The organism is Pseudomonas viridiflava (assembly GCF_900184295.1).
GTDB lineage: Bacteria > Pseudomonadota > Gammaproteobacteria > Pseudomonadales > Pseudomonadaceae > Aquipseudomonas > Aquipseudomonas viridiflava.
Genome location: NZ_LT855380.1, coordinates 4,284,387 through 4,511,353, shown reverse-complemented (window position 1 = coordinate 4,511,353; position 226,967 = coordinate 4,284,387). Strand labels below are relative to the sequence as shown.

Annotated in this window: 212 protein-coding genes, 6 tRNA genes and 3 pseudogenes (2 of these 221 cut by a window edge); 114 read left to right on the top strand and 107 right to left on the bottom strand. The window is 58.3% G+C overall.

Features of this window, described 5'->3' with window-relative positions; all coding sequences use genetic code 11:
- The 5 genes from plsB to CFBP1590_RS20205 form a co-directional block, all read right to left on the bottom strand.
- Nucleotides 1-818 carry the 5' portion of a glycerol-3-phosphate 1-O-acyltransferase PlsB gene (gene plsB, locus CFBP1590_RS20225; protein ID WP_088235807.1) on the bottom strand. 1,684 nt of this gene lie to the left of the window's left edge, so the window shows 818 of its 2,502 coding nt (coding positions 1-818); its start codon is at nt 816-818; its stop codon lies off the left edge, out of view.
- 730 nt (nt 819-1,548) lie between these two features.
- A complete protein-coding gene (locus CFBP1590_RS20220; RefSeq protein ID WP_004878983.1) occupies nt 1,549-1,926 on the bottom strand; it encodes a hypothetical protein in 378 nt (125 codons plus the stop codon).
- 20 nt (nt 1,927-1,946) lie between these two features.
- Nucleotides 1,947-2,756: a putative RNA methyltransferase gene (locus CFBP1590_RS20215; protein WP_029241722.1), complete on the bottom strand. Its 810-nt coding sequence runs from the start codon at nt 2,754-2,756 to the stop codon at nt 1,947-1,949.
- Entirely contained in the window at nt 2,756-3,907 is a 1,152-nt protein-coding gene (dapE, locus tag CFBP1590_RS20210; RefSeq protein WP_088235806.1) for a succinyl-diaminopimelate desuccinylase, read from the bottom strand. The genes CFBP1590_RS20215 and dapE overlap by 1 nt, the downstream gene beginning before the upstream one ends.
- Nucleotides 3,908-4,006: 99 nt before the next feature.
- Nucleotides 4,007-6,517, bottom strand: a complete 2,511-nt coding sequence (locus tag CFBP1590_RS20205; protein ID WP_058431975.1) for a glycosyltransferase family 2 protein — start codon at nt 6,515-6,517, stop codon at nt 4,007-4,009.
- A 221-nt stretch (nt 6,518-6,738) separates the two neighbouring features.
- Between CFBP1590_RS20205 and tcdA the strand changes: the two genes are divergently transcribed.
- Nucleotides 6,739-7,569 carry a tRNA cyclic N6-threonylcarbamoyladenosine(37) synthase TcdA gene (gene tcdA, locus CFBP1590_RS20200; RefSeq protein ID WP_058431976.1) on the top strand — a complete coding sequence of 277 codons (831 nt, stop codon included), beginning with the start codon at nt 6,739-6,741 and terminating at the stop codon, nt 7,567-7,569.
- Here the strand turns inward: tcdA and CFBP1590_RS20195 are convergent.
- The 4 genes from CFBP1590_RS20195 to CFBP1590_RS20180 are packed head-to-tail and all read right to left on the bottom strand — an operon-like array spanning nt 7,560 to nt 10,658.
- Nucleotides 7,560-7,967, bottom strand: a complete 408-nt coding sequence (locus tag CFBP1590_RS20195; RefSeq protein ID WP_004878995.1) for a SufE family protein — start codon at nt 7,965-7,967, stop codon at nt 7,560-7,562. The two genes, tcdA and CFBP1590_RS20195, sit on opposite strands and share 10 nt — an antisense overlap.
- Nucleotides 7,964-9,169 (bottom strand): aminotransferase class V-fold PLP-dependent enzyme, encoded by a 1,206-nt coding sequence (locus CFBP1590_RS20190; protein ID WP_088235805.1) that lies wholly within the window; start codon nt 9,167-9,169, stop codon nt 7,964-7,966. The genes CFBP1590_RS20195 and CFBP1590_RS20190 overlap by 4 nt, the downstream gene beginning before the upstream one ends.
- Before the next feature lie 59 nt (nt 9,170-9,228).
- On the bottom strand, nt 9,229-10,263 hold the full coding sequence (gene dapD, locus CFBP1590_RS20185) for a 2,3,4,5-tetrahydropyridine-2,6-dicarboxylate N-succinyltransferase (protein ID WP_004879000.1): 1,035 nt from the start codon (nt 10,261-10,263) through the stop codon (nt 9,229-9,231).
- Between the two features lie 47 nt (nt 10,264-10,310).
- Nucleotides 10,311-10,658, bottom strand: a complete 348-nt coding sequence (locus tag CFBP1590_RS20180) for an ArsC family reductase (RefSeq protein ID WP_029241717.1) — start codon at nt 10,656-10,658, stop codon at nt 10,311-10,313.
- Between the two features lie 214 nt (nt 10,659-10,872).
- Here CFBP1590_RS20180 and CFBP1590_RS20175 point away from each other — a divergent pair, with 214 nt between their 5' ends.
- Nucleotides 10,873-11,103: a hypothetical protein gene (locus CFBP1590_RS20175; protein ID WP_004879005.1), complete on the top strand. Its 231-nt coding sequence runs from the start codon at nt 10,873-10,875 to the stop codon at nt 11,101-11,103.
- 73 nt (nt 11,104-11,176) lie between these two features.
- Here CFBP1590_RS20175 and CFBP1590_RS20170 read toward each other — a convergent pair whose 3' ends face one another.
- The 4 genes from CFBP1590_RS20170 to map all read right to left on the bottom strand — a co-directional run bounded on the left by CFBP1590_RS20170 (nt 11,177) and on the right by map (nt 16,893).
- Nucleotides 11,177-12,004, bottom strand: a complete 828-nt coding sequence (locus CFBP1590_RS20170; RefSeq protein WP_088235804.1) for a matrixin family metalloprotease — start codon at nt 12,002-12,004, stop codon at nt 11,177-11,179.
- 133 nt (nt 12,005-12,137) lie between these two features.
- On the bottom strand, nt 12,138-13,331 hold the full coding sequence (gene dapC / locus CFBP1590_RS20165) for a succinyldiaminopimelate transaminase (protein ID WP_029241715.1): 1,194 nt from the start codon (nt 13,329-13,331) through the stop codon (nt 12,138-12,140).
- 32 nt (nt 13,332-13,363) lie between these two features.
- Nucleotides 13,364-16,063 carry a [protein-PII] uridylyltransferase gene (locus CFBP1590_RS20160; protein ID WP_088235803.1) on the bottom strand — a complete coding sequence of 900 codons (2,700 nt, stop codon included), beginning with the start codon at nt 16,061-16,063 and terminating at the stop codon, nt 13,364-13,366.
- A gap of 47 nt (nt 16,064-16,110) precedes the next feature.
- On the bottom strand, nt 16,111-16,893 hold the full coding sequence (map, locus tag CFBP1590_RS20155; RefSeq protein WP_043304642.1) for a type I methionyl aminopeptidase: 783 nt from the start codon (nt 16,891-16,893) through the stop codon (nt 16,111-16,113).
- 312 nt (nt 16,894-17,205) lie between these two features.
- On the opposite strand from map, the gene rpsB reads away from it, so the two are divergent.
- The 23 genes from rpsB (at nt 17,206) to ispD (ending at nt 43,471) form a co-directional block, all read left to right on the top strand.
- Complete coding sequence (rpsB, locus tag CFBP1590_RS20150; protein ID WP_004879016.1) at nt 17,206-17,949, top strand: 30S ribosomal protein S2; 744 nt, start codon at nt 17,206-17,208, stop codon at nt 17,947-17,949.
- 190 nt (nt 17,950-18,139) lie between these two features.
- Complete coding sequence (gene tsf / locus CFBP1590_RS20145; RefSeq protein WP_058431979.1) at nt 18,140-19,009, top strand: translation elongation factor Ts; 870 nt, start codon at nt 18,140-18,142, stop codon at nt 19,007-19,009.
- 206 nt (nt 19,010-19,215) lie between these two features.
- A complete protein-coding gene (gene pyrH, locus CFBP1590_RS20140; RefSeq protein WP_004879021.1) occupies nt 19,216-19,959 on the top strand; it encodes a UMP kinase in 744 nt (247 codons plus the stop codon).
- Nucleotides 19,956-20,513: a ribosome recycling factor gene (gene frr / locus CFBP1590_RS20135; RefSeq protein ID WP_024686173.1), complete on the top strand. Its 558-nt coding sequence runs from the start codon at nt 19,956-19,958 to the stop codon at nt 20,511-20,513. Before pyrH ends, frr begins: the two co-directional genes overlap by 4 nt.
- A 16-nt stretch (nt 20,514-20,529) precedes the next feature.
- A complete protein-coding gene (uppS, locus tag CFBP1590_RS20130) occupies nt 20,530-21,285 on the top strand; it encodes a polyprenyl diphosphate synthase (protein WP_029241711.1) in 756 nt (251 codons plus the stop codon).
- Complete coding sequence (locus tag CFBP1590_RS20125; RefSeq protein ID WP_088235802.1) at nt 21,285-22,100, top strand: phosphatidate cytidylyltransferase; 816 nt, start codon at nt 21,285-21,287, stop codon at nt 22,098-22,100. Before uppS ends, CFBP1590_RS20125 begins: the two co-directional genes overlap by 1 nt.
- Nucleotides 22,097-23,287 (top strand): 1-deoxy-D-xylulose-5-phosphate reductoisomerase, encoded by a 1,191-nt coding sequence (gene ispC, locus CFBP1590_RS20120; protein ID WP_088235801.1) that lies wholly within the window; start codon nt 22,097-22,099, stop codon nt 23,285-23,287. Before CFBP1590_RS20125 ends, ispC begins: the two co-directional genes overlap by 4 nt.
- A 105-nt stretch (nt 23,288-23,392) precedes the next feature.
- Nucleotides 23,393-24,745, top strand: a complete 1,353-nt coding sequence (rseP, locus tag CFBP1590_RS20115) for a sigma E protease regulator RseP (protein ID WP_088235800.1) — start codon at nt 23,393-23,395, stop codon at nt 24,743-24,745.
- Nucleotides 24,746-24,819: 74 nt separating this feature from the next.
- Nucleotides 24,820-27,192, top strand: a complete 2,373-nt coding sequence (gene bamA, locus CFBP1590_RS20110) for an outer membrane protein assembly factor BamA (protein WP_088235799.1) — start codon at nt 24,820-24,822, stop codon at nt 27,190-27,192.
- Nucleotides 27,193-27,237: 45 nt separating this feature from the next.
- Nucleotides 27,238-27,741 carry an OmpH/Skp family outer membrane protein gene (locus CFBP1590_RS20105; RefSeq protein WP_002554721.1) on the top strand — a complete coding sequence of 168 codons (504 nt, stop codon included), beginning with the start codon at nt 27,238-27,240 and terminating at the stop codon, nt 27,739-27,741.
- Nucleotide 27,742: 1 nt separating this feature from the next.
- Nucleotides 27,743-28,798: a UDP-3-O-(3-hydroxymyristoyl)glucosamine N-acyltransferase gene (gene lpxD, locus CFBP1590_RS20100; protein WP_088235798.1), complete on the top strand. Its 1,056-nt coding sequence runs from the start codon at nt 27,743-27,745 to the stop codon at nt 28,796-28,798.
- A gap of 109 nt (nt 28,799-28,907) precedes the next feature.
- Entirely contained in the window at nt 28,908-29,348 is a 441-nt protein-coding gene (gene fabZ, locus CFBP1590_RS20095; RefSeq protein ID WP_004879034.1) for a 3-hydroxyacyl-ACP dehydratase FabZ, read from the top strand.
- A complete protein-coding gene (lpxA, locus tag CFBP1590_RS20090) occupies nt 29,345-30,121 on the top strand; it encodes an acyl-ACP--UDP-N-acetylglucosamine O-acyltransferase (RefSeq protein WP_004879036.1) in 777 nt (258 codons plus the stop codon). The genes fabZ and lpxA overlap by 4 nt, the downstream gene beginning before the upstream one ends.
- A 2-nt stretch (nt 30,122-30,123) precedes the next feature.
- Nucleotides 30,124-31,266, top strand: a complete 1,143-nt coding sequence (gene lpxB, locus CFBP1590_RS20085; protein ID WP_088235797.1) for a lipid-A-disaccharide synthase — start codon at nt 30,124-30,126, stop codon at nt 31,264-31,266.
- An 11-nt stretch (nt 31,267-31,277) separates the two neighbouring features.
- Nucleotides 31,278-31,928: a ribonuclease HII gene (rnhB, locus tag CFBP1590_RS20080; RefSeq protein WP_167383124.1), complete on the top strand. Its 651-nt coding sequence runs from the start codon at nt 31,278-31,280 to the stop codon at nt 31,926-31,928.
- A 63-nt stretch (nt 31,929-31,991) separates the two neighbouring features.
- Nucleotides 31,992-35,513, top strand: a complete 3,522-nt coding sequence (dnaE, locus tag CFBP1590_RS20075; RefSeq protein WP_004879041.1) for a DNA polymerase III subunit alpha — start codon at nt 31,992-31,994, stop codon at nt 35,511-35,513.
- A gap of 128 nt (nt 35,514-35,641) precedes the next feature.
- Nucleotides 35,642-36,589, top strand: coding sequence for an acetyl-CoA carboxylase carboxyltransferase subunit alpha (locus CFBP1590_RS20070; RefSeq protein WP_004879043.1), 948 nt, complete (start codon nt 35,642-35,644; stop codon nt 36,587-36,589).
- 166 nt (nt 36,590-36,755) lie between these two features.
- A complete protein-coding gene (gene tilS, locus CFBP1590_RS20065) occupies nt 36,756-38,093 on the top strand; it encodes a tRNA lysidine(34) synthetase TilS (protein WP_088235795.1) in 1,338 nt (445 codons plus the stop codon).
- A gap of 265 nt (nt 38,094-38,358) precedes the next feature.
- Nucleotides 38,359-39,990, top strand: coding sequence for a CTP synthase (gene pyrG, locus CFBP1590_RS20060; protein WP_004879049.1), 1,632 nt, complete (start codon nt 38,359-38,361; stop codon nt 39,988-39,990).
- A 16-nt stretch (nt 39,991-40,006) separates the two neighbouring features.
- A complete protein-coding gene (kdsA, locus tag CFBP1590_RS20055; protein WP_088235794.1) occupies nt 40,007-40,852 on the top strand; it encodes a 3-deoxy-8-phosphooctulonate synthase in 846 nt (281 codons plus the stop codon).
- Nucleotides 40,853-40,990: 138 nt separating this feature from the next.
- A complete protein-coding gene (gene eno, locus CFBP1590_RS20050) occupies nt 40,991-42,277 on the top strand; it encodes a phosphopyruvate hydratase (RefSeq protein ID WP_004879053.1) in 1,287 nt (428 codons plus the stop codon).
- Nucleotides 42,278-42,466: 189 nt separating this feature from the next.
- Entirely contained in the window at nt 42,467-42,745 is a 279-nt protein-coding gene (ftsB, locus tag CFBP1590_RS20045; RefSeq protein ID WP_004879054.1) for a cell division protein FtsB, read from the top strand.
- A gap of 15 nt (nt 42,746-42,760) precedes the next feature.
- Nucleotides 42,761-43,471: a 2-C-methyl-D-erythritol 4-phosphate cytidylyltransferase gene (ispD, locus tag CFBP1590_RS20040; protein WP_025994478.1), complete on the top strand. Its 711-nt coding sequence runs from the start codon at nt 42,761-42,763 to the stop codon at nt 43,469-43,471.
- 12 nt (nt 43,472-43,483) lie between these two features.
- Here the strand turns inward: ispD and CFBP1590_RS20035 are convergent, their stop codons facing one another.
- Nucleotides 43,484-44,380 carry a LysR family transcriptional regulator gene (locus CFBP1590_RS20035; RefSeq protein ID WP_025994477.1) on the bottom strand — a complete coding sequence of 299 codons (897 nt, stop codon included), beginning with the start codon at nt 44,378-44,380 and terminating at the stop codon, nt 43,484-43,486.
- Nucleotides 44,381-44,484: 104 nt separating this feature from the next.
- Here CFBP1590_RS20035 and CFBP1590_RS20030 point away from each other — a divergent pair, with 104 nt between their 5' ends.
- The 8 genes from CFBP1590_RS20030 to rpoS all read left to right on the top strand — a co-directional run bounded on the left by CFBP1590_RS20030 (nt 44,485) and on the right by rpoS (nt 51,736).
- Nucleotides 44,485-45,597: an S-(hydroxymethyl)glutathione dehydrogenase/class III alcohol dehydrogenase gene (locus tag CFBP1590_RS20030; protein WP_043305394.1), complete on the top strand. Its 1,113-nt coding sequence runs from the start codon at nt 44,485-44,487 to the stop codon at nt 45,595-45,597.
- A 59-nt stretch (nt 45,598-45,656) separates the two neighbouring features.
- A complete protein-coding gene (gene fghA / locus CFBP1590_RS20025) occupies nt 45,657-46,505 on the top strand; it encodes an S-formylglutathione hydrolase (protein WP_088235793.1) in 849 nt (282 codons plus the stop codon).
- Between the two features lie 104 nt (nt 46,506-46,609).
- Nucleotides 46,610-47,083, top strand: a complete 474-nt coding sequence (ispF, locus tag CFBP1590_RS20020; protein WP_004879063.1) for a 2-C-methyl-D-erythritol 2,4-cyclodiphosphate synthase — start codon at nt 46,610-46,612, stop codon at nt 47,081-47,083.
- Nucleotides 47,080-48,138: a tRNA pseudouridine(13) synthase TruD gene (gene truD, locus CFBP1590_RS20015; protein WP_088235792.1), complete on the top strand. Its 1,059-nt coding sequence runs from the start codon at nt 47,080-47,082 to the stop codon at nt 48,136-48,138. Before ispF ends, truD begins: the two co-directional genes overlap by 4 nt.
- Complete coding sequence (surE, locus tag CFBP1590_RS20010; protein WP_004879068.1) at nt 48,126-48,875, top strand: 5'/3'-nucleotidase SurE; 750 nt, start codon at nt 48,126-48,128, stop codon at nt 48,873-48,875. Before truD ends, surE begins: the two co-directional genes overlap by 13 nt.
- A gap of 41 nt (nt 48,876-48,916) precedes the next feature.
- Entirely contained in the window at nt 48,917-49,552 is a 636-nt protein-coding gene (locus CFBP1590_RS20005; RefSeq protein ID WP_004879071.1) for a protein-L-isoaspartate(D-aspartate) O-methyltransferase, read from the top strand.
- Nucleotides 49,553-49,756: 204 nt separating this feature from the next.
- Entirely contained in the window at nt 49,757-50,623 is an 867-nt protein-coding gene (locus CFBP1590_RS20000) for a peptidoglycan DD-metalloendopeptidase family protein (protein ID WP_004879073.1), read from the top strand.
- Between the two features lie 102 nt (nt 50,624-50,725).
- Nucleotides 50,726-51,736 carry an RNA polymerase sigma factor RpoS gene (gene rpoS, locus CFBP1590_RS19995; protein WP_004879076.1) on the top strand — a complete coding sequence of 337 codons (1,011 nt, stop codon included), beginning with the start codon at nt 50,726-50,728 and terminating at the stop codon, nt 51,734-51,736.
- Between the two features lie 535 nt (nt 51,737-52,271).
- On the opposite strand, the gene fdxA is transcribed toward rpoS, so the two are convergent.
- From fdxA to CFBP1590_RS27905, 3 genes are all read right to left on the bottom strand, one after another.
- Nucleotides 52,272-52,595, bottom strand: coding sequence for a ferredoxin FdxA (fdxA, locus tag CFBP1590_RS19990; protein WP_029241699.1), 324 nt, complete (start codon nt 52,593-52,595; stop codon nt 52,272-52,274).
- A gap of 245 nt (nt 52,596-52,840) precedes the next feature.
- Nucleotides 52,841-55,408: a DNA mismatch repair protein MutS gene (mutS, locus tag CFBP1590_RS19985; protein WP_162864236.1), complete on the bottom strand. Its 2,568-nt coding sequence runs from the start codon at nt 55,406-55,408 to the stop codon at nt 52,841-52,843.
- 267 nt (nt 55,409-55,675) lie between these two features.
- Nucleotides 55,676-55,903: a hypothetical protein gene (locus tag CFBP1590_RS27905; RefSeq protein ID WP_163005784.1), complete on the bottom strand. Its 228-nt coding sequence runs from the start codon at nt 55,901-55,903 to the stop codon at nt 55,676-55,678.
- Between CFBP1590_RS27905 and CFBP1590_RS19980 the strand changes: the two genes are divergently transcribed.
- The 3 genes from CFBP1590_RS19980 (at nt 55,893) to recX (ending at nt 58,024) form a co-directional block, all read left to right on the top strand.
- The gene (locus CFBP1590_RS19980; RefSeq protein ID WP_088235790.1) at nt 55,893-56,393 is read left to right on the top strand and encodes a CinA family protein; all 501 of its coding nucleotides are present in this window, start codon (nt 55,893-55,895) and stop codon (nt 56,391-56,393) included. The genes CFBP1590_RS27905 and CFBP1590_RS19980 overlap by 11 nt on opposite strands.
- 93 nt (nt 56,394-56,486) lie before the next feature.
- A complete protein-coding gene (gene recA / locus CFBP1590_RS19975) occupies nt 56,487-57,551 on the top strand; it encodes a recombinase RecA (RefSeq protein WP_004879084.1) in 1,065 nt (354 codons plus the stop codon).
- Between the two features lie 5 nt (nt 57,552-57,556).
- Nucleotides 57,557-58,024, top strand: coding sequence for a recombination regulator RecX (gene recX, locus CFBP1590_RS19970; RefSeq protein ID WP_029241696.1), 468 nt, complete (start codon nt 57,557-57,559; stop codon nt 58,022-58,024).
- A gap of 2 nt (nt 58,025-58,026) precedes the next feature.
- Here recX and CFBP1590_RS19965 read toward each other — a convergent pair whose 3' ends face one another.
- Together CFBP1590_RS19965 and CFBP1590_RS19960 are read right to left on the bottom strand one after the other, a co-directional pair.
- Entirely contained in the window at nt 58,027-59,145 is a 1,119-nt protein-coding gene (locus tag CFBP1590_RS19965; protein ID WP_029241695.1) for an LOG family protein, read from the bottom strand.
- A 346-nt stretch (nt 59,146-59,491) separates the two neighbouring features.
- Nucleotides 59,492-59,908 (bottom strand): quorum-sensing-regulated virulence factor family protein, encoded by a 417-nt coding sequence (locus tag CFBP1590_RS19960; RefSeq protein ID WP_029241694.1) that lies wholly within the window; start codon nt 59,906-59,908, stop codon nt 59,492-59,494.
- A 218-nt stretch (nt 59,909-60,126) separates the two neighbouring features.
- On the opposite strand from CFBP1590_RS19960, the gene CFBP1590_RS19955 reads away from it, so the two are divergent.
- From CFBP1590_RS19955 to CFBP1590_RS19940, 3 genes are all read left to right on the top strand, one after another.
- Complete coding sequence (locus tag CFBP1590_RS19955) at nt 60,127-60,837, top strand: tRNA-uridine aminocarboxypropyltransferase (protein ID WP_088235789.1); 711 nt, start codon at nt 60,127-60,129, stop codon at nt 60,835-60,837.
- A 237-nt stretch (nt 60,838-61,074) separates the two neighbouring features.
- Entirely contained in the window at nt 61,075-61,722 is a 648-nt protein-coding gene (erdR, locus tag CFBP1590_RS19945) for a response regulator transcription factor ErdR (protein ID WP_004879097.1), read from the top strand.
- 81 nt (nt 61,723-61,803) lie between these two features.
- Nucleotides 61,804-62,169, top strand: a complete 366-nt coding sequence (locus CFBP1590_RS19940) for a diacylglycerol kinase (protein WP_004879098.1) — start codon at nt 61,804-61,806, stop codon at nt 62,167-62,169.
- A gap of 14 nt (nt 62,170-62,183) precedes the next feature.
- On the opposite strand, the gene CFBP1590_RS19935 is transcribed toward CFBP1590_RS19940, so the two are convergent.
- Entirely contained in the window at nt 62,184-63,110 is a 927-nt protein-coding gene (locus CFBP1590_RS19935; protein ID WP_029241693.1) for a LysR family transcriptional regulator, read from the bottom strand.
- A 123-nt stretch (nt 63,111-63,233) separates the two neighbouring features.
- Between CFBP1590_RS19935 and fpr the strand changes: the two genes are divergently transcribed.
- Nucleotides 63,234-64,013 (top strand): ferredoxin-NADP reductase, encoded by a 780-nt coding sequence (fpr, locus tag CFBP1590_RS19930; RefSeq protein ID WP_002554680.1) that lies wholly within the window; start codon nt 63,234-63,236, stop codon nt 64,011-64,013.
- A 48-nt stretch (nt 64,014-64,061) separates the two neighbouring features.
- On the opposite strand, the gene tsaA is transcribed toward fpr, so the two are convergent.
- The 7 genes from tsaA to CFBP1590_RS28155 form a co-directional block, all read right to left on the bottom strand.
- Nucleotides 64,062-64,769 (bottom strand): tRNA (N6-threonylcarbamoyladenosine(37)-N6)-methyltransferase TrmO, encoded by a 708-nt coding sequence (gene tsaA / locus CFBP1590_RS19925; RefSeq protein WP_029241692.1) that lies wholly within the window; start codon nt 64,767-64,769, stop codon nt 64,062-64,064.
- 9 nt (nt 64,770-64,778) lie between these two features.
- Nucleotides 64,779-65,240 carry a YehS family protein gene (locus CFBP1590_RS19920; RefSeq protein WP_029241691.1) on the bottom strand — a complete coding sequence of 154 codons (462 nt, stop codon included), beginning with the start codon at nt 65,238-65,240 and terminating at the stop codon, nt 64,779-64,781.
- Nucleotides 65,241-65,309: 69 nt separating this feature from the next.
- On the bottom strand, nt 65,310-66,020 hold the full coding sequence (locus CFBP1590_RS19915; RefSeq protein WP_029241690.1) for an rRNA pseudouridine synthase: 711 nt from the start codon (nt 66,018-66,020) through the stop codon (nt 65,310-65,312).
- Nucleotides 66,021-66,111: 91 nt separating this feature from the next.
- A complete protein-coding gene (locus CFBP1590_RS19910) occupies nt 66,112-66,555 on the bottom strand; it encodes a GNAT family N-acetyltransferase (RefSeq protein WP_029241689.1) in 444 nt (147 codons plus the stop codon).
- Between the two features lie 104 nt (nt 66,556-66,659).
- Entirely contained in the window at nt 66,660-68,003 is a 1,344-nt protein-coding gene (rimO, locus tag CFBP1590_RS19905) for a 30S ribosomal protein S12 methylthiotransferase RimO (RefSeq protein ID WP_004879110.1), read from the bottom strand.
- A gap of 155 nt (nt 68,004-68,158) precedes the next feature.
- Nucleotides 68,159-68,446: a helix-turn-helix domain-containing protein gene (locus CFBP1590_RS19895; protein ID WP_029241688.1), complete on the bottom strand. Its 288-nt coding sequence runs from the start codon at nt 68,444-68,446 to the stop codon at nt 68,159-68,161.
- A complete protein-coding gene (locus CFBP1590_RS28155; protein ID WP_029241687.1) occupies nt 68,446-68,760 on the bottom strand; it encodes a type II toxin-antitoxin system RelE/ParE family toxin in 315 nt (104 codons plus the stop codon). Before CFBP1590_RS28155 ends, CFBP1590_RS19895 begins: the two co-directional genes overlap by 1 nt.
- Nucleotides 68,761-69,028: 268 nt before the next feature.
- On the opposite strand from CFBP1590_RS28155, the gene CFBP1590_RS19885 reads away from it, so the two are divergent.
- The gene (locus tag CFBP1590_RS19885; protein WP_088235786.1) at nt 69,029-70,924 is read left to right on the top strand and encodes a potassium transporter Kup; all 1,896 of its coding nucleotides are present in this window, start codon (nt 69,029-69,031) and stop codon (nt 70,922-70,924) included.
- A gap of 80 nt (nt 70,925-71,004) precedes the next feature.
- On the opposite strand, the gene CFBP1590_RS19880 is transcribed toward CFBP1590_RS19885, so the two are convergent.
- From CFBP1590_RS19880 to CFBP1590_RS19865, 4 genes are all read right to left on the bottom strand, one after another.
- The gene (locus CFBP1590_RS19880) at nt 71,005-72,336 is read right to left on the bottom strand and encodes a virulence factor family protein (protein ID WP_088235785.1); all 1,332 of its coding nucleotides are present in this window, start codon (nt 72,334-72,336) and stop codon (nt 71,005-71,007) included.
- Entirely contained in the window at nt 72,336-74,978 is a 2,643-nt protein-coding gene (gene mprF, locus CFBP1590_RS19875; RefSeq protein WP_004879119.1) for a bifunctional lysylphosphatidylglycerol flippase/synthetase MprF, read from the bottom strand. The genes CFBP1590_RS19880 and mprF overlap by 1 nt, the downstream gene beginning before the upstream one ends.
- A gap of 352 nt (nt 74,979-75,330) precedes the next feature.
- Nucleotides 75,331-75,407: transfer RNA gene (locus CFBP1590_RS19870), tRNA-Met, on the bottom strand.
- Between the two features lie 196 nt (nt 75,408-75,603).
- Nucleotides 75,604-75,680: transfer RNA gene (locus tag CFBP1590_RS19865), tRNA-Met, on the bottom strand.
- A 261-nt stretch (nt 75,681-75,941) separates the two neighbouring features.
- On the opposite strand from CFBP1590_RS19865, the gene dinB reads away from it, so the two are divergent.
- The gene (dinB, locus tag CFBP1590_RS19860) at nt 75,942-77,003 is read left to right on the top strand and encodes a DNA polymerase IV (RefSeq protein ID WP_029241684.1); all 1,062 of its coding nucleotides are present in this window, start codon (nt 75,942-75,944) and stop codon (nt 77,001-77,003) included.
- A 33-nt stretch (nt 77,004-77,036) separates the two neighbouring features.
- Here the strand turns inward: dinB and CFBP1590_RS19855 are convergent, their stop codons facing one another.
- The 4 genes from CFBP1590_RS19855 to CFBP1590_RS27900 all read right to left on the bottom strand — a co-directional run bounded on the left by CFBP1590_RS19855 (nt 77,037) and on the right by CFBP1590_RS27900 (nt 81,588).
- Nucleotides 77,037-77,993 carry a hypothetical protein gene (locus CFBP1590_RS19855; RefSeq protein WP_004879123.1) on the bottom strand — a complete coding sequence of 319 codons (957 nt, stop codon included), beginning with the start codon at nt 77,991-77,993 and terminating at the stop codon, nt 77,037-77,039.
- Between the two features lie 68 nt (nt 77,994-78,061).
- Nucleotides 78,062-79,777, bottom strand: a complete 1,716-nt coding sequence (locus tag CFBP1590_RS19850; protein ID WP_058431997.1) for a proline--tRNA ligase — start codon at nt 79,775-79,777, stop codon at nt 78,062-78,064.
- A gap of 171 nt (nt 79,778-79,948) precedes the next feature.
- Nucleotides 79,949-81,289 carry an OprD family porin gene (locus CFBP1590_RS19845; RefSeq protein WP_004879128.1) on the bottom strand — a complete coding sequence of 447 codons (1,341 nt, stop codon included), beginning with the start codon at nt 81,287-81,289 and terminating at the stop codon, nt 79,949-79,951.
- A 131-nt stretch (nt 81,290-81,420) separates the two neighbouring features.
- Nucleotides 81,421-81,588, bottom strand: coding sequence for a hypothetical protein (locus CFBP1590_RS27900; protein WP_162876943.1), 168 nt, complete (start codon nt 81,586-81,588; stop codon nt 81,421-81,423).
- Between the two features lie 669 nt (nt 81,589-82,257).
- Here CFBP1590_RS27900 and CFBP1590_RS19840 point away from each other — a divergent pair.
- Together CFBP1590_RS19840 and CFBP1590_RS19835 are read left to right on the top strand one after the other, a co-directional pair.
- Complete coding sequence (locus CFBP1590_RS19840) at nt 82,258-82,683, top strand: HIT domain-containing protein (protein ID WP_004879130.1); 426 nt, start codon at nt 82,258-82,260, stop codon at nt 82,681-82,683.
- A gap of 2 nt (nt 82,684-82,685) precedes the next feature.
- A complete protein-coding gene (locus tag CFBP1590_RS19835; protein WP_029241681.1) occupies nt 82,686-82,892 on the top strand; it encodes a SlyX family protein in 207 nt (68 codons plus the stop codon).
- 59 nt (nt 82,893-82,951) lie between these two features.
- On the opposite strand, the gene CFBP1590_RS28300 is transcribed toward CFBP1590_RS19835, so the two are convergent.
- The gene (locus CFBP1590_RS28300; protein WP_122500773.1) at nt 82,952-83,557 is read right to left on the bottom strand and encodes a cold-shock protein; all 606 of its coding nucleotides are present in this window, start codon (nt 83,555-83,557) and stop codon (nt 82,952-82,954) included.
- Between the two features lie 459 nt (nt 83,558-84,016).
- Between CFBP1590_RS28300 and CFBP1590_RS19820 the strand changes: the two genes are divergently transcribed.
- From CFBP1590_RS19820 to CFBP1590_RS19740, 17 genes are all read left to right on the top strand, one after another.
- Nucleotides 84,017-84,490, top strand: a complete 474-nt coding sequence (locus tag CFBP1590_RS19820; RefSeq protein ID WP_004879132.1) for a Dps family protein — start codon at nt 84,017-84,019, stop codon at nt 84,488-84,490.
- A gap of 328 nt (nt 84,491-84,818) precedes the next feature.
- Nucleotides 84,819-85,163 carry a ribbon-helix-helix domain-containing protein gene (locus CFBP1590_RS19815; RefSeq protein WP_004879136.1) on the top strand — a complete coding sequence of 115 codons (345 nt, stop codon included), beginning with the start codon at nt 84,819-84,821 and terminating at the stop codon, nt 85,161-85,163.
- 289 nt (nt 85,164-85,452) lie between these two features.
- The gene (aspS, locus tag CFBP1590_RS19810) at nt 85,453-87,228 is read left to right on the top strand and encodes an aspartate--tRNA ligase (RefSeq protein ID WP_025994454.1); all 1,776 of its coding nucleotides are present in this window, start codon (nt 85,453-85,455) and stop codon (nt 87,226-87,228) included.
- A gap of 113 nt (nt 87,229-87,341) precedes the next feature.
- Nucleotides 87,342-88,088 carry a YebC/PmpR family DNA-binding transcriptional regulator gene (locus CFBP1590_RS19805; RefSeq protein WP_088235784.1) on the top strand — a complete coding sequence of 249 codons (747 nt, stop codon included), beginning with the start codon at nt 87,342-87,344 and terminating at the stop codon, nt 88,086-88,088.
- Nucleotides 88,089-88,216: 128 nt separating this feature from the next.
- Complete coding sequence (gene ruvC / locus CFBP1590_RS19800; RefSeq protein WP_004879140.1) at nt 88,217-88,741, top strand: crossover junction endodeoxyribonuclease RuvC; 525 nt, start codon at nt 88,217-88,219, stop codon at nt 88,739-88,741.
- Nucleotides 88,742-88,847: 106 nt separating this feature from the next.
- Complete coding sequence (ruvA, locus tag CFBP1590_RS19795) at nt 88,848-89,456, top strand: Holliday junction branch migration protein RuvA (protein ID WP_004879141.1); 609 nt, start codon at nt 88,848-88,850, stop codon at nt 89,454-89,456.
- On the top strand, nt 89,457-90,515 hold the full coding sequence (gene ruvB / locus CFBP1590_RS19790) for a Holliday junction branch migration DNA helicase RuvB (RefSeq protein ID WP_004879144.1): 1,059 nt from the start codon (nt 89,457-89,459) through the stop codon (nt 90,513-90,515).
- A 135-nt stretch (nt 90,516-90,650) separates the two neighbouring features.
- A complete protein-coding gene (gene ybgC / locus CFBP1590_RS19785; RefSeq protein WP_004879146.1) occupies nt 90,651-91,118 on the top strand; it encodes a tol-pal system-associated acyl-CoA thioesterase in 468 nt (155 codons plus the stop codon).
- On the top strand, nt 91,108-91,803 hold the full coding sequence (gene tolQ, locus CFBP1590_RS19780; RefSeq protein WP_004879148.1) for a protein TolQ: 696 nt from the start codon (nt 91,108-91,110) through the stop codon (nt 91,801-91,803). The genes ybgC and tolQ overlap by 11 nt, the downstream gene beginning before the upstream one ends.
- A 14-nt stretch (nt 91,804-91,817) precedes the next feature.
- Nucleotides 91,818-92,282, top strand: coding sequence for a protein TolR (gene tolR / locus CFBP1590_RS19775; RefSeq protein WP_002554654.1), 465 nt, complete (start codon nt 91,818-91,820; stop codon nt 92,280-92,282).
- Nucleotides 92,282-93,352, top strand: a complete 1,071-nt coding sequence (gene tolA / locus CFBP1590_RS19770) for a cell envelope integrity protein TolA (protein ID WP_088235783.1) — start codon at nt 92,282-92,284, stop codon at nt 93,350-93,352. Before tolR ends, tolA begins: the two co-directional genes overlap by 1 nt.
- Nucleotides 93,349-94,650 carry a Tol-Pal system beta propeller repeat protein TolB gene (gene tolB, locus CFBP1590_RS19765; protein WP_004879154.1) on the top strand — a complete coding sequence of 434 codons (1,302 nt, stop codon included), beginning with the start codon at nt 93,349-93,351 and terminating at the stop codon, nt 94,648-94,650. Before tolA ends, tolB begins: the two co-directional genes overlap by 4 nt.
- Nucleotides 94,651-94,702: 52 nt before the next feature.
- The gene (pal, locus tag CFBP1590_RS19760) at nt 94,703-95,200 is read left to right on the top strand and encodes a peptidoglycan-associated lipoprotein Pal (RefSeq protein WP_025994450.1); all 498 of its coding nucleotides are present in this window, start codon (nt 94,703-94,705) and stop codon (nt 95,198-95,200) included.
- Between the two features lie 6 nt (nt 95,201-95,206).
- Nucleotides 95,207-96,022 carry a tol-pal system protein YbgF gene (ybgF, locus tag CFBP1590_RS19755; RefSeq protein ID WP_054998489.1) on the top strand — a complete coding sequence of 272 codons (816 nt, stop codon included), beginning with the start codon at nt 95,207-95,209 and terminating at the stop codon, nt 96,020-96,022.
- A gap of 171 nt (nt 96,023-96,193) precedes the next feature.
- Nucleotides 96,194-96,841: a 7-carboxy-7-deazaguanine synthase QueE gene (queE, locus tag CFBP1590_RS19750; protein ID WP_088235782.1), complete on the top strand. Its 648-nt coding sequence runs from the start codon at nt 96,194-96,196 to the stop codon at nt 96,839-96,841.
- Nucleotides 96,842-96,857: 16 nt separating this feature from the next.
- A complete protein-coding gene (gene queC, locus CFBP1590_RS19745) occupies nt 96,858-97,532 on the top strand; it encodes a 7-cyano-7-deazaguanine synthase QueC (RefSeq protein WP_032663662.1) in 675 nt (224 codons plus the stop codon).
- Nucleotides 97,533-97,595: 63 nt separating this feature from the next.
- A tRNA-Lys gene (locus tag CFBP1590_RS19740) sits at nt 97,596-97,671 on the top strand.
- Between the two features lie 231 nt (nt 97,672-97,902).
- Here CFBP1590_RS19740 and CFBP1590_RS19735 read toward each other — a convergent pair.
- The 6 genes and pseudogenes from CFBP1590_RS19735 to CFBP1590_RS19710 form a co-directional block, all read right to left on the bottom strand.
- Nucleotides 97,903-99,108, bottom strand: coding sequence for a M20 aminoacylase family protein (locus CFBP1590_RS19735; RefSeq protein WP_029241674.1), 1,206 nt, complete (start codon nt 99,106-99,108; stop codon nt 97,903-97,905).
- A gap of 29 nt (nt 99,109-99,137) precedes the next feature.
- A pseudogene (locus tag CFBP1590_RS19730) lies at nt 99,138-99,497 on the bottom strand (putative ATP-dependent zinc protease); the annotation flags it as partial.
- 52 nt (nt 99,498-99,549) lie between these two features.
- The gene (gene katG, locus CFBP1590_RS19725; protein ID WP_088235780.1) at nt 99,550-101,820 is read right to left on the bottom strand and encodes a catalase/peroxidase HPI; all 2,271 of its coding nucleotides are present in this window, start codon (nt 101,818-101,820) and stop codon (nt 99,550-99,552) included.
- A 285-nt stretch (nt 101,821-102,105) separates the two neighbouring features.
- Nucleotides 102,106-103,008: a DUF1460 domain-containing protein gene (locus CFBP1590_RS19720; protein ID WP_032663654.1), complete on the bottom strand. Its 903-nt coding sequence runs from the start codon at nt 103,006-103,008 to the stop codon at nt 102,106-102,108.
- A gap of 310 nt (nt 103,009-103,318) precedes the next feature.
- Nucleotides 103,319-103,708 (bottom strand): tautomerase family protein, encoded by a 390-nt coding sequence (locus CFBP1590_RS19715; protein WP_029241672.1) that lies wholly within the window; start codon nt 103,706-103,708, stop codon nt 103,319-103,321.
- A gap of 11 nt (nt 103,709-103,719) precedes the next feature.
- Nucleotides 103,720-104,802: an NAD(P)H-dependent flavin oxidoreductase gene (locus tag CFBP1590_RS19710; RefSeq protein WP_088235779.1), complete on the bottom strand. Its 1,083-nt coding sequence runs from the start codon at nt 104,800-104,802 to the stop codon at nt 103,720-103,722.
- Nucleotides 104,803-105,196: 394 nt separating this feature from the next.
- On the opposite strand from CFBP1590_RS19710, the gene CFBP1590_RS19705 reads away from it, so the two are divergent.
- Nucleotides 105,197-105,832, top strand: a complete 636-nt coding sequence (locus tag CFBP1590_RS19705; RefSeq protein ID WP_029241670.1) for a LysE family translocator — start codon at nt 105,197-105,199, stop codon at nt 105,830-105,832.
- Nucleotides 105,833-105,892: 60 nt separating this feature from the next.
- Here the strand turns inward: CFBP1590_RS19705 and CFBP1590_RS19700 are convergent, their stop codons facing one another.
- Nucleotides 105,893-107,182, bottom strand: coding sequence for a M20 family metallopeptidase (locus CFBP1590_RS19700; RefSeq protein ID WP_058432008.1), 1,290 nt, complete (start codon nt 107,180-107,182; stop codon nt 105,893-105,895).
- A gap of 181 nt (nt 107,183-107,363) precedes the next feature.
- Here CFBP1590_RS19700 and CFBP1590_RS19695 point away from each other — a divergent pair, with 181 nt between their 5' ends.
- Both CFBP1590_RS19695 and nadA read left to right on the top strand, forming a co-directional pair.
- On the top strand, nt 107,364-108,608 hold the full coding sequence (locus CFBP1590_RS19695; RefSeq protein WP_058432009.1) for an alpha/beta fold hydrolase: 1,245 nt from the start codon (nt 107,364-107,366) through the stop codon (nt 108,606-108,608).
- Nucleotides 108,609-108,843: 235 nt separating this feature from the next.
- Nucleotides 108,844-109,902 (top strand): quinolinate synthase NadA, encoded by a 1,059-nt coding sequence (nadA, locus tag CFBP1590_RS19690; RefSeq protein ID WP_029241668.1) that lies wholly within the window; start codon nt 108,844-108,846, stop codon nt 109,900-109,902.
- Nucleotides 109,903-109,979: 77 nt separating this feature from the next.
- On the opposite strand, the gene CFBP1590_RS19685 is transcribed toward nadA, so the two are convergent.
- Nucleotides 109,980-111,413 (bottom strand): M48 family metalloprotease, encoded by a 1,434-nt coding sequence (locus CFBP1590_RS19685; RefSeq protein ID WP_004879198.1) that lies wholly within the window; start codon nt 111,411-111,413, stop codon nt 109,980-109,982.
- Nucleotides 111,414-111,553: 140 nt separating this feature from the next.
- Here CFBP1590_RS19685 and CFBP1590_RS19680 point away from each other — a divergent pair, with 140 nt between their 5' ends.
- Together CFBP1590_RS19680 and CFBP1590_RS19675 are read left to right on the top strand one after the other, a co-directional pair.
- A complete protein-coding gene (locus tag CFBP1590_RS19680) occupies nt 111,554-111,805 on the top strand; it encodes a sulfurtransferase TusA family protein (protein WP_004879200.1) in 252 nt (83 codons plus the stop codon).
- Nucleotides 111,806-111,835: 30 nt separating this feature from the next.
- On the top strand, nt 111,836-112,906 hold the full coding sequence (locus tag CFBP1590_RS19675) for an AI-2E family transporter (protein WP_069143922.1): 1,071 nt from the start codon (nt 111,836-111,838) through the stop codon (nt 112,904-112,906).
- Between the two features lie 51 nt (nt 112,907-112,957).
- Here the strand turns inward: CFBP1590_RS19675 and CFBP1590_RS19670 are convergent, their stop codons facing one another.
- Together CFBP1590_RS19670 and CFBP1590_RS19665 are read right to left on the bottom strand one after the other, a co-directional pair.
- Complete coding sequence (locus CFBP1590_RS19670; protein WP_025994437.1) at nt 112,958-113,431, bottom strand: peroxiredoxin; 474 nt, start codon at nt 113,429-113,431, stop codon at nt 112,958-112,960.
- Nucleotides 113,432-113,440: 9 nt separating this feature from the next.
- Nucleotides 113,441-114,004 (bottom strand): glycine cleavage system transcriptional repressor, encoded by a 564-nt coding sequence (locus CFBP1590_RS19665; RefSeq protein ID WP_004879204.1) that lies wholly within the window; start codon nt 114,002-114,004, stop codon nt 113,441-113,443.
- 325 nt (nt 114,005-114,329) lie between these two features.
- Here CFBP1590_RS19665 and dapA point away from each other — a divergent pair, with 325 nt between their 5' ends.
- The 7 genes from dapA to hepT all read left to right on the top strand — a co-directional run bounded on the left by dapA (nt 114,330) and on the right by hepT (nt 118,915).
- Nucleotides 114,330-115,208, top strand: a complete 879-nt coding sequence (dapA, locus tag CFBP1590_RS19660; RefSeq protein WP_004879206.1) for a 4-hydroxy-tetrahydrodipicolinate synthase — start codon at nt 114,330-114,332, stop codon at nt 115,206-115,208.
- Between the two features lie 18 nt (nt 115,209-115,226).
- Nucleotides 115,227-116,345 (top strand): NlpB/DapX family lipoprotein, encoded by a 1,119-nt coding sequence (gene bamC, locus CFBP1590_RS19655; RefSeq protein ID WP_004879210.1) that lies wholly within the window; start codon nt 115,227-115,229, stop codon nt 116,343-116,345.
- Nucleotides 116,346-117,104 carry an MBL fold metallo-hydrolase gene (locus tag CFBP1590_RS19650; protein ID WP_004879212.1) on the top strand — a complete coding sequence of 253 codons (759 nt, stop codon included), beginning with the start codon at nt 116,346-116,348 and terminating at the stop codon, nt 117,102-117,104.
- 28 nt (nt 117,105-117,132) lie between these two features.
- Nucleotides 117,133-117,843 (top strand): phosphoribosylaminoimidazolesuccinocarboxamide synthase, encoded by a 711-nt coding sequence (purC, locus tag CFBP1590_RS19645; RefSeq protein WP_088235778.1) that lies wholly within the window; start codon nt 117,133-117,135, stop codon nt 117,841-117,843.
- 92 nt (nt 117,844-117,935) lie between these two features.
- Nucleotides 117,936-118,025 (top strand) — tRNA-Ser (locus tag CFBP1590_RS19640).
- Between the two features lie 85 nt (nt 118,026-118,110).
- On the top strand, nt 118,111-118,506 hold the full coding sequence (gene mntA / locus CFBP1590_RS19635) for a type VII toxin-antitoxin system MntA family adenylyltransferase antitoxin (RefSeq protein ID WP_029241667.1): 396 nt from the start codon (nt 118,111-118,113) through the stop codon (nt 118,504-118,506).
- Complete coding sequence (hepT, locus tag CFBP1590_RS19630; protein WP_029241666.1) at nt 118,496-118,915, top strand: type VII toxin-antitoxin system HepT family RNase toxin; 420 nt, start codon at nt 118,496-118,498, stop codon at nt 118,913-118,915. The genes mntA and hepT overlap by 11 nt, the downstream gene beginning before the upstream one ends.
- A 143-nt stretch (nt 118,916-119,058) precedes the next feature.
- Here hepT and CFBP1590_RS19625 read toward each other — a convergent pair whose 3' ends face one another.
- From CFBP1590_RS19625 to xylA, 6 genes are all read right to left on the bottom strand, one after another.
- The gene (locus CFBP1590_RS19625) at nt 119,059-119,304 is read right to left on the bottom strand and encodes an acyl carrier protein (RefSeq protein ID WP_029241665.1); all 246 of its coding nucleotides are present in this window, start codon (nt 119,302-119,304) and stop codon (nt 119,059-119,061) included.
- A 63-nt stretch (nt 119,305-119,367) separates the two neighbouring features.
- Nucleotides 119,368-119,628, bottom strand: a complete 261-nt coding sequence (locus CFBP1590_RS19620) for a hypothetical protein (protein ID WP_029241664.1) — start codon at nt 119,626-119,628, stop codon at nt 119,368-119,370.
- A gap of 142 nt (nt 119,629-119,770) precedes the next feature.
- Complete coding sequence (locus tag CFBP1590_RS19615) at nt 119,771-120,907, bottom strand: sugar ABC transporter permease (protein WP_058432013.1); 1,137 nt, start codon at nt 120,905-120,907, stop codon at nt 119,771-119,773.
- Nucleotides 120,908-122,464, bottom strand: coding sequence for a D-xylose ABC transporter ATP-binding protein (gene xylG, locus CFBP1590_RS19610; protein WP_029241662.1), 1,557 nt, complete (start codon nt 122,462-122,464; stop codon nt 120,908-120,910).
- Nucleotides 122,465-122,562: 98 nt separating this feature from the next.
- A complete protein-coding gene (gene xylF, locus CFBP1590_RS19605) occupies nt 122,563-123,564 on the bottom strand; it encodes a D-xylose ABC transporter substrate-binding protein (protein ID WP_025994916.1) in 1,002 nt (333 codons plus the stop codon).
- A 169-nt stretch (nt 123,565-123,733) separates the two neighbouring features.
- Nucleotides 123,734-125,050 (bottom strand): xylose isomerase, encoded by a 1,317-nt coding sequence (gene xylA, locus CFBP1590_RS19600; protein ID WP_029241661.1) that lies wholly within the window; start codon nt 125,048-125,050, stop codon nt 123,734-123,736.
- Nucleotides 125,051-125,214: 164 nt separating this feature from the next.
- Between xylA and CFBP1590_RS19595 the strand changes: the two genes are divergently transcribed.
- Nucleotides 125,215-126,408 carry a XylR family transcriptional regulator gene (locus CFBP1590_RS19595; RefSeq protein WP_088235777.1) on the top strand — a complete coding sequence of 398 codons (1,194 nt, stop codon included), beginning with the start codon at nt 125,215-125,217 and terminating at the stop codon, nt 126,406-126,408.
- 34 nt (nt 126,409-126,442) lie between these two features.
- On the opposite strand, the gene CFBP1590_RS19590 is transcribed toward CFBP1590_RS19595, so the two are convergent.
- The gene (locus tag CFBP1590_RS19590) at nt 126,443-127,813 is read right to left on the bottom strand and encodes a GntT/GntP/DsdX family permease (protein WP_088235776.1); all 1,371 of its coding nucleotides are present in this window, start codon (nt 127,811-127,813) and stop codon (nt 126,443-126,445) included.
- Between the two features lie 331 nt (nt 127,814-128,144).
- On the opposite strand from CFBP1590_RS19590, the gene gvpU reads away from it, so the two are divergent.
- Nucleotides 128,145-128,615 carry a gas vesicle accessory protein GvpU gene (gene gvpU, locus CFBP1590_RS19585; protein WP_025994920.1) on the top strand — a complete coding sequence of 157 codons (471 nt, stop codon included), beginning with the start codon at nt 128,145-128,147 and terminating at the stop codon, nt 128,613-128,615.
- 68 nt (nt 128,616-128,683) lie between these two features.
- Here gvpU and CFBP1590_RS19580 read toward each other — a convergent pair whose 3' ends face one another.
- Nucleotides 128,684-129,250: a manganese catalase family protein gene (locus CFBP1590_RS19580; protein WP_088235775.1), complete on the bottom strand. Its 567-nt coding sequence runs from the start codon at nt 129,248-129,250 to the stop codon at nt 128,684-128,686.
- 104 nt (nt 129,251-129,354) lie between these two features.
- On the bottom strand, nt 129,355-130,002 hold the full coding sequence (locus CFBP1590_RS19575; RefSeq protein WP_088235774.1) for an HAD-IA family hydrolase: 648 nt from the start codon (nt 130,000-130,002) through the stop codon (nt 129,355-129,357).
- Between the two features lie 294 nt (nt 130,003-130,296).
- Here CFBP1590_RS19575 and CFBP1590_RS19570 point away from each other — a divergent pair, with 294 nt between their 5' ends.
- The 5 genes from CFBP1590_RS19570 (at nt 130,297) to CFBP1590_RS19550 (ending at nt 136,436) form a co-directional block, all read left to right on the top strand.
- The gene (locus tag CFBP1590_RS19570) at nt 130,297-131,988 is read left to right on the top strand and encodes an NAD-dependent malic enzyme (protein WP_057410772.1); all 1,692 of its coding nucleotides are present in this window, start codon (nt 130,297-130,299) and stop codon (nt 131,986-131,988) included.
- Nucleotides 131,989-132,227: 239 nt separating this feature from the next.
- The gene (locus tag CFBP1590_RS19565; RefSeq protein ID WP_088235773.1) at nt 132,228-133,868 is read left to right on the top strand and encodes a phosphoethanolamine transferase; all 1,641 of its coding nucleotides are present in this window, start codon (nt 132,228-132,230) and stop codon (nt 133,866-133,868) included.
- Nucleotides 133,869-134,009: 141 nt separating this feature from the next.
- A complete protein-coding gene (gene rnd, locus CFBP1590_RS19560; RefSeq protein WP_088235772.1) occupies nt 134,010-135,143 on the top strand; it encodes a ribonuclease D in 1,134 nt (377 codons plus the stop codon).
- A complete protein-coding gene (locus CFBP1590_RS19555) occupies nt 135,140-135,433 on the top strand; it encodes a YcgL domain-containing protein (RefSeq protein ID WP_025994926.1) in 294 nt (97 codons plus the stop codon). Before rnd ends, CFBP1590_RS19555 begins: the two co-directional genes overlap by 4 nt.
- A gap of 70 nt (nt 135,434-135,503) precedes the next feature.
- Nucleotides 135,504-136,436, top strand: coding sequence for a D-2-hydroxyacid dehydrogenase (locus CFBP1590_RS19550; protein WP_025994927.1), 933 nt, complete (start codon nt 135,504-135,506; stop codon nt 136,434-136,436).
- 145 nt (nt 136,437-136,581) lie between these two features.
- Here the strand turns inward: CFBP1590_RS19550 and CFBP1590_RS19545 are convergent, their stop codons facing one another.
- Entirely contained in the window at nt 136,582-137,175 is a 594-nt protein-coding gene (locus CFBP1590_RS19545) for a nitroreductase family protein (protein WP_088235771.1), read from the bottom strand.
- 211 nt (nt 137,176-137,386) lie between these two features.
- Here CFBP1590_RS19545 and CFBP1590_RS19540 point away from each other — a divergent pair, with 211 nt between their 5' ends.
- Complete coding sequence (locus tag CFBP1590_RS19540; protein ID WP_004879255.1) at nt 137,387-137,836, top strand: YcgN family cysteine cluster protein; 450 nt, start codon at nt 137,387-137,389, stop codon at nt 137,834-137,836.
- Between the two features lie 4 nt (nt 137,837-137,840).
- On the opposite strand, the gene CFBP1590_RS19535 is transcribed toward CFBP1590_RS19540, so the two are convergent.
- From CFBP1590_RS19535 to CFBP1590_RS19505, 7 genes are all read right to left on the bottom strand, one after another.
- Nucleotides 137,841-138,221 (bottom strand): YgaP family membrane protein, encoded by a 381-nt coding sequence (locus tag CFBP1590_RS19535; RefSeq protein ID WP_088235770.1) that lies wholly within the window; start codon nt 138,219-138,221, stop codon nt 137,841-137,843.
- Between the two features lie 77 nt (nt 138,222-138,298).
- Nucleotides 138,299-138,799, bottom strand: a complete 501-nt coding sequence (locus tag CFBP1590_RS19530; protein ID WP_025994929.1) for an RNA methyltransferase — start codon at nt 138,797-138,799, stop codon at nt 138,299-138,301.
- A gap of 49 nt (nt 138,800-138,848) precedes the next feature.
- Nucleotides 138,849-139,742 (bottom strand): copper resistance protein B, encoded by an 894-nt coding sequence (locus CFBP1590_RS19525; RefSeq protein WP_122491010.1) that lies wholly within the window; start codon nt 139,740-139,742, stop codon nt 138,849-138,851.
- On the bottom strand, nt 139,739-141,502 hold the full coding sequence (locus CFBP1590_RS19520; protein WP_088235769.1) for a copper resistance system multicopper oxidase: 1,764 nt from the start codon (nt 141,500-141,502) through the stop codon (nt 139,739-139,741). The genes CFBP1590_RS19525 and CFBP1590_RS19520 overlap by 4 nt, the downstream gene beginning before the upstream one ends.
- A gap of 281 nt (nt 141,503-141,783) precedes the next feature.
- Complete coding sequence (locus CFBP1590_RS19515) at nt 141,784-142,158, bottom strand: YajD family HNH nuclease (RefSeq protein ID WP_024686287.1); 375 nt, start codon at nt 142,156-142,158, stop codon at nt 141,784-141,786.
- Nucleotides 142,159-142,224: 66 nt separating this feature from the next.
- The gene (locus CFBP1590_RS19510; RefSeq protein WP_029241650.1) at nt 142,225-142,701 is read right to left on the bottom strand and encodes a cyclic nucleotide-binding domain-containing protein; all 477 of its coding nucleotides are present in this window, start codon (nt 142,699-142,701) and stop codon (nt 142,225-142,227) included.
- 82 nt (nt 142,702-142,783) lie between these two features.
- Nucleotides 142,784-144,844, bottom strand: coding sequence for a S9 family peptidase (locus tag CFBP1590_RS19505; protein ID WP_058432582.1), 2,061 nt, complete (start codon nt 144,842-144,844; stop codon nt 142,784-142,786).
- Between the two features lie 134 nt (nt 144,845-144,978).
- Here CFBP1590_RS19505 and CFBP1590_RS19500 point away from each other — a divergent pair, with 134 nt between their 5' ends.
- The 3 genes from CFBP1590_RS19500 (at nt 144,979) to CFBP1590_RS19490 (ending at nt 146,890) form a co-directional block, all read left to right on the top strand.
- On the top strand, nt 144,979-145,461 hold the full coding sequence (locus CFBP1590_RS19500; RefSeq protein ID WP_004879273.1) for a hypothetical protein: 483 nt from the start codon (nt 144,979-144,981) through the stop codon (nt 145,459-145,461).
- A gap of 76 nt (nt 145,462-145,537) precedes the next feature.
- Complete coding sequence (locus tag CFBP1590_RS19495; RefSeq protein WP_025994934.1) at nt 145,538-146,326, top strand: class II glutamine amidotransferase; 789 nt, start codon at nt 145,538-145,540, stop codon at nt 146,324-146,326.
- Nucleotides 146,327-146,365: 39 nt separating this feature from the next.
- A complete protein-coding gene (locus tag CFBP1590_RS19490; protein ID WP_088235768.1) occupies nt 146,366-146,890 on the top strand; it encodes a DUF2937 family protein in 525 nt (174 codons plus the stop codon).
- Nucleotides 146,891-147,057: 167 nt separating this feature from the next.
- Here CFBP1590_RS19490 and CFBP1590_RS19485 read toward each other — a convergent pair whose 3' ends face one another.
- The 3 genes from CFBP1590_RS19485 to CFBP1590_RS19475 form a co-directional block, all read right to left on the bottom strand.
- Entirely contained in the window at nt 147,058-147,780 is a 723-nt protein-coding gene (locus tag CFBP1590_RS19485) for a WbqC family protein (RefSeq protein ID WP_162999625.1), read from the bottom strand.
- Between the two features lie 192 nt (nt 147,781-147,972).
- Nucleotides 147,973-149,151 carry a vWA domain-containing protein gene (locus tag CFBP1590_RS19480; RefSeq protein ID WP_004879282.1) on the bottom strand — a complete coding sequence of 393 codons (1,179 nt, stop codon included), beginning with the start codon at nt 149,149-149,151 and terminating at the stop codon, nt 147,973-147,975.
- A gap of 39 nt (nt 149,152-149,190) precedes the next feature.
- Nucleotides 149,191-150,036 carry an AAA family ATPase gene (locus CFBP1590_RS19475; RefSeq protein WP_004879284.1) on the bottom strand — a complete coding sequence of 282 codons (846 nt, stop codon included), beginning with the start codon at nt 150,034-150,036 and terminating at the stop codon, nt 149,191-149,193.
- 200 nt (nt 150,037-150,236) lie between these two features.
- Here CFBP1590_RS19475 and CFBP1590_RS19470 point away from each other — a divergent pair, with 200 nt between their 5' ends.
- Nucleotides 150,237-150,467 carry a DUF4160 domain-containing protein gene (locus CFBP1590_RS19470; protein ID WP_080665171.1) on the top strand — a complete coding sequence of 77 codons (231 nt, stop codon included), beginning with the start codon at nt 150,237-150,239 and terminating at the stop codon, nt 150,465-150,467.
- Nucleotides 150,464-150,949 (top strand): DUF2442 domain-containing protein, encoded by a 486-nt coding sequence (locus CFBP1590_RS19465; RefSeq protein ID WP_162864838.1) that lies wholly within the window; start codon nt 150,464-150,466, stop codon nt 150,947-150,949. The genes CFBP1590_RS19470 and CFBP1590_RS19465 overlap by 4 nt, the downstream gene beginning before the upstream one ends.
- Here the strand turns inward: CFBP1590_RS19465 and CFBP1590_RS19460 are convergent.
- The gene (locus CFBP1590_RS19460; protein ID WP_025994940.1) at nt 150,946-152,016 is read right to left on the bottom strand and encodes an AsmA family protein; all 1,071 of its coding nucleotides are present in this window, start codon (nt 152,014-152,016) and stop codon (nt 150,946-150,948) included. The two genes, CFBP1590_RS19465 and CFBP1590_RS19460, sit on opposite strands and share 4 nt — an antisense overlap.
- 126 nt (nt 152,017-152,142) lie before the next feature.
- On the opposite strand from CFBP1590_RS19460, the gene cysK reads away from it, so the two are divergent.
- From cysK to CFBP1590_RS28555, 4 genes and pseudogenes are all read left to right on the top strand, one after another.
- Nucleotides 152,143-153,117 (top strand): cysteine synthase A, encoded by a 975-nt coding sequence (gene cysK / locus CFBP1590_RS19455; protein WP_088235765.1) that lies wholly within the window; start codon nt 152,143-152,145, stop codon nt 153,115-153,117.
- A gap of 166 nt (nt 153,118-153,283) precedes the next feature.
- Nucleotides 153,284-154,222 (top strand): aspartyl/asparaginyl beta-hydroxylase domain-containing protein, encoded by a 939-nt coding sequence (locus CFBP1590_RS19450; protein ID WP_088235764.1) that lies wholly within the window; start codon nt 153,284-153,286, stop codon nt 154,220-154,222.
- Nucleotides 154,223-154,299: 77 nt separating this feature from the next.
- Nucleotides 154,300-154,461: pseudogene (locus tag CFBP1590_RS27980) on the top strand (isocitrate dehydrogenase kinase/phosphatase AceK regulatory subunit); the annotation flags it as partial.
- 73 nt (nt 154,462-154,534) lie between these two features.
- The gene (locus CFBP1590_RS28555; protein ID WP_122417847.1) at nt 154,535-154,810 is read left to right on the top strand and encodes a bifunctional isocitrate dehydrogenase kinase/phosphatase; all 276 of its coding nucleotides are present in this window, start codon (nt 154,535-154,537) and stop codon (nt 154,808-154,810) included.
- 33 nt (nt 154,811-154,843) lie between these two features.
- On the opposite strand, the gene CFBP1590_RS19440 is transcribed toward CFBP1590_RS28555, so the two are convergent.
- Complete coding sequence (locus CFBP1590_RS19440; protein WP_088235763.1) at nt 154,844-158,317, bottom strand: hybrid sensor histidine kinase/response regulator; 3,474 nt, start codon at nt 158,315-158,317, stop codon at nt 154,844-154,846.
- Nucleotides 158,318-158,539: 222 nt separating this feature from the next.
- Here CFBP1590_RS19440 and CFBP1590_RS19435 point away from each other — a divergent pair, with 222 nt between their 5' ends.
- Nucleotides 158,540-160,414, top strand: a complete 1,875-nt coding sequence (locus CFBP1590_RS19435; protein ID WP_069143949.1) for an MFS transporter — start codon at nt 158,540-158,542, stop codon at nt 160,412-160,414.
- A 125-nt stretch (nt 160,415-160,539) separates the two neighbouring features.
- Here the strand turns inward: CFBP1590_RS19435 and CFBP1590_RS19430 are convergent, their stop codons facing one another.
- Both CFBP1590_RS19430 and rdgC read right to left on the bottom strand, forming a co-directional pair.
- On the bottom strand, nt 160,540-161,514 hold the full coding sequence (locus CFBP1590_RS19430; RefSeq protein WP_058433079.1) for a bile acid:sodium symporter family protein: 975 nt from the start codon (nt 161,512-161,514) through the stop codon (nt 160,540-160,542).
- 84 nt (nt 161,515-161,598) lie between these two features.
- The gene (gene rdgC / locus CFBP1590_RS19425; RefSeq protein WP_004879325.1) at nt 161,599-162,519 is read right to left on the bottom strand and encodes a recombination-associated protein RdgC; all 921 of its coding nucleotides are present in this window, start codon (nt 162,517-162,519) and stop codon (nt 161,599-161,601) included.
- Between the two features lie 171 nt (nt 162,520-162,690).
- Between rdgC and CFBP1590_RS19420 the strand changes: the two genes are divergently transcribed.
- Nucleotides 162,691-162,766, top strand: a tRNA-Val gene (locus tag CFBP1590_RS19420).
- A 21-nt stretch (nt 162,767-162,787) separates the two neighbouring features.
- A tRNA-Asp gene (locus CFBP1590_RS19415) sits at nt 162,788-162,864 on the top strand.
- A gap of 301 nt (nt 162,865-163,165) precedes the next feature.
- Here CFBP1590_RS19415 and CFBP1590_RS19410 read toward each other — a convergent pair.
- From CFBP1590_RS19410 to CFBP1590_RS19385, 6 genes are all read right to left on the bottom strand, one after another.
- On the bottom strand, nt 163,166-164,230 hold the full coding sequence (locus CFBP1590_RS19410) for a LacI family DNA-binding transcriptional regulator (RefSeq protein WP_029241960.1): 1,065 nt from the start codon (nt 164,228-164,230) through the stop codon (nt 163,166-163,168).
- A 118-nt stretch (nt 164,231-164,348) separates the two neighbouring features.
- Nucleotides 164,349-166,628, bottom strand: coding sequence for a TonB-dependent receptor family protein (locus tag CFBP1590_RS19405; RefSeq protein WP_029241959.1), 2,280 nt, complete (start codon nt 166,626-166,628; stop codon nt 164,349-164,351).
- A 58-nt stretch (nt 166,629-166,686) separates the two neighbouring features.
- The gene (locus tag CFBP1590_RS19400; RefSeq protein WP_004879328.1) at nt 166,687-167,091 is read right to left on the bottom strand and encodes an ExbD/TolR family protein; all 405 of its coding nucleotides are present in this window, start codon (nt 167,089-167,091) and stop codon (nt 166,687-166,689) included.
- Nucleotide 167,092: 1 nt separating this feature from the next.
- A complete protein-coding gene (locus CFBP1590_RS19395) occupies nt 167,093-167,794 on the bottom strand; it encodes a MotA/TolQ/ExbB proton channel family protein (protein WP_004879329.1) in 702 nt (233 codons plus the stop codon).
- Between the two features lie 8 nt (nt 167,795-167,802).
- Nucleotides 167,803-168,609 (bottom strand): energy transducer TonB, encoded by an 807-nt coding sequence (locus tag CFBP1590_RS28295; RefSeq protein ID WP_080665186.1) that lies wholly within the window; start codon nt 168,607-168,609, stop codon nt 167,803-167,805.
- Nucleotides 168,610-168,644: 35 nt separating this feature from the next.
- Entirely contained in the window at nt 168,645-169,460 is an 816-nt protein-coding gene (locus tag CFBP1590_RS19385; protein ID WP_029241957.1) for a DUF1868 domain-containing protein, read from the bottom strand.
- 272 nt (nt 169,461-169,732) lie between these two features.
- Here CFBP1590_RS19385 and CFBP1590_RS19380 point away from each other — a divergent pair, with 272 nt between their 5' ends.
- Entirely contained in the window at nt 169,733-169,927 is a 195-nt protein-coding gene (locus CFBP1590_RS19380) for a hypothetical protein (RefSeq protein ID WP_029241956.1), read from the top strand.
- Nucleotides 169,928-169,995: 68 nt separating this feature from the next.
- Here the strand turns inward: CFBP1590_RS19380 and CFBP1590_RS19375 are convergent, their stop codons facing one another.
- The 5 genes from CFBP1590_RS19375 to CFBP1590_RS19355 form a co-directional block, all read right to left on the bottom strand.
- Complete coding sequence (locus CFBP1590_RS19375; RefSeq protein ID WP_058431926.1) at nt 169,996-171,387, bottom strand: CapA family protein; 1,392 nt, start codon at nt 171,385-171,387, stop codon at nt 169,996-169,998.
- On the bottom strand, nt 171,380-172,246 hold the full coding sequence (locus CFBP1590_RS19370) for a serine hydrolase (protein ID WP_029241954.1): 867 nt from the start codon (nt 172,244-172,246) through the stop codon (nt 171,380-171,382). The genes CFBP1590_RS19375 and CFBP1590_RS19370 overlap by 8 nt, the downstream gene beginning before the upstream one ends.
- Before the next feature lie 119 nt (nt 172,247-172,365).
- Nucleotides 172,366-174,234 (bottom strand): CocE/NonD family hydrolase, encoded by a 1,869-nt coding sequence (locus CFBP1590_RS19365; protein ID WP_032663763.1) that lies wholly within the window; start codon nt 174,232-174,234, stop codon nt 172,366-172,368.
- A gap of 46 nt (nt 174,235-174,280) precedes the next feature.
- Nucleotides 174,281-175,717, bottom strand: coding sequence for a YfcC family protein (locus tag CFBP1590_RS19360; protein WP_029241952.1), 1,437 nt, complete (start codon nt 175,715-175,717; stop codon nt 174,281-174,283).
- A 279-nt stretch (nt 175,718-175,996) separates the two neighbouring features.
- Entirely contained in the window at nt 175,997-176,896 is a 900-nt protein-coding gene (locus tag CFBP1590_RS19355) for a LysR family transcriptional regulator (RefSeq protein WP_029241951.1), read from the bottom strand.
- A 215-nt stretch (nt 176,897-177,111) separates the two neighbouring features.
- Between CFBP1590_RS19355 and CFBP1590_RS19350 the strand changes: the two genes are divergently transcribed.
- From CFBP1590_RS19350 to CFBP1590_RS19340, 3 genes and pseudogenes are all read left to right on the top strand, one after another.
- Complete coding sequence (locus CFBP1590_RS19350) at nt 177,112-178,338, top strand: OprD family outer membrane porin (RefSeq protein WP_088235762.1); 1,227 nt, start codon at nt 177,112-177,114, stop codon at nt 178,336-178,338.
- Nucleotides 178,339-178,603: 265 nt separating this feature from the next.
- Nucleotides 178,604-179,143, top strand: coding sequence for a YbhB/YbcL family Raf kinase inhibitor-like protein (locus tag CFBP1590_RS19345; protein ID WP_058431930.1), 540 nt, complete (start codon nt 178,604-178,606; stop codon nt 179,141-179,143).
- Nucleotides 179,144-179,148: 5 nt separating this feature from the next.
- A pseudogene (locus CFBP1590_RS19340) lies at nt 179,149-179,415 on the top strand (helix-turn-helix transcriptional regulator); the annotation flags it as partial.
- Nucleotides 179,416-179,745: 330 nt separating this feature from the next.
- On the opposite strand, the gene CFBP1590_RS19335 reads toward CFBP1590_RS19340, so the two are convergent.
- The gene (locus CFBP1590_RS19335; protein WP_088235761.1) at nt 179,746-180,561 is read right to left on the bottom strand and encodes a DUF1868 domain-containing protein; all 816 of its coding nucleotides are present in this window, start codon (nt 180,559-180,561) and stop codon (nt 179,746-179,748) included.
- Nucleotides 180,562-181,052: 491 nt separating this feature from the next.
- On the opposite strand from CFBP1590_RS19335, the gene CFBP1590_RS19330 reads away from it, so the two are divergent.
- Together CFBP1590_RS19330 and CFBP1590_RS19325 are read left to right on the top strand one after the other, a co-directional pair.
- A complete protein-coding gene (locus tag CFBP1590_RS19330) occupies nt 181,053-181,409 on the top strand; it encodes a hypothetical protein (RefSeq protein WP_088235760.1) in 357 nt (118 codons plus the stop codon).
- A 120-nt stretch (nt 181,410-181,529) separates the two neighbouring features.
- A complete protein-coding gene (locus CFBP1590_RS19325; RefSeq protein ID WP_088235759.1) occupies nt 181,530-182,720 on the top strand; it encodes a CaiB/BaiF CoA transferase family protein in 1,191 nt (396 codons plus the stop codon).
- Between the two features lie 66 nt (nt 182,721-182,786).
- Here CFBP1590_RS19325 and CFBP1590_RS27890 read toward each other — a convergent pair whose 3' ends face one another.
- A complete protein-coding gene (locus tag CFBP1590_RS27890) occupies nt 182,787-183,323 on the bottom strand; it encodes a cupin domain-containing protein (RefSeq protein WP_088235758.1) in 537 nt (178 codons plus the stop codon).
- Between the two features lie 870 nt (nt 183,324-184,193).
- Between CFBP1590_RS27890 and bamJ the strand changes: the two genes are divergently transcribed.
- The 4 genes from bamJ to CFBP1590_RS19300 all read left to right on the top strand — a co-directional run bounded on the left by bamJ (nt 184,194) and on the right by CFBP1590_RS19300 (nt 186,586).
- Nucleotides 184,194-184,961, top strand: coding sequence for a BamJ family beta-barrel-assembly machinery protein (gene bamJ, locus CFBP1590_RS19315; protein ID WP_004879361.1), 768 nt, complete (start codon nt 184,194-184,196; stop codon nt 184,959-184,961).
- A gap of 364 nt (nt 184,962-185,325) precedes the next feature.
- A complete protein-coding gene (locus CFBP1590_RS19310; protein WP_004879364.1) occupies nt 185,326-185,778 on the top strand; it encodes a YkvA family protein in 453 nt (150 codons plus the stop codon).
- Nucleotides 185,779-185,870: 92 nt separating this feature from the next.
- Nucleotides 185,871-186,206 (top strand): helix-turn-helix domain-containing protein, encoded by a 336-nt coding sequence (locus CFBP1590_RS19305; protein WP_025995143.1) that lies wholly within the window; start codon nt 185,871-185,873, stop codon nt 186,204-186,206.
- The gene (locus CFBP1590_RS19300) at nt 186,203-186,586 is read left to right on the top strand and encodes a hypothetical protein (protein WP_029241945.1); all 384 of its coding nucleotides are present in this window, start codon (nt 186,203-186,205) and stop codon (nt 186,584-186,586) included. Before CFBP1590_RS19305 ends, CFBP1590_RS19300 begins: the two co-directional genes overlap by 4 nt.
- A gap of 83 nt (nt 186,587-186,669) precedes the next feature.
- Here the strand turns inward: CFBP1590_RS19300 and CFBP1590_RS19295 are convergent, their stop codons facing one another.
- The gene (locus CFBP1590_RS19295) at nt 186,670-188,442 is read right to left on the bottom strand and encodes a bifunctional diguanylate cyclase/phosphodiesterase (RefSeq protein ID WP_004879370.1); all 1,773 of its coding nucleotides are present in this window, start codon (nt 188,440-188,442) and stop codon (nt 186,670-186,672) included.
- 121 nt (nt 188,443-188,563) lie between these two features.
- Nucleotides 188,564-190,645: a carboxy terminal-processing peptidase gene (locus CFBP1590_RS19290; RefSeq protein WP_172669391.1), complete on the bottom strand. Its 2,082-nt coding sequence runs from the start codon at nt 190,643-190,645 to the stop codon at nt 188,564-188,566.
- A 137-nt stretch (nt 190,646-190,782) separates the two neighbouring features.
- Between CFBP1590_RS19290 and CFBP1590_RS19285 the strand changes: the two genes are divergently transcribed.
- Entirely contained in the window at nt 190,783-191,745 is a 963-nt protein-coding gene (locus tag CFBP1590_RS19285; RefSeq protein ID WP_088235757.1) for an NAD(P)H-quinone oxidoreductase, read from the top strand.
- A gap of 366 nt (nt 191,746-192,111) precedes the next feature.
- Here the strand turns inward: CFBP1590_RS19285 and CFBP1590_RS19280 are convergent, their stop codons facing one another.
- The 6 genes from CFBP1590_RS19280 to CFBP1590_RS19255 form a co-directional block, all read right to left on the bottom strand.
- Entirely contained in the window at nt 192,112-192,765 is a 654-nt protein-coding gene (locus CFBP1590_RS19280) for an HAD family hydrolase (RefSeq protein ID WP_029241943.1), read from the bottom strand.
- A 27-nt stretch (nt 192,766-192,792) separates the two neighbouring features.
- A complete protein-coding gene (locus CFBP1590_RS19275; protein ID WP_029241942.1) occupies nt 192,793-193,782 on the bottom strand; it encodes an ABC transporter ATP-binding protein in 990 nt (329 codons plus the stop codon).
- 1 nt (nt 193,783) lies between these two features.
- Nucleotides 193,784-194,581: an ABC transporter permease gene (locus CFBP1590_RS19270; RefSeq protein WP_058431938.1), complete on the bottom strand. Its 798-nt coding sequence runs from the start codon at nt 194,579-194,581 to the stop codon at nt 193,784-193,786.
- Nucleotides 194,568-195,410 (bottom strand): ABC transporter permease, encoded by an 843-nt coding sequence (locus CFBP1590_RS19265; RefSeq protein ID WP_025995137.1) that lies wholly within the window; start codon nt 195,408-195,410, stop codon nt 194,568-194,570. Before CFBP1590_RS19265 ends, CFBP1590_RS19270 begins: the two co-directional genes overlap by 14 nt.
- Nucleotides 195,407-196,213 carry an alkaline phosphatase family protein gene (locus tag CFBP1590_RS19260; protein ID WP_088235756.1) on the bottom strand — a complete coding sequence of 269 codons (807 nt, stop codon included), beginning with the start codon at nt 196,211-196,213 and terminating at the stop codon, nt 195,407-195,409. The genes CFBP1590_RS19265 and CFBP1590_RS19260 overlap by 4 nt, the downstream gene beginning before the upstream one ends.
- Nucleotides 196,214-196,312: 99 nt before the next feature.
- Nucleotides 196,313-197,380, bottom strand: a complete 1,068-nt coding sequence (locus tag CFBP1590_RS19255) for an ABC transporter substrate-binding protein (RefSeq protein WP_025995135.1) — start codon at nt 197,378-197,380, stop codon at nt 196,313-196,315.
- 356 nt (nt 197,381-197,736) lie between these two features.
- Here CFBP1590_RS19255 and CFBP1590_RS19250 point away from each other — a divergent pair, with 356 nt between their 5' ends.
- Nucleotides 197,737-198,456, top strand: a complete 720-nt coding sequence (locus tag CFBP1590_RS19250) for a UTRA domain-containing protein (protein ID WP_029241937.1) — start codon at nt 197,737-197,739, stop codon at nt 198,454-198,456.
- 55 nt (nt 198,457-198,511) lie between these two features.
- On the opposite strand, the gene CFBP1590_RS19245 is transcribed toward CFBP1590_RS19250, so the two are convergent.
- The 5 genes from CFBP1590_RS19245 to minC all read right to left on the bottom strand — a co-directional run bounded on the left by CFBP1590_RS19245 (nt 198,512) and on the right by minC (nt 202,749).
- Nucleotides 198,512-199,801, bottom strand: a complete 1,290-nt coding sequence (locus CFBP1590_RS19245) for a M18 family aminopeptidase (protein ID WP_088235755.1) — start codon at nt 199,799-199,801, stop codon at nt 198,512-198,514.
- Between the two features lie 183 nt (nt 199,802-199,984).
- The gene (locus CFBP1590_RS19240) at nt 199,985-200,620 is read right to left on the bottom strand and encodes an RluA family pseudouridine synthase (protein WP_004879389.1); all 636 of its coding nucleotides are present in this window, start codon (nt 200,618-200,620) and stop codon (nt 199,985-199,987) included.
- 90 nt (nt 200,621-200,710) lie between these two features.
- Nucleotides 200,711-200,965: a cell division topological specificity factor MinE gene (gene minE / locus CFBP1590_RS19235; RefSeq protein WP_004879390.1), complete on the bottom strand. Its 255-nt coding sequence runs from the start codon at nt 200,963-200,965 to the stop codon at nt 200,711-200,713.
- A complete protein-coding gene (gene minD, locus CFBP1590_RS19230) occupies nt 200,965-201,777 on the bottom strand; it encodes a septum site-determining protein MinD (protein ID WP_043304722.1) in 813 nt (270 codons plus the stop codon). The genes minE and minD overlap by 1 nt, the downstream gene beginning before the upstream one ends.
- Nucleotides 201,778-202,008: 231 nt before the next feature.
- Nucleotides 202,009-202,749 carry a septum site-determining protein MinC gene (gene minC, locus CFBP1590_RS19225; protein ID WP_004879392.1) on the bottom strand — a complete coding sequence of 247 codons (741 nt, stop codon included), beginning with the start codon at nt 202,747-202,749 and terminating at the stop codon, nt 202,009-202,011.
- A 120-nt stretch (nt 202,750-202,869) separates the two neighbouring features.
- Between minC and CFBP1590_RS19220 the strand changes: the two genes are divergently transcribed.
- Both CFBP1590_RS19220 and CFBP1590_RS19215 read left to right on the top strand, forming a co-directional pair.
- Nucleotides 202,870-203,802, top strand: a complete 933-nt coding sequence (locus tag CFBP1590_RS19220) for a lipid A biosynthesis lauroyl acyltransferase (protein WP_029241934.1) — start codon at nt 202,870-202,872, stop codon at nt 203,800-203,802.
- A 32-nt stretch (nt 203,803-203,834) separates the two neighbouring features.
- The gene (locus CFBP1590_RS19215) at nt 203,835-205,019 is read left to right on the top strand and encodes a patatin-like phospholipase family protein (RefSeq protein WP_088235754.1); all 1,185 of its coding nucleotides are present in this window, start codon (nt 203,835-203,837) and stop codon (nt 205,017-205,019) included.
- A gap of 138 nt (nt 205,020-205,157) precedes the next feature.
- Here the strand turns inward: CFBP1590_RS19215 and CFBP1590_RS19210 are convergent, their stop codons facing one another.
- Nucleotides 205,158-205,607 (bottom strand): MarR family winged helix-turn-helix transcriptional regulator, encoded by a 450-nt coding sequence (locus tag CFBP1590_RS19210; protein WP_088235753.1) that lies wholly within the window; start codon nt 205,605-205,607, stop codon nt 205,158-205,160.
- A 175-nt stretch (nt 205,608-205,782) separates the two neighbouring features.
- Between CFBP1590_RS19210 and aceE the strand changes: the two genes are divergently transcribed.
- Nucleotides 205,783-208,452 carry a pyruvate dehydrogenase (acetyl-transferring), homodimeric type gene (aceE, locus tag CFBP1590_RS19205; protein WP_088235752.1) on the top strand — a complete coding sequence of 890 codons (2,670 nt, stop codon included), beginning with the start codon at nt 205,783-205,785 and terminating at the stop codon, nt 208,450-208,452.
- A gap of 57 nt (nt 208,453-208,509) precedes the next feature.
- Here the strand turns inward: aceE and CFBP1590_RS19200 are convergent, their stop codons facing one another.
- The 3 genes from CFBP1590_RS19200 to mlaY form a co-directional block, all read right to left on the bottom strand.
- Complete coding sequence (locus CFBP1590_RS19200) at nt 208,510-209,364, bottom strand: pirin family protein (RefSeq protein WP_058431944.1); 855 nt, start codon at nt 209,362-209,364, stop codon at nt 208,510-208,512.
- Between the two features lie 197 nt (nt 209,365-209,561).
- The gene (locus CFBP1590_RS19195; RefSeq protein ID WP_043304726.1) at nt 209,562-210,374 is read right to left on the bottom strand and encodes an MlaA family lipoprotein; all 813 of its coding nucleotides are present in this window, start codon (nt 210,372-210,374) and stop codon (nt 209,562-209,564) included.
- Complete coding sequence (mlaY, locus tag CFBP1590_RS19190; RefSeq protein WP_004879401.1) at nt 210,367-211,665, bottom strand: lipid asymmetry maintenance lipase MlaY; 1,299 nt, start codon at nt 211,663-211,665, stop codon at nt 210,367-210,369. The genes CFBP1590_RS19195 and mlaY overlap by 8 nt, the downstream gene beginning before the upstream one ends.
- A gap of 1,118 nt (nt 211,666-212,783) precedes the next feature.
- Here mlaY and CFBP1590_RS19185 point away from each other — a divergent pair.
- From CFBP1590_RS19185 to CFBP1590_RS19175, 3 genes are all read left to right on the top strand, one after another.
- Nucleotides 212,784-213,638 (top strand): glycine betaine ABC transporter substrate-binding protein, encoded by an 855-nt coding sequence (locus CFBP1590_RS19185; protein WP_029241928.1) that lies wholly within the window; start codon nt 212,784-212,786, stop codon nt 213,636-213,638.
- A gap of 234 nt (nt 213,639-213,872) precedes the next feature.
- The gene (locus CFBP1590_RS19180; protein ID WP_004879410.1) at nt 213,873-214,184 is read left to right on the top strand and encodes a DUF485 domain-containing protein; all 312 of its coding nucleotides are present in this window, start codon (nt 213,873-213,875) and stop codon (nt 214,182-214,184) included.
- Nucleotides 214,181-215,839 (top strand): cation acetate symporter, encoded by a 1,659-nt coding sequence (locus CFBP1590_RS19175; protein WP_025992966.1) that lies wholly within the window; start codon nt 214,181-214,183, stop codon nt 215,837-215,839. Before CFBP1590_RS19180 ends, CFBP1590_RS19175 begins: the two co-directional genes overlap by 4 nt.
- Nucleotides 215,840-215,930: 91 nt before the next feature.
- Here CFBP1590_RS19175 and CFBP1590_RS19170 read toward each other — a convergent pair whose 3' ends face one another.
- The gene (locus tag CFBP1590_RS19170) at nt 215,931-216,089 is read right to left on the bottom strand and encodes a DUF3309 family protein (protein ID WP_004879412.1); all 159 of its coding nucleotides are present in this window, start codon (nt 216,087-216,089) and stop codon (nt 215,931-215,933) included.
- Nucleotides 216,090-216,379: 290 nt separating this feature from the next.
- Between CFBP1590_RS19170 and CFBP1590_RS19165 the strand changes: the two genes are divergently transcribed.
- The 3 genes from CFBP1590_RS19165 (at nt 216,380) to csrA (ending at nt 218,044) form a co-directional block, all read left to right on the top strand.
- Nucleotides 216,380-216,757, top strand: a complete 378-nt coding sequence (locus CFBP1590_RS19165; RefSeq protein WP_088235751.1) for a DUF2784 domain-containing protein — start codon at nt 216,380-216,382, stop codon at nt 216,755-216,757.
- A 103-nt stretch (nt 216,758-216,860) separates the two neighbouring features.
- Nucleotides 216,861-217,673, top strand: a complete 813-nt coding sequence (locus CFBP1590_RS19160) for an SDR family oxidoreductase (protein ID WP_088235750.1) — start codon at nt 216,861-216,863, stop codon at nt 217,671-217,673.
- Between the two features lie 173 nt (nt 217,674-217,846).
- Nucleotides 217,847-218,044 carry a carbon storage regulator CsrA gene (gene csrA, locus CFBP1590_RS19155; RefSeq protein ID WP_004879419.1) on the top strand — a complete coding sequence of 66 codons (198 nt, stop codon included), beginning with the start codon at nt 217,847-217,849 and terminating at the stop codon, nt 218,042-218,044.
- A 3-nt stretch (nt 218,045-218,047) separates the two neighbouring features.
- Here the strand turns inward: csrA and CFBP1590_RS19150 are convergent, their stop codons facing one another.
- From CFBP1590_RS19150 to CFBP1590_RS19125, 6 genes are all read right to left on the bottom strand, one after another.
- Nucleotides 218,048-218,275, bottom strand: a complete 228-nt coding sequence (locus CFBP1590_RS19150) for a YheU family protein (protein ID WP_004879420.1) — start codon at nt 218,273-218,275, stop codon at nt 218,048-218,050.
- A gap of 529 nt (nt 218,276-218,804) precedes the next feature.
- Nucleotides 218,805-219,998 carry an osmoprotectant NAGGN system M42 family peptidase gene (locus CFBP1590_RS19145; RefSeq protein ID WP_057407747.1) on the bottom strand — a complete coding sequence of 398 codons (1,194 nt, stop codon included), beginning with the start codon at nt 219,996-219,998 and terminating at the stop codon, nt 218,805-218,807.
- A gap of 83 nt (nt 219,999-220,081) precedes the next feature.
- On the bottom strand, nt 220,082-221,830 hold the full coding sequence (gene ngg / locus CFBP1590_RS19140; protein WP_088235749.1) for an N-acetylglutaminylglutamine synthetase: 1,749 nt from the start codon (nt 221,828-221,830) through the stop codon (nt 220,082-220,084).
- Nucleotides 221,831-221,834: 4 nt separating this feature from the next.
- On the bottom strand, nt 221,835-223,607 hold the full coding sequence (locus CFBP1590_RS19135) for an N-acetylglutaminylglutamine amidotransferase (RefSeq protein ID WP_029241924.1): 1,773 nt from the start codon (nt 223,605-223,607) through the stop codon (nt 221,835-221,837).
- 167 nt (nt 223,608-223,774) lie between these two features.
- Nucleotides 223,775-224,851, bottom strand: coding sequence for a lipocalin-like domain-containing protein (locus tag CFBP1590_RS19130; RefSeq protein ID WP_029241923.1), 1,077 nt, complete (start codon nt 224,849-224,851; stop codon nt 223,775-223,777).
- Nucleotides 224,841-226,967 carry the 3' portion of an FtsX-like permease family protein gene (locus tag CFBP1590_RS19125; protein ID WP_088235748.1) on the bottom strand. The gene runs 342 nt beyond the window's last position, so only the last 2,127 of its 2,469 coding nucleotides appear in the window; the start codon falls outside the window, past its right edge; the stop codon is at nt 224,841-224,843. The genes CFBP1590_RS19130 and CFBP1590_RS19125 overlap by 11 nt, the downstream gene beginning before the upstream one ends.

The window sequence follows — 226,967 nt, the reverse complement described above, 5'->3', positions numbered from 1 at the left end:
TCCAGAAAACGGATTGCCGAGTAGGTGTAGTCCGAAGCGATCTCGTTGCCGTAACGCAGTGCCAGCTCGCGAGCCTTTTCCTCGGAAATCTTTTCGCGCTGGGCTTCCTCAAGAATTGCCTGCTTGACCAGCGGCTCGTCCAGCAGCCCCTTGACCACGTTGCGCCGGTGCGACACGTCTGGACCGATGACAGCACTCTTCAGGTTGCGAAAGTGCACGCGCAGCAGACGTTGGGTCATGCGCAGGGTCAGCTCGTAGCCCTTGTTCTCGTCAACCAGCTCACGCAGGTGGATGGGGGCGGAAAACTGCACACGGGTCTTGCGGCCCAGAATCAGAATGCTCACCAGACGACGCAGGCGTCCTGTGACCGCCCAGCTGTCGGCGAACAGCAGCTTCCAGGCGCTCGACTCACGATCAGGCGATTGCCCCCAGAACACGCTGACTGGAATGATCTGCGCATCCTCGGTCGGGTTCTGACCGACCGCCGCCACCAGCCGCTCCAGCGTCGGTGGCGCACCGCGTTTGTCGTGACGGCCTAGCCAGTCGGGAGAGGGCGTCAGGTAGAAGAACGCTGCAGGCTCCATCAGATCGCCGACCGACACCGACAACACCGGGCGAGGCAGACCGGCCTTGCGGCATTCGGTGTCGAGCACGGCCAGATCGCTGATCGACGGCGATTGCAGGGCATAGAACACCGGCCGGCTGCGATCCAGATTGAGCGTAAAAGATGATTGATTGATTGTTTCCGAGCGAACCCAGAGGTACAGCAAACGGCGCAGCGTGCCGAATACAAGACGGCGGAACGGAGAGCGGGTCATACGGCTTCTGCTGAATAAAGGGCGGCTGCCCGAGATGGCGTCAGTGTGACGCATCCCGAGGCGATGGGCAAAAGCGGTGAAGTGATGCAGAGCGTCACGGGCTGCATGCCCACGCAGAGCACTCGCCGTTATACACAAGCCTGGAAGACGCGCAAAACGGAGCCAAACGTAAGTATCTGGCTGAATGCATACCCTGTGGGAGGCGGCTTGCCGGCGATGGCGTCCGTTCGGTCACTGATAGGCCGCTTCAGAAAAAGCATCGCCGGCAAGCCGCCTCTTATCAAACAACCTGCAACCCACTGAAGAAACTGGATTTTGTGGGAGCGGACTTGTCCGCGAAAAGGCCTGTACATCCGACGCATATGCAGTGGCTGAAATACTGCATTCGCGGACAAGTCCACTCTTATCAAAAAACCTATAACTTACTGAAGAAACGCGATTTTTTTGTAGGAGCGCGCTTGCCCGCGATAGGATCTTACAGACAGAAAATCAGCGACTGAACTGACGCAATCGCGGGCAAGCGCGCTCCCACAGTCCGTGGTTGCAGCAAGACTGAGCGCAAGCATGGGCCTGATCGGCGTACCTGAGATCACGCTGATCGTTCCCACGCTCCAGCGTGGTAACGCCTCTCAGGACGCTCCGCGTCCGGGTTGCAGGTCAACGCTATGCGTCGGCATGATCAGTTCGGCAGGGTTTGTGACTGTTGTTGAGTCCGCTGCAATCCTGTCGCTTACGACGTCTTCCAGGTGATCTCTTCTTCACCGTCGGCGCTGATGCGCATCCAGCGATCGGCGGTATCGTCGCTTTCCTCTTCCACCCATGTCCCGGGTGCGCAGCGCACCTCCACGTTCAGCGCAGCAAACGCAGCGCGGGCGCAGGCGATGTCGTCGTCCCATGGCGTCTGGTCGCTTTCCAGGTACAAGCTGTTCCACTTGCCCACGGCCTTAGGCAGCCAGGTCACAGGCACGTTGCCTGCCTTGCACTTCCAGGTCTGGCCTTTCTGTGCCCACTCGCTGCAGGGGCCAATGGCTTCGCCGAGCCACCGGGCGATGGCCTTGTGGTCGACGTCTTCGTCTTTCAGATAAATCTCGATATCGGGTTGGCGCATGGGTGCCTCTTTTTGAATGCTTATTGCAGCACGAAATAATCGTAGCGCATGGAAACGGTGACCTTGAATGGTCCGGGCTGTTCGATGACAGCGGTGCGACGTTCGGCACTGGCGCGCCAGCCATGAGGCGTCATGGCCAGCAGATCGGCGCGTGACTGACCGTCGATCAGCTTCAGGGTATAGCGCAACGTTTCGCTGTGCTGGAGTTGCATGCCTTCGGGGACCAGCGCCAAGTGTTTGTCATCCGCGTAATCGCGCACTTCGTCATACAGACGCTGGCGCAGCTCCATCAGGTGGTCGTTGGTCGGCCCGACGCGCATCAGCCCGCCACCGGGTGTCAACAGGCGCTTGGCTTCTGTCCAGTCCAGCGGGCTGAAGACGCTGGCCAGAAACTGACAACTGGCGTCCGGCAACGGCACGCGGGCCATGCTTGCCACCATCCACGTCACTTTCGGATCGCGACGGCAGGCGCGCTTTACGGCTTCACGGGAGATATCCAGCGCATACCCGTCGGACCTTGGCAGGGCTTCGGCAATTTGCGCGGTGTAATAACCCTCGCCACAACCAATGTCCAGCCAGTGAGCGGGCATACGTTCAGCCGCGAGTTCAGCGAGCCTGCGGGCTACCGGTGCGTAATGGCCCGCGTTGAGAAAATCACGCCGCGCCTCGACCATCGCCTGATTGTCGCCAGGGTCGCGGCTGTTCTTGTGCTGCACCGGCAGCAGGTTCAGATAACCCTGCCGCGCACGGTCAAAGCGATGATTGGCGGGACAGACCACGCCATTGTCGGCCGAAACGAGCGGCCCCGAGCAGATAGGACAAGTCAGCATCAGGCGAGCAACTTGACCAGTGTCTGGTAGTAGATCTCGGTCAATACATCAAGATCGCTGGCCAGAATGCGCTCGTTGACCTGATGGATCGTCGCGTTGACCGGGCCCAGTTCTACCACCTGAGTGCCCAGCGTCGCGATGAAGCGCCCGTCGGACGTACCGCCGCTGGTCGAAGCCTTGGTGTCGCGGCCGGTCACGCTCTTGATGCTCGCAGACACAGCGTCCAGCAGGGCTCCCGGCTCGGTCAGGAATGGCAGGCCGGACAGCGCCCAATCGATGTGCCAGTCCAGTTCATGCTTGTCGAGAATGGCGGCTACGCGTTGCTGCAGTCCTTCGACGGTCGACTCGGTCGAAAAGCGGAAATTGAACACCGCGACCAGATCGCCCGGAATCACGTTGGTCGCGCCGGTGCCAGAATTGAGGTTGGAAATCTGGAAGCTGGTCGGTGGAAAGAAGTCGTTGCCGTTATCCCAGTGCTCGGCAGCCAGCTCGGCCAGCGCGCCTGCAGTCAGGTGAATCGGGTTCTTCGCCAGATGCGGATAGGCAACATGACCCTGCTTGCCACGCACCGTGAGTTTGGCGCCCAGCGAACCGCGACGACCGTTCTTGACCACATCGCCCACCAGCGTGGTGCTCGACGGCTCGCCGACGATGCACCAGTCCAGACGCTCCTTGCGCACCGCCAGACGCTCGACGACCGCCTTGGTGCCGTGATGCGCCGGACCCTCTTCATCGCTGGTGATCAGAAATGCAACCGAACCACGGTGGTCCGGATGGTCAGCCACGAAACGCTCGGCCGCCACCAGCATGGCCGCCAGACTGCCCTTCATGTCCGCTGCGCCACGTCCGCACAGCATGCCGTGCTCGTCGATCAACGCATCGAACGGGTCGTTCTCCCAGGCCGTGACCGGGCCGGTCGGCACCACATCGGTGTGACCGGCGAAACACAGCACCGGACCTTCGTGGTTGCCATGGGTCGCCCAGAAATTGTCCACGTCTTCGATACGCATCGGCTCAAGCTTGAAACCGGCATCGCCCAGGCGCTGCATCATCACGGTCTGGCAGTCGGCATCGACTGGTGTGACCGACGGTCGACGGATCAGGTCGCAGGCAAGCTGCAGGGTAGGCGAAAGATCGGAAGGGGCCGTCATGTACAGAACTCCGGTAGCAAGACTGGGGGCGCGAAAAGGCCGTTATCTTATATCAAACGACGGTGTGAGGCCGTCGTTTATCAATGCATATCGAAGATGTCACGTTGCGGCGTGTGTTGTGCGACGCGCGTGAGCAGATAGCGCTGCCATCACTACCGCCGCCAGATACGGCAGCGATTTCACCACCAGTATTGCGATCCATGCCAACAGGTCGGCATCACCAGGTACATCGCTGAAACAAAGCCCGATTGCCGTCATCCAGAACAGCAATAGTATTCCGAGGTCGCTACCCGCCTCGGACAGTGCCCGCGTGTAATAACTGCCAGCGGTCTGTTTGGGGGTTCGAAAAAACGGTAGTCGTGAGGTAAAAATGCCTGAGATAACCGCTTTTCCAATAGTTGGATGCAGCGCCATACCAGCCAGAGCTGATGCCAGTGCCTCCTGGATATCGCAGCCGATCACTCGCAAATAAAGCAATATGATCTTGAAGCTTCGTAAAATGAAAATCAGCACCAGTGTAGAAGTAAAGATCCATGGCAAAGGACCGAACAGCTCGGGTGCGAGAATCATCGCCATCGTCCACGGTAAAACGATCAACGTCAGCACGAAGTTGATACCCTCCGCAGCCCATGGAGCCCAGCCCGCAAGATAGTAATAACGCTGTGTGGCATTCAATGAGCCGCAGTTGCCTGCGATCAGGCTGTTGGCGTGGCGTTTGAGTATCTGAACCGCACCATAGGCCCAGCGATAACGCTGCTTCTTGAAGTGAGTGAACGTATCAGGAATAAGTCCTTTGCCGTAGCTGGTAGCGTTGTAGCCGGTGGAGAAGTCATTTTCAATAATCCGCAGACCCAGTTCGGCATCCTCGCTGATTGACCAATGTGCCCAACGCAGTCGCTGCAGTAGCGAACGCCTGATCATTGTCATGGTGCCGTGCTGAATGATTGCATCGTGGTCGTTGCGAATTACCATGCCGATATTGAAGAAACCCCGATACTCGGCCTTGCAGCAGCGTTTGAAAAAACTCTCATCACCATCGCGATAATCCTGTGGTGACTGAATCACGCCAATCCGTGCGTCTGCGAAGTGCGGCACCATGTGCCTTAGCCACAGGCGATTGACGCAGTAGTCCGCGTCAATCACGGCGATTATTTCGGCGTCTGCGGCAGTGCGGTCCAGCAGGTAATTCAAGGCACCCGCCTTGAACCCTGATAGTGGGTCAACGTGAAAGAATCTGAAATGAGTACCCAGTTGATGGCAGTGTCGCTCGACAGGTTTCCAGACCTCAGGATCTTGGGTGTTGTTGTCGATGACCAGTACTTCAAAGTCTGGATAGTCCAAGCGGTGTAACGCATCAAGCGTCAGGATGACCATGTCTGAAGGTTCGTTGTAGCAGGGAACGTGCAGCGAAACCTTTGGCGAGTAACTGTCCTGCATGAGCCTGGAAGGAAATACCCGGTTGTGCTCCGAACCCCAGCATGCCTCCATCCATTCATGCACCTCCAGCGCGAGACTGATCAGCAGTGAGCAAGCCCAGCCCAGGCTCAACGGTAGCGCGACCCATGAGGGCAGTGATGTGCTGCCTGCCAGGCCTGCCGCTACCAGAATGCAGTAAATCGGCGCAATCACTGCGATAGCGCAGTGTCGAGATCGGGGCCGCAGAGCGGCTATCAGGCGGTGATATTCCAATCGCCAGTCGAGCGACTCTTGCACCGGCCCATTGAGCTGGATCTTCAGCTTGCGTTGGGTATCAAATAGGCCCCAATGAGGTCCTGGTGGCCCCTCGTGTGTTTTCCAGGGTTGATCGAATGCTTCAACCACAAAATAGTCGTAGCCGTGATGATTGAGCGCGTGCAGTTGGCTGCGCACGCAAGCGGATTGTTCGGCCCGAGAGCTGAACGTCCTTCTGGTAGCGCTGCCTCTGCTGGGCCAGCCGACCTCGGACAGCAATATCGGTTTGTCCGGGAATAGCTGGTGCAATTGTTCTGCCCGCGCCATGACCTCGGAGGTTGCGTACTCTGCCGTAATCGTTTGCCAGAACGGTAAGACATGGGCAGCTATGAAATCCGACTGGCGTGCCAGTTCCGGTATATATACCCATGTACTCCAGGCTTCGGAGGTGGAAACTGGCACGCTGACCTGCCGCCTGGCTAACGTCATGTAGTCCACCAAACGGGCGAGCGTAGTATCTTCGCGATAGAGGGCCTCGTTTCCAATCAACAGTCGATCAATATTGGTATAACGCCTGACCAGCTCAATGGCCGTGTTCAGCTCTGCATCGTTGTGTTTCTCATCCTGGGATATCCATGCGCCCAACGTGACGGTCATCCCCAGCGTCTGAGCCACTTCGGGAATCCAGGCCAGCGAGCCCTCGACTGAGTAAGTGCGTACGTTTCGAGTGAAAGGCCTGATGAGTAAAAGGTCTTCCTCAATCTGGACGCGTGACGGATAGCGCTTTCTGGAAGGGCTTTGTCCGGGGCGAAAAGGCGCATATGTAAAGCCGGAAACCTTCGTTGGCCAGTCGGGTATGCCCTGTAAGTTCTTTTTAAGCAGGTGGGCTGAAAAAAGAGCCGCCATGCTTTTGGTAGGGCGCGATGGGTTGCGATCCATGCAGCAATGTCCTTATTGATGCGGCGTTTCCATGTCCTTGGGTTAACTTTAGCGGTTTACAGGTGAAGTCGTTTTTCGCATTCAGAAGATTTTGTTGAGGCGGCGTAACTTTTTAGTCTGTTTGATTCAGGCAGCTTTTTGCTGATCACCGTCCGGGATGTTGAAGGTGGCGCCAGGCCCGCAAACCCCTATAATGCGCGCCGGTTTTTGAGGTATTGGTCATGAGCGCAGAAGATCCACGTTTCGCAGGCATCGCCCGGTTGTACGGTATCGAGGGGCTGGAGCGTCTGCGTGCCGCGCACGTGGCGGTGGTCGGGATCGGCGGCGTGGGGTCGTGGGCGGCGGAAGCGCTGGCGCGCAGCGGTGTGGGCGAGATTTCGCTGTTCGACATGGATGATGTCTGCGTGAGCAACACCAATCGCCAGCTGCATGCGCTGGACAGCACCGTGGGTCGTGCGAAGGTCGAGGTGATGGCCGAGCGTATTCGATCCATCAACCCGGACTGCGTGGTGCATGCGGTGGCTGACTTCGTGACCCGCGACACCATGGCCGAGTGCATCACGCCGGAGCTGGATTTCGTCATCGATTGCATCGACAGCGTCAACGCCAAGGCGGCGCTGATCTCCTGGTGCAAACGGCGCAAGATCCAGATGGTCACCACCGGTGGCGCAGGCGGTCAGATCGATCCGACGCTGATCCAGATCGCCGACCTGAACCGTACCTTCAATGATCCGCTGGCTTCCAAGGTGCGTTCGACCCTGCGCCGCGACTATGGCTTTTCGCGAACCCCGAACCGCCACTACAGCGTTCCGTGCGTGTTCTCCACCGAGCAACTGCGTTATCCGAAGCCGGATGGCAGCATTTGCCTTGAGAAGAAGTTTGTCGGTGAAGGGGTCAAGCTGGACTGCGCGGGCGGCTTTGGCGCAGTGATGATGGTCACCGCATCGTTCGGCATGATCGCCGCCACGCGCGCGGTCGACAAGCTGGTGGCGGGCACACGACGCCCTTCGGAACGGGTCAAACCTGCCGCGGCAGTTTCCGATCAGGCTTGAGTAAGCGTTCGCATCTTCTGCAGTACGGCGTTCAGGCCGTTGCTGCGCGAGGGTGACAGCTGACGGCTCAACCCCAACTGACTGAACCAGTCCGGCAAGTCCACAGCCTGCAGCTCCTCTGCCGAAAGGCCGTTCACTCTTGCCAGCAGCAGCGCAACCAGACCGCGTATCAGACGCGCATCGCTGCTGGCGCGGAACTGCCAGTGTCCGGCGTCGACATCGCCGTTCAACCAGACCTTGCTTTCACAGCCATGCACCAGATGCTCGTCCGATTTTTCGTCATCGCTCAACGGTGGCAGTTGATCGCCCCACTGCATCAGCAGGCGCGCGCGTTGCTCCCAGCCTTGCTGCTGGCTGAAGATATCGAGTGCGGTCCGGGCAAGCGGCGGAAGACTCATCTGAGCAGCTCCAGTGCCTGATCCAGTGCATTGAAAAAATGAACAAGGTCATCGGAGTCGTTGTACAGCGCGAGCGAAGCCCGGATGGCGCCCGGCAGCCCCAGGCTCTTGAGCAACGGCATGGCGCAGTGATGACCGGCACGTACGGCAATGCCCTGTTCGGTCAGCAGGTGCGCCAGATCGGCATTGTGCACGCCTTCGACCACGAAGCTGACCAGCGCCAGGTCCGGGGAGCCGAGCACTTGAATTCCGTCACGTTGTTGCAGACCTTCGAGCAGGCGGCGATGCAGTTTGAGTTCATGTTCTGCCACCGCCTGCTGGTCCAGGCTGTCGAGATAATCCAGCGTCGCACCGAGGCCGATCACACTGGCGATAGGCGGCGTACCGGCTTCGAAACCCAGCGGGGCAGGGCGAAACTTCGAATGATGATAGTCGGCGGTCAACACCATCTCGCCGCCGTACTGCCAGTGCGCAAGGCTGGGCAGCGCGTCGTTGCGGCCGAACAGCACGCCGAGTCCTTCGGGGCCGTATAGCTTGTGGCTCGAAAACACATAGAAGTCGCAGCCCAGCGCCTGAACGTCATGGCGTCCATGGACCACACCTTGTGAGCCGTCCACGACCGTCAGGGCGCCCTGTGCCTTGGCCAGGTTGATGAGCCGCTGCAGTGGCTGCCAGGTGCCGAGCACATTGGACAGCTGACTGATCGCCAGCAGCCGCGTACGGGACCCGATCAGGTGAGCGGCGGCCACGCAGTCGATGACGCCGTTGGTGTCCAGCGGCAGAACCACCAGCTTGAGGTCCAGGCGTTGCGTCAGTTGCTGCCAGGGCAGCAGGTTGGCGTGATGTTCCAGCGCACTGATGACGATTTCGTCACCCGCCGCGAACTCGTGTGCCAGACCGTAGGCGAGCAGGTTCAGCGCCGAGGTCGCGCCGTGGGTAAAAATGATCTGTCCCGAGTCGCCCGCATTGAGCCAGTGGGCCGTCTTGCTGCGGCTGTCTTCGAATGCCTGGGTGGCGTGTGCGCCGGGCAGATGCTGCGCACGATGCACATTGGCGGCACCGTTGGAGTAGTAATGAGTCAGGGCATCGATCAATGCCTGGGGTTTTTGCGTGGTGGCGGCATTGTCCAGATAGGTCTGGCCTTGCCGTTGCAGGGCGGCGATGGCAGGAAAGTCAGCGCGCCAGGGGGAAAGGAGGGGCATGATTCATCCGGCTGGGTGAAGCGGGTTCGGAACGCGGCGTTCCGAACCCGCACACGGCATCAGTTGTGAGCGTGCAGGGCTTCGTTCAGCTCGATGGCCGACTTGTGGGTCTTGCATTCCACAGCGCCGGTCTGCGAGTTGCGACGAAACAGCAGGTCGTTCTGACCGGCCAGCTCACGCGCCTTGACGATTTTGACCAGCTCGTTGTTCTCGTCGAGCAGGGCAACCTTGGTACCGGCCGTCACGTACAGACCCGATTCCACGGTGTTGCGATCGCCCAACGGAATACCGATACCTGCGTTGGCGCCGATCAGGCAGCCTTCGCCGACCTTGATGACAATGTTGCCGCCGCCGGACAGGGTGCCCATGGTGGAGCAGCCGCCGCCCAGGTCGGAACCCTTGCCGACGAAGACGCCAGCCGACACACGACCTTCGATCATGCCCGGACCTTCGGTGCCGCCGTTGAAGTTGACGAAACCTTCATGCATCACGGTAGTGCCTTCGCCGACGTAGGCGCCCAGGCGTACACGTGCGCTGTCAGCGATACGAACGCCGCTCGGCACGACGTAGTCGGTCATTTTCGGGAACTTGTCCACCGAGAACACTTCCAGCAGTTCGCCTTTCAGGCGGGCTTCCAGCTGACGCTCGGCCAGTTCGCTCAGGTCCACAGCGCCCTGGCTGGTCCAGGCAACGTTCGGCAACAACGGAAAAATGCCGGTCAGGTTCAGGCCGTGCGGCTTGACCAGACGATGGGACAGCAGGTGCAGCTTGAGGTACGCCTCAGGGGTCGACGTCAGCGGCGCATCTTCAGCCAGCAGCGTGGCAACCAGCGGCTTGTGGCTCTCGGCCAGACGGTTGAGCAATGCAGCCTGGGTCGCGTCGATCGATTTGACGGCATCGGCCAGCTTGTAGGACTGATCAACATTGAACGTGATCGCCTGATTGCCGCCGGTGTAGCCCAGCGCTGGCGCGATGGCCGCAATCAGCTCGGCCGAAGGGTTGATCACAGGCTGTGCGTAGAACACTTCCAGCCAAGCGCCTTCGCGATTTTGAGTGCCAACGCCGAAGGCCAGGCTGAACAGGGTAGTGGACATGCGAATACCTCGTAACTTATCTAAGGGCTAATCAGTAGCGTCCCGGCTTACTGAACGGCCGCTGCATACAGGTCTGGTTTGAAGCCAATCAGGGTCTTGTCGCCCAGATCAAGCACAGGGCGCTTGATCATGGACGGCTGGGCGAGCATCAATTCAATGGCCTTGGGCTGGTCGATATCGGCTTTCTGCGCATCGTCGAGCTTGCGGAAAGTCGTGCCCGCCCGGTTCAGCACGACTTGCCAGCCATGCTCATTGCACCACTGGGTCAGGTGCTCGCGGTCGATGCCTTGCGTCTTGTAATCATGAAAATCGTAGCTGACGGAATGCTCGTCGAGCCAGGTACGTGCTTTTTTCATGGTGTCGCAGGCTTTGATGCCGAACAGGGTGTAAGTCATTGAATTGTGCAGGGAGACGGGCGTTGCCGGATGTTCCCTGTTGCCTCCCGTGATTTTTGGTCGGTGATTATGCCACGTCAGCGCAGTTAGCGCTTTGGCTGTCTGGCACAGGCGCCTCGACCACTTTAGGTGAAGAACATTTCACCCGTCTTACTCTTGAGCGATGGGCGGTGAAGAGTAATGATGATGTACCACATGTAAGATCGGGTGCGTTATGTCTGAACAGGAAAAGAAGAGGGAAGCGGCGCTTATCCGACAACGTTATTACAGGGAACGTCAACGCGCGGAAGGCTTCAAGCAGAACACAATCTGGATACACAGCCAGGCTGAGATAGAAGGGCGGATGGCAGCGCGGGAAGGAAAACCGCTGTTGCCGATGCGGTCTCATGATCCTGTCAGTTGGGCTGTGGGATGGATTGCTGAAACGTTGAGGGTTCGGGATTAGGCGTTCTCTGAAAGGCGCGTCACGTAAGCCTCGTGCAATCGATGACGCGCCAATCAGTTCAGAATCAGTTGTACTACGGCTTTTCAAATTTCGAATTGCTGCGGTCAGAGTAGATCGACTGCATGAGTTCGATGTCTTTTGCACTCAGTGTCTTGCCGGTATTGATGATTTCGAAATCGCCCAGTGTCAGGCCGTTCGGAACATCGAAGTGCATGATCGAATCCTTGTCATAGGCTGAATAGTGAAAGTCAGCCGCTTCGTATTGATCGAGAAAATTTCTGGCCACCAGTTCATCGCTGTAGCCTGCCTGTGCCAGCAGGCGACGCAACACCGGTTCGTTCCACGGAATCCTCGCATCCGGATGCTGATGCTCATGAACGGCGCCCAGCGCATGTCCGAACTCGTGCAGGACAATGCGTTCCAGTTCGGCTTTTGGCCGTAGATCGCTTTCGAATATTTCCCCGACATTGAATTCCATCGTGGCCTTGTCCTGCGCGACCAGCAGGGCGTCGGTGCCCAGCTCGCTCCAGTTCAGGTGGGTGTTGAGACCGATACGAATGTCGCTGGGGCCGCTGGTGACGAATTCGAACTTCAGGTTCACGTGCGGCAGCCACTTGCGAGCTGCATCGATGATTGGCTGAGTCAGCGGGGCGGGTGGATTCTTGAGGAATTCGATCTTCAGGGTTCTGCCACGCGCCCAGTACTTGTTGAAAGCAACCAGAATGCGTGGTTCGCGCTCGGTGACGTCCGAGGCGTAACCCGTTTCCGATTCGTAGGTCGGTGTGATGGAAGCGTTGGCCGGGTTTTCGCGAATGGCTGTCTCGTAGGACGCCTGATAGTCCTCTGCGTCGCGCATCGAACAGAGCAGTGGCAGGTTTTCTCGGGTCTGTGATTCGATCATGTGGGTCATCTTCGTGTGAGGCGCATCCGTGTCGGGATGCGTAATAAATGGACCACGAAGATAAACAGCTGAAAGGCAGTACAGGTATTAGGTAAATACTGCGCCGCGCATTGCGCGCGACGCAGTGGCTGGCTTATTTGCGCACGAAATCACGAATGCGTTCGGCGGCCTCGATGCATTCGGCCAGCGGCGCAACCAGCGCCAGACGAACCCTGCCGGCGCCCGGATTGACGCCGTCGACTTCACGCGAGAGGTACGAGCCGGGCACAACGGTCACATGCTGATCGACGAACAGGTCGCGGCAAAAGGCAGCGTCGTCTGTGCCGACGTTCGGCCACAGATAGAAGCCGCCGTCCGGGCGTTGTACATCCAGGACGGGTGCGAGGATGTCCAGCACGGCATCGAACTTCTCACGGTACAGGTCGCGGTTCGCACGAACATGCGCTTCGTCGTTCCAGGCTGCGATGCTGGCCAGTTGGGTTTGAACCGGCATGGCGCAGCCGTGGTAGGTGCGATACAGCAGAAATGCCTTGAGAATGTCCGCATCGCCCGCCACGAAACCCGAGCGCAGGCCTGGCAGGTTGGAACGCTTGGACAGGCTGTGGAACACCACGCAGCGTTTGAAATCCTTGCGACCCAGTTCCACGCAGGCGCTGAGCAGACCGGGTGGCGGCGTCTGCTCGTTGAAGTACAGTTCGCTGTAGCATTCGTCGGCGGCGATCACGAAGTCGTGTTCGTCAGCCAGGGCGATCAGCTTCTTAAGGGTGTCCACCGGAATCAATGCACCGGTCGGGTTGCCCGGCGAGCACAGAAACAGAATCTGGCAGCGCTTCCATATATCCGGCGTCACCGCATCGAAATCCGGGTTGAAACCGTTTTCGCTCAGGCACGGCAGGTAGTAAGGCTGTGCGCCCGCCAGAAAGGCTGCGCCTTCGTAGATCTGATAGAACGGGTTTGGGCTGATGACCAGTCCATCGTCGCTGCGGTTGACCACGGTCTGAGTGAAGGCAAACAGCGCCTCGCGAGTGCCGTTGACCGGCAGAACGTTGCGCGCCGGGTCCATCCAGCCTTCAGGCAGGTCGAACCTGCGCGTGCACCAGCCTGCAATTGCCTCGCGCAGTGCCGGAATGCCGAGCGTGGTCGGATAGACCGCCATCTGGTCCAGGTTGTCGGCCAGGGTTTTGGCGACAAAATCGGGAGAGCGATGCTTGGGCTCACCAATGGACAGCGCAACCGGACGCTTTTCCGGGTTGGGCGTCACACCGCCGAGCAGGGCACGGAGCTTCTCGAACGGGTAAGGTTGAAGCAGTTGCATGGCGTTGTTCATGAGGTAAAGGCTCTCAAGGACTGCGTCGAAGGTTAAATACTGAGCCGCATCTCGCCGCTGGGCTGCGAATTGACACTCAGTTGCTTGATGATCGCCTCCTGCAATCGGCTGCACAGTTGCGGATCGGACAGCGGATGATTGTCGGCATCCGTGATAAAGAACACGTCCTCCACCCGCTCACCCAGTGTCGCAATCTTGGCATTCTGTAGCGACAGGTCGAACTCCAGGAAAATCTTGCCGATGCGCGCCAGCAGGCCCGGACGATCCGGGGCCAGCAGTTCGAGCACGGTGACCGGACGCTGTGCATCGTTGTGAATCGTGACCTGCGGTGCAAAGGCGAAATGCTTGAGCTGCCTGGGCACGCGCCGCTTGATGATGGTCGGGTAGTCATCCGGATTGCGCAGTGCTTCGGTCAGGCCCTCACGGATTTCCTGAACGCGTACCGGATTGTCGCCGATCGAACCGCCTTCGTTGTCCAGCACAATGTAGGTGTCGAGTGTGAACTTGCTGCTGGAGGTAATAATGCGTGCGTCGTGAATGTTCAGGTTCAACTGATCCATCGCTGCCACGGTCACGGCGAAGAAGTCATGCTGGTCCGGTGCGTAGATGAAGATCTGCGTGCCGCCTTCGAATTCCCGCTGCGTGGTTTCCTTGATCAGCACCAGCGGGCCGCCATCGGCGGGTTGCTGCAGGATGGCATCGCTGTGCCAGGCCACGTCGCCTGCGGTATGGCGCAGGAAGTAGTCATCACCCAGTGCCGACCAGAGTTGCTCGACGTCATCGGGGTCAGTGCCGTTGCGCACCAGAATGTCCAGTGCTGCAATCTGCGTGCGACGGATCTGTTCCTCGCGATCGACCGGGTTCTCGAGGCCACGGCGCAGCGCACGTTTGGTCTCGGTGTACAGCTGGCGCAGCAGGCTGGCACGCCACGAGTTCCAGAGCGTGGGATTGGTCGCATTGATGTCGGCAACGGTGAGCACGTACAGGTAATCCAGATGAACCTCATCGCCCACGAACTGGGCAAAATCGTGGATGACCTGCGGGTCGGACAAGTCCTTGCGCTGCGCGGTGGTCGACATCACCAGGTGATGGCTCACCAGCCAGACGATCAGACGGGTGTCCCAGTTCGGCAAGTGGTGACGCACACCGAAGGCTTCGGCATCCACCGCGCCCAGTTCGGAGTGATCGCCGCCACGGCCCTTGCCGATGTCGTGATACAGCCCGGCCAGGTAGATCAGTTCGGGTTTTGGCAGGCGGCCCATGATCTTGCTGGCCAGCGGAAATTTCTCCGACACCTCGGTGTACTGCAGTTTGCGCAGGTGCTTGATCAGGTTCAGCGTGTGCGCATCGACGGTATAGATGTGGAACAGGTCGTGCTGCATCTGGCCGACAATGTGGCCGAACTCCGGTAGGTACAGGCCCAGAATGCCGTAGCGGTTCATGCGACGCAGATTGCGGTGAATGCCGATTTCGCACTTGAACAGCTCGATGAACAGGCTGGTGTTGCGAATATCGTTGCGGAAGTCGTCGTTGATCAGGTGCCGGTGTTCGCGCAGCAGGCGAATGGTGTCGGCGCGTACGCCCTTGATCTCTGGATGCTGGGCCATCAGCACGAAGATCTCGATCATGGCGAACGGGGTGCGCTTGAACACGTTCGGGTGTGTCGCTTCTATATAACCGTCGTGCAGCTGGAAGCGGGAATTGAGTGGCTGCGGCGTACCGCTGTCGTCTTCCGACAGGATGACTTCTTCGAAGTGCTGGATGATCAGGTCGCTCAACTCGGCGATGCTCATGACCACGCGGTAGTACTTCTGCATCAAGCGTTCGATGGCGAGCTTGGCGTCGCTGTCTTCATAACCCAGCAGGCTGGCAATGCTGCGCTGGTAGTCGAACAGCAGGCGGTCTTCGGAGCGTCCGGCCAGCATGTGCAGGGCATAGCGGACTTTCCACAGGAATTCCTGGGAAGAGGCCAGCAGGTTGTTCTCGCTCTCCAGCAGAAAGCCTTCACCTGCCAGGGCATGCAGGTTCAGGGTGCCGTATTGGCGTCGGGCCACCCAGAGGATGGTCTGGATATCGCGCAGGCCACCGGGCGAGCCTTTGACGTTCGGCTCAAGGTTGTATTCGGTGTCGTTGTATTTGTGATGACGGCTTTTCTGCTCGGCACGTTTGGCCAGAAAGAAATCCTTGCTGGGCCACATATGGCGCGGGCTGGTGACTTCCAGCATGCGCTGGCGCAGGCGCTCGGGGCCTGCAATGGTCCGGCTTTCCATCAGGTTGGTGATGACGGTCAGGTCGGCCAGGCCTTCCTGCGCGCATTCGTCCACCGAACGTACACTCTGTCCGACCTCCAGGCCGATGTCCCACAGCAGGGTCAGGAATCGCTCGATGGGCTCGCGAAAGATTTCGTGGTCTGCGCTGTCCAGCAGAATCAGCAGGTCGATATCGGAGTAGGGGTGCAGTTCGCCCCGCCCATAACCGCCGACCGCCAGCAGCGCGATGTCGGCGTCTTCGCTCCAGTCGAACTGATCCCACGCCTGGCACAGGATGTTGTCCACGAACCAGGCGCGATCCTCGATCAGGCGACGAATGTCGCGTCCCGACCTGAAGCGCGCGTCCAGCACGTCGCGCGCGTTGCGGATGGCTTTCTTGAAGGCAGCGATGGGGCTTGCCTTCAGTGCCAGTTCGGCCTGGAACTGGCCGCGGTCGAACAAATCAGGATCTACCTGCGGCATGGAGCGGGTTTCCTCGTGTCGGACGGTTGGGCGGGTCTATCGATCACTCATGGCGATTTGTGCGCGATGGTGTCGTCGCTGCGCAGGGTGAAAATCTCGTATCCATCAGCAGTCACCAGAATCGTGTGCTCCCACTGGGCAGAGAGCTTGCGGTCCTTGGTGATCGCCGTCCAGCCATCGCCGAGAATTTTTGTGTCGGCCTTGCCCTGATTGATCATCGGCTCGATGGTGAAGGTCATGCCTTCAAGCAACTCGATGCCGGTGCCCGCTTCGCCGAAGTGCATGACCTGCGGCTCTTCATGAAACACCTTGCCGATGCCGTGGCCGCAGAACTCGCGAACCACCGAAAAGCCGTTCTTTTCCGCGTGTTTCTGAATGACTGCGCCGATGTCACCCAGTTTGGTGCCCGGGCGCACGATCTCGATGGCCTTGTACAGGCACTCCTGAGTGACCTGCGAGAGGCGCTCGGCCCATACCGGCACGGTGCCCACGTGAAACATCTTGCTGGTGTCGCCGTGATAGCCATCCTTGATGACCGTGACGTCGATGTTCAGCGTGTCGCCGTTCTTGAGCGGCTTTTCACCGGGAATACCGTGGCACACAACCTGATTGATCGAGGTGCAGATCGACTTGGGGAAGCCCTTGTAGTTCAGCGGGGCGGGGATGGCCTGCTGCTCGTTGACGATGTAGTCGTGGCAGATGCGGTCCAGCTCTTCAGTGGTGACACCGGGCTTGACGTGAGGGCCGATCATTTCCAGGACCTCGGCGGCCAGACGGCCGGCAATGCGCATCTTTTCGATGTCTTCCGGGGTTTTGAGGGTAATAGTCATACAGGGTCTCTCGGCATGTCGTGTGCGCGTTCTGTGCGCAAAGGCGCGATTCTACCAGACCGCCGCGCGGCGAGTGATCATCGCTTCCTTTATATGCACGCGAGACGGCGGCAAAGACGTGGCGAAACAAGCACTTGATTGGAGTTCCGTTCTCTTTCCTTTTGTGGTATAAAATGCGCCGCTTTCCAAGGTCCGTCCTGAAAGCTTAAACCCACACACGTGTCGACACGATGACCTGGGTGCCTTTGGCTCATGCCACTGGTTGGTCATTGGGATACGTGGAGGCCTAACCCGACTTATCAAGGAACTATCATGTCCCAAGTCACCATGCGCGATATGCTGAAGTGCGGCGTCCACTTCGGTCACCAAACCCGTTACTGGAACCCGAAAATGGGTAAATACATTTTCGGTGCGCGTAACAAGATTCACATCATCAACCTTGAAAAAACCCTGCCGATGTTCAACGAAGCTCTGACTTTCGTTGAGCGCCTGGCGTCGGGCAAAAACAAGATTCTATTCGTCGGCACCAAGCGTTCCGCTGGCAAGATCGTCGCTGAAGAAGCAGCACGTTGCGGTTCGCCGTACGTCGACCATCGCTGGTTGGGCGGCATGCTGACCAACTTCAAGACCATCCGTCAGTCGATCAAGCGTCTGCGCGAGCTGGAAGTACAGGCAGAAGACGGTACTTTCGCCAAGCTGACCAAGAAAGAAGCCCTGATGCGCACCCGTGATCTGGAAAAACTGGATCGCAGCCTGGGTGGTATCAAGGACATGGGCGGTCTGCCAGACGCTCTGTTCGTTATCGACGTTGATCACGAGCGCATCGCGATCACCGAAGCCAACAAGCTGGGCATCCCGGTCATCGGCGTTGTCGATACCAACAGCAGCCCTGAAGGCGTTGACTACATCATCCCGGGCAACGATGACGCAATCCGCGCCATCCAGCTGTACATGGGTTCGATGGCTGACGCTGTAATCCGTGGTCGTAACAATGTTGCTGGCGGCACCGACGTATTCGTCGAAGAAGCTCCAGCTGCAGCAGCTGTAGAAGGCTGAGTAAAAACGCCTGGCGTTTACTCAGTACGCGAAAAGGGGGCTTAGCCCCCTTTTTGCCACCTAGGAAATGATTTGTTGGTGGGCGAGCATGGATTTAGTGTCATGTGCCGCTGCCACCCTGAATTTTCAAGAATTGCACGCCCGTTCAGTCGGGTGGAATGGTTGAAGACCTATCCAAGAGGATTTTGAAATGGCAGAGATTACTGCAGCGTTGGTCAAAGAACTGCGCGAGCGTACCGGCGAAGGCATGATGGATTGCAAAAAGGCCTTGACCAAGGCTGGCGGCGACATCGAAAAGGCAATCGACGACATGCGTGCTTCCGGCGCGATCAAGGCCGCCAAGAAAGCAGGCAACGTTGCTGCTGAAGGCGCCATTGCTGTCAAGGTTGCTGAAGACAACAAGTCCGCTGTCATCATCGAAGTGAACTCGCAGACCGACTTCCTGGCTCTGCAGGACGACTTCAAGAACTTCGTGACCAGCAGCATCGAGAAGGCATTCGCTGACAAACTGACCGACGCAGCTCCGCTGATCGAAGCTCAGGAAGTCGAGCGTACCGCTCTGGTTGCCAAGGTTGGTGAGAACGTCAACATCCGTCGTCTGGCGCGTATCGAAGGCGACGTGGTCAATGCTTACCTGCACGGTAACAAGATCGGCGTTGTGGTTGTCCTGAAAGGCGGCGACGCTGAACTGGCCAAAGACATCGCGATGCACGTTGCTGCCAGCAACCCTGAATTCCTGCTGCCTTCGGAAGTTTCGGCCGAAGCGATCGAGCGCGAGAAGGGCGTCTTCCTGCAACTGAACGAAGACAAGATCAAAGGCAAGCCTGATGAAATCGTCGAGAAGATGGTTGCCGGTCGTATCTCCAAGTTCCTGGCTGAAGCAAGCCTGGTAGAGCAGGCGTTCGTCAAGAACCCTGAGCTGACCGTGGGTGCTCTGGCGAAGAAAGCTGGCGCTGAAATCGTATCGTTCACCTACTACAAGGTAGGCGAAGGCATCGAGAAGCCAGTCGACAACTTCGCTGAAGAAGTAGCTGCCCAGGTAGCTGCAAGCAAGAAGTAAGACGGTTTTCCATACGTCGCCCCAAAGAGGCTGCCCGCTCACGCGTGCGGCCTCTTTGTCGAAAGAGAAAAGGAATAATTTCCTTTGAGAATCGGCTCACAAGGCTGCATTCTCCCGACGCTCACGGAGCGTCAGGCTAGAGTAAGCGCAGGCTCCATATAGCCCGCACAGATTTTTTTCAGAAAACGCCGCAGGAGAGATTCGCAATGGCTCAGCAGGGCAGTGGTTATCAGGCTCGCTATAAACGCATTCTACTCAAGCTCAGCGGCGAGGCCCTGATGGGGTCGGAAGAGTTCGGCATCGACCCCAAGGTGCTGGATCGCATGGCGCTGGAAGTCGGCCAGCTGGTCGGTATTGGCGTTCAGGTCGGGCTGGTCATTGGCGGGGGCAACCTGTTCCGTGGCGCGGCACTGAGTGCTGCCGGCATGGACCGCGTCACTGGCGATCACATGGGCATGCTGGCCACTGTGATGAACGCGCTGGCCATGCGCGACGCGCTGGAGCGGGCTAACATTACTGCTATCGTGATGTCCGCCATCTCGATGGTCGGTGTGACGGATCATTACGATCGCCGCAAGGCCATGCGTCACCTGAGCGCCAAGGAAGTGGTGATCTTCGCTGCGGGCACGGGTAATCCGTTCTTCACGACAGATTCGGCCGCTTGTCTGCGTGCTATCGAAATCGACGCTGACGTGGTGCTCAAGGCAACCAAGGTTGACGGCGTATATACCGCAGATCCGTTCAAAGACCCCAATGCCGAGAAGTTCGATCGTCTCTCTTATGATGAAGTGCTGGATCGAAAGCTGGGCGTCATGGATCTCACCGCAATCTGCCTGTGCCGCGACCACAAGATGCCGTTGCGCGTTTTCAATATGAACAAACCCGGTGCCCTCCTGAATATTGTCCACGGTGGCGCCGAAGGAACCCTGATCGAGGAAGTTCAACAATGATCAACGAAATCAAGAAAGATGCTCAGGCGCGCATGCAGAAATCGCTCGAATCCCTGAGCCATGCCTTTGGCCAGATTCGTACCGGCAAGGCCCACCCGAGTATCCTGGGTAGCGTGATGGTGCCTTACTACGGCGCCGACACCCCGTTGAGTGGTGTGGCCAACGTTACTGTGAAAGACTCTCGTACCCTGCAGGTCGTGGCTTTCGAGCGCAACATGCTGGCAGCCGTCGACAAGGCGATCCAGAGCGCGGGTCTGAATCTCAATCCGACCAACCTCGGTGAGATGCTGCTGATCTCCATGCCGGCCCTGACCGAGGAGACCCGCAAGGGCTTCACCAAGCAGGCGCGCAGCGCTGCTGAAGATGCTCGCGTTGCCGTGCGCAACATTCGCCGCGATGCGCTGGGTGATCTGAAAAAGCTGGTCAAGGATAAGGAAATCAGCGAAGACGAAGAGCGTCGTGCCGCTGCCGATATCCAGAAGCTGACCGACAAGGCTGAAGCGGATATCGATGCTGCAACCAAGACAAAAGAAGCAGACCTGATGGCCGTATAAGGTTCGGGGCGCTTTAATGGAAAAGACAAAACCGACCGGGCCGTCATCGGTGCCGCGCCACGTTGCGATCATCATGGATGGCAATAATCGCTGGGCCAAGAAACGCCTGTTGCCGGGTGTTGCCGGTCACAAGGCGGGCGTTGATGCCGTGCGTGCCGTTATCGAGGTCTGTGCGGAAGCCAAGGTCGAGGTGCTGACACTGTTCGCGTTCTCCAGTGAAAACTGGCAGCGTCCGGCCGATGAGGTTGGGGCGCTGATGGAGCTGTTCTTCACGGCGTTACGCCGTGAGACCAAGCGCCTGAACGAAAACGAGATCAGTCTGCGAATCATCGGCGATCGCTCGCGCTTTCATCCCGAGCTTCAGGCAGCAATGCGTGAGGCCGAGTTGCGGACGGCCGGTAACAGCCGCTTTGTTCTTCAGATCGCCGCCAACTATGGCGGACAGTGGGATATCGCTCAGGCCGCTCAACGTCTGGCGCGTGAAGTTCAGGCTGGTCACCTGCAGCCGGAAGACATCACGCCGGATTTGTTGCAGACCTGCCTGGCGACAGGCGATCTGCCTTTGCCGGACCTGTGTATTCGCACGGGCGGCGAACACCGCATCAGCAATTTTCTGCTTTGGCAGCTGGCGTATGCCGAGCTGTATTTCTCCGACCTGTTCTGGCCGGACTTCAAACACGATGCCATGCGCGCTGCGCTGGCTGATTTCGCTTCCCGCCAACGTCGCTTCGGTAAAACGAGCGAACAGGTAGAAGCTGGAGCCCGGGCTTAATGCTGAAACAACGAATCATCACGGCACTCATTCTGTTGCCGATCGCCCTTTGCGGCTTTTTTCTGCTGACCGGTGCGTACTTCGCGCTGTTCATCGGTTTCGTGGTCGTGCTGGGCGCATGGGAATGGGCTCGACTTGCAGGCTTTGCCGCTCAGTCGATGCGCGTCGGCTACGCCGCCGTGGTGGCTGTGCTGCTTTTTCTCATGTACCTGCTGCCTGGGCTTGAGCCCTGGGTTCTGGTTGCTGCTGTCATCTGGTGGGCGTTAGCCACATTCCTGGTGCTGACCTACCCTGACTCCAGCGAGCACTGGGCCAGTGCCGCCTGCAAGCTGGTAATCGGTCTTCTCATCCTGCTGCCTGCTTGGCAGGGGTTGGTCTTGATCAAACAGTGGCCGCTGGGCAATTGGTTGATTCTTGCAGTAATGGTTCTGGTATGGGCGGCCGATATCGGCGCCTATTTCTCGGGCAAGGCATTCGGCAAGCGCAAGCTGGCACCCAAGGTGAGTCCGGGTAAAAGCTGGGAAGGCGTATACGGTGGCCTGGCAGTCAGTCTTGGTATCACAGCGGCAGTAGGCATTTCCCGCGACTGGACGGTCGCTCAGTTCGTTGGCGGTCTGCTGGGCGCTGCCGTTGTGGTGTTCATTTCGGTGATCGGTGATCTGACCGAGAGCATGTTCAAGCGTCAGTCGGGTGTGAAGGACAGCAGCAACCTGCTTCCGGGACATGGCGGCGTTCTGGACCGTATCGACAGTCTGACCGCGGCCATTCCAGTGTTTGCAGTGCTGCTCTGGGCTGCCGACTGGGGTGTCATGTGAGTCGTGTGCAACAGATCACTGTTCTGGGTGCGACCGGCTCCATCGGTTTAAGTACGCTGGATGTCGTTGCTCGTCATCCGTCGCTCTATCAGGTGTTTGCGCTGACGGGTTTCACGCGTCTGAGCGAGCTGCTGGCGTTGTGCATCAGGCATACGCCGCAATTTGCCGTGGTGCCCGAACAGGCCGCAGCGCGCAAGCTGCAGGATGATCTCGCCGCTGCCGGGCTCGATACGCGCGTGCTGGTGGGAGAAGAGGGGCTTTGCCAGGTGTCGGCTCATCCTCAGGTCGATGCCGTCATGGCAGCCATTGTCGGTGCAGCAGGTCTGCGCCCGACACTGGCGGCTGTCGAGGCGGGCAAGAAGGTACTGCTGGCCAACAAGGAGGCGCTGGTCATGTCCGGCGCGCTGTTCATGCAGGCGGTCCGTCACAGCGGAGCGGTCCTGCTGCCCATCGACAGTGAACACAATGCAATCTTTCAGTGCCTGCCTGCGGACTTTGCACGCGGTCTGGGTGCGGTCGGTGTCAGGCGCATCATGCTGACTGCCTCGGGCGGCCCGTTTCGTCAGACGCCTCTGGATCAACTGCACCATGTGACACCCGATCAGGCGTGCGCCCATCCGGTGTGGTCCATGGGACGCAAGATTTCCGTCGACTCCGCCACCATGATGAACAAGGGGCTTGAGCTCATCGAGGCCTGCTGGCTGTTCGATGCTCGTCCTTCTCAGGTGGAAGTCGTGATTCATCCGCAGAGTGTGATCCACTCGCTGGTGGACTACGTGGACGGCTCGGTGCTCGCCCAGCTTGGCAATCCTGACATGCGTACGCCAATCGCCAATGCGCTGGCCTGGCCTGCGCGTGTAGAATCGGGCGTGGCGCCGCTGGATCTGTTTCGCATTGGCCAACTGGACTTTCAGGAGCCCGATGAAGAGCGTTTTCCGTGCCTGCGACTGGCTCGTCAGGCGGCGGAGGCGGGCGGCAGTGCTCCCTCGATGCTCAATGCGGCGAACGAAGTTGCGGTGGCTGCGTTTCTGGACGGGCGTATTCGTTATCTGGAGATCGCCGCTATCATCGAGGATGTGTTGAATCTCGAGCCGGCCATTCAGGTCGAAGACCTCGAAGCGGTATTCGCAGCAGATGGCCGGGCTCGAATGCTTGCCACTCAGTGGCTGGAACGACACGGTCGTTGAAGCTGCAGGAATCAGTGAAGGGATTGATGTGGTGCGTCACGTGCAGGTCCCAAGGTCTGCGATGATAAACACACTTGCCGATGAGTCGGTACCCGGAGAAAGTCGATGAGTGCGTTATACATGATTGTCGGCACCCTGGTTGCGCTGGGCGTGCTGGTCACTTTTCACGAGTTCGGTCACTTCTGGGTGGCGCGGCGCTGTGGCGTGAAGGTTCTGCGGTTTTCCGTAGGCTTCGGCACGCCGCTGGTGCGCTGGCACGACCGTCAGGGCACCGAGTACGTCGTTGCGGCCATTCCTCTGGGCGGCTATGTGAAGATGCTCGATGAGCGCGAAGGCAATGTTCCGCCCGAGCTCGCCGACCAGTCCTTCAACCGCAAGACGGTGTATCAGCGTTTCGCCATCGTCGCGGCAGGTCCTGTTGCCAATTTCCTTCTGGCCATTGCGTTCTTCTGGGTCCTGGCGATGCTGGGCACCCAGCAGGTTCGTCCTGTGATCGGCGCAGTTGAAGCCGGAAGTATCGCCCAGCACGCCGGTCTGGCAGCAGGGCAGGAAATCATGTCCATCGACGGCGAGCCTGTTTCGGGTTGGTCCGCGGTCAATCTGCAGCTGGTACGTCGACTGGGCGAAAGCGGCACGATCGCTGTCACTCTTCGGGAGCCTGGCTCCACGGCCGATACTTCCCGCGAGCTGGTTCTGGATAACTGGTTGAAAGGTGCGGAAGAGCCCGATCCGATCAAGTCCTTGGGTATTCGCCCATGGCGACCTGCCTTGCCGCCGGTGCTGGAAGAGCTTGATCCGAAGGGACCCGCTCAGGCAGCGGGTCTCAGAATGGGAGATCGTCTGATCTCGGTGGATGGTCAACCGCTCAATGAGTGGCAGCAGGTCGTCGACTGGGTGCGTGAGCGTCCGGGGGTAAAGGTTTCGTTGCGTGTCGAGCGTGATGGTGCGCAGCTCGATATCCCTGTCACTCTGGCTGCGCGTGGCGAAGGTCAGGCGGCAGCCGGTTACCTGGGTGCAGGCGTCAAAGGTGTAGACTGGCCAGCCGAAATGGTCCGCGAGGTCAGCTACGGTCCTTTCGCCGCCATGGCGGAGGGCGTGAAGCGTACCTGGACCATGAGCGTGCTGACGCTGGATTCACTCAAGAAAATGTTGTTCGGTGAGCTCTCGGTAAAAAACTTGAGTGGACCGATAACCATTGCTAAAGTGGCGGGCGCTTCGGCCCAGTCGGGTATCGGAGACTTTCTGAACTTCCTCGCTTATCTGAGCATAAGCCTCGGGGTTCTGAATTTGCTGCCCATTCCCGTCCTGGACGGGGGGCATTTGCTGTTTTATCTGATCGAGTGGGCGCGTGGTCGTCCCCTTTCGGAAAAGGTTCAAGGTTGGGGGGCGCAGATCGGTATCAGTCTGGTTGTGGGCGTTATGTTGCTCGCGCTGGTCAACGATCTGGGTCGACTGTAAAGCGTTGCCGAGTTGCGAATCTGCCGCATTTTGCGGCAGTTTGTTTATTGCCAGTTGGAATAAGAAAGGACTTCATGAAACGTCTGCTGCTAACTGCGGTTCTTGCCGCACTGATGATCGCTGAAGTTCACGCCGAGTCCTTCACCATCTCCGATATCCGTGTCAACGGCCTCCAGCGGGTTTCCGCCGGCAGTGTCTTTGGCGCACTGCCGCTCAACGTGGGCGAGCAGGCGGACGACGGTCGTCTGGTCGATGCCACTCGTGCGTTGTTCAAGACCGGCTTCTTTCAAGATATCCAGCTGGGTCGCGATGGCAACGTACTCGTCATCTCCGTTGTCGAGCGTCCTTCTGTTGCCAGCATCGAGATCGAAGGCAACAAGGCGATCTCCACCGAAGACCTCATGAAAGGCCTCAAACAATCGGGTCTGGCTGAAGGTGAAATTTTCCAGCGCGCCACGCTCGAGGGCGTGCGTAACGAACTGCAGCGTCAGTACGTGGCCCAGGGTCGCTACTCTGCCGAGGTTGCCGCCGAAGTCGTGCCGCAACCGCGCAACCGTGTCGGCCTCAAGATCAACATCAATGAAGGCACCGTCGCCTCCATTCAGCACATCAACGTCGTGGGCAACACCGTGTTCCCCGACGAAGATCTGATCGACCTGTTCGAACTCAAGACCTCCAACTGGCTGTCCTTCTTCAAGAACGACGACAAGTACGCCCGTGAGAAACTCTCCGGCGACCTGGAACGTCTGCGTTCGTACTACCTCGACCGTGGCTATATCAACATGGATATCGCCTCGACCCAGGTCTCGATCACGCCTGACAAGAAAAACGTCTACATCACTGTGAACGTCAACGAAGGCGAGAAGTACAGCGTCAAGTCGGTCAAGCTCAGCGGTGACCTGAAAGTCCCTGAAGATCAGGTCAAGTCCCTGATGCTGGTTCAGCCAGGTCAGGTGTTCTCGCGCAAGGTCATGACCACGACCTCCGAGCTGATCACCCGTCGTCTGGGTAACGAAGGCTATACCTTCGCCAACGTGAACGGTGTTCCGACGCCGAACAACGAAGATCACACGGTCGATATCACTTTCGTGGTCGATCCGGGCAAACGCGCCTATGTGAACCGAATCAACTTCCGTGGCAACACCAAGTCTGCGGACGAAGTGCTGCGCCGCGAAATGCGTCAGATGGAAGGCGGTTGGGCTTCCACCTACCTGATCGACCAGTCCAAGACCCGTCTGGATCGTCTGGGCTTCTTCAAGGAAGTCAACGTCGAAACGCCGGCCGTGCCGGGCACCGACGATCAGGTGGACGTGAACTACGCGGTCGAGGAGCAGGCGTCCGGTTCGATCACCGCCAGCGTCGGCTTTGCACAGAGTGCCGGTCTGATTCTGGGTGGTTCGATCAGCCAGAACAACTTCCTGGGTACCGGTAACAAGGTCAGCATCGGTCTGACCCGATCCGAATACCAGAGCCGTTACAACTTCAGCTACGTCGATCCGTACTACACGCCGGACGGTGTCAGCCTGGGTTACAACGCGTTCTACCGCACCACCGACTACGACGATCTTGACGTGGACGTGGCGAGCTATGCGGTCGACAGCCTTGGCGCCGGTGTGAGCCTGGGTTATCCGATCAGCGAAACTTCCCGTCTGACCTACGGCCTGACCGTACAGCAGGACGAGATCAAGACCGGTACGTACACCGTTGACGAAATCTTCGATTTCACCAACCGCGAAGGCGACAAGTTCCTGAACTTCAAGGCGTCCGCCGGCTGGTCCGAGTCCACCCTGAACAAGGGCGTGCTGCCGACCCGTGGTCATTCCCAGAGCCTGGTGTTTGAAACCACGCTGCCGGGTAGCGACCTGTCCTTCTACAAGCTGGACTACCGCGCACAGTATTTCCACCCGATCACCGACAACTACACGCTGCGCCTGCACACCGAACTGGGTTATGGCGACGGTTATGGTTCGACGTCGGGACTGCCGTTCTATGAAAACTACTACGCCGGTGGCTTCAACTCGGTCCGTGGTTTCAAGGACAGCACGCTGGGTCCTCGCAGTACGCCGAGTTCGGGTCGCAATCCCGGAACAGCGGTCGACCCCGATCAGGATCCGCTTCCATTCGGTGGCAACGTACTGGTCCAGGGTGGTGTAGAGGTCATGTTCCCGCTGCCGTTCATCAAGGATCAGCGTTCCCTGCGCACCTCTGTGTTCTGGGATGTGGGTAACGTCTTCGACAGCAATTGCGATTCCAGCAGAACGCGCAACGGTCAACGTGTCGAATGTAACAACGTCGATTTGTCCGGCATGGCCAGTTCTGTCGGTGTTGGCGTGACCTGGATCACCGCTCTTGGTCCTTTGAGCTTCGCCCTGGCGATGCCGATCAAGAAGCCGGACGACGATTCCGAAACACAGGTTTTCCAATTCTCCCTGGGTCAGACCTTCTAAGCGTCTGATCTTTGATAACGCAACGAATTCTGTAGGAGTTGTATTGTGCGTAAGTTGACTCAATTGGTACTGCTGGCCACCGTTCTGGTTGCAAGCCCTGCTTTTGCTGACATGAAGATCGCTGTGCTGAACTATCAGATGGCGCTGCTGGAATCCGATGCTGCCAAGAAATACGCCGTTGATGCCGAGAAGAAATTCGGTCCGCAGCTGACCAAGCTCAAGAGCCTGGAAAGCAGCGCCAAGGGTATCCAGGATCGTCTGGTAAGCGGCGGCGACAAGATGGCTCAGCCTGAGCGCGAGCGTCTTGAGCTTGAATTCAAGCAGAAAGCACGTGATTTCCAGTTCCAGTCCAAGGAGCTGAATGAGGCCAAGGCCGTTGCTGACCGTGAAATGCTCAAGCAACTCAAGCCGAAGCTGGATCAGGCCGTTGAAGAAGTTATCAAGAAAGGTGGTTTCGACCTGGTATTCGAGCGCGGTGCGGTGATTGACGTCAAACCTCAGTATGACGTTACTCGCCAGGTCATCGAGCGCATGAATCAGCTGAAGTAATATGAGCGCGACCATCAAGCTCGGCCAATTGGCCGAGTTCCTGGGCGCCACGCTACGTGGCGACAAGGACAAGGACATCAACGGGCTGGCCACTTTACAAGAGGCCGGCCCTGATCAGATCAGCTTCCTGGCAAATCCCCAATACCGCAAGTTTCTGACCGATACCCAAGCCGCTGCCGTGCTGCTCAAGCCCGCAGATGCCGACAGTTTCGCCGGGAATGCGCTGTTGGTGCCCGATCCTTATCTGGCCTATGCCCGCATCTCCCATCTGTTCGATCCCAAGCCTAAGGCTGCTGCCGGTATCCACCCGACAGCGATCATCGCTGACGATGCTGTCGTCGATCCTGCGGCCAGCATCGGGGCTTTCGCCATTGTCGAAAGCGGCGCACGGATCGCTGCGCAGGTCACCGTGGGTGCACATTGCTTCATTGGTGCCCGTTGCGAGATCGGTGAGGGTGGCTGGCTGGCGCCCCGTGTGACGCTTTACCACGACGTTCGCATTGGCAAGCGTGTGGTGATTCAGTCCGGGGCGGTGCTGGGCGGGGAAGGTTTCGGCTTTGCCAATGAGAAAGGTGTCTGGCAGAAGATTGCCCAGATCGGCGGCGTTTCCATTGGCGACGACGTGGAGATCGGCGTGAATACCGCCATCGACCGTGGTGCGCTGGCAGACACCCGGATCGGTAACGGGGTCAAGCTGGACAACCAGATTCAGATCGCTCACAACGTTCAGATCGGTGATCACACGGCCATGGCGGCCTGCGTAGGGATCTCCGGAAGCACGAAGATCGGCAAGCATTGCATGCTGGCCGGCGGCGTGGGGCTGGTGGGGCATATCGAGATCTGTGATGGTGTTTTCATCACGGGCATGACGATGGTGACCCATTCCATCACCGAACCAGGCTCCTATTCTTCGGGCACAGCAATGCAGCCGGCCGCCGAGTGGCGCAAGAGTGCGGCACGTCTGCGCAAGATCGATGACATGGCCCGGCGTCTGCAAAAACTGGAAAAGATGGTCGAGACCGTGACCAGCGCCGGTAATCCTCCATCTGATGGCTGATACCTTTTTAATATCAAGCGTGCACAGTCGATAAACTGCCCCCTTGATGTAGAGGGGTGCTGCGCCATCGCGAAGCACCCCTAATCTTTACTACAGGCTTCCCCTCGAAATGATGGACATCAAAGAAATTCGCGAATACCTGCCTCATCGTTATCCGTTCCTGTTGGTGGATCGCGTCACGGAACTGGATATCGAGAACAAGACCATTCGCGCTTACAAGAATGTCAGCGTCAACGAGCCTTTTTTCAATGGCCACTTTCCTCAGCATCCGATCATGCCGGGCGTGCTGATCATTGAGGCCATGGCCCAGGCGGCAGGCATTCTGGCGTTCAAGATGTTGAACGCGAAGCCTTCCGACGGCACCCTTTATTACTTTGTGGGTTCGGACAAGCTGCGCTTCCGTCAGCCTGTGCTGCCGGGTGACAAACTGGTTCTGGAAGCCAACTTTCTGAGCTCCAAGCGCCAGATCTGGAAGTTCGAATGCAAGGCCACTGTTGACGGTAAAGCGGTATGCTCCGCTGAAATCATCTGTGCGGAACGCAAGCTATGAGTTTGATTGACCCTCGCGCAATCATCGATCCGACGGCCGTTCTGGCCGACAACGTGGAGGTTGGCCCTTGGTCGATCATCGGACCCGGTGTGGAAATTGGCGAGGGTACAGTGGTCGGTCCTCATGTCGTCCTCAAGGGACCGACCCGGATCGGCAAGCACAATCGCATCTACCAGTTTTCATCGGTAGGCGAAGACACACCCGATCTCAAGTACAAGGGCGAGGAGACTCGTCTCGTGATCGGCGATCACAATGTGATCCGTGAAGGCGTGACGATTCACCGCGGTACGGTCCAGGATCGCGCCGAGACCACGCTGGGCGATCACAATCTGATTATGGCGTACGCGCACATCGGTCACGACAGCGTGATCGGTAATCATGTGATTCTGGTCAACAACACCGCGCTGGCCGGTCATGTGCATGTTGATGACTGGGCGATTCTTTCGGGATTCACCCTGGTGCATCAGTTCTGCCATATCGGCGCGCACAGCTTTTCCGGCATGGGCACCGCCATCGGCAAGGACGTTCCGGCGTTCGTGACCGTGTTCGGCAACCCTGCCGAAGCGCGCAGCATGAACTTCGAAGGCATGCGTCGTCGGGGGTTCTCCGAGGAAGCCATTCATGCGCTGCGCCGGGCCTACAAGACTGTCTACCGCCAGGGTCTGACCATTGATCAGGCCGTTGCCGATCTGGCCGAGCCTGCCGCGCTCTTCCCTGAAGTGGCAGTGTTCCTCGAGTCGATCCAGGCGTCGACCCGCGGCATTACCCGCTGACCATGGCGAACCCATTGCGTATCGCGCTGGTGGCCGGTGAGGCCTCCGGCGATATCCTCGGGTCAGGCCTGATGCGTGCCATCAAGGCGCGACATCCCGATGCCGAGTTCATCGGTGTAGGCGGCCCGCTCATGGAAGCGCAGGGCATGCAGTCGTACTTTCCCATGGAGCGCCTGTCGGTCATGGGGCTGGTCGAAGTGCTCGGCCGATTGCGCGAGTTGCTCGCCAGACGCAAGCTGCTGGTCCAGACCCTGATCGATGAAAAGCCTGATGTTTTCATTGGTATCGATGCCCCGGATTTCACCCTCAATATCGAACTTCAACTGCGCCGTGCCGGGATCAAGACGGTCCACTACGTCAGTCCTTCGGTCTGGGCGTGGCGTCAGAAGCGTGTCCTGAAGATTCGCGAAGGTTGCGATCTGATGCTGACCCTTCTGCCGTTCGAAGCCCGATTCTATGAAGAGAAAGGCGTGCCGGTCCGCTTTGTCGGGCATCCACTTGCTGACACGATTCCTCTTGAGTCTGACCGTGCAGTTGCTCGTGGCGAGCTTGGTCTGGCGGGTGATGTGCCAGTTGTTGCCCTCATGCCAGGCAGCCGCGGTGGCGAAGTAGGGCGTCTGGGAGGCTTGTTCTTCGATGCCGCCGAGCGCCTGCTCGCCCAGCGTCCGACCCTGCGTTTCGTGCTCCCCTGTGCCAGCCCCCAGCGTCGGACCCAGATTGAAGAACTGCTGCGGGGGCGCGATCTGCCGATCACGCTGCTCGACGGTCGGTCGCATACTGCCCTCGCTGCGTGCAATGCGGTCTTGATAGCCTCCGGCACGGCGACGCTTGAAGCGCTGCTTTACAAGCGACCGATGGTGGTTGCCTATCGTATGGCGCCGGTTACTTTCTGGATTCTGAAGCCACTGGTCAAAAGCCCCTATGTGTCGTTGCCCAACCTGCTGGCTCAGCGCTTGCTGGTGCCGGAACTGCTGCAGGATGCGGCCACACCTGAAGCGCTGGCGGAAACGTTGCTGCCGCTGATCGATGAAGGTCAGGCGCAGACTCAGGGCTTCGACGAGATTCACCGGACGTTGCGCCGCGATGCTTCGAATCAGGCCGCCGATGCGGTTCTGAGTCTGCTTGGGCAAACGTCTTCACTGTGAGTAAATCGATGATACGGACAGGTCTGGATTTCACGCTGGTCGAGGACCTTGTCGCAGGCGTCGATGAAGTGGGGCGCGGGCCGCTGTGCGGCGCTGTGGTCACCGCTGCCGTGATTCTGGACCCGACGAGACCTATCCTGGGGCTCAACGACTCCAAGAAACTGACCGAAGCCCGCCGGGAGAAACTGTTCGACGAAATTCAGGAAAAGGCCCTGTGCTGGTTCATCGCCCGGGCTGAAGTCGAGGAAATCGACGAACTGAATATTCTGCACGCCACGATGCTTGCCATGAAACGGGCTGTCGAAGGCCTGAGCATCATCCCGAAACTGGCCTTGATTGACGGTAATCGTTGCCCGCAGTTGTCAGTGCCTTCGGCGCCCGTGGTGCAGGGCGACGCAAAAGTGCCTGCGATTGCAGCAGCCTCGATCCTTGCCAAGGTCAGCCGCGACCGGGAAATGGCCGCGTTCGAGCTCATTTATCCGGGGTATGGCATGGGTGGTCACAAGGGCTATCCGACGCCGGTACACCTCGAAGCTCTGGCTCGTCTGGGGCCAACCCCCATTCATCGGCGCTCCTTCGCGCCGGTCCGTGCTGCTCATGAGGCGCGAGCGGCCATCATGATGGCGCAGGTTTCATCGTCGATCGGGTTGTTGCAGGACTGACGTTTCAGTCAGGTCTCGCTACAATCGCGCCCTCGTTTTCAGTTTTCGCGCTATAGGATCACCATGCCGGCTTCTTTCGTTCATCTACGCCTGCACACCGAATACTCTCTGGTCGACGGTCTGGTCCGGGTCAAGCCGCTGATCAAGGCGCTGACCGGCATGAACATGCCTGCCGTCGCGGTGACCGATCAGAACAACATGTGCTCGCTGGTCAAGTTCTATAAGGCAGCCCAGGGCGCGGGTATCAAGCCGATCTGCGGCGCCGACCTGTGGCTGGCTGGCCGTGACCAGGACGCGGCGCTCAGCCGTATCAGTCTGCTGGTCATGAACGCCCAGGGCTATCGCAACCTGACAGAGCTGATTTCGCGCGGCTTCATCGAAGGGCAGCGCAACGGCCAGATCGTGATCCAGCGTGAATGGGTCGCTCAGGCCAGTGATGGTCTGATCGCTCTGTCGGCAGCGAAAGAAGGCGAGATTGGCATGGCGTTGCTCGGCGGTAATCCGGGCGAGGCGGACGAGCTGCTGCGTGAGTGGATGACGGTCTTTCCGGATCGTTTCTACATCGAAGTGCAGCGCACCAACCGCGCCAACGATGAAGAACATCTGCACGCCGCTGTTGCCCTGGCTGACCGCCACGGCGCGCCGCTGGTCGCGACCAACGATGTGCGTTTCATCAAGCAGACCGATTTCGAGGCGCATGAAACCCGCGTCTGCATTGGTGAAGGTCGCGCACTGGATGACCCTCGGCGTTCGCACAACTACAGCGATCAGCAGTACCTGAAAAGTCCGGAAGAAATGGCCGAGCTGTTCAGCGACCTGCCCGAGGCGCTGACCAACAGCGTCGAAATCGCCAAGCGCTGCAACATCGACGTGAAGCTGGGCACGCACTTTCTGCCCAACTTCCCGATCCCCGATGGCATGACCATCGATGAATATTTCCGCAAGGTATCCTTCGACGGTCTGGAGGAGCGCCTGTCGGTCCTGCTGCCCAAGGACACCACCGAAGATTACGAAGCCAGGCGCCAGGTCTATGTCGACCGGCTGAATTTCGAGCTGGATATCATCATCCAGATGGGGTTCCCCGGTTACTTCCTGATCGTGATGGACTTTATCCAGTGGGCCAAGAGCAACGGCGTGCCGGTAGGTCCCGGCCGTGGATCGGGTGCCGGTTCGCTGGTGGCGTACGTACAGAAGATTACTGACCTCGATCCGCTTGAATACGACCTGCTGTTCGAACGCTTCCTGAACCCGGAGCGGGTTTCGATGCCCGACTTCGACGTCGACTTCTGCATGGACGGTCGTGATCGGGTTATCGACTATGTGGCCGAGAAATACGGCCGCAACGCAGTGAGCCAGATCATCACCTTCGGTTCCATGGCCGCCAAGGCGGTGGTGCGGGACGTGGCGCGGGTCCAGGGCAAGTCCTACGGGCTTGCGGATCGCCTGTCGAAAATGATCCCGTTCGAAGTCGGCATGACACTCGAGAAGGCCTACGAGCAGGAAGAGATCCTGCGCGACTTCCTAAAGGTCGATGAAGAGGCGGCTGAAATCTGGGAGATGGCCCTCAAGCTCGAGGGCGTCGTGCGTAACGTGGGCAAGCACGCCGGGGGCGTGGTGATTGCGCCCACCAAGCTGACGGATTTCTCGCCGATCTATTGCGACGAAGCCGGTGACGGTCTGGTAACCCAGTTCGACAAGGATGACGTCGAGGCGGCAGGTCTGGTGAAGTTCGACTTCCTCGGTCTGCGAACCCTGACCATCATCGACTGGGCGCTGAAAACCATCAACCGCGACCGCGCCAAGGTCAACGAAGCGCCGCTGGACATCGCGTTCATCCCGCTGGATGACATGCCGACCTATCAGCTGTTGCAGCGCGCCGAGACCACGGCCGTGTTCCAGCTCGAGTCGCGGGGCATGAAAGAGCTGATCAAAAAGCTCAAGCCCGACTGCCTGGAAGACCTCATCGCACTGGTGGCCCTGTTCCGTCCGGGGCCGCTGCAATCGGGCATGGTGGACGACTTCATCAACCGTAAGCACGGTCGCGCCGAGCTGTCCTATCCGCACGTCGACTATCAGTACGAAGGCTTGAAGCCTGTACTGGCACCGACCTACGGCATCATTCTGTATCAGGAACAGGTGATGCAGATTGCGCAGGTCATGGCCGGCTATACCCTCGGCGGTGCAGACATGCTGCGTCGTGCGATGGGTAAGAAAAAGCCCGAGGAAATGGCCAAGCAGCGCGGCGGTTTCATCGATGGCTGCAAGACCAACAATATCGACCCGGATCTGGCGGGTAACATTTTCGACCTGGTGGAAAAATTCGCCGGTTACGGCTTCAACAAGTCCCACTCCGCCGCGTACGGTCTGGTGTCGTATCAGACCGCCTGGCTGAAGACCCACTACCCGGCGCCGTTCATGGCCGCCGTGTTGTCGGCGGACATGCACAACACCGACAAGGTCGTGACCTTGATCGAAGAAGTGCGCACCATGAAGCTGCGCCTCGACGCGCCGGACGTGAACACGTCCGAGTTCAAGTTCACCGTCAGCGACGATGGCCGGATTCTGTATGGCCTGGGCGCGATCAAGGGCGTGGGCGAGGGGCCGGTCGAGGCCATCACCGAGGCGCGTTCGAAAGGGCCTTTCAAGGACCTGTTCGATTTCTGCGCCCGTGTCGACCTCAAGCGCGTGAACAAGCGGACCCTCGATGGTCTTATCCGCAGTGGTGCGCTGGATCGTCTCGGCCCGTACTTCGAACTGGAGCCCAAGGCCTATCAGGCCAACATCGACCGTAACCGTTCGGTGTTGCTCGCGGCCCTCGAAGAAGCCATTCAGGCCGCCGAGCAGACTGCGCGCAGCCGCGACAGCGGTCACTCGGACCTTTTTGGCGGCCTGTTCGTCGAAGAAGATGCAGACGTCTACGCCAATCATCGCAAAACCCGCGAGCTGAGCCTCAAGGATCGCTTGCGTGGCGAGAAGGAAACCCTCGGTCTTTACCTGACCGGGCACCCGATCGATGAGTACGAAGGCGAGATTCGTCGTTTCGCCCGGCAGCGCATCATCGACCTGAAACCGGCGAGGGATACCCAGACGGTGGCAGGTCTGATCATTGCCCTGCGGGTGATGAAGAACAAGAAGGGCGACAAGATGGGGTTCATTACCCTGGATGACCGCTCGGCGCGCATCGAAGCGTCACTGTTTGCCGAAGCCTTCCATTCGGCTCAGTCACTGTTGCAGACCGATGCTATGGTGGTGGTTGAAGGCGAAGTAAGTAATGATGACTTCTCCGGCGGCTTGAGGCTGCGTGCCAAGCGCGTCATGAGCATCGAGGATGCGCGGACCAATCTGGCCGAAAGCCTGCGAGTGACGGTGCATGCCGATGCACTCAAGGGTGACCGGCTGCGCTGGCTCGGCGATCTGTGCAAGCGCCATCGTGGCGCCTGTCCGATCACGGTGGATTACACCGGTAAGGATGCCAAAGCGTTGCTGCAGTTCGGAGAAGCATGGCGAATCGATCCCGCAGACAGCTTGATTCAAGCGCTGCGTGACCAGTTCGGACGTGAGAACGTCTTTCTCCAGTATCGCTGAAGGCCGCAGGCTAGATCTGCGCTCAGCCCTGAATTTTAATTTCGACCTGACCGCGCCTGTTCCCTGAGGGAAAGGCGCAGACGGATCAACCGGCCGGCCTCTTGGCCGTCGACCCAAGACGGATGCCTATGAACCCGAATTTTCTGGATTTCGAACAGCCTATCGCTGACTTGCAAGCCAAAATCGAAGAACTGCGCCTGGTGGGCAACGATAACTCGCTGAACATCGGTGACGAGATCTCCCGGTTGCAGGACAAGAGCAGGACTCTGACCGAAAGTATCTTCGGCAACCTGACCAGCTGGCAGATTGCGCGCATGGCGCGTCATCCCCGTCGCCCGTACACACTGGATTACATCCAGAACATTTTCACCGAGTTCGATGAGCTGCACGGTGATCGTCACTTCTCCGACGACGCGGCGATCGTGGGCGGCGTTGCGCGTCTGGAAGGTCAGCCTGTGATGGTGATCGGTCATCAGAAAGGTCGTGAAGTGCGCGAAAAGGTACGTCGTAACTTCGGCATGCCGCGTCCTGAAGGCTATCGCAAGGCCTGCCGTCTGATGGAAATGGCCGAGCGTTTCAAAATGCCGATCCTGACCTTCATCGACACACCGGGCGCCTACCCTGGCATTGACGCTGAAGAGCGCAACCAGAGTGAAGCGATTGCCTGGAACCTGCGTGTCATGGCGCGTCTGAAAACCCCGATCATCGCCACGGTCATCGGCGAAGGCGGCTCGGGCGGCGCATTGGCCATCGGCGTGTGCGACCAGTTGAACATGCTGCAATACTCGACTTACGCGGTGATCTCGCCGGAAGGTTGCGCATCGATTCTGTGGAAAACCGCCGAGAAAGCGCCGGATGCCGCCGAAGCCATGGGTATTACCGCCGAGCGCCTGAAAGGCCTGGGCATCGTCGACAAGGTGATCACCGAGCCATTGGGCGGCGCGCACCGTGACCCGGTTGCGGCCTCGGCTTCGATTCGTGAAGAGCTGAGCAGCCAGTTGGCAATGCTCAAGAAGTTCGACAACGACGCGCTGCTGGCCCGTCGTTACGATCGTCTGATGAGCTACGGCTTGTAAGGTGATCGTGGAGAGGGCGCTGTGTTGCTGACGCGGCACCTCTCAAGGAAAACGCAAAACTGTGGGAGGCGCCTCCCACAGTTTTGTCGCTTCAGGGATTTGGCGTTGGCCTTGGTAGCGCAACCTGTCTCCTGTTTGTAGCAACACTTGTCTAATGGCCTTATCAATGACCCATTCAAGCCATAGCGGTCATGATCTCCCCGCCAGGCTGCTCCAAGCCCTGGCGCCCTGGCGCGATGCGCCTGTCTGGCACGTCGGTTTCTCCGGCGGTCTCGATTCCACTGTACTGATGCATCTTCTGGCTGAGCTGGCCAGGCGCGAACGTTTGCCCGCTTTGAAAGCGATTCATGTTCATCACGGTCTGCAGGCTGCTGCCGATGACTGGCCTGAGCATTGTCGGCAGGTCTGTCAGGCGCTCGATATGCCGCTGCAGATGATCAGGGTGAATGTGGAGTCAGGCGCCAGCCTCGAGCAGGCAGCACGCGAGGCTCGGTATGCAGCGTTCTCGGCGCAGGTGGGCGAGGGTGAGGTGTTGCTGACGGGGCAGCACCGCGACGATCAGGCTGAAACATTGCTGTTTCGTCTGATGCGCGGTGCAGGTGTTCGAGGGCTTGCGGCGATGCCGGAGTCTCGTGCGCTCGGAAAAGGGCATCTGGTCAGGCCATTGCTTGACTGTTCGCGTGGCGAACTCGAAGGCTATGTCCGCGAGCACGGCCTTGACTGGATCGAAGACCCCAGCAACGACAATGTCCGCTTTTCCCGTAATTTCCTGCGCGCACAGGTGATGCCGTTGCTGACCTCCAGATGGCCGCAGGCTGTTTCCAGCATGGCGCGCACGGCCCGTCATCTCGGTGAAGCCCAGGAACTCCTTGGCGAGCTTGCCGAGCAGGATCTGGCCGCCTCTCAAGCCACTACGTCTTTTGTCCGGCTCGGCCTTCCCGTGCTGGCTATCGGGCCTCTTGCAGGTTTGTCCGCGACTCGCCAACGCAACGCGCTGCGTCACTGGCTCGCGCCACTGACCCGCTTGCCTGATACCGATCACTGGGCGGGCTGGGACACCTTGCGCGACGCGGGGGAGGGTGCGCAGCCGGTCTGGCGATTGGCCGATGGAGAACTGCATCGTACTCAGAGGCATATCTGGTGGCTGCCCCGGCCCTGGCTTCGCCCCGTCGAAGGCGTATTCACCTGGCCTGATCCTCACCAGCCGTTGAGCCTTCCCGGTAACGGGCGTATCTCGATACAGGGCGACGCGCCGCAAGGGCCGCTCGAGGTGCGTTATCGTCAGGGATCCGAAGTCATGCAAGTGGCACGGCGAGGTCATCGCGATCTCAAGCGCCTGTTCAACGAGCACGGTGTGCCTACGTTCGTCCGCGGCAGATTGCCGCTGCTGTACTGCGATGACCAGCTGCTGGCAGTCGCCGGGCTGGCTGGACTGGACGCTTCACCCAATGGAAGCTGGCAATTGCGCTGGGCAGCACCGACCAGCGACCAAAGTTTGAGCTGAAAGGGCCTTTCAGGTAGACTACGCTCCCTTCTTGATACAGCTTCTGTTGGTTCTTTTGAAACAACACAAGTTGCCGGTTACCAACCCGTATTTACGGGGCGATTTCTTAAAATGTAGCGCGTAATAGGCAGGCTTTCGGCCGGTCGGTTTCAACGCAGCAGTTTCGGGAGTGCACCGTGAATTTTGTCGGTAATCGGGGGCTTCGGCCTTCCTTCGCTTTCCCCGGCGGCTCTGACCGCTTTAACGCAGACTTCTAGGGTTTTTCATGACGCGCTACATCTTCGTCACGGGCGGTGTTGTTTCTTCATTGGGGAAAGGCATTGCCTCGGCTTCATTGGCGGCCATCCTGGAGGCGAGGGGGCTTAAAGTCACCATGCTCAAACTGGATCCCTACATCAACGTGGACCCAGGCACAATGAGCCCGTTCCAGCACGGTGAAGTGTTCGTCACTCACGACGGCGCTGAAACCGACCTGGACCTGGGTCACTACGAGCGGTTCATCCGCACTACCATGACCCAGAACAACAACTTCACCACTGGCCGTGTGTACGAACACGTCCTGCGCAAAGAGCGCCGTGGTGATTATCTGGGCGCGACCATTCAGGTCATTCCGCACATCACCGACGAGATCAAGCGCCGCATCATCAAGGGTGCAGGCGATGCCGACGTGGCATTGGTCGAAATCGGCGGCACGGTCGGCGACATCGAGTCGCAACCGTTCCTCGAAGCCATTCGTCAGCTGCGTTTCGAAGTCGGCGCACGCCGCGCGATGCTGATGCACCTGACACTGGTGCCGTACATCGCCACCGCCGGTGAAACCAAGACCAAGCCGACCCAGCACTCCGTCAAGGAACTGCGTTCCATCGGCCTGCAGCCTGATGTCCTGGTCTGCCGCTCCGATCACCCGATCGACACTTCGTCGCGGCGCAAGATCGCCCAGTTCACCAACGTTGAAGAGCGCGCAGTCATTGCGCTGGAAGACGCCGACACCATCTACAAGATCCCTGGCATCCTGCATTCGCAGGGCCTGGACGATTTCGTTGTCGAGCGTTTCGGTCTTCAGTGTGGCGGCGCCGATCTGTCCGAGTGGGACAAGGTCGTCGATGCCAAGCTCAACCCTGAACACGAAGTCACCATCGCGATGGTCGGCAAGTACATGGAACTGCTCGACGCCTATAAGTCGTTGATCGAAGCCATGAGCCACGCCGGTATCACCAACCGCACGAAGGTCAACCTGCGCTACATCGATTCCGAAGACATCGAGAATCAGGGCACTGGCCTGCTCGAAGGCGTGGACGCGATTCTGGTTCCGGGCGGTTTCGGGCTGCGCGGCGTTGAAGGCAAGATCACAGCCGTTCAGTTCGCTCGTGAAAACAAGGTTCCGTACCTGGGTATCTGCCTGGGCATGCAAGTGGCGGTCATCGAGTTCGCCCGTAACGTGCTGGGCTGGAAAGACGCCAACTCCACCGAATTCGACCGCACCAGCGCGCACGCTGTCGTGGGTCTGATCACCGAGTGGGAAGACGCGACCGGCGCTGTGGAAACCCGCACCGAGAGCTCCGATCTGGGTGGCACCATGCGTCTCGGCGCACAGGAATGCCAGTTGGAATCGGGCTCGCTGGTTCACGATTGCTACCAGAATGACGTGATCGTCGAGCGTCATCGCCATCGCTACGAAGTGAACAATAACCTGCTGCCGCAGTTGATCGAAGCCGGCCTCAAGATTTCCGGTCGCTCCGGCGACGGTGCGCTGGTCGAAGTGGTCGAAGCGCCTGATCATCCATGGTTCGTGGCTTGCCAGTTCCACCCGGAGTTCACCTCGACGCCGCGCGACGGTCACCCGCTGTTCAGCGGTTTCGTGAAAGCCGCACTGGCTCAACGTCAAAAGAACGCCTGACAGGGAAGATAAGCACATGGCTCAGAAAATCATCCGCGTAGGCTCCATCGAGATCGCCAACGACAAACCAATGGTTCTGTTCGGTGGCATGAACGTGCTGGAGTCCCGCGACATGGCCATGCAGGTCTGCGAAGAATATGTGCGGGTCACCGAAAAGCTCGTTATTCCTTACGTGTTCAAGGCCAGCTTCGACAAGGCCAACCGTTCCTCGGTGACTTCCTACCGTGGTCCCGGACTGGAAGAGGGCATGCGCATTTTCGAAGAGATCAAGCGCACCTTCAACGTGCCGTTGATCACTGATGTGCATGAGCCCGAGCAGGCTGCTGTCGTTGCCGAAGTGTGCGACATCATCCAGCTGCCGGCTTTCCTGTCTCGCCAGACCGACCTGGTGGTCGCGATGGCGAAGACCGGTGCTGTCATCAACATCAAGAAGGCCCAGTTTCTCGCGCCTCAGGAAATGAAGCACATCCTGACCAAGTGCGAAGAAGCCGGGAACGATCAGTTGATCCTGTGCGAGCGCGGTTCCAGCTTCGGTTACAACAACCTGGTGGTGGACATGCTCGGCTTCGGCATCATGAAGCAGTTCGAGTACCCGATCCTTTTCGACGTGACCCACGCGTTGCAAATGCCGGGTGGTCGCTCCGATTCCGCCGGCGGTCGCCGCGCTCAAGTGCTTGACCTGGCCAAGGCCGGTATCAGCCAGAATCTGGCCGGTCTGTTCCTCGAGGCCCACCCGGATCCTGACAACGCCAAATGCGACGGTCCCTGCGCATTGCGCCTGGACAAGCTGGAGCCCTTCCTGGCTCAGCTCAAGTCGCTGGATGAACTTGTGAAAAGTTTTCCGATCGTAGAGACCGCTTGAGCAGGGTTCTCCGGTAAAGTGCCGTTCCCCGTCATTCGTGACGGGGTTGTCGCATTCAGGCCTGCCGTTTTTTGCGTCTGATTGCGAACATCGTTTCCCAGCTGCGTCGTTTTCGTCAATCTTGGAGTGTTTACAACAATGGCAAAAATCGTCGACATCAAAGGTCGTGAAGTTCTCGACTCCCGTGGCAATCCCACCGTGGAAGCAGATGTGCTCCTCGATAACGGCATCATTGGCAGCGCCTGCGCGCCGTCCGGTGCTTCAACCGGCTCGCGCGAAGCGCTGGAGCTGCGTGATGGCGACAAGAGCCGTTACATGGGCAAGGGCGTTCTGAAGGCAGTCGCCAACATCAACGGTCCGATCCGCGACCTGCTGCTGGGCAAGGACCCGGTAGACCAGAAGGCGCTGGACCACGCGATGATCGCGCTGGACGCGACCGAGAACAAGGCAAGCCTGGGCGCCAACGCGATCCTCGCTGTATCCCTGGCTGCCGCCAAGGCCGCTGCCCAGGATCAGGATCTGCCGCTGTACGCGCACATCGCCAATCTGAACGGCACGCCGGGCGTCTACTCGATGCCAGTCCCGATGATGAACATCATCAACGGTGGCGAGCACGCCGATAACAACATCGACATTCAGGAATTCATGGTTCAGCCGGTGGGCGCCAAGTCGTTCGCTGAAGGCCTGCGTTGGGGGACCGAGATTTTTCACCACCTCAAGGCTGTACTGAAGGCCCGTGGCCTGAACACCGCCGTGGGTGACGAAGGTGGTTTTGCGCCTAACCTGGCCTCCAACGAAGAAGCGCTCAGCGCCATCGCCGAAGCCGTTTCCAACGCCGGTTACAAGCTGGGCACCGATGTGACCCTGGCCCTGGATTGCGCGGCCAGCGAGTTCTACAAGGACGGCAAGTACAAGCTCAGCGAAGAAGGCGAATACGATTCTGCCGGTTTCGCCGACTATCTGGCTGATCTGGTCAGCAAGCACCCGATCATCTCCATCGAAGACGGTCTGGACGAATCCGACTGGGCAGGCTGGAAGATTCTCACCGACAAGATCGGCGACAAGATCCAGCTGGTGGGTGACGACCTGTTCGTGACCAACACCAAGATCCTGAAGGAAGGCATCGACAAGAAGATCGCCAACTCGATCCTGATCAAGTTCAACCAGATCGGTACACTGACCGAAACGCTGGAAGCCATTCAGATGGCCAAGGCTGCCGGTTACACTGCCGTGATCTCGCACCGTTCCGGTGAAACCGAAGATTCGACCATTGCCGATCTGGCCGTGGGCACGTCTGCCGGCCAGATCAAGACCGGTTCGCTGTGCCGTTCCGATCGTGTATCCAAGTACAACCAGCTGCTGCGTATCGAAGAGCAACTGGGTTCGAAAGCCGTTTATAACGGCCGCGCCGAGTTTCGCGGTTGATCCATAGATGGTAAAAGACGCAGGGCGTTGCGGGAAAAACGGTTCATCCGGTTTCGCCCGCCCTGCCGATGCTGACGCTCCGCTGTAACCTGGAGTGATTGAGCCTGGCTTATGTCAGGCTCAATGCCCTCAGTCATTTGTTTGTTGTGTTGGCTCTGCCGTCTTTTCTACTGGGTACCTGATATTTCAATGCGCAGTCCTAACTGGTTGTTCCTCATCCTGCTTTTGTTGCTTGCCGGTCTGCAATATCGCCTGTGGGTGGGTAATGGCAGCCTTGCGCAAGTGGCCAGCCTGAACCAGCAGATCGCGGATCAGCATGCCGAGAATCAGGTGTTGCTGGAGCGCAATCGCGTGCTGGATGCTGAAGTCATGGAATTGAAGAAAGGGCTTGAAACCGTCGAGGAACGTGCACGCCATGAGCTGGGCATGGTCAAGGACGGCGAGACCCTCTATCAGCTCGCGCAATAATAAAAAGTAGGTGTCATGAAAGACTTTCTCCCTGCCTTCTGGGCGGTGATACCTGCAGCGGGCATTGGCGCCCGCATGGCAGCAGATCGGCCCAAGCAGTACCTGCAACTGGGCAGCCTGACCATTCTCGAACACAGCCTGTTAAGTTTTCTGGATCACCCCCGTCTCAAGGGTCTGGTGATCAGCCTTGCCGTGGACGACCCTTACTGGCCCGCTTTGCCCTGTGCGCTGGATTCCCGGATCCAGCGGGTGGACGGTGGCAAGGAGCGCTCAGGTTCGGTACTCAACGCTTTGCTGCATCTGCATGCGCAGGGCGCCAGTGATGATGACTGGGTGCTGGTTCACGACGCGGCGCGTCCGAATCTGGCCCGTAGCGACCTGGACAACCTGCTCAGCGAACTGGCGGATGATCCGGTCGGAGGCCTGCTGGCCGTTCCGGCGCGAGACACGCTTAAACGCGCTGACAGCCATGGTCGCGTAACTGAAACCGTTGATCGCAGCATGATATGGCAGGCCTATACGCCGCAGATGTTCCGCCTTGGGGCGCTCCATCGCGCGCTGGCGGACAGTCTGGTCTCAGATGTCAGCATCACGGATGAGGCTTCAGCCATCGAGTGGGCGGGTCAGTCGCCGCGTCTGATCGAAGGACGATCCGACAACATCAAGGTCACCCGACCTGAAGACCTCGAATGGCTGCGTTTGCGTCGGGGTGAGTTCGGTCGCTGAGAGGCTCACCGGCTACTGCCGGTATTCGTCTCGCATCAACAAACCTTCCTTCAAATAGTCCACCAGTTTGCGCACCTTGGGCGAAAGGTGGCGTTGCTGTGGATACAGCGCCCAGACAGCCGTGTTGGGCGGCTGATGCATCTCCAGCAACGAAATCAGCGCGCCACTCTTAAGGTGTTTCTGCACGTAATAATCCGGAAGCTGGCACAGACCCACGCCGTGCAACGCCGCATCGAGTACAGCCTGGCCGCTGTTGCACCGCCAATTGCCCTGCACGCGCTGAGAGAACTCCCGGCCGTTCTGTTGCAGCAACCAGGTATCGCTGCCGCCGATCAGGCAGTTGTGGCGACTCAGTTCCGACAGGCTGTGAGGACGGCCGTAGCGTGCGATGTAGGACGGTGCTGCGCACAGGTACATCTGGCGGGGTGCAAGGCGCGTGGCCACCATGCGTGAGTCCTGCAGGCGTCCCAGCCGTATCGCCAGGTCCATGCCTTCGTGGACCAGATCGAGTGTGTCGTTGCTCAACTCGATGTCGACCCGCAGATGCGGATAAACGTCCATGAAGCGAGTCACCAGTGGCGTGATGAAACGCTCGCCGTAAGCCACGGCGCAGGTCATGCGCAACAGTCCCTTGGGTTCACTGGTGAGGTCGCCCACCGCGCGCAGTGCTTCTTCGCGTCCATCCTGCAGACGCTGGCAATGATGCAGGAACGTCTGACCGGCTTCAGTCAACGCCACCTTGCGTGTGCTGCGGTACAGCAGGCGAGTCTGCAGCCGTTCTTCAAGCCGGACGATCTGACGGCTGACGTGTGAAGAGGACACCCCCAGACGCTGCGCTGCCGCAGTGAACTGGCCACATTCGGCCACCGCAACGAACTCATCGAGGCCTTCCCAGCGATTGGTGTACATCGATTATCCCTGTACAGCATTAATGTTTTGCTTTTGGCTCTATTACTCGCCTTTTGGCACTGTACTACACTGCACACCTTGTTTTAGTTCGCCGGAGAAGATTGATGATCAAGTCACGTGCTGCTGTCGCCTTTGAGGCCAAGAAACCACTGGAAATCGTGGAAGTGGATGTCGCCATGCCCAAGGCGGGCGAGGTGCTGCTGCGTGTCGTGGCGTCCGGCGTTTGCCATACCGACGCCTACACGCTATCCGGTGCTGATCCTGAAGGGATCTTCCCTTCGATTCTGGGGCATGAAGGCGGGGCTATCGTCGAAGCGGTGGGTGAGGGTGTCACCTCTGTCGTGGTCGGTGATCACGTCATCCCGCTTTACACCCCAGAATGCCGCCAGTGCAAATTCTGCCGCTCGGGCAAGACCAACCTGTGTCAGGCAATCCGCTCCACGCAGGGCAAGGGTTTGATGCCGGATGGCACTACTCGCTTCTCCTACAAGGGTGAGCCGATCTTCCATTACATGGGCACTTCGACCTTCTCCGAATACACCGTGCTGCCGGAAATCTCGGTCGCCAAAATCGACAGGCAGGCACCGCTGGAGAAGGTCTGCCTGCTCGGTTGCGGCGTCACCACCGGTATCGGCGCGGTGCTCAATACCGCCAAGGTCAAGCCCGGCGACACCGTGGCCATCTTCGGCCTGGGCGGCATTGGTCTGTCGGCCGTGATCGGTGCGGTGAAAGCCAAGGCTTCCCGGATCATCGCCATCGATATCAATCCGGCCAAGTTCGAGATCGCCAAACAGTTGGGCGCCACCGAATGCGTGAACCCGAAAGATTTTGATCGCCCGATTCAGGAAGTCATCGTCGACATGACCGACGGCGGCGTGGATTTCTCGTTCGAGTGCATCGGCAACGTGCAGCTGATGCGTGCAGCACTCGAGTGCTGCCACAAGGGCTGGGGCGAGTCGGTCGTCATCGGCGTGGCCGGCGCCGGTCAGGAAATCTCCACCCGTCCTTTCCAGCTGGTGACCGGTCGCGTCTGGCGCGGTTCGGCGTTCGGCGGCGTGCGGGGTCGTACCGAGTTGCCGAGCTATGTCGACATGGCTCAGACCGGTGAGATCCCGCTGGACACCTTCATCACTCACACCATGGGTCTGGAAGACATCAACAAGGCGTTTGACCTGATGCACGAAGGCAAAAGCATTCGTACTGTCATCCACTTCTAAACAGTGACGATGGGCAGCGTGCGCCAATCAGGGCTGCTGCCTGTCGTTGGGAGTCGACCATGAGCCTGGAAAACATTTCCTGTCAGAAAAGCTTCGGCGGCTGGCACAAGCGATACAAGCATCACTCTCAAGTACTGGGCTGCGACATGGTGTTTGCCGTCTACCTGCCGCCGCAGGCAGAGCAGGGCAGCAAACTGCCGGTGCTTTATTGGCTGTCCGGCCTGACCTGTACCGACGAGAATTTCATGCAGAAGGCAGCGGCCCAGCGAGTGGCCGCCGAACTGGGCATCATCATCGTCGCGCCGGACACCAGTCCGCGTGGCCCCGACGTGCCGGGCGATCCGGATGGTGCATGGGATTTCGGTCTGGGCGCAGGCTTCTATCTCAACGCCACCGAACAGCCCTACGCCCGTCATTACCAGATGCATGATTACGTAGTCACTGAACTACCTGCGCTCATCGAAGCGCATTTCCCGGCTTCGCAGGCACGCAGCATCAGCGGTCATTCGATGGGCGGGCACGGCGCGCTGGTGTGTGCCTTGCGCAATCCGGGTCGCTACAAATCGATCTCGGCGTTCTCGCCGATCAGCAACCCGATGGATTGCCCTTGGGGGCAGAAAGCGTTTTCCCGTTATCTGGGCGAAGACCGTTCACGCTGGCGCGAGTGGGACGCCAGCGTGCTGATGGCCGAGGCGACGGAAAAACTGCCGATTCTGGTGGACCAGGGCGACAGGGATGATTTTCTCGTCAATCAGCTCAAGCCCGAGACACTGGTTCAGGCCGCCAAATCGGCACAGCAGTCTCTGACACTGAGGATGCAGCCCGGTTATGACCACAGCTATTTCTTCATCGCCAGCTTCATCGAAGACCACCTTCGCCATCATGCCAGCGCGTTGTTCGATAGCTGAGCGGGTTTGACTGGCCGTCCTGTTGATGCGCGGCGTCTCTGACAAACCCAAGCCGTGCCAAAGCAGGTAGAATCACGCCCTGACTTTTTTCAGGGCGTTTTTTTATGCGTATTGGCCACGGCTATGATGTGCACCGTTTCGCTGAAGGCGACTTCATCACCTTGGGCGGCGTGCGGATTGCGCACGGTTTCGGTCTTCTGGCCCACTCCGATGGCGACGTTTTGCTGCACGCTCTGAGCGACGCACTGCTGGGTGCTGCGGCGCTGGGCGACATTGGCAAGCATTTTCCGGACACGGATCCGCAGTTCAAGGGCGCGGACAGCCGCGTGCTGCTGCGTCACGTGCTCAAGCAAGTGCAGGCCAAGGGCTGGAAGGTCGGTAACGTCGATGCCACCATCGTCGCCCAGGCGCCAAAGATGGCACCTCATATCGACGCCATGCGCGCGCTGATTGCCGAAGACCTGCAGGTCGAACTGGATCAGGTCAACGTCAAGGCCACCACCACTGAAAAACTCGGCTTTACCGGCCGCGAAGAAGGCATCGCTGTGCATGCCGTCGCGTTGTTGCTGCGCGCATGACCGAACTTGAATTGTTGGGCCCGACGGCTTGGGGCAAGGCACTGGGAAACGCTGTTCTCAAGGCAACCGCCGAAGATTTTCAGGTCGATGAAGTGCTCGATATTCCGCTTTCGGGCGATGGCGAGCATCTATGGCTGTGGGTCGAGAAACGTGGCCTCAATACCGAGGAAGCCGCGCGCCGTCTGGCCCGGGCTGCCGGTGTTCAATTGCGTACAGTCAGCTATGCCGGTTTGAAAGACCGTCAGGCGCTCACCCGTCAATGGTTCAGTATTCAGTTGCCCGGCAAGGCCGACCCCGATCTGTCCGCCGCGCAGGACGAGACGCTGCAGATCCTCAAGATGAGCCGCCACAAGCGCAAATTGCAGCGTGGCGCGCACGCAGCCAATGGTTTCACCTTGCGCCTGACTCAATTGACAGCTGACAAGGACGCGCTGAATCAGCGGCTCGAGTCGATCGCCCGGCTCGGGATTCCCAACTACTTCGGCGCTCAGCGCTTCGGCTATCAGGGTGGCAATCTGGGCGAGGCTCGCGACTACGCGTCCCGTCAGGCGCTGCCCGAGCAGCGCGCGGTCCGCTCGCGTCTACTGTCAACGGCCCGCAGCTACCTGTTCAATCAGGTTCTCGCCGCACGCGTTGCCGATGGCAACTGGCAGCACGCTCAGGTCGGTGATCTGCTGGCGTTCACCGACAGCCGCAGCTTTTTCCCGGCGGGTGTCGAGGAGTGCAGCGATCCGCGGCTGGCCATTCTGGACCTGCACCCGACCGGCCCGCAGTGGGGCGCAGGTCCTTCTCCGGCGCTGGGCAAGACTGCAGAGCTTGAAAACGCTATCGCAGCTGAGCATCCGGCGCTTCGCGACTGGTTGATCAGGGCGGGAATGGAACACGAACGTCGCATCCTGCGGCTGCCCATTGGGCGGCTGACGTGGCATTATCCCGAGCCTGACATTCTGCAACTGGAATTCGTCCTTCCGCCTGGATGCTTTGCCACCGTATTGGTGCGCGAGCTTGTCGATCTGGTGCCGGTTGGGCAGACGGACAGCCCATGCGTATTCTGATTTCAAACGATGACGGGGTCAGCGCGCCCGGCCTTGCGGCGCTCTATGGCGCGCTGGCGGACTACACTGAATGCGTGGTGATTGCCCCCGATCAAGACAAGAGTGGTGCCAGCAGTTCGCTGACACTCGACCGGCCTCTGCATCCGCAGACGCTGGCCAATGGTTTTATCAGTCTGAACGGTACGCCGACCGACTGCGTGCATCTGGGGCTCAACGGCCTGTTGGAGCGTGAACCGGACATGGTGGTTTCAGGGATCAATCTGGGCGCCAACCTGGGCGATGATGTGCTGTACTCAGGTACGGTCGCCGCGGCACTGGAAGGCCGTTTTCTGCAACGGCCGTCGTTCGCCTTCTCGTTTCTGTCGCGCCAGCCGGACAACCTCGCCACGGCCGCGCATTACGCACGCCTGCTGGTCGAGGCCCACGAGCAACTCGATCTTCCGCCGCGTACGGTGTTGAACGTGAACATCCCGAATCTGCCGCTGGAGCACATCCGCGGCATTCAATTGACCAGGCTGGGCCATCGCGCCAGAGCCGCAGCGCCGATCAGGGTCGTTGATCCCCGCGGACGTGCCGGTTACTGGATAGCGGCCGCAGGCGATGCCGAGGATGGCGGCGCCGGGACTGACTTTCATGCGGTCATGCAGGGCTACGTATCGATTACGCCGTTGCAACTGGACCGTACCTATCAGGATGGTTTCAGCAGCCTGAACACCTGGCTGGAGGGACTGCGCTGATGTCACGCGAGCAAGATGATCTGTTACGTCGCGGGATCGGGATGACCTCGCAACGTACTCGCGAGCGCTTGATTCAACGCCTGTACGAAGAAGGTGTGTCGAACAATCATGTGCTGGATGTGATCCGCAAGACGCCACGTCACCTGTTCGTCGACGAAGCGCTGGCGCATCGCGCCTATGAAGACACTGCATTGCCCATCGGACATAACCAGACGATTTCCCAGCCTTACATGGTGGCTCGCATGAGCGAGCTTCTGCTGGCGGCGGGGCCGCTGGACAAGGTGATGGAGATTGGTACCGGCTCGGGCTACCAGACTGCCGTACTGGCGCAACTGGTGGAGAGGGTGTTCTCGGTCGAGCGCATCAAGGTCCTGCAGGACCGTGCCAAGGAGCGTCTGGTGGAACTCAACCTGCGCAACGTGGTTTTCCGCTGGGGTGATGGCTGGGAAGGATGGCCGGCGCTGGCTCCATACAATGGCATCATCGTCACGGCAGTGGCCACCGACGTGCCGCAGGCATTGCTTGATCAACTGGCACCCGGTGGACGGCTGGTCATTCCGGTCGGCGCGGGCGAGGTCCAGCAATTGATGCTGATCATTCGAGAGGAAAACGGCTTTTCCCGACACGTATTGGGAGCCGTGCGGTTCGTGCCGCTGTTGAACGGCCCTCTTGCCTGAAAAACGCCAGAGGTCACGAGTGAATTCTGGCGCCTGTCATCGGTCTACAACCGTCTGTTCATGAGAACGATGGCAAAATTGCATCGAATCATGAGACGGATCTTCCATTACACCGTTTTTGATGCGTTTTAAGCACTGGCTGCCCGCCGTTCTTGCGGCACAATGGGCATCTTTGAATTCAGTCACCAGTAAAGGGAGTGGCGGGTGAGTCACACAGTCATTCAGCAGCTCAGGTCTTCGAGAAGTTATCAGCGTCTGTTGATTGGCATTGCGCTCAGTGTCCTCTTGGTCGGCTGCTCAAGTTCGCCTTCAGGCGGTGTTCGCGTGGTCGACCGCAACGGCAACGCTGTGGCCCAGCGTCCTACGGTCACGACCGGTCAGTACGTCGTCAAACGCGGCGATACGCTGTTTTCCATTGCGTTCCGCTATGGCTGGGACTGGAAAGCGCTGGCTGCCCGCAACCAGATCCCCGAACCGTTCACCATCAAACCTGGTCAGACGATTCGCTTTGACGGGCGCTCCTCTTCAACGCAGAGCGTAGCGTCGGCACCTGCATCGGGTCGTCCGGTGACCAGTACTTCAACGACGACCAGCAATTCGGGATCGGTGAAAACGACTGTGATGTCCAAGCCGGTCGCGGTTGTACCGGTTGTCATACCGCCGTCTGCAACTACTGCAACGGGGCCTGCAGGCAAGTCTCCCAGCGGTTGGACCTGGCCTTCGAGTGGCATATTGATAGGAAAATTTTCTTCAAACGGTAGTTTGAATAAAGGAATTGATATCGCCGGTGATTTGGGACAGCCTGTTTTGGCAGCGTCTGATGGTTCAGTTGTTTACGCCGGAAGTGGATTACGGGGCTACGGCGAATTGATCATCATCAAACACAGCGATACCTACGTCAGCGCCTACGGTCACAACCGCAGGCTTTTGGTACGGGAAGGACAGCAGGTCAAGGCTGGGCAGACGATTGCCGAAATGGGGTCAACAGGAACTGACCGGGTGAAACTGCATTTTGAGATTCGCCGACAAGGTAAACCTGTAGACCCACTGGAATTTTTGCCACGTCGTTGATTGTTGCCGCCTGTTCCTGACGCAGAAGGAACAGGCTCAAGCGTTGCCACGGATATAGGCGTCGCTGGAGCTTGAGGTCGAACTCACCAAAGGACTATAACAATGGCTCTTAGCAACGAAGCGCCGGAGTTTGACATCGATGATGACGTGCTTCTCATGGAAGCTGGCATTGTCCTGGAGCAATCGCCGAACGAGAAGCAGCCGTCTACTGCCGCCTCGGGTCGCGCGAAGGCCAAGCCGTCGTCATCGCTCAAACAACACAAATATATTGATTACACTCGGGCGCTCGACGCTACCCAGTTGTATCTCAATGAAATAGGGTTCTCTCCGCTGTTGTCTCCGGAAGAAGAAGTTCACTTTGCGCGTTTGTCGCAACGTGGGGATCCGGCTGGGCGCAAACGCATGATTGAAAGCAATCTGCGGCTGGTGGTGAAAATCGCCCGACGCTACGTCAATCGTGGTCTGTCATTGCTTGATCTGATCGAAGAGGGCAACCTGGGCCTGATCCGGGCTGTCGAAAAATTCGATCCTGAACGCGGTTTCCGTTTTTCTACCTACGCCACGTGGTGGATTCGCCAGACCATTGAACGAGCCATTATGAATCAGACCCGGACCATCCGGTTGCCGATTCATGTCGTCAAGGAACTGAACGTCTACTTGCGTGCGGCCAGAGAGCTGACTCAGAAGCTCGACCACGAACCGTCTCCTGAAGAGATCGCCAACCTGCTGGAAAAACCGGTAGGCGAGGTCAAGCGCATGCTGGGTCTCAACGAGCGGGTATCTTCGGTTGATGTATCGCTTGGGCCGGATTCGGACAAGACGTTGCTCGATACGCTCACGGACGATCGTCCCACAGACCCTTGTGAGCTTCTGCAGGATGTCGATCTTTCGCAAAGCATTGATCAGTGGCTGTGCGAGCTGACCGAAAAGCAGCGCGAAGTTGTCATACGCCGTTTCGGACTGCGGGGACATGAAAGCAGCACGCTTGAAGATGTAGGTCTGGAAATCGGACTCACGCGTGAGCGTGTTCGACAGATCCAGGTCGAGGGCCTCAAGCGTCTTCGTGAAATCCTCGAGAAAAACGGTCTTTCGAGCGAATCGCTCTTCCAGTAAAAAACTCCAGCCGCGTTACAAGAGCCGACCTGAGCAACCTGTTCAAGTCGGCTTTTTATATGGTCGTCATCATTCAAAGACTGCTCGAAAGTCTGGAGCCCCGTTCCCGAAAGCGTCCCCATGAGACACATGCCATGTACGTCATTGCGTACACAACCTGTAGGTTATCCAGGCTTTGTAAGTGAGATTTACCAAACATTTGATTGATGCTCCTCTTAACCCCTTGATCCCTATGAGTTTATAAAACCATTCAGGCAGAAGCGGAAATATTTTGGCGCGCTTGGCCGGTTGCCGTGCTGCGCCAAATCTCTACTATCAGGGCTGTACCAACGGACCGGTACAGGCTTTCAAGGATGAAGGTCAGGGACATCGCATGAGGCGATTCATCAGGATGATGAAAAGGGATTACAGGGATCAGGAAAAAATGTGGGCGGGTCATACCGCCCCTTTTTTATCGAGACTTCATCAGCTCAGTAGCTTCATCTCATTCAGAATGAAAAAAGGCCCTCAAGAGGGCCTTTTTTGAGTCCGGATTCTAGCGTTCCAGATCTGCAATCTTGCCTGGCTTGCCGTCCCACTCTGCCGCATCCGGCAGTGCGTCTTTTTTCTCTGTGATATTCGGCCATACCTCGGCAAGCTCTGCGTTGAGCTCGATGAAGTTTTCCATGCCGGCCGGAATCTCGTCTTCGGAGAAAATGGCCTGTGCAGGGCACTCAGGCTCGCACAGTGCGCAGTCGATGCACTCGTCCGGGTGAATCACCAGGAAGTTCGGGCCCTCGTAGAAGCAGTCCACCGGACAGACTTCCACACAGTCGGTGTACTTGCACTTGATGCAGTTGTCGGTGACGACGAAGGTCATTTCTAATTCTCTCCTCAGGCGGCTGCGGCAGAGCCCTTCCAGACAGGGTTGCCAGGTTCGGGACGGTTCCCGGCCCTATGAAAACACGTGCTTTTGATGAAGGCCTTGAAGCAGTTTGACTGCATCGCCTGCCACTCACCCTTGGTTCGCTGCGTCTTCACGCGGCTCGAACGGCTGCTCAGCCAGGCTAAAAGCTGAGCGCATCCCAGACCGCGCGGGATTCTAACAGCATGTAACGGCTCACGTCACAGTCGAGTTTGCAATGTGTATAGCAAATCCAGCGCCTGACGCGGTGTGAGATCGTCGACCTTGACCTTCGACAGTTCATCGAGCACCGGGTGCGGCAAGCTGGCAAACAGATCGCTCTGCATCGGCGCTGCCTGTTTGCCCGGTTTGGTGCGCGGCTGCTCGTGAGGCAGGCTGGTGGTCTCCAGGCGCTGCAAATGCTCTTTGGCGCGCGTAATGACCTTGCCCGGAACCCCCGCCAACTGGGCGACCGCCAGGCCGTAGCTCTGGCTCGCAGGCCCTGGCAGGACACGGTGCAGGAATACGATCCGCTCGTTGTGCTCGGTAGCGTTCAGATGCACGTTGCTGACCAGAGGTTCGCTTTCTGGCAGAACGGTAAGCTCGAAATAGTGCGTGGCGAACAGGGTGTAGGCGCGCAGTTGGGCGAGGCATTCTGCCGCAGCCCAGGCGAGGGACAGACCATCGAAGGTGCTGGTCCCGCGGCCGACTTCGTCCATCAGCACCAGGCTGCGGTCGGTCGCGTTGTGCAGAATATTGGCTGTTTCGCTCATTTCCACCATGAACGTCGAGCGCCCACCCGCCAGGTCATCGCTGGAGCCGATCCGGGTGAATATCCGGTCGACAAGCGACAGTTCGCATTGAGCGGCGGGCACGAAGCTACCGATGTGCGCCAGCAGGACAATCAGCGCCGTCTGGCGCATGTAAGTCGATTTACCGCCCATGTTCGGACCGGTGATGACCAGCATGCGGGTGCTGTCATCCAGTGCCAGATCGTTGGCCACGAACGGTGTCGACAACACCTGCTCGACCACCGGGTGACGACCTTGCTCGATACGCATGCAGGGCTCTGCCACAAAGCGCGGGCAATTGAGATCCAGATTCAGTGCGCGTTCGGCAAGGTTGCTCAGCACGTCCAGCTCGGCCAGTGCCGACGCCGTATCCTGCAGTGGGGCAAGATGGCCGATCAGGTCTTCGAGCAATGCCTCGTAAAGCATTTTCTCTCGAGCCAGTGCGCGACTTTTGGCCGACAACGCCTTGTCTTCGAATTCCTTGAGTTCCGGCGTGATGAAGCGCTCGGCGCCCTTTAGGGTCTGGCGGCGGATGTAATCGGCGGGCGCCTGTTCAGCCTGTTTGCTGGGCAGCTCGATGAAGTAGCCATGAACCCGGTTGTAGCCGACTTTCAGGTTGGCCAGGCCGGTTCGGGACTTCTCGCGTGCTTCCAGATCAATCAGGAACTGGCCGGCGTTCTCGCTCAGCGATTGCAGCTCGTCCAGCTCGGCGTCGTAACCGGTCTTGAGTACGCCGCCATCACGAATTACCGCAGGCGGGTTATCGATGATTGCCCGCTGCAGCAGGTCAGCCAGCTCAGGGTAAGTGCTGGCGGTGCGCGCCAGTTGTTGCAGGTGTGGCGCTTCCAGCTCGCTCATCGCCTGTTGCAATTCGGGCAGTGCGCTCAAGGCGTCGCGCAGGCGTGCCAGGTCACGAGGACGCGCATTGCGCAGGCCGATACGGGCCAGGATCCGCTCGATGTCACCGATTTCTTTCAGTTGCGGCTGCAGGTTTTCGAAACGGTAGCGTTCCAGAAAGCAGGTAATCGACGTCTGACGCGCCTGCAGAATGGTCAGGTCGCGCAGCGGGCGATTCAGCCAGCGGGTCAGCAGGCGCGTGCCCATGGCTGTCTGGCAGCGGTCCATGACCGATTGCAGCGTGTTGTCGCGCCCGCCTGACAGGTTGGTGTCCAGTTCAAGGTTGCGGCGGCTCGCGCCGTCCAGAATCACGGTATCGTCCAGACGCTCGTGACGCAGGCTGCGCAGGTGCGGCAAGGCGGTGCGCTGGGTTTCCTTGGCATAGCTCAACAGGCAGCCCGCCGCGCCGATCGCCAGGGTCAGCATTTCACAGCCAAAGCCCTTGAGGTCCTGAGTTGCGAACTGCTGACACAGACTTTTGTGCGCCGAGTCGCGCTCGAAATCCCAAGGGGCGCGACGACGTGAACCACGACGTTTTTCAGCCGGCAGGCCCTGAGGCCAGTCATCCGGGATGAGCAGTTCGACTGGATTGATGCGCTCGAGCTCGGCCAGCAGGTTCTCCCAGCCTTTGATCTCGAGCACGCTGAAGTTGCCGCTGGTGATGTCCAGCACGGCAAGACCGAACAGACGTTCGTCGCCGAGCACGGCGGCGATCAGGTTGTCGCGCCGCTCGTCGAGCAGCGCTTCGTCGCTGATGGTACCCGGCGTGATGATGCGCACGACTTGACGATCGACCGGCCCCTTGCTGGTCGCCGGATCACCGATCTGCTCGCAGATCACCACCGATTCGCCCAGCTTCACCAGCTTCGCCAGGTAGCCTTCCGCCGCATGGTAGGGGATGCCGCACATGGGAATACTCTGGCCCGCCGACTGACCGCGTGCCGTCAGCGTAATATCCAGCAACTTGGCGGCTTTTTTGGCGTCTTCATAGAAGATCTCGTAAAAGTCACCCATGCGATAGAACATCAGCTGATCCAGATGCTGGTTCTTCAGCTTCCAGTACTGCTGCATCATGGGAGTGTGCGAAGAGAGGTCGGAAATTGCTTTATTCATCAGTGGTTTGGGCAAGTTCTTGAGAAGAGTGAGTAAACCTCGGGGTGCGACGTGTGATCCCTCCGTTTACCGAGGGATGTCTGCCGAGTGTTTGCGATGGGCGCAAGGTTATCACGCACGTTGCGCGGCTGCAGTCCCGGGTTTGGTGAAGGCTCAATCGTGACCCCGGGTTTCCGCAAGCCCACAGCTTCGTGATTGCTGTATAGACTCCTGGAACCACCACCGTCTGTGAGTGGTGGCTATGAAAAAGGACTTTTATATGGCACTTAAACGAGCAAGGGATTCGGTCACCGGGCGCTTCATTCCCTTGGATGAGGCGAAACGCAGGCCAAGGGAAACGACGGTCGAAACGGTCAGAAAGCCTGTTTCGAAAAAGAAGCAACGTACATGATCGGGCAAGCGGCTTTCCATAAAGCCGTTTGTTTCAGCAGGTCGGATTTCAAGGATCAGCAGATTTGAACGGGAATATACTGTGGATGACATAACCCGGCTTTCCGCCTCGCTTGGCGAGCTTCTGCAAACGATAGGTGCGCAGGTCACGACTGCCGAGTCCTGCACGGGCGGCGGCATCGCCGAAGCAATTACGCGTACAGGCGGCAGCTCCGGCTGGTTCGAGGCTGGCTACGTCACTTATTCCAATAATCAGAAAACGCGACAGCTGGATGTCCCGCAAGGCTTGTTCGACAGCGTTGGCGCGGTCAGCCAGGCTGTCGTCGAAGCCATGACCCGCGGCGCTCAGCGCAACAGCGGTGCAAGGTTCGGCGTTGCGGTCAGCGGCGTGGCAGGGCCTGGCGGCGGTTCGGTCGAAAAGCCGGTCGGTACGGTCTGGATCTGCTGGGGTGACGGTGACAGGCTCATCGCTCAGCGCCGCTGGTTCGCTGGCGACCGCGAGCAGGTGCGCCGACAAACGGTAAAAGCCGCGCTGGAGGGGCTCATCGCGCTCGCATGCGGAGAAATGCCAAAACAGGGGTAGGCGAGCGTCGATCCCTGTGGAATAATACTGTCTACTTATACAGGTGTTGTGGCCATGAAGGCCCTAATTGAATTTGATTACGTGAGGACTTCAATGGACGACAACAAGAAGAAAGCCTTGGCTGCGGCCTTGGGTCAGATCGAGCGTCAGTTCGGTAAAGGTGCCGTGATGCGCATGGGCGACCATGATCGTCAGGCGATTCCTGCGATTTCCACCGGTTCGCTCGGTCTGGATATCGCACTCGGTATTGGTGGTCTGCCAAAAGGCCGGATCGTTGAAATCTACGGTCCCGAGTCTTCCGGTAAAACCACGCTGACACTGTCTGTCATCGCTCAGGCCCAGAAAATGGGCGCGACCTGTGCATTCGTCGATGCCGAACACGCACTTGATCCCGAGTACGCAGGCAAGCTGGGCGTCAACGTCGACGACCTGTTGGTCTCGCAGCCGGACACCGGTGAACAGGCTCTGGAAATCACCGACATGCTGGTGCGCTCCAACGCCATCGACGTGATCGTGGTCGACTCCGTTGCCGCTCTGGTTCCGAAGGCCGAGATCGAAGGCGAGATGGGTGACATGCACGTGGGTCTGCAGGCACGTCTGATGTCTCAGGCGCTGCGCAAGATCACCGGTAACATCAAGAACGCCAACTGCCTGGTGATCTTCATCAACCAGATCCGTATGAAGATCGGTGTGATGTTCGGTAGCCCGGAAACTACCACCGGTGGTAACGCACTGAAATTCTACGCCTCGGTACGTCTGGACATCCGTCGTACTGGTGCTGTGAAAGAAGGCGACGAAGTGGTCGGCAGCGAGACCCGCGTCAAGGTCGTCAAGAACAAGGTGGCTCCGCCGTTCCGTCAGGCCGAGTTCCAGATCCTTTACGGCAAGGGCATCTACCTCAACGGCGAAATCATCGATCTGGCCGTACTGCATGGTTTCCTCGAGAAGTCCGGTGCCTGGTACAGCTATCAGGGCAGCAAGATCGGTCAGGGCAAGGCCAACTCGGCCAAGTTCCTGGCAGATAACCCTGAAATCGGTAACGCCCTCGAGAAGCAGATTCGCGACAAGCTGCTGACGCCTGGCGTTGATACCAAAGCCGTTGGTTCCCGCGAGCCTGCAGTGGCTGACGACATGGCTGAAGCAGACGCCGATAGCTGATATCCATGTCTGCCGTGCTTGATACACCCGTCGCCGTCAGGCGAACTGCAATGGACCTGCTCGCGCGACGCGAGCATGGTCGAGTCGAGCTGACGCGAAAGCTGCGTCAGCGCGGCGCCTCCCCTGAGCATATAGAAGCCGCTCTTGATCGTCTGATCGAGGAAGGCCTGCTCTCTGAATCCCGTTATCTTGAAAGCTTTGTTTCCTATCGGTCTCGTTCGGGCTACGGGCCTGTGCGTATCCGTGAAGAGCTGAGTCAACGCGGCTTGCAGCGTGCTGATATCGAGCAGGCGCTGAGAGAGTGCGGCGTTGACTGGCAGGAAAAGCTTCAGGAAACCTGGCAGCGCAAGTTTGCCGGGCGCATGCCTGCTGACGCGCGTGAACGTGCTCAGCAGGGTCGCTTCCTGAGTTACCGAGGCTATCCGCTGGACATGATCGGCCGCCTGTTGAGCGGCCGAGGCATGGACGATTGATATCAGGCGTTCAGCGGTTCGCGTTGATGCGCTGACTGTTGTTCACCCGAGGGTTTCGACCAGTTCTCCGGCGAGTTGATGTAGTCCACCAGCTCTCGAAGCCGACCCTGATTACGTCCGGTAAAGGTGAAAGCCAGCCGCGTGAGATGGCTGAATTGAGCCTCATCGTGTTCCTCACCCTGATAACCGTGCTGGTGAAATCCCTCGTTGACACACAAGTCGGCAAATGTCTCCTGCATGTGCGCAAGCGCCTGCTCGCTGAGCGCATGGTGCATGCGAATCACGAACTTGCTCTTCAGCCAGCGGCTGGAGTGGTAGTTGCTGTAGAACCGTTTGATTTCATCCACAGCTTCGTCGGTGCTATACACCAGGCGCATCAGCTTCATGTCGGCGGGAAGAATGTAGTGATTGTCTTCCAGTTGCGTCTTGATGAAGTCCAGCGCGCTTTGCCAGAAGCTGCCGCCCGGCGTATCCAGCAATACGATAGGCACCAGCGGGCTTTTCCCGGTTTGAACCAGCGTGAGCACTTCCAGTGCTTCATCCAGCGTGCCGAAACCGCCCGGGCACAGCACCAGCGCGTCGGCTTCCTTGACGAAGAACAGCTTGCGGGTAAAGAAGAAGTGGAAGGGCAGCAGGTTTTCCGTGCCCTCTACCGTTGCGTTGGCATGTTGCTCGAAGGGCAGGGTGATGTTGAAGCCCAGGCTGTGCTTGAGGCCTGCTCCCGCATGAGCCGCAGCCATGATGCCGCCGCCTGCTCCGGTGATCACCATCATGTCGGACTGCGCCAGTTTAGCGCCTAGGTCCGTGGCCTGCGCATACAGAGGATGTTCCAGTGGCGTTCGGGCCGAGCCGAACACTGTTACCTTGCGCCGACCCTTGAATCGCTCAAGCACTCGGAAGGCGTTGTCCAGCTCGCGCAGGGTCTGCAGGGTTATCTTGGCATTCCAGCGATTGCGATCATCCTGAGCCATGCGCAGCACGGTCAGCATCATGTCTCGGTAAAGCGCAAGATTGGGGCTGCCTGGGGCGACCTGATGAATGTGTTCTTCAATCTTGCCGGTCAGGTCCAGGCCATTGCTTTGAAAGTGTCTGGACAGAAGATCGTTAGGTACATACGGCATTCAAGATGTCTCCTCCTGCAGTTTCCTTGATCCGCTCCAGCCTGATCGTCAAAAAGATGAGCTGAGCGATACCGGATCGTATGGATTCTGTCTGTTTCACTGGTTCACAAGAAACGATGGGTGCACATGAACGTGTCGCTCCTGTTGTCCACGTGCCTGAAAGTACCGGTTGGCTGTCAGAAGTTTATAGCGCCAGTCTGGCTTGTGTGTCGAATCGATGATGTGCCGAAGCCTTCAAAAAGGCCATCGGTTCTCGGTTCGTCTTCAGGTTGGAGGCGTTGCAGGATGTCTCGAAACGAGAACAGTGTGCGCCTGAGGGGCAGGCGCACGGGAAGGGCAGAGCGGCTTATTTCTTGGGTTTGACCGTGCAGTCCGAGGCCTGGAAGGTCTGGGTCGCGATCGCTTTGTTAGTCTTGTACTCGGTGAACTGATACTTGAGCACGGCACCTTTGGTCATCAACTGACGGTAGCCATTGTTATGGCAGACGCTGTTGCCCAGTTGGTTGCGCATGGCGTCCGGGTTGGCGCGCATTTGCTGCGCCTGGCCTTCACGTACGCTCAGGTGGTTGATCAGTGCGTTACCATCGACGGTGTAGCCCTGATCCAGAATGTCTTCGTTGATCGCTCGAGGCGTACCGACGCTGCTTTCCTTCGCGACTTTTTCCAGCATCTTGCTGAGTTCGAACTCCTGCTTCGACGCCGCCTGGGCGCACAGCGGAGCAACGAGCAAAAGCGTAAGGGTAGGGGCGATGAGGCGCAGCATTAAACTCTCCTGATTAAGTAGCTGGCCGTTGGACCAGCGACTTCAAAGTGCGTTCCGGGATAACCTGCCGACTGCGGGTCTGGATGGCGCAGCAGTATAAGACAGGACTCTTCACACAGCCTAGGGTTGAACGGTCAGTGCTCTGATAAACTGCGCACACTTTATTCCTGCCGAGTTCTCGTGGTGTCGATGTATTCCCTCAGTTGGTGCGTGCTGCAATGAGCCACGCTGTCTCCCGCCTGCGCGATGAGCGACTGGCACGCAGTACCAAACCGTTAATCGCCCGAGGCTCGCGTGCGCCACGTTGCCCGGATTGCCGGGTCATCTCCAGCTACTGTTTATGTGCATGGCGACCCAAGGTCGCGGCTGATTCGGGCATGTGCCTGCTGATGTACGACACCGAGCCGTTGAAGCCGACCAATACCGGCTGGCTGATTGCCGATGTCATCGAAGACACGCACGCGTTCGGCTGGTCGCGCATCGAGGTCGACGAACAACTGCTGGCGTTGCTGGATGATCCGCAGTGGCAACCGTACATCGTGTTCCCGGGTGAGTTCGTCGCCAGGGAACGGGTAGTGACCCAGGTGTCACGCGAAGACGGCAAGCGGCCGTTGTTCATTCTGCTGGACGCCACCTGGACCGAAGCACGCAAGATGTTTCGCAAAAGCCCGTATCTGGAGAAGTTTCCGGTGCTGAGCCTGGAGCCCGAGCAGATATCGCGCTACCGACTGCGGCGGTCCAGGCGTGATGACCATTTCTGTACGGCAGAAGTGGCTGCGCTGTGCCTGGAATTGGCCGACGATGTCAGCGCCAGTGGCGTGCTTGATGCTTATCTGGATGTGTTCAGCGCTCATTATCTGGGTGCCAAGTACCAGCGACCGATTGATCCGGACGACGCAGCGCATAACCATTTGAAGGCTTTTATATAGCCTGCCCGGCGTTTACTGCTTCGGTGGTTGGCTGATTGCCATCTTATCCTCGGCTCCGGGGCGCTTCATGCTTGACCGTCATGGTGTTGCTGGGCATGCTTGGCGCCGCTTGGACGCCGATTCACCGGGTTTGGCGCTGCACCTGCCCGGTCGGGCAACGTGAATTTGCCGGCATTTCCGGATGCCCTGGCGAGCGGCCTGCGTTGCTGGCCCTCACTATGAAAACAGGATCAACACATGACCTACGACATCCTGATCGCCGACGATCATCCTCTGTTTCGCAGTGCGCTGCGGCAGGCGTTGAGCATCGGTCTGGGGCCTGATGCACGGCTGGTCGAGGCAGAAAGCATCGCGCAACTGGAATCACATCTGGAGCAGAAGACAGACTGGGACCTGGTGTTGCTTGATCTGAACATGCCCGGTGCCTATGGCTTTTCCGGTCTTGTGCTGTTGCGGGGGCAATACCCGCAGATCCCTGTCGTCATGGTGTCGGCGCAGGAAGAGGCGTCCATCGTTGTTCGCTCCAGAGAATTCGGTGCCAGCGGTTTCATCCCCAAGTCCAGTTCGCTTGAGGCCATTCAGCATGCGGTGCGTACCGTTCTGGAGGGCGACGTGTGGTGGCCGCCGCAGGTCAACGAAACCATCAGCGTGTCGGATGAGGCCAAAGCCGCCAGTGCCGGGCTCGCCAGCCTGACGCCGCAGCAGTTCAGGGTGCTGACCATGGTGTGTGAGGGGCTGTTGAACAAGCAGATCGCTTTTGAGCTGAGCGTCTCGGAAGCCACCATCAAGGCTCACGTGACGGCGATCTTCCGCAAGCTGGGCGTGCGCACCCGGACCCAGGCAGCGTTGCTGCTGCAACAACTCGAATCCATCTCAGCCAGCTAACCGCCAGTCACAGAAATGTTCACGCTTTTTTGACCTGCGTTCCCTTAGCTTTCCTCTTCCTTACAGTACAGCAGCCTCTCTATGTCGCCCTTCAAAGGCCAAACCGGTCTGAAACGAATCCTCAACGCCGCAGGTTATTCCCTGGATGGCCTGACCGCCGCTTTCAAGGGCGAAGCCGCTTTCCGTCAGCTGGTGCTGCTCAATGTGGTGCTGATTCCGCTGTCGTTTTTTCTGACGGTCAGTAAAGGCGAGCATGCCTTGCTGGTAGCGGTGTGTCTGTTGGCGCTGATCGTCGAGTTGCTCAACTCCGCTGTCGAGGCGGCCATCGACCGGATATCTCTGGACCTGCATCCGCTGTCCAAGAACGCCAAGGATATGGGCAGCGCTGCGCAGTTCATTGCCTTGACCATGATCGGTCTGGTGTGGGGCATCGTTCTGCTGGGCTGAACCTGAATCGTTGATCAGTACAGGCTCGGGAGCACGATTTCGTCGCTGCGCTGCACTCCGGCGGTGAATGCCCGGCAGAGGTCGAGAAATTCGCGCATGGCGGAGGTCTGGTACTTCTGTTTGTGCCAGATGAAGTAGAACTGCCGGGACAGGTCCAGATCCGGGGTGGTCAATTCCACCAGATTGCCGCGACGAAACGCATCGCGCAGCGCCAGTCTGGAAATGCAGCCGATGCCGAGCCCTGATTCCACCGCACGTTTTATGGCCTCGGTGTGCTCCAGTTCCAGCTTCACGTTCAGACCGTTACGGTGATGACGCATGGCCTGATCGAATGTCAGCCGGGTACCGGATCCCTGCTCGCGCAGAATCCAGGCTTCACGCGTCAGTTCCTCCAGCGTGGCCCGGCCGCGTTTGGCCAGCGGATGCTGCGGCGCACAGAACACCACCAGTTCATCTTCGACCCAGGACTGCACTTCAATGTCGGGGTGGCTGCAATCGCCCTCGATCAAACCCAGGTCGATTTCGTAATGCGCCACCTGTTGCACGATGTGCGCCGTATTCTGCACATGCAGTTTCACCTGGCTTTCCGGATGACGCTGCATGTAGCCACCGATCAACAGCGTCGCCAGATAGTTGCCGATGGTCAGCGTCGCGCCAACGGCCAACGAGCCGAAACCTGACTTGCCGTTGAGCAGGTCTTCGATTTCCTTGGCCTGATCGAGCAGGGCAACCGCCTGGGGCAACAACTGGCGTCCCGTGGCATTGAGGCTCAGTCGTTTGCCGGCGCGGTCGAAGAGCTGGCAGCTGGACTGACGCTCCAGTTCGGTGATCGATGTACTGGCAGCCGACTGGGAGAGTGAAAGCAGCACGGCAGCGCGCGAGACGCTTTCCTGCTGGGCGACGGCGACAAAGACCTGAAGTTGACGAAGAGTGAATCGCATATCTATATAACCGATAACCCATATCTTGATAATTCATTTAACAGATATTGTGTCTGCCACTAGAATGTCGCGCAATAGCGCCGTGCCCCTGCGCGCACGAAATTTTCAGGAGTTCCCACGTACATGAGCAACATGAACCACGAGCGTGTCCTCAGCGTCCATCACTGGAACGACACCCTCTTCAGTTTCAAGTGCACCCGCGACCCTGGTCTGCGTTTCGAGAACGGTCAGTTCGTCATGATCGGTCTGCAGCAGCCAAACGGTCGTCCGCTCATGCGTGCGTATTCGATTGCCAGCCCTAACTGGGAAGAGCATCTGGAGTTTTTCAGCATCAAGGTGCCTGACGGTCCGCTGACCTCTCAGCTGCAGCACCTCAAGGAAGGCGACGAGATCATCATCAGCAAAAAGCCTACAGGCACGCTGGTGCTGGACGACCTCAAGCCGGGCAAGCATCTTTATCTGCTCAGCACTGGCACAGGCCTGGCGCCGTTCATGAGCGTGATCCAGGACCCCGAGACCTACGAGCGTTTCGAAAAGGTCATCCTGTGCCACGGCGTGCGTTACGTGAACGAAGTCGCCTACCGCGAGTTCATCACCGAGCACTTGCCGCAGAACGAGTTCTTCGGTGAGGCGCTGCGTGACAAGCTGATCTACTACCCGACCGTGACCCGTGAGCCGTTCGAGAACGAAGGCCGCCTGACTGATCTGATGCGCAGCGGCAAGCTGTTCAGTGATATCGGTCTGCCGCCGATCAATCCTCAGGACGACCGCGCCATGCTGTGCGGCAGCCCGAGCATGCTGGACGAGACCAGCGAAGTGCTCAACAGCTTCGGCCTGACCGTTTCCCCACGCATGCGTGAGCCTGGCGATTACCTGATCGAGCGTGCATTCGTCGAGAAGTAAGCCTGATTGAAAAAGCCGCCTCACCCTTGCGCAGGATGAGGCGGTTTTTTATTGGCCGGAATCTTGTGCCAGGACCACTTCCAGCACGCAAATGACGCCTGTCTGAGGGTAATGCCAGCGAACATCCAGATCCCAGAACTGCGCACCGTAGCGACGTTCGGGCGTGGGCATTTGGTAAGCCGGCCGCGGGTCCTGAGCCAGGCACTGCTCAATCAGTTCCACCAGCGGTTCGCCCAGTCTCAACGCATGCTCGTGCGCCTGAACCAGCGCGGCGTCCTGCCAGTGCACCGGAATCAGCTCGGGTGCGGCGCTGGCCATCGAGTTGGTCGCACTCTCGACAGCGTCGGCGTAGGGCACGTAGGGCTTGATGTCCAGCACCGGCGTGCCGTCAAGCAAGTCGATACCCGACAACCAGAGGCGTCCGGCTTCGACTTTATCCAGCCTGACCACTGATTGACCGATGCCATTGGGGCGATGCGTCGCGCGAGTGGCGAACACGCCCATCGACTGATTGCCGCCCAGGCGAGGCGGGCGCACTTTCAGGCGTGGCTTGTCTTCAAGCGCCAGATGAAACAGGAACAGCAGCCAGACATGGCTGACCTGCTCCAGACCCTGTACCGCGTCGCCCTGATTGAAAGGGGCGACCAGTTCCAGCACGCCGCGCGCGGCTGGCGCCAGGTGTGGCTGACGCGGGATGGCGAACTTTTCCTTGAAGCAGGAGCGCATGTAGCCGACCGGTGACACGGTATGGGTCACGCGCGCGACTCAGCCGCGAACGCGCAGGGTCAGGCCCTTGAGGAAGTTACGCAGCAGCTGGTCGCCGCATTCGCGGTAATTGGTATGGCCCACCTTGCGAAACAGCGCGCTCAGCTCCGGCTTGGAGACCGGGAAGTCGACGGACTTGAGGATTGCGTGCATGTCGTCCTCTTTCAGTTCGAAGGCCACGCGCAGCTTTTTCAGCACAATGTTGTTGGTGATCGGCAGATCGATGGCTTGAGGTGGGCGACTCTCGTCCTTGCCGCGCTTGAAGTAGACCAGACCGTCCAGGAAGTGCGCCATGATCTCATCGCTGCAATCCAGATAGCCTTCTTCTTCCTCTTTCTTCATGAACGCAATGACGTCGCTCTTGGAGACCTCAAAACCGGTCAGCTGTGTGATTTCGACAATCTTGCTGTCGCTGATATCGAGCATGTAGCGCACGCTGCGCAATACATCGTTGTTCATCATGAGCGGTGAGTCCTGTAAGTCTTTTGACGGCGCACGAGCAAATGCGTACGCCCGGTAATGAGGGGAAAGTTAGAACTTTTCCTTGGTTGTCATGTAGCGCCATTGCCCTTCGGGCAGCTTGCCCATGGACACGCCACCAATGCGGATGCGGCGAACGGAGACGATTTTCAGGCCGACGGCCTCGCAGAGCTGGGCGATGACGCCTGGCTGAGGATTCTTCATGGCGAAACGCAGGCGGTTCTCGTTCTGCCAGCTGGCTTTAACCTTCGGCAGTTCCTTGCCCTTGTAGGTCAGGCCGTGGTTCAGGCGGTTCAGCCCATGAGGGACCATCTCGCCGGAGATCTCCACCACGTACTCCTGCTCGATCTTGCTGCGGTCGTCGGTGAGTTTGCGCAGGATTTTCCAGTCCTGGCTGAACACCATCAGGCCGCTGGCGTTGGCCTGCAGGCTGGAGATCGCTTCAAGCCGCAGAAAGTGCCCTTTGAGCGGGCGCTTGCCATAGCTGTGTTCTTCGGACAGGGTGCCCGGCGTGATCATCTGCAGAGCGGTTTCGGCAGTCACCGAGGCGGGCGTGTGAAAGATGATCGTGACCGGCTCCGGTGAGTCCGCCTTGGCATCAGCGCTCAGCTCTACCTTCTGGTTATCGACCTTGAATTGCGGCTCTTCGACCACCACGCCATCCACGGTGACCCAGCCGCCCTCGATGAACAGTTCGGCCTCCCGGCGGGAGCAGCCGACCAGGTCGATGAGGCGTTTGGAGAGGCGAATGGGGTCTGTCATGAAAGAAGCCGTTTACTGATGAGAAAGGCGCCATTGTAACCGCCTGCGCCGGGTTAATCGCGGCAACATTGCAATTGCGCCTTCAGTCACGTCAATTGCGGCGGCTCAAATGCATCCTGAGCATCGGATAGGGGCTGCCCAGGCCATCGACTTCGGAACGGCTGACCACTTCGAAACCGTGTTTGAGATAAAAGCCCAGCGCCTGCGGATTCTGTTCGTTCACATCCAGCTCGTAGATGTGGAACTGTGAGATCGCGTGAGTCAGCAGCTGTGAGCCCAGTCCTTCCCTCCGGCGCTCAGGGTCGATGAACAGCATGTCGAGTTTGCTCCGGTTGACGCCTGCAAAGCCGGTGATGTCCAGTTGCGCGTCACGGGTACAGAACAGGGTCACGCTGTCCAGGTATTGTCTGAGCAGCAGATCTTTCAACAGGGTGATATAGGCGTCTGGCAGAAAGTCATGAGTGGCGCGTACCGAGCGCTCCCACAGGTCTACCAAAGCCGGGTAGTCGTTCTTGTCTGGAATGTAGAATTCCATCGGCCAGCGCTCCCAGTGTCCAGTCTGTGCATAGACCGCAAAACTCAACGAAAAAGCCCTGCCGTTTTGAAGGGCAGGGCTTTTTCCGGCAGGTGGAGCCAGCGTCAGATGATTTCGGCCCACAGGTCGTATTCATCGGCGTCGGTCACGCGGCACATGATCTTGTCACCCGGCTTGACCGTGCTGTCGTCTTCCAGGCCGATGAACACGTTACCGTCGATTTCAGGGGCATCGAAGAAGCAGCGGCCAACCGCACCGCGTTCATCGACTTCGTCGATCAGCACTTCGATCTCGCGACCGATTTTCATCTGCAGACGAGCGGCGCTGATGGCCTGCTGGTGCGCCATGAAGCGGTCCCAACGGTCCTGTTTGACATCATCCGGCACAATGGCGGCGTCCAACAGGTTGGCGGGGGCACCTTCGACCGGGGAGTACTGGAAGCAGCCGACGCGGTCCAGTTGGGCCTCGGTCAGCCAGTCCAGCAGGTACTGGAAGTCTTCTTCGGTTTCGCCCGGGAAGCCGACGATAAAGGTCGAGCGGATGATCAGGTCAGGGCACTGCTCGCGCCAGTTCTTGATGCGGGCCAGGGTCTTGTCCTCGAAGGCAGGGCGCTTCATCAGCTTGAGGACCTTGGGGCTGGCGTGCTGGAACGGGATGTCCAGGTACGGCAGGATCTTGCCGGCCGCCATCAGCGGGATCAGCTCGTCAACGTGCGGGTACGGATAAACGTAATGCAGGCGGACCCAGACGCCCATGGAACCCAGCGCCTGACACAGCTCGGTCATGCGGGTCTTGACTGGCTGGCCGTCCCAGAAACCGGTGCGGTACTTGACGTCAACGCCGTAGGCACTGGTGTCCTGCGAGATCACCAGCAATTCCTTCACGCCGGATTTGACCAGACGCTTGGCTTCGTCGAGCACATCGCCTACCGGACGGCTGACCAGCTTGCCGCGCATCGACGGAATGATGCAGAAGCTGCAGCTGTGGTTACAGCCTTCGGAAATTTTCAGGTACGCGTAGTGACGCGGTGTGAGCTTGATGCCTTGCGGCGGCACCAGATCGATCAGCGGATTGTGATCGTGGCGAGGCGGCACGACTTCGTGCACGGCATTGACGACCTGCTCGTACTGTTGAGGACCGGTCACCGACAACACGCTCGGGTGGACCTTGCGAATGACGCTTTCATCCACGCCCATGCAGCCGGTCACGATCACCTTGCCGTTTTCCGCCAGTGCCTCACCGATCACTTCCAGCGACTCAGCCTTGGCCGAGTCAATGAAGCCGCAGGTATTGACGACAACCACGTCGGCGTCTTCGTAAGTCGGAACGACTTCGTAACCTTCCATGCGCAGCTGAGTCAGGATGCGTTCGGAGTCAACGAGCGCTTTCGGACAACCCAGAGAGACGAATCCAACCTTGGGGGCGGATGGCGTGGTGACGGTGGACATGGCGAACCTCGGCGTGATGGGGCCTGGACACTACGTGCAGGCACCGATTGGGCGCTTGGTTGCGCCTCTGATCAAAAAGTGCGCAATTCTAGCGATGAGCGGGCGCTATGACCAGTGTCTGGGCGAGATTTACGACGAGTGCTGGCGGAGGTGCTTCAGCGAAGCGCCGCCAATACGTGTTCCGGGTCGTTGTGTATGGCCTTTAACAAGGCTCTGGCAGGCCCCTCAGGTTCGCGGCGACCTTGCTCCCAGTTCCTAAGCGTACCTACCGCCACGTCTATGCGTTTGGCGAAGCTCGCCTGGGATAGCCCTGTAGCCTGGCGGATCTTCTTTACCTGAACTGCATCAACGTGGAACTCGCGGGAAGGCTGGCGCTCATCGCGATCAATTTCGTCCATTTGCGTCATGCTTTCCACAAGACGATCAAAAAGATTCTTTTCCATTATTTCCACCTTCTGTTGATTGCTCGCAGCTGTGTCTTTTGCTTCGCAGTCAGGGAATCCATGATCCCTTTTCGATAGATCAAAAGCATTCGTATCTGATTGGCAGAGGATAAGTGGTAATAAATCACCCTTACCCCACCACTCTTGCCTTTCCCATGCGCAGTCCAGCGTACCTTCCTCAATCCTCCTGTGTCTTCAATCAGCGCGCCAGCTTCCGGCTGGGATGCGAGGTGCGATTGAAGCGCGCGATATTCGTCGTCGCTCAGATGAGTCCTGAGCTCTGAAGTGAATATAGGTGTTTCGATAAAAATCATGCAGTCCCTGAGGTACGTCAATGGCGTATGAGGATGTTAAGGGGTTCTTCAGAAATGAGCAACGATGCCGGCTGCCGTTCAGCTGGGTATTTCGTCAGAGCTGCAAACAAACACAACACTGCTTCTTAGAAAGAGAATTACACCCACCGCTGCGTTATGCTTCGCGCCATCGCATCCCGGCATGTCAATGTCTGGGTGGATCTGAATTGTTACGCGTTGTGAAGTTCATAGTGCTTTGAGCCTCATGTCTGGTTTCCGGGAGTAGTGGATGAGTCAAACAAACAGTCATGAAGGTTCTGGAAAGGCGGCCAGGCCTGTTGGGCTGCTGATCGCTGCGGTGGGCGTGGTGTATGGCGATATCGGCACCAGCCCGCTGTATACGCTCAAGGAGGTGTTTCAGGGCGGCTACGGGGTCGAGGTCACGCATGACGCGATTCTCGGTGTTCTGTCGCTGATTTTCTGGTCGCTGATCTGGGTGGTGTCCTTCAAGTACATGGTCTTCATTCTGCGTGCCGATAACCAGGGCGAGGGCGGCATCATGGCCCTGACGGCGCTGGCACGGCGGGCGACGGCCAGGTACCCCAAACTGCAGATGATGATGGTGGTGTTCGGCCTGTTCGGTGCGGCCCTGTTCTATGGCGACAGCATGATCACGCCTGCCGTATCCGTGTTGTCGGCGATGGAAGGTCTCGAGCTGGCGTTCGACGGGCTCGAGCACTGGATCGTGCCGATGGCATTGGTGGTGTTGATCGGTCTGTTCCTGATTCAGAGGCACGGTACGGCGCGCATCGGTGTGCTGTTCGGTCCGGTGATGGTCACCTGGTTTGTGGTGCTGGGCGCGCTGGGTGTCTACGGCATCATGCAGTCGCCGGAAGTGCTCAAGGCGGTGAATCCTGCTTGGGGCGTGCACTTTTTCATTATTCACCCTGGCATCGGTGTCGCCATTCTTGGCGCAGTGGTGCTGGCGTTGACGGGTGCCGAAGCCCTGTATGCAGACATGGGGCACTTCGGCCGCAAGCCGATTTCGCGGGCGTGGTTCATCCTCGTGTTGCCAGCGTTGCTGCTCAACTATTTCGGTCAGGGTGCGCTGGTGCTGGGCAATCCCGAGACCGTGCGCAATCCGTTTTATCTGCTGGCGCCGGGTTGGGCGCTGCTGCCACTGATCGGCCTGTCGACCATGGCGACGATCATTGCCTCTCAAGCGGTGATTTCCGGTGCGTTCTCCATGACGCTGCAGGCGATCCAGCTTGGCTACATCCCACGCATGTACATCCAGCACACCTCCAGTGATGCACAGGGCCAGATTTACATCGGCGCCGTAAACTGGGCACTGATGGCGGGCGTGATCATGCTGGTGATCGGCTTCGAGTCTTCCGGCGCGCTGGCTTCTGCCTACGGCGTGGCGGTGACCGGGACCATGCTCTGCACCACGATTCTGGTGTCTTCGGTGATGCTGCTGCTGTGGAAATGGCCGCCATTGCTGGCCGTTCCGCTATTGATAGGGCTGTTGCTGGTAGACGGTCTGTTCTTCGCTGCCAACGTGCCGAAGATTTTTCAGGGCGGTGCCTTTCCGGTGTTGGCGGGCGCGGTGCTGTTCATCCTCATGACCACCTGGAAGCGCGGCAAGCAGTTGCTCGCCGAGCGTATCGACGAAGGCGGTCTGCCGCTGCCGATCTTCATCGGCAGCATTCGCGTGCAGCCGCCGCATCGGGTGCAGGGTACGGCGGTGTTCCTGACGGCCCGTTCCGATGCCGTGCCGCATGCGCTGCTGCACAACATGCTGCACAACCAGGTGTTACACGAGCAGGTCGTGCTGTTGACGGTTGTCTACGAGGATACTCCGAGGGTTCCGGCTCAGCAGCGTTTCGAGGTCGAGTCATACGGGGAAGGGTTCTACCGCGTGATCCTGCACTTCGGGTTCATCGACGAGCCGGACGTGCCCGCTGCGCTCGCCCTGTGTCACTTGGCCGAACTGGACTTCAGCCCGATGCGGACCACCTACTTCCTGAGTCGCGAGACGGTCATTCCGTCGAAGATGGTCGGCATGGCTCGCTGGCGCGAGGCACTGTTTGCCTTCATGCTCAAGAACGCCAACGGCAACCTTCGCTTCTTCAAGCTGCCGTTCAACCGTGTGATCGAGCTGGGTACGCAAGTCGAGATGTAAGCTGGCAGATACTCCCCCGCAAACAAAAATCCCGGCGACCTTACGGTGCCGGGATTTTTTTGGCTCTGACAACTGACCGGTTATTGAGCGCCGGTCTTGCCCTGACGCTTGTTGATGGCGTTGATCAGGCGTTTGGCCAAAGCGGGGTAGTCTTCATCGAAGTGATGACCGCCGGGCAACTGGACCGCTTCACCCACTGCTGTGGTGTCGGTGCAGCCGCTGTCCTTCTTCTCTTCGATGCCATAGACGCAGAACACCTTGGCGGCAGGCAGCTTGGCCATTTCCGGTCCGGTTGTCGCTTCCTTGCCTGCGTTGCCCAGCCAGCCATCCACATGAATTTCGAAACTGCCGGAGCGCGCAAATGCCAGCAGGATGATTGCGTCTACGCGGTTCTGATCGTCCGTCGCCAGACGGTTGTAGATCGCAGGCATGACGTCGGCGCCGAACGAGTAACCGGCAAGAATGAAGCGTTTGGTGCCCCATTTCTGACGGTAGTGGTTCATCAGGTCGGTGAGGTCGACGGCGGTCTGCTCGGGCGTCTTGTGCTCCCAGTAGTAACGCAGCACGTCGATGCCGACCACCGGATAGCCCATTTTTGCCATGTCGCCTGCGACTACCTTGTCCAGATCGCGCCAGCCGCCATCACCGGACATGAACAGCGTGACGGTGTCGGATGGTTGGCTGGCCGGTACTTCAACGACTGGAATACCCAGACCCCCGCTGTCGTTTTCACCCAGCAGCAGATGACGCAGTTCGGTGTTCAGAACCTGTGGCAGCGGGATATCGTAGTCGCTGATGCTGGTATCGGCGTTGGTCTGATCCCTTACGAACGCTGCGCTCGGGTCATCCGGCGCGTCATTCCAGGCCGCCAGCCAGTGACCGTGCGGCGCTTTCTGCGGCAGCGGCACGTCACAGATGCGTGGCGGCGTGTCGCCTTCGTCCACCACCGGTGGCGGATTGGACACGTGCTCAAGGGCGAAGCCCACGGAGATGGCCTGAGCCTTGTCGTCAGTCTGTCCGGCCAGCCAGCGCCAGGCCAGCGTTGCGCCAGGGCCTATGCCGCCAACCACCAGTGCAGGACCGTCCAGTTTTTCGAGGGCATTCTGGAACGTCTTCTGCTGCATGACGCAATCGTCTTTCGGCAGAACAACCTGAACGATGCGCGCCGACGCGTCTTTGCTGATGGCCAGCAATTGCTTGTCGGTGAGCATTTCCTCGGCAGTGACAGCCAGTGCGATGCGGGTCTTGATGCTGGTGGCCGGAGTCACGCTGGTCAGCGCGGCCCCGTCATCCAGATTCGAGTGCTCAAGTGTGGCGGGTGGAGCGGGGCGGTTCCAGATCCAGACTCCCAGTGCGACCAAAAGAAGAATTACCAGAGCTGCGAGCAAAAGGCGCCAGGAGCGTCGAATCATCAGCGTTTCACCAATCCAGTCAGGCCGCCCGCAATCAGGGCGGCAGTGTCAGCCAGTGCCACGAGCGGATCGAGTCCGGCAGGCACGGCCATATAACGAGGTTCCCAGTCGGGCTGGAACTTGTCCTTGAAGCGGCGCAGCCCCTGGAAGTTGTAGAGCTGTTCTCCACGGCGGAAGATCATCGAGCCCAGACGCTGGGTCAGTGGTGCGCCGCGTCTCGGCTGCAGGCCGGACAGCGGCACCATACCCAGGCTGAAGCGGGAATAGCCCTGCGCCTTATAATGCAGAATCAACCCGACCATCATGAATTCCATGGTCAATTTGGGCGCGTCCGGATGCGAGCGCATCAGGTCCAGGCTGGCCAGTTCGTGGCTGGTGGTTTCCAGCAGGTTGGAAAACGCCACCGGCTTGCCCTGGAAGTGAACGATCGCAATGCGGAAATACTTGAGGTATTCGGGGTTGAAGCGTCCCAGAGAAAAGCCTTTCTCACGCACATTCTTGCCGGTCAGCCAGGCATCGGAGATCGCTTTGAGTTCATCGATTGGCGCTTCGCCCTGCTCGTAGATCTCCAGCGAAAGACCATCACGACCACCACGGTTCCAGGTGTAGCGCAGGTCCTTCATCTCCTTGCCTTTGGCTTCGATATCGAACTTCAGCAGGTTGACTCTTGCTTCTTCGCCCAGCTTGATCGCGGTCAGCCCGATGTCCATGTAGAACGGCAGGTTTTCAGCGCGTACCTGATAGAACACGGGGCGTGCATGGTGAACATCGCACAGGTCACGGAATTGCCAGATCAGCTCGGCGCGCTGTTGTGTCGGGCCGATAGGGTCATAAAGCGCAACGAGGCTGCGGCCGCGGTGCGAATACATCAGGAAAGCGTTGCCGGCCGGATGAAACAGAATGGCCTTGTCGCCGGTCAGTACCAGCCCGCCGTCCGGCTGGCTGGAGGCTTTGAGAATCTCGGCCGCCTTGTCCAGGTCGGCTGCGTCAGGCAGCTTGATCACGGGGCGCGCAGTGCGCAACAGCCATGTCAGGGAGACCACCACCAGCAGAACCGCGCTGCCCAGCGCCGAGCGCAGGCCGCGAGGAGCATCGGCGTCCAGCGTGAACTGCCACCACAATTGGTGGCTGTACGGCACGTCCTGATAAGCAAACAGCAGCAGCCAGATCGACGCACCGACCACGCAGACGCTGGCGATCAGGTAGAGCGGAGAAAACGGCACTTCCAGAAGGCGGCTCGGGCGATAGAACGAGCGGCGGAAGGTCATCAGCAGGACCGCAGTCAGCAGCAGAAGGCTGGCTTCTTCCCAGTCGAAGCCCTTGAGCATCGACAGCACGGCACCCACCAGCAACAGGATCACGGTGAGCACCCAGGCAGCGGACAGTCGTCGGCGCAGCCCTTGCGCCAGCAGCAGGCAGAGTACGCCGACCAGGCTTGCGCCGAAGTGCGAAGCATCGATCAGGCGGTGGGGGATCATGAACCCGACGTTTTCCAGTCGGGTGTCGATTTCAGGGGTGGCACCAGAGAAGAGCAGCACCACCCCCGACAAGAAAACCAGTAATGCCAGGATCGGTGCCGCCAGACCTGACGCGACGCGCATCGCCTGTCGGGTCGGAAGCAATCGTTGGGCTTCGGTGAACAACAACGTCAGGCATGCCAGCAGCAGCGGCAGCACGACGTAGATCAGGCGATACAGCAACAGGGCGGCCGCCAGCGGCGCAGCGCCCAGCTCATTGGCAAACGCAGCCAGCAGAATCGCTTCGAAGACGCCGACGCCACCGGGTACATGACTGAGTACGCCAGCGGCGAGCGCCAGCAGGTAGATCAGCATGAATGCACCCAGCGGAGGTGCCTGGGGCAGCAGCAGGTAAAGCACCAGAGCCGCGGCGGCCACGTCCAGCGCGGTGATCACCAGTTGGATCAGGGTCAGACGCAGGTTCGGAAGGCGCAGGGTGCGGCGACCAAGGCGTACCAGAATGTTGTGGGGGATATCCTGTTCCGGCAGGCGACGGCGATATATCGCGACCGCCAGTAAAATGCTGCCGACCAGCACCGCAGTCGCAATGACCGCGAGAACTTCGACGGGAAGCTTCAGTGCGAGCGATGCGCCGGACAGGTTGCTCAAGGTCGCCAGCGCAGCGAGTGGCGGCAGCGCACAACCCAGCGATAGGCTGGCGAACACGGTCATTCGGGCAATTTCAATCGCGCCGATACCATGTCGCGAGTACAGGCGATAACGGACCGAGCCGCCGGACAGCATCGACAGACCTACCGCATTGCCAATCGCAAACGACGTGAAACCACCGAGGATCAGCGTTTTGGTCGGCAGGTCGACGTTGGCATAGCGACTGGCCGACAGCTCGTAACCCATCAGGATGACGTAGCCGATTATCGCGGCCAGCAGCGCGCCGCCCAGAGAGGCCAGGGGCACTGCGAACAGGGAATCGTGCAGCGCGTACCAGTCCATCTCGATGAGCATGTGCCGGCAGGCGATCAATGCCAGGCCGAACAGCAGCAGCATCACGGCCAGCCCGATAGGCTGGCGATACTTGCTCAGCAACTCGCGCCACTGCAGGCGTGCGGGTTTGCCGGGTTGGTCGGCATTCACTGTTTCATTGGAATCTGACGTGTTGTCGCGCATCAATCACTCCTTGGATCGTGCGCGACAGGATGGAGGTATACAGCCAAGTTACCAATCCCTACGCAAAAAATATTTCAGGATGTTAGCGCGTCAACGCCTAACGAGCGAATAGCGAATAGAACGGGTCAATGCTGTTCAGCCGTGATTCAGGTCTGATTCAGCTTAGCCATAAGCCTATCGGCCGCATGTGAAAAAACTGTCGTAAATGGAAACATTACGTGACGTTCGTGATGATAGGGCTTCAGTGTCTGGAGCAAATAGTCTTTTTTGTCAGACAGTTACTGATATCGAGGAGGGGTTTTTTCATCAGGCACAAAAAAGGCCACTCTTTCGAGCAGCCTTCTTCGATGTTTGGTTGCGGGAGCCGGATTTGAACCGACGACCTTCGGGTTATGAGCCCGACGAGCTACCAGACTGCTCCATCCCGCGTCTGTGTGGCGGCATTCTACAGCCGAACGAGAAAGTGTCAACCCTTAATGCTCGAAAGCTGAAAATAACCTCGCTTAATGCTTGGATCCACCTACGCGTTCCGGGCTGGCCCAGCTCTTCTATATAGAAGCAGGAGGCGACGCTTTATGAGCGCGCACAAAAAAGGCCACTCTTTCGAGTAGCCTTTCTTGATGTTTGGTTGCGGGAGCCGGATTTGAACCGACGACCTTCGGGTTATGAGCCCGACGAGCTACCAGACTGCTCCATCCCGCGTCTGTGTGGCGGCATTCTACAGAGAGTTGTCGGGGTGTCAATGATTAGTTTCAAAAAAGTGCTTCTCCTTCAAGTGGTTAGCGAAGCGAAGCGGGGGTGTGAACGACCTTTGACGCCCGGCCCGCCGGGCTTCGGGTGGTGTTTACCTACGAGCAGCGATGTAAATGCGGCCTTTTCATCGCGCATTTTCAGGACGTGCGTGTCACGGGTTGATAGCAGTGAGATACTGCCTGACCATGGATATCAAAATCTCATCAGGTCATGACGCAGCGCAAAATCATCCACATCGACTGTGACTGCTTTTACGCAGCCATCGAAATGCGCGACGACCCGAGTCTGGCGGCCAAGCCTTTGGCAGTAGGGGGCTCGGCAGAGCGGCGGGGGGTTATCGCTACCTGCAATTACGAGGCGCGTGCGTACGGTGTGCGTTCTGCCATGTCCTCTCGACATGCCCTCAAGCTCTGTCCGGACCTGACCATCGTCAAGCCGCGTATGGATGCCTATAAAGAAGCATCGAAGGAAATCCAGACGATATTTCGCGATTACACCGACCTGATCGAGCCGCTGTCTCTGGATGAGGCGTTTCTGGACGTATCCGATTCGGGCCACTTTTCCGGGAGTGCGACGCGCATCGCTCAGGACATTCGGCGCAGGGTCTCGAATCAATTGCATATCACCGTATCGGCGGGCGTTGCGCCCAACAAGTTTCTGGCCAAAATCGCCAGCGACTGGAAAAAGCCGAACGGGCTGTTTGTTATCACTCCCGATCAGGTCGAGGACTTTGTCGCATCGCTGCCTGTCAACAAGCTGCACGGGGTGGGCAAGGTCACGGCCGACAAGCTGGGGCGTCTGGGGATTGTCGACTGTGCGGATCTGCGCAGCCGTAGCAAGCTGGCGCTGGTGCGTGAGTTCGGCAGTTTCGGCGAACGGCTCTGGAGTCTTGCGCATGGCATTGATGACCGGCCTGTGCAGAATGACAGTCGGCGTCAGTCGGTCAGTGTCGAGAATACTTACGACAAGGATCTGCCTGATCTGGCCAGTTGCCTGGAAAAGCTGCCTGCCTTGCTGGAGACGCTGACCCACCGCATGGCGCGAATGGAAGGCCAGTACCGGCCGGGCAAACCCTTCGTCAAAGTGAAATTCCATGACTTCACTCAGACCACGCTGGAACAGACCGGCGCAGGCAGGGATCTGGGCAGCTATGAGCAGTTACTGGCGCAGGCTTTCGCGCGGGGTGGGAAGCCGGTTCGGTTATTGGGCGTAGGGATGCGCCTGCACGACTTGCGTGCGGCACACGAGCAACTGGAATTGTTCACGCGCTAACAGGCGGCTCCGTGCGATCACGGAGCCCAATGTTCATTGCGCTTGTGCAGGAACCGCAACCAGACGGCCGGCATCCCTGGCCAGCGACTTCAGAAACTCGTTCTGCAGCTGTGGATCATTGCGCGTCAGTTCGATGAGGCTCTGTTCCAGTTCACTGGCTTCTTCTTCAAGACCAAGATCCGACAGGCGCTTGACCCGATGCACCCACTGGCTTACTTCGTCGTCTTCCAGATCGTCGTAAATCAGCGCATGTGCTTCCAGGAGTTTGCCGCGCAGTGAGTGGCTGATTGGCAGACTCTCATTGGCGTGTGCGTTGTCCTGTTCGTCTTCCACATTGATGTAGATACGAGTGACACGGCTCAGGTCCTGTTCTGCAAACGGGCTGTCCAGCAGATTGAGCCTCAGTACGCCGTTGCGGTCTGTGGCCATCTCGTGGGTGTCGTTACCCGCCTTGACCATGACCGAGCGCTCGCTCCACGGCAGGGTGGAATTCTCGATGCGCTTGTCTTTTTGCACCTCATCGATGCCCGCTAGGTTTTGCTCGGCGCGGCCATGCGAGGGCGCGTTCATGAACGGGTTCATTCCGGCAACGCCGTAGCTGATCCAGTCCTTGGTCACGCTTTCCGGCAGACTGCCCAGTGCGAAGACATTCACTACGTTGGCGCCTACGCCAGCCACGACCGCGACTGCACCGAGCGGGATTTCATAGATCTCCCGCCAGGGCTGATAGGGCGTGTAGCGGTCGTAATGGCGTGTGACTTCGAAGTCGGTGACCTCGAACGACTTATGCTCGTGGATACGCACGCGTCGTTGCGGCAACTCCAGTGTCTTGGGTTCGCCGATATCGACCTGCAAGGTGTGTTCAAGCAGTTTTCGCTCGACACGTTCCTCATGTTCGCTGCGCTGTGACAACTGATTGGCACAGCCACCGACGAGGAAAGTGCCGCAGAGAACGGCGCTGCCGAGGCTTAAGGTGCTTCGTTTGAACATGGGATCTCTTGATGCGGATGGGGCCTGTGATGAGTGGCGCATCGACAGATGCCGATGCGCCTTTTGACTCAGCGTTTCACGCGGCCCTGAATGAACGACAGCACGTCAGCAACTGCAAGGGCTTGCGGTTGCGACTCGGTACGGCTCTTGTATTCCAGATTCCCTTCGGCCAGACCCCGATCACTGACCACGATGCGATGCGGGATGCCGATCAGTTCCATGTCTGCGAACTTGATGCCCGGGCTGGTTTTCTTGTCGCGATCATCGAGCAGCACTTCAAAACCGGCGGCTTTCAGCTCGGCGTACAGTTTGTCTGTCGCTTCACGTACGGCGTCGGTTTCGTAGCGCAGCGGGATCAGGGCGATCTGGAAGGGTGCCAGTGTATCGTTCCAGATAATGCCGTTCTCGTCGCTGTTCTGTTCGATGGCCGCAGCAACCACGCGCGACACGCCGATGCCGTAGCAGCCCATGGACAGGTTGACCGGCTTACCGTTCTCGCCCAGGACCTGGCACTTCATGGCTTCGCTGTACTTGGTGCCCAGCTGGAAGATATGGCCGACTTCGATGCCGCGCTTGATTTCCAGGGTGCCCTTGCCATCGGGGCTTGGGTCGCCAGCAACCACGTTGCGCAGATCGGCAACGGTCGGAACCGGCAGATCACGCTCCCAGTTGACGCCGAAGTAGTGCTTGTCGTCGATGTTGGCACCGACACTGAAATCGCTCATCAGCGCGACCGAGCGATCGATGATGCAAGGCAGTGGCAGGTTGAGCGGGCCCAGTGAGCCTGCGCCTGCGCCGATGGCGTCACGCAGTTCGGCTTCGGACGCCATGACCAGAGGGTCTGCGACCTGCTCCAGTCTGGTGGCCTTGATTTCGTTGAGTTCGTGGTCGCCACGAATGATCAGTGCAACCAGCTTGCCTTCTTCGGCAGCATGCACCACCAGGGTCTTGACGGTCTTTTCGATCGGCAGATTGAAGCCTTCGACCAGTTGCGCGATGGTCTTGGTGTTCGGTGTGTCGACCAGACGCAGCTCTTCGGTCGGAGCAGGGCGCGACGTTTCGCGTGGCACCGCTTCGGCTTTTTCAATGTTGGCGGCGTAGTCGGAACCATCACTGAACACGATGTCGTCTTCGCCGGATTCGGCCAGTACGTGGAACTCGTGCGAGCCTGCACCACCTATCGAACCGTTATCTGCCTCGACCGGGCGGAATTTCAGCCCCAGGCGGGTAAAGACATTGCTGTACGCCTGATGCATGCGGTCGTAGGTTTCCTGCAACGAAGCATGATCGGCGTGGAACGAGTAGGCATCCTTCATGACGAACTCGCGACCGCGCATCAGGCCGAAGCGTGGGCGGATCTCGTCACGGAATTTTGTCTGGATCTGGTACATGTTGATCGGCAGCTGCTTATAGCTGTTCAGCTCGTTGCGGGCCAGATCGGTGATGACTTCTTCGTGGGTCGGGCCCAGGCAGAAATCACGTTGGTGGCGGTCGACCAGACGCATCAATTCAGGGCCGTACTGCACCCAGCGGCCGGACTCCTGCCACAGCTCTGCGGGCTGAATACCCGGCATCAGGATTTCGAGTGCGCCTGCAGCGTCCATCTCCTCGCGAACGATGGCTTCTACCTTGCGCAGCACGCGAAGGCCCATCGGCAGCCAGGTGTACAGGCCGGAGGCGAGCTTGCGGATCATGCCGGCGCGCAGCATCAGCTGATGGCTGACCACGACCGCATCGGAAGGGGTTTCTTTCTGTGTGGCGAGCAAAAATTGACTGGTGCGCATGGTTGGCCGTTGTCGGTTGCTTAGACTGGAAATGACTCGGGATTGTACGGTGATGTGCCGGTGGCGTACAGGGCAGGGCGGTCGTTCGGGGTGTGCGGCCGAGCTTTCGCGCAGGTAAGAAAAAGCCCGGCATGAGCCGGGCTTTTCGTATTGCCGAGTGCAGAACCGTGATTACAGGATCGAAATAGGGTAATCGACGATCAGGCGGAACTCGTTGACGTCGCCGTCAGCCTGAGCGTCGTTGCCACGGTGCCATGCTTGACGCATGCGGAAGGACAGGTCTTTTGCAGGGCCTGTCTGTACGACGTACTTGGCTTCCAGGTTGGTCTCGTGGTGTTTGCCGTCAGCGCCATAAATTGGGCTGCCGTCATTTTTGCGGTAAGTCGAGTTTGCAGCCAGGCCGGTGCCGTCGATGTTGTCACCATTGAGGTAACGCGTCATGAAGCTCAGACCAGGAACGCCATAGGGTGCCATGTTCAGGTCGTAACGCACCTGCCAGGACTTCTCCCCAGGACCGTTGAAGTCAGAATACTGGACGGAGTTCGCTAGGAAAATCGAGTCGCCGCCGCGGTTGTTATCGCCAATGCCTATGTAATCGAAAGGCGTATCGCCGTTAACTTTTTGGAAGGCAACGGTAACTGTGTGCGCAGCCAGAAAAGAGTAGGCTGCGGAGAGGGAGTAGGTGGTGTTGCTGATCGAGCCTGCTTTTGCGCTGCCCTCATCCGTAGTGCGGTAGAGGTTGGCGTCGAAAGCAAGAGACTGCTCGTTACCCAGCGGAAGCGCGTAGTTAACGTTTCCGTAGTACTGATTCCACACGTCTTCAAGCTTGGCTGCATAGAACGCAACGCCCAGAGCGTCGTTAATTGCGTATTTGCCGCCAGCGAAGTCTGCACTATTAGCCCGCACCCCGGCGTAGTTCGCCCAGATGCTTCCGTCATGACTTGTGTCGTTCTGACTGGTGCCGGAATAGAAGTGACCACCCTCAAGATCAAGGCCTTTGATCTCACTGCTTTGCAGGCTTATGCCGCTGGCTGTCTGTGGCAGTAGTCGAGATCCGCCGACTGCAAATACCGGGCTGGTAGGCTGCATGTCGCCGATTTTAAGCTCGGTCTTAGATACGCGGAATTTTACTGCGCCGCCCAGTTTGCCAAGCGTATCTTCGTTACCGCCATTTCGGTCGGTAACCAGGTTGGTGGATCCGGAATAAGTGTCTGGCCCCCAGAGCTTCAACCCAAAATAGCCGAACGCTTCCACACCTACGCCGACAGTACCCTGAGTGTAGCCAGAGCTGAAGTTCGTCCACAAACCTTGGGTCCAGTCACGCTGATCCTGGTTGCCGTCGCCTTTGTTGTCGCGGTTGAAATAATAATTGCGCAACTTCAGGTCAAGCGTGCTGCCTTCAACAAAACCCTTGGCCTCAGCCTGATCACTGACGAACGGTGCCGCTGTTGCCAGTTGGGCGCTGGCTGCAGTAACGGCCAGTGCGATTGCGCTCCACTTCATCACTCTCATCGTGATTGCTCCTTTGGTTTTTAGAAGGTACTCAAGCCGTCCCACCTGTTTTTTTATCTGGGCGGCCTTTTCTATTTTTATGTCGGCGGAAAAACTACCTCACGCTGACGATGCTTGCGATAGGTGCAGCCCTATCCTTTCAGAATCTTTACGGCGGTGTCGCTGAGTGCGTCATCCTTGTTGGTGCTTCGCTTGAGCTGTTTCGGGCTGTTCCAGGCAAAGGCCTCAGGGAGAGACTCTGCGCGGTCTGGCTGGTCGACAGCGTCATTGCGCGGCACGAACTGTTTTCCCTTGGTCATTTTCGCTTCTGTTTTCCGCCAGAAGCAGCGTGACCATATGGGTGATATAGCAACAAGCGTGCACAAAATTCCATCGTATGAAAAAAATTTGTGAAAAATCAGAATCAGCGTCGACTTTACGCTGTATCCGATTGTTTTAACGTGAAAATTTCCATAAGAAAATTTTCACATGCGATGCCCGGCAGGTATCAGGTTAGCCGCAGGCCCCGGATTTGTTACCGTTTCCCACCTGTATTTGTGTAAATCGCGCACCCTCAGTGTTGGCGACGCAACATCAGTGTGTGGTTTTGGTGCACCGGTCGATGTGACTGCCTGACTCTGGAGCGACGCTTGTGCGCGGTTCATGTTGATCGAGACCCTGTTTCATTTTCATGACCCGGATTCAGGTTTTTGAGCGATCAAAGCAATTCAAGTGATGGGTATCCCTGCACCCAGCGCTGTTCCTGAGGCTCGCACGCGGTTCAATTCAGTGCGGTTTCAAGGATTTCAGCTGCATTCTGGTGCGAGCGGGGCCGAGGCGTGGTCAGCCGTTGTTCACTACGTCGGTAAGATGCTGCGACCGCCCCGGGGTGAAGCCTTGCCCGATCACGCGTATCCTTTCAAAACGTCAGGCATCCTGCTGTCACAGGGCAGGGCGACTACCTAATCTGGCAATCAGGAGCTTTTATCGTGTTCGTTCTGGATTCACGTCTGCTGCAAGACACCCGGCCCTTGGGCGACTTTCCGCTATGTCGGCTTTTGCTCTCCAATGACTCGAACTACCCGTGGTTCATTCTTGTGCCTCGTCGCGCCGACATCAGTGAGGTATTTGAGCTTTCCGCGCAGGATCAGCTGCAGCTCTGGCAGGAAACCACCACTCTGTCGAAGATTCTCAAGGATCTGTTCAGCGCTGATAAGCTCAATGTTGCAGCGCTTGGCAATGTCGTCAGCCAGCTCCATATGCATGTAATCGTGCGTAAGCGCGACGACGCTGCCTGGCCTGCACCGGTGTGGGGCAAGCATCAGGCGGTTCCTTATACGGATGAGGCGTTTGCTGCCATTCGTGAAAGGCTGAAGCCTGTGTTAACGACTGATTTCCGATTTGAGGGGGAATAATCATGAACCTTGATGAGCGAGTCATGGAGCTTGAGAGCCGTCTGACCTTTCAGGACGATACCATTCAGGCATTGAATGACGTGCTGGTGGCTCAACGACGCGAGCTTGACCAGTTACAACTGCAGGTGACCGCTATGCTCAAGCGGCAGGAGGAGTTGGGCAATCAGTTCGAAACCTTCGAGGAAGATGCGCCACCACCTCATTACTGACAGACATAAAAAAACCGCGGCCTCCCATGGAGGTCGCGGTTTTTTATCGCCGTTGGAAATCAGCGGCGAGGCAGAGCTGCGATAACGTCTTCGGCTTGCAGGCCTTTGTCTCGATTCATCACCGAGAACTCGACGCGCTGACCTTCGACCAGCACGCGATGACCTTCACCGCGAATGGCGCGAAAATGCACAAAGATATCGTCGCCGGAGTCACGCGAGATAAAACCGAAGCCCTTCGAGGTGTTGAACCACTTTACGGTGCCGGTATCACGGTTACCCATGTCATGGCTCTGTGGTGCGGGCGAAGGGGACGGTCTGTAGAAGCTCACCCCAAGATGCAGGGCGACAGCTACGATGGCGGTTACCAGGCCGGCAATGATCGCTGGCTGGCCTGCTATATATTGCAGCGGAACAAGTAGCGTGAGGATTTGCAGCACGACGGCAAGAACGAGCAATGCACTGACCAGATTTTGCAGTGTGTGACGGGTGCCTCGATTCCAGTAGGGAATTACCGGAGCGAGAATCAGGTTGAGTAGCCCCAGAAAAGCCAGAAAAAGCGCGTCAGGCTGTTGCAGGTAGGGAGCGACCGCTTCGCTACGCAGGCTGGGGATGAAAGAAAGCAACAGAGCTGCTGCTCCCGTTACCAGGTGGACAATTTTCAACATTTTTAAAAAGCTCACAGGTCAAGAAGGATTACAAGAAATAGCGGGTAACGCCCGGTACGCTTCTGAACAGGAGGAGGCGTGATACACGAGCGATGGGCCAGCCTATGCGCCAAGCCGGATGACAACGCTTCAGCGACACGCGGTGTATTTAACAGCAAAGCCCGATGCTACTCAAATCAGTCGTTTACGCAGTCAAAAACAGCGTGTGGGCCGCAGCGTGAGCTGCATGATCAGTCCTCCTGCAAGTGCCGAAACAGAGCCTTCGAAAGGCTTTCTGGCGGGTTTGGCGCTTTCGGCCCTCGCGGGTGTCATGAAAAGGCCTGGCTGACGCCTCCGGTATTTCTCCTGCGCGTACGTCAGCGTCGGGCTGCACGTCGACAGAAAGCTGCACGGCTCCTCTTCTCTTGATAGAGTAGCGGCTGTTACTGCTTTCCAATCCTCACTAAAAGGACATGAAACATGGCAATCGATATTGGTATCAGTGAAGAAGATCGCAAATCGATCGTTGACGGTCTTTCGCATCTGCTTTCGGATACTTATGTGCTCTATCTCAAGACCCACAACTTTCACTGGAACGTCAGTGGGCCAATGTTTCGTACGCTCCATCTGATGTTTGAAGAGCAATACAACGAACTGGCTCTGGCAGTCGACTCCATCGCCGAGCGTATTCGTGCGTTGGGTTTTCCTGCACCGGGTACTTATTCGACCTATGCGCGTCTTTCTACCATCAAGGAAGAAGAGGGCGTGCCAAGTGCTGAAGATATGATCAAAAGTCTGGTTCAGGGTCAAGAGGCTGTTGTCCGCACGGCACGTAGTATTTTTCCGTTGTTGGATAAAGTCAGTGATGAGCCTACTGCGGACCTGTTGACGCAACGCATGCAGGTTCATGAAAAAACTGCATGGATGTTGCGTTCGATGCTTGAGTCCAAGTAACGATATCGGCGAGCGGCCCCCTGTGCCGCTCGCCAGCGCCACCCTCTGCGCTACCTCCTCTGCGTCTGGGTCGCCTGCCTTCGGTGTGACCGATTCCGTCCTTTTTCTTGCAGTCATGTAACTATCAAGTGCCTCCAAGGTGGCGTTTTGAGTTATCGCTGTTGCACGTCTTGATATTCCTTAGTCTCTTGTAGTCATGTCCTACGGTGAGCAAGTACAACCGCTGCTGGATATAAATTCATGGATCGGGCTTTATAGGTCAGGTAGTCACTTGTTTATAAATGTTTCCCTTTTTCTGTTCCGAATTTAACTAACAGAGGTTATCAAGATGATGGCACACGGTGTCGAACGCGAGGTCAAGGATTTAAGTCGTCATGCGACGATACGCGATGATCCTTTTGTCGAGGATTTCAACATGACGCTGGCACAACCCCATTCCAAGTCTGTCCGGCTCAACGGTCTGGCAACGTGTCTGCGTCTCGAGAACGTGTACTGGAACATACTGTCCGGTATTGCGAACTCCAATAACTGCTCGGTGAATGCCGTGCTTTCTTATATTGATAGAGAGGTTCATCTGCGCCATGGCGGTGTAAAGAATTTCAGCGGTCTGATTCGCGTCGTCTGTGTGGCGCACCTGTTGAAGGCCGATCGTCTGGACATGTCCCGGGCCTAGCTTGACCCCCTCATTCTGCGGGCTTGCCTCTGGCGGGCCCGAGCCTTCCCGGTGTTGCGGGTGAACCACTCGGGCGCACGGGGCAGACACGAACTTATCCTGGCGGGATAGGTTCGTTCGGCTGCACGGCATCGATTAACTCTATATAATCCTCCGCCTTGCTAACGGGCATGACTCTGCGTGGGCGAGGGCTGGCTTGAACTGTGTGCCGGTGCCTTGCACTATTGAGCGCAAGCCAGGAGCGAAAGCCCCACCGAATTTTCGAATTACGAGAAGTGAAACCACCATCATGATGCGCAGCCATTATTGCGGCCAACTGAACGAGAGCCTGGAAGGTCAGGAAATTACCCTTTGCGGATGGGTCCACCGTCGTCGTGACCATGGAGGCGTTATCTTCCTCGATATCCGCGACCGTGAAGGCATGGCTCAAGTGGTGTTCGACCCTGATCGTGCAGACACCTTCGCCGCTGCCGACCGTGTTCGCAGCGAATATGTGGTCAAGGTTGTCGGCAAGGTCCGTGCGCGTCCTGCCGGTGCCGTGAACCCCAACATGGCCTCGGGTGCCATCGAAGTGCTGGGCTATGAGCTGGAAGTGCTGAACGAGTCGGAAACCCCGCCGTTCCCGCTGAACGAATACTCCGATGTCGGCGAAGAGACCCGCCTGCGGTATCGCTTCATCGACCTGCGTCGCCCGGAAATGGCTGAAAAGCTGCGTCTGCGTTCGCGCATCACCACCAGCATCCGTCGTTATCTGGATGACAACGGCTTCCTCGATGTCGAGACGCCGATCCTGACGCGGGCCACGCCGGAAGGCGCTCGCGACTATCTGGTCCCGAGCCGCACACACCCGGGCAGCTTCTTTGCGTTGCCGCAATCGCCTCAGTTGTTCAAGCAGCTACTGATGGTTGCCGGTTTCGACCGCTACTACCAGATTGCCAAGTGCTTCCGTGACGAAGACCTGCGTGCCGACCGCCAGCCGGAATTCACCCAGATCGACATCGAGACCAGCTTTCTCGACGAGAAGGACATCATCGGTCTGACCGAGAAGATGGTCCGTCAGCTGTTCAAGGAAGTCCTTGATCTGGAATTCGGCGAATTCCCGCACATGACTTTCGAAGAAGCCATGCGCCGTTATGGCTCCGACAAGCCGGACCTGCGTAACCCGCTGGAACTGGTCGACGTGGCCGATCAGCTCAAGGAAGTCGAGTTCAAGGTATTCAGCGGCCCGGCAAACGATCCGAAGTGCCGCATCGCTGCACTGCGTGTTCCAGGCGGCGCGAGCATGCCCCGCAAGCAGATCGACGACTACACCAAGTTCGTCGGCATCTACGGTGCCAAGGGTCTGGCGTACATCAAGGTCAACGAGCGCGCCAACGGTGTTGATGGCCTGCAGTCGCCGATCGTCAAGAACATCCCTGAAGCCAACCTCAACGTGATCCTTGATCGCGTCGGTGCGGTGGATGGCGATATCGTGTTCTTCGGTGCTGACAAGGCCAAGATCGTCAGCGAAGCGCTGGGCGCACTGCGCATCAAGGTCGGTAACGATCTGAAGCTGCACACCTGCGAGTGGGCTCCGATGTGGGTCGTCGACTTCCCGATGTTCGAAGAAAACGACGACGGCAGCTTCACCGCGTTGCACCACCCCTTCACTGCACCCAAGTGCACGCCTGAAGAGCTGGAAGCCAACCCGGCCACTGCGTTGTCCCGTGCCTACGACATGGTCCTGAACGGCACCGAGCTGGGTGGCGGTTCGATCCGTATCCATCGCAAGGAAATGCAACAGGCGGTATTCCGTCTGCTGGGCATCGCCGAAGACGAGCAGCAGGAGAAGTTCGGCTTCCTGCTGGACGCTCTGAAATACGGCGCGCCACCGCACGGTGGTCTGGCGTTCGGTCTGGATCGTCTGGTGATGCTGATGACTGGCGCTCAGTCGATTCGTGAAGTCATTGCCTTCCCGAAAACCCAGAGCGCTGCGGACGTCATGACCCAGGCGCCGGGTGTCGTTGACGCCAAGGCCCTGCGTGAACTGCACATTCGCCTGCGCGAGCAGCCAAAGGCCGAGTGATGCCGGGCAGGGCGTGTCCTGGATACGCCCTGCATTGCCCGAATCGAGTGAAACTTTTTGCCTGTTGCATGGGCGAAAGGTGAAGGTGTTTCGAAAAGAATCTGGAGCGAGAAATGGCAGGTCATTCTAAGTGGGCGAACATCAAGCACCGCAAAGAGCGTCAGGATGCCAAAAAAGGCAAGATCTTCACCAAATGGATTCGTGAGCTGACCGTTGCCGCTCGTCAGGGTGGCGGCGATCCTGGCTCCAACCCGCGTCTGCGTCTGGCGTTGGACAAGGCGCTTGGCGCGAACATGACCCGTGACACCATTGATCGTGCTGTGGCGCGTGGCGTGGGCGCTTCCGATGGCGATGATGTCGAAGAGCTGGGTTATGAGGGCTACGGCCCGGGCGGCGTGGCGATCATGGTCGAAACCATGACTGACAACCGCAACCGGACTGCCGCCGCTGTGCGTCACGCGTTTACCAAATGTGGTGGCAACCTGGGGACCGACGGTTCCGTTGCCTACCTGTTCGACCGCAAGGGGCAGATATCCTTCGCTGCGGGTGTCGATGAAGACGCCTTGATCGAAGCGGCAATGGAAGCGGATGCCGATGACGTCGTGACCAATGAAGACGGCTCCATTGATGTCTTCACATCCTTTTCCGGGTTCTATGCCGTGCGTAACGCGCTGGAAACGGCGGGTTTCGAGGCGTCGGATGCGGAAATCGTCATGCTGCCGACCACCAGCGCCGTGCTTGATCTGGAAACCGCTGAAAAGGTGCTTAAGCTGATCGACATGCTTGAAGACCTGGATGACGTGCAGAACGTCTATTCGAACGCAGAAATTCCGGACGAGGTCATGGAGCAACTGGGCTGACTATCGTCAGACAAGCTGCACTGGAAGCCGGGGGAACGAAGCCGTGAGTGATTGCGGCTATCGGCCTCCGGCTTCTGCCTTTATGCTGCGCTCATTGTGTTGCGTCATCTTTTCTTGCTGCAGGCGTTATGACTCTTATTCTTGGTATTGACCCCGGTTCGCGAATCACAGGCTACGGCGTGGTGCGTGACACCGGCCGCGGCTGTGTCTACGTGGCGTCGGGCTGCATTCGCACCGGCAGTGGCGAGCTGCACGAACGTCTGCAAATCGTCTATCGCGGCGTTCGTGAGGTGATCAAGACCTACGGACCTGTGACGATGGGGATCGAAAAGGTCTTCATGGCGAAAAACGCCGATTCCGCGCTCAAGCTCGGCCAGGCCCGGGGCGCGGCCATCGTGGCGGGAGCCGAAGAAGAGCTCGAGATTGCCGAATATACGGCGACCCAGGTCAAGCAGGCTGTGGCCGGTACCGGTGGTGCCAATAAGGAGCAGGTGATGATGATGGTCATGCACCTGCTCAAACTGACCCAGAAACCACAGATCGATGCCTCCGATGCGCTGGCCATTGCGTTGTGCCATGCGCACACCCGTTCCAGTCTTCTTCCTCACGGTTTGAGCACGGCACGTAGCCGGGGCGGCAGGCTGCGTCTGTGACTGCATCATTCGCACGCATTTTTTTACTTGCAGGGCTGGCTGGCTCTGTGATGATTGTTCCCAACTTTTTCGCGCAAGCGACAGGCAACACGAAAGGATCTGAAACGTGATTGGACGTTTACGCGGCTTTCTCGCCGAAAAACAGCCTCCGCATCTGGTGCTGGACGTCAATGGCGTCGGTTATGAGCTGGAGGTGCCGATGACTACGCTGTACCGGCTACCTCACGTCGGTGAGCCCGTGACCCTGCACACGCATCTCGTGGTCCGTGAGGACGCGCACCTGCTGTATGGCTTTTATGAAAAGCGCGAGCGCGAACTGTTTCGAGAGCTGATCCGTCTCAATGGCGTCGGCCCCAAGCTGGCACTGGCATTGATGTCCGGTCTTGAAGTCGATGAGCTGGTACGCTGCGTTCAGGCTCAGGACACCTCGGCGCTGACCCGCATTCCCGGGGTCGGCAAGAAGACCGCCGAGCGGCTGCTGGTAGAACTCAAGGATCGCTTCAAGGCCTGGGAGTCGCTGCCCGGCACGTTCACACTGGTTTCCAGTGGTCCGAATCAGGCTGAACCCGTGGCGTCGGCCGAGTCCGATGCGGTCAGTGCGTTGATATCGCTGGGCTACAAACCTCAGGAAGCAAGCAAGGCCGTTTCCGCCATCAAGGAAAAAGATTTGAGCAGTGCCGATCTCATCCGGCGTGCATTGAAGGGGATGGGCTAAGTGATAGATGCCGACCGCTTGATAACCGCCACCGGCGGCCGTGATCGCGACGAACAGCTGGACCGTGCGATTCGCCCGCTCAGCCTGGCCGACTACATTGGTCAGCCAACGGTTCGCGAGCAGATGGAGTTGTTCATCCAGGCTGCACGAGGCCGTAATGAATCTCTGGACCACACGCTGATCTTCGGGCCTCCGGGTCTGGGCAAGACCACACTGGCCAATATCATTGCTCAGGAAATGGCGGTCTCGATCAAGAGCACGTCCGGGCCGGTGCTCGAAAGGCCCGGTGATCTGGCCGCAATTCTGACCAATCTTGAACCCAACGACGTGCTTTTCATCGACGAGATTCACAGGCTGTCGCCCATTGTGGAAGAAGTCCTGTACCCGGCGATGGAAGACTTTCAGCTGGATATCATGATCGGGGAGGGGCCTGCTGCACGGTCCATCAAACTCGACCTGCCGCCGTTCACGCTGGTTGGTGCGACCACCCGTGCGGGCATGCTGACCAATCCGTTGCGTGACCGTTTCGGTATCGTCCAGCGCCTGGAGTTCTACAGCATCGCCGATCTGTCGACGATTGTGACCCGTTCAGCCGGCATTCTGGGGCTGGTCATCGAGCCTGAAGGCGCGTTTGAAATTGCACGTCGTGCCCGTGGCACCCCGCGTATCGCCAACCGCCTGTTGCGCCGTGTGCGTGACTTCGCCGAAGTGCGCGGCAACGGGCAGATTACCCGGCAGACCGCCGATAAGGCCCTGAACCTTCTGGACGTTGACGAGCACGGGTTCGACCATCAGGACAGACGCCTGCTGTTGACCATGATCGAGAAGTTCGACGGCGGTCCGGTGGGTGTCGACAGCCTCGCGGCGGCCATCAGCGAAGAGCGCCATACGATTGAAGACGTACTGGAGCCCTATTTGATCCAGCAAGGCTATATGATGCGCACACCGCGCGGCAGGGTCGTGACCCGTCATGCCTATCTGCACTTCGGTCTTAACATCCCTTCCCGAATGGGAGAGCTGCCGGCCGCCGAGGAATTTATCGATGATCCGGCTGATTAAATGTGACGTCATGCAATTTAATCGCCGTCTGTGTGTCACATTGCCAGTCTCTTGGGTGTTACAGGCGGTGAGCGGCAAATCGTTGAAAAACAGTTGCCTGACCCGATTGGCAACGTGAGGAGTAAGCACTAGAGTATGCGCGCGCAAAACGGGGTTCAGTCGTTCGCACATCGCTGTCGCGTTTATTACGAGGACACCGATGCTGGCGGCATCGTCTACTACGTCAATTATCTGAAATTCATGGAACGGGCTCGTACCGAGCGGCTGCGCGATCTTGGTTTCGCCCAGTCAGCAATGGCGCAGGACAACCTGCTGTTTGTCGTGCACTCCAGCGAAGCGCGTTATCACAAGCCGGCGCGGCTGGATGACGAATTGCTCGTCAGTGCACAGGTAACCGAATTGAACCGTGTCAGCCTGCGCTTTCAACAGCAAGTCAGGCGGGCGTCGGATGCAACGCTGCTCTGCGAGGGGCAGTTCTTGGTGGCGTGTGTAAGCGCCGATAGTTTGAAACCCCGGGCCATTCCCGAAGCTCTGCGAGCGGCCTTTGCCGATCAGAGCGGCGCGGGCACACATTCAGAGCAGGAGATAAAGCGTGGAAGCTAACGTCGTCGACCATTCCTCCATGTGGAGTTTGGTCAGCAATGCCAGCATTGTTGTTCAGTTGGTGATGCTGATTCTGGTGGCCGCCTCGGTCACTTCATGGATCGTGATTTTTCAGCGCAGCAACATGCTGCGTGCAGGTCGGCGTGCACTGGACAGCTTCGAAGAGCGTTTCTGGTCCGGTATCGATTTGTCCAAGCTGTACCGTCAGGCAGGCAGCAATCCTGATCCTGATTCGGGCGTCGAGCAGATCTTTCGTGCAGGCTTCAAGGAGTTTTCCCGTCTGCGTCAGCAGTCAGGTGTCGATCCTGATGCGGTGATGGAAGGTGTGGCCCGTGCCATGCGTGTTGCCATTTCCCGTGAGGAAGAAAAGCTTGAGTCCGGTCTGTCGTTTCTGGCGACCGTGGGTTCCACCAGCCCGTATGTCGGTCTGTTCGGTACTGTCTGGGGGATCATGAACTCCTTCCGTGGTCTGGCAACCGCTCAGCAGGCGACCCTCGCCACTGTGGCACCAGGTATTGCCGAAGCCCTTATCGCAACAGCCATCGGCCTGTTCGCGGCAATTCCGGCCGTTATTGCCTACAACCGTTTCTCCGCGCGCAGCGAGACTCTGATCAGCCGTTACTACACGTTCGCTGAAGAGTTCCAGGCCATCCTGCACCGTAAAGTGCACACCAGCGAAGAGTGAGCAGGTAATTCCCCATGGCTTTAATCGCTCGAGATCGACGCAGAAAACGCAAGCCGGTCGCCGAAATGAACGTAGTGCCCTACATCGACGTGATGCTGGTGCTGCTCGTGATTTTCATGGTGACGGCTCCCATGATCAACCAGGGCGTGAAGGTCGACTTGCCCAAGGTCTCCAGCGAGGCTTTGCCGCAGGACAACAACAATCAGGTCCTGACCATTTCGATCAAGGCTGACAAGACCTATTACTGGAACCTTGGCAGCGAAGTCGATACCGACAAGCAGATGGACAAGGCAATGACCTTGCCTCAGCTGACTGCCGCCGTCACCAAGATCGTCGCTGCCGGGCGTGATGCCGGCAAGCAGACGCAGGTGTTCATCCGTGGTGACAAGACCGTTGATTACGGTTCGGTCATGGGCACGATGGGTGGGTTGCAGAAAGCCGGGGTCGGGAATGTTGGCTTGATTACCGAGGCCCCCTGATGCAGCCGATTCGAGAGCCGTCTGCCTCGGAAAGCTATTTCTGGCCCAGTGTCTGGGCTGTGGCGTTGCACATCCTGATTTTTGGCATGCTGTTCGTGAGTTTTGCCATGACGCCCGATCTGCCTGAAGCCAAGCCTATCGTTCAGGCAACGCTCTATCAGCTCAAGTCCAAGAGTCAGGCGACGACCCAGACCAACCAGAAAATTGCCGGCGAGGCGAAGAAGACCGCTGCACGACAGACTGAAGTCGAGCAGTTGGAGCAGAAGAAAATCGAGCAGTTGAAACAGGAAGCTGTCAAAGCTGCGGAACAAAAGAAAGAAGAGTCCGCTCAAAAAGCGGAAGAACAAAAGGCGGCGGACGAAGCCAAGAAGGCCGAGCAGAAAGCGGAAGAAGCCAAAAAGGCCGACGACGCCAAGAAAGCTGATGAGGCCAAGAAGGTCGCCGACGCCAAAAAGGTTGAAGAGAAACAACTGGCCGACATAGCCAAGAAAAAAGCCGAAGACGAAGCGAAGAAGAAAGCCGAGGAAGACGCCAAGAAGGCTGCTGCCGAGGAAGCCAAGAAGCAGGCTGCTGACGAGGCCAAGAAAAAGGCCGCCGAAGACGCCAAGAAGAAGGCTGCCGAGGACGCGAAGAAGAAAGCCGCTGCCGACTCCGCCAAGAAAGCGCAGGAAGCTGCCCGTAAATCTGCAGAAGACAAGAAGGCGCAGGCACTGGCCGATCTGCTGTCCGATAAACCGGAACGGCAACAGGCTCTGGCAGACGAACGTGGCGACGAAACCGCTGGCAGCTTCGACGATCTGATTCGCGTGCGTGCATCCGAAGGCTGGAGTCGTCCTCCATCGGCACGTAACAACATGTCGGTAACGTTGCAGATCGGCATGCTGCCGGACGGTACAATCGCCTCCGTGTCGATTGCCAAGTCCAGCGGTGACGGGCCATTTGACAGTTCTGCGGTTGCTGCGGTGAAAAACATTGGGCGTTTGACAGAAATGCAGGGTCTGAAGCCCGCTGACTTCGCTCCCTATCGTTCATTCAAGATGACATTCACACCTGGAGATCTAGCCTTGTGATCAACCTTTTTCGAGGACTGCTTTTCGTTCTCTGCTGTGCTGCCGGAGTCGCCGCCGCAGAAGAAAAGAACATTCTGGTCACCAGCGGCAGTGACCGTGCCACACCGATCGCTGTCGTACCGTTTGGCTGGCAGGGCGGCAACGTACTGCCGGAAGACATGGCGGAGATCATCGGCAACGACCTGCGCAACTCCGGCTACTACTCGCCGATCCCGAAGCAGAACATGATCAGCTTGCCGACCCAGGCCAGCGAAGTCATCTTCCGTGACTGGAAAGCACTGGGTGCCCAGTACGTCATGGTCGGCAACATTGTTCCTGCAGGCGGTCGTCTGCAGATTCAATACGCGCTGTTCAACGTAGCCACCGAACAACAGGTACTGACCGGTAACGTATCCGGTACCAATGACCAGCTGCGCGACATGGCGCACTACATTGCAGACCAGTCGTTCGAGAAGCTCGTGGGCATCAAGGGTGCGTTCTCGACGCGCATGCTGTACGTCACGGCAGAGCGTTTCTCGGAAAACAATACGCGCTATACCCTGCAACGTTCGGACTACGACGGTGCGCGTGCGGTAACGCTGTTGCAATCCCGTGAGCCGATCCTGTCGCCGCGCTTTGCGCCGGACGGCAAGCGTATTGCCTATGTGTCGTTCGAACAGAAGCGTCCGCGCATCTTCGTTCAACACATCGATACCGGTCGTCGTGAGCAGATCACCAACTTCGAAGGCCTGAACGGCGCGCCTGCGTGGTCGCCGGATGGCACCAAGCTGGCATTCGTGCTGTCCAAGGACGGCAACCCGGAGATCTACGTGATCAACCTGGCTTCGCGTCAGTTGAGCCGTGTGACCAATGACTCTTCCATCGACACCGAACCGTTCTTCGGCAAGGATGGCTCGACGATCTACTTCACGTCGGACCGTGGTGGAAAGCCGCAAATCTATAAAACCAATATCAACGGCGGTGGTGCCGAACGTGTTACGTTCGTGGGTAACTACAACGCCAATCCGAAATTGTCAGCCGATGAAAAGACGCTGGTGATGATTCACAGGCAGGACGGCTTCACTAATTTCAAGGTCGCAGTGCAGGATTTGGCCCGCGGAAGCGTAAAAATCCTCACAGATAGCAACCTTGATGAGTCGCCTACTGTTGCGCCCAACGGCACCATGGTAATCTACGCCACCCGCCAGCAGGGCCGGGGAGTCTTGATGCTCGTGTCCATTAACGGACGCGTAAGGCTCCCGCTTCCTACCGCTCAAGGCGAAGTCAGAGAACCTTCCTGGTCCCCTTACCTGAACTGACGCGGCGCTACACGATTTGCTTAACACACTGGGGTTCATTAGGAGTTTCAAGATGGAAATGCTGAAGTTTGGTAAGTTTGCTGCGCTGGCTCTGGCCATGGCTGTAGCTGTAGGTTGCTCGTCCAAAGGCGGCGACAATGCCGGTGCTGGCGCTGTCGACCCTAACGCTGGTTACGGCGCCAACACTGGTGCTGTTGACGGTTCCCTGAGCGAAGAAGCTGCTCTGCGCGCAATCACCACCTTCTACTTCGAATACGACAGTTCGGACCTGAAGCCAGAAGCCATGCGCTCCCTGGACGTGCACGCTAAAGACCTGAAATCGAACGGCGCTCGCGTTGTTCTGGAAGGCAACACCGACGAACGTGGTACTCGTGAGTACAACATGGCACTGGGCGAGCGTCGTGCGAAAGCCGTTCAGCGTTACCTGGTACTGCAAGGTGTTTCCCCAGCTCAGCTGGAACTGGTTTCCTACGGCGAAGAGCGTCCAGTTGCTACCGGCAACGACGAGCAGTCGTGGGCTCAGAACCGTCGCGTCGAACTGCGTAAGTAATTTGACATGCGAACGTGCCGACGTGCTCTAACCGTTTTGGCCCTCGCCCTTCCGCTTTCAGCGTTGGGTGCGGCTCCTGTGGTCGATAACAATTCTGGCTCTGGCAGCAGCAGTTATCCGCCAGCGGGTTATGGCACGTCCGGCGCCTATGCCGGGGGAGGGGTAACACCTCCTCCCTCGGCACAAGGTCAGCTGTTCATGCAGTTGCAGCAAATGCAGGAAGAAATCGCGCGTTTGCGCGGGCTTGTCGAGGTTCAGCAGAACGATATCCAGCGCATGAAGCAGGAAGCTCTGGAGCGTTATCAGGAACTCGATCAGCGTATAGCCAGTGGCGCAGCCGCTCCGGCTACCAATAATTCTCAACCTTCTGGTGGCGCTGTAGACGCCAGTGGGACGCCGTCGGCTCAAGCCGCTCAGGCACCGGCAGCAGGCACCGAGCCTCCTGACCCGGCGAAGGAAAAGCTTTATTACGAAGCAGCCTTCGATCTGATAAAGGCAAAGGATTTCGACAAGGCCAGTCAGGCCTTCACCGCTTTCCTGCGCAAATACCCGAACAGCTCTTATGCGGGCAATGCCCAATACTGGCTGGGTGAAGTGAATCTGGCCAAAGGCGACCTTCAAGGCGCAGGTCAGGCATTCGCCAAGGTGAGTCAGCAATACCCGAAGCACGCCAAGGTGCCTGATTCGCTGTACAAGCTGGCCGATGTAGAGCGCCGCCTGGGTCACAATGACAAGGTCAAAGGCATTCTGCAGCAGGTTGTTGCCCAGTATCCGGGTACCTCTGCCGCCCAGTTGGCGCAGCGAGACCTTCAGCGACTTTGATGTCCTGACTCGCAGATCAAGAAAGCCGCGCTCGTCGCGGCTTTTTTCGTTAGAATCTCGCACCCGAAATTCCGGTACACATTACGCTTCTCTGGATTCTGCGAGTGCAGAGTTCCTTGAAGTGCCTGACGGAGGCGGACGGCCTGTTTAGCTGTTACGCCCGTGGCTGATATGCAAGACACATTACGCATCACCGAAATATTTCACTCGTTACAGGGTGAAACCCGTACGGCTGGGCTACCCACCGTATTTGTACGCCTCACTGGCTGCCCTTTGCGCTGCCAGTACTGCGACAGCGCCTACGCATTTACTGGCGGCACCATCCATACGCTCGACGACATCATGGGCCAGGTCGCGGCCTATCGTCCTCGCTACGTATGCGTGACCGGCGGCGAGCCACTGGCCCAGCCCAATGCGATTCCATTGCTCAAGCGCCTCTGTGACGAGGGTTATGAAGTGTCGCTGGAAACCAGCGGCGCACTGGATATCTCGGCGGTCGACCCCCGGGTCAGTCGAGTCGTTGACCTCAAGACCCCCGGGTCGAAAGAGGTCACGCGCAACCGCTACGAAAACATGGAGCTGCTCACGCCCAACGATCAGGTCAAATTCGTGATCTGTTCGCGGGAGGATTACGACTGGGCGGTTTCCAAGCTCATTCAGTATGGGCTTGATCGCCGTGCTGGCGAGGTTCTGTTCTCTGCCAGTCATCATGAGCTGAAAGGCCGTGAGCTGGCCGACTGGATAGTGGCGGACAACCTGCCTGTACGCTTGCAGATGCAGCTGCATAAATTTCTTTGGGACGACGAGCCGGGGCGCTGAGATGACTGAATTGAACATGACCGAGAAAAGAGCCGTAATCCTGCTGTCCGGTGGCCTCGACTCCGCAACTGTCGTCGCCATGGCCCGTGCTGAAGGCTACGCCTGCTACACCATGAGTTTCGACTACGGTCAGCGTCATCGCGCCGAGCTCGACGCAGCCGCGCAGGTAGCTCGCGACCTCGGTGCGATCGAGCACAAGGTGATCGGCTTGAATCTCAATGGCATTGGCGGCTCGGCGTTGACCGACAGCTCCATTGCAGTCCCTGAGACGCCCTCTGAAGGCATTCCGGTAACGTACGTGCCGGCCCGCAACACTGTCTTCCTGTCGTTGGCCCTGGGCTGGGCAGAAGTGCTGGGCGCGCGCGACATCTTCATCGGCGTGAACGCCGTGGATTATTCGGGCTACCCGGATTGCCGTCCCGAGTTCGTCGAGTCCTTTGAGCGCATGGCGAATCTGGCGACCAAGGCCGGTGTGGAGGGGCAGGGCTTCACGATCCGCGCGCCGCTGCAGAACCTGAGCAAGTCCGACATCGTCAAGGCAGGCACTGCGTTGGGCGTCGATTACGCGCTGACGGTTTCCTGCTACCAGGCCGACGATCAGGGCCGTGCGTGCGGCAAATGCGACAGCTGCCGCCTGCGTGCAGAAGGCTTCGCCGCTGCTGGCGTAGCAGACCCGACGCGTTATTTTTAAGTTTTTTTAAAATAGGTGTTGTATTACTCATAAAAATCAGTAAGATACGCGCCACACAACAGAGGGTCGTTAGCTCAGTTGGTAGAGCAGTTGGCTTTTAACCAATTGGTCGTAGGTTCGAATCCCACACGACCCACCATTTCGAAAATCTGGAAGGCCCATGAAAATGCGGATTTCCAGATTTTTTTTTGCGTTGCCGATTGTCAGGGGAAAGAGCTGATTCGGCTTCCATCATGGCGTTGACGCAACGAGCTGTAAGGTCGTTGGCCAGTCTTTGGAATACCCTTCAATCGCCACGCTAGAGCTGCTCTGCTCGCGATTGGAATACAGGCGCCGAAGCGCCTGGTCCTATTTACCTTGGCAGGCGGGTTTATGGCTGACTCAGAAAAGCCTGCACCAAGCGTACGAAGTAGGTAGCGCCTGCCGGGAGCAGTTCGTCATTGAAATCGAAACTGGCATTGTGCAGTTCGCAAGGCCCGCTGCCGTGCTCGTGGCCACGATGCTCGCCATCTCCGTTCCCCAGAAAGGCATAACACCCTGGCACCTTCTGAAGAAGAAAAGAGAAGTCTTCCGAGGGCATGACCGGCTCGATGTCCCCTATGACCTGATCCGCGCCGAGCACCTCTCGCGCCACAGTGGCCGCGAATGCAGTTTGGCCAGCGTCGTTGATCGTCGGTGGATAAACTCGGATAAAGCTGACTCGGGCAATACACCCAAAAGCCGTTGCCAGGCCTGTGGCGATTTCTTGCATGCGCCGTTCAATCAGGTCGGTTAGCTGATCGTCGAAGGTGCGCACCGTGCCGCTCAGCCAAACGCTCTGTTCGATCACGTTGTCCGAGCTTCCAGCGTGGAACTGGGTGACAGAGAGAACAGCGGGATCAATTGGCCGTTTACTTCTGGTCAGGATCGCTTGTAGCGCGGTGACAATCTGCGCGCCCGCGAGCAGCGGATCATGTCCCTTGTGCGGCATGGCAGCGTGAGCGCCAATGCCATCAATATCGATTCGGAACCGGTTGCTTGAAGCCATCAATGCCCCGGCGCGGGTGGCTATGGTGTTGACTGGAAGTCCGGGCCAGTTGTGCAAGCCAAACACGGCATCAATCGGGAAGCGTTCGAGTAGTCCGTCGTCGAGCATGGCTTTGGCGCCTGCACCTTTCTCTTCGGCGGGCTGGAAAATGAACTGCACCGTGCCATGGAATCGCCGATTCGCCGCGAGGTATTGCGCCGCGCCGAGCAACATCGCGGTATGACCGTCATGGCCGCAAGCGTGCATAACGCCGGAGTTGCGGGAGGCGTGGGCGATGGCATTGATTTCCTGGATGGGCAGCGCGTCCATATCTGCGCGCAGGCCAATGGCGCGGACAGGCGAAGCGCTTTCGAGCGAGCCCCGCAGGGTGCCGACTACACCGGTTCTCCCGACGTTACGCGTCACTTCAATGTTCCATTTTTCCAGAGTTGACGCGACGAGCTCGGCGGTTCGATGCACCTCATACCCCAGTTCCGGGTGCGCATGAATATCGCGACGTATGCGACGGATGCCGGAGCTATCTGCTTCGATCTGGGGTATCAGGTTCATCTTGCACTCCTGGGACTTCGGGAATGCATTCACTCTGCTTTCTGTGCGATGGAAGCGCAACGGGGTTTTCCTATCGCATACCTGAGAGCTGGATCAATTGTCGCATCGAAGCGTGTCAGGGCTTCGGAGCCGATCAAAAGAGGAAACTGGAAAGCGCTTCGGTCGGTCAGGTTGACTTCTATGGTGCGTGAAGCTTCGCCCATGCACACGGTCAGGAGGATGACAGGCCGATTGGAGTACAAACTCCTGTCATGCGAGCCGCGATCATCCGCGCGGCGCTTGATCTGATCTATTCCCTCCAGCGGCCTTTCGATGACGCGGGTGTGACTGCCATCAATGGCAAGCTTGAAGCTGACCCAGCGCTCACCATTATGTTTGCCTGGCCTGATACCGCCAAAAAAAACGCCTCCACTAGGGAGGCGTTCCTGAGCTCTTACTGCATCAAACCAGATCGAAACGATCCAGGTTCATCACCTTGGTCCACGCCGCCACGAAGTCTCTGACAAACTTCTCCTGTGCATCCGCACTGCCGTAAACCTCGGAAATCGCACGCAGTTGAGCGTGGGAACCGAAGACCAGATCGACACGGGTGCCGGTCCATTTGACGGCACCGGTCTTGCGATCACGGGCCTCGAAGGTGTCGTTGGTACCCGAGGTCGCTTTCCACTCGACGCCCATGTCCAGCAGGTTCTTGAAGAAGTCGTTGGTCAAGGTGCCTGGCTTGTCAGTGAACACGCCATGCGTGCTCTGGCCGACATTGATGTTCAGGACCCGCAGGCCGCCCAGCAGCACACTCATCTCCGGTGCAGTCAGGGTCAGCAGTTGCGCCTTGTCGACCAGCAACGACTCTGCCGAGACTTTGTAGTGCCCCTTCTGGTAGTTGCGGAAGCCATCGGCAATCGGCTCAAGGAAGCTGAACGATTCAACGTCGGTCTGCTCCTGAGACGCATCTGCGCGGCCCGGTGTGAAAGGAACCGTGACGTGCTGGCCTGCGTTCTTCGCAGCCTGTTCGACGCCTGCACTGCCAGCCAGGACGATCAGGTCCGCGAGGGAAACCTTCTTGCCGCTCGACTGGGCGGCGTTGAATTCGCTCTGAATACCCTCAAGCGTCTTCAGAACAGCCGCCAACTGCTCAGGTTGGTTCACCGCCCAATCCTTCTGCGGAGCGAGACGCAGACGACCGCCATTGGCACCGCCGCGTTTGTCCGAACCACGGAAGGTAGAGGCTGCTGCCCATGCGATCGAAACCAGCTGCGAGACCGAAAGGCCCGACGCGAGGATCCTGGCCTTGAGTGCGGCAACGTCCTGATCGTCTATCAGCGCGTGATCAACGTTCGGAATCGGGTCCTGCCACAGCAGTTCTTCGGTCGGCATTTCCGGGCCGAGGTAGCGGGCCAGCGGGCCCATGTCGCGGTGAGTCAGTTTGAACCAGGCGCGGGCAAACGCATCGGCCAGTTGATCGGGGTTGGCCAGGAAACGGCGAGAGATCTGCTCGTAGGCCGGGTCGAAGCGCAGCGCCAGGTCAGACGTCAGCATGCTGGGCGCATGACGCTTGGCCGGGTCGTGGGCGTCCGGGATCTTGCCAGCGCCTGCGCCGTTCTTCGGCGTCCATTGATGCGCGCCGGCCGGGCTCTTGGTCAGTTCCCATTCGAAGCCAAACAGGTTTTCGAGGTACTCGTTGCTCCACTTGGTGGGCGTCGATGTCCAGGTCACTTCCAGGCCGCTGGTAATGGTGTCGCCACCTTTGCCTGTGCCGAATTTGTTGCTCCAGCCGAAGCCCTGCGCTTCAAGGCCTGCGGCTTCCGGCTCCGGACCGACGTTGTCGGCGGGGCCTGCACCGTGGGTCTTGCCGAAGGCGTGACCGCCCGCGATCAGGGCCACGGTCTCTTCATCATTCATCGCCATGCGACCGAAGGTTTCACGGATATCCTTCGCTGACGCAACCGGATCAGGAACGCCTTCGGGGCCTTCAGGGTTGACGTAGATCAAGCCCATCTGCACGGCGGCCAGCGGGTTTTCCAGATTTCGCTCGCCTTTATCGGTGCGGCTTTCTTCGTTAGCGTGATTCTCCGGCTCGGCCACCAACGTGCCGTCGCCCGGCTGCTGCATTTTCTTCTGCGCGCCGTAGCGCTCTTCACCACCCAGCCAGGTGGTTTCGGAGCCCCAGTACACATCTTCTTCCGGTTCCCATACATCAGGGCGACCGCCAGAGAAACCGAACGTCTTGAAGCCCATCGACTCCAGCGCGACGTTACCGGTCAGCACGATCAGGTCAGCCCAGGAAATCTTGCGGCCGTACTTTTGCTTGACCGGCCAGATCAGGCGACGCGCCTTGTCCAGGCTGACGTTGTCAGGCCAGCTGTTGAGCGGCGCAAAGCGTTGCTGACCGGCACCTGCACCACCACGGCCGTCACCTGTACGGTAAGTCCCGGCGCTGTGCCAGGCCATGCGAATGAACAGCGGGCCGTAATGGCCGAAGTCTGCCGGCCACCAGTCCTGAGACTGGGTCATGACCGCGCGCAGGTCCTGTTTGACCGCTTCGAAGTCGAGGCTTTTGAATTCTTTGGCATAGTCGAAACTCTCGCCCATCGGGTCGGAGAGGGCGGAATGCTGATGCAGGATCTTCAGGTTCAGCTGCTTGGGCCACCAGTCACGGTTGGTGGTGCCGCCGCCAGCAGCGTGGTTGAAGGGGCATTTCGATTCAGTTGACATGCTTGGTACACCTTTTTGTCAATGCGTGCGGCCATCCGGTCCACTCGCGGGACTTCAGACAGTAGGGATGGAACTCATTGGCGCTGCGTTCATGCCAGCCGCTTGATCAATGATCAGGCCAGCTCCACGGATACGTTGCGTTGCGGTGAACAGATTGCTGCGAGACAGTCTCACAACGCGCAACGCAGGTTTGAGCGCATTCTTATCATCAGGGTAAAACCACACGGCTTTCGCCACGCTCACCCAGATTAGCCTTCTTCGAGAAGATTTCTAATAGAAAGAACGTTAAGGCGTGATAGGAAAACTTCTTGCGCCATCCCGTTGAGGATGTGTCGGGAGGGGAGGTGATGGGTAAGCTTGAGCTTTGGGTCTGTAAACAACGATTCCGGGTTTCTGGGACACGTAGTCCAGAAAGGGCAGGTCGACAACCTTTCCTTTTTTCAGCGATGCATGCCTCAAGACCGGACCTTTGTCCGTTCTTATGAAGAAACCGACGTGGGTCACGTCAAGCCCCGGAAGCTCCGTGTAGAGGCCGATGTAGTCGCCCGTTTGCAAGTGACTGACCACTTCCTTGTCGACGAATTTGCTGGGGATATACGTAATGGTACGCCTGACCGTGGGCAAACCGGGAAGGTAGGCCGTGCCATCGCTCTTTGCATTCAGGTTCTTTTCAATGCTGACCGCGTGGGGGGTTATCCGAGACGTAAAATCGTCCGCCAGGGCGTGGTCTTTATCGTTCGCCCAGTCGCTGAAGAAATGCCTGCGGTTCAAAAAACCAACGGTGCCGTTTTTATAACGGGTCTCGATCAGGTTCTTCTCGAAATCGGATTCTGATGACGATTTCCTCAGGGCTTCCACATATTCGAGATAGGTAAAACAATCCAGTCCTCTAAAATCAATGACCAGTTGTTCTGCCATGCTGTCCGTGCCGCGCAGCATATTGGCACGGTAAGGCGTACCCATGAAAAACGCTGAAATGGCGTTGGTTCTCTGACCCGTATCCATGGGGCTGGTTTGATGCTTCAGGACGGTGTCGACTTTCGATGAGGTGTAATCATCCAGTTTCAAACTGACAGGCTGTGGTGTCGCTATAAGGTGACTGGAGGGATTATTCAGTGCTTTGGTTTCAGAAACGGCACATCCCGGCAGCAAGAAGGATGTTAAGGCCAACAGAACTGTTTTTCGCATGATGATTGATTTCTTACCTGCCAGCAGCTCATCACGGCCATGACGGCGCGAGCCGACCGTGTCGGAACGTTATGGAGGGCATTCGGAAAAAGGGGATGTCGAAGTGGAGCATCAACCAGCTGATCCACTTCGCCATCAACCTTCGCCCGCATGTATATCAAGCCTGTCTGGCATGTTGCAGGCTTTTGGGTCGTTTTGCGGTGAATGTTTGTTTAAGAGAATCAGACACAGACCACAGGTGAAGTTTTTTTCCACCGGTCAGGCAGCGCAGCACTCTGGACTTCGACTACGTGCGCTGTCTGTGCCTGGCTTACAGCTCCCCAGTCAGAAACTGTGCTCTGCCCAGCCCGAAGCTCCAGTCCTCGTCGCTGTTGATGACCATGGAGATCATCAAGTCCTGCGGTGATATTCCACAGTTTGCCTCCAGGCCCTCGGCGACCAGCTTATAAAATGTCTGCTTCATTTCGGCAGAGCGTGGTCTGCTGATCGCTGTAATCACGACAACATTCTGCGTTCGGGCAAACCCGAGCCCGGTGTCCTGAACGATCAATCGTGACGGCGCATGCTCGGTCACGATCTGGTAGCGATCCCTGACAGGGACCTGAAATGCTTCAACCATCGCGTTGTGGACGGTGTCCAGCAGCGTCGCCAGTGCTTCGTCAGAGCGACCTTGGATGACATCGATTTTGAGCAGCGGCATGTCGACTACCTTTAAACAGGATGTGAGATTTGATGTTCAAGCATTTCCTGAACAAGCGTCTGAATAAGCATTGCAGCGGAAAACTCTCTGGCCAACGGTGCACCTTGTCCTGCCCATTGAGCAGCAAAATCATGACAGCCCTTGGCTGCAGCGGCCGAGTGCAACGCCTTTGCGAGGTCGTAAGCGAGTGGGTATTCCGCCGGGCGGGGCAGGTTGGCGTCCAGCGCCTCCAGGTAGAGACGGTTGGAGATCCCACGGGCGGGCCGTCCCGAAATACAGCAGGTAACGCGTGTCTCATGGGCTTTGGCGGTTTTGAGTACGTCTCGATGTTCCTGCGTTGCTGATGATTCCGGGCACAGGATAAACGCGGTGCCCAGTTGGCAGCCGCTTGCCCCGAGCGCCATGGCTGCGTTGATACCGGCCCCGTCCATGATGCCTCCGGCAGCAATAACGGGCAGGTCTACTGACGAGCGGATGATCCGCAAGAGTGCGAATAATCCCAGTTCGTCATCCTGCCCGGGTGCATCGTCAAAAACGCCACGATGCCCGCCTGCCTCATAGCCCTGCGCAACGATGGCCTGAATACCCGCCTGCTCGAGCTGTCTGGCTTCGAGCAATGTTGTTGCACATCCCAGGGTAAATATCCCGGCCATCTTGAGTTCGGCGATCCATTCTTTTGGCGGTACGCCAAAGTGGAAGCTGACGACCGGCGGACGCTCCTCCAGCAGCATGTCGAGCATCGCTCGATCATTGACGAAGCTCTGGTAAATCTCTTTTAAAGCGCGTGGTGGGTTGGCGTCAAACTCTGCAAACGTTTCGGCCATGTACGTCAACCATGCCTGGTTCCTTGTCTCGTCGAACGCTGCCGGCGTGTGGCAGAACAGGTTGACGTTGAAAGGTCTGGCGGTGAGTGCCCTTGTCCGTCTGATCAGCTCGCGCCCCTGCTCAGGGTTACTGGCTCCGAGGCCTATAGAACCCAGAGCGCCTGCGTTGGATACGGCTGCAGCCAGCTCAGGCGTCGAAACGCCCACCATGGGCGCCTGAATGATGGGATGTTCGATTTCCAATAGGGACGATAAGCCTGTTCGTGACATGGATTAACCTGCCTTATGCTTCGTTGCACACACTGAATCCCGATGTCGGTGCCATTGAAAGTTGTCGTTCGATGGCTGCTTCGATGGGATGATGTCATGTATAGAGCAACAGGCATGCCACTGAAATGGCGCTTGTTAAACGGGAGTGCAGAACCGTTTCGGGTCTTTTTGACTAGGTCATAAAGACTGTCCTCAATCGGGTTGTGTCTTATTGACTCCATGGCTGCTGCATTGGGAGAGGAATTAACCAGCGCTGAAAATCGACGCCGTCAATGCTGTCCGTGAAAATTTACAGCAGTTGACCGCGTTGTGGCAGGTAGGCAACGTGGCAGCTTATGATTTCAACGTTTTAAAGCCGCTTTAACCTCCTCAAAAAAATCTGGAGCACTGCGTCATGACCCTGCATGAGTGGTTGGTATTTACGCTGGTTGCGATGTTGATCACCTTGACGCCCGGACCTGCCGTGATCATGGCGCTTTCCAATTCACTGGCCTATGGTCCTGGTCGGGCGATGATTGGTTCGCTGGGCAATGCTCTTGGATTGCTGGTCGTGTCTACCGCGACAATCGCCGGGCTTGGAGCGTTGCTGGCAGCCTCCGCAACGGCATTCGTGGTGCTTAAAGTGGCGGGCGCGGCGTACCTGGTCTTTTTGGGTATCAAGCAATGGCGCAACCGCGACAGTGCTTATTACGGTATCGATAAAAAAGCGGTACAAACGGCGTCCGTGGGCAAGTTGATTCTGCACGGCGTGTCCGTGGCGATCACCAATCCCAAAGCCATACTGTTCTTCGCCGCCTTTCTGCCGCAGTTCATTCATGGCACTGACCCAGCCGTCAGTCAACTTGCCTTGATGGTCGCCACGTTCGCTGCCTGCGCTGTGACTTCCCACTTCCTGTACGCCATGTTTGCGCAGGTCATCAAAAAGTATCTGAACTCGCCGGCGCGCATGCAAAAGATGAATCGAGTCTTCGGAGCGTCTTTCATGCTGCTTGGCGCCAGCCTGTTTACGCTTAAATCGAAAGCGGCCTAGGCCGGCAGTCTATAGGTGTGCAGCTGAACTACCGGATGCTGACGCTGCACACATGCCTCTTCAATAACGGCTCATGAAAATCGCAGCCCGTTTGGTCGCTATGGGCAGAGAACTCACGTCGAGCGTTTCGTTCTCGCTGTGCGCGCCGGTGCCCCATGCGCCCAGTCCGTCGAGACTTGCACTCACGTAAGGGTTTACATAGGACACGTCTGCGCCACCTCGATCAGCAGACGGGGCGGACTCCAGCGCCGGGCCGTCCAGGTCTCGACTCACGCGGCTGTAGGCCTCCAGCAATTTTTGGTTGCTGTCGCGCTCGGCCATGACGGGCATGATCGCCTTTATCGTTATTTCGCTGCTGGTCTGGGGCAATGGACGGCTGACGATTTCCTTCAGCCTGGTTTCTGCCGATTGTCGTTGCTCTTCGGTCTTGAAGCGCAGGTCGCCGTGCACGAGTACTGATTTGGCCACCGTGGTCTTCCTGCCTGAAGCCGTGCCTTGTCCGCTTGCGACATCCTCGTTTGCGGTGGAACCACCCAGAATCAGACCGGGGTTGATGGTTAAACCATCCTCTTCGGAAAGCTTCGAGCGGATCTCATCAAGCACACGAGCCGATTCGTACACTGCGCCATAGCCGGTTTTAGGTTGAAAGATGGTCGCGGAATGGTTGTCCAGACCGGTGCTGGTCAGAAACCACTCGCTCAAGCCTCTGCGATCGGTCACCAACTGGTTGGGAGACAGGGCGAATTCGAAACCCAGTGCAATATCGCTTTTTTTGGCTTCATCTATCAGGACGCTTCTTGAGATGGACGTCGGCTTGGCGGCGAACTCTTCGTCGCCGACCAGCACGACTGCAATGTTCATGGTGTCGAGCGCGCCAGTACTCTTCAGGGCTTGCAGCGCATAGAGCATCGTTACCATGCCGCCTTTGTCATCGATCACGCCAGGGCCTTTGGCTTTTTTGCCGCCTTCGGTGTAGGTGAACGTCTGAAAGTTGCTGTTTTCAGGGAAAACGGTATCCAGGTGACCGATCAGTAACAGTCGTTTGGCGGACCTGTTTCCTTCATGCAGTGCGACGAGGCTTCCCGCATGTTTCATTTCCGCCGGAAGTTCGTGCCAACGGGTGTCGAAACCCAGGGCTTCGAGTTTCTGCTTCATGATGTTGCCGACCCGAATGACACCCTCGGCGTTGTCGGTGCCGCTGTTGATGTTCACCAGTTGTTCAAGTAGCGCTATCTGTTCTGCACTGCGGCTATCGATATAGGAAACGATATTCTGTTCGTCCAACGTCGATCCGGCCATTGCACCGCTGGAGGCAAGTAGCAGGGTGAGCAGACAAATGCGCTTTTTCATGTCGAGTGTCCCGTCCAGATCGCGATGTTAGTCGGGTGTTGCTTGATGTCCATGCAAATGTGGATAGCCATGGAATCAGGGCCGGACATGATGCCGACTCATCAAAGGAGAAGGGCATTAAATATTATTAATCCTCAACTGACGTCGAAACGCCCACGCTTGGGCATTTAGAGGATTGGCCATGCATCGTTTTCGGTTATTACTCCTTCGCTCGATCAGTGCTTTATTCGTGTTGTTTCTGACGCTGGAAGGCGGATGTGCTGTTGCAGCCGTTATGCCTCCAGGCGGGGCTGTGGTTCCTGACTTCTATACATGGACCGACGGCGTACCAGACGTACCGGGAACGGTGCTTCGATCCGAACCATTGCCCATGGCAGAAAACCTTGGCAATGCAGTGATAAACATTCGGTTCCTGTACACCTCGACCGATGGCCTTGATAGCGCAAGGCAGGTTGTCGTCTCCGCCGCCTTATTTATCCCCCCAGGAAGCCCGCCACCGCATGGCTGGCCGCTGATGGCATGGGCGCATGGCACGGTGGGCAGTGCTGATCTCTGTGCTCCATCTTTCTCCGGGCGCAGTCCGCGTGACATTCGTTATTTGAATGAATGGCTCGCGCAAGGCTACGCGGTGGTTGCGACTGACTATCAAGGGCTCGGCACGCCTGGGCCCCATCCTTACGGGCTTAGCCGTCCCCTCGCGTTCAATATCATTGACAGTATTCGAGCGGTCATGAGTTCCGGCTTCGACCTTTCCGGTCAGGTTGTCGTGTTCGGCCAATCGCAGGGTGGCCGCGCGGCTTTCGCGACCGCGGTTTATGCCGGAACGTATGCGCCGGAGCTGAAGATCGTCGGCGTAGTGGCGACAGGTACGCCTTACGCCGGCGTGCAAAAACGACTTGGCGGGGCAGGTGGGTCAACGCCTTCGACACTTTCCTATAACCTGTTGAGGCTCAGCACCGGCGTGCTGCTTGACCCATCCTTCGTACCCACCGACTATTTGAGCGATCGCGCAATTCCCGCATTCGAACTCAGCCAGAGTGCCTGTCTGCATGCCATTGAACGCAGGGTCATTTCGGATAATCTCACCTTCGACAACAGTTTCAAACGTTCACCCGCGTCTGTTCTGGACAGGATAAACCTCGCGTCAGCCTATCCGACGCTGAGGTCGGACATTCCGATCTTTATTGGGACAGGCGGGCGAGATCATGAAGTCTCCGTTGCCCAGCAGGCCGCTTTGGTGGCTGATGCCTGTAAAGCGGGCAGCCGAATCGAATGGCATTTTTATCCGCAGTTAGACCATTCGGGCACGGTAAATGGCTCGCTGGCCGATTCGCTGAAGTTTGTTCGCAAGGCTTTTTCAGGCGAGGACATAACGGGTAACTGCAAAGCTGTTATACCGCGCATCCAGAAAGTCGATTCGCAGTGATGATCGGTATACCGCAATACAAAAACAAGAGTCATTCTCATCATTCGGGCTGTTTTTAAAACTGCTGTTAAATCAGCTTTTTAAAGTTAGAATCGGCCCCGCCTTCACATGCAGGACTGCCGCCTGCGCAAAAGCCGGAAGGCCTCCTCACAATGAGCGCCGCCGGCTTTTTCAATGCCTGTCTTTCGGGTGTAAACTTGCCTTTCGCGCTCAAGCGCCCTCAGGTCCCGCGAACATGACACAGATTTCCGAACGCTTTCTGGTACAAGCGCATCTTGATGCCAAGCAGCCCAAGACGCTGAGCCCGGAAGAGCAGGCGCATTACCGCGCCGAAATCGCAGCCGAGCTCAAGAAGCAGGACGCGGTGCTGGTCGCTCACTATTACTGCGATCCAGTGATTCAGGCGCTGGCCGAGGAAACCGGCGGCTGTGTAGCTGACTCGCTGGAAATGGCGCGTTTCAGCAACAATCACAAAGCCAGTACCGTGCTGGTGGCTGGCGTGCGTTTCATGGGCGAGACGGCCAAGATCCTCAACCCGGAAAAGCGCGTGTTCATGCCGACGCTGGAAGCGACGTGCTCGCTGGATGTCGGTTGCCCGGTGGACGAGTTCTCGGCGTTCTGCGATCAGCATCCAGAGCGCACTGTAGTCGTCTACGCCAACACCTCGGCAGCGGTCAAAGCCCGTGCTGACTGGGTCGTGACCTCGGGCTGCGCTCTGGAAATCGTCGAGAGCCTGATGGACAACGGCGAGAAGATCATCTGGGCACCGGACAAGCACCTGGGTCGTTATATCCAGCGCGAAACCGGTGCCGACATGCTGCTCTGGGACGGAGCCTGTATCGTCCACGAGGAATTCAAATCCAAGCAGTTGGAAGATATGAAGGCGCTGTATCCCGAGGCGGCGATTCTGGTCCACCCCGAGTCGCCGGAAGCCGTCATCGAACTCGCTGACGTCGTGGGCTCGACCAGCCAGATGATCGCCGCCGCTCAACGCTTGCCGAACAAGACCTTCATCGTGGCCACGGACCGCGGCATCTTCTACAAGATGCAGCAGCTGTGCCCGGACAAGATCTTCATCGAAGCGCCAACGGCCGGTAATGGCGCGGCGTGCCGCAGTTGCGCGCACTGTCCGTGGATGGCGATGAACACCCTTGAACGCACGTTGCAGTGCCTGAGAGAGGGCTCCAACGAGATATTCGTCGATCCTGCAGTCATTCCCAATGCAGTGCGTCCTTTGCAGCGCATGCTGGATTTCACTCACGCAGCGCGCATGAGACAGGCGGGCAATGCCTGACAGGGCTGACAAACGCAAGCAAAAAGCCCGACTCGACTGTCGGGCTTTTCGTTTTCGGTACTGGTGTTACAGCGCAGTCAGTTCATCATTTCCTTGACCATGCGTTCCTGCTCGATCAGGTCCTTCTGCCGCGCATCGATGCGTGAAGCCAGCTGAAAGTTGTTGGCCGAGCGACGCTTGGCGAAATCGAGTTGCTGAATGGCCTGACGGAAGTCACCGACCAACGCGAAGTACTCGGCGCGAGCCTGATGCAGGCCCACCGTATTGCCATTCAAGCCACGAGTTTCGGCCACGACATACCAGATGTCCGGATCGTCGGGACGCGTCTTCAGCAGCGCCTCAAGGCTTTTTTCGGCTTCGGCGGTGCGGTTCTGCTTGAGCAACACGTCGATACGCACATCGTTGAGCGGGTAGTTGTTCGGGTAAAGCGTCAGCATGCGGTCGACCCGTTGCTGCGCGTCGGGCAGGCGGTTGTTGGTGATGTCCAGTTCGATCTGCGTCAGGTTGTAGGTGATGTCATTCGGTGACTTCTCCAGCAGTGGCTTGAGGCTCTCGCGGGCCTCATTGAGCTGGCCACCCTTGATCTGTGCGATGGCCAGGCCATAGCGCGCGGCTTCGGATTTCGGGTTTTCAACCAACTGGGCGCGGAAGCGTTTGGCGGCAATGCCGGGTGTTTCCTCATAGATCAACGCAACCCGTGCCCGCATCAGTTGATACAGCACGCTGTCTTCCTTGCCGCCCGGTTTGGCCTGTTCGGCGCGGTTGCGGGTATCGGCAATCCGCGATTCACTGACCGGGTGAGTCAGCAGAAACTCAGGCGGCCTGGCATCGAACCGATACTGACGCATCAGGCGCTCGAACATGGTCGGCATGTTGCGCGGGTCATAACCCGCCTTTTCCAGGTTGAGAATGCCGATACGGTCGGCCTCCTGCTCGTTCTGGCGTGAGAAACGGCGCTGTTCCTGGATGGCGGCAGCTTGTGAACCTGCAATGGCGGCGATACCTGCGTCACCGGCTCCTGCGGCAGCCATCACGATACCGGCCAGCATGGCGGCCATGACCGGCACCTGCATGCGCTGCTGTGCTTCGATGCCTCGGGCAAAGTGACGCTGCGACAAGTGGGCGAGTTCGTGAGCGAGCACCGAAGCGTATTCGCCTTCGGTCTGGGCATTGAGAAACAGACCGCCGTTGACGCCGATGATCCCGCCGGGTGCGGCGAAGGCGTTCAACTGGGGGCTGTTGATCAAAATGAATTCGAGGCGCCGGTCCTGGACTTGGCTGGTTTCGGCCAGGCGATAGACTGTCGTCTCGACGTAATCCTTGAGCTGCGGGTCCGACAGTTGGCTGACCTGGCCACGCAGCAGGCCCAGCCAGGCACGGCCCAGTTTGTGTTCCTGCTCGGGAGAAACGATGGAAGAACTCGCGTCGCCAAGGGATGGCAGGTCATCGGCCATGCTCGGTACGGAAAACAGGCAGGCGAGCGTGAGCAGTGTAGGACGCAAAAAATTCATGCACGGAGCTCTTTTCTGAAGAGCCTGTACTGTAGCTGGCTAAATGGCGTGCTGACCAGAGTGAGGTATTCTTGCTGGCTGGCCAGCGATGCCTTTCGCAGCCTGCTTTGTAATTCGATGTGTCTGCTAGGAGAGAAACGATGTCTGACCCAGTAGCGCGCCCCGAGGCGTGTGACGCCGAGCTTGATGCGAGCGGACTCAACTGTCCGTTGCCCCTGCTCAAGGCCAAGATGGAGCTCAACCGTCTGGCCAGTGGTGCCGTGCTGAAAGTCATCGCGACCGATGCCGGTTCCCAGCGTGATTTCCGTACGTTTGCCCGACTGGCTGGCCATGAACTTGTGCATGAAGAAGTGGAGGCGGGTGTCTATCGTTACTGGCTGCGCAAAGCCTGATTGCCGCGATTTTTTCGAAAAGGATGTTTGATGTTCAATGTGCTTCGCGGTTGGGTGCAGCGCTACTTCTCTGATGAAGAAGCCGTGGTGCTGGCTGTTCTTTTGTTCTTGGCGTTCACTCTGGTGCTCACGCTGGGCGGCATGCTGGCGCCAGTCCTGGCCGGGCTGGTCCTGGCGTTCCTGATGCAGGGCGTGGTCAATTTTCTGGAGCGCTTTCGCATTCCGGAGGTTGCCGCAGTAGGGTTCGTGTTCGCCCTGTTCATCGGCGCACTGCTGGTGTTCCTGCTGGTGCTGGTGCCACTGCTCTGGCACCAGCTCATTACGCTGTTCAACGAACTGCCGGGCATGCTCGCGAAATGGCAGTCCCTGCTGCTATTGCTACCGGAGCGCTATCCGCACCTGGTGTCCGACGAGCAGGTACTGCAGGCCATCGAGGTGGCGCGCGGCGAGATCGGCAAGTTCGGACAGCTGGCAGTCACCTTGTCCCTGTCGAGTCTGCCGCTGGTGGTCAACCTGATGATCTATCTGGTGCTGGTGCCCATTCTGGTGTTCTTCTTTCTCAAGGACCGCCGCATGATCGGGCGTTGGGCGCGGGGTTATCTGCCGCGCGAGCGGGCGCTGCTCACTCGCGTTGCCGAAGAAATGAATCGCCAGATCGCCAACTATATCCGTGGCAAGGTGATCGAGATCTTCATCTGTGGCGGCGTGACCTACATCGCGTTCGTCGCGCTGGGGCTCAATTACGCCGCGCTGCTGGCGATGCTGGTCGGTATTTCAGTGGTCGTGCCTTATGTGGGCGCGGTGGTGGTGACTGTGCCTGTAGCGCTGATCGGTCTGTTTCAGTGGGGTTGGGGTGATCAGTTCATCTACCTGATGATGGTGCACGGCATCATTCAGGCGCTGGATGGCAACGTGTTGGTGCCGCTGCTGTTCTCCGAGGCGGTCAACCTGCATCCGGTCGCGATCATCTGCGCCGTGCTGCTGTTCGGCGGTTTATGGGGCTTCTGGGGGATTTTCTTCGCGATCCCGCTGGCGACCCTGTTCAAGGCCGTCCTCGATGCCTGGCCGCGCAATGAGCCGACGGTGGCGCCATTGCTGTAGCGTCGGGCGAAGGTCGCTGCGGTGCATTGCGCGCCGCAGCGATGTGTCACATCAGGCCTTGTTCAGGGCTTCAGCCTGGGCCAGTACTTCGGCCACGTGGCCCGGCACTTTCACACCACGCCATTCCTGACGCAGCACGCCTTCCTTGTCGATCAGGAAGGTGCTGCGATCAACGCCAAGGTATTCCTTGCCGTACAGCTTCTTGAGCTTGATCACGTCGAACAGTTGGCAGACCGCCTCGTCCTTGTCCGAAATCAGCTCGAACGGGAACGATTGCTTGGCCTTGAAGTTTTCGTGGGTCTTCAGGCTGTCGCGGGACACGCCCAGTACGACGGTGTTGGCAGCCTGGAACTGCGCGATGTGATCGCGAAAGTCCTGGCCCTGCGTGGTGCAGCCCGGCGTGTTGTCTTTCGGATAGAAATAGATCACCACCTGCTGGCCCTTGAGCTCTGACAGGGTGACGGTCTGGCCGCTGGTGGCGGCTGCCTGGAAGTCGGGAACGGATTGATCTACTGCAACGGCCATGAGGATTCCTTACATCGGGGCTTGTGGGCGCCAGGGTTCGATCAGCGCGTCGAGATTCAGTGCGTCGGCAAAATCGAGGAACTGATCACGCAGCCAGCTGATTTGCGTGCCGGCAGGCAACGTGACGGTGAAGGTGGCGTTGAGCATGGTGCCGCCTGTCTGCGGGGCCTGATAGGTGTCGCAGATCAGGTTTTCCAGTTCGACGTTATGGTCGATAAAGAACTGGCACAGCTCATTGATGATGTCCGGGCGGTACGCCGAACTGACGTAGGCCACGTAGGGCAGGGCTTCCGGACGGCTCTCGGAGGTGGCGCTGCGCACGACGCTGATCGTGAACGCATGCTTCTTGGCAAGGCCCGGCAGGCCGGTCTCCAGGCGCGCCAGGGCATCCCAGCTGCCTGCAACCTGAAGGATCAGTGCGCTGCACTCGCCGTGGCGGGTCAGGCGCGAGGTAACCACCGAGCAGCGATTTTCATGGCTGGCTCGGCACAGGACGTTGGTCAGCTCCATGGGGTTTGCGCCAAGGGCACTGATGACAAGGAATTGTTCGCGAACTGTGGGGGTGGACGACATGCAGCATTCCTAGACGATGAGCGGTCGGTACTTTTTTGGTCTTGCGGGGCTTTTTCGACAATCGAGAGCGCGAGACACCGACCTGAGCCCCGGTGCGTCTGGCGTGCATGGCCTGGCCATGGCTGGGCTGGAACGCGCTGGGGCGGGGCTTCTGGCGACAAATTCGACCGATTGAGCGAGGTGCGCAGGTGACCAGTACCGATCAAAGGACGAAGGGTAGCGAAAACCATCGCTCAGGGGAATGCTCAGAGCGCGGTACTTCGCTTGTACAAGCATGATAGCGCCAGTACCATTACGGCTCTCTTTTTCCGGCAGGAGCGGTTGCATGATTGCGGGCAGTATGGTGGCACTGGTCACACCCATGGATGCACAAGGTCGTCTGGACTGGGACAGCCTGAGCAAACTGGTGGACTTCCACTTGCAAGAGGGCACCAACGCCATTGTTGCCGTCGGCACCACAGGCGAGTCGGCGACGCTTGATGTGAACGAACACATCGAAGTCATCCGTCGCGTGGTCGATCAGGTGGCTGGACGCATTCCGGTGATTGCCGGCACAGGCGCCAATTCGACGCGTGAAGCGGTCGAACTGACCACCAACGCCAAGACCGCAGGTGCCGACGCGTGCCTGCTGGTGACGCCTTACTACAACAAGCCGACCCAGGAAGGGCTGTTCCAGCATTTCAGCCATATCGCCAATGCGGTCGACATCCCGCAGATTCTCTACAACGTGCCGGGCCGTACTGCCTGCGACATGCTGCCAGAGACCGTGGTGCGCCTGTCTGCCGTGAAGAACATCATCGGCATCAAGGAAGCCACCGGTAACCTGCAGCGCGCCCGTGACATCCTGGCAGGCGTCAGCAGCGACTTCCTGGTCTACTCCGGCGACGACGCCACTGCCGTCGAATTGATGCTGCTGGGTGGAAAGGGCAATATCTCCGTCACCGCCAACGTTGCACCGCGCGCCATGAGCGATCTGTGCGCTGCGGCCATGCGTGGCGATGCCGAAGCGGCCCGTGCGATCCACGAAAAGCTGATGCCGCTCAACAACACACTGTTTATCGAATCCAACCCTATCCCCGTGAAGTGGGCGTTGCATGAAATGGGTCTGATGCCGGACGGTATCCGTCTGCCGCTCACCTGGCTCAGCGAAGCCTGTCACGAACCGCTGCGACAGGCCATGCGCCAGTCCGGCGTCCTGGTTTAATTGAGGAAGTACTACGCAATGAAGCGATTGGCCGGACTTTCTGCACTTGCCTTGATTATCTCCAGCACCAGCGGTTGCGGTTGGCTCTGGGGCGAAGACGGTTATTTCCGTGATCGCGGCAGTGATTACCTTCAAGCGTCCCAGACAGCACCGATGCAGGTGCCTGCGGACGTCTCCGGCGTCAAGCGCCTTGACCCGCTGCTGCCGATCCCGCGCAACGTCGCCGACAGCACGCAGAAAGACGGCGAATACGTCGTTCCGCGTCCGTTGCCGTTGGGAACTGCCTCCGAGTCGAGCGACTTCAGTCTGCAGAAGAGCGGCGACGCTCACTGGATTCTGGCTCAGCGCCAGCCTGCCGAAGTTTGGCCGGTTGCCCACCAATACTTCGAAGACAACGGTTTCCGCATCGCTGAAGAGCGTCCGCAGACCGGTGAATTCAGCTCATCCTGGCAGCGCCTCGACGAACTGTCCGCTTCAGTGGCCAAGCGCCTGACTGCAAGTGGCGTGTCGGCCGACTCGGAAACCCGCGTGCGGGTCCGTATCGAACCGGGCGTACAGCGCAATACCAGTGAAGTCTATGTGGTCAGCGTAGAGCGCCCTGCAGGCAGCACTTCTGATGTGGCGTTCCCGAATCGCACCACCAACCTGGGTCTGGATGCAGCGCTGACCGACGATCTGCTGGCCAGCATGAGCCGCAACGCCGAGAAGGGCGGTTCCATCTCCCTGCTGGCAGCGCGTGACTTCGACACCCCGAGCCGTGTCGCCCTGAGCGAAGACGGCAGCGGCAACCCGGTCCTGAACCTGGGTGCCGATCTGGATCGTGCATGGTCGAGTGTCGGCCGTGCGCTGGATCAGGGTGACTGGCGTGTCGAAGACATCAACCGCAGCCTGGGCCTGTACTACATCAACCTCGCAGAGAAGGCCCAGAAGCCTGAAAACGAGCCTGGCTTCTTCGGCCGCATGTTCGGCAGCAAGAGCAGCAAGGAAGAGATCGATGCACGTGCCGAGCGCTATCAGGTTCGCCTGAGCAAGGTGGGTGACAACGTTCAGGTCACGGTCGAGAAGAACATCAATACCGTTGCGCCGGCAGATGTTGCCCGCCGCGTATTGAGCGTTATTCAAGACAACCTGGGTTAAGTGCGCTTCGCGGTTCTGGGCAGCGGCAGCCGGGGCAACGGCACGCTGGTCGCAAGCAACGATACGTACGTGTTGGTCGATTGCGGTTTCTCCCTGCGGGAAACCGAGCGACGCCTGGCTCGCCTGGGTGTCGCAGGCGAGCAACTGAGCGCCATTCTGGTGACCCACGAACATGCCGATCACGTGCATGGCGTGGGTTTGCTGTCTCGGCGTTACAATTTGCCGGTCTACCTCAGTGGCGGCACCTTGCGCGGGATGCGCAAGCCGGTCGAGGCGGCCGGATTGCTCACCGGTGGCGAGCGATTGCAGGTCGGCGCGCTGGACATCGATGTGGTGTCTGTCTCGCACGATGCGCTCGAACCCACGCAGTTCGTCTTCAATGACGGTCGACGCCGCTTTGGTCTGTTGACCGATCTGGGGTCGTATTGCCCGAACGTGCTGCAGCGTTATCACGGCCTGGATGCCTTGATGATCGAAGCCAACCACTGCCGCGACATGCTTGCCCGAGGCCACTACCCGGTCTTTCTCAAGCAGCGCGTAGGCTGTGAAACAGGACATTTGAACAACCATCAGGCCGCCAACCTGGTGAGCGAACTGGGATGGCAGAGCTTGCAGCACCTCGTGCTGGCTCATCTCAGCAGCAAGAACAACCTGCCGCATCTGGCCCGGCAATGTTTTGTCGACACCCTCGGGTGCGACCCGGACTGGCTGCAACTGGCCGATCAAGATTCAGGGCTCGACTGGCGACACATCGCCTAGCCCAACTACTTAGCAAGCGGAGCCCATCATGGAAAAACGTGAAGAACTCTACCGCGGCAAAGCCAAATCGGTTTACAAGACCGACGACGCTGACCGCTTGATCCTGCTGTTCCGTAACGACACCTCGGCGTTCGACGGCAAGCGCATCGAACAGCTGGACCGCAAAGGCATGGTGAACAACAAGTTCAACGCCTTCATCATGCAGAAGCTGGAAGAAGCGGGCGTTCCGACCCAATTCGACAAACTGCTGGGCGACAACGAGTGCCTGGTCAAGAAACTGGACATGATCCCGGTCGAGTGCGTTGTGCGTAACTACGCTGCTGGCAGCCTGGTCAAGCGCCTGGGCATCGAAGAGGGCACTAAGCTCGATCCGTACACCTTCGAACTGTTCCTCAAGGACGACGCCAAGGGCGACCCGTTCATCAACGAATCCCACGTCGTGGCATTCGGCTGGGGCACCGCCGAGCAACTGGTCCGCATGAAAGAGCTGTCCCTCAAGGTCAACGAAGTCCTGCAGAAGCTGTTCGACGACGCAGGCCTGCTGCTGGTCGACTTCAAGCTTGAATTCGGTGTGTTCCACGGCGAAATCGTTCTGGGCGACGAATTCAGCCCCGATGGCTGCCGCCTGTGGGACAAGGACACACGCAAGAAAATGGACAAGGACCGCTTCCGCCAGGGCCTCGGTGAAGTCATCGAAGCCTACGAAGAAGTCGCCAACCGTCTGGGCGTACCGCTTTAAGCTGCAAAAACGACGCAAGCGTTTGATAGCACGAAAAAAAATGGCCTTAGGGCTTCGCGTTACGTCTCGATGCTGTTATGATGCGCGCCGTTGGAGAGATGCCAGAGTGGCCGAATGGGACGGATTCGAAATCCGTTGTACCTTCACCGGTACCTAGGGTTCGAATCCCTATCTCTCCGCCATATACTAAAGCCCCAGAAGCGATGCTTCTGGGGCTTTTTCGTTTCCGGTCTGTTAAGTTCTGAACCTATTCCCGAGAGGCGACAGATGGATTTCCAGCATGTTCTGACACACCTCAAGGCCCGATTGCCAGGTCTGATTGCGATTTACCTGTTCGGTAGTCAGGCTGACGGCCATGCGAATTCCGAAAGCGATCTGGATCTGGCTGTGCTCGTGTCAGGTGTGCTGGACACGGTCGAGCTTTGGCATCTGTCGGGAGAAATTGCAGACATCGTCAATCTGTCTGTCGATTTGGTCGATCTGCGTGCAGCATCTACCGTCATGCAATATCAGATTATTACCAAAGGTCAGCGCCTTTGGGCCAGGAATGAATCGGCAGGAATATTCGAAGCATTTGTGCTCAGCGAAAAGACCTCACTGGACGCCTCAAGAGCGGGCCTCATCGAGGATATTCAAGCAAAAGGGATTGTTTATGGTCGATGATGTGCTGGTCAATAAGGCGGCTTCTATCGAACGCTGCGTGGCGAGAGTGCGTGAGGAGTACGAGAAAGATCCTGACACTTTCGCGTTCGATTTTACGCGTCAGGATGCTGCCATTCTTAACATCCAACGTGCTTGTGAAGCGGCCTTGGACATGGGCCAGCACTTGATTCGGCGCGAGGGCCTTGGTGTGCCGCAGAGCGCTCGGGATGTATTTGAATTACTCCATCGCGGAGGCTGGCTTGAAGCGTCATTGCTGCCAGTGATGAAAAACATGGTGGGTTTTCGAAACATAGCGGTGCATGAGTACCAGACGCTGCAACTGCCGATCATGGTGGCGATCATTATGCAGCATCTGGGCGACTTTGTTCTTTTCAGTTCGGCGATTCTTCGTCGCGATACGGCTGGCTGAGCCGATAGCCGCTTCCTTTCCAGATTCATTACTCGGGTGGTGCTAGCTTGGCTGCCTGTGATCCGGATCGAGAGACGCATGTTTCGTGCCTGCACAGCTGTTGAAGTCAAACTTTCAAGAAGGTAATGGTGTAGGTATATTTTTTATTCAGGGTTTTTATCGCTTACCCTATTAGCGATTTTGCCTAATGTGGTAGCGCCATCAATCTCGTCGTCGGGTAGCTCGATGTTGAACTCTTCTTCCAAAGCCATGATGATGTCGGGAATGTCGAGCGATTCTGCTCCTAGATCAGATGAAAGGCTCTGATGCTCTGCGAGCGTTGATGCGTCAACGGAGAGTTGGTGTGCTATTATCTTTTTTATGCGGTTTTCAATATCTTCCTTTTTCATGGGCTTTCTCTTCTTCCTATAATCACGCACATTTTTATAGGCTTGCTAGGTCTAGCAAAGCTGTTACTGGGTTTGCGTGTTTTTTATTATGTGGTCTATTGCGTCGTCAACTGTTTTTACGTCCCAGTCCCAATTCCAAAGCTCAGTGTTTTCGTTGACGAGTCCGAAGCGTTCGATAACTTTAGATAAGAAGGTAAATATATCTATGCCGTTTTCGTTTGCAAAGTTTTTGAGTGAACGTTTGAATGAGTCAGCCCGAAGAGGATGGCCAAAATATTCTTTCGATAGGCTTTGTAGCTCAGCTTTAACAGTTTCACTGTCCATGACGATCTCCTTGTTTAGGTAATCATGGACTTATGCTCAACCTCTCCAAGCGAGTTTTCAACTATCAGAATCAATAGGTTCGCCACTCTGTAAATGCTGGATATTCAGCTACTTCAATGTGCCTTAAAACATTACCCATCCCTCACCGCCGCCCCGTCCGCGTACTCACATCCACCCAGACCGCCAGCACCAGAATGCTGCCTTTCACGATCATCTGCCAGTAACTGTCCACATCCAGCATGGACATGCCGTTGTCCAGACTCGTGATCACCAGTGCCCCCAGCAGTGCGCCGTAGACTGTGCCGGAGCCGCCGCGCATGGAGGTGCCGCCGATGAAGCAGGCGGCGATGGCGTCGAGTTCGCCCATGTTGCCGGCCGACGGCGATCCTGCTGCGAGGCGGGCGGTGTTGACCATGCCGGCGAGGGCGCACATGACGCCCATGATGCCGAAGATCCACAGTTTGACGGCTTGTACGTTGATGCCGGACAGGCGTGTGGCTTCCATGTTGCTGCCCACCGAATAGACGCGGCGGCCGAACACGGTCTGGCTGGTGACGTAGCTGAATACGCCCAGCAGGACCAGCAGAAGCAGCACGGGCACCGGAATGCCGTCGTAGCTGTTGAGGGTGTAGACAAAGCCTGCCACCACGGCGCCGATCAGCACGACGCGGGTGGCGTCACGAGCCATGGAGTGGGCGGCCAGGCCGTGCAGGGCGCGGTTGCGGCGTTGTCGCCAGGTGAGGAACAGGGTGAGGGCGAAGAGGACGATGCCCAGGCCGGTGCCGACCGCATGCGGCAGGTAGCCCTGGCCGACGTATACCAGCTCCGGCGAGACTGGCGCGATGGTGGTGCCGCCGGTGATGCCCAGCAGAATGCCGCGGAACGCCAGCATGCCGCCCAGGCCGACGATGAACGACGGGATGCGCAGGTAGGCGGTCATGTAGCCGTTTGCCAGGCCGATCATCAGTCCGCACAGGGCGACGATGCTCAGGTTGGCGAGCAGCGGTATGTGGTAGATCACGTCGAGAATCGCCGCCAGGCCGCCCAGCAGGCCGAGCAATGAGCCTACCGACAGGTCGATCTCGCCGCTGATGATTACCAGCACCATGCCGCAGGCGAGGATGCCGGTGATCGACATTTGCCGCAGCAGGTTGGACAGGTTGCGCGGGGTCAGAAAGCCGCCTTCGGTCTGCCAGCTGAAGAACAGCCAGATGATCGCCACGGCGATGACCAGTGCGAGCATTTTGTAGCGGGAAAAGAGCTGTTTGACCTGATTCATCTACGCGGTCTTCCGATCATTATTGTTATGGCCATCGGGATGGCTGAGCGCGGCGGCGAGCACCTGTTCCTGGGTGAGATCCTGATTGATGAAGTCGCCGCGCAACTGACCTTCGCCGATCACCAGCACGCGGTCGGAGACGCCCAGCACTTCGGCCAGCTCCGAGGACACCATGATGATCGACACACCAGCAGCTGCCAGCGCGCCCATCAGTTTGTAGATCTCGTATTTGGCTCCGACATCGACGCCTCGGGTCGGCTCATCAAGAATCAGCACGCGCGGCTTGGTGAGCAGCATCTTGGCCAGCACGGCCTTCTGCTGATTGCCACCGGACAGGCTGGTGATCGGCAGGAACGGGCTCGCGGTCTTGAGGTGCATGCGCGAGATTTCCCGGTCGATGCTGCCCAGTTCGGCTTCAGCATCGATGCGGGTCATCTTCGAGTAGCTGTCCAGCACGGCGAGGGTGATGTTCTGGCCCACGCCAAGGTCCGGAATGATGCCCTGACGCTTGCGGTCTTCGGGGACCATGCACAGCCCGGCGCGGATCGATTTGAGCGGCGTGCGCGTGTCGATCTGCCGCCCCTCAAGCCAGACCTCGCCTTCGTAGCGACCGGGATAGGCACCGAACAGCGCAGAGACCAGTTCCGTGCGTCCGGCACCGACCAGCCCGGCAATGCCCAGAATCTCGCCCCGCTTGAGCACGAATGAGATGTCGTCTACACGTTTGCGCTTCGGGTTGTCGACGTCGTAGCAGGTGAAGTGGCGCGCTTCGAACATCACTTCGCCCACGTCGTGCGGTTCGGTGGGGTAGAGGTTGCTCATTTCCCGGCCGACCATCTGGGTGATGATCTTCGGGATGTCCATGTCGGCCATCGCGGTGGTGGCGATGTGTTTGCCGTCGCGAATCACCGAAATGGTGTCGCATACCGCAGCGACTTCATCGAGCTTATGGGAGATATAAACGCACGCCACGCCCTTGGCCTTGAGGTCGCGAATGATGTCCAGCAGCACCTCGATTTCCGAGCGTGTCAGGGCCGAGGAGGGCTCGTCCAGGATAAGCAGCCGCGCCTGTTTGTTCAGCGCCTTGGCGATCTCCACCAGTTGCTGGTAGCCGCCACCGTACTGTGACACCGGCAGCGCCACGTTCATGTCCGGCACTTTCAGTTCACGCATCAGGGCTTCGGCGCGATGGATCATCGCCGGGTAGTTCATGCGCCCGCCGCGCAGGGTCAGTTCGTGACCCATGAAGATGTTTTCGGCCACCGACAGGTCAGGCACCAGCGTCAGTTCCTGATGGATGATGACGATGCCTGCGGCTTCCGTTTCGCTGATCGATTGCGCCTTGAGCGGCTGGCCGTCCCAGAGGATTTCACCTTCCCAGGTGCCGTAGGGATAAACCGCTGACAGGACTTTCATCAGCGTGGATTTACCGGCACCGTTTTCGCCGCACAGACCCACGCACTCACCGGCGCGGACCTTGATGTCGATGCCGTTCAGGGCTTTGACGCCGTCGAAAGTTTTGACGATGCCGTTCATTTGCAGCAGATAATCGGACATGGCGAGGCACTCACACAGAGGCAACACAAGACGTATCGCAGGACAGGTCTCATCCGGTCCTGCGGTTCATCCTCAGGCGTTCAAGCGAGCCTGATCGGTCATTGCCCGGCGATCTGCGCCTTGGTGTAGAAGCCGTCCTTTTCCAGCAAGTCGATGTTGTCTTTGGTCAACGGGGTAGGCGTGAGCAGTATGGTGTCGACCTTCTTGTTGCCGTTGTCGTACTGCGAGCTGTAGGTCGGTTTTTCGTTGCGTGCCAGTTGCACCGAGAGTTTGGCGGCTTCCGAGGCGATCAGTTTGAGCGGCTTGTAAACGGTCATGGTCTGGGTGCCGTCGATCACACGCTTGACCGCAGCCAGGTCGGCGTCCTGACCGGAGATAGGTACCTTGCCCGCCAGTTTCTGCGCAGCAAGGGCCTGAATCGCGCCGCCCGCTGTGGCGTCGTTGGAGGCGACGATGCCGTCGATCTTGTTGTTGTTACGGGTCAGGGCGTTTTCGACGATGGCGAGGGCTTCGGTCGGGTTCCATTCCTTGACCCACTGCTGGCCGACAATCTTGATGTCGCCCTTGTCGATGGCCGGTTGCAGCACTTTCATCTGGCCTTCGCGCAGGATCTTGGCGTTGTTGTCGGTGGGCGCGCCGCCGAGCAGGAAGTAGTTGCCCTTCGGCGCAGCTTGCAGAACACCGTTGGCCTGCATCTCGCCGACCTTTTCGTTATCGAAAGAGATGTAGGCATCGATGTCGGCGTTGAGGATCAGTCGGTCGTAGGACACCACCTTGATTCCGGCTTTCTTGGCCTCGGCGACGGCGTTGGTCAGCACGGTGGCGTTGAAGGGCACGATGACGATCACATCGACGCCGCGGGAAATAAGGTTTTCGATCTGCGAAATCTGCTTCTGCTCATTGGCGTCTGCGGATTGCACATAGACCTTGGCGTTCATCTTTTCCGCTGCCGCAACGAAATAGTCACGGTCCCGGGACCAGCGTTCAAGGCGCAGGTCGTCGATGGAAAAACCGATTTTCGGATTGGCGGAATCGGCCATGGCCGGAAGCGAGAGCAGGGCCAGCGCACTGGCGAGTAACGTGAGCCGTAGTTTTTTCATGGTGGTGCGTCCTTTTATTGTTGTTTGAAAGACACTGCATGACGTGGAGCAGGTTGCCGGTAAAACTGTAGAGAGTTGCGAGGCGCTGCGAGCAGAGATTTGTCGCGAGAATGTAACCGCTTCGCCGGGCCTGCAGCTCTCTCCAAAGTCTAGCCATTACAGCGTTTGATCAGCGGTAGATGAACCGATTGACCACGTTTTCGAGCATCTCCTGTCGACCGCTGACCGCCTGAGGATTCAGTTCGTCGGCAAACGCTTTCTGGGCCAGCGACTCCAGGCTGAAATCGCCCGCCAGCACAGCTTTGCCAAACGGCTGCTGCCAGCCCGCGTAACGTTGATCCTTGAATTTCTGAAGCTGGTCGTTCTGCACCATCGCGGCTGCACGCTCCAGTGACAGGGCCAGGACATCCATGGCCGCGATATGGCCGTGGAACAGATCAACTTCATCCAGGCTCTGGCGACGAACCTTGGAGTCGAAGTTGAAGCCGCCATTCTTGAAGCCGCCTGCTTTCAGAATCTCGTACGTGGCGAGGGTCATTTCTTCGACACTGTTTGGAAACTGGTCCGTGTCCCAACCGTTCTGCGGATCGCCGCGGTTGGCGTCGATGCTGCCGAAGATGCCGAGCGAGACCGCCGTGGCAATTTCGTGGTGGAAGCTATGCCCGGCGAGGGTGGCGTGGTTGGCTTCGATGTTGACCTTGATCTCGTTCTCCAGACCGAACTGCTGCAGGAAACCGAAAACCGTGGCGCTGTCGTAATCGTATTGATGCTTGGTCGGCTCCTGCGGCTTGGGTTCGATCAGCAGATCGCCCTTGAAACCGATCTTGTGCTTGTGCTCGACCACCATGCGCATGAAGCGGCCCAGTTGTTCACGTTCCTGTTTCAAGTCGGTGTTGAGCAGGGTTTCGTAGCCTTCGCGGCCGCCCCACAGTACGTAGTTCGAGCCTTTGAGGCGCTGGGTGGCGTTCATGGCGCTGAACACTTGAGCGGCGGCGAAGGCGAACACTTCAGGGTTCGGGTTGCTGGCGGCACCGGCGGCAAAGCGTGGGTTGCTGAAACAGTTGGCCGTGCCCCACAGCAGTTTGATGCCGGTCTCTTCCTGATGGCGCTCCAGGTGATCGATCATCTGCGCGAAGTTGTTGCGGTACTCCTTCAGCGAGCCGCCTTCCGGCGCCACGTCAGTGTCGTGGAAACAGTAGTAGTCGATGCCCAGCTTGGAGAAGAACTCGAAAGCCGCTTCAGCCTTGCCGATGGCTTGCTCCATCGGACCTGCGGCGTGCTGCCAGGGGCGCTTGAAGGTGCCTGCACCAAACACATCCGAGCCTGGCCAGACGAATGTATGCCAATAGCAGACGGCCATACGCAGGTGCTCGCGCATGGGTTTGCCGAGGATCAGCTTGTCGGCGTCGTAGTGTTGGAAAGCAAAGGGCGAATCGCTGGCAGGACCTTCATAAACGATCCTGTCGACAGTGGGGAAGTACGACATGGGCGTGTTCCTTATTGTTCTTGGCGGTTTCCCGATACTAGCAACGGCTCTGTCGCCATTGATTATGAAAGTCACCAACAGGCAGTGCGATTTTGAGTTGAGATATGGCGACCACGCGCCTAGTCTTCAGCTCACGGCTCCGCTACCGGATCACTATAAAAACAATGAAAACTATCCCTCCTGTTCATCGCATCGCGCTGTTATTCAATGGCAGCAAGATCTACGACCGCGGCATCATCAGTGGCATCGGCAATTACCTGAGCAGCACCCGTGCATCCTGGGACCTTTTCCTTGAGGAGGACTTCCTTTGTCGTCTGCGCGGTATCGAGCGCTGGCAGGGTGACGGGATCATTGCCGACTTCGACGACCCGCAGATTGGCGAGGCTCTGGCCGGTATCAAGTTGCCTGTCGTGGCCGTGGGCGGCAGTTATCAGGACGCCAGAGCGTATCCGAAGGGGATTCCTTACGTCGCGACCGACAATGACGCGCTGATGAAGCTGGCGTACGAGCACTTGATAGAAGCGGGGCTGACCCGTTTCGCCTGCTTCAGCCTGCCGGAGTCACAGGCCAATCGCTGGGCGCAGGAGCGTGAGAAGGCGTTTCGCAGGCTGCTGCAGCGCGACGGGCTGCACGTCGATATCTATCGTGGCATGGGCACCAGCGCGCCGCTCTGGGACAGCGCCGTCGAGCAGCAGATCGCCTGGCTGCAAAGCCTGCCCAAGCCGATTGGCATCATCGCGGTCAGTGATGCCCGCGCCCGGCAGTTGCTGCAAGCTTGCCTGACGGCTGGCATTGCCGTGCCGGAGCAGGTGGCGCTGATCGGCATCGACAACGATCCGCTGACCCGCACCCTGACCCGAGTGCCACTGAGTTCGGTGATCCAGGGCACCGAAACCATGGGCCGGACGGCTGCGCACCTGCTGCATCAAATGCTGCACGGCATGCCGTCCGCCGGGACGCAGATTCTGATACCGCCCGATGCGATCAATGTTCAGGCTTCAAGCCTGCACCAACCGTTGGGCGATCCGTATGTGATGCAGGCGCTGCTGTTCATCCGCCAGTACGCGTGCCAAGGCATCAAGACTGCGCAGGTGGCAGCCTATGTCGGAATTTCGCGCTCTTCGCTGGAGTCGCACTTTCGCAAGGTGCGGGGCTGCAGCGTCCACGACGAAATCCTGCGCTTCAAGCTCGCAGCAGCGGCCAGCGGTCTGGAGAATACCGATTCAGCCATCGCCGACATTGCCCGCGATTGCGGCTTCACCTCGGCGCAGTACCTGCACACCGTGTTCCGTCGCGAGTTCGGTTGCACGCCCAGGGAATATCAGCAGGGTGGGAGTGAAAGGCTGGTGTCCGTCTGACATGGCACAAGCTGAGCGGTCATACCGTCATCTCTTACGTCAGCCAATACCACAGCAGCGACGTGCCCACCAGTCCGACCACCGAGACGATGGTCTGCAGCACCGACCAGACCCACAGCGTCTGTTTCAGCTGCAGGCCGAAGTATTCGCGGACCATCCAGAAGCCTGCATCGTTGACGTGGCAGAAGAACACCGAGCCTGCGCCGATCACCAGCGCTACCAGGGATGCCTCGGCCGGTGCCAGACCAGCCATCATCGGAGCCAGGATGCCTGCTGTCGTAGTCGTCGCCACGGTGGCAGAACCGGTGGCCTGACGCAGCGCTACGGCAATCAGCCAGGCCAGCAGCAGATACGGCATGTGCGCGCCTTCGGCCACCTTGCTGATGGTCTGGCTGACACCGGCATCCAGCAGCGTTTGCTTCAGGCCGCCACCGGCACCGATGGTCAGCAGCAACACGGCAATCGGCGCCAGGCTTTTGCGCAAGGTGCCGCCGACGTGTTCACAAGAAAGACCATTGGCCCAGCCCAGGCACACGGTTGCCGCCAGCACGGCGATGCTCAGTGCAACCAGCGGTTCACCGAGAAATTTCAAGGTCAGCGCAACGCTGCTTTCGGGCTCCATCGCCACTTTGGCCAGTGTGCTGCCCAGCATCAGAATCACCGGCAACAGAATGATCAGCAACGACGTGCCAAAGCCTGGCTGGCGGCTGACGTCAGGCTTGGCGCTGAACAGCTTGCCCAGATCGGCAGGCTCTTCGATGTGCATGCGTTTTGACAGCCAGTTACCGTAAAGGGGCCCTGCAAGAATGACTGCGGGAATCGCGACGCAAAGCCCCAGCAGCATGGTCAGCCCCAGATCGGCGTGCAGCGCACTGACCGCGATCAGCGGACCGGGATGGGGAGGCATCAGCGCGTGCAGCGTCGTCATACCGGCCAGCGCCGGGATGGCGATCTTCAGCAATGGCTGACCCGACTGGCGCGCCATGACGAAGATGATCGGCACCATCATCACCAGGCCGACTTCGAAGAACAGCGGCAGGCCGATGACCATCGCCACCACAGCCATGACCCACGGCAGCATCTTGCCCTTGCCCAGGCCTAGCAGGGTAGATGCGATGCGGTCCGCAGCCCCGGACTCGGCCATCAGTGCGCCGAGCATGGCACCCAGGGCGATGATGATGCCGGCCTCGCCCAAAATACCACCCGCGCCCTTGCTAAACGCTTTGGCGACGGCTTCGGCGGGCAGCCCTGCGCCTATCCCGGCGATGAACGTACCGACCAGAATCGACAGAAAAGGCGGGAGTTTGGTGGCGCTGATCAACACGATGATCGTAGCGATTGCAATCAGGCAGCAGACAATCAGACGGGTGTCGTGAAACACCCAGGCAGCAGACGACAGATCCAACGCGGACCCCCTTATCAATCGGTTTCTATACGGGTTCTGGCCAAGGCTTGCCTGGCGGGTATTGATACAATTTGTTGCAATTTATCAAACGATACCCGAATGCGGCGTTGTGTCGCAGTTAATTTTTCACAGGTTTTGGCTGAAGTCGCGGTTGTGCAATGGCAGGAAAATCGAGTGTCGAGACTGTCTTGATGTAATTTCCCAACTCGCCAGTTCAAGTGATGCGTGATGTATCGCGATGCAAAGAGGAATTACCGGCTGACCGGGTTTCGCTTTCAACCGATGTGATCTATACCTTGGGTTCACGTTATGTGAAGCCAGGAGCTTTCAGATGTCGGACGTCGATCAAACCCAGCAAGCGCAACCTTCTCCCAACCAGAACCATGACGATGTCGTTGCCCAGATCAAGTGGCAGGGCAAGCAGATCGATTGGCTGCTGCAGTGGCTGGTCAAATTTGTTGCCAACACCAAAGTCGAAATGGGCGTCACCCTGACGGTCGGTGGCAATCTTGTGTCAGGTAATCTTATTTCCCATGATGCCTATTTCGAACAATTGGCCGAGGACATTTCCGCTCCGTTTAGCCAGTTTGCGAACGGTGCCGACGCCTCGATGAAGGAAATGATCCTTTCGTTCAAGCCTGGCGACTCCTCCGAAGACACACCCGCCTTTCACTTTATTCACCTCAAGGATTGCCAGACCTACTCAAGCGACGGAAATCCGATTTGCGAATCCGGAGTCCTGTGGCGTGGCAGGATTGCTGCGGTAGATGGGTTCACCATCGGCCTGATCGCCAAGAAGTAGCGCTTTTTGGGAGTTTCCAGACAGTGCACAACGCCCCGGTAATACCGGGGCCTCTGGTGATGGATCGCTCAGCGTCTGATTTTTTTCAGCATCGCTTCGAATTCATTCAGGTGCTTCACCTGACGCCGTTTGGCTTGATTAAGGGCGCTGATGAAGTGTGTGTCTGAAGTGAGTGACGTGAGTTGCTCATACACGGCTATCTGCTTTTCCTCTGTGGCAATGTTCGAGCGCAGATAGTGACCAAGCTGCGCGGCGTCAGGACCTTTGTCTGAGGGTTGCTGCGGATTGTCGTCCATCTGCTCTGCCGAAGCTTCAGTCGCTTCCAGTGGGTTGCTGATAATCCCCTTGCCCTTGAGCAAGGCACCGAAATCGGCGCTGTCAGGTCCACCGGAAAGATTCGATGTGTGACCTTTGGCCAGCTCCAGCAGAATCGACGCAAGAACCCGTGCATTCTTGATCTTTTCCTTGGCGATCCGGATGAGCGCTGCCTTGTGGACAGGATCATCTTCAGTAATCGCCTGGCTCAGATAGGCCGTTGCCATGGGCAGCTCGCCTTCAGCACCTCTGAACTGTTCAAGCAGGAGGTCGAAGAACGCGAGATTGGACATGAATGTGTTACTCGTTGGGTCGGACATGCTTGTCTCCAATAATCAGATACCTCTCGTATTCGCTATTTCTGAGCCGATAGTGAAAACCATGGTTCAGTATTTTCGATCAGTGAGCCGACCCGCTGCACGCGTCAGGAAATCAAAGTGAGTTGTCCGTTCTCGATACTGACCTGCAGGCCCAGATAATTGGGCAAGCTCCAGTCCTGTGCTTCGTAGGGATGCAGATGAGCCGCCGTGATCACTACCACTCGCGCGCCCGCAGCCTTGCCTGCCGCAATGCCGGCCGGCGCGTCCTCGAACACCAGACATTGCGCGGGCTCCACGCCCAGCCGCTGTGCTGCGAGCAGAAATCCATCCGGCGCAGGTTTGCCCTGCGTCACATCCTCGGCGGTGATGACGACGTCAGGCAACGTGAGGCCGGCGGCCTTCATACGCGCTTGCGCCAGTGCGAGCGGGGCGGAGGTGACGACTGCCCAGCGGTCGGCGGGCAACGAGGCCAGGAAATCAGCCACGCCTTCTATGGCGGCCACGCCTTCCACATCTTCGATTTCGGCCTGTGAAATGGCATCCGCTTCCTGCTGCACGTCGATCCCTGGAATGTTTTGCTTGCGGACCGTGTCGATGCTTCTTACGCCGTGAATCGTCGGCAGGAAGCGGTTCACATCCAGCCCGTGTTTCTGTGCCCACTTCGCCCACACGCGCTCGGCGGCGATCACTGAGTTGAGCAGGGTGCCGTCCATGTCGAACAGAAAGGCGGCGAAGGGCTTATGGTCAGGCATGCTGGTCTCGCAATCATCGAATGAGCGGTAAAGATGCCCGGCTGCGCCGTCTCTGTGCAAGGCGCGAAAGCATGTCTGTTTGTTGAAACGGTAGCATCATCTTGCCATTCTCTACGCGACAAAATGCCGCAATCGGCCTTCAGACGAGTAAGATGTGGGCCTGACTTAAAACACCGAATCTTGTCCGGTATGGCCTGAAAGAACTGGCACATAAAGAAAAAGAAGAAAAGCCAGGCTGCCCGCCCCGGTCGACGCACAGAATCAATGAGTAGACGAAAAAGGCGATTAGAAAAAATGACCAACACTTCGCGACCTTTGTATATTTCCTACGCAGGACCTTCACTGCTGGAAATGCCCCTGCTGAACAAGGGCAGTGCCTTTACCCCGCAAGAGCGGGTCGAATTCAATTTGATCGGGCTGCTGCCGCAGAACGTAGAGACGATCGAAGAGCAAGTCACCCGGGTCTACAGTCAGTACAAGCAATGTGCGACCGATCTGGACAAACATATCTACCTGCGCTCGATTCAGGACAACAACGAAACGTTGTTTTTCCGGCTGCTGGACTCGCATCTGGACGAAATGCTGCCGATCATTTACACCCCGACGGTTGGTCAGGCCTGTCAGGAATTCTCCAAGATCTACCGCACGCACCGCGGCCTGTTCATCTCCTACCCTGAACGCGACCGCATCGACGATATCCTGCGCAGCGCCACCAAGGACCGCATCAAGATTATCGTGGTTACCGACAGCGAGCGCATTCTTGGCCTGGGTGATCAGGGTATCGGCGGCATGGGCATCCCGATTGGCAAGCTGTCGCTATACACCGCCTGCGGTGGCATAAGCCCGGCCTACACCCTGCCGATCGTGCTCGACGTAGGCACCAATAATCGCGAACTGCTCGATGACCCGATGTACATGGGCTGGCGTCACGAGCGCGTGTCGGGCAAGGAGTACGAAGACTTCATCGCCCTGTTCATCGATGCTGTCCAGCGTCGCTGGCCGGACGTACTGTTGCAGTTCGAGGACTTCGCCCAGTCCAATGCGATGCCGTTGCTGGAGAAATACCGTGACGAGCTCTGCTGCTTCAACGACGACATCCAGGGCACCGCATCGGTCGCCGTGGGCACCTTGCTGGCGGCCTGCAAGGCCAAGGGTGAAAGCCTCGGGCAGCAGAAAGTCGTGTTTGTCGGTGCAGGTTCCGCCGGTTGCGGGATCGCCGAGCACATCATCGCGGCGATGCAGATCGAAGGCCTGAGCGAAAGCGAAGCCCGTCAGCGCATCTTCATGGTCGATCGCTTTGGCCTATTGACCGATGGCATGGACAACCTGTTGGACTTCCAGAAACGTCTGGCGCAGAAGACGGCCGACGTGTCTGGCTGGATCTCGGGCTCCGACGCGTTCCCGACGCTGCTCGACGTGGTCACCCACGCTGGCGCCACCGTATTGATCGGTGTGTCGGGCCAGCGGGGTCTGTTCACCGAGCAGGTCATTCGCGAAGTACACAAGCACTGCGCCAAACCGCTGGTGATGCCACTGTCGAACCCGACCTCCAAGGTCGAAGCCACGCCGGAAGAAATCCTGCGCTGGACCGACGGCAACGCATTGGTCGCCACCGGCAGTCCATTCGCTCCGGTCGAGATCAACGGACGCACCGTGCATATCGCACAGTGCAACAACTCTTACATCTTCCCTGGCATCGGTCTGGGCGTAGTGGCCTGTAAAGCCACGCGCATCACTGATCGCATGTTGATGGCGGCGTCCAACGCATTGGCCGAATGCTCGCCGATGGTGACAGGGCAGGGCGACGCGGTGCTGCCGCCGCTCAAGGAAATCCAGCAGGTCAGCCGCAAGATCGCGCTGGCAGTCGCCAAAGAGGCTCAGGCTGAAGGGCTGGCGCTGGAAACCACCGAAGAGGTGTTGCTGGCCTCTATCGAACGCAACTTCTGGCTGCCGGACTACCGGGCCTATCGCCGCCGTTCGGTCTGATTGACTGGAAGGTGTCAACTACGCCCCCGCAAGCCTGCTTGCGGGGGCGTTTTTTTATGAGGGTAATCAGCGGTTTGCCTGAATCCTGCCTGTCTCGCCGTGAAATAAACTTAATCCAACCGGGCGTTCGCACACTTTTCACATAAAATTGATAGGGCGCTGCTTACAGTCCGCCCGACCGGGGAAGTTGGCGGGCTCAGGTATCACCCGGTACATATCAATCAGATAAGCAGAGTGCGATGTCGAAAATCAGAAGTGTCAGACCAGAGGCCGTCACATTACTGGCCAGCGTTTTTTTACTGTCGTTCTTCAATCTCAATCTCTGGCAGCATCTGATTGCAATCACCAGCTCTGACACTAAAGGCATCGCAATGCGCGTGGCCTTCGTCGTCATGCTCTTCTGTGTGTTCAATATATGCCTGACGCTGGTGGCGTTCAGACGCGTCTTGAAACCTGTGCTGATTCTGATGTTCATGATCAGCGCAGGCGTCGCCTATTTCATGACCGAATACGGTGTGATGATCGATGCAGGCATGTTTCGCAACTTTGCCGAAACCAATGTCACCGAGGTACAGGGCCTGCTGTCTCTCAAGCTGATTGGCTACATCCTTTTACTGGGCATCCTGCCGTCCCTGCTATTGTGGAAAACCCCGATCAATTACCGCCGCTGGCACCGTGAACTGTTCAGCAAACTGGTCGTGGGCGTCGTTTGCAGTCTCGCCATCGGGGGGGCTGCACTGGCCAACTACCAAGGGCTTTCTTCACTGTTTCGCAACCACCATGAACTTCGCCTGATGGTGGTGCCCAGCAACTATATTGGCGCATCGGTGGGTTATCTGAATGAGCAGGTCATGTCTGCCCGACGCCCGTTCGTCAAGCTCGGCGAGGACGCGAAGCGCTCTGCAGAAATGGCCGCGTATACCCGCAAGTCACTGACCGTACTGGTGGTCGGTGAAAGTGCGAGGGCCGAAAACTTCGGCATCCTGGGTTATGGGCGAAATACCACGCCCAACCTGAGCAACGAGCGCGACCTCGTGGCGTTTACCGACGTGTATTCCTGCGGCACCGAAACGGCTGTGTCAGTGCCGTGCATGTTTTCCAATATGGGGCGCAAGGATTACGACGGCACCAAGGCCCACAATCAGGAAGGGCTGCTGGATGTGCTCCAGCGCGCCGGAATCCAAGTGGTGTGGCGCGACAACCAGGCCGGCTGCAAAGGCACCTGCGATCGTGTCGCCTTTCAGGATGTCAGCAACCTGAAGGACCCGCTGCTGTGCAATAACCACGAATGCCGCGACGAGATTCTGCTGCAGGGTTTGGAAGGCTTCATCAACAGTCTGGACAAGGATACGGTGCTGGTCCTGCACCAGATGGGCAGTCACGGGCCGGAATACTACAAGCGCTATCCGAAGGAATATGAAAAATTCACGCCCGTGTGTGAAAGCAACGCGCTGAACAACTGCAGCCGCGACAGTATCGTCAACGGCTACGACAACACGCTGCTATACACCGACCACGTGCTATCGAAACTGATCGACGTATTGCGCGCTCATCAGGACAAGGTCGACACCGCGATGATCTATCTGTCCGACCATGGCGAATCGCTGGGCGAATACAACCTGTTTCTGCACGGCACGCCGTATCTGCTGGCGCCTGACCAGCAAAAACATGTGCCCATGCTCATCTGGCTGTCGGAAAGCTACCAGCGTTCTTACGCGGTCACGCCACAATGCCTGGCCAAGGAACGCAATACGCCGCTCAGCCAGGACAATCTCTTTCATTCCATGTTGGGCCTGTTGAAAGTCGACACCAAGGTCTACAACCCCGCGCTGGACCTGTTTGCCGGCTGCCGCAGCGAGGTGGCAGCCAGCGCTCAATGAGGCCGATCACTGCGCAGTCAGCCTCGGGTTTGCGGCATTACTGCAATCATTTTCATCAAGATGCGCATGACCGGGACGACAGATGCGCGATAACACCCGGCGGCGATATATACTGCGCGCCATTGTTCAAGGGAGAGCCGTGTGGCCATCGATATTCACTGGATTCGCGACGACGACAGCCTCGCCCTGCATTGCGCTCAGTGGCAGTCTCTGCCGTTCGTTGCGCTCGACACCGAATTCATGCGGGTCGACACTTTTTACCCCATCGCTGCCTTGCTGCAGATCGGCGACGGCTCGCGTGCCTGGCTGATTGATCCGTTGTTGATCAACGACTGGGCGCCGCTGTCTGCGCTGCTTGAGAACCCTGACGTCATCAAGGTCGTTCACGCGTGCAGCGAAGACCTCGAAGTCCTGCTGCGCCTTACCGGCAGCCTGCCGGTTCCGCTGTTCGACACCCAGCTGGCAGCCGCCTACCTGAACCTCGGGTTTTCCATGGGCTACTCGCGTCTGGTGCAGGAGGTCCTCAACATCGACCTGCCCAAGGGCGAGACCCGTTCGGACTGGCTGCAGCGTCCGCTGTCCGAGACCCAGATCAGTTATGCCGCCGAAGATGCGGTGCATCTTGCCGAGCTGTTCACGATCCTGCGTCCGCGTCTTTCCGACGAGAAGTTCGCGTGGCTGCTCGAGGATGGCGCGGAGCTGGTTGCCAACCTGCGTCGTGAAATCGATCCTTATGAGGTCTATCGCGAAGCCAAGCTGGCCTGGAAGCTGTCCCGTGCCCAGTTGGCAGTATTGCGTGGCTTGTGTGCCTGGCGCGAAGTGCAGGCCCGTGCCCGCAACGTGCCGCGCAACCGCATCGTGCGTGAACACTCGCTCTGGCCGCTGGCCAAGACCCAGCCGGATAACCTCGGCGCGCTGGCCCGCATCGAAGACATGCACCCGCGCACCGTGCGTCAGGATGGCGAATTCCTGCTCGAACTGATCAAGACCGCCGCCAGCGTGCCGCCCGAAGAGTGGCCACCGGCGTTGCCCGAGCCTCTGCCTGTCGATGCTGCCGGTTCGCTCAAGCGCCTGCGTGCCATTGGCCAGGAGTTCGCCGAACGACTGGACATGGCGCCCGAGCTGATGTTGCGCAAGAAGACCCTCGAAGCGCTGCTCAAGAGCGGCTACCCCGATGGTCCTTACCAATTGCCTGATTCGCTGCGTGGCTGGCGTCGCGAACTGATGGGCCAGGCGCTGCTCGACAGCCTGGCAACGCCGGGAGAACAGCCTTGAAGCGTATCTGCTCGATCTACCGCAGTCCGAAAAAGAATGAAATGTACCTGTATGTCCTGAAAAGCGACGTGCTCAAGCGTGTACCGCCAGAACTGCTGGCCGCGTTTGGCACGCCGCATCACGCGTTCGATCTGGTGCTCAGCCCCGAGCGGGCGCTGGCGCGTGAGGACATCCACAAGGTGCTGGAAAACCTCGACGCTCAGGGCTATCACTTGCAGATGCCACCGGCCGAAGATGAGTACATCGAGCATCTGCCCGAAGAGCTGCTGCGTCGCAACGATCCGATGTGATCGGTCTCCACGTTTGAAGCGGCCCGCGTCTGGCGTGGGTCGTCTGTCCCGTTTTTAAGGTTTCTGAAGCATGCGCGTCCTGATTGCCGAGCACGATTACCCCCTTTACACCCAGTTGCTGCGCAAGGCTGCGCCTGATCTGGAAGTCCTGAGCAGCGGCGATTCGGCTGAGCTGTCCCGCATGGCCAGCGACTGTCCGGTCTGGCTGGGACAGCCCGATCTGATGGCCAACCTGCTGCGCCAGGGGCACAAACCCCAGTGGCTGCAATCCACTTGGGCGGGCATCACGCCGCTGCTGATCCCGGGCCTTTCCCGTGACTATCGCCTGACCCGTGCCGTTGGGATCTTCGGGCAGGTCATGGCTGAGTTTGTGCTGACGTACATGCTCGGTCACGAGCGTGAAGTGCTGGCGCGTCTGATGAGTCAGGTCGAACGCAAGTGGGACAATCGTCCGGGCCAGAGCCTGGCCGGACGCAAGGCGCTGATCGTCGGTGCCGGTGATATCGGTCAGCGCGTGGCCGAGTTTCTGGTGCCGTTCGGTGTGCAGGTGTTCGGTGTGGCCTCCGAGGCGCGTACCCAGGCGCCTTTTGTCGAGGTGTCGGCGCTGACCGATATCGACAATCTGGTTGGCGACATGGATTACGTCATCAACCTGCTGCCCAATACGCCTGACACTCAGGACCTGTATGACGCCAAGCTGTTTGCCAGCTTCAAGCCTACAGCGTTGTTCCTCAACGTTGGACGTGGCGCAGCCGTGGTCGATGCCGATCTGGTTGAAGCCCTGAAGGAAGGGCATCTGGCGGGGGCTGTGATTGACGTCTGCCGGCAGGAGCCGTTGCCCCAGCGTCATCCGTTCTGGACGGCCTATGGCCTGCTGTTGACCGGACACAGCTCCGCACCGACATCACCGGTGGCCATGACCGACCTGTTCGTCGAAAACCTGAAAGCGTTCAACGCCGGTGAGGCGTTGCGCGGGGAAGTGGATTTTTCACGCGGGTATTGATGGACTTGAGTCTGATGTGGGAGGCGGCTTGCCGGCGATAGCGTCAGACCAGTCAATGAACGGTCGACTGAAAAAATGCATCGCCGGCAAGCCGCCTCCCACGGTCCGGTGGTTGCCACGAGCTAGCGTCACATTCGGACGCGTATTACAGCGAAAAATCACCCTCGGCCACCAGTTGCGCAACCGGCAGGCGCGGGCTTGGGGCTTCGCGGCCTTGCAGGTATTCAGGCAGGGTCGACTTGTCGCCCAGTTTGCCCACTGCAACGGCGGCATGCAGGGCATAGCCTTCGGGTATTTTCAGTTCCTTGCGGGTCAGATCCTGATCAAACCCGGCCATGCCGTGGGTATGCCAGCCGCTCAGGCTGGCCTGCAGCGCCAGATAACCCCACGCAGAACCAGTGTCGAACGTGTGCCAGAGCGCCGGGCCTTCTTCGGTCGCGCCGGGTGCGGTAAAGGTGGTCTTGGAAATGACGATCACCAGTGCCGAGGCATGCTGTGCCCAACCGCGGTTGAACTCGTTCAGCAGGGTCAGGAAACGCTCCCAGTTCGGCGTATCGCGACGCGCGTACAGAAACCGCCACGGCTGCGAGTTGTAGGCCGAAGGTGCCCAGCGTGCGGCTTCGAAAAAGCTCAGCAGGGTTTGCTCGGGAATGCTTTCGCCGGTAAAGGCGCGGGGCGACCAGCGCTCGGTGAATTGCGGGTCGATGGCATGTTCTGCGACGCGAGAGTTTGTGCTCATGAGAGTCCTGAAGAAGAGAAGGGCAAAGGGAGCGTGACTCGATGGCCGTTGTCGGCAAGCATCGCGTAGGCGCATTGAAAGCGCTCTAACGCTACTGTTTTGCCTTCCTGCTGACAAGAGCCTGGCTACCGGTAGTCGCAAGTGCTTGGCCCGCACTCGATGTGCCACTAGACTGGCGGCCTTTTCCACAGCCGATACCGTTGTCCGAACCATGGCCGCCAAAGTTGAACCCTTCTGGATCCGCAAGACACTCGATCAGCTCGACAGCACCGAGTGGGAGTCGTTGTGCGATGGCTGCGGATTGTGCTGCCTGCAAAAGCTGGAAGATGAAGAAGACAACAGCGTGTATTACACGCGTATCGCCTGCAAGCTGCTGGACCTGAAGACCTGCCAGTGTTCGGACTACGAAAACCGCCGTGCTTCGGTGCCGGACTGTATTCAGCTCACGCCCGGTCAGGCAGATGAATTCAAATGGTTACCGCCGACCTGTGGCTATCGGCTGGTGAGCGAGGGCAAGGACTTGCCGCTCTGGCATCACTTGGTATGCGGTGATCGCGATGCGGTACATCACGAGCGTATCTCCCAGTCAGGACGCATGCTCAGTGAGCTGAGCGTGGCCGAGGACGACTGGGAGGATCACCTGATCTTTCGTGCGGGCTGAGTGATCAGACGCCGGACTTGGGCCCGGTGAGTGCGTCGATGCCGTTGACGGTCGCGGTTTTCACGGCTTTCTCGGCATTGGCTTGTAGCTCGCTCAGCTCTGCGCCGGCACGTTCGATGGTGGAGCGTGCGCTTTGCAGGTCGCTGCGACCTTTTTCCATCAGGCTCTTGGCCGAACAGTGACCAGTGATGCCGCGTGCCAGAACCGCGCCGCCAATGGCCAGTTGAATCAGACCCAGGAATCCGCCGCGACGCACGCCTTTACCCATCATCAGGACGCCGCCTGCCAGCGAGCCGATACGCTCCCAGCCTTGAACGTTCTGATCGGGATGCGGCTGAAACGGCTCGGGTGTGTCGATACGCTCGATAATCGGGGTGTCGCGCATGATGGCTCTCCAGAGTGGTGTAGGTCGGTTCAGAGAAACTGACTGCCCACCAGCGAGACTGGTTCAATGCTTTTGCTTCAACCTTCGCTGGACGGATCGACCTTCTCACGACCGAACTGCGGGCCGGAGCGGGTATTGATACCCTTTGCCATACGGTCGTACAGCACGACATTGACCGTGGCTGCCAGATTCATGCAACCCTCGGTGGGGATGTAGACCACGTCTTCGCACCAGTCACGAATGTCCTGATCCAGCGAACCGTCCTCCGGGCCGAAGATATACAGCGCCCGGTCAGGATGCGTGTATTCCGGCAGCGCCCTGGCACCGTCGACCAGCTCGACGGCCACTGGGATGCAACCCAGCGGCAGAATGCTCTTGAGGTCTTCGATGCCGATCAGCGGGATGTCCTGATGGATCTTCTTGGTGTCGGTGATGAAGTCCCGCGCCCGCTCGTAACGCTTGCCGGTGTAGAACACCGAAGCCACGCCGTAGCAGCCAGCGGCGCGCATCACGGAGCCGACGTTTTCCGGGGACTTGGGGTTGTACAGACCGATGCAGGCATAACGTTTGTTGGCCACAGGAAGGGTGCTCTGGGGAAAACCGCCGATTATACAAGACTGCCCGGCGTCAGAACCACATGCGTACCCCAACCACCAGCCGCGCGTCGTTGACGTCCTCACCCTCCTCTCGGGCATAGTCGGCCGTCTTACCGTAGGTACGATTCCAGGTCACGCCGATGTAAGGCGCAAACTCCGGACGCAGTTCGTAGCGCAGCCGCAGCCCGAGTTCAGTGCTCGACAGGCCGGAGCCGATGCCGCGCTGCGGATCGTCCTTGCCATAGGCGTTGATTTCGGCAGTGGGCTGCAGGATCAGTTGATTGGTCAGCGTCAGGTCGTAATCGCCCTCAAGCCGTGCAGCGCTCTGGCCGGCTTCACCGAGAAAGGCGGTGGCCTGAACGTCGAGATCGGAAATCGCCGAGCCTTGCACGCCAAACGCCGCCCAGCTCTGTGGAGCGCCTGGTTTGAAATCCTGGCGCGCACCGACGACCACGTCCCACGACGAGGTGACAGCGTGTCCCCATAGCGCCTGCAGTTCCGCTTCCTCGGTCTTGCCGTTCACGCGTTCGCCCTCCGAGCGAAGCACCAGCCTGTCGATGTCGCCACCAATCCAGCCGGACAGATCCCACGCCAGCGCACTGCCGTCGTTCGCGTTCTGCCATTCCAGCTTCTCGGCCAGAAAGTAGGAATTGATGGCCGCGTCGTGTACCTGATGACCGTCGTGGCTGGTATAGACCGCCGCCCGGTCTGCATCGGTGACAGCTGGAATCGGCGTTCGACTCTGGTCGGGCGTGGACTGCACTGGTTGTGTGTCTGGCATGGCGTGACTGGAGTGATCCATCCCGTGGTCCATGCCCTGCATGTCGGCAGCGCTGGCCTGCGCCGTGAGAATCATGCCTAGGCCTATCAGCACCATCGGCAGGCGAGGGTGGCCCGGAACCTGGGTCAACATTTGAGTCTTCATTCTTCTACCCGCACTTCGCGAAACATGCCCATTTCCATGTGATAAAGCATATGGCAGTGATACGCCCAGCGCCCGAGGGCATCGGCGGTCACGCGATAGCTGCGTTTTGAGCCCGGTGGCATGTCGATGGTGTGTTTGCGCACCTTGAACCTGCCGTGCTCGTCTTCCAGATCGCTCCACATGCCGTGCAGGTGGATCGGATGCGTCATCATCGTGTCGTTGACCAGCACCACACGAACTCGTTCGCCATATTTGAGTTTCAGGGGCGCTGCATCGGAGAACTTCACGCCGTCGAACGACCAGGCGAATTTCTCCATGTGACCGGTGAGGTGCAACTCGATCGTGCGGCTCGGCTCGCGGCCGTCCGGGTCGTCGAACGTGCTGTACAGGTCGGCGTAGGTCAGTACCTTGCGGCCGTTGTTTCTCAGGCCGATACCCGGATCTTCGAGTTTGGGTGAGGTGCTCATGGCCTGCATGTCGACCAGCGGGTTGTCGGTTTCGCTGTCCGGGTGCGACTGTGGGGTGTTCGTGGGCATGGCGTTGTGATCCATGCCTTGCATGTCGTGACCCATCTGGCTGTGGTCCATGCCCTGCATGCTGTCGTGATTCATGCTGCCGTGGTTTATTGCACCATGATCCATGCCGCCCATGCCCATGTCGTCCATGCTCAACAATGGGCGCGGGTCGAGGGACGGCACATCTGCTTTCATGCCTGGCCTGCTGGTGAGTGTGCCTCGCGCAAAACCGCTGCGGTCCATCGACTGGGCGAATAGCGTGTAGGCGCCGTCGGCAGGTTCAACGATCACGTCGAAGGTTTCGGCCACTGCGATGCGTAACTCGTCGACGCTCACCGGTTTGACGTGCTGGCCGTCGCTGGCAACGACAGTCATCTTCAGGCCGGGAATACGCACATCGAAGTAGGTCATGGACGAGCCGTTGATGAAGCGCAGACGGATTCGCTCGCCCGGTTTGAAAAGGCCCGTCCAGTTCATGTCCGGCGCCTGGCCGTTCATCAGGTAGGTGTAAGTGGCGCCGCTGACGTCAGCCAGATCGGTCGGATCCATCTGCATCTGCGCCCACATCGCACGGTCTGCAACGGTTTTGCTCCAGCCCTTGTCGCTGACATCGTTGATGAAGTCGCCCACGGTGCGCTTGTTCTGGTTGTAGTAGTCGGACTGCTTCTTGAGCTTTTTCATCAAGCGCGTCGGGTCTTCATCCGTCCAGTCGGTGAGCATGACGACGTGCTCGCGCTCGTAGCTGAACGGCTCCGGGTCTTTGGCGTCGATGATCAGCGGCCCGTAGACCCCGGCCTGTTCCTGAAAGCCCGAGTGACTGTGGTACCAGTAGGTGCCGTTCTGTCTGACCTTGAAACGGTAAACGTACAGGCCGTCCGGGGCGATGCCGTCAAAGCTCAGGCCGGGAACGCCGTCCATGTTGGCGGGCAGAATGATGCCGTGCCAGTGAATGGACGTGTTGTCCTTGAGCCGGTTCTTCACCCGCAGGGTGACGGTATCGCCTTCGTGCCAGCGCAGCAGAGGGCCGGGCAGGCCGCCGTTGACGGTCATGGCGGTGCGCGGGCTGCCGGTGAGATTGACGGGAGTTTCGCCGATGAACAGGTCGAATTCCGTGCCTGACAGTTCCAGCAATTCACCTGGACGCGGCGCGGCCCAGACCGGACTGCGCCAGAGCCCGAGCCCGCCCAGCAGACCCCCTGCGGTCAGTCCTTTCACGAAGGTGCGTCTTGAAGTTCCGGGAAGCATGATGGCGTATCCGTTCGGTCGGTTCGGCGCAGGCCGGACAGCCTGCGGATCTGGCGAAAAGATGCCACAAGGCGGAAGGCGAGGGGATTACATTTCAGTCAGGTTGCGCCACGTCAAATCCGCCTCACCACTGATCGTGCCATCGCGTGGGAACGATCAGTGCGAGGAATAGACGATGATCGTGCCTACGCTCTGCGTGGGCATGCATCCCAGGACGCTCTGCGTCCCAAATGGGTCTGATGACGCAGATGCTTTGTGAACGACCAGGGCAGCCGTTCCCGTCACTCGTCCTTTTTCATCAACCCTGCCAGCGCAGCAAACGGGTTGTGCGTCGCCTTGGACGCTTTCGGCGAGCTGAGGGAGCTGTCGGAGAAGTACTGCTGATCGGTATAACGGGAGTGTTCGTTGTCGTGGCAGTACAGGCAGAGCAGTTCCCAGTTTGAGCCGTCCTGCGGGTTGTTGTCGTGGTTGTGGTCGCGGTGGTGAACGGTCAGTTCGCTCAGGCGCTTGCCGGCGAACTCACGGGCACAGCGCCCGCAGACATGCGGATACATGCGCAGGGCCTTGTCGCGGTAGCCCATTTCGCGGTCGCGCTGGGCGTCGGCCAGAATACGGTCCAGCTTGGCAGTGTTGGAAGGCGGGTTGGCCGTGCTCATGGTGTCACCTGTTCGTGTGCGCATTGAAAGCGGAATATCGGCAAGTTTAGCGCCGGATGAACAAACTCACACCTGTTGCGAGAGCAATTGGCCGTCGACCATGCGCAGACGTCGCGACAGCGAAATGGCCAGGGCGCGAATGATCTTGGCGGCGATCTTCGGTGCTTCATCGAGCATCTTGTCCAACGAGTCGCGACCCAGGTTCAATAACTGGCAACTGGTCGCCGCGATGCAGCTGGCCGAACGACGTTCGCCGTCCAGCACCGCCATTTCGCCGAATGCCCGGCCACGGCGCAGGGTGGCGATTTCGACCTGCTGGCCTTCACTGTTGAGCTTCTGCACGGACACCGTGCCTTGATGGATGATGCACATGAACGTTCCGGCATCACCTTCGGCAAACACCGCCTCACCTTTTTCGATGTCGGTGATGCTGAAGTAGCCCGCCACGGCAAGGAAATCGCTCGGCAGCAGGGTATCGAACAGGCCGCAGTCCAGCAGCATGTCGCGTATGGCGTTGTTCAGGTTGGACAGTTGTTCTGACATGGTTCGGTCTTGTGTTCAGGCTTCAGTGAGGGGGGCAGATCCGTGCCCCCGATGCTAGTAAGACAGGCGTTGGATGCCAAGTTCATTCGCCGGTTTGCAATACCTTGAAGATGAATCCGTATTCCAGCGCCACATCGCGCAAGCCTTGATAGCGGCCGCTCATCCCGCCGTGCCCGGCACCCAGTTCGGTTTTGAGCAGCAAGAGGTTGTCGTCGGTCTTTGTAGCACGCAACTTCGCGACCCACTTGGCCGCTTCCCAATACTGCACGCGGCTGTCGTTGTAACCGGCGATCACCAGCATGGCCGGATACGCCTGGGCGCTGACATTTTCATAAGGCGCGTAGGCCTTGATGCGCTCGTAGACCTCGGACTCCTGCGGGTTGCCCCATTCGTCATATTCGGTGACGGTCAGCGGCAACTCGGGATCAAGCATGGTGTTGAGCACGTCCACGAACGGCACCTCGGCAATCGCCGCCTTGAACAGGTCCGGACGCTGATTGAGCACCGCGCCCATCAACAGACCGCCCGCGCTGCCGCCACTGATCACCAGTTGCTCGGAGCGGGTCAGCCCCTCGGCGATCAAGTGCTCGGCGCAGGCAATGAAATCACCAAAAGTATTCTGTTTGTGTTCCTGCTTGCCGTTGCGATACCAGGCTTCGCCCAACTCGCCGCCGCCGCGCACATGCGCGATGGCGAACGCCACGCCCCGGTCCAGCAGGCTCAGGCGAGCATGGGAGAACCAAGGGTCCAGACTTTCGCCATAGGCACCGTAGCCGTACAGATAAAGCGGCGTCGCCTGACCGGCCAGTTCGCGTTTGACCACCAGACTGATCGGCACCTGAGTCCCATCAGCAGCAGTCGCCCACAGGCGCTGGCTGACGTAGGCATCGGCATCGAAGGTGCCCAGCACCGGCGTTTCCTTGAGCACAACCTGCTCGCCGGTTGCCAGCTCCAGCTGCCGGACCTGCGGCGGACGGTTCAGCGACTGGTAACGCAGGCGAATCCGCGGGCTGTCGAACTCCAGCGAGTCCTGCACGTAAAGGCTGTACGCCGCGTCTGGCAGTTGCACCCGATAGGCGGGCAGATCCTGAGGGCGGATTTCGATGATCGGCAGGCCGCCTTCGCGCAAGCTCAGGCTGAGACCTCTTGCGTTGAGGCCGACGCCTTCGAGCATCACCGAATCGCTGTGCGGGATGAGCGTCTGCCAGTCATCACGGGTCGGAACGCCGGTCGCCTTCTCGGGAGCGTGGTACAGCGCGAAATTGATGCCGCTCTGGTTGCTTCGAATGAACCAGCTCCAGATGCCATCGAGCAGGCCGTGATCAGGAAAGTATTCATGGCCTTCGACGCGTGGCGCGAGGCAGACGAAAGCCTGCTCGGGATGCTCGGCGTCCAGCACCCAGGCTTCGCTGGTGGTCTTGCTGTTCAGCAGCAGCACCAGTTGACGTTCGGAACTGGTGCGGAAGCAGTGCAGAAAGAAGCGGCCGTCCGGCTCGCTGAACACCAGGTCAGCGGTCCCGTTACCGAGTGTGTGGCGATACAGCTTGTGGGGACGATGCGTGTCGTCCAGCTCGCCAAAGAACAGCGTCTGGCTGTCGTTGGCCCAGGTCATGCTGCCGTCGCAATCCTCGAACGGCAGGCTGCTGACCTGGCCATTGCTCAGTTCCTTGACGTAGAGCAGATAAACCTCGTCGCCACTGGTGTCCAGGCTGTAGGCGAGGCGCTGATGGTCGGGGCTGATGCTGAAAGCGCCGAGTGAAAAGAATCCGCCGTCGGCCAGCACGTTGGGGTCCAGCAGCAGTTCTTCCCGACTTTCGTCGACTGTGTTCGAGTCGTCCGCCGGACGCGGGCAACGGTAGTGGCGTGCGTACTCGTCGCCCTCTGTGGTGCGCGTGTAATACAGATACGGACCCCAGGGCGAGGGCAGTGACAGGTCGGTTTCCAGAATCCGGCTTTTGATTTCCTGAAACAGCGTTTCACGCAGCGCGCGCTGGTCCGCCAGTTGCTCTTCCTGGTACTGGTTTTCAGCTTTCAGATAGTCGAGCACCTCTTCGGTGTCGCGGTTCTGCAGCCAGGCGTAGGGATCCGAGCCTTCGGCCTTGCGAGCGATCGGGGCGCGTGAGGTGGCATTCGAAAAGGACATGCGGGGCTCTCTTTTAAAGTGGCAATCAGATGAATTATGAAGACACGCTGCGCCGATTGAACAACCCAGGCAAGCCGGGCCAGTGAAAAGCCGTTATCATAAGCGCCTCTTTACCTGCCTTGCCAACGGACGACATGACCGAGAACGACTATCTGATCGCCTGGAGCCTCTACGCCTTCGCCGCGCTGGGCTGCCTGTTGGTATGGTTTCTGATGACCGGCTGGATGTGGCGCTACCTCAAGGAGCCGCTGCGTGTCATCGCCGCCGTGTTGCTGCTCACACCGACGCTGGTTGATCCTCTCAAGGACGCTTACGCTCCGGCAGTTGCCATCACTGCGCTGGACCTGATGTTCAAGGTAGGCAGTAACGTCTGGACCGCCGTTTCCGATCTGGCGATGTACGGCATGTTCGCCTTCGGTGCTTACCTGCTGTTCGTGCTCATTCGCTGGCCGATCGAAAGAAGCCGCAAGGCGCGTCAACCCGCGCCGGTTGCAGAACCTGTCGATACAGACGCCGAAGACGATCCGTTTGCCAGTGACGAGCGTTACGCTCGCAAGCCCGCTGCACCGTCTCCTGCCACGTCGGCACGCGGCGCACGGGTCGAGCCGCGTCTGTAGCGTCCCGCTTCGTTGGCCTGCGCTGCAACGTGCAGCGCATGACTGCTGCAAAACGTCCTGAAGCGAGAACCTGAACATGTGTGAACTACTGGGCATGAGCGCCAATGTCCCGACCGACATCGTTTTCAGCTTTACCGGGCTGATGCAGCGGGGCGGCAAGACCGGCCCGCATCGTGACGGCTGGGGCATTGCTTTCTACGAAGGCCGAGGCCTGCGCCTGTTTCAGGACCCGGCCGCCAGCTGCGAGTCGGAAGTCGCGCAACTGGTGCAACGTTACCCCATCAAAAGCGAAGTCGTGATTGGCCACATTCGTCAGGCCAACGTCGGCAAGGTCTGCCTGTCCAACACGCATCCTTTCGTGCGCGAGCTGTGGGGCCGGAACTGGTGTTTCGCTCACAACGGCCAATTGGCCGAATTCAGTCCGAGTGTCACCTTCTATCGACCCGTGGGTGATACTGACAGCGAAGCGGCATTCTGCGACCTGCTCAACCGTGTGCGTGAAGCGTTTCCCGAGCCGGTCGAAGTCGAGCAACTGCTGCCGACGCTGATCCAGGCCTGCACCGAATACCGCAGCAAAGGCGTGTTCAATTGCCTGTTGAGCGACGGCGACTGGCTGTTCTGCTTCTGCAGCACCAAACTGGTCCAGATCACCCGACGCGCACCCTTCGGTCCGGCCCGATTGAAGGACGTTGACGTGATTGTCGATTTTCAGGCGGAAACCACGCCGCATGATGTGGTCACAGTCATTGCCACCGAGCCGTTGACCGCGAACGAAAACTGGAACGCTTACGAGCCGGGCCAGTGGAGTCTGTGGCGCAAGGGCGAATGTGTCTGCAAGGGTTCGACCGAACCGGTCATGCCATAAGCGCACGGTCACACGGAATTCAACGCAAGAGGGATGTTCATGCTGCGAAGTTATCTGCGATTGGTCCTGTTCACGGCGGGTCTGCTGTTCGGCGTTCAAGTGCCCGGCTTCATCAGTGACTACAGTAAGCGTGTAGAAGCGCACCTGATCGAAGCCCAGCAAGCGATCAAGGGCTACAACAACACCGCTGCGCAGTTCTTCAAGGGCGATATCCAGGCGCTGATTCAGCACTATCGCAGCAGTGAAGACCCGGTGTTTCGCAGCGATGCCGACAACATCGAGACCTTGCTGACCCGCACCCACGTGCTGGAGCGTCAGTGGCTGGGGTTGCAGGGACCGTGGTATTCGCGGGCCTTCTATGTCGCCACGTCGTCCGATCCCTATATCCGTCGCGAGACCTTCAACGGCTACACCTGGCAAGTCTTGCTGGCCCCTGAAGTCATCGCCTGGGGCATCATCAGCGCATTGCTGCTGGCGCTGGTGATCGAAAGCCTTGTGCTGTTGCTCGGCTGGGTCGTGAACGGCGGACGTCGCAAGCCGCAGCTGGAAAGGGACTGGCGCTAGGCGTCAGTCTGGTTCTCACCCAAACAGGAGAAAGCCCATGGGCAGCCTGTTATTGAACTGTGATGTCGGCGTCCAGCGTATCTGCGCAGCCCTTGGCGAGCCGTCGGCTGAGCAGAACCGCATCAAACTGTAAAACACATGAAACATGGGTGATGCTGCTGGGCCGATCATGGGGCGGCCCTTGTTTCATTGCGTATATAAGCCAGCACTGTTTCAGGATCGTTCCACATCAAAACGTCCAGTATCGAAAGATTCTCGATAAAGTCGAAAGGTGCCACCACGTTATAACTGAGTGAAGAGGGCTCCAGGAAGCGAAGTTCGATACTGCGTTCCTGCCATTCGCCAGGAACAAATATATCGCGGCCGCCCGTGGCGTTGATATATTGGCGAGCTTCCATCAAGGTGCTGATTTCCAGTGCCCACTGTCCTGCATGCTCAATGACTGGCAAGTCAAACTTCATCTCGGAACAGGCTTTCCAGTTGAACGGCAGACCCAGATAATCACACACCACTTTCAATGAGCGTGTATTCAAATCGCTGATATGAGTAATGTCCGGTGAGTCGAAGGTAAGGTCGATCAACTGTATCACCTGCCTGAAGTACGGCGCCTTGCAGCGATAGTGTTCCAGCTGGTTTCTGATGCGTGTGTGGGCGGCGCTGCAATCGGTGATCGTGGCGTCCTTGATCAGCGTCCCGTCTCTGGCGCTGACCGGGACCTTTATGTACTGCCACCCCCCGTAGCCGTCCAGTACCCGGTTGCGGTTCATCCAGCTCTTGCGTTTGTATTTGACGATGTCGAAGACCAGTCCGCGCTCCACTGCGGCAATAAGCTGGAAGTAACCAATATACGGAAAAAAATAAGGTTGCATGATCCCGAGCGTTTCAATCATAAGTAACCCGCGAAGTCGCGACGGTTGCTCAGGCAAAACGATGGAGTAACGGCAGAACGACTTACTCAGTCAGCACATGACCGTCTGAATGGATGTCAGAAACCTGAGCGTAGTTCGAAGTTACAAAATGAACGTGCTGTTGGTCGGGTTGAAAAAAGCCAGTCGATGACTGGCTTTTTTACACTGACATCCTTACTTGGCCAGGTAGCGCATGCTTTCTTCCAGGCCGCGGAGTGTCAGCGGATACATGTGGTCTTCCACCAGATCGCGGACGATATGGGTCGAGGCTGTGTAGCCCCACGTGTCTTTCGGGTAAGGATTGATCCAGACGATCTTCTTGAATTTGGCCATGAAACGCTGCATCCACACATAGCCTGCTTCTTCGTTCCAGTGCTCGACACTGCCGCCGGGCTGGGTGATTTCGTAAGGCGCCATCGAAGCGTCGCCGATGAAGATCACTTTGTAGTCCGCGCCGTACTTGTGCAGCAGGTCCTGGGTCGAGGTCCGCTCCGAGCCGCGGCGCAGGTTGTTCTTCCACACCGATTCGTACACGAAATTGTGGAAGTAGAAATACTCCATGTGCTTGAACTCGGTCTTGCAGGCCGAGAACAGCTCTTCGCAGACCTTGACGTGTGCGTCCATCGAACCGCCGATGTCGAACAGCAGCAGCAACTTGATGGTATTGCGCCGCTCGGGGCGCATCTGGATGTTCAGCAGGCCGGCATCGCGGGCGGTGTGGTCGATGGTGCCGTCGATGTCCAACTCGTCCGCTGCGCCCTGACGAGCGAACTTGCGCAGGCGGCGCAAGGCAACCTTGATATTGCGCGTGCCCAGTTCCACCTGATCATCCAGGTTCTTGTACTCGCGCTGATCCCAGACCTTTACCGCCTTGCCCTTGCGTTCGCCTGCGTCGCCGACCCGGATACCTTCGGGGTTGTAACCGCCCGAGCCGAACGGGCTGGTGCCGCCGGTGCCGATCCATTTATTGCCACCGGCATGGCGTTCCTTCTGTTCTTCCAGGCGTTTCTTGAACTCTTCGATCAACTTGTCGAGGCCGCCCAGTGACTGGATCTGCGCCCGTTCTTCTTCGCTCAGAGAGCGTTCGAACTCCTTGCGCAGCCAGTCTTCAGGGATCAGTGCCTGCAAGTGATCGTCGAGCTTTTCCAAGCCATTGAAGTAGGCCCCGAACGCCCGGTCGAACTTGTCGAAATGGCGCTCGTCCTTGACCAGAATAGTGCGTGCCAGAAAGTAGAACTCGTCAATGTCGGCAAAAATGACCCGCTGTTTCAGCGCATTGATCAGGTCCAGCAACTCGCGCAGGGACACCGGCACCTTGGCCGCGCGCATTTCGTTGAACAGGTTGAGCAGCATGGCTGTCGCCCTTTTTCGTAGCAGGGTAAATGAAGAGGATCAGCGATTGCCGCGACGGCTCATGAACGCCAGTCGCTCCAGCAATTGCACGTCCTGTTCGTTCTTGACCAAGGCGCCGGCCAGCGGCGGAATGGCCTTGGTCGGATCGCGCTCGCGCAGCACCGCTTCGCCGATGTTGTCGGCCATCAGCAGCTTGAGCCAGTCCACCAGTTCAGAGGTTGAAGGCTTTTTCTTCAGGCCAGGCACCTTGCGCACGTCGAAGAACACGTCCAGTGCTTCGCTGACCAGGTCTTTCTTGATAGTGGGATAGTGGACGTCAACGATGCGCTGAAGCGTTGCGCGGTCCGGAAAGGCGATGTAATGGAAGAAGCAGCGACGCAGAAAGGCGTCCGGCAGCTCTTTTTCGTTGTTCGAGGTAATGATGATGATCGGGCGCTGCTTCGCCTTGATGGTCTCGTCGATTTCGTAAACGTAGAACTCCATCTTGTCGAGTTCCTGCAACAGATCGTTGGGAAACTCGATGTCGGCCTTGTCGATTTCGTCGATCAGCAGGATCACGCGCTCTTCGGACTCGAAGGCTTCCCAGAGCTTGCCCTTCTTCAAGTAGTTGCGCACGTCGTGAACCTTGTCCACGCCCAGTTGCGAGTCACGCAGGCGGCTGACGGCATCGTATTCGTAAAGCCCCTGATGGGCCTTGGTGGTCGACTTGATGTGCCAGGTGATCAGCCGGGCACCGAATGACTCGGCCAGTTGCTCGGCAAGCATGGTCTTGCCGGTGCCGGGCTCACCCTTGACCAGCAGCGGACGCTCCAGAGTAATCGCCGCGTTGACCGCAAGCTTCAGATCGTCGGTGGCGACGTATGCCGGGGTGCCTTCAAACTTCATCGATGAATCCTCTCGCAGGCCATGCGGGGCGAAGAGCCCGCACGCTGTAATAGTGGCGAATATGCCCAGACTATAACGTGCGTACCGGACCCCTGTGAACGCAGACGCCCCATTCAGTTCTTGAATGGGGCGTCACGGTTTGACTGCGCAAAATTGTAACGCAGGCTTCAGGTATCGCTAATTTGGCGATACCATGCGGCATGTCTACCAAGCACAGATTCAGGGATAAATACAGAATTCAGCTCAGGGAGAAAGATCATTTGCCACCGCACGTCCATTTGACTGGAGGTGGGCTGGATGTACTGATCGGTCTGGAAAGGATAGAAGTCCTTAAAGGTCACGCCCCGGCTGCTGTTTTGAAGGAAGCGCTCGAATGGATACGTATTCACCGTGAAGCACTGATGGAGGACTGGAGACGATGGCATCCATGAAACGACCCCGTCTCAAACATGTTCAGGCCTTGCCCGATTACCGTCTTGCCCTGACATTTATCAATGATCAGCAGTTGATACTCGATATGAGTCAGGACCTGCATGCCTGGCCAGGGCTTCATCTCTTGAAGGATCCCGATGCATTCGCCAGCGCGCAGGTGGGCGATGATGGCTGGACGGTCGAGTGGCCGGAGCCCGACATCCAGATAGGTGCGGATACTTTGTATCTTGACGCTCAGGCGCAGGCTGCAACTGATGAGAACACACGAATTTTCATAGGCTGGCGTGCGCGTACCGGTTTGCCTTTGTCGCAGGCCGCGCAAGCGCTGGGTGTCAGCACGCGGAGCATCACTCGTTACAGCAATGCGCGCGAAGCGACACCTCGTACACTGGCGCTCGCATGCCTTGGATGGGACGCGCTCCAGCAGCCCTCAAAGGCTGCCGAAAATACAGGCGTTTATCGTGCGGACAAGAAAGACTAGGAATCCTTGCTGCTCTCATAACGCGCATTGAACGCCTGTACGAATGCGTTACGCAGAATCTGCCAGAACGCCTGAAGGCCGCTGATGTCCTGCTGGTTGACGCTGCCGCTCAGGTCGACACGGGTGGCGAACTGGTTCTGGCGCTGGTTTTTCAGCACGGTTTCGCTGGTACCGACCAGCGCTTCCCAGATCGAGCGAAACACGCCCTTGTCCTTGTCTTCGACGTCCTGGTGCCAGTTGAACACGTCGACGTTGCGCAGCAGCGGTTTGATGTAGCCGCTCAACTGGCCTTTGTCGGCCTGAGCCTCGATCACGAGGTCACCGTTGCCCGCATTGAAGTCGAACTTGCCGTAGGCCGATGAGAAGTCGTTGAGCCTTTTCAGCTGAATGCCGGTCGCTCTGAGGCGAAAGTCGAAATCCTGAAAGTTGTTGAACGGGTCGAAGCGGGCGGTGCTTTCCAGCTTGGCGTGCCCCAGCAGGCGCGCCTTGCCTTCGAAGCTGGCGTCACGATTGCCTTCGACATCTACCACGTTGGTCAGGTTATAGAAGCTGGCGTTGACCTGGTCGGCCTCGATTTTCACCTTGGGCGTGGAGTTGAAGTTGTTGAAGGTAATCCGTCCGTTGCCAATGCGCACTTCGTTGAGGGTTACAGGCAGGAGCTTGTTCAACTGGGTGCGCCAGTCTGTGCCCTGACCGGTCTGGGACGCCTGCTTGTTGTTGCCGCCATCGACGAAGTTGATTTCCGGGTCGATAAATAAAACCTCGGCGACGACGGCGTGGTCGTACCAGAGTGAATGCCAGCTGACCGCCAGCTCGATGATCGGCGCTTTCACGAACGGCACGGGCACTTTGCCGTCGACTTTGACGATGTTCAGCCCTTTGATCCGATACGCACCCCGCCAAAGGGCCAGATCCACGTCAGTGACCTGACCGCGGTAATCACCCATGTCGGCGAGTTTGTCATTCAGGTAGTCACGCACCAGATAGGGCAGGGCAATGTTGATCCCGATCAGCAGAATGACCAGAGCGGCCAGCGTCCATAGCGGCCAACTGTAGCGACGTTTCATGACACGAGTCTCCGGTTGCAGTGAAGGGTTGACTGCGTTCGGCAGCATCGGTTCGGTGATACTGGACGCCCAACCGCTGGCGGCATAGGCTTTATTTATTTAACCGATGTGCACAAGGACATCTTCATGAGCCGTATTTACGCTGATAACGCCCATTCCATCGGTAACACGCCGCTGGTGCAGATCAACCGCATCGCACCGCGCGGTGTCACGATTCTGGCCAAGATCGAAGGGCGTAATCCGGGCTACTCGGTAAAATGCCGCATCGGCGCCAACATGATCTGGGACGCTGAAAGCAGCGGCAAACTCAAGCCGGGCATGACCATCGTCGAGCCAACCTCTGGCAATACCGGTATTGGTCTGGCGTTCGTCGCGGCGGCGCGGGGCTATAAGCTGATGCTGACCATGCCTGCCTCCATGAGCATAGAGCGTCGCAAGGTGCTCAAGGCGCTGGGTGCCGAACTGGTCCTGACCGAGCCTGCCAAAGGCATGAAAGGTGCCATCGCCAAGGCTGAGGAATTGCTCGCTGGCAACCCTGAGCAGTACTTCATGCCCGGTCAGTTCGAGAACCCGGCCAACCCGGCGATTCACGAGAAGACCACAGGCCCTGAAATCTGGAACGACACCGACGGCGCAATCGACGTGCTGGTGGCAGGCGTGGGCACGGGCGGTACGATCACCGGCGTGTCGCGCTACATCAAGCACACCGCACGCAAGCCGATTCTGTCGGTGGCGGTCGAGCCGGACAGCTCGCCGATCATTACCCAGGCCATGGCCGGTGAAGAGATCAAGCCCAGTTCGCACAAGATTCAGGGCATCGGTGCCGGTTTCATCCCGAAAAACCTCGACCTGTCATTGGTCGACCGGGTTGAACGGGTGACCGATGACGAGTCCAAAGCCATGGCACGTCGCCTGATGCAGGAAGAAGGCATCCTGTGCGGTATTTCCTGTGGTGCGGCGATGGCCGCGGCCGTGCGTCTGGCCGAGAAACCGGAAATGCAGGGCAAGACCATCGTGGTGATACTGCCGGATTCCGGCGAACGCTACCTGTCGAGCATGCTGTTCAGCGACCTGTTCACTGACCAGGAGCTGTCGCAGTAACACATCTTGGGCAGTGCGTGCTTCATGCGGACGGTTCAAGGGTTTATGATGGCCACCTTTTCAGCGCCAGATGATCGTTACAGGTCATCTGGCGTTTCTGGTCCTTCACATTGACCGACTGTTGGCGTTACGTTCAGCGTTGTCTGCCCGCTCCAAGGAGAGTTTCATGACCCTTTCATTTGCTGCCAAGGCATTGATCCTGATGCTTTTCCTGGGCAGCACGCTGTACGTGCATCTGCGCGGGCAGGCCCGGTTGCCGTTGCTGCGTCAGTTCGTGAACCATTCGGCGCTGTTTGCGCCCTATAACGCGCTGATGTACCTGTTTTCCCGCGTGCCGTCCAAGCCATACCTGGATCGCAGCAAGTTTCCCGAGCTCGATGTGCTCAAGGACAACTGGGAAACCATCCGTGATGAAGCGATGCATCTGTTCGACGAAGGCTATATCCGCGCCGCCGAGAAGAACAACGATGCCGGTTTCGGTTCGTTCTTCAAGAAAGGCTGGAAGCGTTTCTACCTGAAATGGTACGACAAGGCGCTGCCTTCGGCCGAAGCGCTGTGTCCGAAGACCGTTGCGCTGGTCAACAGCATTCCCAACGTCAAGGGTGCGATGTTTGCCCTGTTGCCGGGTGACAGCCACCTCAATCCACACCGCGACCCGTTTGCCGGTTCCCTGCGCTATCACCTGGGCCTTTCCACGCCCAACTCCGATGATTGCCGGATCTTCGTTGATGGCAAGGAATACTCGTGGCGTGACGGCGAAGACGTCATGTTCGACGAGACTTACGTGCACTGGGTCAAGAATGAAACGACCCAGACCCGCGTGATTCTTTTCTGTGACATTGAGCGTCCGCTGACCAACCGTCTGATGACCCGCCTGAACCGCAGCGTCAGCGCCTTTCTGGGCCGTGCCACCGCACCGCAGAACCTGGACGACGAGCGCGTTGGTGGCATCAATCAGGCGTACGCGTTCAGCAAGCGTTTCAGCGATGGCTTCAGTGGCAAGGTCAAGCAGTTCAAACGCAGCAACCCCAAGGCCTACCGCGTGCTGCGCCCTGTGCTGGCGGTGCTGGTCCTGACCTTGTTGGGGTACTGGCTGTTCGGTTGAAAAAACGCCTGTCCAGTCAGAGGTCGGCGCGGGTTACAGACTGATGCTCATGTGGAGGTCCTTGCATGTCGCAGCCTCAGACCCATGCCGATCTCGCGAACGATCTGCCGCGCCTCGATGCCCAGTTGCATGCCAGCCTGCCGGACTGGGTGTGCAAGGACCCGGCGCTGACCGTCGAGCTGTTCTCGTCGGTGTTCTACCGCAACAAGGGTGCGTATCTGGTGGGACGGATCTCTACGATGACGACGAAATCTGCCCACTGATCGACGTCCACTTCCGGCGCATTCCGGAACCCGCGCCCCGGAGGATGAAATGGCTTCCGAGCCCTGGTATTCCATCGGTCCGCTGGACGTGTTTCCTGAAAAGTTTGCCCCGTTTCTGTTTGCCAACATGACCCTGCGCCACATTCGAGAGCGGACGCGGAGCGTCCTGGGAGGCATTCCAGAGCGTGGGAACGATCAGATCGGCGCAGCGGCAGTTGATGGGTGTGATCAGTCCGCCTCTACACTGATCGTGCCCATCGCTCCGCGTGGGCATGCCGCCCGTGACGCTCCGCGTCACAAATGGCACAGATGCCGTAATCAGTGAGCCGAACACATGGCTCAATTCATCTTTTCGATCTCAACTCAAGCTCACATGCCGACTCAACAACGCGCGCAATGCCGCAGGCTTGACCGGCTTGGGCAGATAATCGAGCCCGGCGGCGTGCACCTGAGCGATCAGTTCGGGGCGCCCGTCGGCGCTGATCAACACGCCCGGCACCGGCTGGCCGAGTCGCGTTCTCAGCCAGGCCATCAGCTCAGTGCCGGTTTCTCCATCGTCCAGGTGATAGTCCACAAGCGCGATCTGCGGATGGACACCATTGTTCAGCAAGACCTCACATTCCTGACGATTGCGCGCAGTCCATACCTGACAGCCCCAGCGCGACAGCAGGCTGTTCATGCCGATCAGGATGCTGTCCTCGTTATCGACGCAGAGCACCTGCGTGCCATTCAAGGCCGGACGATTTATCTCCACCAGTTTGGCAGGCATCGGCGTCTGTGCCGACGCGAGCGGCACCTGCACGCTGAACACGCTACCTTTCCCGGTCCAGGAACGAACCTGCAACGGATGCTCGAGAATACGACACAGGCCATCAGCAATCGCCAGGCCCAACCCAAGGCCTTTGGCGGCGTGAGTCTGATGGCTGTCCAGACGCTTGAACTCCTCGAAAATCACCTGGCGCTTGTCTTCGGGAATTCCCGGTCCGCGATCCCATACCTCCAGGCTCAGGTGTTCACCCTGACGCCTCACACCCAGCAGGATCGGCCCGCTGGCATAACGAAATGCATTGGTCAGGAAGTTTTGCAGCACGCGGCGCAGCAGCTTGATATCGCTGTCCACCCGCAACGCACTACCCCTGACCCGAAACTTCAGGCCTTGCTCCTGCGCCAGTGCCTTGAATTCCGCGCCGAGCGTGTCGAACAGCGCGTTGAGCGGGAAAGGCTGGCGGTCCGGGGCGATCTTGCCGTTTTCGATGCGCGAGATATCCAGCAGGTCGCTGATCAGGTCTTCGGCTGAACGCAACGAGCTGTCCAGATGCTGGATCAACTGCTGGGCGTCGCTGGAAATGCCGTCTTCCTGATGTGAGAGCGCGGCGGAGAACAGGCGGGCGGCATTCAGTGGTTGCATCAGGTCATGGCTGACCGCTGCCAGAAAACGGGTCTTCGATTCGTTGGCCGCTTCGGCCGTGCCTTTGGCTTCGGTCAGTGCCTGGTTCAGTTGCGAGAGTTCCTGAGTACGTTCGGTCACTCGCTGCTCAAGGCTTTCATTGACGCCCTTGAGCGCCTGTTCGGCCGCGCGGAACGCGGTAATGTCGGTAAAGCTCATGACAAAACCGCCACCGGGCATCGGATTGCCGATCAGCTCGATCACCTGTCCGTTGGGGAACAATCGCTCTGACGTGTGCGCCCGACCCTGACGCATCCAGTGCAGACGCCGCGCCACGTGCACTTCGGCCTCACCGGGTCCGCACAATCCGCGTTCGGCGTTGTAGCGGATGATGTCGGCAATCGGTCGGCCCACGCCAATCAGGCCTTCCGGGTAATTGAACAGCTCCAGATAGCGATGATTCCAGGCCACCAGTCGCAGCGACTGATCGACCACGCTGATGCCCTGGGTAATGTTCTCGATGGCGCCTTGCAGCAGAGCACGGTTGAACTGCAGTACCTCGGAGGCTTCGTCGGCGATGCGCACCACGTCTTCGAGCTGCATGTCCCGACCTTCGATGGCTGCCTTGACCACCGCACGGGTCGACGAGGTGCCGAGCACACCGGCCAGCAGACGTTCGGTGTGGGCGATCCAGTCGCCCGTGGCGTTCTGGTTGGGGTTGAAGCTCTTGCCCTGACGGTAGGCAAAACGGGTGAAGCTCTGTCGGGCACGTTCTTCCCCGACAAAGCGTGCTGACAGGCTGAGCAGGTCCTCGATCTGCACCGCCAGCAATGGCCGCATGTAGGCGCGCCCCTGGGTTTCCTGACCGATGAAGCGACCTGCCTGCCAGTGTTCGGTCACCCGCGTGCGCGACAGCATCGACACCCAGGCGAACAGCGTGCAGTTGCCAGCCATCGACAGCAGTACGCCCTGGGTCATTGGCGTGATCGGCAAATCCAGCGGGTTGCTGTGCAGCCAGGCCAGCAGTGGAAAAGCGTGCAGCGACCAGCCCATACCGTGGGCAGCGACCGGCAGGACCAGCGTATAGAACCAGATGAAAATCCCGGCAGCCAGACCCGCGAACACACCGCGGCGGTTGGCCTGCTTCCAGTACAGCGCGCCGAACATCGCAGGCGCGAGCTGGGTGATGGCCGCAAAGGCGATCTGGCCGATGGTCGCCAGGCTGGCGGTGGAGCCGAGCATCCGGTAACTGACGTAGGCGAGCAGCAGAATCATCACGATGCTGATACGGCGCACCGAGAGCATCCAGTGCCGGAACGCTTCGAACGGTCGCTCGGTATTCTTGCGGCGTAGCAGCCATGGCAACAGCATGTCGTTGGAAATCATGGTCGAGAGGGCGACGCAAGCCACGATCACCATGCCGGTTGCAGCCGACGCGCCGCCGATGAATGCCAGCAGTGCCAGCGAAGGATGTGCATGGGCCAGCGGCAGGCTGATCACGAAGGAGTCGGGCAGCATCGAGTCAGGCAGCAGCATCTGCCCGGCCAGCGCGATAGGCACCACGAACAGCGCGGCCAGCGCCAGATAGGCCGGAAACACCCACTTGGCCAGATTCAGATCCTGCGGCTCGATGTTCTCCACCACCGTGACGTGAAACTGCCGGGGCAGGCAGACAATCGCCATCATCGCGACGCCGGTCTGCACGAACATCGACGGCCAGTTGATCGTGTCCTGCCAGTATTCTTCAAGGCGCGGCGCCAGCTTGGCCTGGTTGAACAAGTCATCGAAGCCGTCGTACAGCCCGAAGGTCACGAACACTCCGACGGCCATGAACGCGAACAGTTTCACCAGCGCCTCGAAGGCAATCGCCAGCACCATGCCGCGATGGTGTTCGGTCACGTCCAGATTGCGTGCACCGAACACGATGGTGAACAGCGCCAGAATCAGAGAAACCACCAGAGCCGTGTCCTGTGCGCGGGTGCCGGTGGAGTCGGCCACGGCTCCGATCAGAATATTCACCCCCAGCACAATGCCTTTCAGCTGCAGCGCAATGTACGGCAGCATGCCGATCAGGCAGATCAGCGCGACCATGACTGCCAGCGACTGGGACTTGCCGTAGCGCGCCGCAATGAAGTCGGCAATCGACGTGATGTTTTCCTGTTTGCTGATCAGCACCATCTTTTGCAGCACCCACGGCGCCAGCACCATCAGCACGATCGGACCCAGGTAAATCGGCAGGAACGACCACAACTGTTCGGCTGCCTGACCCACGGCGCCAAAGAACGTCCAGCTGGTGCAATAGACCGCCAGCGACAGGCTGTAGACCCAGGCACGCATGGTCGGGCGCAGCGATGCGCTGTAGCGGTCGCCATAAAAGGCAATGGCAAACATGATTGCCATATAGGACAGGGCAACGGCGGCGATCAGCCCGCTGGACAGCGACATATCGGATTCCAGAATGTATCGACAGCACGCAGTCTCGCACGACGGCTGCACTTCGTCTTTCTCGACCAAGGTCGAGCGTGGCGGGGTGTCGCAGCCGAGGCAATCGCCTCGGCGCGCTTCAAAGCAGGAAATATCCTATCGACATTCTCAGGCGTTGCGTCTTCAATGTGCCTCGGATTGGCGGCGACGCCAGTGTGCCCAAGCCTCTCAGGACCACGGACGATGAGCCAGCAGTCACAATTCAGCCTTCTAGGGAAACGGCGCTTCCTGCCGTTTTTCGTTACGCAGTCCCTCGGGGCGTTCAATGACAATGTGTTCAAGCAGTCATTGATCCTCGCCATTCTTTATAAGCTGGCCATCGATGGGGATCGTTCGATCTACGTCAACCTGTGCGCCTTGCTGTTCATTCTGCCGTTCTTTCTGTTCTCGGCGCTGGCCGGGCAGTTCGGCGAAAAATACCCGAAGGACGCGCTGATCCGGATCATCAAGTTCGGTGAAATCGTGATCATGGCGGTGGGAGCCGCAGGCTTTTTGTTCAATCACCTGTGGATGATGCTGGCGGCGTTGTTCGCGATGGGCACGCATTCCGCGCTGTTCGGCCCGGTGAAGTATTCGATCCTGCCGCAGCACCTGCGCGAGACCGAGCTGGTCGGCGGCAACGCGCTGGTCGAGATGGGCACCTTCCTGGCGATTCTCGCAGGCACCATCAGTGCCGGGGTGATGATGTCTTCCACGCACTACGCATGGATCGTCTCGGCGGCCATCGTGCTGATCGCCTGCCTGGGCTTTCTGGCCAGTTTCGGTATCCCGAAGGCGGCGGCTGCCTCGCCTGAAATGAAGCTCAACTGGAATATCTTCACCCAGTCCTGGGCCACGCTGCGCATGGGATTGGGGCAGACGCCTGCGGTGTCGCGCTCGATTGTCGGCAACTCATGGTTCTGGTTCGTCGGAGCGATCTATCTGACGCAAATCCCGGCGTACGCCCAGGAATGGATGTACGGCGATGAAACCGTGGTGACGCTGATCCTGACGGTTTTCTCGGTCGGCATCGCACTGGGTTCGTTGCTCTGCGAGCGCCTGTCCGGGCACAAGGTCGAGATCGGCCTGGTGCCGTTCGGCTCCATGGGGATCACGATTTTCGGTCTGCTGCTGTGGTGGCATTCGGGCGGCTTCCCGCAAAACGTACAGGCCAACGACTGGCTGGCTATCCTGAGTGACGGGCAAGGCTGGTGGGTGTTGTTCGACATCCTCGGCATCGGCGTTTTTGGCGGTTTCTATATCGTGCCGCTGTATGCACTGATTCAGTCGCGCACTCCGGAAAAAGAGCGTTCACGGGTCATTGCGGCCAACAATATTCTCAACGCGCTGTTCATGGTGGTGTCGGCGATTGTCTCCATCCTGTTGCTCAGCTTCGCCAAGCTGACGATTCCACACCTGTTTCTGGTGGTGTCGTTGCTGAACGTGGCGGTCAACGTCTACATCTTCAGGATCGTGCCTGAGTTCACCATGCGCTTCCTGATCTGGCTGCTGGGTCATTCGATGTATCGGGTCGAGCACCGCAACCTGAACCTGATTCCCGATGAAGGCGCGGCGCTGCTGGTCTGCAACCACGTTTCATTTGTCGATGCGCTGTTGATCGCGGGGTCGGTCAGACGGCCGATCCGTTTCGTCATGTACTACAAAATCTATCAATTGCCGGTGCTCAACTTCATCTTCCGCACGGCCGGTACCATTCCGATTGCCGGTCGTAACGAAGACATGGAAATCTACGAGCAGTCCTTCAAGCGCATTGCGCAGTATCTGGCTGAAGGCGAACTGGTGTGCATCTTCCCGGAAGGCAAGCTGACCACGGATGGTGAAATCAGCGGCTTCAAGAGCGGCATGACGCGCATTCTTCAGGAAACGTCGGTGCCGGTGATCCCCATGGCCCTGCAGGGCTTGTGGGGCAGCTTCTTCAGTCGTGACCCGGAGAAGGGATTGTTTCGCCGTCTGTGGTCACGTGTCGTGCTGGTGGCCGGTGCGCCTATCGCTGCAGATGCCGCCGCGCCGGTGGATGTGCGGGAGCAGGTGAAGGCATTGAGAGGAGCGGGACGCTAGGGTTTGTGGTCCGTTAACGGACTGTGGGAGGCGGCTTGCCGGCGATGCATTTTCTGACGCGACCTATCAGTGACTGAACTGACGCCATCGCCGGCAAGCCGCCTCCCACAGGGGTATGTATTCAGTCAGACACTTTCGTTTGGTCCCGTTTTGCGCGCTACCACCTCGCTTTCTTCCTCCGGCATCTTCCTGAAATACGTCGAGAGCAACGCACCGGAAATGTTGTGCCAGACGCTGAACAGCGCGCTCGGCACTGCCGCCAGTGGCGAGAAGTGGGCGCTGGCCAGTGCGGCGCCGAGCCCTGAGTTCTGCATGCCGACTTCCAGCGCCAGCGACTTGCGCTGTGGCAACGGCAGCTTGAACACCTTGCCGGTGAAGTAGCCCAGCAGAAAGCCGAACGTATTATGCAGAATCACCACAGCCATGATCAGCAGGCCGGACTCGGCGATCTTCGCCTGACTGGCGGCGACCACCGCGCAGACGATCATCACGATGCTCACCACCGACACCAGCGGTAACACGTCCACCGCGTAGCTGACCCGCGCGCCCAGCAGGCGCTGCGCCAGAACACCGAGCACGATCGGCAGCATCACCAATTGCAGGATCGACCAGAACATATCCATGAAGGACACCGGCAACCAGGCCGACGCCAGGAACCAGATCAGCGTCGGGGTCAGCAGCGGGGCGAGCAGGGTGGTGACAGCGGCAATGGCCACCGCCAGCGCCAGGTCACCCTTGGCCAGCCACGCCATGACGTTGGACGATGTGCCACTCGGGCAGCAGCCCACCAGAATCACACCGACAGCGATTTCGGGCGGCAGCTGGAACACTTTGCACAACAGCCATGCCACGCCGGGCATGATGACAAAGTGCGCGACTACACCCAGCGCCACGCGCCAGGGGTTACGCGCGACTTCTGAGAAATCCTCAAGCTTCAGGGTCAGGCCCATGCCGAACATGACCAGACCCAGCAACGGAACGATCCAGCCTTTGAGGCCGATGAATACCTGGGGAAACACAAACGCCAGAATGGCGAACAGCAGCACCCAGTACGCAAAGGTGTTACCGACAAAACGACTCAAGGCGGCAAGAGCGCGCATGGTCTGCTCCTTCTTTTTGTAAGTGCCAAATGAATGCGCCGTCTATCAAGACGGCGCCGTGCTTCGGTTCATTCGCGGGAGGTGTCAGATACCCTGAGGTATTTCTTCGCCGCCCAGCGCTTCGAACAGCTCTGGCAGGAACTCGCCAAAGGTCAGCATCATCAGGGTGAAGCTGGCATCCAGTTGTCCCAGTGCCTCGTCGCCGCCGTCCTGTTCAGCCTGATCCTGCAACAGATCTTCGAACTTCAGACGCTTGACGACCATTTTGTCGTCCAGCACGAACGACAGTTTGTCCTGCCAGGCCAGCGACAGTTGAGTGACGACCTTGCCAGTGCTCAGGTGCAGCTGGATTTCGTCGCCAGTCAGGTCCTGACGCTTGCAGCGCACGATGCCGCCGTCTTCGTGGGTGTCGCGCAGTTCGCACTCGTCCAGCACGAAGAAGTTGTCGGCCGCTTTCTGGGTCTTGACCCAGTCGGTCATGGTCGCGCTTGGCGATACCTTGACGGTCAATGGGCGAACCGGCAGCGAGCCGATGACTTCGCGCAATGTCGACAGCAGGTCTTCGGCGCGTTTCGGGCTGGAAGCATTGACCAGAATCAGACCTTGCTTGGGCGCGATGGCGGCGAAGGTGGCCGAGCGACGAATAAAGGCGCGCGGCAGGAAAGCCTGGATGATTTCATCCTTGAGCTGATCACGTTCCTTCTTGTAGACCTTGCGCATCTGCTCGGCTTCGATCTCTTCGACCTTTTCCTTGAGCGCGTCACGTACGACGCTGCCCGGCAGAATGCGTTCTTCCTTGCGTGCAGCGATCAGCAGGAAGTCCTGGCTGACGTGTACCAATGGAGCCTCTTCGCCCTTGCCGAATGGCGCGACGAAACCGTAAGTGGTCAACTCCTGGCTGGCACAGGCGCGAGCCGGTTTGGTCGCCAGTGCAGTCTCCAGCGCCTCGGCGTCAAAAGGCAGATCCTGGGTCAGGCGATAGACAAGCAGGTTTTTGAACCACATGAGGTGAATCTCTCCTTCCATACAAAGGGGGGCATTATTCGCTGCTCTGCCTCCGGGGCCAAGCCTGCACGGAGCCTTTGTAAGCCTTTGGAAGGATTATAAAAATTATTTAAAAAATTACTTGCCAGAGTAAAGGTCGCTCCGTAGAATGCGCGCCACACCGAGAGTGAAGGGTGATTAGCTCAGCTGGGAGAGCAGCTGCCTTACAAGCAGCGGGTCGGCGGTTCGATCCCGTCATCACCCACCAAACTCTCTCTTAGTGTTACGCGCAGCGGTAGTTCAGTCGGTTAGAATACCGGCCTGTCACGCCGGGGGTCGCGGGTTCGAGTCCCGTCCGCTGCGCCATATTCCGCTTCAAGGCCCTTGAACTCCTTGAAGCAAAAAGAAAGCCCGCCTAGTGCGGGCTTTTTGCTTTCTGTCTTTCCACTGTCCACGGTTTTTTAAGTAGCCCTTCAAGTACACCGCTGGCGCAATCATCTTAGATGATTTCTTGATTGAGCAAGCCAAGCTCACCAGCAGGTCTAACGGACCGCCAACAACATATTTGAAACGATTTTTAATCGCCAGCTTTCGTGGTGACGCTCAGGAAAAACTGAGCGCAACGGCATGCGGGTACCTGCTCCAAAACGCTGGTCTTTATTAAAAATCAGCCGATCAAACGTCGTGTGCTGTCCCTGATGATGATTTTTGCCGGGAAAATCATCTGCGCGGAGTCGTTGACGGAAAGTCCGGTAAGCGTTTTAAGCAGAAGTTCTATCGCTGTCGTGGCCATCTCAAACAGTGGCGAGTCGACGCTGGTGAGGGTGGGGATGCTGAAGTCGTCATATTGCATATTGTCGAATCCGACCACGCAGATATCGTGGGGGACTCGCAGGCCTAAATCGTACAAGCCTTTGAGGGCCCCCAGTGCCATACGATCGCTGGCAAAAATCATTGCATCCGGACGGGTGATGCCCGCGCATAACTGTTGCGCTACGCGAAGTCCACTGGCCATGGACCAGTCACCGGCGATGTTCCAGTGTTCGTTTACCAACAGGTTATGTTTGCTCACCCCCTCCTGATAACCCAGATAGCGTTCGTCGATATCTTGATTGGTGTGACCCTCTCTTTCACCCGCGATGAAAGCGATCTTGCGACACCCAACACTGTGAAGGTGGTCAACGAGTTGCGCAGTGGCGAGCCTGTTGGCCTGCGCAACATACATAAAGTTCGGGTCTATGGTGCCAAAAAGAACAATCGGTACATTGTTGCGGCTGAGTTCTATCAGAACGGGATGATCGGGCTGCTCAACCACCGCAACGATGCCGACGATGCTGCCTGAACGGTAAAGCTCGAGTATTTCTTCGACTGCCGGTGCTTGATGTGCTGAGGGTTTACGTTGCAGAAGCGAATAACCCACCTCGTCCGCAGCCAGGCCAAGCGACTGAATCACGCTGTTCCAGTAGGTGTCCTGAATCTGTGGCGAACGATTGTCATAGGCGGCGCGCTCGCCGAAAAATATACATGCGACCGTTTTTATTGGAATATTTCTCAGGGAACGAGCAGCCACGCTGGGTACGAAATTCAATTCGCGGATCACGTCCTGAACCTTTGCCAGGGTTCTCTTGGCGACTTTTTCAGGATGGTTTATAACCAGCGATACGGTCTGGAAGCTCACCCCGGCTGCTTGCGCCACGTCCTTTATGGTGATCCTTTTTACTTTGCTTTGCATTGCTGTTCCCTGGTAGACGCCGTCTTGGCAGAGGCTCTGATCTTAAACGGCCAGGCTTGACGCAAGGCGCAATTCTACCGAAGCACGCCTTGTGTGCAACCTGTACTCAGGAGCAGCGTTACAGGCGGGTACTCAACGTGACGAAGGCACTGCGCGGCGAGCCCACTTTTAAAATCTGTAGATTGCCGGCCGGGTCGGTGGCGGCGCTGGAGTCGGTATTGATCGTCGAGATATAGCGACGATCAAAGAGGTTGACGAGATTGAGTGACAGCGTTGTGTCTTTCAAGTCACCGAACCTGCCGAAGTCATACCCCATGTTGGCGTTGGTGACCCAATAGGCGTCGACGCTGGAGTCGTTGGTATAGGTGTAATAGCGCTTGTCCATGTAATTGGTTTGCACCCCTGCGTTCCAACGATCCCATTGCCAGTCAAGGCTACTTGAGAGCATCCATCGTGGGGCGTCGATCACGTCTTTGCCCTTGACTGCGACCACCGTGCCGTTGCTGCTGTAGTTATCTTCATAAAGGCTACGGTTATAGGTCATGGTGTTAGACCAGCGCCAGTTCGGGTCGGGGGTCAATGCCAGCGAGAGTTCAACACCACGGCTGCTGACGGCACCGACGTTGGCGACGCCGTTTTGGCAAATCACGATACCTGTGCAGTTGGCAATGGCCAGTAAACGGTTATCGAAGCGGGTCCCATAAAGTGCGGCGGAAGCGGCGTAGAGCGGGGTGCTACGGCGCATACCCAACTCGACGGTTTTCGAGGTTTCCGGTTTCAGGTCCTTGAAGCCATTCAGTGCATTCAACGTGGTCTGGCTGGTGTACAGCGGGCTGGATGTACCGCTGGGGAAGGCCGCCATGTTTTGCGCATAGGAGGCGAATATTTCATCTTGATCATTAAGCTTGTAGGTGGCACCGATCTGCGGAAGAAAATTGTCCTTGGCCTGGAGCGAACCGCTGGCCGAAGTGCCCGAGCCTTTGACCGTTGAATGGGTCACAACGTGTTTGGCGCCGTATTCAAGTTTGAGGCGGTCGTCCAGTAGCGTCCAGGTGTCACGAATATAGAATTGACGGGTCAGGTCGTTATAGTCTTGGGACTGGATCGTTGCTGCGAGGGGCAGGCCCGTGACTTCCACAATACCGCTCTGCGGGGCTGCGCCCGTCGTATCGAACAAGTAACGGTCGGCTGAGTTCTTGTTGGATTGTACCCAGACTCCGGCTTGTACTACGTGTTCTCCGACGTAGTAAGACAAGGCGCTTTGAAAGCCGGTCCGGTCGATGCCATAAAAAGTGCTTCGGATTGAGTTGCTGGGAACCGTGGTCGACCCGCTGGTATAGACAAACGGGTAGTAGGAGTTACCGGCACCCGAATCGTGATGGTGGTACACGGTCGTATCCAGTATCAGGGCGTCGCTTAATGTAAACGTGCCACTGAGGATATCGAGTTCGTCATTTCGCAAGTTGCTTGAGTTGTACAAGGCATCGCTCACACTGGTGACGCCACCGCTGAATTTGCCATTGGCCGCGTTGACCGCACGCTGCCAATCGGGGGCGTAGTTGGTCCAGTTGTAGCCGAGTCTGTCGATCTGACTTTTTGACAGCGACGGAATCGTGGACTCTTTATATTCCGATCGGCTGTGATAAAAACTCAAATGGTGACCGTCAACGTCGTAGGTGAATTTGGCGTTCAGTGCGTTGGAGCGTTGTGGGCTGTCACCTTTCCAGGCGTTGGCGTCATAGTTCTCGGCGGCAACGTAAGCGGCCAGGCCTTTGTACTGGCCCGTATCGGCGCGCAGAAAAGTACGCGTGGTGTCGTAGCTGCCCAAGGTTTGCGACAAGCGCAGTCCCGGCGTTTGATCAGGGTTGGCACTGGTGAATTGCAGGGTCCCGCCCAGATCGCTGTTGGAGGCCGTGCCTAACGCCCCTGTGCCTTCGGCAACTTCGGTACTTGCGATGTTTTCCGGAATGATTGCGCGGTTGATCGTCAGACCGTTGAAGTTGCCAAAGCTCATATCACCCAAGGTCACGCCATCTAGTGTGTAGCCCAGGTGATGCATGTCGAAACCGCGCAGACTGATACGTTGACTTCCCAACTCTCGACCCAGTGGGTCGCTGGATTGGAAGTTGACGCCCGGCAGGCGTTGCAGCACTTTCATTGGGTTGCTGCCCGCCGCGTAGGCTTTGGTGTCTTGTTCAGTGACGCGATGAACCTGACGGGTTTCGCCCTGGCCGATGACCGACACGGTGCCCAGGGTAGTGGCCGTTGCGCCGGGCTCTTGCGCAGTATCAACGGCGTCGGCTTTCACATGGCTAACTTGAAATATAGGCAGGATCAGGGCGATTTTCAGGCAAGCGGCGGGTAGCCGTTGCCAATTCAGCATCGGTTTAACATTCATGTTACTCGTGTCCTTTCAGGTCGCTGGACAGCGACGAAGTGCTGGCTTGGGGTTGGCGTCAGGGTGTTTCTGTTATCACCGACAACTGGGTAATACCGGCATTGCGAACGTCCGCTAATACCTGGGCAACCTTTCCATATTCAGCGCTGCGGTCCGCGCGCAAGGTGATCGCGATGTCAGGCTCCTGTTGATGCAGGTTTAGCAATGTCGCCGGTAGCTGATCCATCGACGTAATGTTTGCGTCCAGAAATACCTGGCCCGTCGCATCCACGCTAACGGCGACCGCATGTTGTTGCGTCGCCTCCCCGGTAGCGACAGTCTCTGGCAGGTTCAAGGCAATAGCGTTGGTCAGCAGGGGGGCAGTGACGATAAAGGTCACCAGCAAGACCAGCATGACGTCGACCAGCGGAGTGATATTGATATCACTGATGACATCGTCAGTTTGATTGTTTGAAAACGCCATTTTATATAACCCCGCTTAATGCGCTGTTTTCTGTGCTGCGGTTTATTGAGGTTGGCCGCTGCAGTTGAAATGCATGCACCTGTGAGAGATTGAGAAACTCGACCGCAAATTTATCCAGATCAGCAACCAGCAGTTTCACGCGACGCATGAAGAAGTTGTACGCAAGTACTGCGGGTACCGCGACGGCGATACCGACCCCGGTGGCAATCAAGGCTTCGCCAATAGGCCCTGCGACGACCGCTATACTCGCGGACTTGGCCGTGCTGATAGCGCTCAGCGCATGAATGATGCCGAAGACCGTACCAAACAAGCCGATAAAAGGTGCGGTGCTGCCAATGCTTGCCAGCCAGCCGAGGCCGCTTTCCATCTCTCGTCGTTCATCGACAATCAATTGGTGCAGATTACGCTCCAGCAAGTCCTGGCGATTCCAGGGGTGACCCAGTTCGCTCATGCCTTGTCGAGTCGTCAGCACCTGTGCGCCAGTGGCTCCCAAGCGTGCGGCGGCACTACCGTTCTGCTCTAGGTTCAGTGCGTTTTCAAGGCTGCCGGCGGCTTTGAACGCTCGTATATAGTCGCGGCTCTTTCGACTTTGCTTCCATTGGTTCAGGCCCTTGAGCATCAGCAATAGCCAGGTGATCACGGAGAAGAACAGCAGGATCCCGAGGGATGTCTGGGTAATGAGGGTGGCGTAGGCGTTATTCATAAGGAACCTCAGTTTGAAAGTTTGAAGGCGAGAGGAACGTTGACCCAGCCATCCGTGGCGACTTCTCCGCGCTTGGCGGGCATGAATGTCCATTGATTGACGGCCTTGATTGCCGCCTGATCCAGGCTGTCGAATCCGCTCGATGTGAACACCTGGACTTGCTCAGGATGACCGTCGGCCCGTACATGAACTCGCAGCACCACAACACCTTGCTGGTGCAATCGAGCTGCAATGGGGGGATAAGTCGGTGGTGGGTTATTCAGGTAACCCGCGCGTCCGTAAGGCCCCACCAGCGCCTGCTCCGGCGCGGGGGCGGGAGGCTTGGCGATGGCTGTCTGTTGCGGAGCCGCCACCTCTTTGCCGGGCTGCTCTGTGTGCTGGCTTTGTGGCGGTGCTTTATTGGCTGCAGCGGGCTTTTTCGCGGCAGGCTTCGGCGTCGGTTTTGCGGGTTGCGGTGCCGGAGTCGAGACCGCCGGTGTCGCTTCGGGAGGCGGGGGGGCCGCCGCCGGTTCAGTTGGCGCTGATGCGTTTATGGGTGGCGCTATGGGTGGCGCTACTAATTGCATGACCACGGGTAGCGGTGCCGGGATGACTTCACTGTCGGCAGGACTTTGGAACAAAAACCATCCCACTAAACCGTGGCCTGCCATCGCCAACAGCAGACACAGCAAAATCTCCCTGCGGTGGTAGTGCGTCACGACCGTCGTTGATAGTTTTGTCGGTTCGTTATTCGCCAGGACGAACGCTGCCTTGGCCACAATGGGCGCTTGATAATAATCCGGGCTGGGGCGCCGGCATGGACTGAACGATGGCATATGCATGCTCGCTGTAGAGACGTGGGTGTGCGCGTTCAAAGCGTGTCTGGGCGCTGACCGATGGCGAACTTGTCATCGAAAGCCAGCATGTCGTTGAAGGTGCAGAAGCGGGGCGCATCCAGCTCCAACACGCCGAGGGTTTTGTGCAGATAAGCCAGACAATCGTGTTGAACCGTCGCATAGTCTTGGGTTTGTCGAGCGTCCATCCACTGCACTAGATAGCCCAGTGTGATGTGGAATCCGTAGTTGTCATGATCCGCGGAGCGAATGCCCAGGCATTGCGCTAAACGATCTCGCAAATCACGAAGTTTATTGCGCTCGTGCATGTTGGCTGGAACCAGTCGCACCGTGGCACCGCTGTCTTTGTAAACATTGAAATCGTCGATCTGCATCCGGAGCTGGAAGTTCTCGTCCAACACGAAGTCCTTCAAGCGTTCGGTAAAGTGTTGTGTGCATGTTTGCACCGATGCGTCGCGGGGAACGTCAGTGGGCCACAGCGGTGCCTTGCGTTGTTCGTCAATGACCCCTTCAAATACAGTCATGTGATAGCTGGAAGGGGGGAGCAGGCTCAGGCACCGGTTGAATCCGTGTGTCGCGAGGGTATTTCTGACTACCGTGAGCGCATCGTTGATGGGAGTGCGCAAGGGTATTTGACTGATGATGGTATTTCCGGCGAACGAACGAGCCGTCCCGTCCGGATGAAATTTACGGTCGACGTCATAGGGTTTGTCGCCCTTGGTCCGAGGCATTGTGAGGATGGTTGACGCAGGGGATGCAGCAAATGCAGCACTGGCAGTCAGAGTGCAGGCCTGCAGCAAAAAGACACGGCGAAACGTATTGACGTCCGTCATCGGGCTAATTCCATTGGTGCGTGGGGACTGACAGCTTGAGATATTTTCTAAAATTAGAACGTTCTAATTTTTAGTGAATCTACTGATCACTCGTGACAGGAACATTACAGAGGCGCGTTTCGGGTAGTCGGAACCTGTTCAGTTTTTCGGCGAAACAGGTTTTTCTACAGATGCGCATTCGGGGGCTTTTTTTGGAAAAAATAAAATGTCAGCGCCGCGAACCTCTGATGAACCCCAGAGATTTCCGAGCACTACGGTGGCGGCCATTACAAATGGAGCCACGAGTTGCCTACAAGGCTGAAACCCTGAAAGTGTCGCTGCGCTCGATCAAGGAAGCATCCGGCGCCGGTGCGAAGATTGCTGTAGTACCCGAGTTGGTGAGCCGCAACTATGGCGTCTGGTTACCGGAAGTCTATCGGCTGTTGGCCATGCAGGGTGCGGATATCGTCTGCATGCCAACCAACTGAGTACCTATGCCGTCCAGGTTGCTTTGTGCAGTTGGAGGCACCCGGAAATGGCACCTTCAACCTGGCATTTAGAATCGGATAACCCCCTGGTCTCCCGCGATTTCGAGCGATGTTCCGTAGGCCGCAGAGAGTCGCTGCAAACGTGTCAGAATTCGCTGGGCATCAGCGCCATAAGCCAGTCGTGGAATGCCTCTATCCGCGTCTCGCTCGTCTTGCCAATGCATTTCCACCGGGTGCAGCACCACTTCTTGCAATGTGCCGGTCGAGCTGAATCTATTTACCGCGATCACGCTCTCGTACCAGATCTGCTCCTTGAACACACCGTGTACCCGACGGTGCTCCATGAATTCGGCTTCCGTCATGGCACCGGGCTCGACACGGTCTTTTTCGTACTCATCCCGCGTAATAGGGAATTGTTGATTTTCCATGAAAAAGAAATTGCCCAACGAATAATAGATAGGCTTCCCCTTGTAGATTTCGATACCCCGGAGTTGATGCGGACCATGTCCAATCACCGCATCGGCACCGTTATCAATAGCTTGGCGAGCGATGGTCGGCATGAAGTCAGGTGGTGTTTCACAATAGTTGCCCGGCTCATGGGTGTGCAGCGAAAACACCGAGAAGTCAGACGTCTGTTTGGCCTGCCGGATGCTATGCAAGATACGGAGCCTGTCTCGTTCATCCGGCGTGAAAGAGAACTCGACCTCCTTATCCAGTTGAGTACGGGCCCGATACTTGGTGTCGAACAGCGTCACGAGCTGGTTTTTAGCATCGCTCGCCAGCACTGAGCGTCGCATCATCCCTTTAGGGAGAGAGTCACGCAGTTCGGCCAGTTGATGCAGGCGCTCTTCGGAGACCAGCACGAATCGGGTGGTACGCAGAGCGTTGAGGCCAGGCCGCCCCTGGATCTGACCCAGTGGATCGATGGCACGAGCATCGGCCTCGAAGCGGGAGGCTGCGGCTACCAGTGAGACTCGCCCGGCAGGGGTGTTCAACATCGCGGGTGCGCTGGCCTGGGCGAGTGTTTCCCCTGTCCCTGCCTGCACGACGCCGGCACGACGAAACAGTTCGTCTGTGCTGCGCATACCCTGAACGCCCCAGTCGGTGCTGTGATTGTTTGCCCGGCTGACCAGATTGAAGCCCATCGTCTTCAGATCCTCGGCCACAGCGGGTGTACTGATCAACCAAGAGCCCCCTGACAAGGCCGATGGATAGCCTGAGTACTGCTGAAGATCAATGGCGGTGCCTTCGAAATTACCGAAGGTCACGTCAGCGTTTTTCAGCACATTTAGTAGATCCGGGGAGCGACGGTGCACGCGCGCATGGATGGCATCGGAAATGATCAGGTCGCCCACTGCTACCAAGGTGAAGCCTTCTTCGACATTGGCCGAAGTCCAGGAGGATGAGAGTTCTCCAGGCGTTTTATTGGCGTTTGCGCTTTTATCAAGTTGCTTATCCATGCGTCAGTGCTCCGGTTGCCGGGATGGAATCCCAACAGGTTCGTGCCAATCTTCCCAAGGTCGAGAACGCTGACGCATAGCCGGGCAATCCGTCAGGCATGACGAGCGGAACCTGATCGGTGTAGCCCGTGAAAATAAACAGCGGAGCTCCGTCACGAAAGACGATGCCGCCATCCATTCGACCGCGCTTACCGGTCCCTCCCTTGTGTGCGATCTTCGTATCCGCCGGTAGTAATGAGGCCATCTTGGTACGAAGCTTCTGCCAGCTGAGAACATCCAGAGCGAAGGCGCATTGTTCAGACGAGCAACCGAGCAAGGTCGCAGTTGCAGGGTTCACACTGCCTTGGAGGATCAGGTCGTATAGCAGGCCTTGATCGAAGGCAGACGTAGTGGTGACTTCTTCAAGTTTGTGGTCGATGGCCAGGTCGGGACGAGGAATTGTATTTCGATGGGAGGTATTGCCCATATCCAATGACTGGCAAAAGTCGTTGATCCGGGCGAGGCTGATACGCTCCAACACCATGCGAGTGCATACGTTGTCGCTGACGATAATCATCTGGACCAGCGCATCTCGCAGGCTGATGCTGAACCCCGGTGTCAGGTATTTGAATGTTCCGGACATCACGCCCTCACGGAGTCGCTCCTCATACCGTATGGGTTCGTTGAGATCGAGATGTCCTCTGTGTACTTCACGAAGTACCGCCATCAAAATCGACGTCTTGCGCGTACTTCCCGCCACGAATGGAATATGACCGAATCGGTGTGCAACTTCCCCGGTGATCAGGTTCTTGAAGTACCAGGCGGTGATATAAGGCTGTTCTTCGCAGATAGTATTGAGTTGGTTTATCACGGTTCGCATGCTGACTCCGAGGCGAGTGTGAGCGCTCTTCATAGCTCGGTTAAACACGGCTTGGTTGAAGAGGAGCGTCGTTGAAAAGGTGATTGGAATCTTAAAATGTACCCAACAGTTCAGGGGTGTTATCGAAGCTGCTCAGGGCCCTCCAGAACAGTTAATATCAAGCGGGAAGGGCAGTGCCTGGACATGTGCACTGTGTTGAGTACTTTCATTTTTCGCAGGCCCTGGCCCTCAGGCTCACCGCTGTTGGGATTTACGTCAAAATGAGGGAAGTTACTGCTGGCGATATCCAGTCGCAGCCTGTGCCCCTTGGCAAATCGGTTGCAGGTCGCGAACGGTTCGATCCGAATGTTTACGCGTTCCCCTGGCGTCATCAGTGAGGGGGTCGACCAGTCGTCCCGATAACGGCAGCGCAAGATGCCATCGGTAATATTCATGGCATAACCCTGTGGATAGTCAGCAGAGGCAGGGTACACATCGACCAACTTGGCGGTGAAGTCGGTGTCCAGTCCATCGCTTTCCACCCAGAGTTCAATCGACAGCGGACCGGCCACGATGAGATCTTCTTCCAGCGGCGCTGTTTGAAAAGACAGCACGTCCGGTCTGGCGCACAGCGGAAGATTGTTGCCTTGGCTGGCGAAAAACTCGGGCGTTTCACGTTGATCAAAAGCCCCACCAAAGAACACAGGGGCGCCGGAGGTCAGGGCTCCGCCGATGGTTGGAACCGGCTGTTCCGGGTCGCATATGTAACTCATGCTCGCGTCAGTGTCGGTTGGCGACTGCAATGTCAGGCTGAGGTTGTGGTGCAGGTAAAGCACCTTTTCCCGGCTGCCTTGCAGAGGCCACGTTTCGCCACTCAACCAATTGCCTCCGTGTTGCAGCCGCCCATCCTCACCGCGCTGACCGGTGCCGCCCCCCATCAGGAACACTTGAACAGCGGCAGTGGAGTGGTGTTCATCGTTGGGTGTCAGCCACTGTTCGAACCAGCGTATACGGCAGGTCAACCAGTCAGTGTCTACCTGGCCATCAAACGCTGCAGATGGGCCGAAATCGACGTTGCCGCTGTGAGTGATGTTGCGATCACCGTGTAGCCACGGTCCCATTATCAAGTGTTGTGGGGCGCGTTTGGATTCACTCAGTGAGGTTCGATTCTTCAGCGTGGAGCCGACATAGGCGTCATACCAACTGGACATGTGCAGGATCGGGATATCCGGCACATTGTGGTAATGGTGCTCGGCGTTGATCCCGATCTGCTCCCAATAAGGACCGAAACTTCCCTTGCCCCATTGCTCGAACAAATAGTCCTCATATTCCGGGACGTGGCGCAGCGGCGATTGACCTCGTACCCATGGCATATGTGTAAACCAGTGCCGAATATCTTCCCCTTTGAGCGCTTTTAATACAGCGGGGTTTGCCAGCGCCGCTGGACTTTGCAGCGCTTGTTTATAAGCCCAGGTTGCCTGTTTGAGCTCGAAGGCGCCGCCTTGTCGGATACCACAGTGATAAGCGTTGGAAAAACCACCGGAGTCCAGCACCATTGTCATGAGCCCGGGTGGATTCAGGCATGCCATTGCCAGCTGAGTATGTGCCGCATAAGAAAGTCCCATGCTGCCAATCCTGCCGTTACACCATGGCTGCTCAAGCAACCAGACCAAGGTGTCGAATCCATCCTCGCCTTCGGACAAGTATTTGACGAACTCTCCCTCTGATGCGTATCGGCCTCGGCAATCCTGGAACACGGTAATGAACCCTGCGGCGGCAAAACGGGCCGCCATTTCTTCACGCGTTAGCAAATGTCCGTCAATGTTAAGTTCCGATCGAGACGGACGGGTTTTGTCGTAGGGGGTGCGTTCGATAATGACCGGCAGTGCGCCGCTTCGATCACGAGGAAAATAGATATCCGTTGCCAGGGCAATGCCGTCGCGCACGGTTATCCGCTGATCGTGCAGAACCTCCAGCGCATCAAAACCGGATACGGAAGTAGTGTTCATCAATAGACCCTTTGAAGCGCCCTGTTCGAAGAACACGGCGGCTTAATCAATAACCAATGGAGACCGCAATGGCGAGCATGACGAGTGCGATGCAGAAGAAAGTAACGAACAGTGGAAGAATAAAACGCGCCCATTGTCCCCAACCTACTTGCGCAGTGGCGAGCAGTACCAGCAAGCCACTGGATGTCGGCGTGATCATGTTGGTCAGCCCATGCCCCAGTAAAAACGCGTAGACGCTTGTCTGAGCCGTCACACCGGTCAGTTGGCCAAGTGGACCAAAAATGGGCATCGTGACTGCAGCGCCTCCCGAAGTAGACGGAATCAATACATCGAGAAACAGCTGGGAAAAAAACATACCGAAAGCTGAAACAACGGGGCTGTGCCCACCAATCAGGCCCGCCAGGCCATTCACTACGGAGTCCAGAATCTTCCCGGTGGAAAGAACGTCCTCTACCGCAGTGGCCAGTCCAATCAGGAGGCCCGCCATCATGACCTTCTTCATACCGCTCAGGAACGCATCTGCCGCCGCTGTTGCGCCGATACCACTGATGGCCGCGAAAACAATGCTCATCCCGATGTAGTAGGCACTGAGTTCAGTGAATTTCCATTTCCACGTATTGGAGGCATAAACGAGAAAACTTACGCCTGCCAGCAGGGCAATCAGGGTGACTACATGTCGAACGGAAAGGCGTTTGTCGTCATTGATGACATGGGCTCTGACGTCGACTCCCGTGCGGCGAATGCACATCAGGACGAACGCGGTACCCACCAGCATGAATACAACGAAGGTCGCCGCGCGCATTCCCATCCCGCTGAATACGGGCAGGCCGACAATAGGTTGAGCAATGCCTAACGCGACGGGATTGGAAATGGATGAAAGAAAGCCAATCTTGACCGAGATGACCACAATGGCCAGTCCGATAATGGTAGGTAGTCCCATTCTATGGGCCATGGCCACCATCAGAGGGACGACCATGACGTATTCTTTGGCCATCCCGAGACACGAACTGCCCAATGAAAGTATCAGCATGATGGAGGGGACCAATAGGTATATATTTCCCCTGGCAAGGGCCAACATGCGGGTCAAGCCGGAATCTATTGTCCCTGACTTGTTGAGCACACCAAACATACCGCCGATCAAGATGACCATGAAAATCAAGCCGGACTGCTTAACCAGCCCCCTTGGGATTGCCATGAGTCCCTCAATGATCGAAACGGGTTTGACATCAGTCTCCTTACGGCCATCGACGCTGAACAGGTGGAGGGGAGAACTGTTTTTTTCGAGCGACTGGAAAGTGCCAGGTAATACAAGCTCGCCTTTTCGCGTGTATTCCCCGGAATCGACGATATACGTGAGCAGCACAGCCACGAAGACGATGGCCAATAAAATAACTGCCGGATTTATTTGCGTGCTGGATGTCGAGGGCTTGTTGTCAGAAACGGTCCCGTCGACAGGGGTGTTGTGTGGGGTGATGACTGTCATGGTAGAACACTCTTGCTCGCGCACAGGCGCTAACTTTTATAAAACAGAACACGGTTCTGGCTCATTGGCAGTGGGTGCAAAAGTACCGTTTATTTTTCTGGGTGTGGGTCAGTCGACTGTTTCTTGTTGTGGGTTATGAGGTGCTCGATGTTTACGCTCATGAGGGGATCTCTTTTTTATTTTTCTGTTATCGATTTGATTCAAACTGACCTTATCAAGCAACTGTTTGGGTCCGCAAGATTATGACTTATCGAGATACCCTTATGCGTTTATGGCTTTTTATGTGGCGCTCCGGTCGCTTAGGTAGGCGATAAGGTGCCTGGCAAAATCGTCCACCACCGTGGAACGAGGCTGGCTGGGGTGAAAGGCTAATCCAAATGTATATTCAATCAATGGTTTCAACGGGCGAGATACGATGGGAAGCTGTTCGAAATGGGACGCCAGCAGGGAGTTGATGATCGATACGCCTAACCCCTCTGCTACAAACCCGCAGGCAACAGCTGCCGAGTGGACCTCTACTCTGACCTGTGGTCTCAAATTGGCGGCGCGAAAGGCCAGGTCTAAATCGGTGCGCAGTGTGCGTTGTCGCCCCAGCAGGACGAGGGGGGTGTTTCTCAGGTCTTCGATTGAAACAAACGATTGCTTGCTCAGGGGGTGCTCGGCAGGCATTACACAAACGGCCTCCGTGGTGACGGTGTAATCGATCTCGAAGTCAGCTATCTCGCTGGGCATCCGAATAATTCCAAGGTCGACCGAGCGATCCAGAATGGCCCGCTCGATCGTTTCGTAGGAGCCCGATACGATCTCCACAACAGAGTCTTCATGCTGCTTCAGGAAACCAGACACCACACGAGGCATCATCTGCTGGGCCATGCTCGTGGGCACCCCAACTTTGATCAACGTCTTGCGCACGCCTCCTAATCGAATCTCATCCGCCAGACGTTGGACTCTCTGGATCTGATCCACGACCTTGCTTATTTCTGCCAGTAGTTCAGCAGCTTCGGGTGTCGCGATCAGGCGTCCTTTCTTCCGTGCGAACAGGATTATTCCCAGAGACTCCTCAAGCTGCCCTAGAAGCCGACTGACGGCAGATTGTGATAGGCCCATTCTGGAGCCGGCTCCCGTGGTGGAGCCTGTCGCGATGATTGCCTGAAGGGCTTCGAGTTGCTTGAAGTTCATGCTGCTACTCCTCTCTTTCATCGATTGTTGTAGCTGACTCGGCCTCGCGAAAATTCGCATAGATGTATGCGTGATACTCATACTCTTGTGGGCTTGTAATTTCCCTAATAGTGTCGTGTCTGGACGAACGTGTGTCTAGAAAAACAATAAAGGGTTTGCTTTTTTCTCGGGCTCTCCGACTGCTAAAAAAAATCCAAAAAAGCGTGGAGGATCGTATGCGTTGTGTTTATAGACGTGGTGGGTTTCTGTGTGCGTCATTAATGATTGGCCTGGTTCCGAAAAGTAATGCAGAAGGGTTTTCAGACAGCTCGCATGCAAACGTACAGTTTCGAAACTATTATTTTAATGATGACTATCATGAAAGTGCCAATGACCGCCGTGAGTGGGCGCAAGGGGTGTTATTGAATGTAAAATCCGGTTTTACGCCTGGGACGGTTGGCTTTGCATTGGAAGGTCAAGGGTTGGCGGCCCTTCGTCTGGATTCAAGTCCGGCGCACACCAATACAGGTTTGCTGCCCGTCAATTCTGACGGGCATGCGGTGTCGGAGTTCTCCAGTGTTGGCCTGACCGGTAAAGCAAGATACCGGGATGCGTTGTTCAGTCAGGGGACATCGGAGCTTAAAATTCCCGTGTTGGTAACCAATGACGGGCGTATCCTGCCGCAAACAGTCACTGGCAGTCAGATTGAGTACAGGGGGATTGAGGGGCTCTATGTTCAAGCCGGCCATCTGGATCAAGAAAAACTGCGCAACTCTTCTAATAATGAAGGTTTTACACCCGTTGGTTATGGCGGTGCCAAAGATGCCGATTTTGATTTTGCGGGGGGGCGGTACAGTTTAGGTAAGCAGCTCAGTCTGTCGTATTACTACGGGACGATGGAGGATTTCTACAGTCAGACGTTTTTGGGGCTGAATCACAAGCTGAATTTTGGTTCGCTTTCATTGACGTCGGATCTGCGATATTTTTCGAGTGACAAGTCGGGTAGCGCTTGGGCCGGAAATGTCGACGCTACGATGTTCAGTGGGTTATGGACACTGGGGTATGGAAATCATGCCGTCGGCCTGGGTTATCAGAAAGTAACGGGCGAGACATCATTGCCCTATATTAATGGCGGTTCAGTCTACTCGTTCACTAATGCCAACGTCGGTAAATTTGTTCAGGCTAACGAGCATACCGCTATGCTTCGCTATGATTATGACTTTGTCGGGCTAGGATTTCCGGGGCTCTCCTTTATGAGTCGGTATTACACCGCCGGTGGCGGAGAGTACAAAAAACGCGCAGCCAGTGAGTGGGAACGTGACTCTACACTGAGGTACGTGGTGCAGAGCGGAGCGTTCAAAGGGCTCGGTCTTGAATATCGTGGGGCTACATTTCGTACGGATTACTCAGCCAATCATGACGATAACCGGCTTTATTTGACCTATGATTTAGCGCTTTGGTGAGTCACTCACGGTGAACCCTGGTCTGAGCGTGGCAGGTTTATGGGGCAGGTCATCCTCCGACTCTCTAAGCCTGTACGCGCCTTCAATTATTATTTAGTTATCGTCCCGCATTGTTTGGTAAGCGTCTGGCCCACACAGGTCGGGAGTCAATAGTTTGCCTGAAGCAATCGAGCGTTTCGGCACTGTTGTCGAGCATTTCGGCACAGTCCTTACTCTTTATTCAACCTAGAATCGGGCTTCACTTTAAGACTCGGATGGAGCCTCAATGAGCATCAGGCTAATCCTGCCTGCACTTTCCATGGCAGTAGCACTCAGTGGATACGCTGCCGACTTCTCACTGACCAGCCGGGATATTGCTGACAACCGCTCGCTGAACAATCGCGAAGTGTTCCAAGGCTTCGGTTGCGAAGGTGGAAACACTTCTCCTGAGCTTTCTTGGACAAACGCCCCCGTAGGCACTAAAAGCTACGCGATCACGGTCTACGATCCCGATGCACCGACCGGTAGCGGTTGGTGGCATTGGACGGTGGTTAACCTTCCAGCTTCTACCAATAGTTTGCCAAGAGGCGTGGGGGCGAACCTGCCTGCCGGTGCGGTACAAGGGCGAACCGATTATGGCCAGCCGGGATTTGGCGGGGTTTGCCCACCTGTAGGGGATAAACCCCATCGCTATCAATTCACCGTATGGGCATTGAAAGTAGATAAGCTACCTCTCGACGGTGAGGCCAGTGGCGCCTTGGTTGGGTTCATGCTCAATGCCAACGCCCTGGCCAAAGCGACCATTACTTCAACTTACGGACGTTAAGAACGATGCGCCCTTGTGACGGCATACAGCACCGGGAAAACATTATCGATGCGTGTGTCATACGGGCGCGACAGCCCCTTGCCCTGCCAAGGGTACCGGTGTTCGTGACCACCCTGTGTCGAGTGCGACAGGGGGAAAAACTGTTGCAATGGGATGATCGGGAGATGCGTGCAGGGCCGCAGCATCTGATTTTGATGCCGGCCGGGCGCGAGCTTGGTATCTCAAACTTCCCCGGCCTTCCCGGTCACTACATCGCCGATGCGGTGCGCTTTCGCTCACACTATGGCCTGTCGCCACGTGAATTGCGGACATCAATTTAAGCATTCTGATCACCGTGCGTGGAACCTCTGCTGGCAATGCAATTCAGTGCGCTTGGGCTTCTGCTTTTTCTCGGTCGCCGCTGGCACTGTTTGCAAGGCTTGAAGTACCGCTTCAATCGTCGCGATATCGGTATCAATCAGGTCATCCAGTTCACTTTGACGGTACGTCGCGGGTGCTGGTATCTCCCGCCTCTGAATCTTCAGGACCGCGATGAATCAACGCACGGTGCTGCTGTGGATGATGCGTTCTGCTTGAGGGGGGCGCATTCAAAAGGCGCCGTTTCAAATCGTTTCAGGCTGCTTGCCAATGGCGAACTTGTCGTCGAACGTCAGCATGTCGTTGAAGGTGCAGAATCTGGGTGCATCCAGCGCGAACACCTCGAGGGTCTCGCGCAGGAACGTCAGGCATTTCTGCTGAACGGCCGCATATTCAAGGGTTTGTGCGTCGGTCATCCACTTCACCAGATAGCCCAATGAGATGTGAAACCCGTACTGATCATGATCCGGTGCGCGGATACCCAGGCGCTGAGCCAGGCGATCACGCAGGTCACGGAGTTTCTTGTTTTCCTGCACGCTGGCCGGAACAAGCCGAATCGTGGCGCCGCTGTCCTTGTGAACATTGAAGTCGTCTACCTGCATCCGCAGCTCGAATTCATCGTCGAGATCGAAGTCAATCAAGCGTTCGGTGAAGTAATCCGTGCAGGCTTGAACACTGGCGTCTTTGGCGACCTCAACGGGCCAGAACGGCGGTTTGCGCTGTTCGTCGATCACGCCTTCGAAGACCGTCATGTGGTAACTGGAGGGCGGCAGCAGGCTCAGGCACTGACTGAACTGCTGGGCGGCCAGTGTATTCCTGACAGTGGTGAGCGCGTCGCTCAGCGGTGTTCGCAACGGAATCTGACTGATGATCGTATTCCCGGCGAACGGCCGCGCCTTGCCGTTCTCGAAGAATTTGCGATTGACGTCAGAGGGCCTGGTGCCCTTGTGTTGCGGCATTGTAAGCAGGGGCGACGCAGGCGAAGCGGCAAGTGCGACACCGGTGGTCATGGCACAGGCTTGAAGCAGGAACGCGCGGCGCAGCAGTTTTACGTTTGTCACGTAGGAGTTTCCATCAGTGCGTTCGGTAAAGGCTGGAATGGGAAGGTTCCAATTTTGCGCAGACCCTACCGACGGTTAATGACGAGGAAATGACGGGAACCGTTATTCGCGCCGCGAAGATAGCAGGTTTGTCGATGGCAGATAGACATGTCTTGATGAAATTCCTGATAGCAACGACCTCATCAATACGGTTTTCTTATGCGGGTTAAAGTTTATCGATCCTGTCAGTTATCGATTCTGAGTGTTGTACGAATTGTCCGGGTGTTTTGTAATTGGTTAGTTATAAGTTAAAGCGCCTGTATTGAGCTTGCTTTTCGTGGGTCTCTGGTATTAGCTGCATTGCGTTGGCTGGCGCTTTCAAGGGCTGGCACTGAGTATGGATCGATTGTCTTATAGGAAATAATCGGTTCGTAAAATACATTTATGTCGTTGGAAACTATAAAGGGATTTATATGAATAACTGTATCAAAGGACTAATGGTCTCTTGCGCCATGGCGGTTTCTGCCGGTGTCATGGCCTCTTCAGCGCTGCATACGGCGACCATTGATCAACAAGGTCGCGTCGTAGCGCAATCTTCTGCATGGATCAAGGCGGTGAAGCTGACCAATCAGAAAGATTACTTCGCAACGTATGAAGTTCTGTTCGCGGAAGGGCTGTTCAAACAGGCACCTGGTTTCTGCTCGGTGTCTTCGATTGATACCTCCGACTATGATCGTCTGTTATACGGTCACACCAAGTTGGGCGGCGCGGCGACAACTGAAAAGGTCAATGTGCTGGGCCTTATGGTGGGCAAGAACGAACCTGCCGGTGATTCGGCCATGAGTTTTCAACTGGCCTGCACTCAGTAAGTCAAGCGCGCAACAGGAGCCCCGCCATCGCGGGGCTTTTTGCCTGCTTTTGATCAGTGACTTTTCATTCCTTGCATTTGCGCGGATCATCCGGTGTTCTCGAACCAGAGTGGAAGCGTCATGAACTTACCTCTTCAGGGCATCAAGGTCGTAGAACTGGGGCAACTGATCGCCGGGCCGTTTGCCGCGAAAATGCTCGGCGAGTTCGGCGCGGAGGTCATCAAGGTCGAGCCGCCGCTGACGGGCGACCCGCTGCGTAAATGGCGTTTGCTGCACAACGGCACTTCGGTGTGGTGGGCGGTGCAGTCACGTAACAAGAAGTCGGTCACCCTCGATCTGCGTCAGCCGCAGGCACAGGAAACGGTTCGCCGTCTGATTCGCGATGCCGACGTACTCATCGAAAACTTCCGTCCTGGCACCCTCGAAAGCTGGGGGCTGAGCTGGGAAGAACTGCATGCGCTCAATCCACGGCTGATCATGCTGAGGGTTTCCGGTTACGGACAGACCGGCCCCTACCGCGACCGACCGGGGTTTGGGGTGATAGGCGAAGCCATGGGCGGTCTGCGGCATCTGTCGGGTGAAGCGGGGCGTACGCCTGTTCGGGTCGGTGTGTCGATCGGCGATTCGCTGTCGGCGCTGCACGGGGTGATCGGTATTCTGCTCGCTCTGCGTCATCGTGATCAGAACGGCGGGGCAGGGCAGCAGATCGACGTTGCGCTGTACGAGTCGGTGTTCAACATGATGGAAAGTTTGATTCCCGAATATTCAGTGTTCAACGTCGTTCGCGAACCGGCTGGCAGCAGCATGCCGGGCATCGCCCCCACCAATGCCTATCGCTGCAATGACGGCAAATACGCGCTCGTGGCAGGCAATGGCGACAGCATCTATAGAAGGCTGATGGAAAAGATTGGCCGCATGGACCTCGCCAATGATCCCGACCTTGCTCACAACGATGGTCGGGTCCGACATGTGGCGCGTATCGATGCAGCGATCTCGACATGGACCGCCGAGCGTTCGCTGGACGAAGTGCTCAATGCCTTGAATGAGGCGCGGATCCCGGCAGGCAAGATCTACGACGCCGCCGACATCGCCAGCGACCCGCACTATCTGGCGCGGGACATGCTGCTGCAAAGCACCCTGGACGACGGCACACCTGTAACGCTGCCGGGCATCCTGCCCAAGTTGCAGGACACTCCGGGCCAGGTGCGCTCGGCGGCTCCGACCCTCGGCGAACACACGGATACGGTACTGGAAGCGCACGGCATTGACGCCGATACCCGGGCGCAGTGGCGCAAGCTCGGGATCATCTGACTGTTTCATCACCGATCTGAACCTGATCGAGATGTCCGAGCCCGTGCCGGTCGCGCAACGATCAACTCAGGCCTGACACCCGCCCTTGTCATAGCTGCCTGGTTTTGCAATGAACGCTTTCGCGGCATTCGATTTTGTAAGGATATAAGCGCGGCGCCATGGCTGATCGTCGATGAGCTTCCAGCGATGGCCAAGTCCCGTGGTGTCCTGTGCGAGCAAGACTTCGCCGGGGTGCAGGACGAAATTCTCGCCGCCGGTGGTGGAAAACTCCAGCGTGCCTGACAGCGTGATCACGTACTGCTCCTGCGGCGCTGGGTGCCAGTCATAGGTTGCATGCGCCGGCGTTTCCTTGAAGTTGAGTGCGCTGGCATCCGCCACTGCCCTCTGATCCAGCGTTCCCTGGATAACGTGCGACAGGTTGTCAGGACCGGTGCATAACCTGAAGGCCTTGATGCCTTGCGCTGGCGGTGCAGGTGATGCGGTGGCAAATGCTCCGCTACTCATAGGCAGCAGGATCGCTGCAGCGAGAACGGCCCACTGGCATGTGGGTTTGCGAGATAAGCGAGCCGGGGCCTTGGAAGTCGAGCATTGCTGATGTTGCATAGGGCCTACCTGATAGCTGAAAACTGCATGAAGCCTCGGGCGTCGATCGATGGCCGTGGCAGTTCAGGGCAGTGATGCCCCGCGCAGAGAATCGAACCACATCGCAGTAAAGTTAAAAATTATCTTTAATTTCATGTCGTCCTTCATATGAATTGGTTGTCGGGATACCAATTGGAAGCGGCTGCGCGCTCCATCGATGAGCCCGGCGTTCCCGTGCCACACATTGCGATCTGCATCGACCCCGGCGGGTATGCACTCATCGTTATGCACAAGTCATCTGGCTATCCAGTGGGGCAGCAGCGCTGATGCGCTTTTGTAGCGCGATGGCATGAACACCGCCGATTGCGACGTGGGTGAAGGCTGAGTCCTGGCGCTGATTCGGGGGCAATCGGCATGGATGCCGATTGAGCTGCACTGGGCCATGGATGGCCCATTTGCAGCGACCCCCGAATCAGTGTCAGGACGAAGGAACCCCGGCGAAGCCGGGGCCGGAACCGGAGCAAAAGGCTTTGCTTACTTTGGCCTCTCAAAGTAAGTCGCCGAGGGGCGAAAAGGTGACTGGAGCCATGCGCTCGGCTCACTGAATCCACAGTCTGTGCCATTTGTGACGCGGAGCGTCACGGGCGGCATGCCCACGCGCATGGGCACGATCAGTGTTGAGGCTGACTTGTGTATAACGATGAGCGGGTATGCATGAGGTTCCAGAGCTGAACTGCAACTGAACGCTCAGGTGTCAAACCGGTAAAACCTTTGGATACCTGAACTTATCGGCCTTTTGTCTCTCTGATGCCGGTAGCCATTGATCGCGGCGGCCTGATAAGCTCGCGGCTTTACTCGTTTGCCCTTTTGGCGCATGAACAAGGAATTAGCATGAAACAGCATCGGTTGGCAGCGGCGATTGCCCTGGTCGGTCTGGTACTCGCAGGTTGTGACAAGCAAGCCAGCACTGTCGAGCTGAAAACTCCGGCACAAAAAGCGTCTTATGGCATCGGCCTGAACATGGGCAAAAGCCTGGCTCAGGAAGGCATGGATGATCTGGATTCCAAGGCTGTGGCCCTGGGTATCGAAGACGCTGTCGGCAAGAAAGATCAGAAACTGAAAGACGAAGAACTGGTTGAAGCTTTCGCCGCGCTGCAGAAGCGTGCCGAAGAGCGTATGGCCAAGATGAGTGAAGAGTCGGCAGCTGCCGGCAAGAAATTCCTCGAAGAAAATGGCAAGAAAGAAGGTGTCGTCACCACCGCTTCGGGTCTGCAGTATCAGATCATCAAGAAGGGTGATGGCGCTCAGCCCAAGCCGACTGATGTCGTAACCGTTCATTACGAAGGCAAGCTGACTGACGGCAAGGTGTTCGACAGCTCCGTCGAGCGCGGCAGCCCGATCGATCTGCCGGTTGGCGGTGTGATCCCGGGTTGGGTTGAAGGCCTGCAACTGATGCACGTAGGCGAGAAGATCAAACTCTTCATCCCTAGCGACCTGGCTTACGGTGCGCAGAGCCCGAGCCCGCTGATCCCTGCCAACTCGGTTCTGGTCTTCGACCTGGAACTGCTGGGCATCAAGGATCCGGCAGCTGCTCAGGCGCCTGATGCAGATGAAGAAGAGGCGGCTCCGGCCAAACCGGCTGCTCCCGCCAAGAAGTAACGCAACACCTGGCTACTGAAAACGCCCTGTCTCGACAGGGCGTTTTTGTGTGTGGGTTATTTGCCGAACGCTTGGCGGCGCTTACAGTCCCACTATCATGATCGTGAGAAGAATATTGTCTGACAGTCCGTTTTGCCTGATGGGCTAGCCTCAACAGTGTTCCAAGTCAACGAATTCGTGGGTTTTTTTATGTGAGTAAAAAACGCCCGATCTAACCCAAAGCCCCTGAAAACGGGGACTTCAAGGTAAAAAAGGGCGGCTGTTCACAAGGTTATCCACAACAAATGTGGATAACCTTGCGGCATCCCCACCGGCAGGTTATCGAACCGATGTGCACCGTCACCTTTTCTGAGCGGGAGTGAACATGAAAGCACCGTGGAACCTGATCCGTTACCTGCCAGGAGCGCGCCGACTTCTCGCGGCGGGGCGCCTGCCGGGGCTGTTGTTCGCCGTGGCGCGCAAGGGCAACAGTGAAGGCAGTCGCCTGGGCAAGCTCAAGGATGACCTGCGCCTTCTCCAGAGCCTGTGCCTGGCTTACTGGCGCGGTGAGTACCGTGACATCAGCCCCAAGGCCATTCTGTCCATCGTGGCGGGCCTGATGTACTTCCTCAGTCCGCTGGATGCGATACCTGACTGGATTCCGGGGCTGGGGATGTTCGACGACATCGCCGTGCTGGCCTGGGTGATGAAGCACCTGACCGACGAACTCGACGCGTTCCGCGCCTGGCGTGATCAGCAGCCACCTGAAAAACTGGTGGTGGTCGAGCGACTGCCCGAAACCCAGGCATTGCTGGAGAAAGAGAAACGCATCGAGTGAAGCGTTTGAGCAACCCGTAGCGTTCCGCTGTTAAGATGCCACCCTATGGAACAGGCCTTCCAACCTGTGGCGTTTTCCTGCAAGGGGAGTCTATGGATCTTCAAGTGATATCTCGTGATGGTGAGCCGGAGTACGCAGTCCTCCCCTGGGCTCAATATCAGGCGCTGCTCAAAGCCGCTGGCTTTGCCGAAAAGCTCCGCCCCGAGACTGCTCAGCCAGCACCTGAAGTTGCTGAACATCCTGCGTTCGACCAGTTGGGTGCGTTGCGCACTGCCAAGGGCCTGGAAGTCGCCACGCTGGCACGCGCGGTCGGTATCAGCCCTTCATACCTGGAATTGATCGAAAACGGCACGCGTGAACCCGACGCGGCCATCAAGCGCAGCCTTGCATGGGAGCTGGGCGTGCCGGGCTGGCGGGGTGAGTCATGAGCGTGCGCATCAGTCGTCAGCATTGGGACGGATTGCTGAACGAGCTGAACCATGCCCGCCGTCAGCGGCATCTTGTGACTTACCGTGCCTTGCTGGAGCGTTTGCAGTTCCCGAGTCCGGCCATGCAGACACTGACCGCAGCGCTCGAGCATCTGGCCGCCATGGATGCCCGTGCCGAACAGCCACTGCGCAGTTCACTGGTGATCAGCCAGGGCGCAAGCCGCCTGCCACGTCCCGGCTTCTTTGAATGCGTCGAACGACTGGGTCGTTTCTCCGGCCCGTCCGACGGAGTGGCTGCCGCGTCATGGCACGCCGCCGAAGTAGTGCGGGTATTCGAGTACAGCTATCCGGAAGTGGAAGTGCAGGCGGGCAGCGTTTGATTGGCAGCTTTCAAACGCAGGGTTTATCAGACTTCTAGCCTTTGCCAAATGTGACGACGCTCCCCGTCCCGCCTGTTAATACCTCACGCATCCACCAGCAGATCCAGCCGCGACGAGTCGATGACATGAATGCTGGCGCCCGCCACGTCCTTGGCGAAGTGCTTGGCCTGCGAGGCCAGGTCGGCCAGTTGGCTGGCGTTGATCTGAGCGCAGCTCTCTTCCCGCAGGTGCACCACGCCAATCGACAGTGACAGCAGCGCAAACTCCTGACGCTGTCCCTGACGGTTGAGTGCGACGAAGCAGCCGGCTTCCAGGTGTTCGGCCCGGTAGAAGCGGCGGCACTGGTTCTGGAAATCCTCAAGTAGGTTGTTCAGACGCCTTTCCCAGTCGTCGAAACCCAGCACCATCAGAAAATCATCGCCGCCGATATGGCCGACGAAGTCCCTGCTCGGGTCCACCCGGTCGTTGAGGCATTGCGCCAGACACAGCAGCACTTCATCACCGCGTGCATAGCCATAAATGTCGTTGAAGGGCTTGAAGCTGTCGATGTCCACGTAACAGATCATCGACTCGCGACCTTGCTGCAACAGGCGTGTCAAACACTGCTGAATCGGCACGTTGCCCGGCAGCAGGGTCAGTGGGTTGGCGTAGCGCGCCTGCTGGATCTTCATCTCGGTGATCAGCTTGAGCACGTCGATTACCCGGCCCAGTCCCAGATAAGCGCCGTTGAGGGTGATGATGAAATCCTCTTCGATGCGCTGCCGCGCCCGACTGGTAAGCAGGCGGCTGACCTGCTGCAGCGACTGGCTGACTTCCACAGCCAAAAAATCATCGCTCATCAAACGGCTGATCGGCTTGCGGGCGAACAGTTCGGTGCCAAACGGCTTCAGCAGGGCTTCTGAGAGCGAATGGCGATGGACGATACCGCAAGGCCTTGCGTCGTCGTCCAGCACCGCCAGTGAGTTGAGGTTGGCCTGCTTGCGAAAGGCTTCCAGTACATCAGCCGTCGGGGTGGACTGACTCACTGAAGGCTGTGGACTGAGCAGGGCAGAGAGGTCGGCGGCGTCTTCGTTCAGTGCCGGTGGCGGTGCTTCTGCCTTGGGCAGCATGGCGCGCGTGTCGCGTGACGGGCGTTCCTGAGGACGTGCCAGCAGGTAGCCCTGCACCAGATCCACGCCCATGTCGGTCAGGGCCGCGAGTTCTTCGGGCAGCTCGATGCCTTCGGCGATCACGATGGCTCTGGACGCTCTGGCCATTTGCAGCATGGAACCGACAAACTCTCGCTTCACGGCGTCCTGGTGAATGCCGTCGATGAAGTGCCGGTCGATCTTCACGTAATCCGGGCGCAGCTCTGACCACAGTCGCAGACTGGAATAGCCTGCGCCCAGATCGTCCAGCGCAATGGAAAAACCCATGTCCCGATAGTGATGCAGTGCGTTGTAGAGCAAATCGAAATCGTCGGTTGGCATTTGCTCGGTCAGTTCGATCACTACATTCTTGGGCGCGATGTTGTAGCGACGCAGCATTTCAAGCGTGCGGCCCGGCGGGTGCGAGGCTTCGAGCAGGGATTCCGGAGACACGTTGAGAAACAGCTTGCCGGGCAACTGCTGCTGGCTGAACCGGCGACAGGCGCTTTCGCGGCAGGTCAGTTCCAGCTCACTGAGGCGGCCAGCCTGGCGGGCGACAGCGAACAGGTTCAGAGGCGAATGCAGCGGGCTGTTGGACGGGCCGCGGGTCAACGCCTCGTAACCCAGAATGCTGCGCTCCGAGAGCGAGACAATTGGCTGAAACAGGCTGTGCAAGTCGCCGCGAGCCAGAATGGAACTCAGTGCGCCCAGCTGTTCAGTTACAGTCATGATGGTCTCGATGGCAATAAAAAGGGCTGAACGCGTTAGCGTTCAGCCCGTCATTTCACGACAGATTCATGACTGTTTGATGACCGTTGCTGCTAATTGGCCATCAACCGTCATCTGCGGCTTACTTCTTGGCAACCGACGCGCTCAGACCGAGGTAATCGATAAGAATGCGACCGGTTTCAGACAGGTAAGCATCGTCTTCCGGCTTGGTCTTCTCGTCTTCCACCGGCAACGCGTCTTCATCCTCTTTCTTCAGTTCCTTGAGCGGCTCTTCACCTTTGGCCTTGCGGCGGGTGTTTTCCAGCGCAAGCTGCTTGCTCTCGATGGACGCGTGCTCGGCACGACGGTCGGCCTCGTTGAGGCTGACGGTCTTCTCGTTCATGAGTTTCTTGGCCAGGGCCAGACGATCCTCGATGAACACGAACTCGGCATCCTTGGAAGAGCGCGCTTCATGCCGTGCCTGAAGTTGCGCCAGGAATGGCTTGAACGGATCAATGGCAGGCTTGATCGCCGGCTTGATGCTGTCCCAAGGCATGGCTTCAGGCAGTGCGCTCTCGCCGATTTCCTTGGTGTCGATCAGCGACGGATAGGTGATGTCCGGCACGACGCCCTGATGCTGGGTGCTCTGTCCGGACACCCGGTAGAACTTGGCCAGGGTCAGTTTCAGCTCGCCATGGTTGAGCGGCTGAATGGTCTGCACGGTGCCCTTGCCGAAGGTCTGTCCACCAATCACCAGCGCGCGATGGTAGTCCTGCATGGCGCCCGCGAAAATTTCCGACGCCGACGCAGACAGGCGGTTAACCAGCAGCGCCATCGGACCTTTATAGAACGCGCCCTTGGCTTCGTCTTCCAGCACATCGACCTTGCCGTCCGCGTTGCGCACCAGCACGGTCGGGCCGCGGTCGATGAACAGGCTGGTCAGCTCGGTGGCTTCCTGCAGCGAACCACCGCCGTTATTACGCAGATCCAGCACCACGCCATCGACCTTCTCGGCCTGCAGCTCGGTCAGCAGTTTCTTCACGTCACGGGTGGTGCTCTTGTACTCAGGATCGCCGGCACGGTAGGCCTTGAAGTCCAGGTAGAAGGCGGGAATATCGATGACGCCCAGTTTGTAATCCTTGCCATCCTGCTTGATGTGCAGGATCGACTTCTTCGCTGCCTGCTCTTCAAGCTTCACCGCTTCACGGGTGATGGCTACGATCTTGGTGGTCTGGTCGTTCGGCGCATTGCTGGCCGGAATGATTTCCAGGCGGACCACGGAGCCTTTCGGACCACGGATCAACTTGACGACTTCATCCAGACGCCAGCCGATGACGTCGACCATCTCCTTGTCGCCCTGAGCGACCGAAACGATCTTGTCGGCCGGAGCCACCTGCTTGGTCTTGGCCGCAGGACCTGCCGGCACCAGACGCACGATCTTCACGTTGTCGTTGTCGCTCTGCAACACGGCGCCGATGCCTTCCAGCGACAGGCTCATGTTGATGTCGAAGTTCTCCGCGCTGTCTGGCGACAGGTAGTTGGTGTGCGGATCGTAGGACATGGCAAAGGTGTTGATGTACGCCTGGAACACATCTTCTGCGCGGGTCTGGCCCAGACGTGCCAGTTGATTCTTGTAACGCTTGGTCAGGGTTTCCTGGATTTTCGCCGGGTCCTTGCCTGCAATCTTCAGCCGCAGAACCTCATCCTTGACGCGTTTGCGCCACAGGTCGTCGAGTTCGGCGGTGTCCTTGGGCCATGCGGCGTCCTTGCGGTCAACCAGCAGGGTTTCCTTGGTGGTGAGGTCGATCTTGTCGACACCCTTGGCCAGTTCTGCAAGCGCAAAGTCCAGACGCGCCTTGATGCGGTCCAGATAGCGTTTGTAAATAGTGAACCCCGGGTTCAGGTCGCCACTCTTAAGGAAGTCGTCGAACTGGAACTGCCATTTGTCGAATTCGGCAATGTCGCTGGCCATGAAATAGCTGCGCGACGGATCCAGTTGCTTGATGTAGCTCTGGTAGATGATCGCTGAACGTTTGTCGTCCAGTGGCGGCTTGCTGTAGTGGTGCCGCTTTAGCAGCTCGACTACGTTCAGGCTGGCGACCACTTCGTCGCGGTCCGGCTGAAGATTATCCCAGCTGTTGGCGGCGAAAGTGCTGGCTGACATCGGCAGAACGCTGAGGCCGACAAACAGGGCGAGGGCGGTGCTAGGGAATAGTTGCTTCATGCTGATTCGACGCGAGGACAATTGATAACGCATATTAGGCCGTCTTTGAGGTCGCCGGTTCCTTTGAACCCGGCCGCATAATGCAAAAGCCCGGGCAAACAGCCACGGGCTCAGTCTGGACTCACTATGGAGGCACTGTGAAGGCATTGCAAGGCGTGGAAGGACATGTGGAATGGGTCGAAGAGCCAAGTCCGGCTCTCGATGTGGGGCAGGTTCGCATCAAAGTCGCTGCGGCGGGTTTGAATCGGGCCGATCTGTTGCAGCGCGCGGGTAAATATCCGCCGCCGCCGGGTGTTACCACCGTGCTGGGGCTGGAGTGCTCCGGCGTCATTGCCGAAGTCGGTCCGGGTACGTCCTGGCTGGTCGGAGACCGCGTCTGCGCGCTGTTGGCGGGCGGGGCGATGGCCGAAGAAGTGGTGGTGGATGCGCGTCATGTGCTGCCGGTGCCGGAAGGCCTGTCGCTGCACGAAGCCGCCGCGATCCCCGAGGTTTACGCCACGGCCTGGCTGAACCTGTTTCAGCTCGCGGGTCTCAAGCCTGGCGAAAAGGTGCTGCTGCACGCGGGCGCAAGTGGCGTTGGTTCAGCCGGTATTCAGCTTTGCAAGGCGTTCGGCAGCCCGGTCTGGGTCAGTGTCGGATCGGCTGAGCGGCTGGCGTACTGCGTCGAGCTGGGAGCGCAGGGCGGCGTGGTGCGCAGCGAAAGTCTGGAGGCTTTGAGCGATTTCGCACCGTTCGACGTCATCCTCGATCCGGTCGGCGGCAACTATGCCGAGCTGAACGTCAAGCTGCTGGGGCTGGACAGCCGCTGGGTGCTGATCGGCACGATGGGCGGGCGCGAAGCACAGGTGGATCTGGCTCATGTGCTGGGCAAGCGTATCCATTTGATGGGTTCGACCCTGCGCAGCCGTGATGAAACGTTCAAGGCTGACCTGTTGCGTGATCTGGGGCAGTTCGTCTGGCCGCTGTTCACGGAAGGTCGCCTGAAACCGCAACTGGCCAAAACCTTTTCGATCAACGACGCAGAAGCCGCGTTCGAAGAGCTGGCGACCAATCAGGTCTCCGGCAAGATCGTGGTGGTGATCGACGAAAGCCTGAAGTGATGAGCGTGGCCTTTACGGGCCGCGAGTTGGTAACCGTCTGACTGTGGGAGGCGGCTTGCCGGCGATGCATTCGACGCGGTGTGTCAGGAAAATCGCGTCATCGTTCATCGCCGGCAAGCCGCCTCTTATCAAACAACCTGTAAACCACTGAGGGAAAGCGATTTTGTGGGAGCGGACCGGGCGGCGTTCCGTTTGTCCGCGAATACTGTATTTCAGGCGATGAATATTCGTCGGATGTACTGGTCTTTTCGCGGACAAGTCCGCTCCCACTGAGTTTGCTGCGCGACAGCGCTATGTCGAAGACGTGGTGGCGCCTCTCACAATGGGTAGTGTTTCTTCAGCGGGCTGAGTCTTGGCTGAAATGCTTCAGGTCCAGCTGTGCACTGGCCATCCGGCCTTCTGCGCATGCTCGAGCAGCACCGGATCCGGATTGACCACGTTCGGATGGTCAACCTTGAGCAGCAACGGTAAATCGTTGCGCGAATCCGAATAGAAACTCGCTCCCTCCAGGTTTTCCCCTTCGGCATCCAGCCAGTCCATCAGGCGGGTGATCTTGCCTTCGCGATAGGTCATCACACCGACCGTGCCACCGCTGTAAACGCCGTGTTGCACGTCCAGGTCGATACCCAGCACTTCGTCGATGCCAAGACGTTCGGCAATCGGCTTGACCAGATGCACGCCCGATGCAGAGATCACCAGAATTCGATCACCTTTGGCGCGATGCTGGGCGATGCATTTGCAGGCGTCGCTGTAGATGATCGGCTCGATCACGTCTTCCACCCATGGACCTACGAGGTGATCGATTTCTTCCGGCGTGCGACCTGCCATCGGTTCAAGGCTGAACGCCATGTAATCTTCCATCGCCAGCTCACCTGCGCTGTAGGCGGCCATCAGCTCGTCGTTGCGCTGCATGAACGAAACCGGATCGACCCAGCCGAGGCGGCCCATCTGCTCGCTCCACAGGGTGGCGCAGTCACCGCCGATCAGGGTTTCGTCCAGGTCGAAAATTGCTAAAGCCATTGCGTGCATCCTTAAATCATTTGTCGGTCAAGCCACCGGGCACAGGGCCGAGGGCTCGATATTCAACGTCACCCGGCGGCCGTCAGGGTGCAGATCATCCGCGCTGCGGTTGAGTACGTCGACCACCAATTCCACGCCGCGCGCCTGCACGCGGTAGCGAATGACGTTGCCCAGCAGGCTGTGACTGCGCACTTCGCCTTCCAGTTCGCCGGTGAGGCTCAGTTGAATGGATTCAGGCCGAATCGCGATGCGGCTGTTGATCGGGCGCTGCATCAGGCGGCTGGCGTCGTCGGCTTCCAGCAGGTTGTAGTTGCCGATGAAGCCTGCCGCGAACACGTCCACTGGCGCGGTGTAGAGGGTTTCCGCATCGCCGCTCTGCACAATACGACCCTGGTTCATCAGGAAGATGCGGTCCGACATGGTCAGCGCCTCTTCCTGATCGTGGGTCACGAAAATGGTGGTCAGGCCCAGTTCGCGCTGGATCGCCCGGATCTGTTCACGCAGGTGCTTGCGGATCCGTGCATCCAGTGCCGACAGCGGCTCATCCAGCAGCAGCAGTCGCGGACGTGTCACCAGCGAGCGGGCCAGCGCCACGCGCTGGCACTGACCGCCGGACATCTGATGCGGATAGCGCTTGGCGTAGTCCTGCAGTTCGACGAGCTTGAGAATCTCAGCGACCCGTTTCTGGCTGTCGTCAGGGCTGACCTTCTGCATGCGCAGGCCGAAGGCGACGTTCTGCTCGACCGTCATGTTGGGAAACAGCGCGTAACTCTGGAACACCATGCCGATGTTGCGCTTCTGCGGGGCCAGCGGTACCAGGTTCTGACCGTCAAGCAGGATGCTGCCGCTGTTCACTGACGTGAGGCCCGCGATGCAGCGCAGCAGGGTGGACTTGCCGCAGCCGGACGGGCCGAGCAGGGTGACGAACTCGCCCTTTTCGATGGCGCAGTTGATGTCGCTGAACACCGCTGTGCTGGCGTAGCTCTTCTGCAGGTTTTCAATGCTGACAAAACTCATCTCAGTCTTTGTCCTTGTTCAGTCGATTGGCGGCCCAGGTCAGCACCAGCACGAAGAGGAAGTAGGAAATCACCAGTGCGCTGTTGAAGTGGCCACTGCTGTTGCGCATGTTGTTGAGGTAGACCTGCAGGGTTTCGTAGCGCGTACCGACCAGCAGGTTGGCGAACACGAACTCGCCGAACAGGAAGGAGAACGACAGCAGCAGCGCGATCATCAGGCCCTTGCGCAGGTTCGGCAGCACCACGATGAACGCCGCCTGCCAGGTGCTGGCACCCAGCAGCTGCGCGCTGTCCATCAGGTCGGTCAGGTTGATCGCCTGCAGGTTGTTGGTGATGGCGCGGTACATGAAGGGCAGGGCGACGGTGAAATAGCAGCCGATCAGAATCCACGGCGTACCGACCATCGCCATCGGGCCTGAACCATACAACTGCAGCAGGCCCACCGACGACACCACGGGCGGCACGGCGAAGGGCAGCAGGATCAGGATGTTCATCAGTCCGTCGAGGCGCGGAAAGTGATAATGCACCACGAACAGCAGCGGCAGAATCAGCACCACCGACAGCATCAGCGCGCCGACGCAGACCAGCAGTGACTGGCTGAATGCAGCCAGAAAGCGTGGATCGCTCCACAGCGCCACGTACCACTTGAAGGTCAGTCCGCTGGGCAGAATGGTTGCCGACCAACTGGTCGATATCGAATACACAAAGGTGCCCGCCAGGGGCAGCAGCAGAGTGAGGAACAGCAGGCACACCACGGTCTTGTGGTAGACGCCGGCAGGCCCTTTTTCAACGCGCGACATGGTAGCTCCTTTTCAACAGCCACTGATGGATGACCGTCACCAGGGTCATGAGTCCTACCAGAATCATCGCCAGCGCACTGGCCATGTTCGGGTCGAGCGTGATGTCGCCCGCCACCATGGCGGCGATGCGGATCGGCAGTACGTTGAAGTTGCCGGTGGTCAGCGCGTAGACCGTAGCGTACGCACCCAGGGCATTGGCAAGCAGGATGACAAAGGTGCCGAGCAGGGCAGGTGTCAGCACGGGCAGGCCGATATAGCGCCAGAACTGGAAGCTGCTGGCGCCCAGCAGGGCGGCCGACTCGTTCCAGTCCTCGCGCACGGCATCGAACGCCGGGTACAGCAGCAGGACGCCGAGCGGAATCTGGAAGTAGGTGTAGAGGATGATCAGCCCGGTCTTGGAGTACAGGTTGAAGTCATCGATGATCCCGGCGTCCTTGAGGATCAGGGTCAGCGCGCCGTTGAAGCCCAACAGGATGATGAAGGCGAATGCCAGCGGAACACCGGCGAAGTTGCTGGTCATGTTGGCGAAGGAATTGACGAAGTCCCGCAGTCGCGAGTCCACCTTGCGCAACGAATAGGCGCCGAGGATCGAAATCAGAATGCCGAACAGGCTCGACCAGAAACTGATCTCCAGGCTGAACTGCATGGCCTGGCGATAGAAGCGCGAATTGAACGCCTTGCTGAAGTTCTCCAGGCCCCAGCCGCTGTCGCTCTGCACGCTGTGGATTGCCACCCAGAACAGCGGCGCGATCTGGAACACGATGAAGAACAGTGCAAACGGCACCAGGCACAACAGCGCCAGCCATTTGCCTCGGGTAAAGGTGGTCAATTGAGGATCTCCCGGCAGACGGGTTTGTCGTGGGGCACGCCGAGCAGTTCGCAGATCGTGCCGCACAGCTCGGTCTGGCGAGGTCTGGCGTCAGGGTCCAGGCTGAATGCCTCGCCCAGCACGAACAGCGGTACTTCGCGCTCTTCGGGCAGCAGGCCGTTGTGCGAGCGGTCGTTGTTCATGCCGTGGTCTGCGGTGATCAGCACCTGATAGCCCGCGTCCAGCCAGCCCTGCAGGTAGTCGGCCAGAATGATGTCGGCGCTGCGTGCGCTGTTGCGGTACTGCGGGGTGTCGAGGCCGTGCTTGTGCCCGGCGTCGTCGATGTTCATGGGGTGAATCAACAGAAAATTCGGCGCGTGTTTCAGGCGCAGGCTTTCTGCGTCGGCGAACAGATGTGAATCCGGATAATGGTCTGCCCAGTAGAACAGCCCGTGCTGAATCGGCAGTTCCGGTGCATCGGTGTTTCGGTCGCGTGCCGCCTCGAACGGCGTGCGGTTGTACAGCTCGCTGAACCAGTGATAGGCCGCAGCCGCCGTGCTCAGCCCGGCGTCGCGGGCATAGTGAAACACGCTGCGTTCACGGGACAGGCGCGACACGTTGTTGTGCACGATGCCGCTTTCGATGGGCGCGACGCCGGTCAGGATGCATTCGTAGAGTGGGCGTGACAGCGCGGGCAATTCGCATTCCAGCTTGTACAGCGCTGCGCGTCCGGCGGCGTGCCAGGCCTGAAGATGGCCCATCGCATGCCGTGCCACTTCGTAATTGAGGCCGTCGAGCACGATGAGGATGACATTGTGTTTCATGGGCAACTCGCTTGGGTGCGGATATGGCATGACCCGGCACGGGCGAGGAGGGCTCGCCCGTGCATGAGATGCGACATCATCCTTGAGTCGCGCAGAGCATCAGTTCATCTCGATGATGACTTGCTCGTTCCACTTCTGAGGCAGGGCCTTGGAGGTCTTTTCCCAGGCTTCTGCGTTCTTGATCGGCGTGACGTTCTTGTACTGCTCGTTTGGCAGCAGCTTGGCTTTCACGTCTTCAGGCAGGGTGACATGCTCGGCACGAATCGGACGTGCGTTGCCTTTGGCCAGCTGGATCTGGCCCGCGTCGCTGAACACGTACTCACGCGCCAGTTTGGCGGCATTCGGGTGCTTGGCGTACTTGTTGATGATGGTGGTGTAGCCGGAGATCACCGAGCCGTCCGATGGGATCAGCACCACGTAATCATCAGGCTTGGTCATCTTGGCGCGATAGTTCAGGCCGTTGAAGTCCCAGACCACGCCCACTTCGACTTCACCCTTTTCGATGGTCTGGATGGTCGGGTTGGCCAGCGATAGGCGCTTCTGTTTGGCCAGTTCGGTGAACAGTTGCAGGCCTGGTTCGATGTTGGCCTCGTCGCCTTTCATGGCGAAAGCAGCGGCCAGCACACCGTTGGACGCCTGGGCAGCAGAACTCACGTCACCGATGGAGACTTTGTATTTGCCGGTTTTCAGGTCGGCCCAGGTTTTCGGGATTTCGGATCCGTGCAGCAGGTTCTTGTTCACAATGAACGCAATGGTGCCGGTGTAGGCCAATGCCCAGTGGCCTTCCTTGTCCTTGGCCCAGTCTGGAATCTGGTTCCAGGTGCTTGGTTTGTAAGGCTGGGTAACGCCCTTGGCGACAGCGATGGGGCCGAAGGCTGCGCCTACGTCACCGATATCGCCGCTTGCGTTGTCTTTTTCCGCATCGAACTTGGCCACTTCCTGCGCCGAACTCATGTCGGTGTCGGTGTGCTTGAGACCGTATTTGGCTTCCAGATCGGTCCAGATGCCGCCCCAGTTCGCCCAGTCATCCGGCATGCCGAGGCTGTTGATGGCGCCTTCAGCCTTGGCTGCGGCTTCCAGGGTCTTGAGGTCTGTGTCCGCAGCCATGACTGACGCGCTCATGGCGATGGCCGAGCCGAGGAGTGATGCCAACAAAAGATGTTTCATTCGAAGCTCCTAGTGCACTTCTTTACCGGAAGTGTTCGTTGCGGATGGTTTGGTCTAGATCAGCAATACCTGAGCCAAGTTAGGCCTGTTGCATGACATTTTCGTGTCGGGCCGCGTGGTTGATTCCACATTGCCTGCATTCGGGGACTGCCTGGCGCTAAGCGTAGACCAGACTCAAGTGCTTGCTGTTCAAGGGCTTGAGGGCGGTGTGAGCGGGGATTGGCATGGATCCTGTAGCAGCGTGTCACAGGACGGTCATAGACCCGGCCTAGGCTTGCTGCAACACGGCTGACGACAACGGCAGGGGTGAAAGCGTGCCCCACGACAGGGCTGGTCTAGTCCAGACAGGTAGCTGAATGCGCGAAGATGTGCCACGAGCGGTAACAACCATTTGCCACGCCCTGCAAGAGCAGATCGAGCACGGCCTGTTGCCGCCTGGCAGCAAACTGCCTGCCGAGCGCAAGCTCAGCGAGGTGTTCGACACCACGCGTATTACCTTGCGTGAGGCGCTTGTACAGCTGGAGGCAATGGGGCTGGTGTATCGCGAGGAACGTCGTGGCTGGTTCATATCGCCTCCGCGACTGGCCTATGACCTGATTCGTCGCAGTCACTTTCACGCGATGGTCTCGGCACAGGGACGAGTGGCGCACACTCAGGTCCTGTCGGCACGTCTGCAGCCTGCCTCGGCAATGATCTGCGCCATGCTGGAGCTGCCTGCGTTGTCCAGCGTCATTCAGATCTGCCGCGCACGTCGCATCGATCAGCGGTTGGTGCTGTACGTCGAGCACTACCTGAAGCCGGAGTTCTTTCCGGGGATTCTGGATTTCGACATGGAGCAGTCACTGACCGAATTGTATGCCCGTCAATACGACCTGCGTTACGGGCAGGTCCGCTTCGAGATGGTGCCCACCGCGTTGCACGCCGAAGCCGCAGCGGCTCTGAAAGTATCTGTCGGCAGTCCGGGTTTGCGCATTGCGCGGATCAACTACGACCAGCAGGGCCGTCTGATCGATTGCGATCTGGAATACTGGCGTCACGATGCCATTCACGTGAGCGCAATGGTGCGGGATATCTGAGGGATGAAGCCTGTTGTCCGCGGGCCGCCGAGGCCCGCGAACGTAATGCGCGGGGTTACGGCAGCTCGTGGTTGGCGTAGAAGGCGGTGAGTACCTTGACCAGATGCGTCAGGTCATGGCTGCCGGCCAGCTCGCGAATCGAGTGCATGGCGAAGGTCGGCAGACCGATGTCGACGGTGCGGATACCCAGATGGCTGGCGGTGATCGGCCCGATGGTCGAGCCGCACGCCATGTCGCTGCGCACCACAAAACTCTGTACCGGCACTTCTTCGGCCATGCACAGATGGCGGAAGAAACCGGCGGTTTCGCTGTTGGTGGCGTAACGCTGGTTGCTGTTGACCTTGATCACCGGCCCGGCGTTGAGCTTCGGTCCGTGGTTGGCGTCGTGCTTGTCGGCATAATTGGGGTGAATGCCGTGGGCGTTGTCAGCCGAGATCAGCAGCGATCTCTGGATGGTACGCACGTAGTCTTCGCTGCTCGGCAGCAGGCGCTGAACGATCTGTTCCAGCATCGCGCTGTCCGCACCGCAGGCTGACGACGAGCCGACTTCCTCGTGGTCGGTGCACACCAGCAGGGCGGTTTCATCGCTGTCGCTGTTGAGCAGCGCCTGCAGCCCGGCGAAACAGGACAACAGGTTGTCCAGACGCGCACCGGCCAGGAAGTCGCCGTTCAGGCCGACCACTGCAGCGCTTTGGGTGTCGTAGAAGCTCAACTCGTAATCCAGCACCACGTCGGCGTTCAAGCCATGTTCGCGCGCCAGTTGATCGGTCAGCAGGGCGCGGAAGTCTGCACGTTCGTCACCGGCCACCTGGGCCAGGATCGGTGGCAGTTCGTTCTGCGGATTGATCGGCCAGCCTTCGTTGGCGGTGCGGTTCAGGTGGATCGCCAGATTGGGAATGATCGCGATCGGCAACTTGAAGTCGATCAGCTGGCTTTCGACCTTGCCGTCACGACGGAACGTGACACGGCCGGCCAGCGACAGGTCGCGGTCGAACCACGGGGCCAGCAGTGCGCCGCCGTAGACTTCCACGCCCAGTTGCCAGAAACCCTGACGTTGCAGCTCGGGTTGCGGCTTGACCCGCAGGCACGGGCTGTCGGTGTGCGCGCCGACCATGCGGATACCGCCGGTCAGTGGCGACTGACGGCCCATGCGGACGGCGACGATGGAGGAGTCATTGCGCGTGACGTAGTAACGCCCGCCGGTCTCGATGGACCAGGTGTCGCGCTCGTCCAGACGCTGAAAACCGGCAGCTTCAAGGTGTTGTACGAGGGTGGCGGTGGCATGGAACGGTGTAGGAGAGGCCTTGAGGAAATCGATCAGGCCTTTATTCAACTCTTCGCGCATAACTAGCTCCAGACAGCAATGGCGCGAGTTTACCGCATTGGCCGCGAACTCTGTACGTGGGAAACGCCGCTATCGCTCGCAGCCATACGAGATTTCGGCAAGCTGCCTCCGCTCCCACCAGAGCTGCGCTTGTTCAGCGAGCTAAATGCTTTATACGCGAACGCTTGTCTGCGAATGTCGACATCAAAACGGAGCAGGGCACTCAAAGGTCAGACGCTCGCCGGTCACCGGATGCGTGAAACTCAGCATGCTGGCATGCAGGCACAGACGCGGGTATGCCGCCAGCGCCTCGGGATGTGCATACAGGCCGTCGCCGAGCAGCGGGTGCCCGATGGACAGCATGTGCACCCGCAACTGGTGCGAGCGACCGGTGATCGGGGTCAGCTCGACACGGCAGTGCGTATCGTAGCGCTCGATGATCTTCCAGAACGTCAGCGCGTGCTTGCCCGCCTCGTGGTCCACCACATGACGCGGTTTGGTCGGCGGGTCGTAGCGCAATGGCAGGTCGATACTGCCGCTGTCCAGCGCAGGCTGGCCCCAGCACAGCGCGGTGTAGGCCTTTTCGGTTTCACGGTCATGAAACTGACGCGACAGCTCACGATGGGTGTCGGCATCGCGGGCCAGCAGAATGATGCCCGAGGTTTCCCAATCCAGACGATGGACGATGCGGGCTTCGGGGTAGCCGTTTTCCTGCAGACGGGTAATCAGGCAGTCCTTGTTGTCGTCGGCACGACCGGGAACGGACAGCAGCAGGGTAGGCTTATCGATCACCAGAACGGCGGCGTCCTGATGAATGATGCGGATGTTCGACAACGGCATGCAACGGCCTCGAAACGCGAGAAACGCCAACGGCGGTAAAGGCGCTACCTCTTGATGAGGGCACCGATACCGCCGAAGACGACTGCCTGATCAGCGATCGGGCAGAGTGATATTGAGTTCCAGAATCGAACAACTGCCCTGGTTTTCCAGAGCGACCTGTACCTGATCGGACTCGATATTGACGTATTTGCGGATCACTTCCACCAGTTCCTTCTGCAGTGCAGGAAGGTAGTCCGGTGTGCTGCGCTGGCCACGTTCGTGGGCAACGATGATCTGCAGACGCTCTTTCGCTACCGAGGCCGTGCTTTCTTTTTTGCGGTCACGAAAGAAGTCAAAAATGTTCATTAATTGCTCCCGAACAGGCGTTCAAACAATCCTTTCTTCTTCATATCCAGGAACCGGTGGTCCACCGTCTTGCCCAGCAGGCGGTCAACGGCGTCACTGTACGCCTGACCTGCGTCGCTCTGGTCGTCGAGGATAACGGGCACGCCCTGGTTGGAGGCCTTGAGTACCGCTTGCGACTCGGGAATGACGCCCAGCAGCGTGACAGCAAGGATTTCCTTGACGTCTTCAACACCGAGCATCTCGCCCTTGCTGACGCGCTCAGGGTTGTAGCGAGTCAACAGCAGGTGTTCCTTGATCGGGTCTTCGCCGTTCTCGGCGCGGCGGGATTTGCTGGCCAGCAGGCCCAGCATGCGATCGGAGTCACGGACCGACGACACTTCAGGGTTGGTCACGACGATCGCTTCGTCGGCGAAGTACATCGCCAGGTGCGCGCCGGTTTCGATACCTGCCGGAGAATCGCAGACGATGTATTCGAACGTTTCTTTGAGTTCCATCAGGACTCTTTCGACGCCTTCCTTGGTCAGTGCTTCCTTGTCACGGGTCTGGCTGGCTGCAAGTACGAACAGACCTTCGATCTTCTTGTCCTTGATCAGCGCCTGCTGCAGATTGGCCTCGCCGTTGACCACGTTGACGAAGTCGTAAACGACACGACGTTCGCAACCCATGATCAGGTCGAGGTTACGCAGGCCGACGTCGAAGTCGACGATGACAGTCTTGTGGCCGCGCATGGCGAGGCCTGTACCGATAGCGGCGCTGGTGGTGGTCTTGCCCACACCACCCTTGCCGGATGTAACAACGAGAATCTTGGCCAAGGTGAATCACCCCTAGAGGAAAAGGACTTTTGGTCCCTGAAGAGCATCCCTTGACGCGGCGTCAGTCGAAGAATCAAGGAAATCGTATGGCCTGGTCCTGGAAAGAGAGCTGGACGCTGCAACTTTCGACTCATTTACCGGCTGAAGAGCAGCGCTCCCCAGGATTTCCTACAACCTTTACTACGTTTTCGCGACGAATCAGGGATACTTTGAAAATTGCGGCAGTATCCGTTAAAGCCGAATGATGTTCAACACATCACCGGAAAGGCTGACCTGGACCGGCGAGCCCCAAAGCGGGTCCCTGCGCAGGTCTTCAGACACCTTGTACTGCCCGGCGATTGAAATGAGTTCAGCGCTCAACTGCTGGCAGAAAATCCGTGCCTTGGTATCGCCCTTGATACCTGCCAGTGCTCTACCGCGCATTGGGCCGTACACATGGATGTTTCCATCGGCCAGAAGTTCCGCACCGGGACTGACCGGAGCAACCACTACCAGATCGCCACCCTGGGCATAAATCTGCTGGCCACCACGTACCGGCGCCGTGATTACGCGGGTTGGCTTGATGGTCGGTTCAGGCGGTTTTTCCGGAATTTTTTTCGGCGCTTCGGCTTCGACAGGGTCCAGCACGCGCTCACGGGCACCGGACGGCGGCAGCACCGGCAGATCGACTGCGATGGCGGCGGCGATGTCTTCGATGCGGTTGGCGCGGATCGCCAGGGTACGCAAGCCATGCTGGCGACAGATGCGCACCAGCCCCGGCAGGTCGACCGAGCCCTCGTTGGGCGCAAGTTTGTCCAGAGCCAGGATCAGCGGCGTGTTGCTGAAGAAGTTGGGCGCCTGCGCGACCTTGGCCGCCAGTTGCCGGTCAAGCGCTTCAAGATTGGTTCGGGCCAGCTCCATCACTGTGATGGCAAGCATGCTGCCCTTGAGCTGAAATACAGGTTCCGGGTTTTGCGATTCAATCTGGCTCATGGTCGGCTTACACAACAGCTTGTCGCTAAAAGTGCCGAGACTTATAACGAGAACGCCCGCAGGCCGCAAGCCGGTCGAACCGATGTAGAATGCGCGGCCTTTGTTCTGACGGAAGCCCAAATGGATCGCCCGCGCTTTAACGCCCGTTTCCTTCACCCTCGTTTCTGGCCGCTATGGCTGGGGCTGGGGCTTCTGTGGCTGATCGTGCAGCTGCCGTTTCGTGTGCTGCTGGTCATCGGTCGGCTGCTTGGGGCGGTCATGTACCGGGTCGCCACTGATCGAAAATATATTGCCTCGCGCAATCTGGAGCTGTGTTTTCCTCGGATGTCCGCCGCTGAACGCAAGCGCCTGCTCAAGGAAAACTTTGCCTCCACCGGCATCGCCTTCTTCGAAATGGCCATGAGCTGGTGGTGGTCGAAACAGCGACTGGCCAGACTGGCCCATGTCGAAGGGCTGGAGCACCTGCAGAACGCGCAACAGAAGGGTGAGGGCGTGATTCTGATGGCCTTGCATTTCACGACGCTGGAAATCGGCGCGGCGCTGCTCGGTCAGCAACACACCATCGACGGCATGTACCGCGAACACCGCAACCCATTGTTCGACTTTGTCCAGCGTCGCGGACGTGAGCGCCACAATCTGGACTCGCTGGCGGTCGAGCGCGAAGACGTGCGCGGCATGCTCAAACTGCTGCGTGCGGGCCGGGCGATCTGGTACGCACCGGATCAGGACTATGGCGCCAAGCAGAGCGTGTTCGTGCCGCTGTTCGGCATCCAGGCCGCGACTGTGACGGCGACGAGCAAGTTCGCCAAGCTGGGTCGCGCCCAGGTCGTACCGTTCACTCAGCAGCGTCTGGCGGACGGCAGTGGCTATCGGCTGGTGATCCATCCGCCTATGCAGGATTTTCCCGGCGAGAGCGACGAAGCCGATTGCCTGCGCATCAATCAATGGGTAGAAAGTGCTATCACTGAATGCCCATCGCAATATCTTTGGGCCCATCGACGCTTCAAGAGTCGACCAGCCGGTGAACCGAAGCTATACAGGAAGCATAAATAAAAAGCGTCGTTGATCACCGAGGTCAGTTGTAGATGCCAGAATCCGCCGTAGCGACACCTGCTGCACACGATGTCGAGCCTGTCACCGGGCTCATTCTTTCAGGCGGCGGCGCACGTGCCGCGTATCAGGTGGGAGTACTGGCAGGCATTGCCGATCTGTTGCCTCCCGGCTCACCCAATCCCTTTCCCGTTATCGTCGGCACGTCGGCCGGTGCGATCAACGCCGTGAAACTGGCCAGCGGCGCGTTGCACTTTCGTATCGCCATCCATCAGCTGACCGAGTTCTGGCAGTCGTTTCGCAGCCATCAGGTGTTGCGCAGCGACTGGCCGGGGGTGATTCGTCAGGCCGGACGATTCTTCGGGCGCAGCATGACTGGCCTGGGTCGCAACATTCCGGTTGCGCTGCTCAACAGCTCGCCCTTGCGTGACCTGTTGACCGAGCGTCTGGATCTGGACGGAATCGAGGCGGCCATCGAAGCGCATCACCTGCGTGCGGTCGCGGTCACCGCATTTGGTTACGAGTCCGGTCAGGCGGTCACGTTCTATCAGGGGCGCGGCACTATCGAGCCCTGGCTGCGTCACCGGCGCGTTGGAAAGCCTACTCGGTTGACGATCGAACACCTGCTGGCCAGCTCTGCCATTCCACTGCTGTTCGCGCCGATCAAGCTTGAGGATGAGTACTTCGGTGATGGTGCCGTGCGTCAGTCGGCACCGATCAGTCCGGCGCTTCATCTGGGCGCCAATCGCGTGCTGGTGGTCGGCGTCAGTGGCAATCCGCATGGCTTGCACGCCAGGAAGCTGGCCCCGCGTCCCACCAGTGGCGCGCAACCCAGCATGGCGCAGATCAGCGGCCACATGCTCAACAGCACCTTCATCGACAACCTGGAAAGCGATATCGAACTGCTCGAGCGGCTGAACATGGCCAGTTCGCTGATCAAGGACGAGGAGGCCCGGAGTCAGCCAGGACTGGCCCCGGTCGAGGTGCTGGTAATTTCCCCGAGCCGGCCGCTGGATGAAATCGCCGCCCGTCACCGCCGCGAGCTGCCACCTGCCTTGCGCACGTTCCTGCGCGGACCGGGCGCAACCAAGACCAGTGGTGCCAGCGTCTTGAGCTATCTGCTGTTCGAATCGGGCTATTGCAGCGAACTGATCGAACTGGGACGGCATGATGCGATTGCACAAGGGGCGGAGTTGAAGCGGTTTCTGCGACTGCCTTGAGTGGCTCCCCGGCAGGTTGGGTGCCTGCTGTTGAAATACCCGCTATTTCAACCGCCTGACCTGCAAGTCTCCGCAAGGCGGGCAGATCGATTACCGGCTCGTGAAAAGCGCCCTGCAACGCTACCGGCTGACCTGATGTCAGCCCTTGCCACTTTGACGGGCCGCCAGTGCGGCGCGCTCCAGTGCGTCGGCGAAAACCTGACGCTGTTGCGTGTCGAACTGCGCCAGAAACAACTCATCAACTGCCGCTTCGTAGATCGTCCACATGCGTTTACGCAACGTCCGACCTTTGTCGGTAATGGTTGCGACCGCACCCCGGCCGTCACTGTCGGACCGATGGCGTTCGACCAGACCTTCGCTTTCAAGTCGGTCGATCAGGCGCGTCAGGTTGTAGCGCTCAATCGCCATGACGTCGGCCAGTTCATGCATGCGTCGCGTGCCCTCGGCACCGCTTTCCACGCCCCAGAGCGCGTCATACCACGCGTACGGAGGCAGTTCGGCTGCAGCCAGGCGCCGTTCGATTTCGCGAATCAGACAGCGGTGCGCCCTGACGAATCTGAACCACGTATCCGGTTCGGCTGACGACATGAATCACCTTTCGCTGAAATTTGATTGGGTTGCAATTGTAACTGAGCACGAGATAAATTCAGGTATGTGATTGCAATTGCAATCAGATTTTCGAAGTGGGCGCTTATCCAGCGCCCCTTCGCCATGGCGCCGAAAGGTCCGGCGCCCACTGCCGCATCACCAGTAGGAGACGACGATGGCACAGCAACCCCGGTATCTTGACGAGGATCCGCAGGAAACCCGCGAATGGATCGAATCGATTGAGTCTGTCCTTCACAGCGAGGGGCGCTCGCGCGCGCATTACCTGATCGATCAGTTGCTGGATTTCGATGTCGCGCAGCACGGCGACTTCTACGGCCGGGTCACGACGCCCTACGTGAACACCATCCCCAGTGATCGCCAGCAGCCTTACCCGGGCGATCTGCAGGTCGAAAAACGGATCAATGCCTTTATCCGCTGGAACGCGCTGGCCATGGTGCTGCGCGCTGGCAAGCACTCGGGTGTGGGCGGACACATCGCCTCCTACGCTTCGGCGGCGGTGCTTTATGACGTGGGTTTCGACCATTTTTTTCGTGGTCGCACCGAGCAGTTTGCCGGTGATCTGGTTTACATCCAGGGCCATTCTTCGCCGGGAATCTATGGCCGGGCGTATCTGGAAGGCCGCCTGAGCGAGGAGCAACTGGACAACTTCCGTCGTGAAACCGACCGCGACGGTATCTCCTCCTACCCGCACCCGCGTCTGATGCCAGACTTCTGGCAGTTCCCGACCGTGTCCATGGGGCTTGGCCCGATCACGGCGGCGTATCAGGCGCGCTTCATGCGTTATCTTGAAAACCGTGGTCTCAAGGAGCATCAGGGCCGCAAGGTCTGGGCATTCCTGGGCGACGGCGAGATGGATCAGCCCGAGTCGCAGGCTGCCATCGCACTGGCCGGGCGTGAGAAGCTCGATAACATCATCTTCGTGGTCAACTGCAATCTGCAGCGTCTGGACGGCCCGGTCCGCGGTAACAGCAAGGTCATTCAGGAGTTCGAAAGCCTGTATCGCGCCGCCGGCTGGAACGTGATCAAGGTTATCTGGGGCAGTGGCTGGGATGCATTGCTTGAGAAGGACAAGAGCGGTCTGTTGCGTCAGCGCATGATGGAATGCGTGGACGGCGACTATCAGAATTACAAATCCCAGAACGGCGCCTATGTGCGCGAGCACTTCTTCGGCAAATATCCGCAGTTGCTGGAGCTGGTCAGCGACATGACCGACGACGAAATCTGGAAGCTCTCCCGTGGCGGTCATGACCCGGAGAAGGTCCATAACGCTTACGCCGCCGCCATGCGGCACAAGGGCGGACCGACGGTGATTCTGGCCAAGACCGTCAAAGGATTCGGCATGGGCGAGGCGGGTGAAGGGCAGAACATCAATCACCAGTTGAAGAAGCTTGGTGCAGAAGCCGTCAAGGCATTCCGTGACCGCTTCTCGCTGGAGATCACGGACGAGCAACTGGGCGATCTGCCTTACCTCAAGCCCGCCGAAGGCAGTACGGAGGCGTTGTATCTCAAGGCCCGACGCGCGCAACTGGGCGGCTACATACCGGCCCGGTTCAGTGATGCACAAACCTTGCAGATCCCGCCACTTTCAACCCTGGAAACTCAGCTCAAGGGTACGGGTGAGCGCGAGATATCGACGACCATGGCATTCGTGCGCATCCTGTCGACGCTGCTCAAGGACCCGAACATCGGCAAACTCATCGTGCCGATCGTGCCTGACGAGTCGCGAACGTTCGGCATGGAAAACCTGTTTCGGCAGATCGGCATCCATTCCCACGTCGGCCAGTTGTACACGCCGCAGGATGCCGGGCAACTGAGCTACTACAAGGAAAGCAAGGACGGGCAGATCATGCAGGAAGGGCTCAACGAGTCCGGTGCCATCTCTTCCTGGATCGCAGCCAGTACGTCGTACGCCAACCACGGCGTGATGACCGTGCCGTTTTACATCTTCTATTCGATGTTCGGTTTCCAGCGTGTCGGCGATCTTGCCTGGGCGGCGGGTGATGCCCGGGCGCGCGGGTTCCTGCTGGGCGCCACGTCCGGACGTACGACCCTGATGGGCGAAGGTCTGCAGCATGATGACGGCCACAGCCATGTCATGTCCTCGACCATCCCTTGCTGCGTGTCCTACGACCCGACCTTTGCCTTCGAACTGGCGGTCATCATTCAGGATGGCATGCGGCGCATGTTTGCGGAAAACGAAGACATCTACTACTACATCACGCTGCTCAACGAGAACTACCCGCACCCCGATCTGCCCGAAGGCGCCGAGGCCGGCATCATCAAAGGCATGTACCCGCTGAAGGCCAGCGCTTCGAACAACGCTGGGCGACATGTGCAGTTGATGGGATGCGGTTCGATTCTGCTGGAAGTCATTGCGGCAGCCAGGCTGCTTGAAGAAGACTTCGGTGTGAGCAGTGAAATCTGGAGTGTCACCAGCCTCACCGAACTGCGCCGCGAAGGGCAGGACGTCGAGCGCTGGAACCTGTTGAACCCTGCGCAGGAACCGCGCATGAGTTACGTGGAAAGCTGTCTGGCGGACAGGGAGGGGCCGGTCATCGTTGCGACCGATTACATGAAAATCTTTGCTGACCAGATCCGTCCTTTCGTACCGATGCGCCGTTTCGTGGCTCTAGGCACTGACGGCTTCGGTCAGTCCGATACGCGTGAATCGCTCAGGCACTTCTTTGAGGTCGATCGCTATTTTGTGGCCTTGGCAGCCCTGAAGGCGCTCGCGGATGACGGCAAAATCGAGCGCACGCGGGTAGCCGAGGCGATCGAACGCTACAAGATCAACCCGCAGAAGCAAAACCCGGTTCTGGTGTAATGCCGCTTCCGTGTACAGCGCAGCCACGCTTCGCTGTACACGTGGACGCGCGATGCATCATGCCGTCAGACGGTCATCCCGGAAGTCGCGCAATGCCTGTTCGATTTCCTCACGGGTGTTCATCACGAACGGCCCGTACTGCACGATCGGCTCACGCAGGGGTTTGCCGGCAATCAGCAATACCCGTGCGCCGTCGGCGCTCTTGATCCGCAGCTCACCTTCATCGCCCAGCCGCACCATGCGGCTGGCGCCGATGGATTGTGCGCAGCCTTCGACCTCGATGCTGCCTTCGTACACATACAGCAGCGCACGATGGCCTTGCGGGATACGCGGGCTGATGTGGCTGCCAGTCGGCATATGGAAGTCGAAATACAACGGTTCGGTGTCAGGACGCTGTACGGCACCGACCTGTTGAATCCGGCCGTCATCGAACTGACCGGCGATCAGCACCACCTCGACGCCTTCCTGCGTGGTCAGGTGCGGAATATTTTCCGGCTGAATGTCCTGATAGCTGGCATCGGCCAGTTTGTTCTTGCCGGGCAGGTTCAGCCACAGCTGGAAACCGCGCATCACGCCTTCTTCCTGCTCTGGCATCTCGCTGTGAATGATCCCGCGCGCTGCGGTCATCCACTGCACGCCACCGCCTTGCAGAAGGCCGACGTTACCCATGTGGTCTTCGTGGCGCATACGGCCTTCGAGCATGTAGGTCACGGTTTCAAAGCCGCGGTGCGGATGTGGCGGGAAGCCTGCGATGTAATCGTCGGGTTTGTCCGAACCAAACTCGTCGAGCATCAGAAAAGGATCGAACTGCTCCACACCCTGACCACCAAATACCCGGGTCAGGCGCACACCGGCACCATCCGACGTCGGCTGGCCTGCCTGGATCGCCAGTACTTTACGAAACTGAGTCATGAAAAAAGGCACTCTTGTAAGGTAACAATGACGGCATGGTATGCCTGTTCAATCGATGGATGGATTTGAATAGTGGGGTGTATCAATCGAATTGATCGATGTTTGGAGTGCTCCGGGTGCAGGTCCATGCGAGACACGTCTTAAACAAAAACGGCCAGCCCGATCACTCGGGCTGGCCGTTTTTCTACAGGTTTCGCTTATTCGGCGATCTGCAGCTTGCGCGACTCGGTGTAGACGTAGCGCACCTTCTCGTATTCGAACGGCGAGTTCAGCTGGCCGTATCGGAAGCTGGTCACATAACGCCTGTCAATGGCTCGCAACAGCATGATTTCCGGATGGTCATTACTGACGTCGGCTACGTTGAGGAAGTTGATCTGCATTTCGGCGGCGAAGTCGAACACCAGCCCGCCGGTATCACGCAGGTTGGACGGACCAAACAGTGGCAGCACCAGATACGGGCCTGCCGGCACGCCGTAGAAGCCCAGCGTCTGACCGAAGTCTTCGCTCTGACGTGGCAGGCCCATCATGGTGGCAGGGTCCCACAGGCCGGCGACACCGATGGTGGTGTTGAGCAGCAGGCGTCCGGTGGTTTCCAGCGAGCGCTGGCCCTTGAACTGGAACAGGCTGTTCAGCAGGTTGGGCACGTCGCCCAGGTTGCTGAAGAAGTTGCTCACACCACTGCGCACAAATCCAGGCGTAATGTAGCGATAGCCGTTCACGACCGGCAGGAATACCCACTCGTCGAAACGGTAGTTGAAGTGATAGACCCGGCGGTTCCAGGACTCCAGCGGATCGTAGACTTCCAGCGCGTTGATGGAGGCGCGCTCGAACTCACGCTGATCAAGGCCCGGGTTGAACTGCAGGGACTTGAGCGGCTGGGTGAAGCCATCCGCATCTACCTGGCGCAGGACGGTCGCCGGGTGCTCGGCCTTGTTGCTGGTGACCGCGTCAGCGGCGTGAACCGTACCGGCACAGAGCAGGGCGGCAAGGAGTAAAAGACGTTTAGCCACGGAAGAACTCCAGCATGGCGTCGCTGTTGACGCGGTAATTGATGTTGCCGCAATGGCCGCCGTAAGGATAAACGGTCAGGCGATCGCCGAAAGTCTTGCGCAGAAAGCCCAGATCACCCGAACCCAGAATCACGTCGTCTGCGTTGTGCATGACTGAAATCTTGCTGCTGTTGTGCAGGTAATCCTTCAGTGCATACAGGCTGACCTGATCGACCAGCTGCAGCAGGCTGCCACCGTCGGTGCGGGCACGCCACATCGGGATGACCTGTTCGGTCAGGTAGCAGTCGAAGTCGCACTGCAGGGCACGCTTGAGAAACGGCGTCAGGCTGGTGCCTTCAGTGATCGGGAATTTCGGTGGGGTGATCAGACCGCGACGGTTGATCAGGTCGGACGTGAACGCGATGTCAGCCGAGGAGAAGCGGAACGAGGTGCCGATCAGCATCGCCATCTGTTCATTGGTCAGGTGCTGCTTGGACTGCTGGAAGTCGAAAAGCAGGGCGTCGTTCAGGTCGATGTAACCCTTCTGGCGGAAGTAACGCGTCAACTTGGCCAGTACCAGTTCGTAGAACGTGGTGGTGTTGTTGATGCCCTTGACGTTGGTCTGGACCATTTTGTCGAGGTTGGTGATCGAGGTGTAAAGGTTGACCGGCGGATTGAGCAACAGCACTTTCTTGAAGTTGAAGCTGCGACGGGTTTCATCCAGTTGGCTGACGAACGCGGCGTTCAGTGCCCCGAGGCTGTAGCCGGTCAGGTAGTAGTCTGTCACTGGAAGTTGCGCCTGTTGTGCACGAATGGCCTGCATCACGCGGTACAGGTCTTCGGCGTCATCCTTGGAGATGCCAGGCGTTGCGAAACGTGAAGCCGAACTCATGAAGTCGTAGCTGGTGGGCGACGACAACTGAACGACGTGATAACCCGCGCCGTAATACAGTTTCTTCAGGAATTCATTTATCGTGCTGTTGTAGGGGGCGCCAGTGCCCGCGATCAGGAAGATCAGTGGTGCGGCGTGATCCTGTTTGGCCAGTCGATAGTGAAGCTTTTTTACGGCCCAGAAGTTGTCGGGCAGGGTGAACTCGCGCTCAGGGTGCAGGTTGAGTGTGTACACATCCTGATCGATGTCTTCGTCATCAGGCAGGTCGGGACGCAAGTCAGGAGGTGTTGTAGCAATGGTCGCTTCGAACGGATTAGTCAGCGGGTAGCCATAAGTGGCGGGGTCGACATTCGTCGCCAGAGCGGACGCACTTAAACACAGGCCACCAATAACGGTAGCGAAGCGCAGAAAACGGAGCATGACTAAATCCCTTGGGAAAGAAGTGCTGATGAGGTACGCAGGCTATGACCACTGGTGTAGTGCCAAAGTGCCGCATTGCGGGTGCGAACCTTGTAAACCTGACGGAACAATACACGGTCTGTGGATTTTGCAATGCAGATCTGTGCTTTTTTTTCGGCCAAATCGAATTTGGTTCGTATCCAGCGTGCCTGCGTCCCGTTTCAGGAGGCAGTCCTGCCTGTCAGAAGGGGTTTGAGGGCCGTTGGGTGCAAAGATTCGGCAGTCCTGAAAATAAAACCCGAATGCCAGACAGCACAAAGGAGAGCCGAGGCTCTCCTTCTAATGTGTTTCACGTGCTCTTCTTATTGTTATAGGCGGTCTGTTGTTGTTTTTGGTGACCTGACCTTTACCGCGTTTCAGTGCGACCCCCATCCGGGGTCAAGAGCAAACGTATTTTTTTGAGCGCTGACTTGCTTCAACCCTTTGTCTGCACAACATCGGGGTCCAACCGGTTCTGGAGCTACCTGAAGGTAGTTTTATTGTTCTCTGTCCGATTGCGGGGCCTCGCGAGGCGAAGTCCCTGTAAAGCTGATCCACTCCAAAAAAATCTGTTAGCTGCGTCTCTGTCCGTGTTGTTCTTGTTATGTCAGAGCCGTTACGTCTTGTTTTTATTGGTTTGCTGCACATTTCTTGTTTTTGTTGTGCCTGAGAGATAGCAGTTGCCATGCCAACTTTTTAAAGTCATTTAAAAACAATGACTTGCTGAAAATCGGTGCAAATCGAAGCCCTGTCTTTTTGCGGTAATGTTTCCGTGTTACCCGAAAAGGCTTCCGGAAGTGAGTCTTCGGTAACACATCCTGTTTCTATGCTGGTGTGAACCCCATCGAGGCGTTTTTCGGAACGTGGTGTCGCTGATGGCTGTGTGATGTCGTTTCCCGTTGTCCCGGTGTCGCAGGCAGAGCATGCCGGATCGCGGCGCAGGCCGATGATCAGTGTGCGTTACGGTGCGTGCGTTGCGCGCAGGAGCGATCAAGACGTGCAGGTCGCAGCTCGCTCCGGATTCGGGTGGGCATGCGGCATGAAAAACAACGTTAACCCTGTCCGACAGCCGTCGGCGCAGGACTTCCGGGGAAGTGACGATGAAGATGCGAAAAATCCTGGGGGCGGGTGCCGCGCTGGTACTTGCTGTCAGCTCCACGCTGGCCCTTGCTGAAACCAAGACGCTGACCATTGGCTATGTAGAAGGCTGGTCCGATAGCGTAGCCACCACCTTCGTGGCATCCGAAGTGCTCAAGCAAAAGCTCGGTTATGACGTCAAACTGCAGTCCGTTGCGGCCGGAATCATGTGGCAGGCGGTGGCCACCGACAAGCTCGACATGATCCTGTCCGCCTGGCTGCCGAGCACCCATGGGGAGTATTACGCCAAGTACAAGGATCAGGTCGTCAACTACGGCCCCAACTTCAAGGACGCCAAGATCGGCCTGATCGTGCCGGAATACGTGAAGGCCAAGAGCATTGAAGACCTCAAGACCGATGAGTCCTTCAAGAAGAAGATCACCGGTATCGACGCAGGGTCGGGCGTGATGATCAAGACCGATCAGGCCATCAAGGACTACGGGCTTGAAGGTTACAAGCTGCAGGCCAGTTCCGGTGCAGGCATGATTTCCGCGTTGACCCGGGCCGAAGAGCGCAAGGAGTCGATTGCCGTGACCGGCTGGGTGCCGCACTGGATGTTCGCCAAATGGAAACTGCGATTCCTGGAAGACCCGAAGGGCGTTTACGGTGCGGCTGAAACCGTCGACAACGTCGCAAGCCTGGGCCTTGAGAAAAAGGCACCGGACGCCGTGGCCTTCCTGAAAAAATTCCAGTGGGCGTCGAAAGACGAAATTGGCGAGGTGATGTTGGCCATTCAGGACGGCGCCAAGCCTGAAGCGGCTGCCAAGGACTGGGTGTCCAAACACCCGGATCGTGTGGCTGCCTGGACCGGTAAGTAACTGCGAAGCCTCTGTATCAGTGTTTTCAAGGCCGTCTGGCGTTCTTGTCAGACGGCCTTTTGTTTGCCCGCGATAAAGTTTTCAAGCGCCTTGAGCGTTCTTGCCTGCGGATTGGGAGCAGCATCACGAATCTACGACTAATGTCGTTCTAATACTAAGGTCGTCTGGAGTGCGCGCCGGACCTGACTAAAGTGGAATACGTGACATCTCATCTGTGCTGCGAGGACAAAAACAATGAACGACAGCATTTACCTCTCGATTCAAAACAGCCCGCGATTCAAGGAGCTGGTTTCCAAGAGAGAGCGTTTCGCCTGGATTCTCTCGGCGATCATGCTTGGGCTCTATGCCGCATTCATCCTGATGATTGCGTACGGGCCACATATCCTGGGTGCCAAACTGAGCGCGACCTCTTCTATTACCTGGGGAATGCCGATCGGGGTTGGACTGATTGTCTCGGCATTCGTCCTGACGGCCATCTACGTGCGCCGTGCCAACGGTGAATTCGACGACCTGAACAATGCGATTCTCAAGGAGGCTCAGCAATGATCCGTCGTCTATCCCTGGCCATTGGCCTGTCCATCTGTGCGCCGGCCCTCATGGCGGCGGATGCCCTCACCGGGGCGGTACAGAAACAACCCCTGAACGTCTCGGCGATCGTGATGTTCCTGGCATTCGTGGGCTTTACGCTCTACATCACCTACTGGGCCTCGAAGAAAAACAAGACAGCGTCGGACTACTACTCGGCGGGCGGCAAGATCACCGGTTTTCAGAACGGTCTGGCCATCGCGGGCGACTACATGTCGGCGGCGTCCTTCCTGGGTATTTCCGCACTGGTGTACACCTCCGGCTACGATGGCCTGATCTACTCGATCGGCTTCCTGGTGGGCTGGCCGATCATTCTGTTCCTGATCGCCGAGCGCCTGCGTAACCTGGGTAAATACACCTTCGCCGACGTTGCTTCCTACCGCCTCAAGCAGAAAGAGATTCGTACCCTGTCGGCCTGCGGTTCGCTGGTCGTGGTTGCGTTCTACCTGATTGCCCAGATGGTCGGTGCCGGCAAGCTGATCCAGCTGCTGTTCGGTCTGGATTACACAGTGGCCGTTGTCCTGGTCGGTATCCTGATGTGCCTGTACGTGCTGTTTGGCGGCATGCTGGCCACCACCTGGGTACAGATCATCAAAGCGGTGATGCTGCTGTCCGGTGCCTCGTTCATGGCGCTGATGGTGATGAAGCACGTCAACTTCGACTTCAACATGCTGTTCTCCGAGGCCATCAAGGTTCACCCCAAAGGTGAAGCGATCATGAGCCCCGGCGGGCTGGTGAAGGATCCTATCTCGGCGTTCTCGCTGGGTCTGGCCCTGATGTTCGGTACCGCAGGCCTGCCTCACATCCTGATGCGCTTCTTCACCGTGAGCGACGCCAAGGAAGCCCGCAAGTCGGTGCTCTACGCCACCGGTTTCATCGGCTACTTCTACATCCTGACCTTCATCATTGGTTTCGGCGCGATCCTGCTGGTCAGCACCAACCCGATGTTCAAGGACGCGGCAGGTGCTCTGTTGGGCGGTAACAACATGGCAGCGGTGCATCTGGCCGACGCAGTGGGCGGCAGTCTGTTCCTGGGCTTCATCTCGGCGGTTGCGTTCGCCACCATCCTGGCCGTGGTTGCCGGTCTGACCCTTGCCGGTGCATCGGCGGTGTCTCATGACCTGTACGCCAGTGTGATCAAGGCAGGCAAGGCCAACGAGAAGGACGAGATTCGTATCTCTAAGATCACCACCATTGCGCTGGCGGTCGTGGCCATCCTGTTGGGTATCGCCTTCGAAAGCCAGAACATCGCGTTCATGGTAGGTCTGGCGTTCTCGGTAGCGGCAAGCTGCAACTTCCCGATCCTGCTGCTTTCCATGTACTGGAAAAACCTGACCACCCGTGGCGCCATGATCGGCGGCTGGATGGGTCTGATCAGTGCGGTCGTGCTGATGGTGCTGGGTCCTACCATTTGGGTGCAGATCCTGCACAACCCGAAAGCCATCTTCCCTTACGAATACCCGGCGCTGTTCTCCATCGCCATCGCATTCGTGGGCATCTGGTTCTTCTCCATCACCGACAAGTCGAAAGCGGCAGAGGGCGAGCGCGCCTTGTTCTTCCCGCAGTTCGTACGTTCGCAGACTGGCTTGGGTGCCAGCGGTGCGGTGTCACACTAAGCAGTACGCTTCATGAAAAAAGCAGCCCTCGGGCTGCTTTTTTTGTGCAATAAAAAGCCCCGCGGGTGAGGGCGGGGCTTTGGCAGGAACGTTATATTCTGCCGAGCAATACCAGAATCAGCAGAATGACCAGGATCGTACCGATCACGCCCGATGGACCGTAGCCCCAGCTGCGCGAGTGCGGGAAGACCGGCAGACCGCCGACCAGCAGCAGAATCAGAACGATGATAAGAATAGTGCCGATGCCCATGACGTGAGTTCCTTCTTGTAATTCCGGTTAGAGTTCCTGCAGTTAAAAGCTCTTGGCTCTGAAGCCTTGAGTTTTAGCTGCTTGAAACATCCGACTCTGGCCGTTCATGAAAGGTTCTATCGTCGTTGAATAAAATCTTACAATTTTTAAAGGTCATGAAAAACAATGAGTTGCGTCGATTGTTTTTGGATTTGATAGTTCAAAACGGATTAATAAAGGGTGTTAAAAGATTGAACTAACGGGCGGTTTATAAATCCGCCCGCTCGATTCACTACTTCAAAGGTGTACCGATGATCTTCCGCCTGGCTGCAGATGCAGTTGTCACGTTTCACCTGCTGTTCATCATATTCGTGCTGCTGGGCGGCTTGCTGATTCTGCGTTGGCCGTGGACAGCGCTGTTGCACCTTCCTGCCATGACCTGGGGGGCTGCAGTCGAATTCCTGCATTTGTACTGCCCGTTGACGCCGCTGGAGAATGCCTTGCGCAGCAGAGCGGGCGATCAGGGTTACGACGGCGGTTTCATCGAGCATTACCTGATCCCGCTGATCTATCCCGCAGGGCTGACCCCACAGATTCAGCTCTGGCTGGGCGGTATCGTTCTGCTGATCAACGCATCGGTATACGGGGCATTGCTCGTCCGTGGCGTGCGCAGGTTCAGGCGCGGATAACACACAGGTTTGCTCCGGGTATTCAGCGTTCTGATGTTGGGGTTGTCCGGCTCCGGCAGTGATTACACTCCGTCTATTCCTGCACATCACAAGGCATTCCGCTATGCAAAACCGCATCATGATTACTGGCGCCGGTTCGGGTCTGGGCCGTGAAATTGCACTGCGCTGGGCGCGCGAGGGCTGGCGTCTGGCACTGTCGGACGTCAATGACGCCGGTTTGCAGGAAACCCTGAGCCTGGTACGCGAAGCAGGCGGTGACGGTTTCGTTCAGCGCTGCGATGTGCGCGACTACAGCCAGTTGACCGCCTTCGCTCAGGCGTGCGAAGAGCGTTTCGGTGGTATCGACATCATCGTCAATAATGCAGGTGTCGCCTCGGGCGGTTTCTTCAACGAGCTGTCGCTGGAAGACTGGGACTGGCAGATCGCGATCAATCTCATGGGCGTGGTCAAGGGCTGCAAGGCGTTCCTGCCGATGCTGCAGGCAAGCAAGGGCAAGATCATCAACATCGCCTCAATGGCTGCGCTGATGCAGGCGCCGGCCATGAGCAACTACAACGTGGCCAAGGCGGGCGTGGTTGCCCTGTCAGAAAGTCTGCTGGTTGAACTGCGTGATCAGGAGGTCGGTGTGCATGTTGTCTGCCCATCGTTCTTCCAGACCAACCTGCTGGATTCCTTTCGCGGACCTACACCGTCGATGAAGGCGCAGATCGGCAGGCTGCTGGAAAAATCCCCGATCACGGCCAGCGACATCGCCAACCACATCTTCGAGCAGGTCGGCAAAGGCGAGTTCATGATCCTGCCTCACGAAGAAGGACGCATGGCGTGGGAGCTCAAGCGCAAACACCCCGAGGCCATGTATGAGGAAATGACGGTCATGTGCGGCAAGATGCGCGCCAAGACACGGCAGACAAATTGACGGTGTCCGACTGTTCAGCGTGAGTTTTTCAGTTTTTTTGACCCGTAGGTAGGACGTTTCCTTCAGTGCGCTCCGGCGCACGTGAAGGACGTTACTGATTTGCCATCATCGTATTGAAGCCCTCGATTCTGCCCTGCACCCTGACTCTTTTGTAACAACACGAGAGTCGAAAAATGCTGGTACTGACGCGGGAAATTGGCGAGACCTTTTCGATCGGTGATGACATCACCGTGCAGATCCTGGGTGTGAATGGCAATCAGGTCCGCCTGGGTATCGACGCACCCAAGGACATCAAGATCCACCGCGCCGAGGTGTTTCGGCGCATTGCCAACAAGCTGGCAGAGCAGCAGCCGGGATCACCCGCTGCCTGATACTCAGTCGAAGAATTCCTTGGGCACGTCGTGCTTGAGCATCAACTGACACTGCTGGCTTTCCAGGTCGAAGAAAATCACCGCCTGCCCCTTGGTCAGCGCGTGCCGCACCCGCAGCACGCGGGTCTGCAATGGCGTTTCGTCGCCATTGTCAGTGCCTTCGCGGGTGACGAAGTCTTCGATCAGACGGGTGAGGGTATCGGGTTCAAGCTGGTCGTAGGGGATGAGCATGGCGGTTCTCGAGTCGATAGCCGACGATGATAGTGCGGTGATGGCAGGTGTCGCAATTCATATGGCTGTCAGCAAGGCCTGCCTCGACACTGATCGTGCCCATCGCTCCGCGTGGGCATGCCTTCCGTGACGCTCCGCGTCACAAATGGCACAGACTGTGGATTCAGTTAGCCGGGCGCATGGCTCAGGTCACCTTTGCGCCCTTACGGCGCGCTACTTTGAGGGACCAAAGTAGCCAAAGTCCTTCGCTCCGGTTCCGGCCCCGGCTTCGCCGGGGTTCCTTCGTCCTGACGCTGATTCGGGGGTCGCTGCAAATGGGCCATCCATGGCCCAGTGCAGCTCAATCGGCATCCATGCCGATTGCCCCCCGAATCAGCGCCAGGACTCAGCCTTCACCCATGTCGCAATCGGCGGTGTCCGCACTATCGCGCAAAAAAGCACGGCAGTGCTGCTGTCTCACTGGAGAGCCAAGTGACGTGTGTACCGCTATCAATGTGCAGCGAAAACCATAGCTGCGATCTGAAAGCGTTTATTCCTCGCGATTCTGCCCGATCAGGCTGTCTACCGGCGGCACCCGTGTATCGGATTCCATCTGCGCGTCGTGCTCGATCTGATGGCTGAACTGATCCAGTGAGGCCTGGGCCGGTTTGGCATCGCTGGCAAAGACCGGCGGGCTGAGCATGTAGGCGCCCAGCAGTTTGCTCAGGGCCGCAAGGCTGTCGATGTGCGTACGTTCGTAGCCATGGGTTGCGTCGCAGCCGAATGCCAGCAGGGCAGTGCGGATGTCGTGGCCCGAGGTGACGGCCGAGTGCGCATCACTGTAGTAGTAACGGAACAGGTCGCGGCGCACCGGCAGTTCATTGTCCACGCCCAGACGCAGCAGGTGGCGCGACAGGTGATAATCGTAAGGTCCGCCCGAATCCTGCATCGCTACGCTGACCGCATGCTCGCTGGAGTGCTGGCCCGGCGCGACCGGTGCGATGTCGATGCCGACGAATTCACTCACGTCCCACGGCAACACGCCTGCGGCACCTGTACCGGTTTCTTCGGTGATCGTGAACAGCGGGTGACAGTCGATCAGCGGCTCCGCGCCACTGTCGACGATGGATTTCAGCGCGGCCAAGAGGGCCGCAACACCGGCCTTGTCGTCAAGGTGACGGGCGCTGATGTGGCCGCTTTCAGTGAACTCCGGCAACGGATCGAAGGCCACGAAGTCGCCGATTCCAATCCCCAGCGACTCACAGTCGGCGCGGGTGGTGCAGTAGGCGTCCAGACGCAGTTCGACGTGGTCCCAGCTGATCGGCATTTCATCGACTGCGGTATTGAATGCGTGTCCCGAAGCCATCAGCGGCAACACGCTGCCCCGAATGATGCCGGTGTCGGTGAACACACTCACCCGGCTGCCTTCGGCAAAGCGGCTCGACCAGCAGCCGACGGCGGCGAGGGCCAGACGGCCGTTGTCCTTGACCTCGCGGACGCTGGCACCGATGGTGTCCAGGTGCGCGGAGACGGCACGGTCGGGTGAATTCTGTTTGCCCTTGAGCGTCGCGCGAATGGTGCCGCGGCGCGTCAGTTCGAACGGAATGCCTATTTCTTCGAGACGTTCGGCGACGTAGCGCACGATCGTATCGGTGAAGCCGGTCGGGCTTGGGATCGCGAGCATTTCCAACAGCACTTTCTGCAGGTACTTCAGATCCGGATCGGGGATATTTGCAGGGGTCATGGAAGGCTCCTATTGGGTCAATCGGAAAGCCGCGGGCCGAAGCGGCAATACAGTCGCCGCTTCGGTCCAGCGCTTGTAGCTGTCTAGTTGTGCGCAGGCAGGCTGTGCGGGAACAGCAGGTCGACGAAGCGTTCAGCGGTCGGTTGAGGCTCGTGGTTAGCGAGTCCGACGCGCTCATTGGCTTCGATGAACACATACTCCGGCTGGTCGGCAGCCGGAACCATCAGGTCCAGGCCGACCACCGGAATGTCCAGTGCGCGGGCAGCCCGTACAGCGGCGTCCACCAGTACCGGATGCAGAATGGCCGTGACGTCTTCCAGGCAGCCGCCGGTGTGCAGGTTGGCGGTGCGGCGCACAGCCAGTCGCTCATCCATCGGCAGAACGGTGGAGTAGTCGTGGCCGGCCTCGCGCACGGTGCGTTCGGTCTCGCCATCCATGGGGATGCGGCTCTCGCCATCGGTCGCAGCCTCGCGACGACGGCTCTGGGCTTCGATCAACTGCTTGATGGTATGGCGACCATCGCCAATGATCTCGGCGGGGCGGCGTATCGCTGCGGCAACCACTTCGAAACCGATCACCACGATGCGCAGGTCCAGACCTTCGTGAAAACTTTCCAGAATCACGCGGCTGTCGAACTGCTTTGCACGCTCGATGGCGTTCTGTACATCTTCCGGCGTGCGCAGGTCAACGGCAACGCCTTGGCCCTGCTCGCCGTCCAGCGGCTTGACCACAATCTGGCCGTGCTCTTCAAGAAAAGCGCGATTCTGTTCCTCGCTCCCAGCGCGTTGCTGAGCCGGGAGGCGCAGACCGGCTGCCTTCAGAGCGCGGTGCGTCAGGCTTTTGTCCTGGCACAGGGTCATGCTCACGGCACTGGTCAGATCGCTCAGCGACTCGCGGCAGCGAATGCGACGCCCGCCATAGCTGAGGGTGAAAAGCCCCGCGTCCGCATCATCGACCTGAACGTCGATCCCACGCCGATGAGCTTCTTCGACGATGATCCGTGCATAAGGGTTGAACTCCGCCTGCGGCCCAGGACCGAGGAACAGCGACTCGTTGATGCCGTTCTTGCGCTTGATGGCGAAGGTTTGCAGGTTACGGAAATTCAGCTTGGCGTACAGCGCCTTGGCCTGTTCGTTGTCATGCAGGACCGATAGGTCAAGGTAGCTCAGGCCACGGCTCATGAAGTGCTCTACCAGATGTCGGACCAGCACCTCACCCACACCCGGACGCGTGCACTGCGGATCGACCGCGAGGCACCACAGGCTGCTGCCTTTTTCCGGATCATTGAAGGCTTTCTGATGGTTGAGCCCCATCACACTGCCGATCACGGTGTTGGTGCTTTCATCCTCTGCGATCCAGTACACCGGACCGCCCTGATGACGCGGCGTCAGCAGCGAATGATCGATCGGCAACATGCCACGTGCCAGATACAGGTTATTGATGGCCTGCCAGTCGGACTCGCTCTGCGCGCGACGAATGCGATAGCCGCGAAATACACGTTGTGCCGGGCGGTAGTCGCTGAACCACAAACGCAGCGTGTCTGACGGATCAAGAAACAGTTGCTGCGGAGACTGGGCCAGCACCTGTTGGGGCGCAGCCACGTAGAGCGCAATATCACGCTCACCCGGTTTCTCGTTCAGCAGCTCATGAGCCAGCGCAGCCGGATCAGGGTAGGTGTGGCCGATCAGCAGGCGGCCCCAGCCGCAGTGCAGCGCCAGAGGCTCGGCCTCCAGCAGACTGCCATCTTCGGCAAACCGTGCCTGCAGACGTTCGTACGAGGGCGACTGTCGGCGCAACAGGCGTTGGCTGTAAGTCGTCGCATTCTGTTTCATGGGATCACAGTCCTTGTTCGCTGAGCCACAGGTTCAGCGCTGCCAACTGCCACAGCTTCGAGCCACGCAGCGGGGTGAGTTGACCTTCCGGGTTGGTCAGCAACTTGTCGATCATGGCCGGATTGAACAGACCACGGTCCTGACTGGAATCGGTCAACAACTCGCGCACCCAGTTCAGGGTATCGCCCTGCAAGTGCTTGAGGCCGGGCACCGGAAAGTAGCCTTTCTTGCGATCGATCACTTCGGATGGAATGACCATGCGCGCCGCTTCTTTGAGCACATGCTTGCCGCCGTCCGGCAGCTTGAACTTGCCAGGAATGCGGGCGGACAGTTCGACCAGACGGTAGTCCAGGAACGGCGTACGCGCTTCCAGGCCCCAGGCCATGGTCATGTTATCGACACGTTTGACCGGGTCATCCACTAGCATCACAGTGCTGTCCAGACGCAGGGCCTTGTCGACAGCGGCGCTCGCGCCCGGCTGGGCAAAGTGGTCGCGGACAAAGTCACCGGCTGCGTCGTTGGCGGTCAGCCACTTCGGCTGCACGGTTTCTGCATATTCTGCGTAGCTGCGGTCGACAAAGGCGTCGCGATAGGCGGCCACTGGATCGTTCGCACCGTCAACCTGTGGATACCAGTGGTAACCGGCGAACAGCTCGTCAGCACCCTGGCCGCTCTGAACGACCTTGCAATGCTTGGCCACTTCACGCGACAGCAGGTAAAACGCGATGCAGTCGTGGCTGACCATCGGCTCGCTCATCGCACGGAAGGCGGCGGGCAGTTGCTCGATGATCTCGCTTTCCTGGATTCGCAGCTGATGGTGACGGGTGCCGTAATGCTTGGCGATGAGGTCCGAATACTGAAACTCGTCGCCGCGCTCGCCACCGGCATCCTGGAAACCGATGGAGAAGGTCGACAGGTCTTCGACGCCCACTTCGCGCAGCAGACCGACCAGCATGCTGGAATCGACACCGCCCGACAGCAGCACGCCGACATCCACCGCAGCACGTTGACGAATCGCCACGGCTTCACGGGTGCTGTCGAGCACGCGGTCGCGCCAGTCTTCCAGGGTGAGGTTTTTCTCGTCCTCATGAGGACCGTACGGCAGCGTCCACCAGACTTTCTGTTCGACCTGACCGCTGGCGTCAATGCGCATCCAGCTGGCCGGTGGCAGCTTCTCGACGCCTGCCAGCAGCGTGCGTGGCGCAGGGACCACGGCGTGGAAGTTCAGGTAATGGTTGAGCGCGACCGGATCGAGCATCGGGCTGATATCGCCGCCCTTGAGCAGCGCAGGCAGCGACGAGGCGAAACGCAGACGCTTGTCGGTCTTCGACAGGTACAACGGCTTGACGCCCAGACGGTCGCGGGCGATGAACAGGCGCTTGCTGTCACGCTCCCATATGGCGAACGCGAACATGCCGTTGAGCTTGGGCAGCATGTCTGCGCCCCACGCGTGATAGCCCTTGAGCAGCACTTCGGTATCGCCACCGGAATGGAACTGATAGCCCAGCGCTTCCAGCTCGGCACGCAGTTCCGGGAAGTTGTAGATCGCACCGTTGAAGGCCATGGACAGGCCAAGGTGGCTGTCGATCATCGGCTGCGCCGACCCATCGGACAGGTCCATGATTTTCAGGCGGCGATGACCAAGGGCAATCGGCCCCTGGCTGTGAAAACCCCACGCATCCGGGCCGCGAGGCGCCAGCTCATGGGTAATGCGTTCAACAGCGGCAAGGTCCGCTGGTTGATGGTCGAAACGTAGTTCACCTGCTAATCCGCACATAAGTCCTTACCGGGTTTCCGTTGGGGAGGTGGCTGAGAAAGTCCAGCCACCCAGAAACTGACCCGAGGCAAAGACGGTAGTTTTAGAACAAAAAGTTATAAAGATCAGGGCTCTCTGGACGTGGTTCCGGTATCAGGCGCATGGATTGGACTGGCCGGTGACCGGAATCAATGCCCTGTCATCTCCAGATAGCCCACACCGCTCTGGCTGCCATTGAACCTCACAGGCCCCTCCCAGTAGGGAATGCTCATGCCCATCCAGGCCTTGGGATTGAGCGCTTCGGTGGTGATGTCCAGATGCTTGCCGGGGACCTTGACCGACCAGACTGTGGGCACCTGATGGTCGTCGATGGCTGTGGTCTTGAGGGGTTCAAGGCTGATTTCGTCTGCGCTCAGTAACCGGGTAGTACCATCGGCGCCAATCCAGTTGCCTGTCACATAGGGCGCACCGTTTTTGTGGCGAATTCTATAGAGCATCAACCGGTCGCCGCCCGCCAGTTGCAGGGAAAACCAATCCCAGCCGGTTTGATCGGCGGTAAGGGGCTGGCTGCTCCATTCCCGGTCCAGCCATGCGTTGCCGGTGACCTGATAGGTTTTGCCTTCGATCTCGACGCTGCCCTTGGCATCGAAAAACGGTTGGCTGTAGTAGTACGACGCCTGTCCTGCATCGGATTTCCGGCTGTAGCCTTCCTTGCCTTGCAGCACCACTGGCTGGGCCGTCGTGAGATTCAGGTGATAGCGGAAATCCTTGCCGCTGGCCTTCAGTTGGACGCTTGCCAGCGGATCGTCAGTGTGCGAGTCGCTGCTCATCGACCAGTCGTCGATCCACGCAGAGAACGGCGCTGTGGTGACATTGGCCTGATCGACACCGCCACGGGCGTAGCGCTCTGCCACATAATGCCGGGTCGCCGATGTGGCCGCAGCGTGCCCCAGCCAGATCGTGCCGTCGTTCCAGCCGCTGCCGATCTGAGTGCCTGGCCGTATGGCGTTGCGAAACAGCGTCCACTGCACGCCGAACTGCTCGCCCTTGTCGTCCTTGAGGGTGGCAGTGATGTACCACCATTCGAGGCGGAAACCGGGGTGCTGTCCATGATCCTGCGGGAACGAAAACACCCGGCCCGGTGTGACCTGGCTGTAAGCGTCCGCGGTGTTGCCCAGCCCTGCGAAACCGTTGTCCGGCATCGGCTTGTCGTCGCAGGCGCTCAGCAACAGAGCCAGCATGAGGAGCAGCCATCTAGCGTTCATGGGCAAACGTCCTCAACAGATCGCTTGGACGACTTCTGTACAGCTTGAACAGCGGCCAGGCCGAAGCCAGTAACGTCGCCACCATCGCAAGCAACATCAGTTGCAGCAATTGCAGCGGGAAAACCCGAAGCGGCAATCGCCAGCCGAATGCCTGCACATTGATGACCGCATTCAGGCACCAGGCCAGCGCTATGCCCAATGGCAGAGCCAGCAGCAGAGTCAGTACCGCCAGCATCCACGTCTGCCCCAGATTGAGCAGCATCAGTTTGCGTCGAGTCACGCCCATCGCCCACAGCGGCGCGAGCTGACCGAGGCGACTCTGGCTTTGGGTCAGCAGGCTGATGAACAGCGCTATCCCGGCCACGCCCAGGGTCAGGCTATTGAGTGCAGCGGTGGCTGCGAACGTGCGCTCGAATACCTGACTGGACCAGCTTTTCAGCTGGCTCTGGTCGATGATGTGGCTGTCATCCAGCACAAATTGCTCCCTTAGCGCAGTGATCAACGGTGCGATGGCGAGCTGATCGATTCGCAGATTGAAGCGCACGGGCGTCAGGTTCGGCCAGTGAGCGAGCAGGTGCCTGGCGTTGACCAGCAAGTGGCCCTTGGGGTTGCCGTAATCGGCATAGATACCCACGATACGTGCCGACCATTGGCCTGTCGGCAAGGGAATGTTCAACGTGTCGTCCAGCCCCAGCTTGAGACGACGCGCCATCTGCTCGCTGAGCATGATGGTGTCCTGACTGGCCAACTGACCCCAGGCATCGTTCGAGGCTTCAAGCAACTCCCAATGCTGGCGATAAGTTGTGTGATCAATCACGCCAAACAGATCGGCGGGCCAGCCTTGCAGGCGGATTGGCACCTGCCAGTTCGGCAGCACGGCCTTGATCTCCGGTTGCTGGTTCAGCCAGGTCTGCAGCGGCTCGGCCTGAGCAGGGTTCTGCGGGCTGACGTACAGTTCAGCGGTCAGGCGCTGCTCCAGCCAACTGTTGAAGGTTTCACGAAAGCCCGAGGTCATGCTGCCCGCGCCGATATTGGCGGCCATCGCCAGCAGCAGTGCCATCAGCGCCAGGCTCAGTGCAGGCAACTGCTGTCTGCAATCGGCCAGGAACCATTGGCCTGTGACCGAACGGCTGCGTTTGAGCAGCGTGCCGAGCACTGCATCCAGCAGTACAGGCAGACCGAGCGCAGCGCCGAGCAGTATCGAACTCACCAGCACGAACCCCAGCAACAACGACTGGCCCAGCAGCAAGGCAGACAGCGCGATGACTGCGCAGATCACGGCGACCCAGCCCTGGCGTCGCAGCCAGCGAGCGTGAGCCTGCTGCCAGGCCTGCGCGTCAGCCAGTGCCAGCAAGGGCAGACGCGCTGCACGCAGCAGGCTGTTGGCACCTGCCAGCAACGCGCCGAGCAGACTGACGCCGATGCCGCTGAACCACCACCCTGCGCTCAGATTCAGTTGCCCGGCGACTTCGGCGCCGTAAAGCCCTCGCAAGCTGGCGGCGACGTCCGGCAGCAGCAGGCTTGCCAGCAAGTAGCCGCTGATCACCCCAAGGAGGCCGCCGAGCAGTGCCAGAACACCCAACTCCATGCCCAGCGTTGCAATCAGCAATCGGGCGGTAACCCCACAGGCTCTCAGGTTGCGCAGCAGGCCGCGGCGTTGCTCGAGCGCCAGGCCGATCGCCGCGTGTACGATAAATAGCCCGACGATGAACGACAGCACACCCAGTGCATTCAGGTTCAGGTGAAAGCTTTCGGTCAGGCGCTCAAGATTGTTTTCTTCGCCCGCTTTCCTCATCACCAGTTTGCCTACCAGCGGAGCAGGCATGGGCGCTGAGAATCCCTCGGGCAATAGCAGCCGAGACAGTTGGCCGTTGGCACCGAGCAGCGGCTGGGCAAAACCGATGTCGGTGAGCAGCAGGCCGGGGGCCATGTCCGGCGTCACGCGCAGAGGCGGCAGCGATTCGCCGTTTTCCGCCAGAGGCTGCTGGCCTTCCTTGAGGTTCAGCGCCTGCAGGGTCTGCGGCGAGATCCAGGTCGTCCCCGGCGGCGCAAGGAAGTCCACGACCTGTTGCGCATCAAGCCTTTGCCCCGCCAGTGAGGAGCCTTTGGGTAAGGT

Coding starts and splice junctions, on each gene's coding strand:
- CFBP1590_RS20220 (WP_004878983.1), bottom strand. CDS start 1,926: ATGCGCCAACCCGATATCGAGATTTATCTGAAAGACGAAGACGTCGAC.
- CFBP1590_RS20215 (WP_029241722.1), bottom strand. CDS start 2,756: ATGCTGACTTGTCCTATCTGCTCGGGGCCGCTCGTTTCGGCCGACAAT.
- dapE (WP_088235806.1), bottom strand. CDS start 3,907: ATGACGGCCCCTTCCGATCTTTCGCCTACCCTGCAGCTTGCCTGCGAC.
- CFBP1590_RS20205 (WP_058431975.1), bottom strand. CDS start 6,517: ATGGATCGCAACCCATCGCGCCCTACCAAAAGCATGGCGGCTCTTTTT.
- tcdA (WP_058431976.1), top strand. CDS start 6,739: ATGAGCGCAGAAGATCCACGTTTCGCAGGCATCGCCCGGTTGTACGGT.
- CFBP1590_RS20195 (WP_004878995.1), bottom strand. CDS start 7,967: ATGAGTCTTCCGCCGCTTGCCCGGACCGCACTCGATATCTTCAGCCAG.
- CFBP1590_RS20190 (WP_088235805.1), bottom strand. CDS start 9,169: ATGCCCCTCCTTTCCCCCTGGCGCGCTGACTTTCCTGCCATCGCCGCC.
- dapD (WP_004879000.1), bottom strand. CDS start 10,263: ATGTCCACTACCCTGTTCAGCCTGGCCTTCGGCGTTGGCACTCAAAAT.
- CFBP1590_RS20180 (WP_029241717.1), bottom strand. CDS start 10,658: ATGACTTACACCCTGTTCGGCATCAAAGCCTGCGACACCATGAAAAAA.
- CFBP1590_RS20175 (WP_004879005.1), top strand. CDS start 10,873: ATGTCTGAACAGGAAAAGAAGAGGGAAGCGGCGCTTATCCGACAACGT.
- CFBP1590_RS20170 (WP_088235804.1), bottom strand. CDS start 12,004: ATGATCGAATCACAGACCCGAGAAAACCTGCCACTGCTCTGTTCGATG.
- dapC (WP_029241715.1), bottom strand. CDS start 13,331: ATGAACAACGCCATGCAACTGCTTCAACCTTACCCGTTCGAGAAGCTC.
- CFBP1590_RS20160 (WP_088235803.1), bottom strand. CDS start 16,063: ATGCCGCAGGTAGATCCTGATTTGTTCGACCGCGGCCAGTTCCAGGCC.
- map (WP_043304642.1), bottom strand. CDS start 16,893: ATGACTATTACCCTCAAAACCCCGGAAGACATCGAAAAGATGCGCATT.
- rpsB (WP_004879016.1), top strand. CDS start 17,206: ATGTCCCAAGTCACCATGCGCGATATGCTGAAGTGCGGCGTCCACTTC.
- tsf (WP_058431979.1), top strand. CDS start 18,140: ATGGCAGAGATTACTGCAGCGTTGGTCAAAGAACTGCGCGAGCGTACC.
- pyrH (WP_004879021.1), top strand. CDS start 19,216: ATGGCTCAGCAGGGCAGTGGTTATCAGGCTCGCTATAAACGCATTCTA.
- frr (WP_024686173.1), top strand. CDS start 19,956: ATGATCAACGAAATCAAGAAAGATGCTCAGGCGCGCATGCAGAAATCG.
- uppS (WP_029241711.1), top strand. CDS start 20,530: ATGGAAAAGACAAAACCGACCGGGCCGTCATCGGTGCCGCGCCACGTT.
- CFBP1590_RS20125 (WP_088235802.1), top strand. CDS start 21,285: ATGCTGAAACAACGAATCATCACGGCACTCATTCTGTTGCCGATCGCC.
- rseP (WP_088235800.1), top strand. CDS start 23,393: ATGAGTGCGTTATACATGATTGTCGGCACCCTGGTTGCGCTGGGCGTG.
- bamA (WP_088235799.1), top strand. CDS start 24,820: ATGAAACGTCTGCTGCTAACTGCGGTTCTTGCCGCACTGATGATCGCT.
- lpxD (WP_088235798.1), top strand. CDS start 27,743: ATGAGCGCGACCATCAAGCTCGGCCAATTGGCCGAGTTCCTGGGCGCC.
- fabZ (WP_004879034.1), top strand. CDS start 28,908: ATGATGGACATCAAAGAAATTCGCGAATACCTGCCTCATCGTTATCCG.
- lpxA (WP_004879036.1), top strand. CDS start 29,345: ATGAGTTTGATTGACCCTCGCGCAATCATCGATCCGACGGCCGTTCTG.
- lpxB (WP_088235797.1), top strand. CDS start 30,124: ATGGCGAACCCATTGCGTATCGCGCTGGTGGCCGGTGAGGCCTCCGGC.
- dnaE (WP_004879041.1), top strand. CDS start 31,992: ATGCCGGCTTCTTTCGTTCATCTACGCCTGCACACCGAATACTCTCTG.
- CFBP1590_RS20070 (WP_004879043.1), top strand. CDS start 35,642: ATGAACCCGAATTTTCTGGATTTCGAACAGCCTATCGCTGACTTGCAA.
- tilS (WP_088235795.1), top strand. CDS start 36,756: ATGACCCATTCAAGCCATAGCGGTCATGATCTCCCCGCCAGGCTGCTC.
- pyrG (WP_004879049.1), top strand. CDS start 38,359: ATGACGCGCTACATCTTCGTCACGGGCGGTGTTGTTTCTTCATTGGGG.
- kdsA (WP_088235794.1), top strand. CDS start 40,007: ATGGCTCAGAAAATCATCCGCGTAGGCTCCATCGAGATCGCCAACGAC.
- eno (WP_004879053.1), top strand. CDS start 40,991: ATGGCAAAAATCGTCGACATCAAAGGTCGTGAAGTTCTCGACTCCCGT.
- ftsB (WP_004879054.1), top strand. CDS start 42,467: ATGCGCAGTCCTAACTGGTTGTTCCTCATCCTGCTTTTGTTGCTTGCC.
- ispD (WP_025994478.1), top strand. CDS start 42,761: ATGAAAGACTTTCTCCCTGCCTTCTGGGCGGTGATACCTGCAGCGGGC.
- CFBP1590_RS20035 (WP_025994477.1), bottom strand. CDS start 44,380: ATGTACACCAATCGCTGGGAAGGCCTCGATGAGTTCGTTGCGGTGGCC.
- CFBP1590_RS20030 (WP_043305394.1), top strand. CDS start 44,485: ATGATCAAGTCACGTGCTGCTGTCGCCTTTGAGGCCAAGAAACCACTG.
- fghA (WP_088235793.1), top strand. CDS start 45,657: ATGAGCCTGGAAAACATTTCCTGTCAGAAAAGCTTCGGCGGCTGGCAC.
- ispF (WP_004879063.1), top strand. CDS start 46,610: ATGCGTATTGGCCACGGCTATGATGTGCACCGTTTCGCTGAAGGCGAC.
- truD (WP_088235792.1), top strand. CDS start 47,080: ATGACCGAACTTGAATTGTTGGGCCCGACGGCTTGGGGCAAGGCACTG.
- surE (WP_004879068.1), top strand. CDS start 48,126: ATGCGTATTCTGATTTCAAACGATGACGGGGTCAGCGCGCCCGGCCTT.
- CFBP1590_RS20005 (WP_004879071.1), top strand. CDS start 48,917: ATGACCTCGCAACGTACTCGCGAGCGCTTGATTCAACGCCTGTACGAA.
- rpoS (WP_004879076.1), top strand. CDS start 50,726: ATGGCTCTTAGCAACGAAGCGCCGGAGTTTGACATCGATGATGACGTG.
- fdxA (WP_029241699.1), bottom strand. CDS start 52,595: ATGACCTTCGTCGTCACCGACAACTGCATCAAGTGCAAGTACACCGAC.
- CFBP1590_RS27905 (WP_163005784.1), bottom strand. CDS start 55,903: ATGTCATCCACAGTATATTCCCGTTCAAATCTGCTGATCCTTGAAATC.
- recA (WP_004879084.1), top strand. CDS start 56,487: ATGGACGACAACAAGAAGAAAGCCTTGGCTGCGGCCTTGGGTCAGATC.
- recX (WP_029241696.1), top strand. CDS start 57,557: ATGTCTGCCGTGCTTGATACACCCGTCGCCGTCAGGCGAACTGCAATG.
- CFBP1590_RS19965 (WP_029241695.1), bottom strand. CDS start 59,145: ATGCCGTATGTACCTAACGATCTTCTGTCCAGACACTTTCAAAGCAAT.
- CFBP1590_RS19960 (WP_029241694.1), bottom strand. CDS start 59,908: ATGCTGCGCCTCATCGCCCCTACCCTTACGCTTTTGCTCGTTGCTCCG.
- CFBP1590_RS19955 (WP_088235789.1), top strand. CDS start 60,127: ATGAGCCACGCTGTCTCCCGCCTGCGCGATGAGCGACTGGCACGCAGT.
- erdR (WP_004879097.1), top strand. CDS start 61,075: ATGACCTACGACATCCTGATCGCCGACGATCATCCTCTGTTTCGCAGT.
- CFBP1590_RS19940 (WP_004879098.1), top strand. CDS start 61,804: ATGTCGCCCTTCAAAGGCCAAACCGGTCTGAAACGAATCCTCAACGCC.
- CFBP1590_RS19935 (WP_029241693.1), bottom strand. CDS start 63,110: ATGCGATTCACTCTTCGTCAACTTCAGGTCTTTGTCGCCGTCGCCCAG.
- fpr (WP_002554680.1), top strand. CDS start 63,234: ATGAGCAACATGAACCACGAGCGTGTCCTCAGCGTCCATCACTGGAAC.
- CFBP1590_RS19920 (WP_029241691.1), bottom strand. CDS start 65,240: ATGATGAACAACGATGTATTGCGCAGCGTGCGCTACATGCTCGATATC.
- CFBP1590_RS19915 (WP_029241690.1), bottom strand. CDS start 66,020: ATGACAGACCCCATTCGCCTCTCCAAACGCCTCATCGACCTGGTCGGC.
- CFBP1590_RS19910 (WP_029241689.1), bottom strand. CDS start 66,555: ATGGAATTCTACATTCCAGACAAGAACGACTACCCGGCTTTGGTAGAC.
- rimO (WP_004879110.1), bottom strand. CDS start 68,003: ATGTCCACCGTCACCACGCCATCCGCCCCCAAGGTTGGATTCGTCTCT.
- CFBP1590_RS19895 (WP_029241688.1), bottom strand. CDS start 68,446: ATGGAAAAGAATCTTTTTGATCGTCTTGTGGAAAGCATGACGCAAATG.
- CFBP1590_RS28155 (WP_029241687.1), bottom strand. CDS start 68,760: ATGATTTTTATCGAAACACCTATATTCACTTCAGAGCTCAGGACTCAT.
- CFBP1590_RS19885 (WP_088235786.1), top strand. CDS start 69,029: ATGAGTCAAACAAACAGTCATGAAGGTTCTGGAAAGGCGGCCAGGCCT.
- CFBP1590_RS19880 (WP_088235785.1), bottom strand. CDS start 72,336: ATGATTCGACGCTCCTGGCGCCTTTTGCTCGCAGCTCTGGTAATTCTT.
- mprF (WP_004879119.1), bottom strand. CDS start 74,978: ATGCGCGACAACACGTCAGATTCCAATGAAACAGTGAATGCCGACCAA.
- dinB (WP_029241684.1), top strand. CDS start 75,942: ATGACGCAGCGCAAAATCATCCACATCGACTGTGACTGCTTTTACGCA.
- CFBP1590_RS19855 (WP_004879123.1), bottom strand. CDS start 77,993: ATGTTCAAACGAAGCACCTTAAGCCTCGGCAGCGCCGTTCTCTGCGGC.
- CFBP1590_RS19850 (WP_058431997.1), bottom strand. CDS start 79,777: ATGCGCACCAGTCAATTTTTGCTCGCCACACAGAAAGAAACCCCTTCC.
- CFBP1590_RS19845 (WP_004879128.1), bottom strand. CDS start 81,289: ATGAGAGTGATGAAGTGGAGCGCAATCGCACTGGCCGTTACTGCAGCC.
- CFBP1590_RS27900 (WP_162876943.1), bottom strand. CDS start 81,588: ATGACCAAGGGAAAACAGTTCGTGCCGCGCAATGACGCTGTCGACCAG.
- CFBP1590_RS19835 (WP_029241681.1), top strand. CDS start 82,686: ATGAACCTTGATGAGCGAGTCATGGAGCTTGAGAGCCGTCTGACCTTT.
- CFBP1590_RS28300 (WP_122500773.1), bottom strand. CDS start 83,557: ATGTTGAAAATTGTCCACCTGGTAACGGGAGCAGCAGCTCTGTTGCTT.
- CFBP1590_RS19820 (WP_004879132.1), top strand. CDS start 84,017: ATGGCAATCGATATTGGTATCAGTGAAGAAGATCGCAAATCGATCGTT.
- CFBP1590_RS19815 (WP_004879136.1), top strand. CDS start 84,819: ATGATGGCACACGGTGTCGAACGCGAGGTCAAGGATTTAAGTCGTCAT.
- aspS (WP_025994454.1), top strand. CDS start 85,453: ATGATGCGCAGCCATTATTGCGGCCAACTGAACGAGAGCCTGGAAGGT.
- CFBP1590_RS19805 (WP_088235784.1), top strand. CDS start 87,342: ATGGCAGGTCATTCTAAGTGGGCGAACATCAAGCACCGCAAAGAGCGT.
- ruvC (WP_004879140.1), top strand. CDS start 88,217: ATGACTCTTATTCTTGGTATTGACCCCGGTTCGCGAATCACAGGCTAC.
- ybgC (WP_004879146.1), top strand. CDS start 90,651: ATGCGCGCGCAAAACGGGGTTCAGTCGTTCGCACATCGCTGTCGCGTT.
- tolR (WP_002554654.1), top strand. CDS start 91,818: ATGGCTTTAATCGCTCGAGATCGACGCAGAAAACGCAAGCCGGTCGCC.
- tolA (WP_088235783.1), top strand. CDS start 92,282: ATGCAGCCGATTCGAGAGCCGTCTGCCTCGGAAAGCTATTTCTGGCCC.
- pal (WP_025994450.1), top strand. CDS start 94,703: ATGGAAATGCTGAAGTTTGGTAAGTTTGCTGCGCTGGCTCTGGCCATG.
- ybgF (WP_054998489.1), top strand. CDS start 95,207: ATGCGAACGTGCCGACGTGCTCTAACCGTTTTGGCCCTCGCCCTTCCG.
- queE (WP_088235782.1), top strand. CDS start 96,194: ATGCAAGACACATTACGCATCACCGAAATATTTCACTCGTTACAGGGT.
- queC (WP_032663662.1), top strand. CDS start 96,858: ATGACCGAGAAAAGAGCCGTAATCCTGCTGTCCGGTGGCCTCGACTCC.
- CFBP1590_RS19735 (WP_029241674.1), bottom strand. CDS start 99,108: ATGAACCTGATACCCCAGATCGAAGCAGATAGCTCCGGCATCCGTCGC.
- katG (WP_088235780.1), bottom strand. CDS start 101,820: ATGTCAACTGAATCGAAATGCCCCTTCAACCACGCTGCTGGCGGCGGC.
- CFBP1590_RS19720 (WP_032663654.1), bottom strand. CDS start 103,008: ATGCGAAAAACAGTTCTGTTGGCCTTAACATCCTTCTTGCTGCCGGGA.
- CFBP1590_RS19715 (WP_029241672.1), bottom strand. CDS start 103,708: ATGCCGCTGCTCAAAATCGATGTCATCCAAGGTCGCTCTGACGAAGCA.
- CFBP1590_RS19710 (WP_088235779.1), bottom strand. CDS start 104,802: ATGTCACGAACAGGCTTATCGTCCCTATTGGAAATCGAACATCCCATC.
- CFBP1590_RS19705 (WP_029241670.1), top strand. CDS start 105,197: ATGACCCTGCATGAGTGGTTGGTATTTACGCTGGTTGCGATGTTGATC.
- CFBP1590_RS19700 (WP_058432008.1), bottom strand. CDS start 107,182: ATGAAAAAGCGCATTTGTCTGCTCACCCTGCTACTTGCCTCCAGCGGT.
- CFBP1590_RS19695 (WP_058432009.1), top strand. CDS start 107,364: ATGCATCGTTTTCGGTTATTACTCCTTCGCTCGATCAGTGCTTTATTC.
- nadA (WP_029241668.1), top strand. CDS start 108,844: ATGACACAGATTTCCGAACGCTTTCTGGTACAAGCGCATCTTGATGCC.
- CFBP1590_RS19685 (WP_004879198.1), bottom strand. CDS start 111,413: ATGAATTTTTTGCGTCCTACACTGCTCACGCTCGCCTGCCTGTTTTCC.
- CFBP1590_RS19680 (WP_004879200.1), top strand. CDS start 111,554: ATGTCTGACCCAGTAGCGCGCCCCGAGGCGTGTGACGCCGAGCTTGAT.
- CFBP1590_RS19675 (WP_069143922.1), top strand. CDS start 111,836: ATGTTCAATGTGCTTCGCGGTTGGGTGCAGCGCTACTTCTCTGATGAA.
- CFBP1590_RS19670 (WP_025994437.1), bottom strand. CDS start 113,431: ATGGCCGTTGCAGTAGATCAATCCGTTCCCGACTTCCAGGCAGCCGCC.
- CFBP1590_RS19665 (WP_004879204.1), bottom strand. CDS start 114,004: ATGTCGTCCACCCCCACAGTTCGCGAACAATTCCTTGTCATCAGTGCC.
- dapA (WP_004879206.1), top strand. CDS start 114,330: ATGATTGCGGGCAGTATGGTGGCACTGGTCACACCCATGGATGCACAA.
- bamC (WP_004879210.1), top strand. CDS start 115,227: ATGAAGCGATTGGCCGGACTTTCTGCACTTGCCTTGATTATCTCCAGC.
- purC (WP_088235778.1), top strand. CDS start 117,133: ATGGAAAAACGTGAAGAACTCTACCGCGGCAAAGCCAAATCGGTTTAC.
- mntA (WP_029241667.1), top strand. CDS start 118,111: ATGGATTTCCAGCATGTTCTGACACACCTCAAGGCCCGATTGCCAGGT.
- hepT (WP_029241666.1), top strand. CDS start 118,496: ATGGTCGATGATGTGCTGGTCAATAAGGCGGCTTCTATCGAACGCTGC.
- CFBP1590_RS19625 (WP_029241665.1), bottom strand. CDS start 119,304: ATGAAAAAGGAAGATATTGAAAACCGCATAAAAAAGATAATAGCACAC.
- CFBP1590_RS19620 (WP_029241664.1), bottom strand. CDS start 119,628: ATGGACAGTGAAACTGTTAAAGCTGAGCTACAAAGCCTATCGAAAGAA.
- CFBP1590_RS19615 (WP_058432013.1), bottom strand. CDS start 120,907: ATGAATCAGGTCAAACAGCTCTTTTCCCGCTACAAAATGCTCGCACTG.
- xylG (WP_029241662.1), bottom strand. CDS start 122,464: ATGTCCGATTATCTGCTGCAAATGAACGGCATCGTCAAAACTTTCGAC.
- xylF (WP_025994916.1), bottom strand. CDS start 123,564: ATGAAAAAACTACGGCTCACGTTACTCGCCAGTGCGCTGGCCCTGCTC.
- xylA (WP_029241661.1), bottom strand. CDS start 125,050: ATGTCGTACTTCCCCACTGTCGACAGGATCGTTTATGAAGGTCCTGCC.
- CFBP1590_RS19595 (WP_088235777.1), top strand. CDS start 125,215: ATGAAAACTATCCCTCCTGTTCATCGCATCGCGCTGTTATTCAATGGC.
- gvpU (WP_025994920.1), top strand. CDS start 128,145: ATGTCGGACGTCGATCAAACCCAGCAAGCGCAACCTTCTCCCAACCAG.
- CFBP1590_RS19580 (WP_088235775.1), bottom strand. CDS start 129,250: ATGTCCGACCCAACGAGTAACACATTCATGTCCAATCTCGCGTTCTTC.
- CFBP1590_RS19575 (WP_088235774.1), bottom strand. CDS start 130,002: ATGCCTGACCATAAGCCCTTCGCCGCCTTTCTGTTCGACATGGACGGC.
- CFBP1590_RS19570 (WP_057410772.1), top strand. CDS start 130,297: ATGACCAACACTTCGCGACCTTTGTATATTTCCTACGCAGGACCTTCA.
- CFBP1590_RS19565 (WP_088235773.1), top strand. CDS start 132,228: ATGTCGAAAATCAGAAGTGTCAGACCAGAGGCCGTCACATTACTGGCC.
- CFBP1590_RS19550 (WP_025994927.1), top strand. CDS start 135,504: ATGCGCGTCCTGATTGCCGAGCACGATTACCCCCTTTACACCCAGTTG.
- CFBP1590_RS19545 (WP_088235771.1), bottom strand. CDS start 137,175: ATGAGCACAAACTCTCGCGTCGCAGAACATGCCATCGACCCGCAATTC.
- CFBP1590_RS19540 (WP_004879255.1), top strand. CDS start 137,387: ATGGCCGCCAAAGTTGAACCCTTCTGGATCCGCAAGACACTCGATCAG.
- CFBP1590_RS19535 (WP_088235770.1), bottom strand. CDS start 138,221: ATGCGCGACACCCCGATTATCGAGCGTATCGACACACCCGAGCCGTTT.
- CFBP1590_RS19525 (WP_122491010.1), bottom strand. CDS start 139,742: ATGAAGACTCAAATGTTGACCCAGGTTCCGGGCCACCCTCGCCTGCCG.
- CFBP1590_RS19520 (WP_088235769.1), bottom strand. CDS start 141,502: ATGCTTCCCGGAACTTCAAGACGCACCTTCGTGAAAGGACTGACCGCA.
- CFBP1590_RS19515 (WP_024686287.1), bottom strand. CDS start 142,158: ATGAGCACGGCCAACCCGCCTTCCAACACTGCCAAGCTGGACCGTATT.
- CFBP1590_RS19510 (WP_029241650.1), bottom strand. CDS start 142,701: ATGTCAGAACAACTGTCCAACCTGAACAACGCCATACGCGACATGCTG.
- CFBP1590_RS19505 (WP_058432582.1), bottom strand. CDS start 144,844: ATGTCCTTTTCGAATGCCACCTCACGCGCCCCGATCGCTCGCAAGGCC.
- CFBP1590_RS19500 (WP_004879273.1), top strand. CDS start 144,979: ATGACCGAGAACGACTATCTGATCGCCTGGAGCCTCTACGCCTTCGCC.
- CFBP1590_RS19495 (WP_025994934.1), top strand. CDS start 145,538: ATGTGTGAACTACTGGGCATGAGCGCCAATGTCCCGACCGACATCGTT.
- CFBP1590_RS19490 (WP_088235768.1), top strand. CDS start 146,366: ATGCTGCGAAGTTATCTGCGATTGGTCCTGTTCACGGCGGGTCTGCTG.
- CFBP1590_RS19485 (WP_162999625.1), bottom strand. CDS start 147,780: ATGATTGAAACGCTCGGGATCATGCAACCTTATTTTTTTCCGTATATT.
- CFBP1590_RS19480 (WP_004879282.1), bottom strand. CDS start 149,151: ATGCTGCTCAACCTGTTCAACGAAATGCGCGCGGCCAAGGTGCCGGTG.
- CFBP1590_RS19475 (WP_004879284.1), bottom strand. CDS start 150,036: ATGAAGTTTGAAGGCACCCCGGCATACGTCGCCACCGACGATCTGAAG.
- CFBP1590_RS19470 (WP_080665171.1), top strand. CDS start 150,237: ATGTCTACCAAGCACAGATTCAGGGATAAATACAGAATTCAGCTCAGG.
- CFBP1590_RS19465 (WP_162864838.1), top strand. CDS start 150,464: ATGAAACGACCCCGTCTCAAACATGTTCAGGCCTTGCCCGATTACCGT.
- CFBP1590_RS19460 (WP_025994940.1), bottom strand. CDS start 152,016: ATGAAACGTCGCTACAGTTGGCCGCTATGGACGCTGGCCGCTCTGGTC.
- cysK (WP_088235765.1), top strand. CDS start 152,143: ATGAGCCGTATTTACGCTGATAACGCCCATTCCATCGGTAACACGCCG.
- CFBP1590_RS19450 (WP_088235764.1), top strand. CDS start 153,284: ATGACCCTTTCATTTGCTGCCAAGGCATTGATCCTGATGCTTTTCCTG.
- CFBP1590_RS28555 (WP_122417847.1), top strand. CDS start 154,535: ATGGCTTCCGAGCCCTGGTATTCCATCGGTCCGCTGGACGTGTTTCCT.
- CFBP1590_RS19440 (WP_088235763.1), bottom strand. CDS start 158,317: ATGTCGCTGTCCAGCGGGCTGATCGCCGCCGTTGCCCTGTCCTATATG.
- CFBP1590_RS19435 (WP_069143949.1), top strand. CDS start 158,540: ATGAGCCAGCAGTCACAATTCAGCCTTCTAGGGAAACGGCGCTTCCTG.
- CFBP1590_RS19430 (WP_058433079.1), bottom strand. CDS start 161,514: ATGCGCGCTCTTGCCGCCTTGAGTCGTTTTGTCGGTAACACCTTTGCG.
- rdgC (WP_004879325.1), bottom strand. CDS start 162,519: ATGTGGTTCAAAAACCTGCTTGTCTATCGCCTGACCCAGGATCTGCCT.
- CFBP1590_RS19410 (WP_029241960.1), bottom strand. CDS start 164,230: ATGCAAAGCAAAGTAAAAAGGATCACCATAAAGGACGTGGCGCAAGCA.
- CFBP1590_RS19405 (WP_029241959.1), bottom strand. CDS start 166,628: ATGAATGTTAAACCGATGCTGAATTGGCAACGGCTACCCGCCGCTTGC.
- CFBP1590_RS19400 (WP_004879328.1), bottom strand. CDS start 167,091: ATGGCGTTTTCAAACAATCAAACTGACGATGTCATCAGTGATATCAAT.
- CFBP1590_RS19395 (WP_004879329.1), bottom strand. CDS start 167,794: ATGAATAACGCCTACGCCACCCTCATTACCCAGACATCCCTCGGGATC.
- CFBP1590_RS28295 (WP_080665186.1), bottom strand. CDS start 168,609: ATGCCATCGTTCAGTCCATGCCGGCGCCCCAGCCCGGATTATTATCAA.
- CFBP1590_RS19385 (WP_029241957.1), bottom strand. CDS start 169,460: ATGACGGACGTCAATACGTTTCGCCGTGTCTTTTTGCTGCAGGCCTGC.
- CFBP1590_RS19380 (WP_029241956.1), top strand. CDS start 169,733: ATGGAGCCACGAGTTGCCTACAAGGCTGAAACCCTGAAAGTGTCGCTG.
- CFBP1590_RS19375 (WP_058431926.1), bottom strand. CDS start 171,387: ATGGATAAGCAACTTGATAAAAGCGCAAACGCCAATAAAACGCCTGGA.
- CFBP1590_RS19370 (WP_029241954.1), bottom strand. CDS start 172,246: ATGCGAACCGTGATAAACCAACTCAATACTATCTGCGAAGAACAGCCT.
- CFBP1590_RS19365 (WP_032663763.1), bottom strand. CDS start 174,234: ATGAACACTACTTCCGTATCCGGTTTTGATGCGCTGGAGGTTCTGCAC.
- CFBP1590_RS19360 (WP_029241952.1), bottom strand. CDS start 175,717: ATGACAGTCATCACCCCACACAACACCCCTGTCGACGGGACCGTTTCT.
- CFBP1590_RS19355 (WP_029241951.1), bottom strand. CDS start 176,896: ATGAACTTCAAGCAACTCGAAGCCCTTCAGGCAATCATCGCGACAGGC.
- CFBP1590_RS19350 (WP_088235762.1), top strand. CDS start 177,112: ATGCGTTGTGTTTATAGACGTGGTGGGTTTCTGTGTGCGTCATTAATG.
- CFBP1590_RS19345 (WP_058431930.1), top strand. CDS start 178,604: ATGAGCATCAGGCTAATCCTGCCTGCACTTTCCATGGCAGTAGCACTC.
- CFBP1590_RS19330 (WP_088235760.1), top strand. CDS start 181,053: ATGGCGGTTTCTGCCGGTGTCATGGCCTCTTCAGCGCTGCATACGGCG.
- CFBP1590_RS19325 (WP_088235759.1), top strand. CDS start 181,530: ATGAACTTACCTCTTCAGGGCATCAAGGTCGTAGAACTGGGGCAACTG.
- CFBP1590_RS27890 (WP_088235758.1), bottom strand. CDS start 183,323: ATGCAACATCAGCAATGCTCGACTTCCAAGGCCCCGGCTCGCTTATCT.
- bamJ (WP_004879361.1), top strand. CDS start 184,194: ATGAAACAGCATCGGTTGGCAGCGGCGATTGCCCTGGTCGGTCTGGTA.
- CFBP1590_RS19310 (WP_004879364.1), top strand. CDS start 185,326: ATGAAAGCACCGTGGAACCTGATCCGTTACCTGCCAGGAGCGCGCCGA.
- CFBP1590_RS19305 (WP_025995143.1), top strand. CDS start 185,871: ATGGATCTTCAAGTGATATCTCGTGATGGTGAGCCGGAGTACGCAGTC.
- CFBP1590_RS19300 (WP_029241945.1), top strand. CDS start 186,203: ATGAGCGTGCGCATCAGTCGTCAGCATTGGGACGGATTGCTGAACGAG.
- CFBP1590_RS19295 (WP_004879370.1), bottom strand. CDS start 188,442: ATGACTGTAACTGAACAGCTGGGCGCACTGAGTTCCATTCTGGCTCGC.
- CFBP1590_RS19290 (WP_172669391.1), bottom strand. CDS start 190,645: ATGAAGCAACTATTCCCTAGCACCGCCCTCGCCCTGTTTGTCGGCCTC.
- CFBP1590_RS19280 (WP_029241943.1), bottom strand. CDS start 192,765: ATGGCTTTAGCAATTTTCGACCTGGACGAAACCCTGATCGGCGGTGAC.
- CFBP1590_RS19275 (WP_029241942.1), bottom strand. CDS start 193,782: ATGAGTTTTGTCAGCATTGAAAACCTGCAGAAGAGCTACGCCAGCACA.
- CFBP1590_RS19270 (WP_058431938.1), bottom strand. CDS start 194,581: ATGTCGCGCGTTGAAAAAGGGCCTGCCGGCGTCTACCACAAGACCGTG.
- CFBP1590_RS19260 (WP_088235756.1), bottom strand. CDS start 196,213: ATGAAACACAATGTCATCCTCATCGTGCTCGACGGCCTCAATTACGAA.
- CFBP1590_RS19255 (WP_025995135.1), bottom strand. CDS start 197,380: ATGAAACATCTTTTGTTGGCATCACTCCTCGGCTCGGCCATCGCCATG.
- CFBP1590_RS19250 (WP_029241937.1), top strand. CDS start 197,737: ATGCGCGAAGATGTGCCACGAGCGGTAACAACCATTTGCCACGCCCTG.
- CFBP1590_RS19245 (WP_088235755.1), bottom strand. CDS start 199,801: ATGCGCGAAGAGTTGAATAAAGGCCTGATCGATTTCCTCAAGGCCTCT.
- CFBP1590_RS19240 (WP_004879389.1), bottom strand. CDS start 200,620: ATGCCGTTGTCGAACATCCGCATCATTCATCAGGACGCCGCCGTTCTG.
- minE (WP_004879390.1), bottom strand. CDS start 200,965: ATGAACATTTTTGACTTCTTTCGTGACCGCAAAAAAGAAAGCACGGCC.
- minC (WP_004879392.1), bottom strand. CDS start 202,749: ATGAGCCAGATTGAATCGCAAAACCCGGAACCTGTATTTCAGCTCAAG.
- CFBP1590_RS19220 (WP_029241934.1), top strand. CDS start 202,870: ATGGATCGCCCGCGCTTTAACGCCCGTTTCCTTCACCCTCGTTTCTGG.
- CFBP1590_RS19215 (WP_088235754.1), top strand. CDS start 203,835: ATGCCAGAATCCGCCGTAGCGACACCTGCTGCACACGATGTCGAGCCT.
- CFBP1590_RS19210 (WP_088235753.1), bottom strand. CDS start 205,607: ATGTCGTCAGCCGAACCGGATACGTGGTTCAGATTCGTCAGGGCGCAC.
- aceE (WP_088235752.1), top strand. CDS start 205,783: ATGGCACAGCAACCCCGGTATCTTGACGAGGATCCGCAGGAAACCCGC.
- CFBP1590_RS19200 (WP_058431944.1), bottom strand. CDS start 209,364: ATGACTCAGTTTCGTAAAGTACTGGCGATCCAGGCAGGCCAGCCGACG.
- mlaY (WP_004879401.1), bottom strand. CDS start 211,665: ATGCTCCGTTTTCTGCGCTTCGCTACCGTTATTGGTGGCCTGTGTTTA.
- CFBP1590_RS19185 (WP_029241928.1), top strand. CDS start 212,784: ATGAAGATGCGAAAAATCCTGGGGGCGGGTGCCGCGCTGGTACTTGCT.
- CFBP1590_RS19180 (WP_004879410.1), top strand. CDS start 213,873: ATGAACGACAGCATTTACCTCTCGATTCAAAACAGCCCGCGATTCAAG.
- CFBP1590_RS19175 (WP_025992966.1), top strand. CDS start 214,181: ATGATCCGTCGTCTATCCCTGGCCATTGGCCTGTCCATCTGTGCGCCG.
- CFBP1590_RS19170 (WP_004879412.1), bottom strand. CDS start 216,089: ATGGGCATCGGCACTATTCTTATCATCGTTCTGATTCTGCTGCTGGTC.
- CFBP1590_RS19165 (WP_088235751.1), top strand. CDS start 216,380: ATGATCTTCCGCCTGGCTGCAGATGCAGTTGTCACGTTTCACCTGCTG.
- CFBP1590_RS19160 (WP_088235750.1), top strand. CDS start 216,861: ATGCAAAACCGCATCATGATTACTGGCGCCGGTTCGGGTCTGGGCCGT.
- csrA (WP_004879419.1), top strand. CDS start 217,847: ATGCTGGTACTGACGCGGGAAATTGGCGAGACCTTTTCGATCGGTGAT.
- CFBP1590_RS19150 (WP_004879420.1), bottom strand. CDS start 218,275: ATGCTCATCCCCTACGACCAGCTTGAACCCGATACCCTCACCCGTCTG.
- CFBP1590_RS19145 (WP_057407747.1), bottom strand. CDS start 219,998: ATGACCCCTGCAAATATCCCCGATCCGGATCTGAAGTACCTGCAGAAA.
- ngg (WP_088235749.1), bottom strand. CDS start 221,830: ATGAAACAGAATGCGACGACTTACAGCCAACGCCTGTTGCGCCGACAG.
- CFBP1590_RS19135 (WP_029241924.1), bottom strand. CDS start 223,607: ATGTGCGGATTAGCAGGTGAACTACGTTTCGACCATCAACCAGCGGAC.
- CFBP1590_RS19130 (WP_029241923.1), bottom strand. CDS start 224,851: ATGAACGCTAGATGGCTGCTCCTCATGCTGGCTCTGTTGCTGAGCGCC.